200 protein-coding genes, 3 tRNA genes, 1 pseudogene and 1 riboswitch (2 of these 205 cut by a window edge) are annotated in these 226,951 nt (G+C 68.0%); of the genes and pseudogenes, 119 read left to right on the top strand and 85 right to left on the bottom strand.

Translation table 11 applies throughout. The annotated features are described in order from the left end of the window. Positions 1–392, bottom strand: the beginning of a protein-coding gene (locus J2P76_RS22065) for an IclR family transcriptional regulator (protein WP_207410062.1). The gene continues 433 nt to the left of window position 1, outside the view; the window shows 392 of its 825 coding nt (coding positions 1–392); its start codon is at positions 390–392; the stop codon falls past the left edge of the window. 86 nt (positions 393–478) lie between these two features. Here J2P76_RS22065 and J2P76_RS22060 point away from each other — a divergent pair, with 86 nt between their 5' ends. The 6 genes from J2P76_RS22060 to J2P76_RS22035 are packed head-to-tail and all read left to right on the top strand — an operon-like array spanning position 479 to position 6,524. Continuing rightward, positions 479–1,804, top strand: a complete 1,326-nt coding sequence (locus tag J2P76_RS22060) for an MmgE/PrpD family protein (RefSeq protein ID WP_207410060.1) — start codon at positions 479–481, stop codon at positions 1,802–1,804. A 54-nt stretch (positions 1,805–1,858) separates the two neighbouring features. Further along, complete coding sequence (locus tag J2P76_RS22055) at positions 1,859–2,827, top strand: tripartite tricarboxylate transporter substrate binding protein (RefSeq protein WP_207410058.1); 969 nt, start codon at positions 1,859–1,861, stop codon at positions 2,825–2,827. A gap of 12 nt (positions 2,828–2,839) precedes the next feature. After that, positions 2,840–3,676: an alpha/beta fold hydrolase gene (locus J2P76_RS22050; RefSeq protein ID WP_207410056.1), complete on the top strand. Its 837-nt coding sequence runs from the start codon at positions 2,840–2,842 to the stop codon at positions 3,674–3,676. Beyond that, positions 3,673–4,425 (top strand): maleate cis-trans isomerase family protein, encoded by a 753-nt coding sequence (locus tag J2P76_RS22045; RefSeq protein WP_207410055.1) that lies wholly within the window; start codon positions 3,673–3,675, stop codon positions 4,423–4,425. The genes J2P76_RS22050 and J2P76_RS22045 overlap by 4 nt, the downstream gene beginning before the upstream one ends. Then, positions 4,422–5,387 (top strand): ornithine cyclodeaminase family protein, encoded by a 966-nt coding sequence (locus tag J2P76_RS22040; protein ID WP_207410053.1) that lies wholly within the window; start codon positions 4,422–4,424, stop codon positions 5,385–5,387. Before J2P76_RS22045 ends, J2P76_RS22040 begins: the two co-directional genes overlap by 4 nt. A gap of 18 nt (positions 5,388–5,405) precedes the next feature. After that, on the top strand, positions 5,406–6,524 hold the full coding sequence (locus J2P76_RS22035; RefSeq protein WP_207410051.1) for an NAD(P)/FAD-dependent oxidoreductase: 1,119 nt from the start codon (positions 5,406–5,408) through the stop codon (positions 6,522–6,524). Between the two features lie 12 nt (positions 6,525–6,536). Here J2P76_RS22035 and J2P76_RS22030 read toward each other — a convergent pair whose 3' ends face one another. Next, complete coding sequence (locus J2P76_RS22030; RefSeq protein ID WP_207410049.1) at positions 6,537–7,442, bottom strand: EamA family transporter; 906 nt, start codon at positions 7,440–7,442, stop codon at positions 6,537–6,539. 152 nt (positions 7,443–7,594) lie between these two features. Between J2P76_RS22030 and J2P76_RS22025 the strand changes: the two genes are divergently transcribed. The 9 genes from J2P76_RS22025 to J2P76_RS21985 all read left to right on the top strand — a co-directional run bounded on the left by J2P76_RS22025 (position 7,595) and on the right by J2P76_RS21985 (position 19,195). Further along, positions 7,595–8,554 (top strand): helix-turn-helix domain-containing protein, encoded by a 960-nt coding sequence (locus J2P76_RS22025; RefSeq protein WP_207410047.1) that lies wholly within the window; start codon positions 7,595–7,597, stop codon positions 8,552–8,554. A 32-nt stretch (positions 8,555–8,586) separates the two neighbouring features. After that, the gene (locus tag J2P76_RS22020) at positions 8,587–8,964 is read left to right on the top strand and encodes a YkvA family protein (RefSeq protein WP_207410045.1); all 378 of its coding nucleotides are present in this window, start codon (positions 8,587–8,589) and stop codon (positions 8,962–8,964) included. Beyond that, on the top strand, positions 8,965–10,398 hold the full coding sequence (locus tag J2P76_RS22015; RefSeq protein WP_242697643.1) for a DUF2868 domain-containing protein: 1,434 nt from the start codon (positions 8,965–8,967) through the stop codon (positions 10,396–10,398). Between the two features lies 1 nt (position 10,399). Next, positions 10,400–11,800 carry a GTPase/DUF3482 domain-containing protein gene (locus J2P76_RS22010; protein WP_207410043.1) on the top strand — a complete coding sequence of 467 codons (1,401 nt, stop codon included), beginning with the start codon at positions 10,400–10,402 and terminating at the stop codon, positions 11,798–11,800. Positions 11,801–12,534: 734 nt separating this feature from the next. Further along, positions 12,535–14,139 (top strand): ABC transporter substrate-binding protein, encoded by a 1,605-nt coding sequence (locus J2P76_RS22005; protein WP_207410041.1) that lies wholly within the window; start codon positions 12,535–12,537, stop codon positions 14,137–14,139. A gap of 208 nt (positions 14,140–14,347) precedes the next feature. Further along, entirely contained in the window at positions 14,348–15,319 is a 972-nt protein-coding gene (locus tag J2P76_RS22000; RefSeq protein ID WP_207410039.1) for an ABC transporter permease, read from the top strand. Between the two features lie 10 nt (positions 15,320–15,329). Further along, positions 15,330–16,256: an ABC transporter permease gene (locus tag J2P76_RS21995; protein WP_207410037.1), complete on the top strand. Its 927-nt coding sequence runs from the start codon at positions 15,330–15,332 to the stop codon at positions 16,254–16,256. Positions 16,257–16,265: 9 nt separating this feature from the next. Continuing rightward, positions 16,266–17,993, top strand: coding sequence for an ABC transporter ATP-binding protein (locus J2P76_RS21990; RefSeq protein ID WP_207410035.1), 1,728 nt, complete (start codon positions 16,266–16,268; stop codon positions 17,991–17,993). Beyond that, on the top strand, positions 17,990–19,195 hold the full coding sequence (locus J2P76_RS21985; protein WP_207410034.1) for a metal-dependent hydrolase family protein: 1,206 nt from the start codon (positions 17,990–17,992) through the stop codon (positions 19,193–19,195). The genes J2P76_RS21990 and J2P76_RS21985 overlap by 4 nt, the downstream gene beginning before the upstream one ends. 113 nt (positions 19,196–19,308) lie before the next feature. Here J2P76_RS21985 and J2P76_RS21980 read toward each other — a convergent pair whose 3' ends face one another. Next, positions 19,309–20,226, bottom strand: coding sequence for a TPM domain-containing protein (locus J2P76_RS21980; RefSeq protein ID WP_242697642.1), 918 nt, complete (start codon positions 20,224–20,226; stop codon positions 19,309–19,311). Further along, a complete protein-coding gene (locus J2P76_RS21975) occupies positions 20,204–20,830 on the bottom strand; it encodes a LemA family protein (protein ID WP_207410028.1) in 627 nt (208 codons plus the stop codon). The genes J2P76_RS21980 and J2P76_RS21975 overlap by 23 nt, the downstream gene beginning before the upstream one ends. A gap of 332 nt (positions 20,831–21,162) precedes the next feature. Between J2P76_RS21975 and J2P76_RS21970 the strand changes: the two genes are divergently transcribed. The 4 genes from J2P76_RS21970 to J2P76_RS21955 are packed head-to-tail and all read left to right on the top strand — an operon-like array spanning position 21,163 to position 25,672. After that, the gene (locus J2P76_RS21970; RefSeq protein ID WP_207410027.1) at positions 21,163–22,641 is read left to right on the top strand and encodes a DEAD/DEAH box helicase; all 1,479 of its coding nucleotides are present in this window, start codon (positions 21,163–21,165) and stop codon (positions 22,639–22,641) included. A gap of 51 nt (positions 22,642–22,692) precedes the next feature. Then, positions 22,693–23,322 (top strand): LysE family transporter, encoded by a 630-nt coding sequence (locus J2P76_RS21965; RefSeq protein WP_207410026.1) that lies wholly within the window; start codon positions 22,693–22,695, stop codon positions 23,320–23,322. 49 nt (positions 23,323–23,371) lie between these two features. Beyond that, a complete protein-coding gene (locus J2P76_RS21960; protein WP_207410025.1) occupies positions 23,372–24,979 on the top strand; it encodes a peptide chain release factor 3 in 1,608 nt (535 codons plus the stop codon). Between the two features lie 21 nt (positions 24,980–25,000). Then, on the top strand, positions 25,001–25,672 hold the full coding sequence (locus tag J2P76_RS21955; RefSeq protein ID WP_207410024.1) for a hypothetical protein: 672 nt from the start codon (positions 25,001–25,003) through the stop codon (positions 25,670–25,672). A 271-nt stretch (positions 25,673–25,943) separates the two neighbouring features. On the opposite strand, the gene bfr is transcribed toward J2P76_RS21955, so the two are convergent. The 3 genes from bfr to rpoN form a co-directional block, all read right to left on the bottom strand. Then, entirely contained in the window at positions 25,944–26,420 is a 477-nt protein-coding gene (bfr, locus tag J2P76_RS21950) for a bacterioferritin (RefSeq protein ID WP_207410023.1), read from the bottom strand. 357 nt (positions 26,421–26,777) lie between these two features. Beyond that, positions 26,778–27,062 (bottom strand): (2Fe-2S)-binding protein, encoded by a 285-nt coding sequence (locus tag J2P76_RS21945; RefSeq protein WP_242697641.1) that lies wholly within the window; start codon positions 27,060–27,062, stop codon positions 26,778–26,780. Positions 27,063–27,161: 99 nt separating this feature from the next. Next, positions 27,162–28,601: an RNA polymerase factor sigma-54 gene (gene rpoN, locus J2P76_RS21940; RefSeq protein ID WP_207410022.1), complete on the bottom strand. Its 1,440-nt coding sequence runs from the start codon at positions 28,599–28,601 to the stop codon at positions 27,162–27,164. Here rpoN and J2P76_RS21935 point away from each other — a divergent pair. Both J2P76_RS21935 and leuA read left to right on the top strand, forming a co-directional pair. Continuing rightward, a complete protein-coding gene (locus J2P76_RS21935; protein WP_207410021.1) occupies positions 28,600–29,232 on the top strand; it encodes a hypothetical protein in 633 nt (210 codons plus the stop codon). The two genes, rpoN and J2P76_RS21935, sit on opposite strands and share 2 nt — an antisense overlap. 367 nt (positions 29,233–29,599) lie before the next feature. Continuing rightward, positions 29,600–31,312, top strand: a complete 1,713-nt coding sequence (gene leuA / locus J2P76_RS21930) for a 2-isopropylmalate synthase (RefSeq protein ID WP_207410655.1) — start codon at positions 29,600–29,602, stop codon at positions 31,310–31,312. Between the two features lie 124 nt (positions 31,313–31,436). Here leuA and J2P76_RS21925 read toward each other — a convergent pair whose 3' ends face one another. Beyond that, positions 31,437–32,732, bottom strand: a complete 1,296-nt coding sequence (locus J2P76_RS21925) for an amidase (RefSeq protein ID WP_207410020.1) — start codon at positions 32,730–32,732, stop codon at positions 31,437–31,439. Between the two features lie 232 nt (positions 32,733–32,964). Between J2P76_RS21925 and J2P76_RS21920 the strand changes: the two genes are divergently transcribed. The 10 genes from J2P76_RS21920 to J2P76_RS21875 all read left to right on the top strand — a co-directional run bounded on the left by J2P76_RS21920 (position 32,965) and on the right by J2P76_RS21875 (position 42,812). Continuing rightward, on the top strand, positions 32,965–34,026 hold the full coding sequence (locus tag J2P76_RS21920; protein ID WP_242697640.1) for a LacI family DNA-binding transcriptional regulator: 1,062 nt from the start codon (positions 32,965–32,967) through the stop codon (positions 34,024–34,026). After that, the gene (locus J2P76_RS21915; protein ID WP_207410019.1) at positions 34,023–35,033 is read left to right on the top strand and encodes an ABC transporter substrate-binding protein; all 1,011 of its coding nucleotides are present in this window, start codon (positions 34,023–34,025) and stop codon (positions 35,031–35,033) included. Before J2P76_RS21920 ends, J2P76_RS21915 begins: the two co-directional genes overlap by 4 nt. Positions 35,034–35,078: 45 nt before the next feature. Next, positions 35,079–35,894: an ABC transporter permease gene (locus tag J2P76_RS21910; RefSeq protein ID WP_207410018.1), complete on the top strand. Its 816-nt coding sequence runs from the start codon at positions 35,079–35,081 to the stop codon at positions 35,892–35,894. Between the two features lie 28 nt (positions 35,895–35,922). Continuing rightward, on the top strand, positions 35,923–36,744 hold the full coding sequence (locus J2P76_RS21905; protein WP_207410017.1) for an ABC transporter permease: 822 nt from the start codon (positions 35,923–35,925) through the stop codon (positions 36,742–36,744). Continuing rightward, the gene (locus J2P76_RS21900; RefSeq protein WP_207410016.1) at positions 36,741–37,751 is read left to right on the top strand and encodes an ABC transporter ATP-binding protein; all 1,011 of its coding nucleotides are present in this window, start codon (positions 36,741–36,743) and stop codon (positions 37,749–37,751) included. Before J2P76_RS21905 ends, J2P76_RS21900 begins: the two co-directional genes overlap by 4 nt. 69 nt (positions 37,752–37,820) lie before the next feature. Next, positions 37,821–38,642 carry a phosphodiesterase gene (locus J2P76_RS21895; protein WP_207410015.1) on the top strand — a complete coding sequence of 274 codons (822 nt, stop codon included), beginning with the start codon at positions 37,821–37,823 and terminating at the stop codon, positions 38,640–38,642. A 104-nt stretch (positions 38,643–38,746) separates the two neighbouring features. Next, positions 38,747–39,820: an ABC transporter ATP-binding protein gene (locus tag J2P76_RS21890; protein WP_207410013.1), complete on the top strand. Its 1,074-nt coding sequence runs from the start codon at positions 38,747–38,749 to the stop codon at positions 39,818–39,820. 11 nt (positions 39,821–39,831) lie between these two features. Further along, complete coding sequence (locus J2P76_RS21885; protein WP_207410011.1) at positions 39,832–41,127, top strand: ABC transporter substrate-binding protein; 1,296 nt, start codon at positions 39,832–39,834, stop codon at positions 41,125–41,127. A 12-nt stretch (positions 41,128–41,139) separates the two neighbouring features. Then, positions 41,140–42,015 carry a carbohydrate ABC transporter permease gene (locus J2P76_RS21880; protein ID WP_207410010.1) on the top strand — a complete coding sequence of 292 codons (876 nt, stop codon included), beginning with the start codon at positions 41,140–41,142 and terminating at the stop codon, positions 42,013–42,015. Continuing rightward, complete coding sequence (locus tag J2P76_RS21875; RefSeq protein WP_207410008.1) at positions 42,012–42,812, top strand: carbohydrate ABC transporter permease; 801 nt, start codon at positions 42,012–42,014, stop codon at positions 42,810–42,812. Before J2P76_RS21880 ends, J2P76_RS21875 begins: the two co-directional genes overlap by 4 nt. A gap of 7 nt (positions 42,813–42,819) precedes the next feature. Here J2P76_RS21875 and J2P76_RS21870 read toward each other — a convergent pair whose 3' ends face one another. After that, positions 42,820–43,530, bottom strand: a complete 711-nt coding sequence (locus tag J2P76_RS21870; protein ID WP_207410006.1) for a TetR/AcrR family transcriptional regulator — start codon at positions 43,528–43,530, stop codon at positions 42,820–42,822. Positions 43,531–43,854: 324 nt separating this feature from the next. Here J2P76_RS21870 and J2P76_RS21865 point away from each other — a divergent pair, with 324 nt between their 5' ends. Genes J2P76_RS21865 through J2P76_RS21825 form a run of 9 tightly spaced genes read left to right on the top strand, consistent with a single transcriptional unit; the run spans position 43,855 to position 51,379 of the window. Continuing rightward, complete coding sequence (locus J2P76_RS21865) at positions 43,855–44,733, top strand: 3-keto-5-aminohexanoate cleavage protein (RefSeq protein WP_207410005.1); 879 nt, start codon at positions 43,855–43,857, stop codon at positions 44,731–44,733. 3 nt (positions 44,734–44,736) lie between these two features. Then, positions 44,737–45,585, top strand: a complete 849-nt coding sequence (locus J2P76_RS21860) for a carbon-nitrogen hydrolase family protein (RefSeq protein ID WP_207410003.1) — start codon at positions 44,737–44,739, stop codon at positions 45,583–45,585. Positions 45,586–45,598: 13 nt separating this feature from the next. After that, a complete protein-coding gene (locus tag J2P76_RS21855; protein WP_207410002.1) occupies positions 45,599–45,985 on the top strand; it encodes a cupin domain-containing protein in 387 nt (128 codons plus the stop codon). Beyond that, positions 45,982–47,325 (top strand): CapA family protein, encoded by a 1,344-nt coding sequence (locus J2P76_RS21850; RefSeq protein WP_207410001.1) that lies wholly within the window; start codon positions 45,982–45,984, stop codon positions 47,323–47,325. Before J2P76_RS21855 ends, J2P76_RS21850 begins: the two co-directional genes overlap by 4 nt. Positions 47,326–47,385: 60 nt before the next feature. Further along, positions 47,386–48,177, top strand: a complete 792-nt coding sequence (locus J2P76_RS21845) for an aspartate/glutamate racemase family protein (RefSeq protein ID WP_207410000.1) — start codon at positions 47,386–47,388, stop codon at positions 48,175–48,177. A gap of 30 nt (positions 48,178–48,207) precedes the next feature. Beyond that, on the top strand, positions 48,208–48,504 hold the full coding sequence (locus tag J2P76_RS21840; protein WP_207409999.1) for a putative quinol monooxygenase: 297 nt from the start codon (positions 48,208–48,210) through the stop codon (positions 48,502–48,504). A 17-nt stretch (positions 48,505–48,521) separates the two neighbouring features. Then, positions 48,522–49,340, top strand: a complete 819-nt coding sequence (locus J2P76_RS21835) for a sugar phosphate isomerase/epimerase family protein (RefSeq protein ID WP_207409998.1) — start codon at positions 48,522–48,524, stop codon at positions 49,338–49,340. 45 nt (positions 49,341–49,385) lie between these two features. Continuing rightward, positions 49,386–50,390, top strand: a complete 1,005-nt coding sequence (locus J2P76_RS21830; protein ID WP_207409997.1) for a tripartite tricarboxylate transporter substrate binding protein — start codon at positions 49,386–49,388, stop codon at positions 50,388–50,390. 23 nt (positions 50,391–50,413) lie between these two features. Then, a complete protein-coding gene (locus J2P76_RS21825) occupies positions 50,414–51,379 on the top strand; it encodes a Bug family tripartite tricarboxylate transporter substrate binding protein (protein ID WP_207409996.1) in 966 nt (321 codons plus the stop codon). 40 nt (positions 51,380–51,419) lie between these two features. Here J2P76_RS21825 and J2P76_RS21820 read toward each other — a convergent pair whose 3' ends face one another. Both J2P76_RS21820 and J2P76_RS21815 read right to left on the bottom strand, forming a co-directional pair. Continuing rightward, positions 51,420–51,737: a hypothetical protein gene (locus tag J2P76_RS21820; protein ID WP_207409995.1), complete on the bottom strand. Its 318-nt coding sequence runs from the start codon at positions 51,735–51,737 to the stop codon at positions 51,420–51,422. Between the two features lie 87 nt (positions 51,738–51,824). Continuing rightward, positions 51,825–52,175: a DUF1840 domain-containing protein gene (locus J2P76_RS21815; RefSeq protein ID WP_207410649.1), complete on the bottom strand. Its 351-nt coding sequence runs from the start codon at positions 52,173–52,175 to the stop codon at positions 51,825–51,827. A gap of 175 nt (positions 52,176–52,350) precedes the next feature. Between J2P76_RS21815 and J2P76_RS21810 the strand changes: the two genes are divergently transcribed. The 4 genes from J2P76_RS21810 to J2P76_RS21795 all read left to right on the top strand — a co-directional run bounded on the left by J2P76_RS21810 (position 52,351) and on the right by J2P76_RS21795 (position 55,686). Next, positions 52,351–52,620, top strand: a complete 270-nt coding sequence (locus tag J2P76_RS21810; protein WP_207409993.1) for a DUF1640 domain-containing protein — start codon at positions 52,351–52,353, stop codon at positions 52,618–52,620. Between the two features lie 7 nt (positions 52,621–52,627). Then, complete coding sequence (gene argS, locus J2P76_RS21805; protein WP_207409992.1) at positions 52,628–54,313, top strand: arginine--tRNA ligase; 1,686 nt, start codon at positions 52,628–52,630, stop codon at positions 54,311–54,313. Between the two features lie 10 nt (positions 54,314–54,323). Next, positions 54,324–54,980 carry an SPOR domain-containing protein gene (locus tag J2P76_RS21800; RefSeq protein ID WP_207409991.1) on the top strand — a complete coding sequence of 219 codons (657 nt, stop codon included), beginning with the start codon at positions 54,324–54,326 and terminating at the stop codon, positions 54,978–54,980. A gap of 73 nt (positions 54,981–55,053) precedes the next feature. Beyond that, a complete protein-coding gene (locus tag J2P76_RS21795; RefSeq protein ID WP_207409990.1) occupies positions 55,054–55,686 on the top strand; it encodes a thiol:disulfide interchange protein DsbA/DsbL in 633 nt (210 codons plus the stop codon). 119 nt (positions 55,687–55,805) lie between these two features. Here the strand turns inward: J2P76_RS21795 and metC are convergent, their stop codons facing one another. Continuing rightward, positions 55,806–56,996 carry a cystathionine beta-lyase gene (gene metC, locus J2P76_RS21790; protein WP_207409989.1) on the bottom strand — a complete coding sequence of 397 codons (1,191 nt, stop codon included), beginning with the start codon at positions 56,994–56,996 and terminating at the stop codon, positions 55,806–55,808. A 168-nt stretch (positions 56,997–57,164) separates the two neighbouring features. Between metC and J2P76_RS21785 the strand changes: the two genes are divergently transcribed. Both J2P76_RS21785 and J2P76_RS21780 read left to right on the top strand, forming a co-directional pair. Further along, a complete protein-coding gene (locus J2P76_RS21785; RefSeq protein ID WP_207409987.1) occupies positions 57,165–57,791 on the top strand; it encodes a LysE family translocator in 627 nt (208 codons plus the stop codon). 171 nt (positions 57,792–57,962) lie between these two features. Then, complete coding sequence (locus J2P76_RS21780) at positions 57,963–60,119, top strand: TonB-dependent siderophore receptor (protein WP_207410647.1); 2,157 nt, start codon at positions 57,963–57,965, stop codon at positions 60,117–60,119. Between the two features lie 41 nt (positions 60,120–60,160). On the opposite strand, the gene J2P76_RS21775 is transcribed toward J2P76_RS21780, so the two are convergent. Next, positions 60,161–61,219 carry an MBL fold metallo-hydrolase gene (locus tag J2P76_RS21775; protein WP_207409986.1) on the bottom strand — a complete coding sequence of 353 codons (1,059 nt, stop codon included), beginning with the start codon at positions 61,217–61,219 and terminating at the stop codon, positions 60,161–60,163. Between the two features lie 74 nt (positions 61,220–61,293). Between J2P76_RS21775 and J2P76_RS21770 the strand changes: the two genes are divergently transcribed. Then, entirely contained in the window at positions 61,294–61,671 is a 378-nt protein-coding gene (locus J2P76_RS21770; RefSeq protein WP_207409984.1) for a MerR family transcriptional regulator, read from the top strand. A gap of 37 nt (positions 61,672–61,708) precedes the next feature. Then, positions 61,709–62,041 carry a YnfA family protein gene (locus J2P76_RS21765; protein WP_207409982.1) on the top strand — a complete coding sequence of 111 codons (333 nt, stop codon included), beginning with the start codon at positions 61,709–61,711 and terminating at the stop codon, positions 62,039–62,041. A gap of 9 nt (positions 62,042–62,050) precedes the next feature. Here J2P76_RS21765 and J2P76_RS21760 read toward each other — a convergent pair whose 3' ends face one another. Next, positions 62,051–63,037 (bottom strand): tripartite tricarboxylate transporter substrate binding protein, encoded by a 987-nt coding sequence (locus J2P76_RS21760; protein ID WP_207409980.1) that lies wholly within the window; start codon positions 63,035–63,037, stop codon positions 62,051–62,053. A gap of 114 nt (positions 63,038–63,151) precedes the next feature. Then, positions 63,152–64,330 (bottom strand): amidohydrolase, encoded by a 1,179-nt coding sequence (locus J2P76_RS21755; protein WP_207409979.1) that lies wholly within the window; start codon positions 64,328–64,330, stop codon positions 63,152–63,154. A 256-nt stretch (positions 64,331–64,586) separates the two neighbouring features. Here J2P76_RS21755 and J2P76_RS21750 point away from each other — a divergent pair, with 256 nt between their 5' ends. From J2P76_RS21750 to J2P76_RS23775, 5 genes are all read left to right on the top strand, one after another. Continuing rightward, positions 64,587–65,765 (top strand): isovaleryl-CoA dehydrogenase, encoded by a 1,179-nt coding sequence (locus tag J2P76_RS21750; protein WP_207409978.1) that lies wholly within the window; start codon positions 64,587–64,589, stop codon positions 65,763–65,765. 21 nt (positions 65,766–65,786) lie between these two features. Continuing rightward, positions 65,787–67,625 carry a bifunctional isocitrate dehydrogenase kinase/phosphatase gene (gene aceK / locus J2P76_RS21745; protein WP_207409977.1) on the top strand — a complete coding sequence of 613 codons (1,839 nt, stop codon included), beginning with the start codon at positions 65,787–65,789 and terminating at the stop codon, positions 67,623–67,625. A 33-nt stretch (positions 67,626–67,658) separates the two neighbouring features. Beyond that, positions 67,659–68,840, top strand: a complete 1,182-nt coding sequence (locus J2P76_RS21740) for an acetyl-CoA C-acetyltransferase (RefSeq protein ID WP_207409976.1) — start codon at positions 67,659–67,661, stop codon at positions 68,838–68,840. Between the two features lie 169 nt (positions 68,841–69,009). Continuing rightward, the gene (locus tag J2P76_RS21735; protein ID WP_207409975.1) at positions 69,010–70,617 is read left to right on the top strand and encodes a carboxyl transferase domain-containing protein; all 1,608 of its coding nucleotides are present in this window, start codon (positions 69,010–69,012) and stop codon (positions 70,615–70,617) included. A gap of 151 nt (positions 70,618–70,768) precedes the next feature. Beyond that, positions 70,769–72,796, top strand: coding sequence for an acetyl/propionyl/methylcrotonyl-CoA carboxylase subunit alpha (locus J2P76_RS23775; protein WP_207409974.1), 2,028 nt, complete (start codon positions 70,769–70,771; stop codon positions 72,794–72,796). A 39-nt stretch (positions 72,797–72,835) separates the two neighbouring features. Here the strand turns inward: J2P76_RS23775 and J2P76_RS21725 are convergent, their stop codons facing one another. Genes J2P76_RS21725 through J2P76_RS21715 form a run of 3 tightly spaced genes read right to left on the bottom strand, consistent with a single transcriptional unit; the run spans position 72,836 to position 75,064 of the window. Beyond that, entirely contained in the window at positions 72,836–73,732 is an 897-nt protein-coding gene (locus J2P76_RS21725) for an alpha/beta hydrolase (protein ID WP_207409972.1), read from the bottom strand. A 14-nt stretch (positions 73,733–73,746) separates the two neighbouring features. Continuing rightward, on the bottom strand, positions 73,747–74,145 hold the full coding sequence (locus J2P76_RS21720; RefSeq protein ID WP_207409970.1) for a RidA family protein: 399 nt from the start codon (positions 74,143–74,145) through the stop codon (positions 73,747–73,749). Between the two features lie 10 nt (positions 74,146–74,155). Next, positions 74,156–75,064, bottom strand: a complete 909-nt coding sequence (locus J2P76_RS21715) for a hypothetical protein (RefSeq protein WP_207409968.1) — start codon at positions 75,062–75,064, stop codon at positions 74,156–74,158. A 145-nt stretch (positions 75,065–75,209) separates the two neighbouring features. Here J2P76_RS21715 and J2P76_RS21710 point away from each other — a divergent pair, with 145 nt between their 5' ends. The 14 genes from J2P76_RS21710 (at position 75,210) to J2P76_RS21645 (ending at position 90,533) form a co-directional block, all read left to right on the top strand. Then, positions 75,210–76,115, top strand: coding sequence for a LysR family transcriptional regulator (locus tag J2P76_RS21710; RefSeq protein WP_207409966.1), 906 nt, complete (start codon positions 75,210–75,212; stop codon positions 76,113–76,115). Positions 76,116–76,281: 166 nt separating this feature from the next. Then, complete coding sequence (locus J2P76_RS21705) at positions 76,282–77,217, top strand: Bug family tripartite tricarboxylate transporter substrate binding protein (protein WP_242697639.1); 936 nt, start codon at positions 76,282–76,284, stop codon at positions 77,215–77,217. Between the two features lie 171 nt (positions 77,218–77,388). Beyond that, entirely contained in the window at positions 77,389–78,159 is a 771-nt protein-coding gene (locus J2P76_RS21700; protein ID WP_207409962.1) for an IclR family transcriptional regulator, read from the top strand. Next, on the top strand, positions 78,152–79,306 hold the full coding sequence (locus tag J2P76_RS21695; protein ID WP_207409959.1) for a thiolase family protein: 1,155 nt from the start codon (positions 78,152–78,154) through the stop codon (positions 79,304–79,306). Before J2P76_RS21700 ends, J2P76_RS21695 begins: the two co-directional genes overlap by 8 nt. After that, positions 79,303–79,656 carry a Zn-ribbon domain-containing OB-fold protein gene (locus tag J2P76_RS21690; RefSeq protein WP_207409957.1) on the top strand — a complete coding sequence of 118 codons (354 nt, stop codon included), beginning with the start codon at positions 79,303–79,305 and terminating at the stop codon, positions 79,654–79,656. Before J2P76_RS21695 ends, J2P76_RS21690 begins: the two co-directional genes overlap by 4 nt. A 77-nt stretch (positions 79,657–79,733) precedes the next feature. After that, positions 79,734–80,705: a tripartite tricarboxylate transporter substrate binding protein gene (locus J2P76_RS21685; RefSeq protein ID WP_207409955.1), complete on the top strand. Its 972-nt coding sequence runs from the start codon at positions 79,734–79,736 to the stop codon at positions 80,703–80,705. Positions 80,706–80,827: 122 nt separating this feature from the next. Then, the gene (locus tag J2P76_RS21680) at positions 80,828–82,951 is read left to right on the top strand and encodes an acetate--CoA ligase family protein (RefSeq protein WP_207409953.1); all 2,124 of its coding nucleotides are present in this window, start codon (positions 80,828–80,830) and stop codon (positions 82,949–82,951) included. A 24-nt stretch (positions 82,952–82,975) separates the two neighbouring features. Next, positions 82,976–83,953, top strand: a complete 978-nt coding sequence (locus tag J2P76_RS21675; protein ID WP_207409951.1) for a Bug family tripartite tricarboxylate transporter substrate binding protein — start codon at positions 82,976–82,978, stop codon at positions 83,951–83,953. 30 nt (positions 83,954–83,983) lie between these two features. Then, positions 83,984–85,342: an acyclic terpene utilization AtuA family protein gene (locus J2P76_RS21670; RefSeq protein ID WP_207409949.1), complete on the top strand. Its 1,359-nt coding sequence runs from the start codon at positions 83,984–83,986 to the stop codon at positions 85,340–85,342. Positions 85,343–85,352: 10 nt separating this feature from the next. Continuing rightward, positions 85,353–85,709: an AtuA-related protein gene (locus tag J2P76_RS21665; RefSeq protein WP_207409948.1), complete on the top strand. Its 357-nt coding sequence runs from the start codon at positions 85,353–85,355 to the stop codon at positions 85,707–85,709. Positions 85,710–85,732: 23 nt separating this feature from the next. Then, positions 85,733–86,494, top strand: a complete 762-nt coding sequence (locus tag J2P76_RS21660; RefSeq protein ID WP_207409947.1) for an SDR family NAD(P)-dependent oxidoreductase — start codon at positions 85,733–85,735, stop codon at positions 86,492–86,494. Positions 86,495–86,543: 49 nt separating this feature from the next. Then, positions 86,544–87,770: an acyl-CoA dehydrogenase family protein gene (locus J2P76_RS21655; RefSeq protein WP_207409946.1), complete on the top strand. Its 1,227-nt coding sequence runs from the start codon at positions 86,544–86,546 to the stop codon at positions 87,768–87,770. 71 nt (positions 87,771–87,841) lie between these two features. After that, positions 87,842–88,897, top strand: coding sequence for a phosphotransferase (locus J2P76_RS21650; RefSeq protein ID WP_207409945.1), 1,056 nt, complete (start codon positions 87,842–87,844; stop codon positions 88,895–88,897). Between the two features lie 13 nt (positions 88,898–88,910). Further along, complete coding sequence (locus J2P76_RS21645) at positions 88,911–90,533, top strand: acyl-CoA synthetase (RefSeq protein WP_207409944.1); 1,623 nt, start codon at positions 88,911–88,913, stop codon at positions 90,531–90,533. Positions 90,534–90,659: 126 nt separating this feature from the next. On the opposite strand, the gene J2P76_RS21640 is transcribed toward J2P76_RS21645, so the two are convergent. Beyond that, entirely contained in the window at positions 90,660–91,853 is a 1,194-nt protein-coding gene (locus J2P76_RS21640) for an acetylornithine transaminase (RefSeq protein WP_207409943.1), read from the bottom strand. A 99-nt stretch (positions 91,854–91,952) separates the two neighbouring features. Next, a complete protein-coding gene (locus tag J2P76_RS21635; RefSeq protein ID WP_207409941.1) occupies positions 91,953–93,092 on the bottom strand; it encodes a DSD1 family PLP-dependent enzyme in 1,140 nt (379 codons plus the stop codon). Positions 93,093–93,264: 172 nt separating this feature from the next. On the opposite strand from J2P76_RS21635, the gene J2P76_RS21630 reads away from it, so the two are divergent. From J2P76_RS21630 to gluQRS, 4 genes are all read left to right on the top strand, one after another. After that, entirely contained in the window at positions 93,265–94,227 is a 963-nt protein-coding gene (locus J2P76_RS21630) for a TAXI family TRAP transporter solute-binding subunit (protein WP_207409939.1), read from the top strand. 68 nt (positions 94,228–94,295) lie between these two features. Beyond that, a complete protein-coding gene (locus tag J2P76_RS21625; protein ID WP_207409938.1) occupies positions 94,296–96,320 on the top strand; it encodes a TRAP transporter permease in 2,025 nt (674 codons plus the stop codon). Positions 96,321–96,515: 195 nt separating this feature from the next. Continuing rightward, a complete protein-coding gene (locus J2P76_RS21620) occupies positions 96,516–96,974 on the top strand; it encodes a DUF494 family protein (protein WP_012247067.1) in 459 nt (152 codons plus the stop codon). 3 nt (positions 96,975–96,977) lie between these two features. Continuing rightward, positions 96,978–97,853 (top strand): tRNA glutamyl-Q(34) synthetase GluQRS, encoded by an 876-nt coding sequence (gene gluQRS / locus J2P76_RS21615; RefSeq protein ID WP_207409937.1) that lies wholly within the window; start codon positions 96,978–96,980, stop codon positions 97,851–97,853. Between the two features lie 122 nt (positions 97,854–97,975). On the opposite strand, the gene J2P76_RS21610 is transcribed toward gluQRS, so the two are convergent. Next, positions 97,976–100,579, bottom strand: a complete 2,604-nt coding sequence (locus J2P76_RS21610) for a GDYXXLXY domain-containing protein (RefSeq protein WP_207409936.1) — start codon at positions 100,577–100,579, stop codon at positions 97,976–97,978. Positions 100,580–100,641: 62 nt separating this feature from the next. On the opposite strand from J2P76_RS21610, the gene J2P76_RS21605 reads away from it, so the two are divergent. The 3 genes from J2P76_RS21605 (at position 100,642) to J2P76_RS21595 (ending at position 105,569) form a co-directional block, all read left to right on the top strand. Continuing rightward, positions 100,642–103,263, top strand: coding sequence for a DNA topoisomerase III (locus tag J2P76_RS21605; protein WP_207409935.1), 2,622 nt, complete (start codon positions 100,642–100,644; stop codon positions 103,261–103,263). Positions 103,264–103,274: 11 nt separating this feature from the next. Further along, on the top strand, positions 103,275–104,066 hold the full coding sequence (locus J2P76_RS21600; protein ID WP_207409934.1) for an SDR family oxidoreductase: 792 nt from the start codon (positions 103,275–103,277) through the stop codon (positions 104,064–104,066). 66 nt (positions 104,067–104,132) lie between these two features. Next, positions 104,133–105,569, top strand: coding sequence for an aldehyde dehydrogenase family protein (locus tag J2P76_RS21595; RefSeq protein WP_207409933.1), 1,437 nt, complete (start codon positions 104,133–104,135; stop codon positions 105,567–105,569). A gap of 63 nt (positions 105,570–105,632) precedes the next feature. Here J2P76_RS21595 and J2P76_RS21590 read toward each other — a convergent pair whose 3' ends face one another. The 5 genes from J2P76_RS21590 to ilvB all read right to left on the bottom strand — a co-directional run bounded on the left by J2P76_RS21590 (position 105,633) and on the right by ilvB (position 111,603). Next, complete coding sequence (locus J2P76_RS21590; protein ID WP_207409932.1) at positions 105,633–106,556, bottom strand: LysR substrate-binding domain-containing protein; 924 nt, start codon at positions 106,554–106,556, stop codon at positions 105,633–105,635. 84 nt (positions 106,557–106,640) lie between these two features. Further along, positions 106,641–107,435: an enoyl-CoA hydratase gene (locus J2P76_RS21585; RefSeq protein WP_207409930.1), complete on the bottom strand. Its 795-nt coding sequence runs from the start codon at positions 107,433–107,435 to the stop codon at positions 106,641–106,643. Positions 107,436–107,442: 7 nt separating this feature from the next. Next, positions 107,443–108,417 (bottom strand): Bug family tripartite tricarboxylate transporter substrate binding protein, encoded by a 975-nt coding sequence (locus J2P76_RS21580; RefSeq protein WP_207409928.1) that lies wholly within the window; start codon positions 108,415–108,417, stop codon positions 107,443–107,445. A gap of 69 nt (positions 108,418–108,486) precedes the next feature. Continuing rightward, positions 108,487–109,656: a CoA transferase gene (locus J2P76_RS21575; RefSeq protein WP_207409926.1), complete on the bottom strand. Its 1,170-nt coding sequence runs from the start codon at positions 109,654–109,656 to the stop codon at positions 108,487–108,489. A gap of 126 nt (positions 109,657–109,782) precedes the next feature. Next, a complete protein-coding gene (gene ilvB, locus J2P76_RS21570) occupies positions 109,783–111,603 on the bottom strand; it encodes a biosynthetic-type acetolactate synthase large subunit (protein ID WP_207410646.1) in 1,821 nt (606 codons plus the stop codon). A gap of 93 nt (positions 111,604–111,696) precedes the next feature. Between ilvB and J2P76_RS21565 the strand changes: the two genes are divergently transcribed. The 3 genes from J2P76_RS21565 to ribB all read left to right on the top strand — a co-directional run bounded on the left by J2P76_RS21565 (position 111,697) and on the right by ribB (position 113,778). Continuing rightward, positions 111,697–112,170, top strand: coding sequence for an Lrp/AsnC family transcriptional regulator (locus tag J2P76_RS21565; protein ID WP_207409924.1), 474 nt, complete (start codon positions 111,697–111,699; stop codon positions 112,168–112,170). 81 nt (positions 112,171–112,251) lie between these two features. After that, positions 112,252–112,734, top strand: a complete 483-nt coding sequence (locus J2P76_RS21560) for an SET domain-containing protein (protein WP_207409922.1) — start codon at positions 112,252–112,254, stop codon at positions 112,732–112,734. Between the two features lie 58 nt (positions 112,735–112,792). Beyond that, positions 112,793–112,940: riboswitch (FMN riboswitch) on the top strand. 136 nt (positions 112,941–113,076) lie between these two features. Next, entirely contained in the window at positions 113,077–113,778 is a 702-nt protein-coding gene (ribB, locus tag J2P76_RS21555) for a 3,4-dihydroxy-2-butanone-4-phosphate synthase (protein ID WP_207409908.1), read from the top strand. Positions 113,779–113,891: 113 nt separating this feature from the next. Here ribB and J2P76_RS21550 read toward each other — a convergent pair whose 3' ends face one another. The 3 genes from J2P76_RS21550 to panE all read right to left on the bottom strand — a co-directional run bounded on the left by J2P76_RS21550 (position 113,892) and on the right by panE (position 116,047). Further along, the gene (locus J2P76_RS21550; RefSeq protein ID WP_207409907.1) at positions 113,892–114,401 is read right to left on the bottom strand and encodes a nucleoside 2-deoxyribosyltransferase; all 510 of its coding nucleotides are present in this window, start codon (positions 114,399–114,401) and stop codon (positions 113,892–113,894) included. 16 nt (positions 114,402–114,417) lie between these two features. Continuing rightward, on the bottom strand, positions 114,418–115,029 hold the full coding sequence (locus J2P76_RS21545) for an NAD(P)-dependent oxidoreductase (RefSeq protein ID WP_207409906.1): 612 nt from the start codon (positions 115,027–115,029) through the stop codon (positions 114,418–114,420). Between the two features lie 88 nt (positions 115,030–115,117). Beyond that, complete coding sequence (gene panE / locus J2P76_RS21540) at positions 115,118–116,047, bottom strand: 2-dehydropantoate 2-reductase (RefSeq protein WP_207409905.1); 930 nt, start codon at positions 116,045–116,047, stop codon at positions 115,118–115,120. Between the two features lie 169 nt (positions 116,048–116,216). On the opposite strand from panE, the gene J2P76_RS21535 reads away from it, so the two are divergent. After that, positions 116,217–117,245, top strand: a complete 1,029-nt coding sequence (locus J2P76_RS21535; RefSeq protein ID WP_207409904.1) for a BMP family protein — start codon at positions 116,217–116,219, stop codon at positions 117,243–117,245. On the opposite strand, the gene J2P76_RS21530 is transcribed toward J2P76_RS21535, so the two are convergent. The 8 genes from J2P76_RS21530 to J2P76_RS21495 are packed head-to-tail and all read right to left on the bottom strand — an operon-like array spanning position 117,232 to position 125,012. Next, complete coding sequence (locus tag J2P76_RS21530) at positions 117,232–118,359, bottom strand: NAD(P)/FAD-dependent oxidoreductase (RefSeq protein WP_207409903.1); 1,128 nt, start codon at positions 118,357–118,359, stop codon at positions 117,232–117,234. The two genes, J2P76_RS21535 and J2P76_RS21530, sit on opposite strands and share 14 nt — an antisense overlap. 1 nt (position 118,360) lies before the next feature. Next, positions 118,361–119,803 carry an NAD(P)/FAD-dependent oxidoreductase gene (locus J2P76_RS21525; protein ID WP_207409902.1) on the bottom strand — a complete coding sequence of 481 codons (1,443 nt, stop codon included), beginning with the start codon at positions 119,801–119,803 and terminating at the stop codon, positions 118,361–118,363. Continuing rightward, entirely contained in the window at positions 119,800–120,108 is a 309-nt protein-coding gene (locus tag J2P76_RS21520; RefSeq protein ID WP_207409899.1) for a (2Fe-2S)-binding protein, read from the bottom strand. The genes J2P76_RS21525 and J2P76_RS21520 overlap by 4 nt, the downstream gene beginning before the upstream one ends. Continuing rightward, positions 120,092–121,249, bottom strand: coding sequence for an NAD(P)/FAD-dependent oxidoreductase (locus J2P76_RS21515; protein WP_207409897.1), 1,158 nt, complete (start codon positions 121,247–121,249; stop codon positions 120,092–120,094). Before J2P76_RS21515 ends, J2P76_RS21520 begins: the two co-directional genes overlap by 17 nt. Further along, positions 121,249–122,049, bottom strand: a complete 801-nt coding sequence (locus J2P76_RS21510) for an ABC transporter permease (RefSeq protein WP_207409895.1) — start codon at positions 122,047–122,049, stop codon at positions 121,249–121,251. The genes J2P76_RS21515 and J2P76_RS21510 overlap by 1 nt, the downstream gene beginning before the upstream one ends. Then, positions 122,046–122,912: an ABC transporter permease gene (locus J2P76_RS21505; protein WP_207409893.1), complete on the bottom strand. Its 867-nt coding sequence runs from the start codon at positions 122,910–122,912 to the stop codon at positions 122,046–122,048. Before J2P76_RS21505 ends, J2P76_RS21510 begins: the two co-directional genes overlap by 4 nt. Beyond that, entirely contained in the window at positions 122,909–123,961 is a 1,053-nt protein-coding gene (locus J2P76_RS21500) for an ABC transporter ATP-binding protein (RefSeq protein WP_207409891.1), read from the bottom strand. Before J2P76_RS21500 ends, J2P76_RS21505 begins: the two co-directional genes overlap by 4 nt. A 19-nt stretch (positions 123,962–123,980) precedes the next feature. Further along, on the bottom strand, positions 123,981–125,012 hold the full coding sequence (locus tag J2P76_RS21495) for an ABC transporter substrate-binding protein (RefSeq protein WP_207409890.1): 1,032 nt from the start codon (positions 125,010–125,012) through the stop codon (positions 123,981–123,983). A gap of 160 nt (positions 125,013–125,172) precedes the next feature. Here J2P76_RS21495 and J2P76_RS21490 point away from each other — a divergent pair, with 160 nt between their 5' ends. Then, complete coding sequence (locus J2P76_RS21490) at positions 125,173–126,039, top strand: GntR family transcriptional regulator (RefSeq protein ID WP_242697637.1); 867 nt, start codon at positions 125,173–125,175, stop codon at positions 126,037–126,039. Here the strand turns inward: J2P76_RS21490 and J2P76_RS21485 are convergent. The 3 genes from J2P76_RS21485 to J2P76_RS21475 are packed head-to-tail and all read right to left on the bottom strand — an operon-like array spanning position 125,972 to position 130,765. After that, positions 125,972–127,696: a hydantoinase B/oxoprolinase family protein gene (locus J2P76_RS21485; RefSeq protein WP_207409888.1), complete on the bottom strand. Its 1,725-nt coding sequence runs from the start codon at positions 127,694–127,696 to the stop codon at positions 125,972–125,974. The two genes, J2P76_RS21490 and J2P76_RS21485, sit on opposite strands and share 68 nt — an antisense overlap. Then, a complete protein-coding gene (locus J2P76_RS21480; protein WP_207409886.1) occupies positions 127,689–129,746 on the bottom strand; it encodes a hydantoinase/oxoprolinase family protein in 2,058 nt (685 codons plus the stop codon). Before J2P76_RS21480 ends, J2P76_RS21485 begins: the two co-directional genes overlap by 8 nt. Before the next feature lie 35 nt (positions 129,747–129,781). Continuing rightward, positions 129,782–130,765 (bottom strand): Bug family tripartite tricarboxylate transporter substrate binding protein, encoded by a 984-nt coding sequence (locus tag J2P76_RS21475; RefSeq protein WP_207409884.1) that lies wholly within the window; start codon positions 130,763–130,765, stop codon positions 129,782–129,784. Between the two features lie 161 nt (positions 130,766–130,926). Here J2P76_RS21475 and J2P76_RS21470 point away from each other — a divergent pair, with 161 nt between their 5' ends. Then, positions 130,927–131,865 (top strand): LysR family transcriptional regulator, encoded by a 939-nt coding sequence (locus tag J2P76_RS21470; RefSeq protein WP_207409882.1) that lies wholly within the window; start codon positions 130,927–130,929, stop codon positions 131,863–131,865. On the opposite strand, the gene J2P76_RS21465 is transcribed toward J2P76_RS21470, so the two are convergent. From J2P76_RS21465 to J2P76_RS21440, 6 genes are all read right to left on the bottom strand, one after another. Then, on the bottom strand, positions 131,847–132,677 hold the full coding sequence (locus J2P76_RS21465; protein ID WP_207409880.1) for an AraC family transcriptional regulator: 831 nt from the start codon (positions 132,675–132,677) through the stop codon (positions 131,847–131,849). The genes J2P76_RS21470 and J2P76_RS21465 overlap by 19 nt on opposite strands. A gap of 91 nt (positions 132,678–132,768) precedes the next feature. Beyond that, positions 132,769–134,346 (bottom strand): serine hydrolase, encoded by a 1,578-nt coding sequence (locus J2P76_RS21460; RefSeq protein ID WP_207409878.1) that lies wholly within the window; start codon positions 134,344–134,346, stop codon positions 132,769–132,771. 7 nt (positions 134,347–134,353) lie between these two features. Next, positions 134,354–135,547: a hypothetical protein gene (locus tag J2P76_RS21455; protein ID WP_207409876.1), complete on the bottom strand. Its 1,194-nt coding sequence runs from the start codon at positions 135,545–135,547 to the stop codon at positions 134,354–134,356. Positions 135,548–135,556: 9 nt separating this feature from the next. Then, entirely contained in the window at positions 135,557–136,702 is a 1,146-nt protein-coding gene (gene ampH / locus J2P76_RS21450; protein ID WP_207409874.1) for a D-alanyl-D-alanine-carboxypeptidase/endopeptidase AmpH, read from the bottom strand. A gap of 142 nt (positions 136,703–136,844) precedes the next feature. After that, on the bottom strand, positions 136,845–137,753 hold the full coding sequence (locus tag J2P76_RS21445) for a LytTR family transcriptional regulator DNA-binding domain-containing protein (RefSeq protein WP_207409872.1): 909 nt from the start codon (positions 137,751–137,753) through the stop codon (positions 136,845–136,847). A gap of 12 nt (positions 137,754–137,765) precedes the next feature. Continuing rightward, the gene (locus tag J2P76_RS21440; protein WP_207409870.1) at positions 137,766–138,932 is read right to left on the bottom strand and encodes an alpha-hydroxy acid oxidase; all 1,167 of its coding nucleotides are present in this window, start codon (positions 138,930–138,932) and stop codon (positions 137,766–137,768) included. Positions 138,933–139,010: 78 nt separating this feature from the next. Here J2P76_RS21440 and J2P76_RS21435 point away from each other — a divergent pair, with 78 nt between their 5' ends. The 5 genes from J2P76_RS21435 (at position 139,011) to bioD (ending at position 143,413) form a co-directional block, all read left to right on the top strand. Further along, positions 139,011–139,295, top strand: a complete 285-nt coding sequence (locus tag J2P76_RS21435) for an acylphosphatase (protein WP_207409868.1) — start codon at positions 139,011–139,013, stop codon at positions 139,293–139,295. 22 nt (positions 139,296–139,317) lie between these two features. After that, a complete protein-coding gene (locus J2P76_RS21430; RefSeq protein ID WP_207409866.1) occupies positions 139,318–139,803 on the top strand; it encodes a thioesterase family protein in 486 nt (161 codons plus the stop codon). 320 nt (positions 139,804–140,123) lie between these two features. Next, positions 140,124–141,464: an adenosylmethionine--8-amino-7-oxononanoate transaminase gene (gene bioA, locus J2P76_RS21425; protein ID WP_207409864.1), complete on the top strand. Its 1,341-nt coding sequence runs from the start codon at positions 140,124–140,126 to the stop codon at positions 141,462–141,464. A gap of 1 nt (position 141,465) precedes the next feature. Further along, positions 141,466–142,659 carry an 8-amino-7-oxononanoate synthase gene (gene bioF / locus J2P76_RS21420; RefSeq protein ID WP_207409862.1) on the top strand — a complete coding sequence of 398 codons (1,194 nt, stop codon included), beginning with the start codon at positions 141,466–141,468 and terminating at the stop codon, positions 142,657–142,659. A 1-nt stretch (position 142,660) separates the two neighbouring features. Next, complete coding sequence (bioD, locus tag J2P76_RS21415) at positions 142,661–143,413, top strand: dethiobiotin synthase (protein WP_207409860.1); 753 nt, start codon at positions 142,661–142,663, stop codon at positions 143,411–143,413. On the opposite strand, the gene J2P76_RS21410 is transcribed toward bioD, so the two are convergent. Then, positions 143,358–144,263 (bottom strand): LysR family transcriptional regulator, encoded by a 906-nt coding sequence (locus tag J2P76_RS21410; protein WP_207409858.1) that lies wholly within the window; start codon positions 144,261–144,263, stop codon positions 143,358–143,360. The genes bioD and J2P76_RS21410 overlap by 56 nt on opposite strands. 121 nt (positions 144,264–144,384) lie before the next feature. Here J2P76_RS21410 and J2P76_RS21405 point away from each other — a divergent pair, with 121 nt between their 5' ends. Both J2P76_RS21405 and ycaC read left to right on the top strand, forming a co-directional pair. Then, on the top strand, positions 144,385–145,251 hold the full coding sequence (locus tag J2P76_RS21405) for a pirin family protein (RefSeq protein WP_207409856.1): 867 nt from the start codon (positions 144,385–144,387) through the stop codon (positions 145,249–145,251). Positions 145,252–145,335: 84 nt separating this feature from the next. Continuing rightward, the gene (gene ycaC, locus J2P76_RS21400) at positions 145,336–145,962 is read left to right on the top strand and encodes an isochorismate family cysteine hydrolase YcaC (RefSeq protein ID WP_207409854.1); all 627 of its coding nucleotides are present in this window, start codon (positions 145,336–145,338) and stop codon (positions 145,960–145,962) included. Positions 145,963–145,987: 25 nt separating this feature from the next. Here the strand turns inward: ycaC and J2P76_RS21395 are convergent, their stop codons facing one another. The 11 genes from J2P76_RS21395 to J2P76_RS21345 form a co-directional block, all read right to left on the bottom strand. Continuing rightward, positions 145,988–146,770, bottom strand: coding sequence for an IclR family transcriptional regulator (locus tag J2P76_RS21395; protein WP_242697636.1), 783 nt, complete (start codon positions 146,768–146,770; stop codon positions 145,988–145,990). A 107-nt stretch (positions 146,771–146,877) separates the two neighbouring features. After that, positions 146,878–147,858 carry a DMT family transporter gene (locus tag J2P76_RS21390; RefSeq protein WP_207409849.1) on the bottom strand — a complete coding sequence of 327 codons (981 nt, stop codon included), beginning with the start codon at positions 147,856–147,858 and terminating at the stop codon, positions 146,878–146,880. A gap of 20 nt (positions 147,859–147,878) precedes the next feature. After that, complete coding sequence (locus tag J2P76_RS21385) at positions 147,879–149,189, bottom strand: NAD(P)/FAD-dependent oxidoreductase (protein WP_207409847.1); 1,311 nt, start codon at positions 149,187–149,189, stop codon at positions 147,879–147,881. A 5-nt stretch (positions 149,190–149,194) separates the two neighbouring features. Next, positions 149,195–150,484, bottom strand: coding sequence for an NAD(P)/FAD-dependent oxidoreductase (locus J2P76_RS21380; protein WP_207409845.1), 1,290 nt, complete (start codon positions 150,482–150,484; stop codon positions 149,195–149,197). Further along, positions 150,481–151,782, bottom strand: coding sequence for a TRAP transporter large permease (locus tag J2P76_RS21375; protein ID WP_207409843.1), 1,302 nt, complete (start codon positions 151,780–151,782; stop codon positions 150,481–150,483). Before J2P76_RS21375 ends, J2P76_RS21380 begins: the two co-directional genes overlap by 4 nt. Before the next feature lie 12 nt (positions 151,783–151,794). Then, the gene (locus tag J2P76_RS21370; protein WP_207409841.1) at positions 151,795–152,289 is read right to left on the bottom strand and encodes a TRAP transporter small permease; all 495 of its coding nucleotides are present in this window, start codon (positions 152,287–152,289) and stop codon (positions 151,795–151,797) included. 66 nt (positions 152,290–152,355) lie between these two features. After that, positions 152,356–153,387, bottom strand: a complete 1,032-nt coding sequence (gene dctP / locus J2P76_RS21365) for a TRAP transporter substrate-binding protein DctP (protein ID WP_207409840.1) — start codon at positions 153,385–153,387, stop codon at positions 152,356–152,358. 75 nt (positions 153,388–153,462) lie between these two features. After that, positions 153,463–155,184, bottom strand: a complete 1,722-nt coding sequence (locus J2P76_RS21360) for a hydantoinase B/oxoprolinase family protein (RefSeq protein ID WP_207409839.1) — start codon at positions 155,182–155,184, stop codon at positions 153,463–153,465. Between the two features lie 24 nt (positions 155,185–155,208). Beyond that, complete coding sequence (locus J2P76_RS21355) at positions 155,209–157,254, bottom strand: hydantoinase/oxoprolinase family protein (protein WP_207409838.1); 2,046 nt, start codon at positions 157,252–157,254, stop codon at positions 155,209–155,211. Positions 157,255–157,480: 226 nt separating this feature from the next. Beyond that, the gene (locus tag J2P76_RS21350) at positions 157,481–158,752 is read right to left on the bottom strand and encodes an amidase (RefSeq protein WP_207409837.1); all 1,272 of its coding nucleotides are present in this window, start codon (positions 158,750–158,752) and stop codon (positions 157,481–157,483) included. A gap of 7 nt (positions 158,753–158,759) precedes the next feature. Then, entirely contained in the window at positions 158,760–159,749 is a 990-nt protein-coding gene (locus tag J2P76_RS21345; protein WP_207409836.1) for a tripartite tricarboxylate transporter substrate binding protein, read from the bottom strand. 151 nt (positions 159,750–159,900) lie between these two features. Between J2P76_RS21345 and J2P76_RS21340 the strand changes: the two genes are divergently transcribed. Continuing rightward, entirely contained in the window at positions 159,901–160,833 is a 933-nt protein-coding gene (locus J2P76_RS21340; RefSeq protein ID WP_207409835.1) for a LysR substrate-binding domain-containing protein, read from the top strand. A 21-nt stretch (positions 160,834–160,854) separates the two neighbouring features. Here the strand turns inward: J2P76_RS21340 and J2P76_RS21335 are convergent, their stop codons facing one another. After that, entirely contained in the window at positions 160,855–161,199 is a 345-nt protein-coding gene (locus tag J2P76_RS21335) for a winged helix-turn-helix transcriptional regulator (RefSeq protein WP_207409834.1), read from the bottom strand. Between the two features lie 73 nt (positions 161,200–161,272). Between J2P76_RS21335 and J2P76_RS21330 the strand changes: the two genes are divergently transcribed. Beyond that, positions 161,273–162,226, top strand: coding sequence for an NAD(P)-dependent oxidoreductase (locus J2P76_RS21330; protein ID WP_347565362.1), 954 nt, complete (start codon positions 161,273–161,275; stop codon positions 162,224–162,226). A 51-nt stretch (positions 162,227–162,277) separates the two neighbouring features. Here the strand turns inward: J2P76_RS21330 and gyrB are convergent, their stop codons facing one another. The 3 genes from gyrB to dnaA form a co-directional block, all read right to left on the bottom strand. Further along, the gene (gyrB, locus tag J2P76_RS21325) at positions 162,278–164,731 is read right to left on the bottom strand and encodes a DNA topoisomerase (ATP-hydrolyzing) subunit B (protein WP_207409833.1); all 2,454 of its coding nucleotides are present in this window, start codon (positions 164,729–164,731) and stop codon (positions 162,278–162,280) included. Between the two features lie 90 nt (positions 164,732–164,821). Further along, positions 164,822–165,931: a DNA polymerase III subunit beta gene (gene dnaN, locus J2P76_RS21320; RefSeq protein ID WP_207409832.1), complete on the bottom strand. Its 1,110-nt coding sequence runs from the start codon at positions 165,929–165,931 to the stop codon at positions 164,822–164,824. Between the two features lie 2 nt (positions 165,932–165,933). Further along, on the bottom strand, positions 165,934–167,370 hold the full coding sequence (dnaA, locus tag J2P76_RS21315; protein ID WP_207409831.1) for a chromosomal replication initiator protein DnaA: 1,437 nt from the start codon (positions 167,368–167,370) through the stop codon (positions 165,934–165,936). 268 nt (positions 167,371–167,638) lie between these two features. Between dnaA and rpmH the strand changes: the two genes are divergently transcribed. The 7 genes from rpmH to J2P76_RS21280 all read left to right on the top strand — a co-directional run bounded on the left by rpmH (position 167,639) and on the right by J2P76_RS21280 (position 174,657). After that, the gene (rpmH, locus tag J2P76_RS21310) at positions 167,639–167,773 is read left to right on the top strand and encodes a 50S ribosomal protein L34 (RefSeq protein WP_003800771.1); all 135 of its coding nucleotides are present in this window, start codon (positions 167,639–167,641) and stop codon (positions 167,771–167,773) included. A 50-nt stretch (positions 167,774–167,823) separates the two neighbouring features. Beyond that, positions 167,824–168,195 carry a ribonuclease P protein component gene (locus J2P76_RS21305; protein ID WP_207409830.1) on the top strand — a complete coding sequence of 124 codons (372 nt, stop codon included), beginning with the start codon at positions 167,824–167,826 and terminating at the stop codon, positions 168,193–168,195. Then, the gene (gene yidD, locus J2P76_RS21300; protein ID WP_207409829.1) at positions 168,192–168,464 is read left to right on the top strand and encodes a membrane protein insertion efficiency factor YidD; all 273 of its coding nucleotides are present in this window, start codon (positions 168,192–168,194) and stop codon (positions 168,462–168,464) included. Before J2P76_RS21305 ends, yidD begins: the two co-directional genes overlap by 4 nt. 61 nt (positions 168,465–168,525) lie before the next feature. After that, complete coding sequence (gene yidC, locus J2P76_RS21295) at positions 168,526–170,214, top strand: membrane protein insertase YidC (protein ID WP_207409828.1); 1,689 nt, start codon at positions 168,526–168,528, stop codon at positions 170,212–170,214. A gap of 279 nt (positions 170,215–170,493) precedes the next feature. Then, positions 170,494–171,495 carry a tripartite tricarboxylate transporter substrate binding protein gene (locus tag J2P76_RS21290; protein ID WP_207409827.1) on the top strand — a complete coding sequence of 334 codons (1,002 nt, stop codon included), beginning with the start codon at positions 170,494–170,496 and terminating at the stop codon, positions 171,493–171,495. A 4-nt stretch (positions 171,496–171,499) separates the two neighbouring features. Beyond that, positions 171,500–173,032, top strand: a complete 1,533-nt coding sequence (locus J2P76_RS21285) for a sulfatase (RefSeq protein ID WP_207409826.1) — start codon at positions 171,500–171,502, stop codon at positions 173,030–173,032. Beyond that, positions 173,029–174,657, top strand: coding sequence for a GMC family oxidoreductase (locus J2P76_RS21280; RefSeq protein ID WP_207409825.1), 1,629 nt, complete (start codon positions 173,029–173,031; stop codon positions 174,655–174,657). The genes J2P76_RS21285 and J2P76_RS21280 overlap by 4 nt, the downstream gene beginning before the upstream one ends. Before the next feature lie 5 nt (positions 174,658–174,662). Here the strand turns inward: J2P76_RS21280 and J2P76_RS21275 are convergent, their stop codons facing one another. From J2P76_RS21275 to J2P76_RS21245, 7 genes are all read right to left on the bottom strand, one after another. Continuing rightward, on the bottom strand, positions 174,663–174,851 hold the full coding sequence (locus tag J2P76_RS21275; protein ID WP_207409824.1) for a hypothetical protein: 189 nt from the start codon (positions 174,849–174,851) through the stop codon (positions 174,663–174,665). A 111-nt stretch (positions 174,852–174,962) separates the two neighbouring features. After that, entirely contained in the window at positions 174,963–176,162 is a 1,200-nt protein-coding gene (locus J2P76_RS21270; RefSeq protein WP_207409823.1) for a M20 aminoacylase family protein, read from the bottom strand. 145 nt (positions 176,163–176,307) lie between these two features. Then, positions 176,308–177,366, bottom strand: a complete 1,059-nt coding sequence (locus J2P76_RS21265; protein WP_347565351.1) for an ABC transporter ATP-binding protein — start codon at positions 177,364–177,366, stop codon at positions 176,308–176,310. Next, entirely contained in the window at positions 177,366–178,355 is a 990-nt protein-coding gene (locus J2P76_RS21260; protein WP_431603438.1) for an ABC transporter ATP-binding protein, read from the bottom strand. The genes J2P76_RS21265 and J2P76_RS21260 overlap by 1 nt, the downstream gene beginning before the upstream one ends. Positions 178,356–178,369: 14 nt before the next feature. Continuing rightward, positions 178,370–179,293 carry an ABC transporter permease gene (locus tag J2P76_RS21255; RefSeq protein WP_207409821.1) on the bottom strand — a complete coding sequence of 308 codons (924 nt, stop codon included), beginning with the start codon at positions 179,291–179,293 and terminating at the stop codon, positions 178,370–178,372. Next, a complete protein-coding gene (locus J2P76_RS21250) occupies positions 179,290–180,264 on the bottom strand; it encodes an ABC transporter permease subunit (protein ID WP_207409820.1) in 975 nt (324 codons plus the stop codon). The genes J2P76_RS21255 and J2P76_RS21250 overlap by 4 nt, the downstream gene beginning before the upstream one ends. Positions 180,265–180,283: 19 nt before the next feature. Then, positions 180,284–181,870: an ABC transporter substrate-binding protein gene (locus tag J2P76_RS21245; RefSeq protein ID WP_207410633.1), complete on the bottom strand. Its 1,587-nt coding sequence runs from the start codon at positions 181,868–181,870 to the stop codon at positions 180,284–180,286. Positions 181,871–181,995: 125 nt separating this feature from the next. Between J2P76_RS21245 and mnmE the strand changes: the two genes are divergently transcribed. The 3 genes from mnmE to J2P76_RS21230 all read left to right on the top strand — a co-directional run bounded on the left by mnmE (position 181,996) and on the right by J2P76_RS21230 (position 186,158). Continuing rightward, entirely contained in the window at positions 181,996–183,354 is a 1,359-nt protein-coding gene (mnmE, locus tag J2P76_RS21240; protein ID WP_207409819.1) for a tRNA uridine-5-carboxymethylaminomethyl(34) synthesis GTPase MnmE, read from the top strand. Positions 183,355–183,581: 227 nt separating this feature from the next. Further along, positions 183,582–184,394 (top strand): formate/nitrite transporter family protein, encoded by an 813-nt coding sequence (locus J2P76_RS21235; RefSeq protein WP_207409818.1) that lies wholly within the window; start codon positions 183,582–183,584, stop codon positions 184,392–184,394. A gap of 15 nt (positions 184,395–184,409) precedes the next feature. Continuing rightward, positions 184,410–186,158, top strand: a complete 1,749-nt coding sequence (locus J2P76_RS21230) for a bifunctional protein-serine/threonine kinase/phosphatase (RefSeq protein ID WP_207409817.1) — start codon at positions 184,410–184,412, stop codon at positions 186,156–186,158. 18 nt (positions 186,159–186,176) lie between these two features. On the opposite strand, the gene J2P76_RS21225 is transcribed toward J2P76_RS21230, so the two are convergent. From J2P76_RS21225 to J2P76_RS21170, 12 genes are all read right to left on the bottom strand, one after another. Then, on the bottom strand, positions 186,177–187,943 hold the full coding sequence (locus J2P76_RS21225; protein WP_207409816.1) for a monovalent cation:proton antiporter-2 (CPA2) family protein: 1,767 nt from the start codon (positions 187,941–187,943) through the stop codon (positions 186,177–186,179). Between the two features lie 33 nt (positions 187,944–187,976). Continuing rightward, the gene (locus J2P76_RS21220) at positions 187,977–188,639 is read right to left on the bottom strand and encodes a response regulator (protein ID WP_207409815.1); all 663 of its coding nucleotides are present in this window, start codon (positions 188,637–188,639) and stop codon (positions 187,977–187,979) included. A gap of 15 nt (positions 188,640–188,654) precedes the next feature. After that, the gene (locus J2P76_RS21215) at positions 188,655–190,589 is read right to left on the bottom strand and encodes a type IV pili methyl-accepting chemotaxis transducer N-terminal domain-containing protein (RefSeq protein ID WP_207409814.1); all 1,935 of its coding nucleotides are present in this window, start codon (positions 190,587–190,589) and stop codon (positions 188,655–188,657) included. Between the two features lie 84 nt (positions 190,590–190,673). Further along, positions 190,674–191,333 (bottom strand): carbonic anhydrase, encoded by a 660-nt coding sequence (locus tag J2P76_RS21210; protein ID WP_207409813.1) that lies wholly within the window; start codon positions 191,331–191,333, stop codon positions 190,674–190,676. A gap of 2 nt (positions 191,334–191,335) precedes the next feature. Beyond that, on the bottom strand, positions 191,336–192,325 hold the full coding sequence (gene moaA, locus J2P76_RS21205) for a GTP 3',8-cyclase MoaA (protein ID WP_207409812.1): 990 nt from the start codon (positions 192,323–192,325) through the stop codon (positions 191,336–191,338). 10 nt (positions 192,326–192,335) lie between these two features. Beyond that, on the bottom strand, positions 192,336–193,082 hold the full coding sequence (locus tag J2P76_RS21200; protein WP_207409811.1) for a peptidylprolyl isomerase: 747 nt from the start codon (positions 193,080–193,082) through the stop codon (positions 192,336–192,338). 42 nt (positions 193,083–193,124) lie between these two features. After that, the gene (gene narI, locus J2P76_RS21195) at positions 193,125–193,808 is read right to left on the bottom strand and encodes a respiratory nitrate reductase subunit gamma (protein ID WP_207409810.1); all 684 of its coding nucleotides are present in this window, start codon (positions 193,806–193,808) and stop codon (positions 193,125–193,127) included. A gap of 17 nt (positions 193,809–193,825) precedes the next feature. Next, positions 193,826–194,473: a nitrate reductase molybdenum cofactor assembly chaperone gene (narJ, locus tag J2P76_RS21190; RefSeq protein ID WP_207409809.1), complete on the bottom strand. Its 648-nt coding sequence runs from the start codon at positions 194,471–194,473 to the stop codon at positions 193,826–193,828. A 15-nt stretch (positions 194,474–194,488) separates the two neighbouring features. Next, entirely contained in the window at positions 194,489–196,054 is a 1,566-nt protein-coding gene (narH, locus tag J2P76_RS21185) for a nitrate reductase subunit beta (RefSeq protein ID WP_207409808.1), read from the bottom strand. After that, on the bottom strand, positions 196,051–199,791 hold the full coding sequence (locus J2P76_RS21180; RefSeq protein ID WP_207409807.1) for a nitrate reductase subunit alpha: 3,741 nt from the start codon (positions 199,789–199,791) through the stop codon (positions 196,051–196,053). Before J2P76_RS21180 ends, narH begins: the two co-directional genes overlap by 4 nt. 148 nt (positions 199,792–199,939) lie before the next feature. Next, positions 199,940–201,325: a NarK family nitrate/nitrite MFS transporter gene (locus J2P76_RS21175; protein WP_207409806.1), complete on the bottom strand. Its 1,386-nt coding sequence runs from the start codon at positions 201,323–201,325 to the stop codon at positions 199,940–199,942. Positions 201,326–201,392: 67 nt separating this feature from the next. Beyond that, positions 201,393–202,661, bottom strand: coding sequence for an MFS transporter (locus tag J2P76_RS21170; protein WP_207410631.1), 1,269 nt, complete (start codon positions 202,659–202,661; stop codon positions 201,393–201,395). Positions 202,662–202,809: 148 nt separating this feature from the next. On the opposite strand from J2P76_RS21170, the gene J2P76_RS21165 reads away from it, so the two are divergent. Then, positions 202,810–203,352: a DUF924 family protein gene (locus tag J2P76_RS21165; protein WP_207409805.1), complete on the top strand. Its 543-nt coding sequence runs from the start codon at positions 202,810–202,812 to the stop codon at positions 203,350–203,352. A gap of 16 nt (positions 203,353–203,368) precedes the next feature. On the opposite strand, the gene ada is transcribed toward J2P76_RS21165, so the two are convergent. Next, entirely contained in the window at positions 203,369–204,448 is a 1,080-nt protein-coding gene (gene ada, locus J2P76_RS21160; protein WP_207409804.1) for a bifunctional DNA-binding transcriptional regulator/O6-methylguanine-DNA methyltransferase Ada, read from the bottom strand. Between the two features lie 419 nt (positions 204,449–204,867). Between ada and J2P76_RS21155 the strand changes: the two genes are divergently transcribed. From J2P76_RS21155 to J2P76_RS21135, 5 genes are all read left to right on the top strand, one after another. Then, entirely contained in the window at positions 204,868–205,545 is a 678-nt protein-coding gene (locus J2P76_RS21155) for a response regulator (protein ID WP_207409803.1), read from the top strand. 46 nt (positions 205,546–205,591) lie between these two features. Then, positions 205,592–207,001 carry a sensor histidine kinase gene (locus J2P76_RS21150; RefSeq protein WP_207410629.1) on the top strand — a complete coding sequence of 470 codons (1,410 nt, stop codon included), beginning with the start codon at positions 205,592–205,594 and terminating at the stop codon, positions 206,999–207,001. 120 nt (positions 207,002–207,121) lie between these two features. Beyond that, positions 207,122–208,117 (top strand): Bug family tripartite tricarboxylate transporter substrate binding protein, encoded by a 996-nt coding sequence (locus J2P76_RS21145; protein WP_207409802.1) that lies wholly within the window; start codon positions 207,122–207,124, stop codon positions 208,115–208,117. A gap of 98 nt (positions 208,118–208,215) precedes the next feature. Beyond that, positions 208,216–208,653 (top strand): tripartite tricarboxylate transporter TctB family protein, encoded by a 438-nt coding sequence (locus J2P76_RS21140; protein WP_207409801.1) that lies wholly within the window; start codon positions 208,216–208,218, stop codon positions 208,651–208,653. Continuing rightward, the gene (locus J2P76_RS21135) at positions 208,650–210,176 is read left to right on the top strand and encodes a tripartite tricarboxylate transporter permease (RefSeq protein WP_207409800.1); all 1,527 of its coding nucleotides are present in this window, start codon (positions 208,650–208,652) and stop codon (positions 210,174–210,176) included. The genes J2P76_RS21140 and J2P76_RS21135 overlap by 4 nt, the downstream gene beginning before the upstream one ends. Positions 210,177–210,226: 50 nt before the next feature. Here J2P76_RS21135 and J2P76_RS21130 read toward each other — a convergent pair whose 3' ends face one another. Beyond that, positions 210,227–211,393, bottom strand: a complete 1,167-nt coding sequence (locus tag J2P76_RS21130; protein WP_207409799.1) for a pyridoxal phosphate-dependent aminotransferase — start codon at positions 211,391–211,393, stop codon at positions 210,227–210,229. A gap of 276 nt (positions 211,394–211,669) precedes the next feature. Here J2P76_RS21130 and J2P76_RS21125 point away from each other — a divergent pair, with 276 nt between their 5' ends. The 14 genes and pseudogenes from J2P76_RS21125 to J2P76_RS21060 all read left to right on the top strand — a co-directional run bounded on the left by J2P76_RS21125 (position 211,670) and on the right by J2P76_RS21060 (position 223,971). Next, on the top strand, positions 211,670–211,876 hold the full coding sequence (locus J2P76_RS21125; RefSeq protein ID WP_012251794.1) for a cold-shock protein: 207 nt from the start codon (positions 211,670–211,672) through the stop codon (positions 211,874–211,876). 857 nt (positions 211,877–212,733) lie between these two features. Next, complete coding sequence (mnmG, locus tag J2P76_RS21120) at positions 212,734–214,653, top strand: tRNA uridine-5-carboxymethylaminomethyl(34) synthesis enzyme MnmG (protein ID WP_207409798.1); 1,920 nt, start codon at positions 212,734–212,736, stop codon at positions 214,651–214,653. Beyond that, entirely contained in the window at positions 214,650–215,336 is a 687-nt protein-coding gene (gene rsmG / locus J2P76_RS21115) for a 16S rRNA (guanine(527)-N(7))-methyltransferase RsmG (RefSeq protein ID WP_207409797.1), read from the top strand. The genes mnmG and rsmG overlap by 4 nt, the downstream gene beginning before the upstream one ends. Before the next feature lie 8 nt (positions 215,337–215,344). Beyond that, positions 215,345–216,145, top strand: a complete 801-nt coding sequence (locus J2P76_RS21110) for a ParA family protein (RefSeq protein WP_207409796.1) — start codon at positions 215,345–215,347, stop codon at positions 216,143–216,145. Positions 216,146–216,324: 179 nt separating this feature from the next. Further along, positions 216,325–217,236, top strand: a complete 912-nt coding sequence (locus J2P76_RS21105; RefSeq protein ID WP_207409795.1) for a ParB/RepB/Spo0J family partition protein — start codon at positions 216,325–216,327, stop codon at positions 217,234–217,236. Continuing rightward, positions 217,229–218,233, top strand: a complete 1,005-nt coding sequence (locus J2P76_RS21100) for an asparaginase (protein ID WP_207409794.1) — start codon at positions 217,229–217,231, stop codon at positions 218,231–218,233. The genes J2P76_RS21105 and J2P76_RS21100 overlap by 8 nt, the downstream gene beginning before the upstream one ends. Before the next feature lie 62 nt (positions 218,234–218,295). Further along, positions 218,296–218,382 (top strand) — tRNA-Tyr (locus J2P76_RS21095). A gap of 121 nt (positions 218,383–218,503) precedes the next feature. After that, positions 218,504–218,577, top strand: a tRNA-Gly gene (locus tag J2P76_RS21090). A 6-nt stretch (positions 218,578–218,583) separates the two neighbouring features. Beyond that, positions 218,584–218,658 (top strand) — tRNA-Thr (locus J2P76_RS21085). A 54-nt stretch (positions 218,659–218,712) separates the two neighbouring features. Continuing rightward, a pseudogene (locus J2P76_RS21080) lies at positions 218,713–218,775 on the top strand (GTP-binding protein); the annotation flags it as partial. A gap of 273 nt (positions 218,776–219,048) precedes the next feature. After that, entirely contained in the window at positions 219,049–220,707 is a 1,659-nt protein-coding gene (gene boxC / locus J2P76_RS21075; protein ID WP_207409793.1) for a 2,3-epoxybenzoyl-CoA dihydrolase, read from the top strand. Between the two features lie 30 nt (positions 220,708–220,737). Further along, a complete protein-coding gene (gene boxB, locus J2P76_RS21070) occupies positions 220,738–222,165 on the top strand; it encodes a benzoyl-CoA 2,3-epoxidase subunit BoxB (RefSeq protein WP_207409792.1) in 1,428 nt (475 codons plus the stop codon). 16 nt (positions 222,166–222,181) lie between these two features. Continuing rightward, positions 222,182–223,444: a benzoyl-CoA 2,3-epoxidase subunit BoxA gene (boxA, locus tag J2P76_RS21065; protein WP_207409791.1), complete on the top strand. Its 1,263-nt coding sequence runs from the start codon at positions 222,182–222,184 to the stop codon at positions 223,442–223,444. A gap of 83 nt (positions 223,445–223,527) precedes the next feature. Then, positions 223,528–223,971 carry a MaoC family dehydratase gene (locus tag J2P76_RS21060; RefSeq protein WP_207409790.1) on the top strand — a complete coding sequence of 148 codons (444 nt, stop codon included), beginning with the start codon at positions 223,528–223,530 and terminating at the stop codon, positions 223,969–223,971. Positions 223,972–224,052: 81 nt separating this feature from the next. Here J2P76_RS21060 and J2P76_RS21055 read toward each other — a convergent pair whose 3' ends face one another. Beyond that, positions 224,053–225,246 (bottom strand): acyl-CoA dehydrogenase, encoded by a 1,194-nt coding sequence (locus J2P76_RS21055; protein WP_207409789.1) that lies wholly within the window; start codon positions 225,244–225,246, stop codon positions 224,053–224,055. 57 nt (positions 225,247–225,303) lie between these two features. Continuing rightward, a protein-coding gene (locus J2P76_RS21050; RefSeq protein WP_207409788.1) for a thiamine pyrophosphate-binding protein crosses the window boundary here: on the bottom strand, positions 225,304–226,951 show its 3' portion. 44 nt of this gene lie beyond the right edge of the window; the window shows 1,648 of its 1,692 coding nt (coding positions 45–1,692); its start codon lies off the right edge, out of view; the stop codon is at positions 225,304–225,306.

The raw sequence follows: 226,951 nt of genomic DNA, 5'->3' as shown, positions 1-226,951 counted from the left end.
TCGCCGCGGTCGAGCAGCGCCAGGATGACGGTTTCATCGGTGCGGTCGCGCACGTCGCGCAGAATGGGCTCGGCCAGCTGGTTCAGCGGCATTTCCGAGGCCAGCTTGCCCGCCAGCCGATACAGCGCCAGCCCCGGCTGGTACATGCCGTCGTCGTCCTGCATGACGAAGTTCAGCGGCTTGCACAGGCCCAGCAGCCGGTGCGCGGTGGCCTTGGGCAGATTCAGCGCCCTGGCCAGGTCATTAAGGCCCCAACGCTCTTGTTCGGCAAAGCAGCCCAGCAGGCGCAGCACACGATTGACGGTACCGCTGTCGCCGCCGCGCGCCGGCGGGCCGGGCACGGCCGGCGGCGGGGCAGCCCTCTTGCCGCCCTGGGATCGTTGGGATACCATGGTTTCATTAAACGATATGTAGTTCCGTTAAACGGAACTATAGCATCCGGCTTCGCCCCACGCAACACCACCACAGCAGGATCCCCATGACTGCCTCGCTTTCCCGCACGCTCGGCCAGTTCGTCCACGATACGCCGTTCGACAGCCTGCCCCGCCACGTCGTCGACCTGGCCAAGGCCTGCCTGCTCGACTGCCTGGCAACGGCCTACGCGGCCCGCGATCTGCCGGTGCCCGCCATCGCGCGCCGGTTTGCCGGGCAGAACGCGGGCAAGGCGGCCATCATCGCCGGCGCGCAGCGCGTGCCCGCCGTCGACGCGGCCTTTGTCAACGCCACGCTGGTCAACGGCTGCACCCATGACGACTTCCTGCAGAAATCCCATCCGGGCGCGGTGGTGGTTCCGGCGGCGCTGGCCATTGCCGACGAGCGCGGCAGCTCGGGCCGCGAATTCTTGACGGCCATGGTGCTGGGCTACGACCTGGTGGCGCGTGCCTACCTGGGCGGCCCCGGCATGCTGCCGGCGTTCCGCGCCACGGGGGTGGCTGGCGCCATCGGCGCGGCCGGCGCGGCCGCCAGGCTGCTGGGCCTGTCCGGGTCCGAAACCGCCCATGCGCTGGGATGCGCGGCAATGTTCGCGTCGGGCTTCGGCGAAGGTTTCCGCTCGGGCACCACCGAAGTGAAGTTGAATGTGGGCTGGGCATCGCGCAGCGGCGTGTCGGCCGCCCAGCTGGCGCAGGCCGGGGCCACCGCGTCGCCCACGGTGTTCGAAGGCGAGTCGGGCTACTACCAGGCCTTTGCGCGCACGGCGCGGCAGGCCGGGGCGGCGCTCGAAAACCTGGGCGCCCGCTTCCTGATCGAAGACACGGTCTACAAAGAACGCCCGGTCTGCATTTTCGTGCAGACACCGGTGCATCTTGCCCACCAGCTGGCCGCCCGGCACCAGCTCGACGCCGGACGCATCACGCGCGTCACCGTGCGCGCGCCGTCGCTGACGCTAAGCAACCCCGGCTACCAGAATGTGGCCCCGTATGCCTCGCCGCTGAAAGCGCGCATCAGCGCCCGGTTCACCGTGGCGGCGGCCCTGCTGGGCCGTCCCATCGACACCTACGCCTACTACGACCAGACCGACGACAGCCAGGTGCTTGCCCTGGCCGACAAGATCGACCTGCTCGCCCCCGGGCCGGACCAGCAGGGCCGGGTCGATATCGAAATCACCTGCGGCGACGCCACGTATTCGGCCTCGGGCATGGAAATGGACACGTTGCGCCCCAGCACGGGCAAGGTCATCGCCAAGTTCCGGCGCCTGACCGCCAGCCTGGCGCCAGAGAAATCCGAACGCCTGCTGCAAACCGTGCTGGCGCTGCAAGACCTGCAACAGATCGATGGGCTGACCTCGCAACTGGAGAGACTGTAGGGTCGGCCCGGCTTGTCGATGATTCCTCCACAACTACCATCACAGGAAAGAATCATGAAACCCGTGCGCTTCATTTCAGCCACTCTGGCCGCGGCCGCATGTGCCGCGGCAACGGGCGCCCTTGCGGCATACCCCGACAAACCGATAGTGCTGGTGGTGCCTTTTGCGCCAGGCGGATCCACTACGGTGGTGGCGCGCGCCGTGGCCGAACGCGCCGAGAAATTGCTGGGCCACCCCATTATTGTCGAGAACAAGCCCGGCGCCGGCAGCGTCGTGGGCAGCAACGTGGTGGCCAAGGCCGCGCCCGACGGCTATACGCTGCTGGTGGGCCAGACCGGTTTCGCGGTAAATGCCTCGCTAAGAAAAAACCTGCCGTACGACACGCTCAAAGACTTCACGCCGATCGCGCTGCTGGCCGATCATCCCGGCGTCTTCCTGGCGCAGGCGCAAAAGCCGTACAACACGTTCAAGGAATTCATCGCCTATGCCAAGGCCCATCCGGGCAAGGTCACGTATTCGTCGGCCGGCGTCGGCAGCTGGCCGCACCTGTCCATGGCCATGTTCGCCAACGAAGCCGGCCTGTCGCTGGTGCACGTGCCCTACCAGGGCACCGGTCCGGCAAAGGCCGACCTGGTGGCCGGGCGGGTCGACGTGAAGATCGAGGCCTACGCGACTTCGCGCGCCATGGTGGAAGACGGGCGGCTGAAAGTGCTGGCCGTCACCAGCACGCAGCGCGCCGCCGAGCTGCCCGACAAGCCCACCATCGCCGAGTCGGGGTATCCCGACTATGAAACGTCGTACTGGATAGGCGTGCTGGGCCCGGCCGGGGTACCGCCCGACATTGTCGCCAAGCTCCAGCAGGCCTTCACCGCCGCGGCGAAAGACCCTGCCGTGGCCGCGCAGATGCGGCAGCAGAGCATTGTGCCGCGCGGGCTGCCGGCGGCCGACCTGGACGCGCTGCTCAAGAAGGAAATTGCCAAATGGCGCGAAGTCATCGAAGACAGCCACATGGAAAAACAATAAGGAACCCGCCGCATGACCGATCCCACGCATGATGCGGCCGGCGGCGCCGGCCTGGCGTATCGCCTGGATGATTTCTGCGATGGCTGGGCCGATGTGCCGCATGTCATGCTGCTGCACGGCATCGCCGAATCGGCCGAGGCGTTCAACGGCTGGGTGCCGCACCTGGCCCGCCAGTGGCGGGTCATCCGCCCCGACCTGCGCGGGCATGGCCGGTCGGCCGCGCTGCAGCCGGGCGAAATGCTGTCGGTGGCCAGCCTGGCCGACGACATCGACCAGCTGGCCAGGCGCCTGCGGCTCAAGCGCGTGCACGTCGTGGGCGCCAAGCTGGGCGCCCAGGCCGCGCTGGAACTGGCCCAGCGCCGGGCGCCGTGGATGGCGTCGCTGACACTGGCCGGCGTGCTGATCTCGCCGGCGGACGCGCTGGGCAAATGGCTGGACCAATGGACGCGGCTGGTCGACGAGCAGGGCGTCGAAGGCTGGGCGCGCGCCACCATGCCGGGCCGCATGGGCGGCGCGCTGTCGGCCGCCGGCCTGGCCTGGTGGACGCAATACATGGGCCGCGCGCCGGCCGACACCGTCAGGGCCTGCTTCCGGCTGATCGCGGCATCGCGTGAACCGCGCGCGCTGGAGCAGATCGCCTGCCCCACCCAGGTCATCGCGCCGGTGCGGCCCGGGCAGGCCGGCCGGTTCAACCAGCAGCCGTCGCTGGACGAAGTGCGCAGGTGGCTGGCGCGCATCCCCGGCGCGCGGCTGGCCGAACTGGAGGCCGATTCGTATCACATCGCCGCCACGCACCCCGATGCCTGCGCGGCCCTGACAGCCCGGTTTATCAAGGAGCACACGTCATGATGGGATGGCGCGGGCGTATCGGCTTTCTGGTGCCGCCAGGCAACCCGACCGTCGAGCCCGAAATGATGCAATTGGCGCCCGACGGCGTATCGCTGCACTTCACGCGCATGGTGGCGCACGGCACGACCGGCGCGCACGACGGCCAGGAAGACCGCAACCGGACCCAGATCGCGCACCTGGACGAAAACGCCGCCTTGCTGGCCATGGTCAGGCCCGGGGTGATCGTCATGGCCCACACCGCGACCAGCTACACGCTGGGCAAGGACGGCGAGGCCGCGCTGGTCGAGCGCATGCGGCGCGCGCACGGCATTCCGTTCATCACGGCCTTCGGCAGCGTGCTGGCGGCGTTGGAGCACCTGGGCGTGCGGCGCGTGGCGTACGCCACGCCGTACAACCAGCAAGTTACGGCCCAGGGCAAGGCCCATCTCGAGGCGCACGGACTCCAGGTCGTGTCGCACGGCATGCTGCCCGGCGTTTCCAACATCTACGACGAGACGGCCGAGCGGGCCTACCAGCTGGCGCGCCAGGTCGATAGCCCCGAAGCGCAGGCCGTATTCCTGAGCGGCGTCGGCATGCCGACCCTGGCCGTGCTCGACGTGCTGGAACGCGACCTGGGCAAGCCCGTGCTGTCGAGCGCCTCGGCCATGATGTGGCAGGCGCTGCGCACGATCGGCGTGCGCGAGCCGATGCCGCTGGGCGCGAGTTTGTTAACAGGCAGGCCCATCGGCAAACGGGAAGGCAATCCATGATCCGCTATCTATCGGAAGACGACGTACGCCAGCTGCTGACCATGCAGGACGCGATCACGCAGGTCGAGCGGGCGTTCACCGCCAGGGCGCAGGGCAAGGCCTTCGACGTGCCGCGCGTGCGCACGCGGCAGCCCGGCGGCCACCTGCACATACTGCAGGCCGCGGCGCCGGAACTCGATTTCATCGGCTACAAGGCCTATTACATCCAGCCCGACAAGTCGCGCACGTCGCTGCTGCACCTGATCAACATGAGCCAGGGCAATCTGGCGGCGATCATCCAGTCCGACTGGCTGGGGCAGATACGCACCGGCGCGGCAACCGCGGTGGCCCTGCGCACGCTGGCACGCAAGAACGCCGGCGTGCTGGGCCTGTTCGGCTCAGGACGCCACGCGCAGACCCAGCTCGAGGCGGCCTGCGCGGCCTGCGCGCTCAGCGAGGTCAAGGTTTTCGGGCGCGATGCGCAGCGCGTGCTGGCCTTCTGCGACAAAATGGCGAAGCAGACCGGCATCGAGGTCCGGCCCGCCCGGTCGCGTGAAGAAACCGTGCGCGGGTCGGACATCATCCTGACCATCACGCGCAGCAGCGAGCCTCTGTTCGACGGGCGCTGGCTTGAACCGGGGCAATGCATCGCGGCAGTCGGGTCCAACGCGCTGGACCGACGCGAAATCGACCTGCAGACCGTGCGGCGCGCCGACCTTATCGTGGCCGACTCGGTGCAGGTGGCCCAAAGAGAATCCGGCGACCTGCTCGGCGCCTATGAAAACGGCCTGATCTACTGGGAAAACCTGGCCGACCTGGGCCAGGTCCTGGCCGGACACCGCCCCGGCAGGGTAAGCGACGAACAGGTCATCCTGTTTGAATCGCACGGCATGGCGCTGCAGGACATCTACGCCGGCGCCCGCATTCTTGAACTGGCGCACGGCCGCGGCCTGGGCCTGGACCTGCCCATCGGCGCCCGCTGACGGCGCCCGGAGCACACTATGCACAAGATCGACTGCGCCGTCATCGGCGCCGGCGTCGTGGGCCTGGCCATCGCGCGCGAACTGGCGCTGGCCGGACGCGAGGTTGTCATTCTGGAAGCCGAGCCGGCATTCGGCACCCAGACCAGCTCGCGCAATTCAGAGGTCATCCACGCCGGCATATCGTACCCGGCAGGCTCGCTGAAGGCGCGGCTGTGCGTGCAGGGCAGGCATGCGCTGTACCAGTACTGCGCGCAGCGCGGCATCGGCCACGCGCGCATCGGCAAGCTGATCGTGGCCACCGAAGGCGGCGACCTCGCCGGCCTGCAGGGCTATGTCCGGCGTGCCCGCGAAGCGGGGGTCGACGACCTGCGCGTTATCGATCAATCCGAACTGGCCCGGCTGGAGCCGGCGGTCATGGGCCTGGGCGCCGTCCATTCGCCGTCGACCGGCATCGTGGACAGCCATGGGCTGATGCTGGCGTTGCTGGGCGACGCCGAAAACGCCGGCGCCATGCTGATCGCCAACAGCCCGGTGCAGGGCGGCGCCGTCATGCCGGACGGCATCGTGCTGCGCCTGGGCGGCGCGCAGCAAACCGATGTGCTGTGCACAACCGTGGTCAACAGCGCCGGCCTGGGCGCGGCGCGGGTCGCGGCCAGCCTGCGCGGCCTGACGCCGGGCAGCGTGCCGCGCATCCATTATGCAAGGGGCCGCTACTACACCATGAGCGGCGCTTCGCCGTTCCGCCACCTGGTCTACCCCGTGACCCGCGAGGCCACGATGCGCGTGCACGTCACGCTGGACCTGGCCGGGCAGTGCCGGTTCGGGCCCGACCTGGAATGGATAGACGAGGTGGACTACGGTTTTACCGATGAGCGCGAGGCGCTGTTCTATGCCGGCATCCGGCGCTATTACCCGGGCCTGCCCGACGGCGCGCTGCAGCCGGGCTATACCGGCATCCGCCCCCGGCTGGCCGACCCCGGCGCGCCGCTGCATTCCGGCGCCGAGGATTTCCGCATCGAAGGCGTGGACCGCCACGGCGCCAGGGGGCTGGTGAACCTTTTCGGGATCGAATCGCCGGGGCTTACCGCCGCGCTGGCCATCGGGCAGTATGTGCGCGGCATGGCCGCGCCGGTGTAGCAGGCGCGGCGGCTACTGCCTGGCGACCGGCGCAGGCGCGGCGCGGCCCGCGCGGCGCCGGGCGAACACGAGCACATTGCCCAGCATCACCAGCGCCAGCCCGGCCACCGCGGAAATCGTCCACTGGTACCCTTCCGCCACCGTGGAAATGCTGAGCGCCACCACCGGAAACAGCACCGTGCAGTACGCCGCGCGAGCCGGCCCAAGGCGGCCGACCAGAGTCAGGTAGGCGGTGAACGCCACGATGGACCCGAAAAAAGCCAGGTACAGCAGCGCCCCCACGTAGACCGGCGACGGGTCGAAATCGAACGGCTGGCCCGTGGCCACACAGCCCGCCAGCAACACCAGCGACCCGTACAGCATGCTGTAGGCGTTGCCCGTCAGCGGGCCGATGCCGGCGCGCTGCTGCGCCGAAGACAACATGTTGCCGGTGGAAAAACACAGCGTGCCCAGCAGCGCCAGGCCCAGGCCCAGCAGCGTTTCATGGCTGGCCTGCTGCCCGGCCACCTCGGGCCAGAACAACAGCACCAGGCCGGCCAGGCCGAAGGCGCCGCCCAGCATGACGCGCGGCGCAATGCGGGTGCCGAACCACAGGCGCGCGTTCAGCGCGTTCCACAAGGTCGAGGCGGAAAACACCACCGACACCAGGCCGCTGGATATCCATTGCGTGGCGCTGTAGAAGCACAGGAAATTCAGGCAGAACAGGCACAGGCCCTGGCCCAGGCACAGCAGGTGCCCCTGGCGGCTGAGCCGCTGCAGGCGGCCTAGCGCCGCCAGGCCGATCAGCATCACCACCGACGCCAGCGCAAAGCGGTAGAAGATGGACACGGGGATGGCGACCACCCCCAATTGCAGCTTGATGGCCATCCAGGTGGAACCCCAGATGAGCACGGTGAGCAGGTACAGGAACAGGTTCACGATAAGGGCCGCAGAAAAAGGACGATGCCGAGGCAGCGACCCCAGTCTAGGCGCGCCGCCGCCGGCGCGATTGCCGGTTCTTGCGCTTTTTTCCGCCGGACCGGCCGGCGCGCGCGCACCGGCGCGGCAAGCTGGCGTACGATGGACGCGTCATGAGCAAGATCGCGTCGGCGCCGTCCGATTTCACCCTGTTCCATACCCTGCGCGAGGCCCGCGTCCATCTCGACCGCGCCGCGTCGCTGGGGGCCGGCCTGGCGGTGGCCCAATGGAACCGCGACCAGCGCGCCGGCCGCGCGCTGATGGACTACGACACCCCCGGCCACCACACCCTGTCGCTGTACCTGCGGGGCGGCGAAACCTGTTTCCGGCTCAGCCAGCGCGACCTGCATGGCGGCGCCGGCAAGTTCTGCGTGCTGCCCGACCAGCATCATTCGCGCTGGAGCATGAACGAAGAAGTCCGCTTCCTGCACCTGTACATCGCCCCGCAGCGCCTGGCGCGCGAAGCCGTCATGCGGCTCGACCGCGAGCCGCGCGAGCTCGAACTGCGCGATCGAACCTATATCCAGGACCCGTCCCTGGCCGGCGCCTGCCGCGCGCTGCTGGCCGCCGACTGGAACGTGCCGGCGGCGCGCCTGGCGGCCAGCAGCGCCGCCGAGGCCGTGCTGCATCACCTGCTGGCCCACGGCACCGGACGGCCGGCGGGGCGCCTGACGCCGCTGGGCGGCCTGGCGCCCGCGGTGCGGCGCCGGGTGCGCGACTATATCGACGCCCACCTGGCCGAGCCCCTGACACTGGACGTGCTGGCCGGCGTGGCGGCGCTGTCCACCTACCATTTCGCGCGCATGTTCCATGCCTCGTTCGGCGAACCGCCCCATGCCTGGGTGCTGGGGCGCCGCCTGGCGCGGGCCCGCGCCCTGCTGGGGTCCACCGCCGACGACCTGGCCAGCGTGGCGCAGGCCTGCGGATTCGGCAACGCCAGTCATCTCAGCCGCGCGTTCGCGCAGGCCGCGGGCGCCACCCCCGGCCAATACCGGGCCGCCATGCGCGCCGCCCCCCAGGGCCCCGCGCATAAGGCGCGCCAGCCCCCCGGGGGGTCTACAATGGGCTGTTGACCATGCAGACCGGGCACGGCGCCCGACCCACCATGCCAATCGCCAATCCGACCTACGAAAAGGCCTATTCCGACCAGCGCTTCTGGCGCAAGGCGACGCGCCACGCGTCGGCGGTGGGCAAGCAGGCCCTGGAAAAAGCCCTGTGGCTGTACTACGCGGTGCAGAATCCTGGCACGCCCAAATGGGCGCGCCGGGTCATCTACGGCGCGCTGGGCTACTTTGTGCTGCCGCTGGACGCCATCCCCGACCTGGCGCCGCTGGTCGGCTATACCGACGACCTGGGCGTCATGACGGCCGCGCTGGCCACCGTGGCGTTCTACATCAACGACGACGTCAAGCACCAGGCCAGCAACAAGCTGCACGACTGGTTCGGCGCCTCCGCTTCCACCACGCCGCGCCGCGCTGGCTGAATGGCCACCCCCGCCCCCGGCGCCATGCCGGCGCCCGAGCCGACCGGGGCCTGGCAGGCGCACTGGCTGGCCGAGACCATCCGCCTGCGCGAAGAGCACTGGGGCCCGCTGGAAGACGCCGACGCCGTGCGCCAGGCGCGCCTGGGGCCCGACACCCTGGAAGACCGCATCCTGCTGCGCGCGCACCTGCTGGGCCGCCGCGAGGGGCTGGACAGCCTGGTGGCGCGCTGGCGCCAGGGCGCCGTGCTCAGCCTGGCCATCCTGCTGGTGGTCGCGGTGGCCGCCGGCATCGCCTCGGCGGCGGGCGCGCTGGGCGACGGCGCCCGGCCCGTCAATGTCCTGTGGGCGGTGGGCGCGCTGCTGGGCGTGCACGCGCTGACCTTCCTGCTGTGGCTGGCTTCATTCCTGCTGCGCCCGGGCGGGGCCACCGGCCTGGGCCGGCTATGGCTGTGGGCCACCCGCAAGCTGGCGCGCGGCCCCGATGCGGCGCTGGTGCCGCAGGCCCTGATGAACCTGCTGGCGCGCGCCGGCGCGCTGCGCTGGCTGTTCGGCGCCGTCAGCCACGCGCTGTGGCTGGCGGGCCTGGCCGCGGCGCTGGCCACGCTGCTGGTGATGCTGTCCACTGCCAGCTACCGCTTTGTCTGGGCCACCACGCTGCTGCAGCCCAATGCCTTCGTCGCCCTGACCCGCGCGCTGGGCTGGCTGCCGGCCCAGCTGGGCTTCGCCGCGCCGGCCGACGCCATCGTGCGCGCCAGCGACGGCCTGCAGGCGCTGCCCGCCGCGGCCCAGGCCCAATGGTCGGTATGGCTGATCGGCGTGGTGACCGTGTATGGCGTGCTGCCGCGACTGCTGGCCGGGGCGCTTTGCCTGGCGCGCGCCGGCCGCGCCCGGCGCCGGCTGCGCATCGACGCCGCGCTGCCCGGCTATGCGGCGCTGCGCGACCGCCTGCTGCCGCCCGTGCAGTCCACCGGCATCGACCGTCCCGCCGACCCGCTGCACCAGCCGCAGGTCGGCCCCGGCCGGCTGGCCGACCTGGGCGACCAGCCGGTGCTGGCCGGGCTGGAGCTGCCCGCCGACATACATTGGCCGCCGGCCGGCCTGCCCGCGGGTATACAAGATGCCGGCAACCTGGATTCCCGCGAGCAGCGCAACCGGCTGCTGGATGCCTTGGCCCAGGCCGGCGCGCGGCGCCTGCTGATCGCCTGCGACGTGCGCCAGACGCCCGACCGCGGCACACTGGGACTGATCGCCGCGCTGGCCGGCAAGGCCGGCCAGACACGCGTCTGGCTGTCGGCGTTCGGCGCGGCGCCGGCCGGCGAGCCGGCCCGCCTGGACGCCTGGCGCGATCGCCTGGCCGCCGCCGGCATGGCGCCCGACGCCATCCTGCGCGACGCCGACCAGCCGCTGCGCTGGCTGGAATCCGGCGGGGGATGACATGCTGAAGATCGCCGTAGTAGGCCACACCAATACCGGCAAGACTTCTCTGCTGCGCACCCTGACGCGCGACAGCGGGTTCGGCGACGTGGCCGACAGTCCCGGCACCACGCGCCACGTCGAGGGCGCGCGCCTGCGCCTGGACGGCCGGCCGGTGCTCGAATGGTTCGATACCCCCGGCATGGAAGACAGTATCGCGCTGCTCGAATACCTGGAGCGCCTGGACGAACCCGGCGCGCGGCGCGACGGGCCGGCGCGCATCCGCCGCTTCCTCGATTCGCCCGAAGCGCACCGGCGCTACGAACAGGAAGCCCGCGTGCTGGCCAAGATGCTCGATTGCGACGCGGCGCTGTATGTCATCGACGCCCGCGACCCGGTGCTGAGCAAGCACCGCGACGAACTGGCCCTGCTGGCGGCCTGCGGCCGCCCGCTGCTGCCGGTGCTGAACTTCGTCAATGCGCCCGCCCACCGCGCCGACGAATGGCGCGACGCCATGGCCCGGCTGGGCCTGCATGCCGCGCTGGAATTCGACACCGTGGCGCCGCCGCTGGACGGCGAACGCCAGCTGTACGCCAAGCTGGCCGTGCTGCTGGACCGCCATGCCGTCACCCTGAACCGCCTGTCGGACGAACTGGCGCGCCAGCGCCTGGAACGCGGCCGCGCCGCCTGGCAGCTGGCGGCCGACCTGCTGGTGGACGTGGCCGCGCTGCGGCTGGCCAGCCCCGCCGACGACGCGGCCCTGCAGGCCCATGCCGCCACGCTGCGCGACCAGGTCCGCCATCGCGAACAGGCCTGCGTGGACGCGCTGCTGGCGCTGTACAACTTCCGCCGCAGCGACTATGCCGAAGACGATTTGCCGCTGCAAGGCACACGCTGGGGCATGGACCTGTTCCACCCGCAGGCCCTGAAAGACATGGGCATCCAGCTCGGCGCCGGCATGGCGGCCGGCGCCATGGCCGGCGCGGCCGTCGACCTGTTCAGCGCCGGCCTGAGCCTGGGCACCGGCATGCTGATCGGCGCGGCGGCCGGCGGGCTGTGGCAAGGCGTGGAACGCTTCGGCGGCCGCATCCTGGGCAAATTGCGCGGCTACCGCGAGATCACCGTCGATGACGCCGTGCTGCGCCTGCTGGCCCTGCGCCAACGCCAACTGATCCACGCCCTGGAACGCCGCGGCCACGCCGCCCGCGACCCGCTGCGCCTGGATCGCCCGGCCGACCAGGCCTGGCGATCCGGCCGCCTGCCCGACCCCCTGAAAGAAGCCCGCAGCCGCCCCGAGTGGTCGGCCCTGGGCAAAGGCCACGAAGACGACGAACGCCGCAAACGCGTGGTGGCCGAGCTGGCCCTCACGCTGGCCGAAGACACCAGCGACACCCCACCCCAGCCAGCCCCGCAAGAAACCTGATCCGGCACGCACGCAGAAAGTTCGTTCGAACATCCCGCACCACCTTCCATCATCAAACCGCCTCGCCACGCGATCATCAACCGAATGACAGTCCAAGCCGCGCAGGGCGGCTTGGACTGTCGACCCCGCACACTCTTCCTCTTCCCCACCGTTGCGGCCACTCATGCAAAAACCCGCGCCGTGCCGGCAATGCGGGAATCTTGATTCATCACAAGTCGAGTCGTGGTGGCGGATGGGGGCCGGGCGCCTCGGGGGCGAGCAAGGGAAACCGAAGGAGCGCAGCGACGAGGTTGACGCAGCGATGTCTGGCGCGAACGCGCCAGACCGGCCCCGTGAAGCCCGGCCCCCATCCGCCACCGCGACTCGACGCCAGAAGAACCAACACCCCCCACAAGCCAGCACCCGCAGCGTTTTCCACCCCCCGCAACCAAGTACTAACCCCAAGTCAAAACGATTGACGCTTAAATCAATGCCTCTATAAGATTCGTCCTACATTGGCGCGGTCAGTCCGGGCCAAAAAGAATCACCGAGGTCAGGTTTATCGTGAATCCGAAGCCCTATGCAGTGATCGCCACCGCTACGCCCGCGTCTGCGCGCGCGGCCGCCCGCCTTCATCCGCAAGACCTCGCATTGTCGTAAGCAGTACGCCGTGCCCCCGGCCTGATCCGAATAGGGGCGGGGGCCCTGTCACTTCTGTCGCGCGATCCCGCGCACCACACGGAGCAAAAAGGGCTATGCGTATCACACCATTCATCAAGAAATCGGCGCTGGCGCTCGCGGTATGCGGCGCCATGCTGGCGGGCACCGCGCATGCCAAGACCCTGCACTGGGCCTATCAGGGCGACGCCACCTCCATGGACCCGATGGCCCTGAACGAAACGTTCACGCTGGGCTTCCAGGGCAACATCTACGAAACCCTGGCCGGCTACGACGGCGACATGAAGCTCACGCCGCTGCTGGCCGAAAGCTGGGAAAACACCGAACCCACCAAATGGGTGTTCAAGCTGCGCAAGGGCGTCAAGTTCCACGACGGCTCGCCCTTTACCGCCGACGACGTGATCTTCTCGTGGAAGCGCAGCCTGACGCCCGGCTCGGACATGAAGGGCTACGGCGCCAAGGCTTCCGATATCAAGAAGATCGACGACTACACCATCGAAGTCACCACGCCCACGCCCAACCCCATTCTGCCGCGCGAATGGACCTTCCTGTACATCATGAGCAAATCGTGGTCTGAAAAGAACAAGACCACCGAAGCCACCAACGTCAAGGGCGACAACCAGGGCAACTACGCCAACCTGCACGCCAACGGCACCGGCCCGTTCATGCTGGTCGAACGCCAGCCCGACGTGAAAACCGTGCTCAAGCGCTATGACGGCTACTGGGACAAGAACATCAAGACCAACATCGACGAAGTGGTGTTCCAGCCCATTACCCAGGAAGCCACGCGCGTGGCGGCCCTGATCTCGGGTGAAATGGACATCGTGCAGCCGGTGCCGGTGCAGGACTGGCAGCGCCTGGAAGACGCCCCCGGCGTCAAGCCGCTGACCGAGCCCGAGGCGCGCGCCATCTTCATCGGCATGGATCAGCACCGCGACGAACTGCTGTTCTCGAACATCAAGGGCAAGAACCCGTTCAAGGACGCCCGGGTGCGCGAGGCCGTGGTGCTGGCGGTGGACATCGAGGCCATCAACAAGAAGATCATGCGCGGCGCCGCCAAGCCGCTGGGGTCGCTGGTGGCCACGTCGGTGAACGGCTACGACGATTCGTTCGGCAAGCCCTACAAGCCCGATCCGGCCAAGGCCAAGAAGCTGATGGCCGAAGCCGGCTACCCCGACGGCTTCGAAGTGACGCTCGACTGCCCGAACGACCGCTACGTCAACGACGAGAAAATCTGCCAGGCGGTGGCCGGTATGCTGGCGCGCGTGGGCATCAAGATCAACCTGCTGGCGCAGACCAAGTCGAAGTACTTCGGCAAGATCCTGCTGCAGGCCGGCAACCAGACCAGCATGTACATGCTGGGCTGGACGCCGAGCTCCACCGACGCGCACAACGTGCTGCTGAACCTGGCCGCGTGCCGCGACAGCAAGACGGCGGCGGGCCAGTTCAACCTGGGCGGCTACTGCAACCCGAAGGTCGACGAGCTTACCAACAAGATCGGCGTGGAAACCGACCAGGCCAAGCGCAACGCCATGATCAAGGAAGCCTTCGATATCGTGCGCAAAGACTACGGCTACCTGCCGCTGCACCAGCAGCCCATGTCGTGGGGCATCAAAGACAAGCTGCAGGTCGTACAGCGCGCGGACGACGTGCTGGACCTGCGCAACGTCGTCATGCCATAAGGTGCCCCCCCCCGAAGCGCCGCGCGCTTCCCTCAGCGGGGCGGCGCCGGCGTTTGTAGGTCGCTTGCAGGTGTCTGACTCCAAAGGTGTCGGACACCTAAGTGGGCAGAGGTTGTTTCAATAGTATGGTGTCTGACACCTGCGGAGTCAGACACTTGGCAATGCCCCGCCGGCGCCCCGTGCCAGTCTTCCAACAGGACGCAGATTCATGCTTTTTTTCATCGGGCGACGCCTGTTGCAGTCGTTGCTGGTCATGCTGACCGTGGCGCTGATTGCGTTTTCCATGTTCCGCTATGTGGGCGACCCGATCGTCAGCATGGTGGGGCAGGACACCACTGAAGCGCAGCGCGCCGAGCTGCGCGAGCGCCTGGGCCTGAACGATCCGTTCGTGGTGCAGTACGCGCGCTTCGTGCGCGACGCCGCGCAGGGCAACTTCGGCATTTCATACCGCCAGCGCCAGCCGGTCAGCGACCTGATCGAACAACGCCTGCCGGCCACCCTGGAACTGTCATTCATCTCGGCCCTGATGGCGCTGGCGTTCGGCATTCCCATGGGCATCTACACGGCGCTGCGGCGCCATGGCGCGCTGTCGCGCGCCTTCATGGCCCTGTCGCTGGCCGGCATCTCGCTGCCCACCTTCCTGATCGGCATTTTGCTGATCCTGGTGTTCAGCGTGCAATTGCGCTGGCTGCCCAGCTTCGGCCGCGGCGAAGTCATTTCGATCGGCGGCTGGACCACCGGCCTGCTGACGCGCTCGGGCCTGGCGGCGCTGATCCTGCCGGCCATCACGCTGGCGCTGTTCCAGATGACGCTGATCATGCGGCTGGTGCGGGCCGAGATGCTGGAAATTCTGCGTTCGGATTTCATCAAATTCGCCCGCGCGCGCGGCCTGCCCGAACGGCTGATCAATTTCCGCCATGCGCTCAAGAACACCATGGTGCCGGTCATTACCATTACCGGCCTGCAGCTGGGCTCGATCATCGCTTTCGCCATCATTACCGAAACCGTGTTCCAGTGGCCGGGCATGGGGCTGCTGTTCATCCAGGCCATCGGCACGGTCGATATCCCGGTCATGGCGGCCTACCTGGTGCTGATCGCCTTTTTCTTCGTCGTGATCAATCTTATTGTCGACATACTGTATGTGGTGGTCGACCCGCGCCTGCGCGTGCAGAGCAAATGAAGGAATCACCATGACTGCCCGCATAGCTCCCTGGTTCGCGCGCGCGGCCGACAGCGACCTCTGGTACAGCTTCAAGACCTCGCCCAGCGCGGTGATCTCGGCCATCGTCACCCTGGCCATTCTGGTCGGCGCGCTGTGCGCGCCCATCATCGCGCCGCACAATCCGTTCGACCTGGCGTCGCTGAACATCATGGACGCCAACACGCCGCCGGCCTGGAACCCCGATGGCAACGCCGATTTCCTGCTGGGCACCGACGACCAGGGCCGCGACATTCTGTCGGCCATTTTGTACGGCTCGCGGGTGTCTCTGCTGGTGGGGTTCGCCTCGGTGCTGTTCTCGATGGTGCTGGGCGTGTCGCTGGGCCTGGTCAGCGGCTACGTGGGCGGCCGCGTCGACAGCATCATCATGCGCATCGCCGACGTGCAGCTGTCGTTTCCGGCCATCCTGATCGCGCTGCTGATCGACGGCGTGGCGCGCGGCATTTTGCCGCGCGACATGCACAACGAGCTGGCGCTGTACGTGCTGATCTTCGCCATCGGCATATCGGGGTGGGTGCAGTACGCGCGCACCGTGCGCGGCTCGACCATGGTCGAGCGCAACAAAGAATATGTGCAGGCGGCCCGGCTGATCGGCATCGGCCCGCTGACCATCCTGCGCCGGCACATCCTGCCCAACGTCATGGGGCCGGTGCTGGTGATCGCCACCATCCACCTAGCCATCGCCATCATCACCGAGGCCACGCTGTCGTTCCTGGGCGTGGGCGTGCCGCCCACCGCGCCGTCGCTGGGCACGCTGATCCGCATCGGCAACAGCTACCTGTTCTCGGGCATGTGGTGGATCTCGATTTTCCCGGGCGTTGCCCTGGTCGCATTGGTGCTGTCGGTGAACCTGCTGGGCGACTGGCTGCGCGACGCGCTCAACCCCAAGCTGCGCTGAAGGATCGCCATGGCATTGCTCGACATCGACAAAATGCGCATCGAGTTCGCCAGCCGGCGGGGCACGCTGGTGGCGGTGGATGGCGTTTCGCTGACGCTCGACCGCGGCGAGATCCTGGGCGTGGTGGGCGAATCCGGCGCCGGCAAGTCCACCATCGGCAACGCCGTGATGGGCCTGCTGGAATTTCCCGGCCGCCTGGCCGGCGGCGAGGTGCACCTGGAAGGACGGCGCATCGATGCGCTGCCCGAATCCGACAAACGCAAGGTGCGCGGGCGCCGCATCGGCATGATTTTCCAGGATCCGCTGACTTCGCTCGATCCGCTGCAGACCGTGGAAAGCCAGCTGGTGGAAACCATGCTGGTGCACCTGGACCTGACCCCCGCCCAGGCCGAACAGCGCGCCGTGGACCTGCTGCGGCAGGTGGGCATCGACTCGCCCGAACTGCGCGTCAAGCAGTATCCCCACCAGTTCTCGGGCGGCATGCGCCAGCGCGTGGTCATTGCCCTGGCCCTGTGCTGCGAGCCCGAGATCATCATCGCCGACGAGCCCACCACGGCGCTGGACGTCTCGATCCAGGCGCAGATCCTGGACCTGCTGCGCAAGCTGTGCAAAGAAAAGCAGGTGGGCATGATCATCATCACGCACGACATGGGCGTGATCGCCGACGTCACCGACCGCGTCGCGGTGCTGTACCGCGGCAAGCTGGTCGAGCAGGGGCCCACCACCAAGATCCTGGGCGACCCCGACCACCCCTACACGCGCAGCCTGATCTCGGCCGTGCCGCGCCCCGACGTGAAGCTGCGCCGCTTTCCGCTGGTGACTTACATCGAAGACGTGAAGACGCCCGCCAAGCCGCTGGACATCTCCACGCACTGGCTGGGGCGGCGCCGCGATTTCGGCCAGGATGCCGGCGGGCCGCTGGTGCAGACGCAAGACCTGGGCATGCGCTTCGTGCTGAAGAACGCCTTCCTGGCGCGCAACCGCCGCACGCTGGACGCCGTCAAGCAGGTCAACCTGTCGATTGCCCAGGGCGAAGTGTTCGGCCTGGTGGGCGAATCGGGGTCGGGCAAGTCCACCGTGGCGCGGCTGATATCGGGCCTGTATACGCCCAGCGGCGGCGCGGTGTTCTTCAACGGCACCAACCTGACCGCGCTGAAAGACGAAAAGCAGCTCAACGCGTTCCGGCGGCAGATCCAGATGGTGTTCCAGGATCCGTTCTCGTCGCTGAATCCGCGCATGCGGGTGCTGGACATCGTGGCCGAGCCGATCCGCTTCCACAAACTGGCGGCCAACGAAACCGAAACGCGCCAGGTGGTGTCCGACCTGCTCGACATCGTGGGCCTGGGCGCGTCCGCCGCGCGCCGCTATCCGCACGAATTCTCGGGCGGCCAGCGCCAGCGCATCTGCATCGCGCGTGCGCTGGCCACCCGCCCGCGCTTCCTGATCTGCGACGAACCGACCTCGGCGCTGGATGTCTCCATCCAGGCGCAGATTCTCAACCTGCTGAAAGACCTGCAAGAACAGCTGGGCCTGACCATGCTGTTCATCAGCCACGACCTGCCCGTCATCCGCCAGATGTGCGACCGCGTCGGCGTCATGCGCCACGGCGAGCTGCTGGAAGTGGCCGAGACCGAAACCCTGTTCGATGCCCCGCAGCACGAGTACACCCGGCACCTGCTGGGCCTGATGCCGCAGCTGCAAGTGATGTCCCGCGAAGGACTGGAGGTGGAATCATGAACAAGCCCGACCCCATGCTGTTGGCGGGCGGCAAGGTATTCGACGGCCGCGGCGAACTGCCGGCCGGCCATGCCGTGCTGGTGGAAGACGGGCGCGTTGCCCGGGTGGCGCCGGCCGGCCAGTTCGAAGGCTATGCCGGCCGGCGGGTGGACACGGCCGGCATGACCCTGATGCCCGGCCTGGCCGACTGCCACGTGCACCTGGTGTTTACCGGCAGCGCCGACCCGCACGCGCAGATGGCCCGCCAGGGCCCGGCGCAGATCACGCTGACGGCGCTAGAGAACGCCCAGGCGGCGCTGCGCGGCGGCATTACCGCGCTGCGCGATTGCGGCGGCAAGGATTATCTGGAATTCGGCGTGCGCGACGCCATCGCGCGCGGCGTATTCGCCGGCCCCACCATCAAGGCGGCCGGCCGCATGATCTGCATGACCGGCGGCCACGGCAACCGCACCGGCCGCGTGGCCGACGGCTGCGATGAAGTCGTCAAGGCGGTGCGCGAGCAGGTGCATGCGGGTTGCGACCTGGTAAAGATCATGGCCACCGGCGGCGTCATGACGCCGGGCGTCAACCCGATGGACGCCCACTACAGCTACGATGAAATGCACGCCGGCGTGCACGAGGCCAAGCGTTTCAGCAAAAGCACGGCCAGCCACGCGCAGGGCACCGAGGGCATCCTGAACGCCGTACGCGCGGGCATCGATTCGATCGAGCACGGCATTTTCATGGACCAGCAGTGCCTGGACGAGATGCTGGCGAACCAGACCTTCCTGGTGCCCACCATCGCCGCGCTGCGCAACATTCTCGACAATGCCGAGCGCGGCATTCCCGCGTACGTGGTGGACAAGGCGCGCGCCGTCGAACAGCGCCACCGCGAATCGTTCCAGATGTATTACCGCGCCGGAGGGCGCATCGCCATGGGCACCGACGCGGGCACGCCGTTCAACCGCCACGGCCGCAATGCCGAAGAGCTGGCCTACATGGTGGCCTTCGGCATGACGCCCACCGATGCCCTGGTGGCCGGCACCTCGCGCGCGCACGAACTGATGGGCCTGCCCGGCCACGGCATCGTGGCCGAGGGCGCCGCGGCCGACCTGCTGCTGGTGCGCGGCGATCCCACACAGGACATCGCCCGGGCCGCCGACACACAGCACCACGTGGCCGTGCTCAAGCAGGGCGTACTGGTCGCCGGCGCGCTGGACTGAGTCTTCCCGGGTGTCCGGTTCCCGCCGGGGTGTCGGACACCGAAGTGTGGCGGGGGTGTCTCAACAGAACGGTGTCAGGCACCCTGCGGGAGCCTGACACCTGCGACCGTAATTTACCAGCGGCCCGAGGCGCCGCCGCCGCCGCTGCGGCCGCCGCCCCCGCCAAAACCGCCGCCTCCGCCGAAGCCGCCGCCTCCGCCAAACCCGCCGCCGAAGCCGCCACCGCCGCCCCGGCCGCCGCGGCGCGACGAATTGAGCAGGCGCCGCTTGACGCCCAGCAGGCCCAGCAGGCCGCTGACCGCGAAGCCGCCCACGCCGCCCAGCACGGCCGCCCACCAGGTGCCGAATATCATCCATGACGCGGCCGCCGCGGCCAGCCCGGCCACGATGGCCGGCAGCCCCAGCATGAACGCCCCCAGCAGCAGGAAGAACGGCCAGTCCTGTTCCTGGCCGTCGCCGTCCGCCCGCGGCGCGGGCGCCGGCAGCGGCTCGCCGTCGATCAATTTCTCGATGGCGCTCACGCCGGCTTCGATGCCGCCGTCGAAATCGCCCGCCTGGAAGCGGGGCGCGATCTGCTCGCGAATGATGCGGCCGGCCATGGCGTCGGGAATGGCGCCTTCCAGCCCGTAGCCGACCTCGATGCGCAGGGCGCGGTCATTCTTGGCCACCACCAGCAGCACGCCATCGTCGGTATTCTTGCGCCCCAGCTTCCATTGGTCGAATACCCGCGTGGCGTATTGTTCGATGGTATCGGGCGCCGTGGTGGGCACCACCAGCACCGCCACCTGGGCGCCCTTGCGCTGTTCCAGCGCCGCCAGCCGCTGCTCGAGGGCCTGGCGTTGATTGGCGTCGAGCGTGCCCGTGGTGTCGGTCACGCGGGCCTGCAACGCCGGCACCGCCGCCGGCGCGGCCGGCTGGGCCGCGGCCGGGGCGCCGGCCAGCATGCCCAGCAGCGCCAGCAGCGCGGCCAGCCAGGCCCGGGCGCCGCGCGGCCAGGCCAGCAGGCCCTTACTGGGCCGGCTTGGGAGCATTGGCATCATTGCTGAAACGGATTTCCGGCGGCCGCGAAATGGCCGCCTCGTTGTCGACGCCGAAGTTGGCCTTGGGTGCATAGCCGAAGATCTTGGCGGTGATCACGCCGGGAAACTGGCGCACCAGCACGTTGTATGCCTGCACCGACTGCACATAGCGGCCGCGCGCCACCGAGATGCGGTTCTCGGTGCCTTCCAGCTGCACCTGCAGGTCGCGGAACAGGCCGTCGGCCTTGAGCTGCGGGTAGTTCTCGGACACGGCGATCAGGCGCGACAACGCCGAGGTGAGCTGGCCCTGCGCCTGCTGGAAACGCTGCACGGCGGCCGGGTCTTCCAGCTGGTCGGCGGTGATCTGCACGCTGCCCACCTTGCTGCGCGCCTCGGTGACCTGGGTCAGCACATCGCGCTCGTGCGTCATGTAGGCATCCACCGACTTGACCAGCTGGGGCACCAGGTCGGCGCGCCGCTGGTACTGGTTCAGCACCTCGGACCAGGCCGCCTTGACCTGCTCGTCGGCCGCCTGGATGCTGTTGTAGCCGCAACCCGACAGCACAGCGGCTGCCAGCGCGATCAGGGAAAGACCCAGCCAGCGGGATATTCTCATGATGTCGTGTTCCTTTCCTGTACGTGGCGCGCCCCCAGCGGGCTGGCGCGAAGGTGCCGCCATTACAGCAGGTCGCCCTTTTTTTGCCCAGGCCAGCATGTAACGCGCTCTGTCTATTGTTACGCGGCACGACAGGCGCCATGCTTGATACCTGCCGGGCCCCGCTTCAGCTACAATGCCGCCGGTGTGCCCAGCCAATCGGCACACGTTCGCTGGCGCCTCGCCGCCACGCCCGGCTTTTTGCGCTTTTGCGCGGGCCTTCCTTTTCTCCTCATTCGACCGCCTGGATTGGAGTCTCTCAACCTGAGCGACAGGCTGCCGCTGGAGCTGTTTTGACTGCCTCTGTTTCTTTCGCCGACCTCGGTCTGGCCGATCCCCTTTTGCGTGCCATCGCCGACACCGGCTATACCGCGCCCACCCCCATCCAGGCCCAGGCCATCCCGCAAGTGCTGAAAGGCGGCGACCTGTTGGCCGCTGCCCAGACCGGCACCGGCAAGACCGCCGGCTTCACGCTGCCCATCCTGCATCTGCTGATGCAGCAAAAGCCGGCCCTGAAAAAACCCGGCCGCCCGCGCTGCCTGATCCTGACCCCGACCCGCGAGCTCACCGCCCAGGTCGCCGAATCGGTGCAGACCTACGGCAAGCACACCCCGCTGACCTCGATGGTGATGTTCGGCGGAGTCAATATCAATCCGCAGATCAGCGCCTTGCGCAAGCCGCTGGACATCCTGGTGGCCACGCCCGGCCGGCTGCTGGACCACTGCGGCCAGAAAACCGTCGACCTGTCCGGCGTCGAGATCCTGGTGCTGGACGAAGCCGACCGCATGCTCGACATGGGCTTCATCCGCGACATCCGCAAAGTGCTGGCCCTGCTGCCCAAGCAACGCCAGAACCTGCTGTTCTCGGCCACCTTCTCCGACGAGATCCGCAGCCTGGCGCGCGGCGTGCTGAACAACCCGGGCGAAGTGTCGGTTACCCCGCGCAACACCGCCACCGAGCTGGTGACCCAAACCGTGCACCTGGTCGAACAGCACCACAAGCGCGATCTCATCAGCCACATCATCCGCGAAAGCGGCTGGCACCAGGTGCTGGTGTTCACCCGCACCAAGCACGGCGCCAACCGCCTGGCCGAAAAGCTGGTGAAAGACGGCCTGAGCGCCGCCGCCATCCACGGCAACAAGAGCCAGGCGGCGCGCACGCGCGCCCTGTCGGGCTTCAAGGACGGCAACGTGGCCGTGCTGGTGGCCACCGACATCGCCGCGCGCGGGCTGGACATCGACCAGCTGCCGCAGGTGGTGAACTTCGAACTGCCCAACGTGCCCGAAGACTACGTGCACCGCATCGGCCGCACCGGCCGCGCGGGCGCCACGGGCGCGGCCGTGTCGCTGGTCGACAGCAGCGAGATCAAGCTGCTCAAGGGCATCGAGCGCCTGATCGGCAAGACCATCGAACGCCTGCCGGTGCAGGGCTGGACGCCGCCGGCGGGCAGCGCCGCCGCCTACGAGCGCCAGGAACGCGACGAAGACACCCGCCAACCGCGCCGCCAGGGCGCGCCGCGCGGCAACGGCGGCGACCGCGCCGGCCGGCCCGGCCAGACGCCCCGCCAGGGCAATGGCGGCCGCGCCGCCGCCCCGGGCCGCCCGGGCGGCCAGCGCCAAGCGCCGGCCCCGCGCGGCGATCGCCCGGCGGGCGGCCACCGCGCCGACAACCGCGCCCAGCCGCAGGCCCCGCGCCAGGCGGAAGGCGGCGGTGGCGGCCGGCCGGCCGGCCAGCGCACGGGTGCGCCGCGCGCGGCGCTGCTGGGCAAGTAATATCCGTAACCTGTCCCACGCACCGGCGGCCCGCCGCCACAGGAAACCCGCATGACGCTCTCGACCTGGCTGACCTTTTTCGTGGCCTCCTGGGCCATCTCTTTCTCACCGGGGGCGGGCGCCATTTCGGCCATGTCCTCGGGGCTGAAGTACGGATTCGCCCGCGGCTACTGGAACACGGCCGGCCTGATCATGGGCATTCTGGTCCAGTTCCTGATCGTGGCGGTGGGGCTGGGCGCGGTGCTGGCCACGTCCGAGGTCGCCTTCGCGGTGGTCAAGTACCTGGGCGTGGCCTACCTGGTGTACCTGGGCGTGCGCCAGATCCGCACCGACGCCGCGCCGGTGGCCGTCGATACAGGCAACCCCGCGCACTTCTCGGCGCGCGAGCTGGTCGTGCGCGGCGTGCTGGTCAATGTCATGAATCCCAAGGGCACGGTGTTCCTGCTGGCGGTCGTGCCGCAGTTCGTCGATACGGCCCATGCCCTGACGCCGCAGTACGCGGCGCTGGCGGGCACCCTGGTGTTCACCGACATGGTCGCCATGGGCGTGTACACCCTGCTGGCCGCCAAGGTGCTGCGGCTGCTGCGCGATGCGCGCTACATCCGCTGGATGAACCGCATTTTCGGCTCGCTGTTCATCGTGGCGGGCGTTTTCCTGGCCACCTTCCGACGCCAGGCGTAACGGCACCGATGCCGGCACGCCCGCGCGCGCCGGTAAAATCGCATCAACCATGAATATTTCCCAAGAAGTCGCCCGGCGACGCACGTTCGCCATCATTTCCCACCCCGACGCCGGCAAGACCACGCTTACCGAAAAGCTGCTGCTGTTCGCGGGCGCCATCCAGATCGCCGGCAGCGTCAAGGCGCGCAAGGCGTCGCGCCATGCCTCGTCCGACTGGATGGAAATCGAAAAGCAGCGCGGCATTTCGGTGGCCTCGTCGGTGATGCAGATGGAATACCGCGACTGCGTCATCAACCTGCTCGACACCCCGGGCCACCAGGACTTCTCCGAAGACACCTATCGCGTGCTCACCGCGGTGGACGCCGCGCTGATGGTCATCGACGCGGCCAACGGGGTCGAACCGCAGACCATCCGGCTGCTGCAGGTCTGCCGCGCGCGCAACACGCCCATCATCACGTTCATCAACAAGATGGACCGCGAGGTGCGCGAGCCCCTGGACCTGCTGTCCGAGATCGAAGGCCACCTGGGCATGGACGCGGTGCCGTTCTCGTGGCCGGTGGGCATGGGCAAGGCTTTCGGCGGCGTGTTCGACATCCGCCGCGACCGCATGCGCGTGTTCCGCCCCGGCCAGGAGCGGCGCTCGGACGATGACGACATCATCGACGGCCTGGACAACCCCGAAATCGCCAGCCGCTTCGGCTCGACCTTCGAGCAGGCCAACGGCGAGATCCAGCTGATCCAGGAAGCCGCCCCGGCTTTCGACCGCGACGCCTTCCTGGCCGGCCGGCAGACGCCCGTGTTTTTCGGCTCGGCCATCAACAACTTCGGCGTCCAGGAAGTGCTGGACGCCCTGGTGGAACAGGCCCCGCCCCCGGGCCCGCGCCAGGCGCTTGAACGCCTGGTCGAGCCCCAGGAACCCAAGTTCACCGGCGTGGTGTTCAAGGTGCAGGCCAACATGGACCCGGCCCACCGCGACCGCGTGGCCTTCGTGCGCGTGAGCTCGGGCCGCTTCGAGCGCGGCATGCGCCTGAAGGTCGCCCGCACCGGCAAGGAAATGCGGCCCAACAACGTGGTGTCGTTCCTGTCGCAGCGCCGCGAGCTGCTCGACGAGGCCTATGCGGGCGACGTCATCGGCATCCCCAACCACGGGGTGCTGCAGCTGGGCGACGTGCTGACCGAAGGCGAAAGCCTGCGCTTTACCGGCCTGCCGTTCTTCGCCCCTGAACTCTTCCAGGCGGTGGAAGTCAAAGATCCTTTGCGCACCAAGCAGTTGCGTATCGGCCTGACACAGCTGGGCGAAGAAGGCGCCATCCAGGTGTTCCGCCCCGAGGCGGCCGGCGGCACGCTGCTGCTGGGGGCGGTCGGGCAGCTGCAGTTCGAGGTGGTGGCGCACCGCCTCAAGACCGAATACGGGGTCGAGGCCCGCATGTTGCCGTCGCGCTACACCATGGCCCGCTGGATCACCTCCGACACCCCCCGGGCGCTGCGCAAGTTCATGGATGCCAATGCGGCACACATCGCCTATGATGTGGTGGATGCGGCGGCTTTTTTGATTGGTTCGCCTGCGCAGTTGCGCGTGGCCGAAGACCTGTATCCGGATGTGAAATTCCACGCCATGCGCGAGCACGGCGGCCAGGTCTTCGGAAGCCAGGCATAAGCCGGGCAGGCCGTCGCAAAGATGAGGGTAGCAATGTCTTGGCGTGTATTGTTCGCAACGCTCCTGCTGGCGCTGGGCGCTGCGGCGTGGGGCGGAATCCAACTCGGCGATTGGCTGGTGGCGCACGCGCCCAAGGCAAGCGCCGCGCCCGGCCAGGAAAGCCTGGTGTCCCAGGAACCGGTGCTGGACGCCAACGGCAGGCCATACGTGGCGCAGCCGCCCCAGCCGCGGGTCGACGGCACGCTGGGCGTGCCCGACAAGCCCGACGGCGAAAGCTGGACGGTATCCACGGTGTCGCTGTTCGACACCACCACCGACCCGTCGGTGCGCATCTCGCGCGACAACATCAGCATGGACGAAGCCCGCGAACTGGCCGCGGCATCATCCGTGCCGCTGCCCTCGGGCCCTTCCGACGTCACCACGCTCGACCTGCAATCGCTGCCGCCCACCACCGCGGCGCCGCCGCCCGACCAGCAGGCCTACGCCCTGAACCCGCCGGTTACCATGCCCACCGCGCCCACGCCGCCGCCGGCCAACGGCGCCTGGAAAGAAGCGCTGCAGCGCGAACTGGCCCATTGCGCGGACCAGGGCTTCTTCGAACGCCCCACCTGCTCCTGGAACGCCCGCAACAAATACTGCGGCCCCAACCGCGCCTGGGGCACCATTGCCGAATGCCCGCGGCGGCCTGACTAGGTAAAGCCCACCCCCCGAAGCGCTGCGCGCTTCCCCCCTTCGAGGGGGGCGACGCTGGCGGACCGGCGAAGCCGGCTCCGCGGCGTCCCCGATTCAGCGGCACCCGTTTTCATGCTGGCGGGCCACGTCGGGCAAGGTGTCTGGCTCCCGCCAGGGTGCCTGACACCGGATCGGTGCCGCCCACGGTATCGGCCACGCAAAAGGGCCCGCACATGCGGGCCCTTTTGCGTGGCGGCCTAGGCCGGATGCGCAAGGCATCCGGCGGCGTCGGTCAGCCTTCGGGTTCCATCTGGCTTTGCAGGTAGTTCTGCAGGCCGACCTTGCCGATCAGCTCGATCTGGGTTTCAAGGTAGTCGATATGCTCTTCGGTGTCGTCCAGGATGTCCTGGAACAGGTCGCGCGACACGTAATCACGCACCGATTCGCAATGCGCGATGGCTTCTTTCACGGTGGCCTGGGCGCCTTGTTCGAGCTTGAGATCACAGGACAGCATCTCGGGCACGTCTTCGCCGATCAGCAGTTTGTGCAAGTCTTGCAGGTTGGGCAGGCCGTCGAGCATCAGGATGCGCTCGATCAGGCGATCGGCGTGCTTCATTTCGCCGATCGATTCTTCGTATTCGTGCTTGCCCAGCTTTTTCAGGCCCCAATGCCCCAGGATGCGGGCGTGCAGGAAATACTGGTTGATGGCCGTCAGTTCGTTGGTCAGTTGCTTGTTCAGGAACTGGATGACCGTCTTGTCGCCTTTCATGATGAACTCCTTGATCCGGAGCGCGGCGCCCGCGCCCCTGCGTGCGCCCTAATCGCGCATGCAACGCTGGCAGGCTAACACCGCACCGGGGGCCGCGGCTAGGGTGGCGCTGCATTTGATAAATGGCTCTGCAAGCGCGATCCGAAAGCGACAATCGAATGAGAATGAGTATGCGTGTTGGATGGCCCGCATCAATGGCGGCGCCATGGCTGGCGTTGCGGCGCGCCGCAATCGCAAATTGCATCCGGCAATCGCCGCGCCATGGGGCGCCGCCACGGCCTGGCGGGCACGATCATGCCGCCGGGCGGGGCCTGGCGTGACGTTGGCGAACTACAACGGACGGGGCGGCCGCGCGGCTCAGGCCGCCGCAACCAGGGGGATGGGGAAACCGTTGGCCGCGGGGGCGCCGGTTTCGACGACGGCGCCGGCAGCGGCCGGGCCGACATCCATGGCTACCGAATGCACGTTGCAGACGCTGGAGCAGCGTCCGCCGGGCAGGTATTCCTGCGCCGTGGCGGCGCAGCAGCCGCAGCAGGTCGCCACGCCCAGCTCGAACTGCAGGTCCGAGAGCGTGCTGGCGCCTGCGTCCACAGAGGCGCGGACCTGGCGTTCGGTGATGGCGTTACATACGCAAATGTACATGAGAATAATTATCGTGATTTATCCGCGCAAATGCAAGCCGTGGCTTGCGCGGCCATCCACGCAAGCGCTTGAAAAACAGGGACAAATTACCAGCGGGCGCTAGCGCGCGGCATGCGCCTTGCGCAGGCTGGCGGGCGCGATGCGCAGCGCTTCGCGGTATTTGGCCACCGTGCGGCGCGCGATGACGATGCCCTGGTCGGCCAGGCGCTGCGTGATCTGGTTGTCGGACAGCGGCTTGGCCCGGTCTTCGCCGGCCACCATCTGGCGGATGACTTCCTGTACGGCCGTGGCCGAGGCGACGTCGCCGCCATCGGTGGCCACCCCGCTGCCGAAGAAGTGCTTGAGCTCCAGCGTGCCGAACGGCGTCAGCATGTATTTCTGGGTGGTGGCCCGGGAAATGGTCGATTCGTGCAGGCCCAGCTCGCCGGCGATGTCTTTCAGGATCAGCGGCCGCATGGCGGCCGGGCCCACGCTGAAGAATGCCGACTGGTGCGCCACGATGGCCTGGGCCACGCGCAGGATCGTGTCGAAGCGCTGTTCGACGTTGCGTATCATCCAGCGCGCCTGCTGCAATTGCGCGTGCAGCCCCGCGTGGCTGGCCTCGCGCTGGTTGCCCAGCAGCTGCGCGTACAGGGCGTTGACCTGCAGGCGCGGCACCGCGGCGCTGTTCAGAACGGCCTGCCAGCCCTGGCGGGTTTTCCGCACAATGACATCCGGCACCGCGTAGTCGGCCGCCGGCACCGTCCAGGCGCGCCCGGGGCGGGGGTCCAGCCGGCGGATCAGGGCGTGCGCCGCGCGGGCCGTGGCCTCGTCGCACTGCAGTGCATCGCGCAGGCGTGCCGCGTTGCCGGCCGCCAGCAGGGGCAGGTGGTCGGCGCACAGGCGGCGCGCGCAGGCCAGCACCGCCGGATCGGCCGCTTCGGGCAGGCGCGCCAGGTCGGGGTTGCGCAATTGCAACACCAGGCATTCCGCCATGTCGCGCGCCCCGATGCCCGGCGGGTCGAACGATTGCAGCAGGGTCAGGGCCGCGCGCAGCTCGTCCAGCTCGGGCTCGGCCTCGGGCGGCAGCCACGCCAGGATCTCTTCCAGGGGCGAGGCTAGGTAGCCGTTTTCGTCCAGCTCGTCGATCAGCAGGCCCACCAGCGCGGCGTCGCGCTGGCCGGCCCGGGTCAGCCCCAGCTGGGCCAGCAGGTGCTCGCGCAGGGTGTCGCTGCGGGCCGTGTCGGGGCCATCGAGCCGGTCGTCGGGGTAAACGCCGCCCGAACCGGGCATTTCGTCGATGCGCGTCTCGGCTTCGCGCGGGGGCTCGTCATCGATGTCGGCCTCACGCTCGGTGGGCGCGTCGGCCTCGGCTTCGGGCCGCTCATCGTTGCGTTCCAGCATCGGATTGTCGGCCAGGGCCTGCGAGATCTCGGTCTGCAGATCCAGCGTGGAAAGCTGCAGCAATCGTATCGATTGTTGCAGCTGGGGGGTCAACGCCAAATGTTGACCGGTACGAAGTTCCAACGCGGGCCGGGTCATAGGTACAATATTTTGCATGATGAATCCCGCCTCGCCCGAACGCGTCCGCCAAGATTGCCGCCTGATCGGCCAGACGCTGCTGAAATTGGCGCTGCCTCGGCTGCTGGTCCGGGCGGTGATCCTGGTCGTTGCCGCCATCGTGTGGCTGCTGGTGGCCTCGTGGCTGCTGAGCCTGGGCCACGACCTGAACTTCGAAAACCTGCCCATCGTGGGCCAGGACGGCAGCAATTTCCTGCAGAAGGCGCTTCCTTATGCGCGGTGGGGCGTGGTGGTCATCTGGACGCTGATCATATTCTTCATCGTGCGCGCCTGGGTGGCTTCCGACATGGCCGCGGCGCGGGCCCGCCCGGTGCCGTCAGACGACCTGGCCACCCTGGTGCCGCAACTGTCGGACGAAGTCGTGGCCGTGCTGCGCTGGGTCTGGGGCAGCCGCGACGAACCCTTCACCCTGGGCGACCTGCGCCAGGCGCTGGGCGAACTGCGCCACAGCCGCATCGGCAAAATCGACCTGGTGCGCCAGCAGGGCGATATTCTCGACGGGCGCACCGCCCGGCAGCCGGCGGGCGGCCCGCCGCCGGCCCGGCCCGCCGCGCCCGCTTTGCAGCCAGAGGCCCGCCCGGCCGGCGCCCGCATCGAGCCCAATTTGTAGGCTTTTGGGCCCCTGGCCGTTGCGCCGGGGCCAAAAATGTGTTTGACTTACGGCTTATGGCCGATATCCGATTCCCCCTCGCGATTGCCTCCGGACGCCACAGCGCGCCGGAAGCCGGCCTGCGCGCGCAAATCTCCCTCGCCGCGCTATCGCTATACCTACCGATCGGTTGCCGGGCCTAGCGCCCGTGGTAGCTCGGCAGCCACGCTCCGCCACAAGCCTGTTCCCTGTTCATCGCTTGCCTCCAGCCGGCCCACTCATGGCCCGCTGATGCCCCGGACCACTATCCCGGCCTGCCGAACAGGGTTCCCCGGAACCGAAACCGGAATTCATCCCGCCACACATCGGGAATATTGATCGAGGTGTACTGATGCTTGCCAACCCCGCCACCAAATACGTCCCCTTCGCGCCGTTCACGCGCGACTTCTCTGAACGCACCTGGCCCAGCCGCCGCATCACCCAGCCGCCCATCTGGATGAGCACCGACCTGCGCGACGGCAACCAGTCGCTGATCGAGCCCATGAGCGTCGAGCGCAAGCTGCGCTTCTTCGAGCAGCTGGTCAAGATCGGCTTCAAGGAAATCGAAGTGGGCTTTCCCGCCGCCTCGCAGACCGACTTCGACTTCGTGCGCAAGCTGGTCGACGAAAAGCGCGTTCCCGACGACGTCACCATCATCGTGCTGACCCAGTCGCGCGAAGACCTGATCAGCCGCACCGTCGAAGCCGCGGCGGGGGCCAAGCAGGCCATCGTGCACTTGTACAACGCCTGCGCGCCGGCGTTCCGCAAGGTGGTGTTCAACATGAGCAAAGACGAAATCAAGCAGATCGCCGTCTCGGGCACGCAGTGGGTCAAGCAGTACATGGGGCAGCATCCCGAAACGAAGTGGCGCTACGAATACTCGCCCGAGGTTTTCAGCACCACCGAGCCCGAGTTCGCGCTGGAAGTGTCCAACGCCGTGGCCGATGTCTGGCAGCCCACGCCCGACTGCAAGATGGTGCTGAACCTGCCGGCCACCATCGAAGCCACCTCGCCCAACCTGTACGCCGACCAGATCGAGTGGATGCACAAGAACCTGGCGCGCCGCGACAGCATCGTGCTGAGCGTGCACCCGCACAATGACCGCGGCACCGCCGTGGCCGCCGCCGAATTCGCCGTCATGGCGGGCGCCGACCGCATCGAAGGCTGCCTGTTCGGCAGCGGCGAGCGCACCGGCAACGTCGACCTGGTGACCCTGGCGCTGAACCTGTACACGCAGGGCGTGCATCCCGGCCTGGATTTTTCCGACATCGACGAAGTGCGCCGCTGCGCCGAATACTGCAACCAGCTGCCCGTGCACCCGCGCCATCCGTACGCCGGCGACCTGGTCTTCACCGCGTTCTCGGGCTCGCACCAGGACGCCATCAAGAAAGGCTTTGCGCAGCAAAAGCCCGACGCCATCTGGGAAGTGCCCTACCTGCCCATCGACCCCGCCGACCTGGGCCGCAGCTACGACGCCGTCATTCGCGTCAACAGCCAGTCGGGCAAGGGCGGGGTGTCGTACCTGCTCGAACAAGAGCACGGCCTGGTACTGCCGCGCCGCCTGCAGATCGAATTCAGCCGCGCCATCCAGCGCGTCACCGATGAAACGGGGCGCGAAGTCACGGCCGATGACGTACACACCATTTTCAACCGCGAGTACCTGGAGCAGCACAGCCCCTGGAAGCTGGTGCGCCACCGCATCGATGGCGACCCGGCCGCCGGACAGGGCAAGCAATTCAGCATCCAGGTCGAACTGGACTACAACGGCGAGCGCCGCGTGGTAACCGGCAGCGGCGACGGCGCGATCTCGGCGTTCGTGGCGGCGCTGGACGTACCCGTGCGCATCATGGACTACCACGAGCACGCCATTGGCACCGGCACCGACACGCGCGCGGCCAGCTATGTCGAACTGCGGGTGGGCGATTCGGCCACCGGCTTCGGCGTGGGCATCGACCGCGACATCGTCACCGCATCGTTCCAGGCCGTGCTCAGCGCCGTGAACCGGCACCTGGCCAACGGCGTGGCCGCCACCACCGACAGCGAGACCGCCCAGGCCGCGTGATCCGCGTTCCCAGGCACGAAGGCCCGCCTTACCCGGCGGGCCTTTTTATTTTCGCGATTGAATTCCGCGCGCGCCCGCAGGCGCCAGACCCCTGACGCCCTGATGCGCCACGCCATGCTCAGTGTCAGGCATCGACCTCGGGCCGCAGCACGTTCAGCACCCAGCGCGCGATGGCCAGGGTGCGGTGGTCGTCGCCGGGCCGGCCCACGGCCTGCAGCCCCACCGGCAGGCCCTGCGGGCCCGTGTCGAACGGCAGGTGCACGCAGGGGCAGCCGAACAGCGTCCACACGCGGCAGAACTGCGGGTCGCCGGTGCCCTGGTCGATGAAAGGCGCCTCGCCGCTGGCGCTGGGCGCCAGCAGGATGTCGTAGTCGTCGAACCACGGCTCGGCCCGGGCGCGCCCCTGGGCGGCGCGCGCCAGGTTGCCGCGGTGCTCGTCGGCGCTGATCTGGCAGCCGGCCTCGAGCAGCGCCTGCAGCGAGCCGCTCAGGCTGGCGGCATGGCGGGTACGCTCGAAAGCCAGCGACTGGGCGGCTTCGAAACTCATGATGTCGGCATGCACCTGCACCAGCGCGCACAAGTCGGGCGGCAGTTCCAGTTCGCTGATCTGCGCGCCGGCGCGCGACAGTGCGCTAGCGGCAAGTTCGTACGCCTTGCGGGTTTCGGGCAGTGTGTGGCGCCACTGCAAGGTGCGGTACATGCCGATGCGCGGGCGGGCGTCGTAGCCGAGTTCGCGCAGGGCCGGATCGCGCAGCAGCACCGAGGCGAACAGGGCGATGTCGTCGACGCTGCGGGCAAAGCCGCCCACGGTGTCCAGCGTGTCGGCCAGGCTTTTCAGGCCGGCGCGCGCCACGCGGCCGAATGACGGCTTGTAGCCCACCACGCCGCAGTATGCCGCCGGGCGGATGATGGAGCCGGCCGTCTGGGTGCCCAGCGCGAACGGCACCATGCAGTCGGCCACGGCCGCCGCCGAGCCGCTGGACGAGCCGCCGGGCGTATAGGCCGGATTGTGCGGATTGCGCGTGGGGCCCGGCTGGAACGTGGCGAACTCGGTGGTGACGGTCTTGCCCGCCACCAGCGCTCCGGCTTCGCGGCACAGCGCCACCGCGGCCGCGTCCAGGGGCGGGCGATGGCCTTCGTAGATGGACGAGCCGTAACAGGTGGGCAGGTCCCAGGTGGCGAACATGTCTTTCACGCCGAACGGCAGGCCGTGCAGCACGCCGCGCGTGGCGGATTGGTCGAGCGCGCGCGCCTGTTCGAGCGCCTGCGCCTTGTCGAGCGCGGCCCAGGCGCGCACGGCGTCGTCGCGCTGCTCGATGCGCGCGAAGCACGCGCGCAGCAGCTGCTCGGCGCCGAGTTCGCGGCGCGCCAACAATTGCGCGGCCTGTGTCGCGCTCAAGCGGTTCAGTTCTACAGCCATTGCCCCATACCCCTGCATCTGCAGCATCTTTTCTTGTATAACGCCTGCCGGTGACAGTTATTGCGTTGCCACAACCACCGCGGGCCGCCCGCCGGCGCATGGCGCGCGGCGCGCAGCTGGCGCGGCTTGCGGCGCCGCACCACCAGTTTTGATTGGCGTGGCGACAAAATCACGATACCGTATCTCGTGACATCTGGCTGTCATGCTTTACCCCTAGAATGAAATCGTTTTCATGGGTGAAACTGCCGTGCCCGACAAACCGCCGCACCGTCCGTCGATTCTGGAAATCGCCCGCAAGGCCGGCGTATCGCCGGCCACCGTGTCGCGCGCGTTCAACCAGCCCGAACTGCTGCGCCCCGAAACGCGGGCCCGCATCGAGGCCGTGGCGCAGCGCAGCGGCTTTCGCCCCAACCGCGTGGGCCGCAGCCTGCGCGCCGGGCGCACGCGCACCATCGGGCTGCTGCTGCCCACCCTGGCCAACCCGGTATTCGCCGACTGCTTCGAAGGCGCCGAGCAGCATGCGCGCGCGGCCGGCTACAGCGTGATGATGGGCATCACCGGCTACGACCCGTCGGTCGAGGCGGAATCGGTGCAGGCGCTGATCGACCATCAGATCGACGGCCTGATCCTTACCGTGGGCAACCCGGCCCGCAATGCCACGCTGCGGGCGCTGGACGCGGCCGGCATGCCGCACATCCTGGCCTACAACGAGTCCGGCTCGCATCCGTTCGTGTCGGTCGACAACAAGGCGGCCGCCCACGAAATGGTGGCGCGCCTGGCCGCGCTGGGGCATCGGCGCATCGCGTTCGTCAGCGGGCCGCTGCCCGCCTCCGACCGGGCGCGCCGCCGCCTGCAGGGCGCGCAGGCCTGCGCCCGCGAGCTGGGCCTGCCCGCCGTGGCGCACCTGGCCATGGCGGCCCATACCGAATCCAGCGCGCCGCTGCTGCGCAAGCTGCTGGCGCGCGGCGACGCGCCCACGGCCCTGTTCTGTTCCAACGACCTGCTGGCGGCCTCGGTCATTGCGCAACTGGCCGCGCTGCGCGTGCGCGTGCCGGACGACATCGCGGTATGCGGGTTCGACGGCGTCAGCATCGGCGCGCTGATGGTGCCGCCCCTGAGCACGGTGCAGCAACCCAGCCGCGAGATCGGCGCCACGGCTTGCGCCTTGCTGCTGGCGCGCCTGCAAGACGGCGGCGCCGCCACATCGGTGCGTCTGCCGCACCGCATCGTCGACGGCGGCACCGCCACCGCCGTCGCCTCTGCTGTTCCCCTCATAAGGAAACGTTCATCATGAAACCGCTCATCCGCACCGCGCTGCGCGCGGCCGCGCTGGCCCTGGCCCTGACCGGGGCCGCGGCGCAGGCGCAAAACGCCATCTGCTACAACTGTCCGCCTGAATGGGCCGACTGGGGCACCCAGTTGAAGGCCATCAAAAAGGCCACCGGCATCAATGTGCCCGCCGACAATAAAAACTCGGGCCAGTCGCTGGCCTCGATCGCCGCTGAAAAAGGCAACCCGGTGGCCGACGTGGTGTACTACGGCGTCACGTTCGGCATCCAGGCCGCGCAGGACGGGTTGGTGCAGGCCTACCGGCCGCAGCACTGGGACCAGATTCCCGCGGGCATGAAAGACCCCGACGGCAAGTGGTTCGCCATCCATTCGGGCGCGCTGGGCCTGATGGTGAACGTCGACGCGCTGGGCGGCAAGCCGGTGCCGCGTTCGTGGGCCGACCTGCTCAAGCCGGAATACCGCGGCATGGTGGGCTACCTGGACCCGGCCTCGGCCTTTGTCGGCTACGCCGGCGCGGTGGCCATCAACCGCGCCATGGGCGGCACGCTGGACGACTTCGGCCCGGCGCTGAACTGGTTCAAGAAAATGTCCGCCAACAATCCCATCGTGCCCAAGCAGACCGCCTACGCGCGGGTGCTGTCGGGCGAGATTCCGATCCTGATCGACTACGACTTCAACGCCTACCGCGCCAAGTACAAGGACGGCAGCAACGTCGAGTTCGTGATTCCGTCCGAAGGCACCATTGCCGTGCCTTACGTGATGAGCCTGGTGGCCGGGGCGCCGCACGCCGACAACGGCAAGAAGGTGCTGGATTTCACCCTGTCGGACCAGGGCCAGGCGATCTGGGCCAATGCCTTCCTGCGCCCGGTGCGGCCGGAAGCCATGTCGGCCGAGGCGCAGAAGAAATTCCTGCCCGCTTCCGAGTACGCCCGCGTCGGCACGGTGGATTACGGCAAGATGGCGGCCGGCCAGCGCGCGTTCTCGCAGCGCTACGCGCAAGAGGTGAACTGATGCGGCCGGCGCACGCCGCCCCGGCGCGGACCCGAGGACGCTGACATGGCCCGCCGCGGATGGATCTGGTTCGCCGTGCCCGCGGCGACGCTGTTCCTGGCGTTCTGGCTGCTGCCGATGGCTGGCCTGGCGCTGGTCGGCGCCGAGATCAAGAACGGCCAGTCGGCCTACCTGACGGTGCTGACCCGCTCGCAGTATTGGGTCAGCCTGTTCAACACGGTGGCGCTGTCGCTGGCCGCCACGCTGGCCACGCTGCTGCTGGCGCTGCCGGTGGGCCGCTTCCTGGCCTGGCACCGCGATTTCCGGGGACGGCGGCTGCTGATGTCGCTGCTGATGTTTCCGCTGGCGTTTCCCGGCGTGGTGGTGGGCTTCCTGATCATTCTGCTGGCGGGACGCCAGGGCGTCATCGGCAACCTTACCGACTGGCTGGCGGGCGAACGCATGGTGTTCGCGTACGGCATGGGCGGGCTGTTCCTGGGCTACCTGTATTTTTCGCTGCCGCGCTGCATCGGCGTGCTGGCGGCCGCGGCCGAACAGGTCGATGCCAGCCTGCTGGAAGCGGCGCGCACGCTGGGGGCCAGCCCATGGCGGCGATTTGTCGACATCGAGCTGCCGGCCCTGACGCCGGCCCTGATCGGCGCGGGCGCCATGAGCTTCGCCACCAGCATGGGCGCCTTCGGCACCGCCTTCACCCTGGCCACCCAGATCGACGTGCTGCCCATCACCATCTACAACGAGTTCACCAACTACGCCAACATTCCCGTGGCGGCCGCCCTGTCGATTGTGCTGGGCCTGGCCACCTGGGCCGTGCTGTACGTGGCGCACAGCCTGGCCGGCGCGCGCCTGGGCGCGGCGGGCTAGGAACCGCCAACACGCAAAGGATGCCGGCATGAACGCTTCCAAGACCGACACCCGCCTGGGCCTGGCCGTTACGCTGGCGGTGGCGGCCTTCCTGATCGGGCCGGTGGTGCTGTCGGTGCTGGCCGGCCTGACCAAGAACTACTTCGTGGGCCTGTCCAGCGGCCTGACCCTGCGCTGGGTCGGGCAAGTGTGGTCGCTGTATGCCGACACCATCTGGCGCTCGTTCGCGGTGGCGCTGCTGACGCTGGCCATCTGCACCGTGGTGGGCGTGCCGGCCGCCTGGGTGCTGACGCTGTATCGCGGCCGGCTGGCGCGCGCGCTGGAAGAACTGCTGACGCTGCCGGTGGCCGTGCCCGGCCTGGCCTCGGCGCTGGCGCTGATCGTGTCGTGGGGCACGGTGCGCGGCCTGCGCGGCAGCATCTGGTTCATTGTGATCGGCCACGTGCTGTTCACCCTGCCGTTCATGGTGCGCGCCGCGCGCGCCAGCATGCGCGGCGCCGACCTGGCCACGCTGGACGAGGCCGCCGCCACGCTGGGCGCGTCGCGCACGCAGCGCTTCCTGCAGATCGTGGTGCCCAATGCCGCATCCGGCATCGTCACCGGCGCGCTTACCGTGCTGACGCTGTCGATCGGCGAATTCAACCTGACCTGGCTGCTGCACACGCCGCTGACCAAGACCCTGCCGGTCGGCCTGGCCGACAGCTACGCCTCGATGCGGCTGGAGATCGCCTCGGCCTACACGCTGGTGTTCCTGCTGATGCTGGTGCCGCTGCTGGTGGGGCTGCAGTGGCTGGCCGCGCGCGGCGACCGGCCGTCCCGCCTTGCCTCTACCCGGATCCCGTCATCATGACCGACCCTGTTGCCATTACCCTGACCCGCTGCGCCAAGACCTGGCCGGACGGCTCGCGCGCCCTGCAGCCCATCGACCTGCAAGTGCGGGGCGGCGAGACGCTGGCGCTGCTGGGTCCGTCGGGCTGCGGCAAGACCACGCTGCTGCGCCTGATATGCGGCCTGGAGCAGGCCGACGCGGGCGCGTCGATCCGCTTCGGCGACGATGAGGTCACGGCGCTGCCGCCCGAAGCGCGCGGCGTGGGCGTAGTGTTCCAGAGCTACGCGCTGTTTCCCAACATGTCGGTGGCGCAGAATGTGGTCTATGGCCTGCGCGTGCGCGACGTAGGCGCGGCCGAGCGCGACCGGCGCGCGCGCGAGCTGCTGGCGCTGGTGCGGCTGGAGGGCTTTGCCGACCGCCGCGTCGACCAGCTGTCCGGCGGCCAGCGGCAGCGCGTGGCGCTGGCGCGCGCCCTGGCCATCGAGCCGCGCGTGCTGCTGCTGGACGAACCGCTGACCGCGCTGGACGCCAAGCTGCGCGAGCACCTGCGTGTCGAGCTGGCCCAGATGCTGCGCCAGCTGCGCGTCACCACGGTAATCGTCACGCACGACCAGGACGAGGCCATGATGCTGGGCGACCGCATTGCCGTCATGTCGGCCGGGCACCTGGAGCAGGTGGGCACGGCCGAGGCCCTGTACCGCGAGCCGGCCAGCGATTTCGTGGCCGAGTTCCTGGGCACCCTGTGCCGCGTGCAGGCGGGGCTGCAGGGCGGCGTGCTGGTGGCGGGCGCCGGCAGCCTGGCGTTCCGCCCGCACGAAGCGCGGCTGGAGCCGGCGCGCGCCGGCGCCTTGCCCGCGCGCGTGCTGGCGCGTTTTTTCCTGGGCGGCTCGGTGCGCTATGAAATCGGGCTGGACGACGGCCAGCGCTTTCCCGTGGTGGCGCCCGCCCACAGCGGCCACGCGGCGGGCGAAACCGTCAGCGTCGTGGTGGCCCCCGGGCCGGCCGGCGCCCCCGGCGGCCACGCATGAACGGGCCCTGGCCTGCTGCTTGCGGCACGCTGCCGTGCCGCGCCTTGTTGATTCGGGATATTTCTCATCATGCTTATCGCACAGATCACTGACCTGCATATCCGCATGCCGGGCCAGAAGGCTTATCGCGTGGTCGAGACCGACCGCTACCTGCCGCCGGCCATCGATGCACTGAACCGGCTGGACCCCGCGCCCACGCTGGTGATCATCAGCGGCGACCTGACCGACTTCGGGCGCCCGCAGGAATACGCCCACCTGAAAGGCATGCTGGACGGCCTGCGCGCGCCGTACTTCCTGATGCCGGGCAACCACGACGCGCGCGCAGAGCTGGTGGCCGCCTTCCCCGCGCACCGCTACCTGCGGGACATGGACGATTATGTGCAGTACACAGTGGAAGACCATCCGCTACGCCTGCTGATGCTGGACACCGTGGTGCCCATGCAAAGCCACGGCGCGCTGTGCGCGCGGCGGCTGCAATGGCTGCGCGAACGCCTGGCCGAACAGCCCGGCCGCCCCACCGCCATTGCCATGCATCATCCGCCGTTCGCCACCGGCATCGCCCACATGGACGCCATCGGCCTGCTGGAGGGCGCGGCCGAGCTGGAACAGATCGTGGCGGCGCATCCGAATGTCGAAAGAATCCTGTGCGGCCATTTGCACCGCACCATTTTCCGGCGTTTCGGCGGCACCGTGGCCTCGACCTGCCCCGGCCCGGCCCACCAGGTGGCGCTGGACCTGCGGCCCGACGGGCCCTCGGCTTTCGTGATGGAGCCGCCGGGCTTTCATCTGCACGAATGGCGCGAGGGCGCGCTGGTGACGCACCACGCCTACATCGGCGCCTATGCGGGCCCGTACCCCTTTCATGAAGGCGGAACCCTGATCGACGAATGACCGGGGCCCCGGCCCTGACACGGCGGCGTCATGTTTGCACCGCAGAATGAAAAGGATTTCATTTGCCGCCAGAATGACAGCCTGACATTACATATCCAATAACCATGTCCACGCTCATCCTGGAAGACCTGACCAAGCAATATGGCGAGGCCGCCGCGATCCAGGGCGTCGGCTTCACCGCGCCCGCGGGCAGCTTCACCGTGCTGCTGGGGCCGTCGGGCTGCGGCAAGTCGACCACGCTGCGCATGATCGCGGGGCTGGACACGCCCACCTCGGGCCGCATCCGCATCGGCGACCGCGACGTTACCCTCCTGCCGCCGTCGCAGCGCCATATCTCGATGGTGTTCCAGTCGTATGCCCTGTTCCCGCATCTGTCGGTGCGCGAGAACATCCTGTTCGGCCTGAAGGTCCGTAAAGAACCGGCGGCCGACTACCCGCGCCGCCTGCAGCGCGTGGCCGAGCTGCTGGGCCTGTCGCCGCTGCTGGACCGCAAGCCCTCGCAGCTGTCGGGCGGGCAGCAGCAGCGCGTGGCGCTGGGCCGCGCGGTCATTTCCGAAGCGCCGGTGTGCCTGATGGACGAACCGCTGTCGAACCTGGACGCGCAGCTGCGCCACGACATGCGGCGCGAGATCCGCGCCCTGCAGCAGGCGCTGGGCATCACCATGGTGTATGTCACGCACGACCAGACCGAAGCCATGAGCATGGCCGACCAGGTGGTGCTGCTGCGCAACGGCCGCATCGAGCAGCTGGACACGCCCGACGGGTTGTATGCCCGGCCCGCCACCGAGTTCGCGGCGCGCTTCATCGGCACGCCCCCCATGAACCTGATCGGCCTGGCCGAGCAGGGCGGCGCGCACGTCATCGACGGCCTGCGGGATGCGCCCGTGCCGCACGCGCCGCCCGGCGCGGCGCGCCTGGGCGTGCGCCCCGAACACATACGCATCGATGCCGATGGACGGCCCGCCAGCGTGGAAAGCGTGGAGTACTTCGGCGCCGATTCCATCGTGGTGTGCCGCATGGGCAACAGCAGCGGCGTGGCCGTGCGCGTGGCGGGACACCTGCGCGCCACCGCCGGCGACGCGCTGGGCCTGTCGTGGCGGCCCGAGCACCAGCATTTCTTCGCCGCCGACACGGCGGTCATCTCCACCCCCGGGCGCTCCGGCGCCGGTTCCCTCTAGGAAAAGCCATCATGCGACGCATCGCCCTCAAAGCCCTGGCAGCCGCCCTGGCCGGCGCCTTTTTCTCGCTGCCGCTGTATGCGCAGGACAAGCCCGTAGAAGTCGAGTTCTACTACCCGGTGGCCGTGGGCGGCCCCATTACCAAGATCGTCGACGACATGGTCGCGGCGTTCGAGAAAGACAACCCCGGCATCGACATCAAGCCCATTTACGCCGGCTCGTACCAGGACTCCATCGCCAAGGCCCTGACCGCGCTGAAGGGCGGCACGCCGCCGCAGCTGGCGGTGCTGCTGTCGACCGACATGTTCACGCTCATCGACGAAGACGCCATCGTGCCCGTCGACGGGCTGGCCAAGTCCGACGCCGACAAGAAATGGCTGGGCGGGTTCTACGACGCCTTCATGCAGAACAGCCGCACTGGCGGCCACGTGTGGGGCGTGCCGTTCCAGCGCTCGACCATCGTGATGTACTACAACAAAGACCTGTTCAAGGCGGCCGGCCTGGACCCCGAACACGCCCCCGCCACCTGGGACGAGCTGGTCGACTACAGCAAGAAGCTCACCAAGAAAGATGCGTCCGGCAACGTCACGCAGTGGGGCATCAAGATCCCGTCGGGCGGCGCATTCGCGTACTGGCTGTTCCAGGCCCTGACCACGCCCAACGACGCCATCCTGATGAACGAGGAAGGCAACCAGGTGTACCTGGACAAACCCGCGGTGATCGAGGCGGCGCAGTTCTGGAACGACCTGTCGGCCAAGCACGGGGTGATGCCGCGCGGCACGGTCGACTGGGGCACCACGCCCAAGGACTTCCTGGAAAAGAAAGCGGCCATCGTCTGGACCACCACCGGCAACCTGACCAACATCCGCAAGAACGCCGACTTCCCGTTCGGCGTGGCCATGATGCCCAAGGCCAAGCGCGGCGGCAGCCCCACCGGCGGCGGCAACTTCTATATTTTCAAGAGCGGCACGCCCGAGCAGCAGGCGGCCGCGCTGAAGTTCGCGCAGTGGGCCACCACGCCGGAACGCGCGGCCGACTGGAGCATCGCCACCGGCTACGTGGCCGTCACGCCGGCGGCGTGGGAAACCGACAAGATGAAGAAGTACGCCGCCGAAGTACCCGCCGCCACCGTGGCGCGCGACCAGCTGTCGGTCAGCGTGGCCGAGTTCTCCACCCACGAGAACCAGCGCGTGACCAAGTCGCTGAATGACGCCCTGCAGGCCATGCTGACCGGCTCGAAGACGCCGCAGCAGGCCATGGCCGACGCGCAGCGCGAGGCCGACCGCATCCTGCGTGCTTACCGCTAAGGCGCCGGGGCGATGAACCGGTCCCTGCAGGCGGTGTATGGCTGGCTGCTGCTGCTGCCGGCCCTGGTGCTGCTGGCCGCGTTCACGCACTACCCGGCGCTGGCCACGCTGTGGCACAGCTTTTTTTCCACCCCGCGGGGCAGCCGGCCGGCGCGCTTCGTGGGGCTGGAAAACTACGCATTGATGCGCGACGACCCGGTGTTCTGGCAGGCGCTCTGGAACAACCTGTGGTTCGCGCTGGGCACCATCCCCCTGTCGATCGCCATCGCGCTGGTCATGGCCCTGTGGGTCAACCGCAACCTGGCCGGCCGCGGTTTCCTGCGCATGGCTTACTTCACGCCCACCGTGCTGCCCATGGTGGCCGTGGCCAACATCTGGCTGTTCTTCTACACCCCGCAGTACGGCCTGATCGCGCAGGTCATGCACTGGTTCGGCGCGGCCGGCCCGAACTGGCTGGGCAGCCGCGACACAGCCCTGCCGGCGCTGATGGTCGTCACCATCTGGAAAGAAGCCGGCTTCTTCATGATTTTCTACCTGGCCGCCCTGCAGACCGTCTCGCCCTCGCTGCGCGAGGCGGCGCTGCTGGAAGGCGCCTCGCGCTGGCAGTACTTCCGGCGCGTGCTGTGGCCGCTGCTGATGCCCACCACGCTGTTCGTGCTGGTCAACGCGCTGATCAACGCCTTCCGGCTGGTCGACCACGTGGTGGTGATGACGCGCGGCGGGCCCGACAATGCCAGCACGCTGCTGCTGTTCTACATCTACCAGGTGGGCTTCAGTTTCTGGGACACGTCATACGCGGCCACGCTGACCGTGGTGCTGCTGCTGATACTGGCCGTCACCGCGCTGGTGAAGTTCCGCTGGCTCGACCGCAGGACGCACTACCAATGACCCGCAAGCTCGACACCCTGGGCGCCTGGCTGCTTGGCCTGCTATGGATACTGCCGCTGGCCTATGCGCTTTGGGCCGCGTTCCATCCCCCCGCCTACGCCACCCGCTTCGACCTGCTGGCCCCCCTGACGCTCGAGAACTTCAGCCGCGCCTGGCACGCGGCGCCGTTCCCGCGCTATTTCCTGAACACCTTCATGCTGGTCACCATGGTGCTGGCGGCGCAGCTGGTGCTGTCGACCCTGGCGGGCTATGCCTTCGCCCGCTTCGAATTCCGCGGGCGCGACCTGGTCTTCATGCTGGTGCTGCTGCAGCTGATGATCATGCCCGATGTGCTGCTGGTGGAAAACTACCGCTCGATGAGCCTGCTGGGCGTGCGCGATACGGTGTTCGCGGTGGGCCTGCCGTACTTCGCCTCGGCCTTCGGCATCTTCCTGCTGCGGCAAACCTTCAAGACCGTGCCGCGCGAGCTGGAAGAAGCCGCGCGCGTGGAAGGCGCCGGGCCGCTGCAGGTGCTGATGAAGGTGTACGTGCCGCTGGCCAGGCCCATCTATGTGGCCTATGGCCTGGTATCGGTCAGCCACCACTGGAACAACTTCCTGTGGCCGCTGATCATCACCAACTCGGTGGAGTCGCGGCCGTTGACCGTGGGCCTGCAGGTGTTCGCCGCCACCGACCAGGGCATCGACTGGTCGGTCATCACGGCAGCCACGCTGCTGTCGGCCGCGCCGCTGCTGGTGGGGTTCCTGCTGTTCCAGCGGCAGTTCGTGCAGTCGTTCATGCGCGCCGGGATACGCTAGGGCCTGCTCAGGCCTTGGGCGCGCGCATGCCCGCGCTCAAGAACCGCACCATCTGGCCGATGGCCTCGTCGGCCGAGGCCGGAGCATGCGGCGCGCTGTCGGGAAACGCCTGCGGCACGCGCGTCATGCGCACCGTGCCCGCCATGGCGTAGATCAGCGCGCCCACCATCAGGTTGTAGCGCCAGATGACGTCCTCTAGCTGCAAGTCGGGCAAGCCCTGGCACAGGGCCTCGACGAAGCGGCTGCGCACCGGCTCGTAGTACTCCAGCAAGAACGCGTCTTCACCCGGCATGGCGAACACACGCGCCAGGAACTGCATGACCACCAGCGCCGGACGCCCGCTGGGGTCGACAAAGTCGGTCAGTTTCATGGGCGGCGTGATGAAGGCGCGGATCACGCTTTTCAGGTAGTCGCCGCCCTGCCGCAGCCGGCACTGGCCGAGCATGGCCAGGCGCTCTTCGTTCACCGGCACCACGCGGCGCCGGAACATGGCCTCGAACAGCTGGCGCTTGGAGCCGAAGTAGTAGCTGATCGCCGCCACGTTCACGCCCGCCACATTCGCGATGGCGCGGATGGACAGCCCCTCGAACCCTTCGCGCGCGCAGATTGTCTCGGCCACGTCCAGGATCTCGGTGCGCGTCTGCTCGCCCAGGGCGGTGCGGGCTTTGGCGGGTACGGCGGCAAGGGCGGCCTCGGAGGCCGGCTTCGAAGTGTTCATGAAAGTGGCAGCAACAACGAAGGGTACGAGTGGGCGCGTGGCCGCACAGGGACGGTTATAGCGGCTTCGGCATCTTACAGGGCCATTCGGGCCCGATTTAAAACAACTGTTTATTTTTTATCAGGGTCTTATCGAACAATTCCATAGAATTCCGACCTATTGGATAGAAATTATAAACAAAAGTCTCTTATTTCAAAAACTGCTTGCCGTAATTTATCGCAAATACTAGGATTCAATTTAATAACGCGGCAGATGAGCCGGGATTTTCCGCTCAACACGCCCAAAAAATAAATCAATCGATTGTTTTAATTCGGAGAGACAAGCATGAGCGATCCAGTGATCCTGACCTGTGCCGTCACGGGCGGAGACGACGTGGCCGCCAAATACCCCCAGCTGCCCGTCACGCCGCGCCAGATCGCCCAGGCTTCGGTCGAGGCGGCGCGGGCAGGGGCCGCCATCGTCCACATCCACGTGCGCGATCCGCAGACCGGCAAACCCAGCATGGCCGTCGAGCACTACCGGGAAGTCGTGCAGCGCATTCGCGACAGCGGCTCGGACGTCATCGTCAACCTGACTACGGGCCCGGGCGCGCGCTATGTGCCCGCGCTGGACCAGACCAACGGCGCGGCGCCCGGCTCGAACGTGCGCCCCCCGCAGGAACGGGTGCGCCATGTGGCCGAACTGCGGCCCGAAATCTGCACCCTGGACATGGGCTCGGTGAATTTCGGCGCCGGCGCGCTGGTCAATACCGCCAGCCAGATTCAGGCCATCGCGGCAGCCATTCCGGCCGGCGTGAAGATCGAACTGGAAATCTTCGACACCGGGCACCTGGCGCTGGCCAACAAGATGATCGCCGACGGCATCATCGCGGCCGACTCGATCTTCCAGTTCGCGCTGGGCATCCCGTGGGGGGCGCCGGCCACTACCGAAACCATGCTGCTGCTGCGCAATGCCATCGGCCGCGACGCGGTATGGGCCGCCTTCGGCATCGGGCGGCACGAGTTCCCCATGGTGGCGCAGGCGCTGCTGCTGGACGGCCAGATCCGCGTCGGCCTGGAAGACAATTTCTACCTGGACAAGGGCGTGCAGGCGCAATCGAACGCGCAACTGGTCGAGAAGGCGGCCGGCATTGCCGCCGCGCTGGGCCGCGACCTGGCCACGCCGGCGCAGGCGCGCCAGCGGCTCGGGCTGGCGGCGCGGTAAGCCATGGCCATGCTCAGGATCGCCTGCGTCCAGCTGTGCCCCGGCAATGACATGGACGCCAATCTGCGCGCCATACGCGCCCGCGTGGACGAAGCCGCGGCCGCCGGCGCGCAGCTGGTGATGCTGCCGGAATTCGCCGCCTTCCTGGACCGCAGCGGCCGCGCCATGGCGCAGGCCGCCGCCGGCATGCACGCGCATCCGGCGCTGCGGGCCCTGCAGGACTGCGCCCGCGAGCACGCCGTCTGGCTGCTGGCCGGCAGCCTGACCGTCAGGCTGGATCCGCCGTCGGAAAAGCTGGCCAACCGCGGCATCCTGCTCGATGACGCCGGACGCATCGCCGCGCAGTACGACAAGGTGCACCTGTTCGACGCCCGCCTGCCCGACGGCCGCGAAATCGCCGAATCGCGCGCCTACCAGGCGGGCGCGCACGCGGCGCTGGCCGAGACCCCCTGGGGGCCGGTGGGGTTGAGCATCTGCTATGACCTGCGCTTTCCGGCCCTGTACCGCGCGCTGGCGCAGGCCGGCGCCGTGCTGCTGTGCGTGCCTTCGGCATTCGCGCTGGAAACCGGCGGCGCGCACTGGCATGCGCTGCTGCGCGCCCGCGCCATCGAGAACGGCTGCTACGTCGCCGCCGCCGCCACCTGCGGCGAGCATCCCGGCCGCTGGCACACGTATGGGCATTCGCTGGTGGTCGATCCCTGGGGCGCGGTGGCGGCCGAAGCGGGCGACGCCCCCGGCATCCTGCTGTGCGACCTGGACCTGGACGCCGCGGCGCGCACGCGCGCCTGCCTGCCTTCACTGGCGCACGACCGGCCCTTCCAGGTGCGGCGCTTTTCTTTTCCCACCCCTTAGCGCGGACTGACTCATGCCGATCATCAATGCACCGGAATACCGTTCCCGATTCGTCGCGGCCGCCAGCATGCCCTGGCAGCCCACGGATTTCGACGGCATCGAAATGAAGATCCTGTACCAGGACGAGGCCGGGCGCTCGACCATCCTGTTCAAGCTGGCCCCGGGCGCCGTGGTGCCCAGCCACGAACACACGGCCCTGGAAATGACTTACATGCTGGAAGGCACGCTGGTCGACGATGAAGGCAGCGCCAGCGCGGGCGACTTCGTCTGGCGGCCCGCGGGCAACCGCCACATCGCCCACGCGCCGCAGGGCGCCGTGTTCCTGTCGATATTCAACCGGCCCAATCTGTTCGACGATGGCCGGCCGTTCTTCGCGCGCGGCGAGCAGGGCGAACCATGAAACAGCGCCAGGCCGACCCGGCGCCCGCCGGCGCGCTGACCCTGGCCGCCGTGGGCGACCTGTACCTGGGCGCGGCGCTGCGCGGCGAGCAGCACCCGGCATTTCTGGATGCCGTGGACATGCTGCGCACCGCGGATGTGCGCCTGGGCAACCTGGAATGCCTGCTGCTGGACGGCGATATGCCGGGCGCCGCCGAGGCGCCGGGCGCGTGGGCCGGCGCGCCGGCCGGCCTGGGCGACGAGCTGCGGTGGCTGGGCATGGATGTGCTGTCCACCGCCAACAACCATGCCGGCGACTACGGCGATGCCGGCCTGACCAGCACCTGGAATACGCTGCGCCGGCTGGGCATCGCGCAGGCCGGCACCGGCCCCGACCTGGCCGCGGCCCGCCAGCCGGCCTGTGTGGACACGCCGGCCGGGCGGCTGGCGGTGGTGGCGGCTTCGTCGTCGTACCTGCCGCCGGCCCGGGCCGGGCGGCACGGCGTGGGGCTGCCCGGGCGCCCGGGAATGGCGCCGCTGCGCTTCGGCACGGCGTACCGCGTGGATGCCGCCGCCTTCGATGCGCTGCGGCGCATCGCCGCGCAGCTGCCGGCGCAGGCGCAGGGCCGGCACCGCGAACGCGCCCTGGCCCGCGACTACAACCGCGAGCATGGCGCCGCGGACGCCGACCGGCTGTCGTTCTTCGGCGCCGAATTCATCCGCTCCGACGGCTGCGGCACGCTGTCCTGGCCCGCCCCGGACGACCTGCGCGACCTGGAAGACAGCATACGGCAGGCCCGCACACAGGCGGACTTCGTGGTGGCCTGCCTGCACACCCACGAATACGACAGCGACCCGCAGCACCCCGCCGCGTTCGCCGTGGCCGCCTGCCGGCGCGCCATCGAGGCGGGCGCCGACGCGGTCATCGGCCACGGCGAACACGGCGTGCGCGCCGTCGAGATCTGGCAGGGGCGGCCCATTTTCTACGGCATCGGCGCCTTCGTGTTCCAGCCGTACCTGTATCCGCGCCAGCCGGCCGACTTCCTGGAAGCCTATGCCATGCGCGACGCCACGCTGGCGCAGGCCTACCAGACGCGCCGCGAGCGCGCCGGCTTCTTCCAGCGGCCCGACTACTGGGAAGCCTTGCTGCTGCGGCTGTCGCTGCACCGGCAGGGGCCGCCCTCGTTCGACATCCATCCGGTCACGCTGTGGCAGCCCGGGCAGGGCGCGCCCACCGGCGTGCCCCACCTGGCCCGCAACGCCGACGGCATGCGGCTGCTGGCCAAGGTCGAGGCCTGCAGCCGCGCCCACGGCACGCGGCTGCGGCTGGATGAACACGCTTGCGTATTGCGCGGCCCTTGAGGGCCGCCGGCAAACCGGCGCGCCACGGCGCATTTCTTTCCACTGACAGGAATCCTCATCATGAAACTCTGGTATCAGCTGGTGTCCTCGGAAACAGGCATGCAGCATTTCATCGCGGCCACGCAGGCCCTGTGCGACAGCGCCGCCGCCCCCGACACGCAGGTCGAGGTGCGCGGCACCCGGCAGGGCGCCCTGGGCGATCAGTACCGCCTGTTCTGGAACTACGACGTGCGCGAAATCATCGACAACGCACTGCGCATCCGCAAAGAAGGCGGGTACGACGCCTTCGTGCTGGCCAACTCGCTGGACCCGGCCCTGGTCGAGCTGCGCGAAATCATGGACATCCCGGTCGTGTCATTCATGGAAGTGTGCTGTTTCCATGCCTGCACCATGGGCGAACGCTTCGGCCTGGTGGTGCCCAACATGAAGATGGTGCCGCGCTATCGCGAAATACCCATCGGCTACGGCCTGCGCGACCGCCTGAGCAGCGTCGAGGGCATCGAGTTCGACAACATCCGCGGCTTCGATGCCGTGTTCACCGACCAGGCGCTGGGCGACGACTGCGTGGCGCAGATTCTGGCCGCCAGCCGCCGCTGCATCGCCCAGGGCGCCGAAGTGGTCATCCCCGCCGGCCCGTCCACCAGCCTGCTGGCGCAGCGCGGCATTTTCGAGGTCGACGGCGTGCCGCTGCTGGACTGCTACCGGCTGCTGGTGAAGGCGGCCGAACTGGCCGTCGCCATGCGCCAGCTGACCGGCGTGCACGTCAGCCGCAAGCTGCTGTACCAGGCCCCGCCGCAGGAATACATCGAACGCGTGGCGCAGGTGCGCAACATCGATGCGCTGCGCGGATAACCCCTTGCCTTGCTACCAAAGGAGACTGTGATGACGAAGAAAGTAATGCTGGTGGTCGAGTTCGAAATCAAGCCGGACCACCGCGACAAGTTCCTGACCATCATGCACGGCCACGCCAGCCGCACCGCGCGGCGCGAAAGCGAATGCCTGCAGTTCGACGTGCTGCTGCCCGACGACGAGCCGCACAAGGTGTTCCTGGTCGAGGCCTACACCAGCCGCGCGGCGCTGGACGACCACATGGAGAACTCGGGCCTGAAGTTCGTGCGCGAGACCTACAAAGACTGGATCGTCAGCCGCCAGATCACGATCTGCGACGTGCTGGCCTAGGCCGGCGGGGCACGCCCATGGAACCGCAACGCCTGGCCATCAACCAGATCACCACGCCGCGCTGGTCGCTGGCCGAAGCGGCGCAGGGCTATGCGCGGCAGGGCGTGGGCGGCATCGGCGTGTGGCGCGACAAGCTCGCCGAATGCGGGCTGCCGCAGGCGCGCCGCCTGCTGCGCGACACCGGGCTGCGGGTGCCGTCGCTATGCAAGGCCGGCGACCTGGCGCAGCTGGATGCGCGAGGGCCGCACGCGGCGCTGGAAGACTGCAGGCGGGCCATCGACGAGGCGGCCGCGATCGGCGCGGCCACCGTGGTGTTCGTGGGCGGGGGCATGGGCGCGCATGCCAGCCTGCAGGACGCGCGCGGCCGGCTGTTCGAAGTGCTGCAGGATGCGGCGGCCTTCGCCCGCCAGGCCGGCGTCAGCCTGGGCATCGAACCGTTCCACCCCATGCACGCGGCCGAGCGCGGCTGCGTCAACACCCTGGCGCAGGCCCACCGCCTGTGCCAGGCCCTGGGCGGGGCCACCAGCGTGGTGCTGGATGTTTTCCATTGCTGGTGGGACCCCGACCTGCACACCTACCTGGCCCCGCCTTACCTGGCTGCCGTGTCCACCGTGCAGCTGTGCGACTGGCGCGTGCCCACCCGCCATCCCGTGACCGACCGCGCCATGGTCGGCGACGGCGCGGCCGACGTGGCCGGGCTGGTGCGCCGCCTGGAAGCAAACGGCTATCGCGGCCCCTATGAAGTCGAGATTTTCTCGACCGACTGGTGGGAACGCGACCCGGCCGACGTTACCCGGCTATGCGTGCAGCGCTGCCTGGCGCTGGACCGCGCCTGACCGGGCCACAAGACAAGGCGCGCATGCGCCATACAGGAGACAGACATGTTCACACTGATTTCCCCCACGGCCGGCCGTCTGCCGGCCGGCAAGCGGCTGCTGGCCGCGCTGGCGGCCACCCTGGCCCTGTGGGGCGGCGCCGTCCAGGCCGCCGCCTGGCCGTCGCAGCCCCTGCGCATCATCGTGCCCTATACCGCCGGCGGCGCGGTCGACGCCCTGGCGCGCCTGACCGGCCAGTACCTGGCGCCGCGCGTCGGGCAGCCCATCCTGATCGAGAACAAGCCGGGCGCCGGCTCGAACATCGGCATGGAAGCCGCGGCCCACGCGGCGCCCGACGGCTACACGCTGCTGATGGCGGCCAACTCGCTGGCCACCAACAATTCGCTGTATCCGGACCTGCGCTTCAATGGCCTGCGCGACTTCGCGCCGGTGGCGCAGATCGGCTATGCGCCGCTGATGATCGTGGTGCCCGCCGATTCGCCCATACACAGCCTGCGCGAGCTGCTGGAAACCGCCCGCAAGTCGCCGGGCAAGCTCAGCTACGCGAGTTCCGGCAACGGCAGTTCGTCGCACCTGGCCGGCGAATCGCTGAAGATCGCCGCCGGCATCGACGTGCTGCACGTGCCGTACCGCGGCGCCGCGCCCGCCATGACCGACCTGCTGGGCGGACGCATTTCGTACATGGCGGTCAACCCGGCCGAGGCCGCGCAGCACATCAAGGCCGGCCGCCTGCGCGCGCTGGCGGTGGCCGCCCCGCAGCGCCTGGCCATCCTGCCCGATGTGCCCACCGCCGCCGAGGCGGGCCTGCCCGGCTATGAAGAAGCCGTCTGGTGGGGCCTGGTGGCGCCGGCCGGCACGCCGGCCGCCATCGTGACGCGCCTGAACCACGACGTGCGCGCCGCGCTGGACGAACCCGCCATGAAGGCGCGCCTGGACGCGCTGGGCGTGATCGAACGGCCGGGCCCGCCCGACCAGTTCGCCGCCTTCATCAAGGCCGAGACCGCCCGCGCGCGGCAGGTCATCCAGACCGCCCACATCAAGCCCAACTGAACGGCCCCGCCAAGGACATTGCCATGAAAACCTGCCAAGCATTCCTGGCCGCCGCGGCGCTGGCCGCGGCTCCCTGGCTGGCCCAGGCCGGCTATCCCGAAAAACCCATCCACATCATCGTGGGCGCGGCCGCCGGCGGCCCCACCGACCAGACCGCGCGCGTCGTGGGCGAGCGCATGTCGGCCGAACTGGGCGTGCCGGTCGTGGCGCAGAACATCGCGGGCGGCGGCGGCAGCCTGGGGGCGGCCGCCGCCGCCCGGGCCCGGCCCGACGGCTATACGCTGCTGATGGGCACCATCAGCACCCATGGCGCCAATCCGTCGCTGTACAAGCACCTGAATTACGACGCGATCAAGGACTTCACCCCGATCTCGATGCTGGTCACCTACCCGCTGGTGGTGGTGGTGAACCCGCAGCAGGTGCCGGCGCGCACGCTGGGCGAACTGATCAGCTACGCCCGCGCGCACCCCGGCAAGCTGAACCGGGGATCGGCCGGCGTGGGCACATCGATGCACCTGTCCGGCGAGCTGTTCGACAGCATGGCCGGCATCAAGACCACGCACGTGGCCTACAAGGGCAGCGCGCCGTCCATGAAAGACCTGGTGGGCGGGCAGATCGACCTGTCGTTCGAGAGCCTGGCGGTGGCGCTGCCGCACATCCAGTCGGGGCGCCTGCGGGCGCTGGCCGTCACGGGCGAGGCCCACAGCCCGCTCTTGCCCGGCGTGCCCACGGTGGCGGAAACGCTGCCGGGCTACCATTTCTCGGCCTGGCTGGGGCTGGTGGCGCCGGCGGGCACGCCCCCGGCGGCTATCGCATTGCTGAATGGCGCGGTGCGCCAGGCGCTGGCCGACCCCGGGGTGGTTCAGGCGCTGCAGGCGCAGGCCGCGCAGCCCACCTGGAGCACGCCCGAAGCCTTCGGGAAATTGATCGCCAGCGACATCGCGCGATTGCGCGAACTGATACAGACGGCCGGCATCGCGCCGCAATGAACCAGCCCGGGGGCGGACGCCGCCCCCGGGCCGGCGCGGTTCAATAGCCGACCGACAGCCCCGGCAGGTCGACGATGATGCGCGGCTTGTCCAGCGCCAGGGCGGCGTGCTGGGCGAACTCGCGGCTTTCCTTGGCGTCGGACGTCAGCACGTCGTAGCCCAGCGCATCGGCCACGCCCATGATCTTGTCCAGCAGCAGCACTTTGCCGCTGGGCCGCAGCGGCTCGCAGCCCAGCGTGTCCCAGGCGGCCTCGAACCAGTCGCGCGCGTCGCTGGCGGCCTGCGGGGAAGGCGCCACGTCCACAGACAGATCGACGGTCCGCCGGGTGTCGAATATGACAGTCACGTCGCTGCGCATGGCAGGCCTCCGTAAGGTGTAAGAAAACGTGGCGCCAGTATGCTGCGCCGGGGCGCCGGAGACTGTCGCACCTGCGACATTGCCGGCCTACCAGCCCTTGGAGGCTTCCCAGGTGACGTCGGCGCCTTCGGCCAGCGAGCGGCGCATCATGTCCAGCAGCGGAAACGCCCGCTGGTGCAGCTCGACGCCCTGCGTCACGGGATGCAGCGACTTGTCGTGGTGGTCGGCGTCGCCGTCATCGCCGGCGTGGGCGCGGTCGTCGGCGGCCACGGCCGCCTCGATGCCGTCGATGGCCGCCTGCAGCTGCTCGCAGGTGAACACGCCGCGCTCGGGGACATCGTCGCCGAACGACTTGCCGGCCGCGCGCAGCAGCGGGGCGGCATTCTGCGACAGCATCAGGATCTCGGCGACCGCCTTGGAATGGAACTTGATGAGCATATTGCGGGCTCCCTGAATAGATACTTCCATACACTACCCCAATGCGCGGGCCGACGCCAATGGCAGGATACGAGCATGCCTGCCACCCCCGGGGCCAGACCCGCCCCGCCAGCGGCCGGATGCCGGGCCGGCAGGGGAAAACACGCCAAATCACGCTATGATCTAGGATATTCCCGTGAATACCATGGTTTTCGACACGCATAATTTCGTCAAACGGCTGACCGCCGCGGGCATGCCCCTGGGGCAGGCCGAAGTGCTGGCCGAAGAACAGGCCCGGCTGATCGACACGCGGCTGGCCACCAAGAACGACCTGGTGCGCGCCGTTGGCTCCCTGGCCACCAAAGACGCCCTGACCGCAGTCCAGACCGATGTCGTGCTGCTGAAATGGATGATGGGCGTCGTGCTGGCCGGCGTGCTGTCGCTGATCCTCAAAACCTTCTTCTGATTCCTCCATGCTCCCCGAGCAACAACAACAACTTATTTCGCTGATCCAGGCCGCCGTCGCGCGCGTGCTGCCCGATGCCCAGGCCCAGGTGCTGCTCGAGCGCCCCAAGGTCGCCGCCCACGGTGACGTGGCCACCAACGTCGCCATGCAGCTGGCCAAGCCCGCGCGCCGCAACCCGCGCGAACTGGCCCAGGGCATCGTCGACGCCCTGATGGCCGAAACCGCGGCGCGCGCCCTGGTCGAAAGCGCCGAGATCGCCGGCCCGGGCTTCATCAATTTCCGCATTACCGCGGCCGCCCGCCAGGCGGTCGTCCAGGCCGTGGCCGAGCAGGGCGAGGCCTACGGCCGCGCCGCCGCCACGGGCGAAAAGGTGCTGGTCGAATTCGTGTCGGCCAACCCCACCGGCCCCCTGCACGTGGGCCATGCCCGCCAGGCGGCGCTGGGCGACGCCATTTGCCGCCTGTACACGGCCACCGGCCGGGATGTCACCCGCGAGTTCTATTACAACGACGCCGGCAACCAGATCCAGAACCTGGCCGTCAGCGTGCAGGCGCGCGCCCGCGGCATCGCCCCCGATTCGCCCGATTACCCGGCCGACGGCTACAAGGGCGACTACATCGTCGACATCGCGCAAGACTTCATCGCCGGCAAGACCCTGCAGGCGGCCGACGGCGCGGCCGTCACGGCCACCGGCAACGTCGACAGCCTGGACGACATCCGGGTGTTCGCCGTGGCCTACCTGCGCCGCGAACAAGACCTGGACCTGCAGGCCTTCGGCCTGGCTTTCGACAACTACTACCTGGAAAGCTCGCTGTACACCTCGGGCCGGGTCGAGCAGACCGTGCAGGCGCTGGTGGCCAAGGGCCACACCTACGAGCAGGACGGCGCGCTGTGGCTGCGCACCACCGAACTGGGCACCGGCGACGACAAAGACCGCGTCATGCGCAAGAGCGAAGGCGGCTACACGTATTTCGTGCCCGACGTGGCCTACCACAAGGCCAAATGGGAACGCGGCTTCCACCACGCCGTGAACATCCAGGGCAGCGACCACCACGGCACCGTGGCGCGCGTGCGCGCCGGCCTGCAGGCGCTGGAAGAGGGCATTCCCAAAGACTACCCCGCATACGTGCTGCACAAAATGGTGAAGGTGATGCGCGGCGGCGAAGAGGTCAAGATCTCCAAGCGCGCCGGCAGCTATGTCACCCTGCGCGACCTGATCGACTGGGTGGGCCGCGACGCGGTGCGCTACTTCCTGATCCAGCGCCGCGCCGACACCGAATTCGTGTTCGACATCGACCTGGCGCTGTCGAAAAGCGACGAGAACCCGGTGTACTACATCCAGTACGCCCACGCCCGCATCTGCTCGATGATCGCCAACGCCGGGGCCGACGACGCCCGCATCGCGCAGGCCGACGCCGCCCTGCTGACGGCGCCCTCCGAATTCGCGCTGATGCAGCGGCTGGCCGGCTTCCCGCAGATCGTGGCGCAGGCCGCGCAAGAACTGGCGCCGCACCACATCGCCTTCTGGCTGCGCGACTGCGCATCCGACTTCCACGCCTGGTACAACGCCGAGCGCGTGCTGGTCGACGACGAATCCCTGAAGCTGGCCCGCCTGCGCCTGGCCGCCACGACGCGGCAGGTGCTGGCCAACGGCCTGGCGCTGCTGGGCGTGTCCGCCCCGCAACGGATGTAAGCTGCACCCCATGGCAACCAAACGCAAATCGTCCCGTCAACCCAAACAACGCGGCAGCACTCTGTACGGCGCCCTGGCCGGCCTGCTGATCGGCCTGATCATCGCAGCGGTCGTGGCGTTCTACGTCACCAAGGCGCCCATGCCGTTCGTCGACCGCGCCACCCGCGACGCCGACCGCACCCAGCTGCCCGATCCGCGCCAGGCTCCCGACCCCAACCAGGGGCTGTACGGGCGCGATGGCGCGGCCGGCACGCCGCCCAGCGGCCCCACCGCCACGGCTCCCGCGCCGCTGCCGGGTGTGCAGCCCGCCGCGCCGGCGCCGTCCAAGGGCCAGTCCGACGAACTGGGCGCCCTGATCGCCACGCTGCCGCCCGGGGCGCAGCCCCAGGCGCCGGCCGCCCCGGCTGCGCCGCCGGCCCGCGCGGCCACGCCGGCTTCCGGCAAGTATTTCCTGCAGGCCGGCGCATACCGCGTGCTGGAAGACGCCGAGGGCCTGAAGGCGCGCATCCTGCTCTTGGGGCTGCCCGTGGCGGTGCAACGCGCCGAGGTCAATGGCATGCAGGTCAACCGCGTGCGGGTCGGTCCGTTCGCGCGGCTGGACGACATGAACCGCGCCCGCAGCCTGCTGGGCGAGAACAAGATCGAATCGGCGGTGGTGCGCCAATAGCGGCCGGCCGCCAATTGAACTAATGCTTGATAACGCTGGTCTGTACCCGTAACTTCACTCAGGAACACGCCCGATGCAGTTCTCCATGCTTACCCGCCTTGCCGCCGCCGCGGCGCTGGCCGCGTCCACCCTGTTTGCGCCGGCCAGCCAGGCCCAGGGCGCCCAGCAGTATGTCGCCATCAATCCGCCGCTGCCGTCCGACACGCCGGGCAAGATCGAGGTGCTGGAGTTCTTCGCCTACACCTGCCCGCACTGCGCCACCATGGAACCCATGGTCGAAGCCTGGGCCAAGACGGCGCCGTCCGACGTGGTGGTCAAGCAGGTGCCCATCGCTTTCAACGCCAGCATGAAGCCGCTGCAGCAGCTGTACTACACCCTGCAAACGCTGAACCGCCCCGACCTGCATTCCAAGGTGTTCACCGCCATGCACGTCGAGCACAAGCGCCTGTTCAACAAGAAGGCCATGGGCGACTGGGCGGCCGAGCAGGGCGTGGACCGCGCCAAGTTCGACTCGATCTTCGATTCGTTCAGCGTGCAGACCCAGGTGCAGCGCGCCGACCAGTTGGCCCAGGCGTACAACATCGACGGCACGCCGTCGTTCGGCGTGGGCGGCAAGTACCTGACCTCGCCCGCGCTGGCCGGCAACAGCTACGAAGGCGCGCTGAAAGAAATCGACAAGCTCATCCCCATGGCGCGCCAGCAGTAAGGCGCGCCCGGGTATCGCCAGGTGTCTGGCTCCGCAGGTAGCAGACACCGTACGATTGAGATAGCCTCTGCACACTTCGGTGTCTGACACCTGCGGAGTCAGACACCTGCTCCCTGCTTTCAGGCGGCCGCCTGCAGGGCCTGCGCCAGGTCGGCGATCAGGTCGCGCGGGTCTTCCAGCCCGATGTGCAGGCGCACCAGGGCATGCTCGCCCCCCGCCCAGTAGCAGTGGCGCGCCAGTTCTCCTGGCGTGACCCACTGCACCAGGCTCTCGAATCCCCCCCACGAAAAACCGATGCCGAACAGGCGCAGCGCGTCGACGAAGCGGCGCGAGGCCTCGGGCGACAGGCGCAGCTCGACGGCCAGCATGCCGTTCGAGCCCGTGCAGTCGCGCTGCCACAGCGCGTGCCCCGGGTCGTCCGGCCAGGCCGGGTGGTAGATGCGCGCCACTTCAGGGCGCGTCGCCAGGAACTCGCACACCTGCAGGGCATGGCGCGCATGCTGCGCCATGCGGATGGGCAGGGTGCGCACGCCGCGCAGCGCCAGCCAGGCGTCGTCGGCGCTAACCGAATAGCCCATGGCGTACTGCGTGCGGTTCAGGCGCTGGGCCACGCCGGCATCGTTGGTGACCACCGCGCCCAGCATCAGGTCGGAATGCCCGCCCACATACTTGGTGCCGGCCACCACCGACACCTGCGCCCCCAGCTGCAGCGGCCGGTACACATAACCCGAGCCCCAGGTGTTGTCGCAGGCCAGCACCAGGCCGTGGCGGCGCGCGAAGCCGGCCAGGGCGGGCAGGTCGAGCATCTGGAACAGCAGCGAGCCGGGCGATTCCACGTACACCAGGCGGGTGTTGGGCCGCACCAGGGTTTCCAGGTCGTCGCCGGCGGAAAAATAGGTCAGCTCGATGTTCATGCGCTTGAGCAGCGCCGCATCCAGTTCGTACACCGGCCCGTAGACGCAGTCGGCCACCAGGGCGTGGTCGCCCGCCGACAGCAGCGAGGCCATCACCATGGTGATGCCCGCCATGCCGGACGAGGCCAGGTAAGCATGGGTGCCGCCTTCGAGTTCGCGAAACACCTGCTCCAGCGCGGCATGCGTGTCCATGCCCATGCGCCCGTACGTGGCCGCCCGCTCGCCGCCGGCCTTGCGGCGCTGGGTGGCTTCCAGGGCGTCCAGGCTCTGGAAGCGCACGGTGCTGGCGCGCATCGACGGCAGGTTGACCGGCGCCGAGCCGGTTTGCGGGTTGAACGGCGCGGTGGCGGTGTGCTGCAGCAGCGTATCGATATGCGGGGCTTGGTCTTTGTCCATGGCGGTGCAACAGGAAGCGGCAAGTAGATCGGAACCCCGATATTAGGAGATTCGCCGCGCCTGCGGGCGCGGGCCGCGCCGATTGCCACGCGCGGCCCGCGCGCAGTACGCTTGAAGCCCCTTCAGCTTCCCCCGATGGCATGCGCCCGGCGCGCGGCCGCCTTTGCCATGCTGCCTTTCGACACGCTGCTTGCCTTCTTCGGCATTGCCATCCTGCTGGCCCTGACGCCCGGCCCCGACAATCTGTTCGTGCTGATGCAGTCGGCCATGTGGGGCCGTTCGGCCGGCATGTTCGTAGTGCTGGGCCTGTGCACCGGGCTGCTGGGCCATACCGCGGCCGTGGCCGCCGGCCTGGCGGCGGTGTTCGCGGCCTCGCCGCACGCGTTCACGGCCCTGAAACTGGTGGGCGCCGCCTACCTGGCCTACCTGGCCTGGCAGGCGCTGCGCGCCCGCGGCGGGCCGGCCCAGGCCGAACGGCCGGCGCCGCTGGGGCGCGGCGCGCTTTACCGGCGCGGCATCATCATGAACCTGACCAACCCCAAGGTGCTGCTGTTCTTCTTTGCCTTCCTGCCGCAGTTCACCTCGCCGGCGCACGGGCCGGTGGGCCTGCAGATCGTCGAGCTGGGGGCGGTGTTCATGGTGTCGACCCTGCTGGTGTTCGGCGCCATTGCCTTCTTTTCGGGCACCTTCGGGCAGCTTCTGCAGCGCTCGCCGGCCGCCTCGCGCTGGCTCAACCGCCTGGCGGGCGTGGTGTTCCTGGGGCTGGCCGTGCGGCTGGCTACAGCCAGCCGCTAGCTGCGGCGCGCCTGCCGGCGCGAGCACGCTGCTTCTATTTCTTCAGACAGGCGCAAGCCGCAAATTGCCTGAGATTGTTAATGCATTTGAGAAGATGTCTCATTTGCGTTAAAAACTCATCCTTTTGCCCTTTCTGGAGAACTCGACGTGGTCCGCTTTGTTTCCACAAGGATGCGCCGTGCCCGCAGGCCGGCACGGTTTGCCGTTACCCCTACCGTACTGGCCCTGGCGCTGGGCGCCGCCTATGCCCCGGGCGCATATGCCCAGGCGGCGCAGGCCGGCAGCGCGCCCAGCGCCCAGGATGTTGCCCAGATGCCCGCCGTGACGGTGCAGGCCGCGCCGGTGGACGACACCCTGGAACACCTGGCCGCGCCCGTGAATACCGGCGCGCTGGGCAACCGCAGCCAGCTGGAAACGCCGTTTTCCACCACCGTGGTCACCGCGGCCGATATCCAGGAGCGGCAGGTCAATAAACTGGGCGACGTGTTCGCCCTGGACGCCTCGGCAACCGACAACAGCGCGTCGTATGGCGCGTGGGCCAGCTATCTGAGCGTGCGCGGCCTGCCGCTGGACTGGCAGAACTCGTACCGCATCGACGGCAAGCCGTTCCTCAGCTATGTCACGGCCCTGCCCTACGACCATTTCGAGCAGATCGACCTGCTCAAGGGCGCCTCGGGCTTCATGTACGGGTTCGGCTCGCCGGGCGGGCTGGTCAACTACGTCACCAAGCGGCCCACCGACGAGCCGCTGCGCAGCGTCGAGATGGGCTACGTGTCGAAGGGCCTGCTGCGCGGGCACGTCGACCTGGGCGGGCGCGCCGGCGAGGACGACCGGTTCGGCTACCGGCTTAACGTGACGCACACCGAAGGCAATATCTACAACAATGGCTCGCTGTACCAGACGGCAGCCTCGCTGGCGCTGGACGCGCGCCTGACCGACAAACTGACCTGGGACTTCCAGTCGATCTACCAGGACCGCAACGTGGTCGGCCAGGAACCGACGATTTATGCAGGCGCGATGGCGGGCGCCGAACTGCCGTCGCCCGTGCGCAACGACAACAGCAAGCTGGTGGGCGAAGGCCCGTATGCCGACAACGCGTTCCGCTACTACTCCACCGGCCTGAAATACCAGCTGGCGCCCGACTGGTCGCTGCGCACAGATTACACCTACAACACCACCCGCACGCGCCGCAACGAATCGGTGCTGTTCCTGCAGGACCAGGCCGGCAATTACCAGGACTACCGCTCGGACTACGGCGAGGCCTATGCCTACAACCAGTGGCAGGCCATGCTGGAAGGCCGGTTCCATACCGGCGCCCTGAAGCACCAGGTGGTGATCGGCGCATCGTGGCAGAAGCAGAAGAACGACTACAGTTCCAACGGCGTGTACCAGCTGCAGGGCATCGGCAATCTGTACTCGCAGAACACCAACACGTACTACAGCGACGGCAGCCTGGATCTGTACCGCGCCGCCGAGATCACGCAGAAGGCCCTGTTCGCCAGCGACACCATCGACCTGACCGGCGGCTGGTCGGTGCTGGGCGGTCTGCGCTACACGAACTACGAGCAGGTGGGCTTCGACCCGGACGGCGCGCAGTCTTCCAGCTATAAGAAGAACGGCGTGGTAACGCCGACCGTGGCGCTGATGTACAACTTCACGCCGCAGACGATGGCCTACGCCAGCTATATCGAATCGCTGGAGCCGGGTTCGTCGGTGGGCAACCCGTATGCGAACGAGGGAGAACTGCTCGACCCGCTCAAGAGCAAGCAGTACGAGCTGGGCATCAAGACCGGCCATGAAGACTGGGCGGCCACCGCGGCGCTGTTCCGCATCGAGAAGAAATCGGAATACGCCAACGCGTCCAACGAACTGGTGCAGGACGGGAAGTCGATCTTCCAGGGGCTGGAGCTCAGCGCATCGACCCGCGTGGCCACCTACTGGAACGTGGGCGGCAGCCTGATGCTGCTGGATTCGGAATACAAGAAGGGTTCCGACTTCGTGGGCAACCGGGTCGCGGGGGCGCCGAAGTTCGTCGCCGCCGCGCAGGTTTCGTACGCGGTGCCGCAGCTGCCGGGCCTGAAGCTGCGGGCCGACGCGAAATACACCGGCGCCACCATGCTGGGCGCGTCGAACAAGGTCGAAGTGGACGACTACACCATCCTGAACATCGGCGCCACGTACGACACGCGCATCTACGGCTACGAAACCACCTTCCGCGCGGGCATCAACAACGTCACCGACAAGCGCTACTGGCTGTACCAGTCGAGCGACTACGTGAAGGCGGGCGACCCGCGCACCTACAGCCTGAGCGCCAGCCTGAAGTTCTAGGCGCACGGCGCCCGCGCGGCGCCCGCCGGCGCCGCGGCCGTTCAGCGCGCGGTAAAGCGCACGATGCCGTCGTCGCCGGTGCGGCGCGCGACCTTGCCCGCGAAGTACAGCGCGTGCAGGTGGGCCAGCGCCTCGCCCATGGCGAAGGTCAGCTGGTGCAGGTCGAGCTTGCGCTTGAACAGCACCGGCACGATGTCGGACGTGGACTGCGGCTGCGCGCAGGCCTCGAGCACTTCGGCCAGACGCTCGGCGTGGTGCTGGTGCTGCTGGGCGATGCGCTGGTGCAGGCCCTTGAACGGGCGCCCGTGCGAGGGCAGCACCAGCGTATCGTCCGGCAAATCGGCGTAGCGGTCCAGCGAATCCAGGTACAGGGGCAGGGGGTTGGAATCCGGCTCGTAGTCGAACACGCTGATGTTGGTGGAAATGCGCGGCAGCACCATGTCGCCCGAGATCAGCGTGGCCAGCCCTGGGCTGAACAGCGACACATGCTCGGGCGCGTGCCCGTACCCGACGATGACGCGCCAGTCGCGCCCGCCGATGGCGACCTGGTCGCCGTGCAGCAGGCGGGTATAGCGCGCCGGCATGGCCGGCACCAGGTCGGGGTAGTAGCCCGCGCGGCGGCGGATCTGGTCCTGCGCGTCGGGGTCGGTCAGGCCGTGGCGGGCGAAGTGCTCGACCGCCGCCTGGCCGTTGGGGCCCGAGCCCCCGCGGCGCGACGACCACAGCGTGCCCACCATGAAGTCGGTCATGCTCATCCACAGCGGGGCATTCCAGCGTTCGCACAGCCAGTGCGCCAGCCCGACGTGGTCGGGGTGCATGTGGGTGACCAGCACGCGCAGCACGGGCAGGCCCTCGAGCTCATTGGCGAACACCTCTTCCCACAGCGCCTTGACCGGGTCGCGGCTGATGCCGCAGTCGACCACCGTCCAGCCCTGGCGGCCGTCGAGCTCGTCGCGCAGCAGCCACAGGTTGATGTGGTCCAGCGCGAAGGGCAGCGGCATGCGGATCCATTTCACGCCGTCGGCCACCTGCCGGGCACGGCCGGGCTCGGGCTGCTCATCGCCCCAGGGATACTGCAATTGGTGCTCGTTGGGATTCATGAATACTCTCGGATAGGCTTGACGATTGTTCCAGGCCATCATAATTTACGTTTACGTAAACTGCCAAACCTCGCATGCCGCCTACCTGGACGATCTCCGAACTCTCGCGCGAGTTCGATATCACGCCGCGCACCATCCGCTTCTACGAAGACCAGGGCATCGTCAGCCCCGGGCGCGATGGCCGCAACCGCGTGTACGGCGCGCGCGACCGCACCCGCCTGAAACTGGCGCTGCGGGGCAAGCGGCTGGGGCTGCAGCTGTCCGAGATCCGCGCCCTGATCGATATGTACGACGGCCCGGGCGACAGCGCGACGCAATTGCGGCAGTATCTCGACGTGCTGGCCCAGCATCGCGCCGTGCTGGAACAGCAGCGCCGCGACATCGACGACACGCTGGCGGAAATCGCCGAACAAGAACGGCAGTGCCAGCTGCTGCTGGCGCAGAAACCCTGACCATGGCGGCCGGCTGCCCCGGCCGGCCCGAACCATCATGCCCCTGCTGCATACCCTGGGCCTGTTCGCCCTGACCGCCGTGGCCGAGATCATGGGCTGCTACCTGCCGTACCTGTGGCTGAAGCAGGGGCATTCGGCCTGGCTGCTGGTGCCGGCCGCGCTCAGCCTGGCCTTGTTCGCCTGGCTGCTGACCTTGCACCCCACCGCCTCGGGCCGGGTCTATGCGGCGTACGGCGGCGTGTATGTCAGCATGGCGCTGCTGTGGCTGTGGGCGGTGGACGGCGTGCGGCCGGCCCCCACCGACTGGGCCGGCGTGGGCCTGTGCCTGGCCGGCATGGCGCTGATCATGGCCGGCCCGCGCCACGGCTGAACCGCGGCGCTACTGCACGCGGATGTGGTTGTCGCGGATGACGCGCTGGTTGTTGGCGTAGTCGGCGCGCACTTGTTCGATGAAGTCCTGGCCCATTCCGGTGCCGGGCTGCATGAAATTCTTGTCCAGCATCTGCTGGAATTGCGGGCTGGCCAGCGCCTTGCCGATTTCGTCCAGCATGGCGTGCATGACCTCGGGCGGCACCCCGGCCGGCGCGAACAGCGCGAAATTCGAAAAATAGCGGATGCCGGGCAGCTTCAGTTCGGCCATGGTGGGCACCTGCGGCCACGGCGCCAGCCGCTGCGGCGCCATCACCGCCAGCGGCGTCAGGGTGCCGGCCTGCACGTGCGGCAAGGTGATGTCGGTATTGACCACCAGCAAGTCGACCTGCCCGCCCAGTCCGTCGGAAACCGCCTGGCTGCCGCCGCGGTAGGGCACCTGCAGCATGTCGATGCCCACCTGCTTGTTCAGGTCGGCCATGCCGATGTGCGCCACGGTGCCCACGCCCGGCACGCCGAAGGTGACCTTGCCCGGATGCTTCCTGGCGTAGTCGACCAGTTCGGCGAAGCTGCGCACCGGCAGCGCCTTGGTGGCCAGGATGGCCACGGGGCCGACCGCCACGCTGGCCACCGGCACCAGGTCTTTCATGGGGTCGTACGGCGTCTTCACCAGGTTGGGGAAGATCGTCAGCGGGCTGGTCGAGGCCAGCAGCAGCGTGGCGCCGTCGGGCTTGGCGCGCGCCACGGCGTCGGCGCCCACGCTGCCGCCCGCGCCGGGCTTGTTCTCGATGATGGTGGCGGTGCCGTGCATGGCGCGCAGCACCTCGCCCAGGGTGCGGCCCAGGGTGTCGTTGGTGCCGCCGGCGGTGTAGGGCACCACCAGGGTCAGGGTCTTGCCCGGCCAGGCGGGCTGGGCCTGGGCGGCAGCGGCAAGGGTGGCGACGGCGGCAATAGCCAGGGCGTGGGCGAATCTCGACAGCATGGCAGTTCTGGTCATGACGGCTCCGGTGGAAAACGCAATGAACAACAAATGCTGGGGCGCGGCGCGGTATTGCCAGGTGTCAGGCTCCGCAGGTGCCTGACACCTGGCCACACCTGGTCAATGCCTCATTTACTTCAAATAGCACTGCGCCAGCCGCACCCAATAGGAAGCCCCCACCGGGATCAGGCTGTCGTTGAAGTCATAGCTGGCGTTGTGCAGCGAACAGGGCCCCAGGCCGTGCCCGGCCAGCCGGTGTTCGCCGTCGCCGTTGCCCAGGAACACATAACAGCCGGGCTTGGCCTGCAGCATGAAGGCGAAGTCTTCCGAGGCCATGGCCGGTTCGATGACGCTGGCCCGGCCGGCGCCCGCAACGCCGCGCATCACCTCCAGGCAGAAGGCGGTTTCATCGGGCGTATTCACCAGGGCCGGGTAGCGCCGCTCGAAGTACACCTCGGCCCGGCAGCCATGGGCCGCCGCGATGGGTCCGGCCAGTTCGTTCATGCGGCGCTCGATCAGGTCGACCACGGCGTCGCTGTAGGCGCGCACCGAGCCGCCCAGCCAGGCCGTGCCCGGAATGATGTTGGTGACGTCATTGCCGGCCTGCAACTGCGTGATCGAGACCACGGCGGCATCCAGGGGGCGCTTGCTGCGGGTCAGGATGGTCTGCAGCGCCTGGCCGATGGCCAGCAGCGCCGGCACCGGGTCGTCGCAATCCTGCGGCGCGGCCGCGTGGCCGCCGCGGCCGGTTACCGTGATCTTGAAAGCATTGGCGGCCGACATCATCGGACCGCTGCACACGCCGAAGCTGCCGGCCGGCAGGCCGGGCCAGTTGTGCATGCCGAACACCGCCTCGCATGGAAAACGCTCGAACAGCCCGTCCTCGATCATGGCGCGGGCGCCGGCGCCGCCGTTTTCCTCGGCCGGCTGGAACGCGGCGTAGACCGTGCCGTTGAAGCCGCCGGCCTGCTGCAGGTGGCGGGCGGCCGCCAGCAGCATGGCGGTATGCCCGTCGTGGCCGCAGCCGTGCATCTTGCCGTCGTGGCGCGAGCGGTGCGCGAAATCGTTGGCTTCCTGGATGGGCAGGGCGTCCATGTCGGCGCGCAGCAGAATGGCGCGGCCGCCTGCGCCGGCCTTGAGCACGCCCACCACGCCCGTGCCCCCGATGCCGGTATGGGTCTCGATGCCCCAGGCGCGCAGCCGTTCGGCTACCAGGCCGGCGGTGCGGTGCTCGTCGTAGGCCAGTTCGGGATGGGCATGGATATCGCGCCGCAGCGCAACAATCTCATCCAGGTCGGCGAGCTCGATCACGGCAGGTTCCTCCAGGTGGGCGGCAGGCCTGCAAGGCCAGCCTGTCAGACAGGTAACCTTCAAATTCTTGCATGGTCAAACAAGTGGGCGCAGGTTTTTTGCTAGGGGAAAACCCGAGTCTACTTTACGTTTACGTAAACGTAATATTGAGTTCCTGCATTGCCTGGGCGTGCGCCGCGGCGCATCATGGATGCGGCCGCCGGCCCGGCCTGCCCCGGGCGCCTGAATGTAAGCACACACTCTTACGGAGACTTCGATGAATCTTCCCGGTTTGAATTTCGACTTGGGCGAAGACCTGGACATGCTGCGCGATGCGGTGCGCACTTTCGCGCAGGCCGAGATCGCGCCGCGCGCCGCCGAAGTCGACCGCAGCGACCAGTTCCCCATGGACCTGTGGCGCAAGTTCGGCGAACTGGGCGTGCTGGGCATGACCGCCGGCGAAGAATACGGCGGCGCCAACCTGGGCTACCTGGCGCACATGGTGGTCATGGAAGAAATCTCGCGCGCCAGCGCGTCGGTGGGCCTGTCGTACGGCGCCCATTCGAACCTGTGCGTCAATCAGATCAACCGCAACGGCACGGCCGAACAAAAGGCCCGCTACCTGCCCAAGCTGATCTCGGGCGAACACGTGGGCGCGCTGGCCATGAGCGAGCCGGGCGCCGGGTCCGACGTGGTCAGCATGAAGCTGCGCGCCGACAAAAAGGGCGACCGCTACGTGCTGAACGGCACCAAGATGTGGATCACCAACGGCCCCGACGCCGACACCCTGGTGGTGTACGCCAAGACCGATCCGGCCGCCCACCAGCGCGGCATTACCGCGTTCCTGGTGGAAAAGTCTTTCAAGGGCTTCTCGGTGGCGCAAAAGCTCGACAAACTGGGCATGCGCGGCAGCCACACCGGCGAACTGGTCTTCCAGGACTGCGAAATCCCCGAAGAAAACGTGCTGGGGCAGGTCAACGGCGGGGTGCGGGTGCTGATGAGCGGCCTGGACTACGAGCGCGCCGTGCTGTCCGGCGGGCCGCTGGGCATCATGCAGGCCGTCATGGACGTGGTGGTGCCCTATATCCACGACCGCAAGCAATTCGGCCAGGCCATCGGCGAATTCCAGCTCATCCAGGGCAAGGTGGCCGACCTGTACACCACCCTGCAGGCCAGCCGCGCCTTCTGCTATGCCGTGGGCAAGAACCTGGACCAGCTCGGCGCCGAGCACGTGCGCCAGGTGCGCAAAGACTGCGCCGCGCTGATCCTGTACACCGCCGAGAAAGCCACCTGGATGGCCGGCGAAGGCGTGCAGATACTGGGCGGCAACGGCTACATCAACGAATACCCCACAGGGCGCCTGTGGCGCGACGCCAAGCTGTATGAAATCGGCGCGGGCACCAGCGAGATCCGCCGCATGCTGATCGGCCGCGAACTGTACGCCGAAACGGCCTGATCCCGCCGGCCGCCCATTGCCATGATCTACCACGGCGACGTCCAGCGCATCGAACCGGCTCCGGCGCCCCAGCCGCAGCCGCTGGAGGTCGCCCGCCAGATCCTGGCCGGCTTCGACCGCCACTACGCGCTGTTCCGCTACAGCGCGCAGCGCGCCAAGGCGCTGTTCGAATCGGGCGACTGGCATGGCATACAGCAGCTGTCGCGCGAGCGCATCGAATACTACGACATGCGCGTGCGCGAATGCGCCACGCAACTGCGCCAGGCGCTGCGGCACTCGGCGGCGCCCGAAGACGCGGCCGGCCTGACGCCGGCCCAGACCGTCTTCTGGCAAGACGTGAAGCAGCAGTTCGTGAGCCTGCTGGCGGGCCACCGCCAGCCCGAATGCGCCGAGACGTTTTTCAATTCGGTGTCGTGCCGCATCCTGCACCGCGACTACTTCCACAACGATTTCCTGTTCGTGCGCCCGGCGGTGGCCACCGACTACCTGGACAGCCGCATTCCGTCGTACCGCGTGTACTACCCCCTGACCGAAGGCCTGCGCAAGAGCCTGATCCGCATGGTGGCCGACTTCGGCCTGGCGGCGGCCTATGCCGACCTGCCGCGCGACACCCGCCTGCTGGCGCGCGCGGCGGTGCGCCAGCTGCGCGCCCAATGGCCGCGCCAGCTGGGCCGGCGGCTGGCTTCCGACTGCCAGGTGCAGGTGCTGGGCTCGCTGTTCTTTCGCAACAAGGGCGCCTATGTCGTCGGCCGCCTGATCAACCAGGGCACGGTGCACCCCTTCGCCGTGGCGCTGGCGCGCAATGCCGCGGGCCAGATCGAACTGGATGCCCTGCTGCTGGGCGCCGACGACCTGAGCACGCTGTTCAGCTTCACGCGCGCGTACTTCCTGGTGGACATGGAAACGCCGGCCGCGGTGGTGAGCTTCCTGTCCAGCCTGGTGCCGCGCAAGCCCAAGGCCGAGCTGTACACCATGATCGGCCTGCAGAAGCAGGGCAAGACGCTGTTCTACCGCGACTTCCTGCACCACCTGGCGCATTCGCGCGACGCTTTCGACATCGCGCCCGGCATCAAGGGCATGGTGATGTGCGTGTTCACCCTGCCGTCGTACCCGTATGTGTTCAAGCTGATCAAAGACCGCATCGACAAAGACGGCATCGACCACGCCACGGTGCGCCGCAAGTACCAGATGGTGAAGCTGCACGACCGCGTGGGCCGCATGGCCGACACCTGGGAATACTCGCAGGTGGCCCTGCCGCGCGCGCGCTTCGCGCCGGCGCTGCTCGACGAATTGCGCCAGCGCGTGCCCAGCCTGCTGGAAGAAAACGACGACACGGTGGTGATCCGCCACGTGTACATCGAGCGCCGCATGACGCCCCTGAACCTGTACCTGCAGCACGCGCCCGAGCCGCTGCTGGAGCAGGCAGTGCGCGAGTACGGCGACGCCATCCGGCAGCTGGCCACGGCCAATATTTTCCCGGGCGACATGCTGTACAAGAACTTCGGCGTCACCCGGCTGGGCCGTGTCGTGTTCTACGACTACGACGAAATCCAGCGCATGACTGAAATGCAGTTCCGGCGCATTCCGCCCGCTCCCAACGAAGAGGCCGAGCTGGCCAGCGAGCCCTGGTACGCCGTGGGCCCCAATGATGTGTTTCCCGAAGAGTTCGAGCGCTTTCTGCTGGGCGACCCGCGCGTGCGGCGGGCCTTCCTGCGGCATCACGCCGACCTGCTGCAGCCCGAGTGGTGGCAGGCCTGCCGCGCGCATGTGGCGCAGGGCCGGATCGAAGAATTTTTCCCGTACGATACCGACAGGCGGCTGCGCCCCGGCAGCGCCCCGCGGCGCCTCGCCGCATCGTGACGCCAGTCCCCCTTTGCTTTCCAGGAGTCAATCATGTCTGATCCCGTCGTCATCGTTTCCGTTGCCCGCACGCCCATGGGGGGCATGCTGGGCAGCCTGTCCGGCCTGGCCGCCCACGAACTGGGCTCGGTTGCCATCAAGGCCGCTGTCGAACGCGCCGGCCTGAAGCCCGAGCAGGTCGACGAAGTCATCATGGGCAACGTGCTGCAGGCCGGCCAGGGCCAGGCGCCGGCCCGCCAGGCCGCGCTGGGCGCGGGCCTGCCGCTGGGCGTGGCGTGCACCACCATCCATAAAGTGTGCGGCTCGGGCCTGAAGGCCGCCATGTTCGGCCACGACCTGCTGGCGGCCGGCTCGGCCCGCGTGGTGGTGGCCGGCGGCCAGGAAAGCATGAGCAACGCGCCCTACCTGATGCTGAAGGGCCGCCAGGGCTACCGCTACGGCCACGCCACCGTGTACGACCACATGGCGCTCGACGGCCTGGAAGACGCCTACGACCGCGGCAAGGCCATGGGCGTGTTCGCCGAAGACTGCGCCGCCAAGTACAGCTTCACGCGCGAGCAGCAGGACGCCTATTCGCTCGAATCGCTGCGCCGCGCGCGCGCCGCCACCGAAGACGGCAGCTTCAAATGGGAAATCGCCCCGGTCACGGTGGCCGGCCGCAAGGGCGACACGGTAGTCGACACCGACGAGGCGCCCACCAAGGCCATGCCGGAAAAAATCCCCACCCTGAAGCCGGCCTTCAAGAAAGACGGCACCGTCACCGCCGCCAATTCCTCGTCGATTTCCGACGGCGCGGCCGCCATGGTGCTGATGCGCGCCTCTACCGCCGAAGAGCTGGGCATCAAGCCGCTGGCCCGCATCGTGTCCCACAGCCAGCATTCGCAAGAGCCGGGCTGGTTCACCACCGCGCCGGTCGGCGCGCTGAAGAACCTGTTCGCCAAGACCGGCTGGAAGGCCGAAGACGTGGACCTGTACGAAATCAACGAAGCCTTCGCCGTGGTGGCCATGGCCGCCATGAACGACTTCAAGCTGCCGCACGAGAAGGTCAACGTGCACGGCGGCGCCACCGCGTTGGGCCACCCCATCGGCGCATCGGGCGCCCGCCTGGTGGCCACGCTGGTGGGCGCGCTGCGCAAGACCGGCGGCAAGCGCGGCGTGGCCACGCTGTGCATCGGCGGCGGCGAAGCCGTGGCAATGGCGATCGAGATGGTGTAACCCCCTGGCGTGTCTGACTCCCGAAGGGTGTCAGACACCCACCGAATCTGGTTTGCACCGCAATGCGCACACCTCGGTGCCAGGCACCCTTCGGGAGCCTGGTGCCTGGATCAAAGTTGGATGGTGTCAGACACCCTTCGGGAGTCAGACACGCATAGGAAAAGCTTTCATGCCCACCATCGAATCCCGCATCAATCCGCGTTCGCAAGACTATGCCGACAATGCGCGCGCCATGCAGGCGCAGCTCGACGACCTGGCCCGCCAGCTGGCGCAGACCGCGCTGGGCGGCAACGAAGCCGCGCGCGCCAAACACGTGGCGCGCGGCAAGCTGCTGCCGCGCGAACGCGTCGAGCGCCTGATCGATCCGGGCAGCCCGTTCCTGGAACTGTCGCCCATGGCCGCCCACGGCATGTACGACGGCGCGGCGCCCGGGGCGGGCGTCATTACCGGCATCGGGCGCATCTCGGGCACCGAATGTGTCATCGTCTGCAACGACGCCACGGTCAAGGGCGGCACGTACTACCCCATGACCGTCAAGAAGCACCTGCGGGCGCAAGAGATCGCCGCGCAGAACCGCCTGCCGTGCGTGTACCTGGTGGATTCGGGCGGCGCCAACCTGCCGCAGCAAGATGAAGTGTTTCCCGACCGCGACCACTTCGGCCGCATCTTCTACAACCAGGCCGTGATGTCGGCGCAGGGCATCGCCCAGATCGCGGTGGTGATGGGCTCGTGCACGGCCGGCGGCGCCTATGTGCCGGCCATGAGCGACGAGTCCATCATCGTGCGCAACCAGGGCACCATCTTCCTGGGCGGCCCGCCGCTGGTCAAGGCCGCCACCGGCGAAGAGGTCAGCGCCGAAGACCTGGGCGGCGGCGACGTGCACACGCGCCTGTCGGGCGTGGCCGACCACCTGGCCGCCAACGACCTGCACGCGCTGCAGCTGGCGCGCGGCGCAGTAGCGCGCCTGAACCGCCAGAAACCCGTGCCGCTGGCGCTGGCCCCGGTGCGCGAGCCGCGCTACGACCCGGCCGAGCTCAACGGCATCATTCCGGCCGACACGCGCAAGCCCTACGACGTGCGCGAGATCATCGCCCGCATCGTCGACGGCTCGGACTTCGACGAATTCAAGGCGCGCTTCGGCACCACGCTGGTCACGGGTTTCGCGCACATCCACGGCATGCCGGTGGGCATCGTGGCCAACAACGGCATCCTGTTCTCGGAATCGGCGCAGAAGGGCGCCCATTTCATCGAACTGTGCGCGCAGCGCAAGATCCCGCTGGTGTTCCTGCAGAACATCACCGGCTTCATGGTGGGCCGCAAGTATGAAAACGAGGGCATCGCGCGCCACGGCGCCAAGATGGTGACCGCGGTGGCCACCGCCAACGTGCCCAAGTTCACGGTGCTGATCGGCGGCTCGTTCGGCGCCGGCAACTACGGCATGTGCGGGCGCGCCTACTCGCCGCGCCTGCTGTTCATGTGGCCCAACGCGCGCATCTCGGTCATGGGCGGCGAGCAGGCCGCCAGCGTGCTGGCCACCGTGCGGCGCGACGGCATCCAGGCCAAGGGCGGGCAGTGGTCGGCCGAAGAAGAAGAGGCCTTCAAGGCGCCCATCCGCGCTCAGTACGAACACGAAGGCCATCCGTACTACGCCACGGCGCGCCTGTGGGACGACGGCATCATCGCGCCGGCCGACACGCGCCGCGTGCTGGGCCTGGCGCTGTCGGCGGCCCTCAATACCCCCATCGAAGACACCCGCTTCGGCGTGTTCCGCATGTGAGCAGGCCCCACCCCCGGCGCGCTGCGCGCGTCCCCCTCAAGGGGGCGGCGCTGGCGGACCGGCGAAGCCGGATCCGCGGCGCCCCCGATAAGGTTGCTGCAAAACCGCAGCACCGCTGAAGTTAACGAGCAATTCCGACTGGATGACGCCAATGTTCGATACTCTGCTGATCGCCAACCGCGGTGAAATCGCCTGCCGCGTTGCCGCCACCGCCCGCCGCCTGGGCATCCGCACGGTGGCGGTGTATTCCGACGCCGACGCGGGCGCGCGCCATGTGGCGGCCTGCGACGTGGCCGTGCACATCGGCGGCCCCGAGCCGCGCGCCAGCTACCTGCGCGCCGACGCGATCCTGCAGGCCGCGCGCGACACCGGCGCGCAGGCCATCCACCCCGGCTACGGGTTCCTGTCCGAAAACGAAGCCTTCGCGCGGGCCGCCGCCGATGCCGGCATTGCCTTCGTGGGGCCGCCGGCGTCGGCCATTGCCGCCATGGGCAGCAAGTCGGCCGCCAAGGCGCTGATGGAAAAAGCCGGCGTGCCGCTGGTGCCGGGCTACCACGGCGACAACCAGGATCCGCAGTTCCTGAAAACGCAGGCCGACGCCATCGGCTACCCGGTGCTGATCAAGGCCAGCGCCGGCGGCGGCGGCAAGGGCATGCGGGTGGTGGAATCGGCCGGCGCCTTTCTGGACGCCCTGGCCTCGTGCCAGCGCGAAGCCGCGTCCAGCTTCGGCGACGACCGCGTGCTGATCGAGCGCTATCTGCAGAAGCCGCGCCACATCGAAATCCAGGTGTTCGCCGACACCCACGGCAATTGCGTGTACCTGTTCGAGCGCGACTGCTCGGTGCAGCGGCGCCACCAGAAAGTCATCGAAGAAGCGCCGGCCCCCGGCATGACGCCCGAGCGGCGCCAGGCCATGGGCGAGGCCGCCGTGGCGGCGGCGCGCGCGGTCGGCTACGTGGGCGCGGGCACGGTGGAATTCATCGCCGAGCCCGACGGCCGCTTCTATTTCATGGAAATGAACACCCGCCTGCAGGTCGAGCACCCGGTCACCGAAATGATCACCGGCCACGACCTGGTGGAATGGCAGCTGCGCGTGGCCGCGGGCCAGCCGCTGCCGGCCGCCCAGCAAGACCTGCGCATCAGCGGCCACGCCATCGAGGCGCGCATCTACGCCGAAAACCCCGACAAGGGCTTCCTGCCGTCGATCGGCAGGCTGGCCTATCTGGAACTGCCGCCGCACGCGGCGTTCGCCAACGGCGAGGTGCGCGTCGACGGCGGCGTGCGCATGGGCGACGCCATTACGCCCTTCTACGACCCCATGATCGCCAAGCTGATCGTGCACGGCGCCGACCGCGACCAGGCCCGCGCGCGCATGATCCAGGCGCTGGCGCACACCCATGCGGTGGGCGTACAGACCAACGTGGCGTTCCTGACCCGGCTGATGCGGGACGAGGCCTTTGCCTCGGCCGACCTGGACACCGGGCTGATCGAACGCCAGCGCCAGACCTTGCTGCCGCCGCCGGCCGCCGCCGATGCCATCGCGCTGGCGCTGGCCACGGCGGCGGTGCTGGTGCGCCAGGGCCTGGCGCAATCCGCCGGCCAGGCCGCCAGGCCGGCTGCCGACCCCTGGGACGTGCGCGACGGCTGGCGCCTGGGCGGGCGCTACCAGCAGGCCGTGCAGTGGCTGGACGTCGACACTCTGCGCGACGTAACGGTGGCGCGCGACGGGCAGGCCTGGACGCTGGCCGGCGCCGGGGCCGACGCACCCCAGGCGTTTTCCTGGCGCGCGCACGCCAGCGCCAACCCGAATCTGGCCTATGGCCTGCGCATTGTGCTGGATGGCCGCGAAAGCGCCGGCACGGTGGTGCTGCACGATGGCAAGGCCTATGTGTTCCGCGAAGGCCGCACGCAGGTGCTGGGCCTGCACGATGCGCTGGCCCATGCGCAGGACGACCAGGCCGACCACGCCGGCGGGCTGACGGCGCCCATGCCGGGCAAGATCATCTCCATCGCCGTGCAGGCCGGCGACAGCGTGTCCAGGGGCCAGCCGCTGCTGGTCATGGAAGCCATGAAAATGGAGCACACGATTTCGGCCCCGGCCGACGGCAAGGTGCAGGAAGTGTTCTACGCCGTGGGCGACCAGGTGGCCGAAGGGGCCGAACTGGTGGCCATCGCGTAGCGCGGGCCGGCGGCCGGCCAGGCGCCCGCCGGCCGGCCGTCAACGGCACGAGCGCTCGAAAAACGCCAGCACCTGCTCGCCCAGCCACTGCTCGGGCGTATTGAAATGGGCCATGATCGATACATGGTTGTGGTCCGGCAGGGCGATGTGCAGGGGCGCCGCGCCGCGCGCCCGGCCCAGCGCCAGCGCGAACTCCAGGCCGTACAGGTCCAGCAGCGGATTCTCGAACTCGGCATTGGCCACCAGCACCGGCAAGGGCGCGCGCGCGGCATGGGCCAGCGGCGAGCGCGGGCCGTGGCAGGCCGGGTCCGGGCCAAAGTAGGCCGCCACGCCCGGCGCATTGGGGTTGGCCGGCAGAACGTCGGCCTTCAGCCGCGCCGACACCAGCACGGCGCATCGTACGTTGATGGGCGGCAGCCCGCACAGCGGGTCGCACGCCCAGGTCGCGACATGGGTGCCGCCGGCGGAATGGCCGACCAGGCAGATCCGGCCTGCATCCCCGCCCAGCGCGCCGACGTGGCGCGCCAGCCAGCGGCAGGCCAGCGCGACATCGGCCGCGCCGCCGGGATACGGCGCCTGCTGCGCCAGCCGGTACTCCATGTTGATGCCCACGCAGCCATGGCGGGCGAACCACGTGGCCACGTTGGCGTACATTTCGGCGTTGATGTTCTTGGCGCCCCGGATGAAGGCGCCGCCATGCACGAAGACAACCACCGGGGCATTGCGCGCCCCGGCCGGCCGGTATGCGTCGAGCGTCTGGCGCGGATCATCTCCATAAGCCAGGTCGCGCACGGCCTCGACGCCGCTCTTGGGCGCCTGCGCCAGCAAGGGCAGGTACAGCGCCTTGGTTTCATCGCCGGCGGCGCGGATATCCTGCTGCCAGCGGGCGCCGATCTCGCGCAGGCGCCGGGTCAGCGGCTCGGGGCGCGCCGTCATGATGCCTCTTCAGGTCAGGCGGGGGCGGGCAGGAAGGCCACGGCCTCGACTTCCACCAGCCACTGCGGCTGCGCCAGCGCCTGCACAATGACCAGGGTCGATGCCGGCCTGGCCTCGCCCATGAAGGCGGCGCGCACCGGCCCCAGCAGCGGCACGTCAGCCGCGCGGGTCAGGTAGGTGTTGACCTTGACGAGATGCTGCATCTGCATGCCGGCCTCGGCCAGCACGGCCGCCAGGTTCGACCAGGCCTGGCGGGCCTGCGCCTCGAAGCCGTCGAGCAGCGCGCCGCCCGGGCCGATGCCGACCTGGCCGGCGATGTGCAGCCAGGTGCCCGGCCCGTCGGACGCAATGGCCATGCTGTAGGGCCCCAGAGGCGGGGCGATGCCCGCGGGCGCGATGACGCGGTTCGGCATGGGGCGCCCCTTACTGCGCACAGTCGTCGATTTCGGGCACGCGCGGGATCTCGATGCCGTAGGCGCCCACGTCTTCGCGGATCTGGTCCAGGCCTTTGCGGATGATCGCCAGTTCGTCGTCGGGGTGCGTGGCGCCCAGGCCGTATTCGGCGGCCAGCGCGCGTTTGCGCCCGGACCGGGCGCGCTCGTCGTCGGGCAGGCTGACCACGGCGTAGACGCCGTTGAGCAGGCTGCCCCGCAGCTTCTTGGCCACCTTGTCGCCGATCACGCGCTTTTCTTCGGCGGGCAGTTCAGAAAAGAAGCGGCGCATGATGATGCGGCCGAACTGGATGTGGCGCGCCTCGTCGCGCAGGATGAGCCGGCAGGCCTCGCGTATGGAGGCGAAGCGCGCGTTTTCGTAGCGCGCCTGCAGCAGTTCGCCCGACAGCTGCTCGAACAGCGTATTGACCGACAGGCTTGCGTAAAAGCTCATCGCCTTCTCGTCTTTCTCGTCGTGGAAGCGCGGAATGATGTCCTTGAAGTAGTCGGCGCGCGGGGTCGCCTCGTAGCCGTTCAGATGCTCGGCGATGCGGAAGCTGGCCTCGTGGTGGCGCAGTTCTTCGGCGATGAAGTTGGTGATGTGCTGCTTCACCTCGAACGGCTGATGCGAAAAAATCGCTTCGCGCAGGCGCTCGGCCCCGTACGGGGTGGCGCCGTGCTCCATCCAGGCGCGCAGGCTCCACCACTCGGCGCCGGCCGCGCGCACTTCGTCGGGCAGGTCCGCCTGGGCAAGATCCGAATAATCGATATCGGCAACCGGATCCCAGGCGAGATCCCGTGCCTGCGTGCACAGGCGCCAGACTTCCGGATATTCGACGGTGGCCACCACCGGATAGGGATTGGGAACCTGGGGGATTTCTTCGAGCAGGGACGGTTGCATCTGATGAGGTCCTTGAGTGGAAACAGGAAGAAGCCGCGCAACAGCCATGCTAGGAAAGCTGCCTTGATACATCCAATACTATTTACATTGCTACGTGATTCGTGCTAGATATTGCCAACCCGCGGCCATGCCTATGGGGGCGCCCATGTTCGAACTCCGCCTGGTTCGCCAGTTTGTCGTCGTCGCCGAAGAGCTCAACTTTCGCCGCGCGGCCGAGCGGCTGCACATGTCGCAGCCGCCGCTTTCAACCGCGATGCAGCATCTGGAAGCCGACATCGGCACGGCGCTGCTCGATCGCAGCAAGCACCATGTACGGCTGACCGCCGCCGGCAAGGTGTTCTACCGGGACGCGATACGCCTGCTGCAGTTTGTCGAACAGGCGCGCGAGCGCGCCCGCCGCACCGGCAGCGGGCTGGAGGGCGCGCTGCGCCTGTCGTTCGTTCCCAGCGCCGCGCTCGATGTACTGCCCGAGATCTTCAAGCGCTTCCAGCGCGACTACCCCACTGTGCAGCTGACGCTCACGGCCGAGACCACACGGCGCCAGCTGGAAGACCTGCAGAACGGCCACACGGATCTCGCGCTGCTGGTGGGGCCGGTCTACGATTCGCAAGGGCTCGAGCTGGTGGCGCTGCAGTCCCAGCACTTCGTCATCGCAGTCCCCGTCGGGCATGCGCTGGCCCGGCGCCAGAAGGTAAAAATGAAAGAGCTGGCGGGGGAGTCGTTCGTTTCTTTTCCGGCGGCCGAGGGCGCGGGTTTCGCCGGCGCGCTGCTGGGCGCCTGCCAGGCCGCGGGCTTCATGCCGCGGATCGTCCAGGAGGCCTCGCAGATGCAGGCCATCCTGACCCTGGTGGCGGGCGGGCTGGGCGTCGCGCTGGTGCCCTCTGCCATGCGCCGCCTGCATATGTCCGAGGTCAGCTTTCTGGAAATTGCCGAAACGCGCAATCCGCCCAGCTATCAGTTGCTGTTCGCCCACGCCGCCGCCAATGACAACCCCGTTATCCAGGCCTTCCTGGCCAGCGCGCTGGGCCCGGCCAAGCCTGCGGCGGCGTGATTCGCGCGGCGTATCAGCGGCCCGCTTGAACGGTATTAGACAAGCGGGTTGTTACTTGGGAGCATTTGACGCGAATCAAGATCATCGCCCAGCAATGGAATGCCACCCATGACGGATGAATCGCATGAACCCACTGTGCCGACTGATTGCGCCGATCGCCTCCTGTATGCTGCTCGCCGCACCCGCGGGGCAGGCCGCGGCGCAGGATTTTCCCGTGCGTTCCATCACGCTGGTCGTGCCCTATCCGGCGGGCGGTTCCGCTGACATCCTGGCGCGGGCCATCGGCCAGAAGCTGGGCGAAAAACTGGGCCAGCCGGTGGTCGTTGAAAACAAGGGCGGCGCGGGCACGGCGATAGGGGCGCACTTTGCCGCCCAGGCGCCGGCCGACGGCTACACGCTGTTGCTGGGCACGGTCAGCTCGCACGCCATCAACCCGGCAATCAACAAGGTCGGCTACGACCCGATCCGCGACTTCGCGCTGGTGGCGCCCGTGGCGTCGACGCCGTTCGTGCTGGTCACGCCGCCCGGTTCGCCGTTCCACACGCTGGCGGACGTCATCGCCGCGGCGCAGAAGCAGCCGGGCACGCTGGACTACGCGTCTGCCGGCCCGGGCACGTCCAACCACCTGGCCGGCGAGATGCTGGCCAACGCCGCCGGCATCCGCCTGGTGCACGTGCCGTACCGCGGCAGCGCGCCGGCCCTGGTGGACGTGATGGCGGGCCACGTGCCGCTGATGTTCGACCTGCAGACCACCTCGGTTCCCCACATCCGCGAGGGCAAGCTGCGCGCGCTGGCCGTCACCAGCCTGCAGCGCAGCGCCTTGCTGCCCGATGTGCCGACCGTGGCCGAAAGCGGCATGCCGGGCTTTGAAGTCAGCGCCTGGTTCGCGGTGTTCGTGCCGGCGAAGGTGCCCGCGCCGGTGCTGCAGCGCCTGCGCGGCGCCATGGCGGCGATCATGAAATCGGACGACATGGAACAGAAGCTGCGCCAGATCGGCGCGGCGCCCGACCTGCGTTCGCCCGACGAATTCGCGGCATACCTCGAAGCGGAAGTGGCGAAATACACCGGCGTCGTGAAAGCGGCCGGACTGACGTCGCGATAGGCGCCTGGCGCCCCTGCGCCGCGCCGCGCCCGCCTTGGAATAACACCCGGCGGGGCCGGACGGGCGGCCGCATTGTCGCTGGACGAAAATTTGTTGCGCTGCAACTTTACCGCTGCCGCCCCGCCTTTCTATCTTGTGGCCGTGTTCCTCAGAACCGGCCCCGCCCTATCCATGCCATCGCAAGACGCCACCGCTGTTTCCGCCACGAAGAAGACTTGCCGCGTGCTGGCCAGCCTGTCCGACCGGCGCGTGCACCGGCTGACCGATATCGCGCAAAGCGCCGCGCTGGATATTTCCACGGCGCGGCGCATCCTGAAAGACCTGGAAGCCGAGGGCTTCGTCGAACGGGATCCGGTCAGCAAGCACTACATGCTGGGCCCGCAGGTGTATGCCATGCACCATGCCATGGTCGACGGCCTGGACCTGCGCGGGCTGGCGCGGCCGGCCCTGATCCGGCTGGCGCGCCGCTTCGGCGACACGGTCATCCTGTCGCTGCCGATGGGCTGGGAATCCGTCTGCGTGGACCTGTGCTTTGGCGACTACCCCATCCGCGCCAACTACCTGCAGGTGGGCAGCCGCCGGCCGCTGGGCGTGGGAGCCGGCAGCCTGGCGCTGCTGTCGACGCTGGATGAATTCGAATCGCGCGCGGTGCTGCCCATGGTGCGGCAGCGCCTGGCGGCCAGGTACCCGCGCTATCCCGAGCGCGACCTGGACCTGGCCGCGCAGCGCGCGCGCAGCCTGGGGCACGCCATGCTGCTGGACGTGGTGGTGGAAAAAATGGGGGGCCTGGGCGTGGCCGTGCGCGGGCCCAGCGGTCGGGCGATCGCCGCGCTCAGCGTGGCCGCGCTGAACGAACGCATCGAATCGCGCGAGCAGGAACTGGCGCAGGCACTGTCACACGAGGCACGCGAAATCGAACGCGCGTGGCTGCCGCATGCCTGACCGCGATCACCGGCGCGCCTATGTGCAGGCCGCGGCCACCACGCGCTTCGGCCGCCACGAGGGCGCGAGCGCGCTGGACCTGATGGCCGAGGCGGCCAACAGCGCCCTGGCGCAGTCGGGCCTGGCGCGCGCCGACATCGATGGCGTGCTGTGCGGCTATGCCACCACCTTTCCGCACCTGATGCTGGGCACGCTGCTCAGCGAGAAACTGGGCCTGGACCCCTGCTATGCCCACGGCATGCAGATGGGCGGGGCCACCGGCGCGGCCATGGTCATGCTGGCGCGCGAACTGCTGCGCGCCGGCACCTGCCGGCGCATCCTGGTGGTGGCCGGCGAAAACCGCCTGACCGGCCAGGCGGTCGACACCTCCATCCAGACGCTGGCGCAGGTGGGCGAGGCCGATACCGAAGTGCCCAACGGCGCCTCGGTGCCCGCCTACTACGCGCTGCTGGCCTCGGCCTACATGCACCGCACCGGCACCGACCGCGACGCCATGGCCGGCTTCGCCGCGCTGATGCGCCACAACGCCGCCGGCCACCCGCATGCGCATCTGCGCGAACCCATCACGGTCGAGCAGGTGCTGGCCTCGCGGCCGATTGCCACGCCGCTGCATCTGCTGGACTGCTGCCCCATCTCGGACGGCGCGGCGGCCCTGGTGCTCAGCGCCGACGAAGGCCCGGTGCGGGTCGCCGGCGGCGGCCAGGCGCACCGCCACCAGCACCTGTCGGCCATGCGCGACGTGCTGGATACCGGCGCCGCGCGCGCCTGCGCCCGCGCCCTGGCCGAGGCGCGGGTGGACGCCGGCCAGATCGACTATCTGGCGATCTACGACTCGTTCACCATCACTCTGATCATGCTGCTGGAAGAACTGGGCTACGCGCCGCGCGGCGGCGCGGGAGCGCGGCTGCGGCGCGGCGACTTCGCGGCCGCCGGCCCCTTGCCCCTGAACACCCATGGCGGCCTGCTGTCGTTCGGCCATTCCGGCGTGGCCGGCGGGCTGGCCCACGTGGTCGAGGCCTGCAACCAGCTGGCGGGCCGCGCCGGCGAACGCCAGATCGCGCCGCGCCGCCGCGCGCTGGTGCATGCCGACGGCGGCGTGCTGTCCGCGCACGTCAGCCTGGTGCTGCAAGCCGAGGGCGCGGCATGAACCCGGCCACGCACGCCCGGCACCCTCTCGACCTGCAGCGCTGCGACGGCTGCGGCGCCTGGTGGGCCTTGCGCCCCTACGCCTGCGCGGCCTGCGGCGGCACGGCATTGCGCTGGCGCCGCGCCGCGGGCGCTGGCGTGGTGATCGCCCGCAGCGAAGTGCACCGCGCGCCCGACCCGCAGTGGCGCGCGCTGGCGCCCTATGTGCTGGTGCTGGTGCGCCTGCGGGAAGACGTGACGCTGATGGGGCATGCCGACGCCGGCATCGCCATCGGCCAGGCGGTCAGCGGCCGCGCGGCCGAGCTGAACGGCCGGACGCTGCTCAAGTTCGAGGCGTGCCGCCCGCCTTGATGCGCGGCCGCGACGGCGGCCTTACTTCCCACCACCCCAACCAACAATAACGTCCCGCGAGGACGGAGGAGAGACTCATGCCTGCAATCACTACCTGGCGCGCCGCCCTGGCCGCTTTCGCCCTGGCGGCCCACGCCGCGGCCGCCGCCGCGGCGTGGCCGGACAAGCCCGTTACCCTGGTGGTGCCCTATCCGCCGGGCGGCCCCACCGACATCGTCGCGCGCTCTGTAGCGCAAGGGCTGGGCGACGAACTCGGCCAGACGGTCATCGTCGACAACCGCTCGGGCGCGGGCGGCAATATCGGTGCCGACCTGGTGGCCAAGAGCGCGCCCGATGGCTACACCCTGCTGCTGGCCACCACGGCGCACGCCATCAACATGTCGCTGTTCAAGAACCTGGGCTATGACACGCGCAAGAGCTTCGCGCCGATCTCGCTGCTGACCAAGGGCCCGCTGGTGATCGTGACGCGCCCCGACCTGCCCGCCAAGAACGTGGGCGAGCTGATCGCGCTGGCCAAGGCGTCGCCCGGCAAGCTGACCTTCGCCTCGTCGGGCAACGGGCAGTCCACGCACCTGTCGGCCGAGCTGTTCAACACCATGGCCGGCATCCGCATGGTGCACGTGCCGTACCGCGGTAGCGCGCCGGCCATGACCGACGTGATGGGCGGCCAGGCCGACATCATGTTCAACACCATGCTGTCGTCCATGCCCTACGTGAAAGACGGCAAGCTGCGCGCGCTGGCCGTCACCAGCGCCGCGCGTTCGCCCGCCGCGCCCGACGTGCCCACCGTGGCCGAGTCCGGCCTGGACGGCTACGAGGCCACGGCCTGGAACGGCCTGATGGCGCCGGCCGGCACGCCCGAGGCCGTGGTGCAGAAACTGAGCGCGGCGCTGCGCAAAGTGCTCGGCCGCCCCGACCTGCAGAAGCAATTCGCGCAACAGGGCTTCGACGCCGACTGGATGACGCCGGCCGAGTACGGGCAGTTCCTGGACAACGAAATCCGCAAATGGGCGGAAGTGGTCAAGGTCTCCGGCGCCACCGTCAATTGATACGGCCGGGTGTCTGGCTCCGCAGGTGCCAGACACCGAAGCATGCACCGGCTCTCCCAACAGAAAGGTGTCTGGTACCTGCGGAGCCAGACACCTGAAGCCCCTTTGCCACAGGAGTCTTCATGGCATTTGCATCCCCCCCGCGCGACGGCCTGGACCGGCTGCTCGATCCGGCCTCGATCGCCATCGTCGGCGCGTCCGACAATCCCGACAAGATCGGCGGGCGGCCCATTTACTACATGCGGCGGCACGGCTACGCGGGCACGCTGTACCCCATCAACCCGCAACGCGCCGAAGTGCAGGGCGAACGCGCCTGGCCCAGCCTGGATGCGCTGCCCGCGGCGCCCGACCTGGCCATCGTGGCCGTGGCGGGCCAGCAGGCCGTGCAGGCGGTGGACCGCTGCGCCGAGCTGGGCGTGGCCGCCGCCATCGTGATCTCGGCCGGGTTTTCTGAAACCGGCGATGCCGGCAGGGCGCTGCAGGACGCCATGACGGCGCGCGCGCGCGCGGCCGGCATGCGCATCGTGGGGCCCAACTCGCAAGGCCTGGCCAACTTCGGCAACGGCGCCATCGCCAGCTTCTCGACCATGTTCCTGGAAGTGGCGCCGGCCGATGGCCCGGTGGCGGTGCTGAGCCAGAGCGGCGGCATGGGCGCGATGGTGTACGGCCTGCTGCGCCAGCGCGGCCTGGGCGTGCGCCACGTGCACGCCACCGGCAACGAGGCCGACGTCACGGTGGCGGAACTGGCCTGCGCGGTGCTGCGCGATCCGGAAGTGCGCATCGTGCTGCTGTACCTGGAATCGCTGCAGGATGCGGGCGCGCTGGCCGATGCGGCGGCGCTGGCGCGCGAGCGCGGCGTGCCGCTGATCGCGGTGAAGGCGGGCCGCTCGGAAGCCGGCGCGCGCGCGGCCGCGTCGCACACCGGCGCCATGGCCAATGAAGACCGGGCGGTGGACGCGTATTTCGAGCGCCATGCCATTCTGCGCGCGCGCGATCCGCAAGAGCTGGTGCGCTTCGCCGAGCTGGCGCTGCGCGGCCCCCTGCCGCAAGGGCCGCGCGTGGTGGCAGTCAGCAATTCGGGCGCCAGCTGCGTGCTGGCCTCGGACGCCGCGGTCGAACGCGGCCTGCAGGTCGCGCCGCTGGCCGAGGCCACGCAGCGGCAACTGGACAGCCTGCTGCCCGGCTTCGCCTCTACCGTCAATCCCGTGGATATCACGGCGGCGCTGCTGTCGAACAACGGACTGTTCGGGCAAGTGCTGCCGGTGATCGCCGCGGACCCGGCCGCCGACATGTTCCTGATCGATATTCCGGTGGCCGGGCGCGGCTATGACGTGGCCACCTTCGCGGCCGACACGGCCAGCTTCGCCGCCGCGGCGGCCCGGCCGGTGGCGGTGGTGGCATGGCAGGACAACGTGGCGGCGGCATTCCGCGCGCGCGGCGTGGCCGTCTATGCCGACGAACAGCAGGCGGCCGACGCGCTGGCCGCCCTGTATCGCCTGCACCGCTGGCACAGCCGCCCGCCCGTAACCTGGCCGGACCCGGCGCCGTGCAGCCTGCCGCCCTCGCGGCAGCAGTTTCTGTCCGAGGCGCAAAGCCTGGCGCTGCTGGCCAGCCAGGGCCTGGCGGTGGCCGGGCATGCCCGCTGCGCCGATGCCGACGCCGCCGTGGCCGCCTGGCGCGCCATCGGCGCGCCGGTGGCGCTGAAGGCCTGCTCGGCGCGCCTGCCCCACAAATCCGAACACGGCCTGGTGGCGCTGGGCCTGGACGACGAGCAGGCGCTGCGCGCCGCGCTGGCCCGGCAGGCGCAGGCGCTGGCCAGGCTGGGCGTGGACGACGCGGAATGGATCGTGGCGCGCATGCACGCCGGGCTGCACGAGTGCGCCCTGGGCATGCGCCACGACCCGGTGTTCGGGCCCGTGGTCATGGTGGGCAGCGGCGGCAAGTACGTCGAGGCCATGCAGGACGTGGCGCTGCTGCTGCCGCCCTTCAGCGCCGACGAGGTCATCGACAAACTGCGGGGCCTGCGCATCGGCACGCTGCTGGCCGGCGTGCGCGGCGATCCGCCCGCCGATGCGCAAGCGCTGGCCGAACAGGCGGTATTGCTGGGGCGTTGCGCGCTGGCGGCCGGCGGCCGCCTGGCGTCCATAGACGTCAACCCGGTGCTGGTGGGCGCGCAAGGCCAGGGCGCAGTGGCGGTGGACGCCCTGGTCGAGCTGGCCGCGCCAGACGCGCCTCCCGCCGCCTGACACCCCGTTCACCAGGAGATACCCATGCGTGGATACGCGATTCTTCTTGCCGCCGGCCTGGCGCTGCCGATAGCGCCCGCGGCGCACGCCCAGGCGGCGCCGGCGTGGCCCGCCCGCCCCATCACGCTGATCGTGCCGTTTCCGCCCGGCGGCACCACCGACCTGCTGGCGCGCCTGGTCGCGCATGCCGCCGGCAGCCGCCTGGGCCAGAACGTGGTGGTGGAAAACCGCCCCGGCGCGGGCGGCGGCATCGGGGCGGCCGCCGTGGCGCGGGCGCAGCCCGACGGCTACACGCTGGTCATGGGCACCCTGGGCACCCAGGTCACCAACCAGTTCATCTACAAGCAGGTGCCGTACGACCCGGCGCGCGATTTCGCGCCGGTAACGCTGGTGGCCAACTCCCCCAACGTGCTGTTGGCCAGCCCCGGGCTGGGCATTGCCACGGTGGCACAGCTGATCGAACAGGCGCGCCGCAAGCCGGGCCAGCTGAACTTTGCCTCGACCAGCCTGGGCGGCTCGCCGCACCTGTCGGGCGAGCTGTTCAACAGCATGGCCAAGGTGGACATCCGCCACGTACCGTACAAGGGCTCGGCGCCCGCCATGACCGGCCTGCTGGGCGGCCAGGTGCAGATCATGTACGACAACCTGCCTTCGGCCATGGGGCAGATCCGCGCCGGCGCCGTCCGGGCGCTGGCGGTGACCACCAGCGCCCGCGTGCCCCTGCTGCCCGACGTGCCCACCGTGGCCGAGGCCGGCTTGCCGGGCTATGAAGTCAATGCGTGGTTCGGCCTGCTGGCGCCGGCCGGCACGCCGGCCGCCGTGGTGGCGCGCATCCAGTCGGCCGTGGCCGAGGCGCTGGCCGAGCCCGGCACGCGCCGCCAGGTCGAGAACCTGGGCGCGATCCCGGTGGCGGGCACGCCGCAGGCCTTCGGCGCCACCATCCGCGCCGACACCGAAAAATGGCGCCAGGTCATCGCCAAGGCGGGCATCCAGCCGCAATAAACGGCAACCGGCATCGCAAAGGAGACCGACATGAACGACAAAGCAGGCAGGCTGCGCATCGGCTCGGGCGCCGGCTGGTGGGGCGACCGCATCGACCCCGCGCGCTGGAACGCCGAGCGCGGCGCGCTGGATTTTCTGTGCTTCGAGACCATGGCCGAAGCCACCGTATCGGCCGCCCAGGTGCGCAAGCGCCGCGACCCGGCCTTTCCGGGCTACGACACGTGGCTGGACGACCGCATGCGCGCGGTGCTGCCGCACTGCATGGCCAACGGCACGCGCATTGTCTCGAACCAGGGCTGGATCCATCCGCTGGCCGCGGCGCGGCGCGTGGCCGAGCTGTGCGCCGAAGCCGGCTGGAAGCAGGCCCGGGTGGCCGCCGTCAGCGCCACCGACCTCAGCGCCAGCATCGCGGCCGGCGGGCTGTCCATCATGGAAAGCGGCGCGCCCGTGGCGTCGGTGGCCAGTACGCTGATCTCGGCCGAGCCCTACGCGGGCGCCGAGGCCATTGTGCGGGCGCTGGACCAGGGCGCCGACATCGTCATCACCGGCCGCGTAGCCGACCCGTCGCTGTTCCTGGCGCCGATGATGCACCACTTCGGCTGGCACGCCGACGACTGGGCGCGGCTGGGGCAGGGCAGCGGCATCGGCCACCTGCTGGAATGCGGCGCGCAGGTCACCGGCGGCTATTTCGGCGACCCCGGCTACAAAGACGTGCCCGAGCCCTGGAACCTGGCCTTTCCGTATGCCGACGTCGAGGCGGACGGTACGGCCGAGATCGGCAAGGTCAGCGGCACCGGCGGCTGCATCGATCTGCGCACGGTAAAGGAACAGATGTTCTACGAGGTGCACGACCCGGCCCGCTACATCACGCCCGACGTGGTGGTGGACTTCACCACCGCGCGCCTGGAACAGGCGGGGCCCGACCGGGTGCGCGTCGGCGACATCTCGGGCCACCCGCGCACCGATACGCTGAAGGTTTCCATGGGCTGCACCGAGGGCTACATTGGCGAAGACATGTTCTTCTTCGCCGGCCCGGGCTGCCTGGGCAAGGCCCGGCTGGCCGAGACCATTCTGCGCGAGCGGCTGCGCCTGGCCGGGCTGCAGGCCGACGACCTGCGCATCGACTTCATCGGCGTCAACGCGGTGCACGGCGCCGCGTCGGCCGCGCCGGCCTGCGAGCCGGCCGAGATCGCCGTGCGCATCGCGGCGCGTTGCGCCACCCGCGCGCAGGCCGAGAAAATCGGCCGCGAAGTCGACGGCATGGCGGTCTGCGGCCTGGCCTCCACCGGCAAGCGCGTGCCCCACCAGGACCGGGTGCGCGAAGTGATCGGCCTGTGGTCCACCCTGGTGCCGCGCAACTCGGTGCAATGCGCCGTCGAATTCGTCTAGGAGCAACATCATGCGAGTCAGTTTGCGGCGCGTCGCGCACACCCGCTCGGGCGACAAGGGCAACACCTCGAACATTGCGGTGATCGCCTACGAGCCCGCGTTCTATCCGTACATCAAGCAGGCCGTCACGGCCGATGCGCTGCGCACGGTCTATAACGAAGCCGCGGTGCGCGGCGCCATCACGCGCTACGAGGTCGACGGCCTGGGCGTGCTGAACTTCGTGCTGGAAGGCGCCCTGGGCGGCGGCGTGTCGCGCAGCCTGGCGATCGACAACTATGGCAAGGCCCTGGCCAGCGCTGTGTTACGTTTGGAACTCGAGGTGCCCGATGCATTGGCACCGCTCCTGCGCGGACCAAAAACAGATTAAAGCCAGTGAGTGAGGAGAGATCGATGTTCGAAGACCTGAAGTCCAAGACCGCGCTGGTCACGGGCGCCTATAGCGGGCTGGGCCGGCACTTTGCCTGCCTGCTGGCGGGCGCCGGGGCGCGCGTGGCGCTGTGCGGGCGCCGCACCGAGCTGGGCCGCGAGGTGGCCGAGGCCATCGGCCGGCAGGGCGGCCGGGCCTGCGTGGTGCAAATGGACGTCACCCGGCCCGACAGCGTGCAGGCCGCCATCGACGCGGCCGCCGGCGAACTCGGCCCGCTGGACATCGTGATCAACAACGCGGGCGTCGCGCTCAGCGAGCCGGCGCTGGACATCTCCGAGCAGGCCTGGACCGATCTCATCGACGTCAACCTCAACGGCGCGTGGCGCGTGGCCCAGGCCAGCGCGCGCCATTTCCGCGCCGAAGGCCGGCCGGGCGCCATCGTCAATATCGCGTCGATCCTGGGACAGCGCGTGGCCTCGCACGTGGCGCCCTACGCGGCGGCCAAAGCCGGCCTGCTGCACCTGACGCGCGCGCTGGCGCTGGAATGGGCCCGCCACGGCATCCGCGTCAACGCCCTGGCGCCGGGCTATATCGCCACCGACCTGAATCGCGAGTTCTTTGCGTCCCCGGCGGGCGAAGCGCTGATCAAGCGCGTGCCGCAGCGCCGCCTGGGGCAGCCACAAGACCTGGACGGACCGCTGCTGCTGCTGGCCTCGGATGCGTCGGCATTCATGACGGGCTCGGTCATCGACGTCGACGGCGGCCACCTGGTCAGTTCGCTTTGAACCCTCGCTTATTGCCGCCTTCCGGCGGCGCACTGCATGGAGATGCTGCATGGACTTTTCTCTGCCCCCCGAGCTGGAGGACTACCGGAGCCGCGTGCGCCGCTTCGTCGACCAGGAACTGATCCCGCTGGAAGCCGACCCGGGCAATTTCGACGCCCATGAAAATATCGCCGAGGCCGCGCTGGAACAGGCACGCGCCAAGGCGCGCGAGGCGGGCCTGTGGGCCCTGCAGATGCCGCGCGAGCGCGGCGGCCAGGGCTTGCCCATGGTCGGCCTGGCCGCCTGCTACGAAGAAATGAACCGCTCGATCTTCGGGCCGGTGGCCTTCAACGCGGCCGCGCCCGACGACGGCAACATGCGCGTGCTGGCGCAGGTGGCCCGCCCCGACCAGAAAGACCGCTGGCTGCAGCCCATCATCGACGGCAAGGTCCGCTCGTCGTTCGTGATGACCGAGCCCAGCCCGGGCAGCGGCTCCGACCCGTCCATGATGCGCACCACGGCCACCCGCCAGAGCGACAAGTGGATCATCAACGGCCGCAAGTGGTTCATCACCGGAGCCGGCGTGGCGCGCCACTTCATCCTGATCGCCCGCACCTCGGACGACGCGCGCAAAGGGCTCAGCGCCTTTCTGTTCGATGCCGGCCAGCCGGGCTGGCGCATCGAGCGGCGCATTCCGATCATGGGGCCGGAAGAACACGGCGGCCATTGCGAACTGATTTTCGACGGCCTGGAAATCCCCGACGAAAACCGCCTGATGGAAATCGGCGACGGCCTGAAGCTGACGCAGATCCGCCTGGGCCCGGCGCGCCTGACGCACTGCATGCGCTGGCTGGGGCTGGCGCGCCGCTCCATGGAAGTGGCGGTCGACTACGTGGGGCGGCGCAGCAGCTTCGGCCAGAAACTGGCCGAGCGCGAAGGCGTGCAGTGGCTGCTGGGCGACGCTGCCATGCAGATCGAGATCGGCCGCCTGCTGACCATGCGCGCGGCGGCGCGGCTGGACCAGGGCGACTACGCTCGCAAAGAAATCTCCATGGCCAAGATCGTCGTGTCGGAAACCCTGCAGAAAGTGGTGGACACCGCGCTGCAGCTCAATGGCGCGCGCGGCTATTCGAAAGACACGCCGCTGGAATGGATCTACCGCTACGCCCGCCAGGCGCGCCTGGTCGACGGCGCATCGGAAGTGCACAAGATGGTGCTGGCGCGCTACCTGATGGACGAAGGCGACGCCTACTGGCGCTGGGACGACGCCGACGCGCCGCGCAAGGCCCTGGTATGAGCCCGCACGGCCGCCCGAAGGGCGAATCCTCCCTCGGGGAGGCAGTCGCGCAGCGACAGGAGGGTAGTCCAGTGAACGCGCACGGCCATCATCCGCCAGCGCAGCCCGAGTGGCTGCCCGCGCTGGCGGCCTACCTGGCGGCGCAGGGGCTGGGCGACGCGGCCGGCCTGCGCGTCCGGCCGCTGACCGGCGGGCAGTCGAACCCCACCTTCCTGCTGGAAGATGCCGGCGGGCTGCGCGTGCTGCGCAAGCAGCCGCCCGGCGCGCTGCTGCCCTCGGCCCATGCGGTGGACCGCGAATACCGCGTGATGTCGGCCCTGGCCGGCACCGCGGTGCCGGTGCCGCGCATGCTGCACTACTGCGAAGACCGCGGCGTGATCGGCACGCCGTTCTACTTGATGAGCTATGCGCAGGGCCGCGTGTTCATGGACCCGGCCCTGCCGGGGCTGGACCCGTCCGAGCGCGGCGCCGTCTACGCCGAGGCGGGCCGGGTGCTGGCCGCGCTGCACGCGGTGGCGCCCGGCGAAGCCGGGCTGGGCGACTACGGCCGCGCCGGCGACTACTACGCGCGCCAGGTCGCCCGCTGGACCCGGCAGTACCGCGACACCGAGACCGCGGCAATTCCCGCCATGGACGCGCTGATCGACTGGCTGCCGCGGCACTTGCCGGCCGACGACGGCCAGGTCTGCCTGGTGCATGGCGACTACCGCATCGACAACCTGGTGTTCGCCGCCGACGCGCCCCGCGCCATCGCGCTGCTGGACTGGGAGCTGTCCACGCTGGGCCACCCGCTGGCCGACCTGGCCTATCACTGCATGTGCTGGCGCATCCCGCCCAGCCTGTGGCGCGGCATTGCCGGCCTGGACCTGGCGGCGCTGGGCATCCCCGACGAGGCCGCGTTCGTGGCCGCCTATTGCCGCGCGCGCGGTATCGCCGCGCCGGCCAACTGGGACTTCTACCTGGCCTACAGCTTCTTCCGCATCGCCGCCATCCTGCAGGGCGTGTACGCGCGCGCCCGGGCGGGCAACGCCGCCGCCGACGACGCCCGCGAAATGGGCGCGCGCGTGGCGCCCCTGGCCGAGCTGGGGTGGCAGGCCGCCCAGCGTGAAACCGCCCGCCAGCCCTAGCCGGAGCCACCCCATGACAGCCCCATCCCACGACGAACTGCCGCCCAACGCCGCCAACCATGTGCCCCTGACGCCTCTGGGGTTCCTGCAGTGGGCGGCCGAAGTCTATCCGCAACGGCCGGCGCTGGTGCACGGCGATCGCAGCCAGAGCTGGCACGCCACGCGGCAGCGATGCCAGCAGATGGCGGCAGCGCTGCGGGCGTGGGGCGTGCAGCGCGGCGACGTGGTGGCGGTGCTGGCGCCCAACGTGCCGGCGCTGTACGAAGCGCATTTCGGCGTGCCCATGGCAGGCGCCGTGCTCAACGCCCTGAACACCCGGCTAGACGCCGCCACTCTGGCGTTCATCCTGGAACACGGCCGCGCCGCCGTCCTGCTGTACGACAGCGAATACGCCGGCGTGGTGCAGGACGTGCTGGGCCGGCTGGCCGCGCCGCCGCGCACGGTGCGCATCGAAGACGCGGAGTACGCGGGCGAACACGGCACGCTGGGCGACGCCGAATACGAAGCCTGGCTGGCCGCGCAGCCGCCCGACGCGGCGTGGCAATGGCCCGCCGACGAATGGCAGAGCATCTGCCTGAACTACACCTCGGGCACCACCGGCAACCCCAAGGGCGTGGTCTACCACCACCGCGGCGCCTACCTGAACGCCACCGGCAATGTGCTGGCCTGCGGCATGCCGCCGCATGCCGTGTATCTGTGGACGCTGCCGATGTTCCACTGCAACGGCTGGTGCTTTCCATGGACCCTGGCGGCGCTGGCGGGCACCAGCATCTGCCTGCGGCGGGTCGAGCCGGCGGCGATTTTCGACGCCATCCGGCGCCATCGCGTCGGCTACTTCTGCGCCGCGCCGGTGGTGCTGAACATGCTGATCAACGCGCCGGCCCAGGTGCAGCACCGCGCCACACACCCGGTGCAGGCGCTGACCGGCGGCGCCGCGCCGCCGGCCGCGGTCATCGAGGCCATGGAACGGCTGGGCGTCGGCGTCACGCATCTGTACGGCCTGACCGAAACCTACGGGCCGTCGGTCAGCTGCGCGTGGCATGACGAATGGGACGCGCTGCCCCTGGCCGAGCGCGCCGCGCTGAAAGCGCGCATCGGCGTGCGCAAGCTCAACGTCGAGCACGTGCAGGTGGTCGACGACCAGCTGCGGCCCGTGCCGGCCGACGGCGCGACCATGGGCGAGATCGTGCTGCGCGGCAATACGCTGATGAAGGGCTATCTGCACAACCCCGACGCCACGGCGGACGCCTTCGCCGGCGGCTGGTTCCATTCAGGCGACCTGGGCGTGGTGCACCCCGACGGCTATATCGAAATCAAGGATCGCGCCAAGGACATCATCATCTCGGGCGGCGAAAACATTTCCACCGTGGAAGTCGAAAGCGTGCTGTACCGGCACCCCGACATCCTGGAAGCCGCGGTCGTGGCGCGGCCCGACCCCAACTGGGGCGAAACGCCCTGCGCGTTCGTCACGCTGAAAGAAGGCGCGCACTGCACCGCCGAAGACGTGCTGCGGCATTGCCGCGAGCACCTGGCGCGCTTCAAGGTGCCGCGCACCGTGGTGTTCGGCCCGCTGCCCAAGACCGCCACCGGTAAGATCCAGAAATTCGTGCTGCGGGGCCAGGCGGCACAGCTGTAATAAGCAAGGTGCCTAATACGCAGGTGTCTGACTCCCGCAGGGTGTCAGACACCGTACGATTGAAGCCGCCTTTGCGCGCTTCGGTGTCAGGCACCCGCGGAGCCTGACACCTGGCTACATCCGGCCTCAGCCCTTGCGCAGCGCGCTGATCACGCCGTCGAGCTGCGACAGCATCTGCGCGATTTCCTGTTCGCTGACGTTCAGCGCCGGCATGAAGCGCAGCAGGTTGCCGCGCGGCGCGTTCAGCAGCAGGCCCTGCGGCTCGAGCTTGCGCGCGGCCTCGACGATGGCCGGGCCGTCTTCGCGGTCGAGGATCAGCGCGCGCAGCAGGCCCATGCCACGCTCGCCGCCCATGCCCCACTTGGCCGACAGGGCCAGCAGGCCTTCGGACAGCTGTTGCGCGCGGGTGCGCACCGTGTCCATGAAGCCCGGCGCGGTCAGGGTGTCGAACACCGCCACGCCCACCGCGGCCATCAGGGGGTTGCCGTTGTAGGTGCCGCCCTGGTCGCCATGCGCGAACACGCAGACGTCCTGGCGCGCCAGCAGCGCGGCCAGCGGCACGCCGCCGCCGATGCCCTTGGCCAGGGTCATGATGTCGGGCACCACATCGAATTGCTGGTAGGCGAACAGCGAGCCGGTGCGGCCCATGCCGGTCTGCACTTCGTCGACGATGAGCAGCAGCTGGTGTTCGTCGGCCAGCTGGCGCAGGCCCTTCATGAATTCCGGCGTGGCCGGGATGACGCCCGACTCGCCCTGCACCGGCTCGAGCATGATGGCCACCGTCTGGCCGTCGATGAGCGCGCGCACCGAATCCAGGTCGTTGAGCTCGGCCTTGGGAAAGCCCTCGACCTGCGGCGCGTACATGGTGTCCCAGCCCGGCTTGCCCGAGGCCGACATCGTGGCCAGGGTACGGCCGTGGAAGCCGTGGTTCATGGTGATGATCTTGTAGGCGCCGTTGCGCTTGACCCGGCCCCACTTGCGCGCCAGCTTGATGGCGCCTTCATTGGCCTCGGCGCCGCTGTTGGCGAAGAACACGCGGTCGAAACACGAGGCGCCGGTCAGGCGCAGCGACAGGTCGATGGACGGCTGGTTATAGAACGCCGGCGAAGGGTTCATCAGCTTGTCGGCCTGCTCGAGCAGGGCGCGCTTCATTTCGGGCGCGCAGTGGCCCAGCGTGTTCACCGCCCAGCCCTGCACGAAGTCGAGATATCGCTTGCCGGCATGGTCTTCCAGCCAGGAGCCCTGGCCTCGCACGAACACGAGGTCCGGGCGGGAGGTGATCTCCATCAGGGCGTTGACGTTGAACTGGCTGAATTCCATGGCGGTTCCTACGGAATGGGAAAAACAAGGGGTGTGGAAAACAAAGAATTTAGCACCGTATGGTTGCCGCCGGCGGGCCGGTGCGCCCCGCCGGCCGGATCATCGGCTGAACCCGCGGGCGGCGATGTCCCACACGCCCTCGACCACCCCGCCGCGATAGGCCACCAGGCTGTCGTGCAGATTGAAGGTCGGATCGACGTGCGCGGGGATCAGCAGCAGCGTGTCGCCCAGGCGCAGCGCCGCGTCGGCGGCCACTTTCAGCACGCCGTGCTCGTCGTTGGCGGCGGCATACTGCAGCCCGGCGCGGCCGGCCACTTGGGGCAGCCCGCACTCGATGGTGGTGGATTTCAGCCCGGCGTCGACCACGGCCCGGCCGGCGGCCGGCATGCTCATGACCGTGGCCAGCAGGAACAGGCTGTGGCGGAAAGCCAACGGCCCGGACCAGGCATTGGCCCCGTAGTCGCCGTCCATGAACGCGTACGAACCCGCTTGCATCTCGGTGTATACGCCCGAAGCGGCGTCGAACTCGGCGCTGCCCGTCCCGGCGCCGGTGATGCGGTCGCAGGGGATGCCGGCCGCCCGCAGCTGGCGCGCGCAGTCGGCGGCCGCCTGGGCCGCGCGGGCCGCCGTCGCGGCGCGTTCGGCGTGGCCGCGCACGTGCTGCGCCGAGCCGTGGTAGGCCTGCAGCCCGCCGAACACCACGCCGGGCAGTGACTGCGCCTGGCGCGCCAGGGCCACGGCCGCCGCCGCATCGGGCACGCCGCAGCGCCCCTGGCCCACATCGAACTCGACCAGCACATCAACCTGTGCCTGCGCGCGCGCCATGGCGGCCGAGATGTCGGCCAGGTTGCCGGCGTCGTCCACGCACACGCTGACGCGCGCCACGCGGGCCAGTTGCGCCAGCAGCGCCAGCTTGGCCGGGCCCACCACTTCGTTGCTGATGTGCACGTCGTCGATGCCCGCCGCCACGAACGGCAGGGCCTCGCTGACCTTCTGGCAGCAAATGCCGCGCGCGCCCAGCGCCAGCTGGCGGCGGGCGATCTCGGGACACTTGTGCGCCTTGGCATGCGGGCGCAAAGCCACGCCATGCCGGTCGGCCCAGGCCTGCATCAGGCGCAGGTTCGATTCGAACGCATCCAGGTCCAGCACCAGGCTGGGCGTGTCGACCCGCGCCAGCGGGTCGCCCGGCGCGGCCGCGGGCGGCAGGGCCGGAATCGATGCAGCAGGAGAGGCAGCCATGCGCGCTTCCTTTTCGTACGAACATGCCGGCCGCCAGACGCCGGGCGGCACACGGAAAAACGTAGTGTATCCCCAGGCAAACCCTAGGCATGCGGCGCGGCCGCGCATGACAAAATCCGTGGATTCACAAAAGGCGTGCTCAATCGACAGCGCCGTATCTGGAGAAGCTCTCATGTCCTTGAAGAACTGGATCAAGACCCTGGCGGTCGCGCTGGCCGTGGCCGGCGCCGCCGGCCCCGCCCACGCGCAGCAATTCTTCCGCATCGGCACCGGCGGCACGGCCGGCACCTATTACCCGGTGGGCGGCATGATCGCCAACGCCATCTCGCAGCCCGGCAAGCTGATCGCCACGGCGGTCGCCTCGAACGGCTCGGTGGCCAACATCAACGGCATCCTGGGCGGCTCGCTGGAAGCCGGCTTCACGCAGTCCGACGTGGCGTACTGGGCCTATACCGGCACCGGCACGTTCGACGGCAAGCCCAAGGCCGAAAACCTGCGCCTGATCGCCACCCTGTACCCCGAAAGCATCCACCTGGTGGCGCGCAAGGGGTCGGGCATCAAGTCGGTGGCCGACCTGCGCGGCAAGCGCGTATCCATGGACGAACCCGGTTCGGGCACCCTGGTCGACGTGCGCCTGATCCTGGGCGCCTTCGGCATGACCGACAAAGACATCGACGCCGAATACCTGAAGCCCAACCAGGCCGGCGACAAGCTCAAGGATGGCGGTCTGGACGCCTTCTTCTTCGTGGGCGGCGCCCCCGCCGGCGCCATCGCCGAGCTGGCCTCGAGCGGCGCGGGCATCGAGCTGGTGCCCATCGTCGGCCCGGAAATCGACAAGCTGCGCAGCCAGCAGCAGTTCTTCACTCCCGACACCATCGCCGCCGGCATGTACCAGGGCATCGGCGAAGTGAAGACCATCTCGGTGAACGCGCAGATGGTCACGTCCACCAAGCTGTCGGAACAGACGGTCTACGACATCACCAAGGCGATGTACAGCGACGCCACCCGCAAGATGCTGGACAACGGCCACGCCAAGGGCAAGCTGATCACCAAGGAAAACGCCGTCAAGGGCGCCGGCATTCCGTTCCATCCGGGCGCCGAGAAGTTCTACAAAGAAGCAGGCCTGCTGAAGTAACTTGCTGCAAAGCCCGCTGCGCGCCGGGCAGGCTGCCCGGCGCGCGGCTTTTTTTATAAGGCCTGGCGATGGAAATCGACCACGACAAGACCCAGAAACTGGCGGAACAATTCGATTCTGAAATCCGCTTCCGGCCGCTGGCCAAGACCGCCACCTGGATCGTTTCGTTCCTGCTGGTGTCGCTCTCGCTGTTCCACTATTACACGGCCGGCTTCGGCCTGCTGCGCGAGGCCACCCACCGCGGCGTGCACCTGGCTTTCGTGCTGAGCCTGATCTTCCTGGTGTTCGGCTTCAGCAAGGCCCATTACCAGCGCGAGCCGCGCTCGACCCTGCTGACGCCGGGCGGCGTGCCGCTGTACGACTGGATCATCGCCATCGCGCTGGCTTTCAGCGTGCTGTATATCCCGTACATCTTCGACGACCTGGCCTTCCGCGTCGGCAACCCGTTGCCGCTCGACGTCTTCATGGGCACGGTGCTCATCGTCGGCCTGCTCGAAGGCACGCGGCGCGCCATGGGCTGGCCGCTGCCCATCATCGCGCTGGTGTTCCTGGCCTACGCCGCGTTCGGCCCCGTCTTCCCGGGCCTGCTCAAGCACGCCGGCAACAGCTGGCCGCAGATCGTCAACCACATGTACCTGACCAGCCAGGGCATCTACGGGGTGGCGGTCGGCGTGGTGGCCACCTATGTGTTCCATTTCGTGCTGTTCGGCGTGCTGGCCAGCCGCATCGGGCTGGGGCAGCTGTTCCTGGACGTGGCCTCGACCCTGGCCGGCCGGTACGCGGGCGGCCCCGCCAAGGTGTCGGTGTTCGGCTCGGCCATGTTCGGCATGCTGTCGGGCTCGTCGGTGGCCAACGCGGTCACGGTGGGGTCGCTGACCATTCCGGCCATGATCCGCATCGGCTACCCGCGCCATTTCGCGGCCGGCGTCGAAGCCGCGTCCAGCACCGGCGGGCAGATCACCCCGCCCATCATGGGCGCCGCGGCCTTCCTGATGATCGAGTTCCTCGACATCCCGTACCAGCAGATCATCCTGGCCGGCATCTTCCCGGCTTTCCTGTATTTCTTCGGCATGTTCATGCAGGTGCACTTCGAGGCCAAGCGCGAAGGCCTGCGCGGCCTGCGCGCCGACGAAATGCCCAACCTGCGCGACTCGTTCAAGCGCCGCTGGCCCACGCTGCTGCCGCTGGTGGCGCTGATCGCCGTGCTGGCCAGCGGCCGCACCCCGTACCTGGCGGCCTTCACCGGCATCACCGGCTGCATCCTGGTGGGCCTGCTCAATCCGTACCAGCGCCTGAAGCTGCGCGACCTGTACGACTCGTTCGAGACCGGCGCCAAGTACGCGCTGGCCGTGGGCGCGGCGGCCGGCACCGTGGGCCTGGTGATCGGCGTGGTCACGCTTACCGGCGTGGGCTTCAAGGTCTCGTACATCGTCATCAGCGCGGCGCAGGCCATTGCCGGCGGCGTAGGCGCCGTCATCCCGGACGTCATCGCCAATACGCAGACCCTGACCCTGATCGCGGCGCTGGTCATGACTGGCATCGTCTGCATTCTGATGGGTTGCGGCATCCCCACCACGGCCAATTACCTGATCATGGTGGCCGTGGCGGCGCCCACGCTGGTGCAGTTGGGCGTGCAACCCATCGCGGCGCACTTCTTCGTGTTCTATTTCGGCATCCTGGCCGACATCACGCCGCCGGTCGCGCTGGCCGCCTACGCCGCGGCCGGCATGGCCGGCAGCGATCCTTTCAAGACCGGCAATACGGCCTTCCGGCTGGGCATCACCAAGCTGATCGTGCCATTCGTGTTCGTGTTCTCGCCATCGCTGCTGATCTCGGTGCAGGGCTTCTCGTGGTACGCCTTCTTCGTGACCCTGCTGGGCTGCATGATCGGCCTGGTGCTGCTGTCGGCGGCGCTGTCGCGCTACCTGCTGGTCGGCCTGAAAACCTGGGAACGCTGGCTGTGCGTGGTGGGCGCGCTGCTGACCATCATTCCCGGGCTGGCCTCCGGCCTGGTCGGGCTGGCGGTATGCATCCCGGTGTTCATTCGCCAGCTGGCCCAGTTCAAGGCGGAAAAAGCCCTGCCGGCGGCTTGAAAACGGGGGCGCTTCCCGGTTGTGGGGACGGATCATTGCCCCGCCGCCGGCCAGCCCCGGCGCGATCCGTTGTATATCGCCAACCCGGGGCAACCAAGTTGCCCCGGATGACGATTCAGCGTACAGTTAAAAGCACGTTTGCTGGTTTGCCGATCTGCGGGCCGACTGGGCAAACTGGCACAAACACTGCGCCATATGTTCGATATCCTCGTTTATCTGTTCGAAAACTACTACACGCCGCAAGCCTGTCCCGCGGCCGACGTTCTCGCCAAACGCCTAGCGGCCGCAGGCTTCGAGCACGAAGACATCGACGACGCGCTGGGCTGGCTCTACGGCCTGGCCGAAACCACCGAACGCTGCGTCGATCTCGCCCAGGCGCCCAGTTCCGGCATCCGCATCTACACCGATTCCGAATACCAGCAGCTGGGCACCGAATCCATCGGCTTCATCGCCTTTCTTGAATCGGCCGGCGTGCTGCCCGCGCCCCTGCGCGAAATCGTCATCGACCGCGCCCTGGCCGCCCCCGAAACCCCGGTGTCGCTGGCCAAGACCAAGATCATCGCCCTGATGGTCCTCTGGAGCCAGGAAGCCGAGATCGACAACCTGGTCCTCGAAGAACTGCTCGACGACGACGGTGCGCGCCGGCTCCACTGAGCCGTGAACTACGCAGGCCGTTTCGCCCCCAGCCCCAGCGGGCCGCTGCACCTTGGTTCACTAGTGGCCGCCCTGGCCAGCTGGCTGGACGCGCGCGCCCATGGCGGGCGCTGGCTGCTGCGCATCGAAGACGTCGACACGCCCCGCACCGTGGCCGGCGCGGCCGGCATCATCATGGAACAACTGCGCGCGCTGGGGCTGCACTGGGACGGCGACGTCCTGTGGCAGTCGCGGCGCGGCCCCGCCTACCAGCAGGCCTTCGATACCCTGGCCGCGCGGGGCCTGGTGTATGGCTGCGGCTGCACCCGGCGCGAAATCGCCGACTCATCGCTGCGCGGCGCGGGCCCGGGGCCCGACGGCGAACGGCCCTACCCCGGCACCTGCCGCCACGGCCTGCCGCCGGGCCGCCAGGCGCGCGCCTGGCGGCTGCGCGTGCCGGCCGGCACCGAAACCTTCACCGACCGCTGGCTGGGGCCCCAGCAGCAAGACGTGGCACAGGCCGTGGGCGATTTCGTGCTGCGCCGCGCCGACGGCCTGTGGGCGTATCAGCTGGCCGTGGTGGTAGACGACGCCGAACAGGGCATCACCGACATCGTGCGCGGCGCCGACCTGCTCAGTTCCACCGCGCGCCAACGCGTGCTGGCGCGGCTGCTGGGCGTCCCGGCGCCGCGCGTCATGCATGTGCCGTTGATCACCGACCCCGCCACCGGCCTGAAACTGTCGAAGCAGAACGGCGCGCCGCCACTGGACACCACCCGGCCCCTGGCCATGCTGGCCCAGGCCTGGCAGGCCCTGGAATTCCCCCCGTTTCCCGCCGCCACCCCCGCCGCCTTCCTGGCCCAGGCCACCCCCCAATGGGCCGCCCGCTTCGGAAGGTAGCCAACCCAGGTGTGATGTACCCAGGTGTCTGACTCCCGCAGGGTGTCAGACACCGTTGTGTGGCATGGCTGTCTCAGCCGTACGGTGTCTGACACCTGCGGAGTCAGACACCTGGCGCCCTGCTACAACGGCTGCCGATCCGCGCCCAGCATGCGCACCAGCAAGCCGGTGCCGTCTTCGCCGACCCGCACTTCGCCATAGCGGGCGGCCGCGTAGCGCTCGGCCTGGCCTTCGGGGAAGAAATACGCATTAGTGACGATGCGCACCTGCCCGGCCCGCAGGCGGTAGCGCAGGGCGATCTCCTGGCTGGCGTGCGGCTGCGCGCCGGCCTGGATGCGCGCCACCTGCGCCACGCCGCTGCCGTCGGGCACCAGCACCACGTAGCCGTCGGGCGCCGGCGCGGCATCGGGGTCGGCGGCCAGGCGCTGCATCACCTCGTTGCCGGCGGCGAACCGCAGGGCCATGTAATCGCCCTGCATCAGCGAACGCGGATCGACCGGCGCCAGTTCCAGGATGGCGACCCGCCCGTGGGCCAGCAGGGCCTCGCGCTGCCAGATGGCGCCATTGACCACGGCCAGGGCCAGCGCCAGCCCGCCCAGCACCACGGCCGTGCGCCAGCGCAGCGCCGCCGGGGCCGGGCCCGCCATGGCGGCGGAAGGCGGCTCGGCCGTGCGCATCAGGCGCGGCACCAGCCACACCAGGGCGCGCAGGAAGAACATCAGCAGCGCGGCGGCGCCCAGCCACAGGGCCTTGTCGAGCAGGGGCACCTGCAATTGGTAGTAATAAACCACCAGGTAGGCCAGCAGGCTCAGGCCGCCGAAGATCGTCAGGCGCGAACGGTTCAGGCCGAAGCCCAGCAGCATCCAGGCCAGCGCGAAGGCGATGCCCGGGCTGGGCAGCCAGCACAACCCCAGCGCCAGCAGGCCCAGCGGCACGCCCCACAGCACCCCGGCGGTCAGCACGCGCCGGCGCGGCCACAGCACCGCCAGGGCGCAGGCCACCGGCAGCAGCACGGCCGCCACGGTCAGCATGGCGGTTACCGGGTTCAGCTGCCAGATCACCGGCAACTGCGCCAGCGACACGCCGCCTGCCGCCCACACCATGCCCTGCACCGCCAGCACGAAGGCCCAGGCCAGCGGCAGCAGCACGTTGGGCCGCGTGCGCGCCAGGCGGTGGCCCACGCAGAACGCCACGGCGGCTGTCCAGGCGCCGACCACGGCCACCGGCAGCCAGACGAAAGTGGCGCGCACGGTGTCGAAATCGAGCCACATGTCGAGCAGGTCGTTGTCCATCAGGCCGGGCACCAGGCCCAGCCAGATCAGCCCGGCCAGCGCCAGGGCGATCATCCAGGCGCTAAGGAAGCGCAGCAGCGCCTCGGGCGCCAGGGCGTACACCGCCACGCCCAGCAGCAGCACGAAGGCGCAGGCGCTGGACAGCGAGGCCGACTGGGACAGGCCGAACGCCACCAGTATCTGCCCGGCAAAGCCCATGGCCGTGGCGCACTGCCGCCAGAACGGCCCGGCATCGGTGCGCAGCACGGCCACCGCCACGGCGCACAGCACCAGGCCCACCACCATGGCGCCCTGCTGGGTCTGCACCAGGCCCGACACCGCCAGGAACAACAGCAGCAGCAGGGTGGTCAGCCAGGCGCTCAGGCCCAGCAGCCCCTGCACGTACCAGGCCGGCCCCAGCTGGGGCTCGACATCGGGGTCGGCCAGGCCGGCCACCGGGCCGCCCGCGTCGGCCGGCGTCACGGCATTGCCGGCCGACGCGCCGGCCGGCTCGGCATCGGCCAGCGCACGCCCCGCGGGCGGCTCGGCCGCCAGCCGGCGCAGCCAGCGCGCGGCCCACACCGCTTCGGCCATCAACAGGCCGGCCAGCGGCAGGATGGCCCAGACGCCGGGTTCCAGGCTGAGCAGCCATTCGCCCGCCAGGCGCATCGATACGCAGATGACGCCGGCGGCCAGCATGGCCAGGATGAGCAGGTCGCGGCGGGCGCGCTGGTAGTAGTAGCCCAGGCCCAGCGTCGCCACCGCCCAGGCCGCGCCGGTAACCGAGCCCAGCCCGCGCAGCACCGAATCGCCGAACGTCAGCGCCAGCACCAGGGTGCCGATGATCAGGGCCGCCAGCACGCGCGGCCCGACCCGGGTGCCGGCCCGCCAGCGCCAGGCGGCGCATTCCCAGGCGGCCAGCAGCAGCAGGTTCAGGGCCGCCAGCAGCAGGGTGGGCAGGCCGGGGCCGATGGCCCACCAGAACAGCCCGGATTCTCCTAAATAGAGCAGCGCCGCCACGTTGACGACCACCACCCACAGCAGCCACACCGCCTGGCTGGCCGCCACCAGCGCCCACGGCAGCAGCAGCGCGGCCCACCAGGCGAACAGTTCCCAGGTATCGGCGCCAGTCTGATAAGTTTGGCCCAGCAGGGCCAGCAGGGCCCCCAGCAGCAGCCCGGCCAGCGCCAGCAGCGCCCCGGGGGCGTAACGGCGCGCTCCGGCGGCGGCGCGCAGGCGCCAGCCGGCCCATGCCGCTGCCAGCACGCACGCCGCCAGCAGCGCCTGCGCGCCGGCAAAGCGCTGGATTTTCGACATGTCTTGCCAGTTGGCGGCCACCCAGCAGATCACGGCGCTGCCCAGCAGCCAGACGCCCAGCCATAGCGTGCCGCGGGCCAGAAATTGCCGCCAAGCGTGCAGTTCCGAACCCGCCTGTCCTGCAGCCCCGACTTGCATGCGGCGAATCTCCCCTCGTATCATCCGCGCTACACCGGCGGGTCTACCGCCACTGGATACCCATGAGCAAAACGCTGATTATTGCCGAGAAGCCCTCGGTAGCCCTTGATATATCACGCGCCCTCGGAGGCTTCGCGCGCGAGGGCGACTATTTTGAAAGCGAACGTTACGTGCTCGCTTCCAGTATCGGGCATTTGCTCGGCCTTGTCGCGCCCAACGATCCCGTCAAGGGAAAATGGAGCTTCGCGCACCTGCCGGTCATCCCGCCCGAATTCGAACTCGGCCCGGCCGACAAGCGCTCGGCCGAACGCCTGAAGCTGCTGGTCAAGCTGGCCAAGCGCAAAGACGTCGACGCGCTCATCAACGCCTGTGATGCCGGGCGCGAGGGCGAACTGATCTTCCGCTACATCATCCAGTACGCGGGGGTGAAGAAACCCATCCAGCGCCTGTGGCTGCAGTCCATGACGCAGGCCGCCATCCGCGAAGCCTTCTCGAACCTGCGCGACGACGTCCAGCTCAAGCCCCTGGAAGCCGCGGCCCGCTCGCGCGCCGAGGCCGACTGGCTGGTGGGCATCAACGGCACCCGCGCCATGACCGCCTTCAACAGCAAAGACGGCGGCTTCTTCAAGACCCCGGTGGGCCGCGTGCAGACACCCACGCTGGCCATCGTGGCCGAGCGCGAAGCGCGCATCCGCGCCTTCGTGCCGCGCGACTACTGGGAAGTGCACGCCACGTTCGTGGCCGCCGCCGGCCTGTACCAGGGCCGCTGGATCGACCCCGACTTCAAGAAAGACGAACGCGACCCCGAAAAGCGCGAATCGCGCCTGTGGTCGCAGGCCGCCGCGCAAAGCGTGGTGGCCGCCTGCCGCGAACAGCCGGGCAGCGTCACCGAAGAATCCAAGCCCTCGACCCAGATGTCGCCGGCCCTGTACGACCTGACCTCGCTGCAGCGCGACGCCAACGGCCGCTTCGGCTTCTCGGCCAAGACCACCCTGGCGCTGGCCCAGACCCTGTACGAACGCCACAAGGCGCTTACCTATCCGCGTACCGACTCGCGCTACCTGCCCGAAGACTACCTGGGCACCGTGCGCGACACCATGCAGGCCCTGGCCAAGGGCGGCTCGAACGCCGTGGGGCAGCTGTCGCGCCATGCGGGCACCGTGGTGGCGCAGAACTGGGTCAAGCCCAACCGGCGCATCTTCGACAACAAAAAGGTGTCGGACCACTTCGCCATCATCCCCACGCTGCAGATCCCGCACGACCTCAGCGAGGCCGAGGCCAAGCTGTACGACCTGGTGCTCAAGCGCTTCCTGGCGGTGTTCTTCCCGGCCGCCGAATACCGCGTCACCACCCGCCTGACCGAAGTGCAGGGCCATCGCTTCAAGACCGAAGGCAAGGTGCTGGTGGCGCCGGGCTGGCTGGCCGTGTACGGCAAAGAGGCCCAGGGCGAAGACGCCAACCTGGTGCCGGTGGCCGACAACGAAACCGTGCGCACCGAAGACGTCGAGGCCGTGGGCCTGTCCACCAAGCCGCCGGCGCGCTACAACGAAGCCACGCTGCTGTCGGCCATGGAAGGCGCCGGCAAGCTGGTCGACGACGAAGAACTGCGCGAAGCCATGTCCGAGCGCGGCCTGGGCACGCCGGCCACCCGCGCGGGCATCATCGAAGGCCTGCTGGGCGAAGGCTACCTGCGCCGCGAAGGGCGCGACCTGGTGCCCACCGCCAAGGCGCGCCAGCTCATGACGCTGCTGGCCGGGCTGGACGTCACCGAACTCACCTCGCCCGAGCTCACCGGCGAATGGGAACACAAGCTCAAGCAGATCGAGCAGGGCGGACTGGGCCGCGAAGCGTTCATGCGCGAAATCGCCCAGATGACCCAGGTCATCGTCAAGCGCGCCAAGGAATACGAGCGCGACACGGTGCCCGGCGACTACGCCACCCTGCAGACGCCATGCCCCAAGTGCGGCAGCGTGGTCAAGGAAAACTACCGGCGCTACGCCTGCACCCAGTGCGATTTTTCCATCGGCAAGCACCCGGGCGGCCGCACCTTCGAACTGCCCGAAGTCGAAGAGCTGCTGGCCAAGCGCGAAATCGGCCCGCTGCAGGGCTTCATCAGCAAAATGGGCCGGCCGTTCGCCGCCATCCTGCGCATCAGCGACGAATACAAGCTGGAATTCGACTTCGGCCAGAACGATGACGACGACAGCGAACCGGTCGATTTTTCCGGCCATACGCCGGTGGGCGCCTGCCCCAAATGCGGCTCGCGCGTGTTCGAGCACGGCCTGAGCTACGTGTGCGAAAAGTCGGTCGGGCCCGACAAGACCTGCGATTTCCGCTCGGGCAAGATCATCCTGCAGCAGGAAATCTCGCGCGAGCAGATGCACAAGCTGCTGACCGACGGCCGCACCGACCTGCTCGACGGCTTCGTGTCCAGCCGCACCAACCGCAAGTTCAAGGCGTTCCTGGTGCGCCAGCCCGACGGCAAGGTCGGCTTCGAGTTCGAGCCGCGCCCCGCCAAGCCGGGCCGCGCGCCGGCCAAGACGGCGGCGGGCAAGGCTCCCGCCAAAACCGCCAAGACCGCCGCCAAAACGGCGGGCAAGACGGCGGCCAAGAAAGCCGCGCCCCGGAAAACCGCCGCCAAGAAAGCGCCAGCTAAAAAAGCCGCCGCCAAGAAAACCGCCTGAAGCCGCCCGCCATGAACACCGTTGCGCCCGACCAAGCCTACCTGCAGCAGTTCTCGCTGGCGGGCCAGGTGGCGCTGGTAACCGGCTCGGCGCGCGGCCTGGGGCTGTGCATCGCGCGGGCGCTGGCCGGCTGCGGCGCCCACGTGCTGATCAACGGCCGCAATGCCGCGGCGGTGCAGGCCACTGCCGCCGCGCTGCGCGGCGAGGGGCTGGCGGCCTCGGCGCTGGCCTTCGACATCAGCGACGACGACGCCATGAGCCGCGCCTTTGCGCGCATCGACGCCGAGCACGGCCGCCTGGACATCCTGGTCAACAACGTCGGGGCCCGCAACCGTAAAACCCTGCGGGCCATCTCGCCGGCCGAGATCCGCGCGCTTATCGACACCGACCTGGTGGCCGGCATGCTGCTGGCCAAGCTGGCCGCCGAGCGCATGGTGCGCCAGGGCGCCGGGCGCCTGATCGCCGTTACCTCGGTGGTGGGCGAACTGGCGCGGGCCGGCGACGCCGTCTACCCGGCCGCCAAGCAGGGCCTGACCGGCATGATGCGGGCGCTGGCCGCCGAATTCGGCCCGCTGGGCATCACCAGCAATGCCATCGCCCCCGGCACCTTCGCCACCGAAACCAATGCGGCCTACGTGGCCGACCCCGCCCTGCACGACCCCATGGCCGCCCGCAACCCCATGGGGCGCTGGGGCCGGCCCGAAGAAATCGCCGGCGCCGCGGTGTTCCTGGCCTCGCCGGCGGCCTCGTATGTCAATGGCCAGGTGCTGGCCGTGGACGGAGGCCTGTCCATCCTGTTCTAGGCCCCGGCCCCGCCGCCGGACGAACAGCCTGCCTACTATGCAACGACACTCCAGAGGTTCATCGGCATGAAGCAGCATTTCATCGACAACCGCCCGGTTCCCGGCGCTTCGGGCGAATCCATTCCCGTGCTGGATCCTTCCACCGGCCAGCAGTACGACAGCATTCCGCGCGGCAACGCGGCCGACATCGACCTGGCCGTGCAGGCCGCGCGGCGCGCCTACGACGAAGGCGCCTGGGGCAGGCTTACCGCTGCCGAACGCGGCCGCCTGATGCTGAAGCTGTCGGTCAAGATCCTGGACCACGCCGACGAACTCACCGACATCGAATCGCGCGATTGCGGCAAGCCCACCAAGCAGGCCCGCGCCGACGTCACGGCGGTGGCGCGCTATTTCGAATACTACGGCGGCGCGGCCGACAAGCTGCACGGCGAAACCCTGCCTTACCAGAACGGCTACACCGTGCTGACGCTGCGCGAGCCGCACGGCGTTACCGGGCACGTGGTGCCCTGGAACTATCCGCTGCAGATCTTCGGGCGCAGCGTGGGCGGCGCGCTGGCGGCGGGCAATGCCTGCGTGGTCAAGCCCGCCGAAGACGCCTGCCTGTCGCTGCTGCGGCTGGCCGAGCTGGCGGCCGAAGTGGGCTTCCCGCCGGGCGCCATCAATATCGTCACGGGCTACGGCCACGAAGCCGGCGACGCCCTGACGCGCCACCCGGGCATCGACCACATCTCGTTCACCGGCTCGCCGCGCATCGGCGTGCTGGTCACCCAGGTGGCGGCCGAACGCCACGTGCCGGTCACGCTGGAACTGGGCGGCAAGTCGCCGCAGATCGTGTTCGGCGACGCCGATCTCGACGCGCTGGTGCCGGTGGCCGTCAACGCCATCGTGCAGAACGCCGGCCAGACCTGCTCGGCCGGCAGCCGCCTGCTGGTCGAGCGCAGCGCCTACGACCGCGTGCTCGAACGCCTGTCGCAGGCCTTCTCGGCCCTGCGCGCCGGCCCCGCCGCCATGGACCTGGACTGCGGCCCGCTGATCCGCAAGACCCAGCAGGAACGCGTGCAGGGCTTCCTGAAAGCCGCCGCGCAAGACGGCATCGCCACCGCCGCGCAGGGCAGGATCGCCGACGGCGCGCCCGCCGAAGGCTACTACCAGGCGCCCACGCTGCTGGACAACGTGCCGGTCGATCACCGCCTGGCCCAGGAAGAAGTGTTCGGCCCGGTGCTGGCGGCCATGCCTTTCGACGACGAAGCCGACGCGGTCCGCATCGCCAACGCCACCGAATACGGCCTGGCGGCCAGCGTCTGGACGCGCGACGGCGCGCGCCAGCTGCGCATCGCGCGCAAGGTGCGCAGCGGCCAGGTGTTCATCAACAACTACGGCGCCGGCGGCGGCATCGAACTGCCGTTCGGCGGCGTCAAGGCCAGCGGCCACGGGCGCGAAAAGGGCTTCGAGGCGCTGTACGGCTTCACCGTGCTGAAAACCATCTCGATCAAGCACGACTGAGCATCGCGCCGACGCCTGGCAATGTCAGGTGTCTGACTCCCGCAGGGTGTCAGACACCTGCGACTACCGCCAATTCTTCCCCGTGCGGGCCGCCACCACTTGTGGGTCGTGCAGCAGCACGTCGGCGAACTGGCGCACCAGCCCCGACGGCTCGGCATCCTGCCGCGTGACCAGGTGCAGGTCGCGCAACGCCCAGCCATCCTGCAACGGAATGGCCATGAGCGCGCCTTCGCGCACGAGCGGCTCGGCCACGCTGGCCGGCACCACCGCCACGCCCACGCCGGCGCGCACCAGGTACAGCACCGAACTGAAATCGTGCGCATGCACGCGCACGCTGACCGTCTTGCCCAGCCGTTCGGCCTGGGTCTGCACGAACTGGAAGTTGCTGCTGGCCCGTTCCATGCAGACCTGGCCATGCGCCAGCACATCCGCGTAGGCGACGCTGGGGCGCTGCGCCAGGGCATGGTCGATGGGGGCCGCGCAGATCAGGCGGTCGATCGCATAGAGCTCGCAGCTCAGGTCGGCATCGTCGACCTTGCCCGCGCAGATGCCGATATCGGCCTCGCCGCGCTGGATCTTGCCGGCGATGGACAGGCTGTCCTGCTCTTTCAGATTGACATCGATGTGCGCGTTGGACGTCAGGAAGCGCGCCAGGCTGGGAATGATGAAGCCGTTCAGCGAACTGCTGTTGGCCAGCAGCCGCACGCTGCCTTTCAGGTTGCGCGCGTAGGCGCTGACCTCGGCCTGCATCGCCTGCAGGTTGTCCAGCACGATGTCGACGTGGCGCGCCAGCGCCTCGCCGGCCGGCGTCAGGCTCATGCCCCGCGCAGAACGCACGAACAGCGGGCTGCCGGCGGCGTATTCCAGGTTTTTCAGCCGGTAGCTGGCCGACGGCGCCGTCATGTGCATCGTGGCCGCGCCCGCCGACAGGTTGCCGGCCTGCAGGATGGCCTTGAACAGGCGCAGGTCTTTCAGCTCATAGGACATCGATTCCTCCGTGTGCGCAGCAGGTCGCGGGCAGGGCGGAATAGCCGTCCGGGGCCGCGTCGCGGCGGCCTCGCCGTGGCCGGATCAGGCGCCCGTCTTGCGCGCCTTTTCGTCCAGGAACGCGCGCATGTAGCGCCCCGGCTCGCCCGTGTCGAACGCCGCGCCGAACTCCAGCACGCCGTTCTTCAGCGAAACATCCAGCGGCTCGTCTTCCCATTCGCGCAGCAGGCGCTTCTGCTGGGCCAGCGCGCGCTGCCCCAGCCCGGCAAGCATACTCGCTACGCGGTCGACCTCGGCATCCAGCCCGGCCGCCGGCACGACGCGGTCCAGCAGGCCCCAGGCCTCGGCCTGCTTGGCGTCGGCGATTTCCCCGGTCAGCAGCATCCAGTTCGACCGCGCCTTGCCGATCAGCCGCGGCAGCAGCGCGGCGTGAATGATGGACGGCACGCCGACCTTCACTTCGGGCATGCCCATGTGGGCCTGGTCTGATGCGATGCGCAAGTCGCACGACAGCGCCAGCTCCATGCCGCCGCCCAGACACCAGCCGGGAATGCGTGCGATCACCGGCGCGCGCAGCAGCCGCACGCCGTCGCACAATTGCCGCAGGCGGTCGATGTACGCGATGGCGCTGGCGTGGTCGAAGAACGCCATTTCCTTGATGTCCGAACCCGCCACGAAAGCCTTTTCTTGCTGGGCCCGCAGCACCAGCACCTTGACGTCGTCGCGCTGGTCGATGTGCGACAGCATGCCGATCAGGCTTTCCACGACAGCGGCGCTGAGAATGTTGAGCTTGCCCGCGTCGCGGATTTCCAGCGTGCCGACGCCGTCGTCGCGCAGCGAGAAAGCGGCGTGCGGATAGGTGGGAATCTCGATGGCCATGGTGATCCTAGAGTTTTTCGAAACCGATGTCGTTCACGACTTTCTGCCACACGGTATTCGACCGCTTGATCATGGCGGCGAACTGGTCGCGCGACGTGTAGTCGGGCACGGCGCCCAGGCGCTCGATGTCCGACGCCACTTTCGGGTCGGCCAGCGCCTGCTTCACCGCCTGGTTCAGCTGGTCCAGCACCGGCTCGGGCGTGCCCGCCGGCGCGGCCAGCCCGAACCACGAAGGCGTGTTCAACTGAGGGTAGCCGACCTCGGCATAAGTGGGAACATCGGGCAGGCTTTCGATCCGCTTGGGCGAGGCAACCGCCAGCGCGCGCAGCTTGCCCGACGCCAGGAAGCCCGCCGACGAAGGCAGGTTGTCGAACACCACCTGCACCTGTCCGGCCATCAGGCCGACCAGCGCCGGGCCCAGGCCCTTGTACGGCACGTGCAGCATCTTCGTACCGGTGGAGCTCAGGAACAGCTCGCCGAACAGGTGGCTGTAGCCGCCGCTGCCTGACGAGCCGAACGAATAGTGGTCAGGGTCGGCCTTCAGGCGGGCGATGAGCTGGTCGAAGGTCTTGATGTCGGAATTGCCGGGCACGTCCAGCACCCCCAGCACATTGGCCAGGTTGCTGATGGGCGCGAAATCCTTGACGGGGTCGTACTGGGGCTTGGCATGCACGCTGGGGTTCACGGCGTGCGAGCTTTCCACCGCCATCACCAGGGTGTAGCCGTCCGGCCGTTCGCGCGCCGCATAGCCGCTGCCGACCGCGCCGCCGGCCCCGGGCTTGTTCACCACCACCACGGTCTGCCCCAGCGCTTCGCCCAGCTTGGGCGCCACCACGCGGGCCATCAGGTCGGTGGTGCCGCCCGGCGCATAGGGCACCACCAGCGTGACCGGGCGGTCGGGGTAGGCGGCGCTGGCCGGGGCGCTTGCGGCGCCGAAGACCAGCGCCGCGGCGGCGGCAGTCGTGCGGAAAGTCGGTTTCATCTTTTGTCTCCTGTGTCGTGCAAGGGGTGGAATAGCGAAAAAAGGCGATATCGGGGCGGCTTGCCGCGCTCAAGGCTCGCCCAGCACCTCGCGCGTGTGCTCGCCCATCAAGGGCGGCGGACGCATGGGCGATGTGTCATCGCGGCCCAGCATGGGGTTGCGCACCAGCGGAATGTCGCCGAAGCGGGGATGCGGCGCATGCTTCAGCATGGCCCGGTGGCGCACCTGTTCGTCGGCAAAGACCTCGTCCAGCCCATTGACGGGCCCCCATGCGATACCCGCCGCTTCCAGGCCGCCGGCCCAGTGGGCGCGGTCCTGCGTGGCGATGATCTGGCTGAGCACCTCGCGCAGCGCGGGCATGTTCTGCACGCGCGCCGCGTTGGTGGCGAAGCGCGGGTCCTGCGCCAGGTCGGCCTGGCCGCACAGCGCGCAGAACTTGGCGAACTGGCCGTCATTGCCCACGGCCAGGATGAAGAACCCGTCGCGGGCCTTGAAGACCTCGTAGGGCGCCAGGTTGGGGTGCGCGTTGCCGGTGCGCACCGGATTGCGGCCGGACACCAGGAAATTCGCGCCCTGGTTGGCGTTGATCGCCACCGCGACATCCAGCAGCGCGATATCCAGGTGCGCCCCCTGGCCGGTGCGCGCGCGCTGCAGCAGCGCGGCCAGCACGGCCGAAGTGGCGTACATGCCCGTGGAAATATCCACCACCGGAATGCCGGCGCGCAGGGGGCCCGCGCCGGGCTCGCCGTCCGCGACCCCGGTGTGGCTCATCAGGCCGCCCATGCCCTGGAAAATGTAGTCGTACCCGGGCTGCGCCGCGCGCGGGCCGTCCTGCCCGTAGCCGGTGATCGACACATACACCAGGTCGGGCCGCAGCGCCTTCACGCTGTCATAGTCCAGCCCGTAGCGCTTGAGCGTGCCGCTCTTGTAGTTCTCGACCAGCACATCGCAGGTGCGCAGCAGCTCCAGCAGCGCGCGCTGCCCGTCGGCCTGCGAGAAATCCAGGCAGATCGAGCGCTTGTTGCGGTTGCAGCAGGTAAAGTAGGCCGACAGCGTCTCTTCGCCGTCGCGCGACTGCAGATAGGGCGGCCCCCACTTGCGGGTGTCGTCGCCCTGCCCGGGGCGCTCGACCTTGATCACGTCCGCGCCCAGGTCGGCCAGGTTCTGCGTGCACCACGGCCCGGCCAGGATCCGCGACAGATCCAGCACGCGGATATTGTCCAGCGCCCGACTCAGCACATTGACTCCTCGATCATCGTCATCTCGTGACCGGGGAGTCTAGGAAGCGCCCCGCGGCGCGTCCAGTTCAAATGTTCTAAGGAAGCGTTCGAAGCGCTCTAAGCCCGACGCGGGCGGGCGTCGGGATCAGGCCGTGTCGTCCTCGTACCAGACCCCGTCGGCCAGCATCATGCGATGATGCCCTTCGCCGGCCGGCATCATGGGAAAGCAGTTTTCCTGCGCGGCCACCGCCACGTCCAGGAAATACGGCCCCGGGTGCGCCAGGCATTGCGCCAGCGCCTCGTCCAGCCGCGCCGGGTCGTCCACCCGCGTGGCGCCCCAGCCGAAGGCCTTGGCCAGGGCCACGAAATCCGGCAGCGACGCGTTGTAGCTGTGGCTGTAGCGCCCGCCGTGGATCAGCTCTTGCCACTGGCGCACCATGCCCATGTAGCCGTTGTTGCACAACACCACCTTGACCGGCGTCTCGTGCTGCATGGCGGTGGACAGTTCCTGGATGTTCATCAGCACCGAAGCATCGCCGCTGACGCACACCACGGTCTTGTCCGGATGCGCCACCTGCGCGCCGATGGCGGCCGGCACCCCGTAGCCCATGGTGCCCGCGCCGCCCGAGGTCAGCCAGCGGTTGGGATGGTCGAAGCGCAGGTATTGCGCGGCCCACATCTGGTGCTGGCCCACATCGGTGGACACGATGGCGTCGCGGCCGGCCAGCGCAGCATTCAGGCGCTGCATCAGGTGCTGCGGCAGGATGGCGTCTTCGGCCGGCGGGCAGGCCAGGCAGTCTTTGGCGCGCCAGGCGTCGATGCGCCGCCACCAGTCGGCCAGCCGCCCGTCCGGCAGCGGCAGGGCATCCAGGGCGCCGCGCAGCGCCTCGACCAGGGGCAAGCAGTCGCCCACCAGCGCCACGTCGACCCGCACCACCTTGTTGATGGAAGCCGGGTCGATATCGATGTGGATCTTGCGCGCATGCGGGCAGAACTCGGCCAGCTTGCCCGTGATGCGGTCGTCGAAGCGCGCGCCGATGCACACCACCAGGTCGGCATGGTGCATGGCCATGTTGGCTTCGAGCGTGCCGTGCATGCCCAGCATGCCCACGAACTGCGGGTCGGAAGCCGGAAAGGCGCCCAGGCCCATCAGCGTCAGGGTGCAGGGCGCGCCCGTGTGGCGCACCAGTTCGGTAAAGGCCTGGCAAGCCTGCGGGCCGGAATTGACCAGGCCGCCGCCGCCGTAGAACACCGGCCGGCGGGCCTGCGCGATCAGGGCGGCGGCGCGGCGCAGGGCGGTCTGGGGCAGTTTCAGCGGCGCCTTGCCGGCCTGCCGGCGCGCGCGCAGCGCCGCCAGCCGCTGGTTTTCCAGCGCCTCGGGCTCTTCGGCATGCAGCGGCCGGGCCAGCTGCACGTCTTTCGGAAAATCCACCAGCACCGGCCCGGGCCGCCCCTGGCGGGTCAGGTCGAAGGCCCGGCCCACCACGGTGGCCACGTCTTCGGCCGCGCGGATCTGCGTATTCCACTTGGTGACCGAACGCGAAATTCCCATGGCGTCGCATTCCTGGAACGCGTCGGTGCCGATGGCCGAGGTCGACACCTGGCCGCTGATGCACAGCACGGGAATCGAGTCGCACATGGCGTCCAGCAGGCCCGACGTGGTGTTGGCCATGCCGGGGCCCGAGGTCACGAACACGACGCCCGGCCGCCCGGTGGTCCGCGCATAGCCTTCGGCCGCGTGCACCGCGGCCTGTTCGTGGCGCACCAGCACGTGGCGCAGGCGCGGCTCGGCGTACAGGGCGTCGTACAGCGGCAGCACGGCCCCGCCCGGGTAGCCGAACACGGTATCGACCCCGCGTTCGATCAGCGTATCGAGCAGAATCTCGGCGCCGTTGCGGGCAGAAGGCGTGTCGTGGCGCAAGGCGGCGAGGGCGGAGGCGTGGAGGCGGTCATTCATACTGGATATGGTATGCCGATCTGCAAAGAAGATTTCTCTTCTTTTCTACGTTTTCCCCATTTTTCCAGTAAATTCATCCTTATTTCCGCGGAAACCAAGAAAATGAAACTGGACAAGTTCGACCTGGCCATTCTCAAGGCCCTGCAGCAAAACGCCCGCGCCAGCCTCAACGAGATCGGCGCCGAGGTCGGCCTGTCGTCCACGCCCTGCTGGAACCGCATCAAGCGCATGGAGTCGGCCGGCGTCATCCGCGGCTACACCGTCGACATCGATCCGGCCTCGCTGGGTTTCATGGACACGGTCATCGTGCACGTCACGCTGGAAAGCCACAGCGAAGAAACCCTGTACGAATTCGGCCGCGCGCTGGCGCAGATTCCCGAAGTGCTGGAAGCCTTCCTGGTGTCGGGCGACTACGACTACTACATCCGCATCGCGGTGCGCGACACGCGCGACTACGAGCGGCTGCTGCGCGAGCAGCTCTACCGCATTCCCGGCATCCGCCACAGCAAGTCGTGCTTCGTGCTGCGCCGCCTGAAAGAAACCCAGCTGCCGCTGACCCCGCCGCCGGCCGAATAAACACGCCGCCTGTCATCATCGCGCGCGCCTTGCGCCGATATAATCGCCGCTGCCCCGCTACATGCCTCCTTGCCTTCATACATGACCACAGCTGCTGAACCCCTTAAGCCCTGGCACGTCGTGCGCCGCTCCAAGCTGCATGGCAATGGCGTGTTCGCCGCGCGCAAAATCCCCGCCGGCACGCGCATCATCGAATACGGCGGCGAACGCATCAGCGCCAAAGAAGCCGACCGCCGCCATCCCACCAATCCCGACGATCCGTTCCACACGTTCTTCTTCTCGCTCACCTCGGGCCGCGTGATCGACGGCGGCGACAACGGCAACGACGCGCGCTGGATCAACCATTCCTGCGAGCCCAACTGCGAGGCCCAGGAGGGCCGGCACGGCAAGCGCGTCTACATCACGGCGCTGCGCGACATCGCCCGCGGCGAAGAACTGTTCTACGACTACGGCCTGGTGCTCGACGGCAAGATCACCAAGAAGCTCAAGGCTTCCTACCAATGCCTGTGCGGCACGCCGGCCTGCCGCGGCACCATGCTGGCCCTGAAGAAAAAGCAGAAATAGGGCGCTTTGCCGCCAGGCGTACAATGAACGCAGCCGCGCAACCCGCGCGGCCATAGCAGTACGTCTTCAGGGCGGGGCGAAATTCCCCACCGGCGGTAAGCCGCAATGCGGCAAGCCCGCGAGCGCCCGGCCAGCCTTGGCCGGGGTCAGCAGATCTGGTGCGATGCCAGGGCCGACGGTCATAGTCCGGATGAAAGAAGATGTGCCTGCCCATTCCCGCCAGCGGCGGGGTGCGCGCCGCGGCCGCCAGCCGGGGGGCCGCCCTGCCGGCGCGCGGGCGTGGGCTGGCTGTCGCAAGCCCTGAAACGTTTTTCGCCAACTTTTACTTGCGAGAGCGTTTCAATGTCCGCCGTCATTCCTTCGGTACCCTACCTTCCCCCCGACCTGACCGCGCAGCCCTTCGAGGCCCGCCTGGCGCGCGCGCTGCATCACATGCGCCTGGGCCGCCCGGTCATCCTGATGGACGATTTCGATCGCGAGAACGAAGCCGACCTGATCGTGGCCGCCGACAAACTCACCGTGCCCGTCATGGCGCAGCTGATCCGCGACTGCAGCGGCATCGTCTGCCTGTGCCTCACCGACGAGGTGCTCGAGCAGCTGCAGCTGCCGCCCATGGTGGCGCGCAACGAAAGCCGCTACAGCACGGCGTTCACGGTGTCCATCGAGGCCCGCCATGGAGTGTCCACCGGCGTATCCGCCGCCGACCGCGTCACCACCATCCGCGCGGCCATCGCCCCCGGCGCGCAGGCCGCCGATATCGTCAGCCCCGGCCACGTATTCCCGCTGCGGGCCCAGCCCGGCGGCGTGCTGGCGCGGCGCGGCCACACCGAAGGCTCGGTCGACCTGGCCATGCTGGCGGGCCTGCGCCCGGCCGCCGTGCTGTGCGAACTGATGAACGCCGACGGCACCATGGCGCGCGGCCCCGCCATCGCGCGCTACGCCGCCGAGCATGGCCTGGTGGCGCTTACCATCGCCGAACTGGCCGACCACCGCCGCCGCCTGGCCGCCCAGGCCCCGGCGCAGCCCGCCCTGGCCGAGGCCTGACCAACTGCCCAGGTGTCAGGCTCCGCCAGGTGCCTGACACCGCTGCATGCCGCCGCCGTCTCAGCCGTACGGTGTCTGGCACCCTGGCGGGAGCCAGACACCTGTGCCCAGCGTCAGCTTCCGTCGCGCAGCGCCTGCGCCATATGCGCCAGGCACTGCACCGCATCCCCCGGAACCACGGTAGCGCTGCAGGCCAGCATCAGGTTCAGGCTCAGCCCGAAGTCTTCCACCGTATAGCCCTGCGCATCGACGTGGCGCGGCGGGTCGTCGGCCTGCGCCACGGCCAGGCGCTGCACCAGGGAATCGGCGTGGCCGGTATACGCCCACACCGGCTTGCCCAGGGCAACCGCGTAGCCCACCTCGAATGCCGTGCCCGAGTCGGGTTCGGCGCCGCGAAAGGCGTTCAGGTTGGCCATTACCGCGTCGGCTTCGCGGATCAGCGCCGTATTGGCTTCGTAGATCCACTGCGCCAGCGCGCGGCCCGGCAGGCCTGCCGGCGTCTGGTTGTCGAGCGGGTACAGGCCCTTGAAGCCGTGATTGCGGCATTGCAGCTTCAGCCAGGCGCCGTGCGCCAGCGCATCCGCGCGAAACACGTCGAAGCCGGCCAGGTAGATGGATTTCATGGCGCCGCGGCCGGCCTCAGTAGCCAACCGTATAGCGGCGCCGCACATGGCGCGGCGATTCCAGTTCGTCGACCAGCGCAATGGCGTAGTCTTCCATCGAGATCCAGCTCTTGCCTTCGCTGTCGGCCAGCAGTTCGTCGTCGCCGATGCGGAACTTGCCGGTGCGCTCGCCCGGTTCGAACAGGGCCGACGGCGACAGGAAGGTCCAGTCCAGCGCCGCCTCGCGGCGCAGGGTGTCCAGGAACACCACGCCGGCGCGCGCCTCGGGCTTGTATGCGTCGGGAAATTCCGGCGTGTCGATCAGCATGACGCCGGGCGCCACGCGCAGGCTGCCCGCGCCGCCCACCACCAGCAGGCGCGGCACGCCCGCGCTGCGCACGGCCGCCAGCAGCGGCTTGGCGTCGGTGGACACGAAACGGGCGGCGCTGATCACCGCGTCATGGCCGGCCAGCAGCGGCGCCAGCGCGGCGGGGTCGGTGGCGTCGCCCTGCCTGGCGGTCAGGCCGGGCCGCGCCACGACCTCGGCGGGGTTGCGGGCGATGCCGGTGACCTGATGGCCGCGGCGCAACAATTCATCGGCAATGCGCGAACCCACGCGTCCCGTGATGCCGATCAGTGCGATGTTCATGGTGTGCTCCAGAAGCAAGGGGAATGCTCCATGCTAGCCCCGCCGGCCGCCTGCGCAAACACCGCCGCGCGCGATAGTCAGTTGCACATCATGCACCAATGGCGCGCTGGGCCTGGTATACCTGCAAGTGCGCATAGGCCATGCGCAAGGCCGGCGTATCCAGCCCCAGCACGCGCCCGCGGTGCACCATGTCGCCCACGATGTGGTCGGCCTCGACCCGCGCGCCCTGGCTCAGGTCGCGGAACATGGACGCGGTCATGGCCGATTCGCGGTCGGTCAGCACCTTCAGCGCCGCCGCGTCGGCTTCGGCGCGCACGGCGTGGCCCGAGGCCGCCGCCACCTGCTGGCATTCGCCCAGCAGGTCGCGCACAATGGCCTCGCCGTCATCGGTGCGGACGATCTGCCCCACCGGCCCGCGCATCAGGCAGGTGGCCGCCGCCAGGGCGGTCAGGAACACGTACTTTTCCCAGACGTCCTGCTGGATGGCGGGGCTCAGGCGGCTGGTGAAGGCCGCCTCGGCCAGCGCGGACTCCAGCGCCACGCAACGCGCGCTGCGCGGGTCGCCGGCGCGTTCGCCATATACGAACGCCGCGTGCTGGCCCAGGTGCCGCACCTGCCCCTCGGGCCCCAGCGTGGCGTTGATCTGGCACAGCCCGCCCAGCACCCGCGCCGCGCCGAACTCGGCGTCCAGGGCCTCGTACTGCAGCACGCCGTTCATGATGGGCAGGATGGCCGTATCCGGGCCCACCGCGGGGCGGATGGCCGCGATGGCGCCGGGCAGGTCGTAGGCCTTGCAGCTGATCACCACGACGTCGTAGGCGCCGTCCAGCCCCGCTTCGGTGACCAGCCGGGGGGCCACCACGGCATCGCCGCGCGGGCTTTCGATGCGCAGGCCCTGTTCGCGCAGCTTCTGCGCGCGCGCCTCGCGCACCAGGAAGGTCACGTCGGCGCCCGCCTGGGCCGCCCGCCCGCCGAAATAGCCGCCCGTGCCGCCGGCTCCTAGAAACAGCAATCGCATCGAAGTCTCCGAATTCCGCGCCGCGCGACTCCGCGGCGCATGCTACACAAGATTATGCACCCGGGGACGCGCCCGGCGCGCGGCAAGCTGCCTATAATCCATTCGCGGTGTGCGTTGCGCCGTGCCGCCGCCCCAACCTTCATCGCATTGCGTGCAGGAGCCCCAGTCCATGCCATTCCGCACTTCCCTGTCGGCCGCCGGACGGCTGCGGCGCAGCACGCTGCTGCGGCTGGGCGCGGCGTGCGCCTGGCTGGCCGCGGGCAGGGCGTACGGCCAAGTGGCGGGCCCGGTCAAGGTGGCCGCGGTCTATACCGTGCCCATCGGCCAGCAATGGGTGTCGCGCGTGCACCGGGCCCTGATCATGGCCCGCACGCGCGGCGACATCGACTACGTCTACACCGAAAACGTATCGCACGGCTCGTACGAGCGCGTGCTGCGCCAGTACGCCGAAAAAGGCGTGCACCTGATCGTGGGCGAAGCCTTCCGGGCCGAAGCCGCCGCCCGCGCGGTGGCCCGCGACTACCCCCGCATCGCCTTCCTGATGGGGTCTTCGGGGCGCCCGCAGCAGCCCAATTTCTCGGTGTTCGACAACTACATCCAGGAAGCCGCCTACCTGACCGGCATGATCGCCGGCGGTCTCAGCGAAAGCGGCAAGATCGGCCTGGTGGGCGGCTATCCCATTCCCGAGGTCAACCGCCTGATGCACGCCTTCATGGACGGCGTGCGCGAAATCAATCCCGACGCGCGGTTCTACGTGGCCTTCATCGGATCCTGGTTCGACCCGCCCAAGGCCAGGCAGGCCGCCTTCGACATGATCGACCAGGGTGTCGACATGCTGTATGCCGAACGCTTCGGCGTGGCCGAAGCCGCGCAAGAGCGCGGCAAGCTGGCCATCGGCAACGTCATCGACACCCAGCCGCAGTATCCGGACACGGTCGTCGCCTCGGCGCTGTGGAACATGGAACCCACCATCGAACGGGCGCTGACCATGGTCAGGCGCGGCACGTTCAAGGCCGACGACTACGGCAAGTATTCGCAGATGCGCTACCAGGGGTCGATGCTGGCGCCGCTGGGCACATTCGCCGACAAGCTGCCCGGCGGCCTGGTCGCCAGCGTCGAAGCCCGGCAGAAGGCCATCCTGGACGGCAGCTTCAGCGTCAAGATCAACGACAATCCGCCCGTCTCTAGCGCCCCGTAAAGCGATCGATCCGGAACGGCTCGATCGGCAGCGAGGTGCTGCCCCGCAGCACCAGGTCCGCCAGGATCGATCCGACAATGGGCCCCAGCTGGAAGCCGTGCGCCGAAAACCCGAACGCATGGTAGATGCCGTCGTGCCGGCGGCTGGGGCCGATAACGGGAATCTCGTCGGGCATGGCGGCCTCGATGCCCGCCCAGCCCCGGTTGACCACCGCCGCGCGCATATGCGGGAACAGCTCGCACACCATGCGCGCGCCCTCGGCCAGCGCGCGAAAATCCAGCTCGGTCGATTCCGCGTCGCGATCGACCCAGGCGCGCCGGCCGCCGCCTATCAGCACCGTGCCGTTGGCGCGCTGCTTGAACGACAGCGGCCGGCCGGTGCCCAGCACCACAGGATCCAGGAAGTGCGGCATGGCCAGGGTGACCAGCATCATCGGGCTGATCGCCTGCAGGGGCACCGGCTCGCCCAACTGGGCGGCGATGCGGTCGGCCCATGCGCCGGCGCAGTTAATCAATTGCGGCGCCGTGTAGTCGCCCTGGTCGGTGCGAACCAGCCATTGGCGGCCATCGCGCCTGACACGCCGCACACGCACGCCTTCGATGAAGCGCGCGCCCAGCGCGGCCGCCTTGCGGCGAAAGGCCGAAGTGGTGCGGTACGGATCGGCGGCGCCGTCGTCCCTGACGATCACGCCGCCCTGCACGCTGGGCACCAGCCGCGGCACCAGCGCGCGCAGCTCGCCGGCGCCGATCCATTCCTCGTGCGTATGGCCGTGCGCCGCCAGCAGGTCCAGGCGCGCGCGCAGCACCGCGACATCGGCCTCGGTCTCGGCCACCCGCACCTGCCCATGCTGCTCATAGCCGCAATCGTCATCCACCAGGTCGCCGATGCGATGCCACAGTTCGCGCGAAGCCAGGGCCAGCGGCACTTCCGCCAGGTCGCGTCCCAGGGTGCGCACGCCGCCCGCGTTCACGCCGGACGCGTGGCGGCCCGCGTAGTTCTTTTCGAGCACCAGCGCCGGCACGCCGCGCCGCGCCAGCTGCAGCGCGGCCGAGCAGCCATGCAGGCCGGCGCCGATGATGACGACGGCGGCGCTATCCACCCGACGGGCCGCCATGTCACTTCTTCAGCCGCACGACGGCCTGGCGCGACGCGTCGGTCTGCGGCAGGGCCGCCAGCTCGCCCAGCGTCAGCGGTTTGGTGGGGAAACGCAGGCGGTAGTAGCCGACGTCTTTGGGGTGCATGCCTTGTTCTTCGGCGATCAGCTCGGACACGGTCAGGCCGCAGAACCGCCCCTGGCAGGGCCCCATGCCGCAGCGCAGGAACGACTTCATCTGGTTGGGCCCGGTGCAGCCCAGCTTGACCGTCTGGCGCACCTGGTCGGCGGTGACTTCTTCACAGCGGCACACGATGGTGTCGCCCACCGGGCGCAGGTAAGCCCGCGGTACGCGGTACAAGGCGTCGAAGAACGCGCGGCCGCGCACCGCCCGGGCCAGCGCGGCGCGCGGGCCGGCGGCGGCGCGATCGCGCTGCCCGGCGCTCAGGCGGCCCAGCAGGTGGGCAGCCTGCAGCGCCGCCAGCCGGCCGCGGTGTTCGGCCGCCAGCGCCCCCGCAATGCCCGCGCCATCGCCGGCCATGCCGACGCCCGGCACGGATGTCCCGCCCCAGGCATCGGTGGCCGGCTCCCAGCAGTCCAGGGTGTCGTTCCAGGCGTGCTCCACGCCGATGGCGCGCGCCAGGTTGACGTTGGGCACCACGCCTTGATGCAACAGCAGATAGTCGGCCGGCAGCTCGCGCGCCTTGCCGCCCACGGTATAGCGCACGCCTTCCAGCCGTTCGCCGCCCAGCGCGCGCAGATCGGCCACGGCCCGCGTCACGGGCACGGCGGCCCTGACCTTGCGCAGCAGCTTCAGGCCCTTGCCCAGGTAGCCCGACGCCAGAAAGCCCGGGGCGTGGGGCAAGGCGCGCAGCCACTGCCCGGCGGGCGCGGTTTCGAGCAGGGCGTCTATCCTGGCGCCGGCATTCAGGTACTGCCAGGCCAGCAGGTACAACAGCGGCCCGCAGCCGGCCAGCACGGTTCGGCCCGACGACACCAGGCCGCCCGACTTCAGCAGTATCTGCGCGGCGCCCGCGGTCATGACGCCGGGCAGGGTCCAGCCAGGGATGGGGAAAGGCCGCTCCTGGGCGCCGGTGGCCAGCAGCAGGTGCCGGGCCACCAGCATGCGGGCCTCTCCGGCCACGGAATAGGCCACTTCGAATCCGTCGTCCGGCGCGGCCGCCGTCATGCGGGATACGGCCCATACGGTGGCCTGCGGCTGATAGCGGGCGCCGGACTGCAGAAAGGGCTGCACCAGCGTGGCGCCATGCCAGTAATCGTCGCCCAGCACGCGGCGGTCGGTCACCGGCGTGGTGGTCACGGCGCGATAAATCTGCCCGCCGGGCGCTGCCTGCTCATCCAGCAGCATCACATCCAGGCCCGCTTGCGCGGCGGCGGTGGCCGCCGCCAGGCCGGCCGGACCGGCGCCGATCACCAGCAGGTCGCACTTGGTCGTATCCATCATGCCTGCACCTTGCGCGCGCCCAGCTGGCGCTCGATGTTCATGCCCTCGCGCACGGGGGTCATACAGGCCTGCCGGTTCGGCTGGCCGTCGATGGTGACCAGGCAGTCGTAGCAGACACCCATCATGCAGTACGGGCCGCGCGGCACCTCGTTGACCGCAGTATCCCGGCAGGCGTCGATGCCGCTGGCGAACAGCGCCGCGGCCACACTGTCGCCCGCCCGGCAGGCCACCGTGTCGCCGTTGACCGTGACGCGCACCGGCTCGGCTTGCGCAAGTCGCGCAGCCGGATCAAGCCTCTTGAACATGGAACCTCCGGGTAGAAAAGGGCGCCATATCTGCGTCCAGGGCCCCCGCGGCAATCATGGGCGCCAGTTTCAAGGCATGCGCCGCGGCCAGCGTCACCCCGCTATGGCAGGTAGCCACGTATGCACCTGGACAGGTGGCGGATTGTTCGTAGATCGGAAAGCCGTCCTGTGACATGACCCGCAGCGCCGCCCAGCTGCGCACCACCCGCACGTCGCGCAGCGCCGGCAGGGTGCGCACCGCCCGGTCGGCCAGCGTGCCCAGGATGGGCAGGCCCACCGCGCTGTCGGCGTAGCCGGCCTCTTCCTGCGAATCGCCGATCAGCCACGTGCCCTCGTCCATTTGCCGCAGCGTGCTCAAGGGGGTTTGCAGCACACGCCGGGTGCGCTCCAGCGCGATGATCTGGCCGCGCTGGGGGCGCACCGGAACAGACAGGCCCACGTGTTCGCCCAGCGCCCGGTTGCCCAGCCCCGCCGCCAGCACCAGCTTCCTGCCCCGCACCGGCCCCTGGGCGGTGGCGATTTCAAAGGTGTCGCCCACGCGCTGGACCGCCTGCGCCGCGCGCCGGGGCAGGTAATCCACGCCGTCGCGGGCAAAAGCAATGTGCAGGGCGCGCAGCAGCTTCAGCGGGTTGGCAATGCCATCCACGGGCGTCCAGGTGGCGCCGCGCACGTCGGGCCCGATACCGGGCACCAGTTCGGCCAGCTGGTGCCGGTCGAGCAGTTTCCATTCGTACGACGACATCCCCGGCTGCGCCAGCAAGCCGGTCATGAAGCGCACCCGCGCTTCTTGCTCTTCATCCGACAGCAGCACATGCAGGCCGCCGCGCTGCTCCAGCCGCACATCGACGCCGGTTTTATCCAGCAGTTCCGCCGCCAGCCGCGGCCACAGGCCGGCCGATGCCATGGTCCACACACCATAGCTCGGCAGGCCCATGCCCTTGCTTTGCACCCACACCAGCCCGAAGTTGCCGCGCGACGCGCGGTAGGCCACGTCGCCTTCGTCGAGCACGGCCACGTGCTCCAGTTCGCGGCGCAGCCCGTAGGCCACCGCCGCCCCCACCAGGCCGCCGCCGATCACCACGGCGTCGTAGACGCCGCGGTGCCGCGGCGCGGGTACGCGTACCGCCTGCTCGTTTGCCATTACCGTCCTTTTCCTACAAACAGCTTTTCCAGCCCCACCGCCCGGTCCAGCACGAAGATGACCAGCACCGTGGCGTAGATCAGCGCCGCCGACACCGCCGTCACCAGGGGATCAATGGTGTCCTCGATCTGCAAGAAGATGCGCACCGGCAGCGTGGTGGTCGATGGCGAGGCGATGAAAATGGACATGGTCAGTTCGTCGAAGCTGGTAATGAAGGCGATCACCCAGCCGCTGATCACGCCGGGCAGGATCAGCGGCAGCACGACCCGGCGAAAAGTGGTCCAGCCGGTGGCGCCCAGCGACTGCGCCGCGCGTTCCAATGCCGGGTCCAGCCCGGTGGCCGAGGCCAGCACCAGCCGCAGCGCGTAAGGCATGACAATGATGATGTGCGCCATGACCAGGCCGAAGTACGTGCCCACCAGGCCCACGCTGGTGAAGAACTTGAGAAATGCCAGGCCCAGTACGACATGGGGAATCATCAGCGGCGACATGAAGAACGCCAGCAGCGCCTCGCGGCCGCGGAAGCGGCTGCGCGCCAGGGCCAGCGCGCCGGGCACCGCCAGCGATACGGCGATGGTCGCCGACAGGGCGCCCAACCCCAGGCTGAACCAGAACGCGTCGATGAAGCGGGGGTTGTCCAGAATGGCCTTGAACCAGCGCAGCGACAGGCCGTTGGCAGGCAAAGAAATGAACCCTTCCGACGTGAACGCCACCGCGCACACCATGACGATGGGCGACAGGATGAAGCCGATGAACAGCACATGGAACAGCAGCGCCAGAGGACCATTACGGAAGTTCATCGCTGCCCCTGGTTGAATATGGCGCCGTAGCGGCGCTCGATCATGCGATTGGCCGCCACCAGCACCAGCACGGTGGCCACCAGCAGCAGCATCGCCAGCGCGGCGCCCAACGGCCAGTTCAAGGTATTCAGGAACTCGTCGTAGGCGGCGGTGGCCACGTTTTTCAGGCGCCGCCCGCCGATGATGGCGGGCGTGGCAAAGGCGCTGGCCGCCATGGCGAACACCATGATCGAGCCGGACAGAATGCCCGGCATGATCTGCGGCACGATCACCCGGCGCAGCACCGTGAACTGGCTGGCGCCCAGCGAAAGCGCGGCCGCCTCGGTCGAGGGGTTGATCCGCTGCAGCGACGCCCATACCGATATCACCATGAACGGCACCAGCACATGGGTCAGCGCAATGATCACGCCCGTGTTGCTGTACATCAGGTTCACCGGCGCCGATGCCAGGCCCAACGCCATCAGGCCCTGGCTGATCAGCCCCGTCGAACCGAACAGCAGCGCCCACCCCAGCGTGCGCACCACCACCGAGATCAGCAGCGGGCCCAGCACCACCATCAGGAAGATGCCCTTCCAGCGGTTGGACATGCGCGACAGCACATAGGCCTCGGCCGTGCCCAGCAGCAGCGAGGCCACCGTCACCGCGGCGGCCACGCCGAAGGTGCGCGCATAGACTTCGTAGTAATAACTGTCGGTGACGATGTCCCGGTAGTTGGCCAGCGAAAACGCCTGTTCGATGCCGCCGTAGAACTCGAAATTGAAGAAGCTGATCAGAAACACCAGGAACAGCGGCACGACCAGGAACGTGGCGTACACCACCAGCGCCGGCGCGCTCAGCAGCCAGGGGTTCAGGCGCGCGTTCATGGCTGCGTACCGCTGTCCACCGGGCACATATCGCGGGCGCGCCAGCGCAGGTGCACCGGCTGGCCTTCGTCGGGCACCGGCACGCCGTCGTTCTGGCGGATCACCAGCACCTCGCCCACCGACGTCTCGACCTGGCACAGCCAGTGGTTACCCTGGAATACCCGCGCCTTCATGCGCCCGGGCAGGGCGCAGGCGGCCGGCTCGGAAAACAGGATCTTCTCGGGCCGCACGATAACCGTGCCCCGCGGCACGGGCAGGCCGTCCATGGGGATGGATGCCTCGCCGATGCGCGCGCGGCCCGCCGCCGCGCCGCTCTCGGCCTGCGGCGTAAAGACGTTGGCCTTGCCCAGGAAGCCGCCCACAAAACCGCTGGCCGGCCCTTCGTAGGCCGAGAACGGATCGGCCACCTGTTCAACGCGCCCCTGGTTCATCACCACGATGCGGTCCGACAACGCCAGCGCTTCGGATTGATCGTGCGTGACCAAAATGGTGGTGGTGCCGACCGTGCGCTGGATGCTGCGCAATTCCAGCTGCATTTCCTCGCGCAGCTTGGCATCCAGGTTCGACAAAGGCTCATCCAGCAACAGCACGCTGGGGCGGATCACCAGCGCGCGCGCCAGGGCCACACGCTGCTGCTGGCCGCCCGACATGCGGGCGGGATGGCGATCGGCCAGATGCGCCAATCCCACCAGTTGCAGGGCCTCGTGGACGCGGGTGTCGCGCTCGCGCCTGGGCATCTTCTGCATTTCCAGGCCGAACGCCACGTTTTCCGCCGCCGTCATGTGGGGAAACAAGGCGTAGTTCTGGAACACGATGCCCAGCCCCCGCTTGTTGGCCGGCACCTTATCCAGGGCCTTGCCGTCGAGTTCGATAGACCCGGAGGTGGGCTCCACGAACCCCGCGATCATGTGCAGGGTCGTGGTCTTGCCACAGCCGGACGGCCCCAGCAGCGAAATGAACTCGCCGCGCTCGACGGCCAGGTCCAGGCCCTCGACCGCGACCAGGTCGCCGTAGCGCTTGGTCAACCCATTCAGGGCAAGATATGCCATGCCTGCTCCTGGCGCCGGTTCAGCGTTCCACTTCGCGCGTCCAGCGCTTGTTCCATTCGTCGCGGTGCTGGTTGACCGTGTCCCAGTCGATCACGATCAAATTGGCCGCGCGGTCGCCGATGGGCAGCGGCACGCGCGGGTCGTCTTTGGCATCGGCCTTTTTGTTGACGGGGCCGTAGCCGTATTCGCTGGCCAGGCGCGACTGTACTTGCGGCGAAATCAGATACTGCACGAACTGCTGGGCCAGCGGATTGGCGTTTGGCTTGTTCACCGGGCATACCGACGACAAGAGCGCATACGCGCCTTCTTCGGGATAGACGAAACCCACCGGAAAGCCCGTGTCGGCGAAGGATTTCACGCGGCCGCTGCCCCATACGGCAATCGAGGCCTGCCCGCTGGAAAAGAGTTCGGTCATCTTGCCCGGCGATGGTTCATAGACCAGCACATTGGGGTTGATGTCCTTGATCATCGTCTTGAAGCCCGGGTCGATGTTCTTTTCGCCGCCGCCGCCCGCCCGCGCGAATTGCACCAGGGTGTGCAGCCCGTAGGTATTGTTCAGCGGCGGCACCACCAGCTGCTGCTTGTACTTCGGGTCTTTCAGGTCGTTCCAGGACTTGGGCGGCGCCCATTTCCGTTCGTCGAAGATCTTCTTGTTGTACATGATGCCGGTGGCCACAATGCCGATGGCCACCGCCTTGTCGTCTTTGTAGCGCGCGGTCTTGTACAGATCGTCGGCCGGCAGGTTCTGGATCGGGGCGCAGAACCCCAGCGCGATCGCCTGGTACATGGGGCCGTCGTCGATAATGGCCACGTCGATCTGCTGGTTGCTTTTCTGCGCCTGCAGGCGCGCCACGGTATTGGTGGAATTGCCCGCGACATAAACCAGCTCTACCCCATGCTGCTTCGCAAAGGGCGGAAAAATGTCTTTGCGCATGATCTCTTCGAACGAGCCGCCATAGCCCGCCACCACCAGCTTCTGCTGCGCCAGGGCGCCGCCGCTGCACGCAGCCGCCAGCACCGCCACGGAAAACACTGCAAGACCTTTGCCCATGAGACCCCCCTTGATCGAAGGGTGGCACTACGCAGTGCCGGCCCTTCTGTATGAAGTTTGAGCTGCGAAATATCCGGACATGAATGTCCGGACATATAATGATGTCGCGATGCTAAATTTGTCAATCCCTTATTGCCCCTAATACTTCCCTGGAGCGACCTTGGCCCGATCCCTGCCATCCCTTTCTGCCGACTCGCCGCCGCCGGACGCATCCAGCCATTTCAGCGCCGACATCGGCGCGCCCGCCGACGACAAGCGCGCGCCGCGCTACAAGGCCATCTACCAGGACCTGGCGCGCGCCATCCGGTCGGGCCGCTATCCCGTCATGACGCTGCTGCCTACCGAGCACGAGCTTTGCGCGCACTATGACGCCAGCCGCCACACCATCCGCGAAGCCATCCGCATGCTTACCGACGCGGGCATGGTGTCGCGCCGCCCCGGCGTGGGCACCCGCGTCGAGGCGGTCAAGTCGGCCACCCGCCACACGCAGCGCGTTTCCGAACTGTCCGAACTCTTCCAGTACATCAAGAACGCCACCCTGCGCGTGCTGGCCACGCACGACATCCGCGCCTCGGCGCGCCTGGCCGAAACCCTGGGCTGCCCGCCGCGCCATCCCTGGCTACACATCCGCGCCATCAAGCTGCTGGGCGGCAAGCGGGAACCGGTGGCGTACCTGGATGCCTATGTCCATCCCGACTACTCCGCCTTGCAGGCCGACATCGGCAAAACGCGCCTGCCGCTGCTGCAGCTGATCGAGCAACGCTACAGCCGGCGCATCGCGGAAGTCGGGCAGGAATTCTCGGCCACGCCCATCACGGGCGAGACGGCCGAGCTGTTGAAAGTGCCGCCGCAAACCGCGGGCCTGGTCATCAAGCGGCGCTATTACGGCGAAGACGGCGCGCTGATGCTGGCCACTGTCACGACCTTTCCATATACCAAGATGAAGTACTCCATGTCGCTCAAGCTGGATTGGCCGCGTCAGCCGGCGGCCGATGGCCATACACCGACTCGGCCTGCGCGCGGCTGATCTTGCCGTCCAGCAAGTCCTGCTCGACGCGCGCGCGCGGGCGCTCGGCCGGCGCGCCATAGCCGCCGCCGCCCGGCGTTTCGATGCGTACGCTTTCGCCGGCCGCCAGCGTGATATTGGCGGTTTTCGAGAACAGTTCTTCCGCTTCGGGCGTGCCCCAGTTGCGCACCAGCCGCGCGCGCCGTCCGTCGCCGCCGCCTGCCACGCCGGTTGCCACGCCGACCGTGTGGCTGTCGGAACGCGCCGAGAACACGATGCCGGCCGCGCGCGCGCGGATCTGCTTGGCAATGGCCAGCCCGCCGCGCGTGCGGCCCGCGCCGCCCGAATCGGCGATCAGCGCATATTCATCCATCAGCAGGGGATACTCGTTCTCCAGCGCCTCGACCGGCAGGTTCGACGTGTTGGTCATGTGCACGTGCACGCCGTCCATGCCGTCGGCGCCGTGGCGCGCGCCCGCGCCGCCGCCCAGGGTTTCCAGGTACACGAAGTGCCCGGCGCGATCCGGCCAGCGCCCGGAAAACACGATGGCCGGGCAGCAGTCATTACTGGACGCCATGATGCGCTCGGCGGGCAGCAGCCCGCGGAAGGCCCCGAAAATGGCGCCGGCCACTTTCTGCGCCGTGATCGAGCGCGCCCCCACGGCGGCGGGGTGTTCGGGGTTGGTAATGGTGCCCACCGGCGCACTGACCGATATCGGATCGAACAGCCCGGCGTTGGGCGCCAGGTCCGGATCCAGCAGCGCCTTGACCGCGTAGTACACGCAGGCGCGCAGGGCATTGAGCGGCAGGTTCATCGCGCCGCGCGCCTGGCGGCCCGACCCGTCGAAATCGAAATCCAGGCGCCCGTCGCGCACGGTCAGCGCCACGCGTATCGCCACCGGTTCGCCGCCCATGCCGTCGTCGTCCAGATAGCTTTCAAACGCATAGCGGCCTTCGCGCAACTCGGCAATCCGCTGGGTCAGGCGCAGGCGGGTATAGGCGATGACGTCTTCCACCGACTGCAGCACCTCGTCCAGCCCCATCTGCCGGATCAGCCCGCGCATGGCCGCCGCGCCGCGCTCATTGGTGGCCATTTGCACCCGCAGGTCCAGGATGCGTTCTTCCGGATCGCGCGTGTTGGCGCAGATCAGGCGCAGCAGGTCTTCGTCCACCGCGCCGGCGCGCACGATGCGGCAGACCGGAATGCGGATGCCTTCTTCGAACACCGAGCGCAGGCCGCCGGCAATCGAGCCCGGCACGGCGCCCCCCACGTCCGAATGGTGGGCGATATTGGCGGCGAAAAAGCGCAGCGCGCCGTCCCAGAACACCGGGGTAACGATGTTGATGTCGGGCAAGTGGCTGCCGTTGGCCAGGTAGGGGTCGTTGCAGATAAAGACATCGCCCTCGGCGATCGATCCGGCCGGAAAATGCTCCAGAATGGCCCGCATGGCGCCGTCCAGCGAGCCCAGGTGCAGCGGGATCTGCGTGCCTTGCGCCACCAGCCGGCCGGCCGCGTCGAACAGGGCCACCGAGCAATCCTTGCGCTCCTTGATGTTGGTCGAGAACGACGCGCGCACCAGGGTGTTGTTCATGTCTTCCGTAATCGACAGCAGGCGATTGCAGAACACTTCCATGCCGATGGGGTCGGCCAGCACGGGGCTGGCCACGGGCTCAGTCATGCTTGTCTCCTTGCAGGCGGATGAGCAGGTTGCCGTAGGTGTCGACGGCCACGTCGTGGCCCGGGCCCACCACCGTGGTCGAACTCATTTCCTCGATCAGCGCGGGCCCGGCCAGGCGGATGCCGGCGGGCAGCAGGTCGCGGTCGTACACGGGCGAGGCACGCCAGCCATGGCGGCCGCCGAAGTAGGCGCGGCGCTCGCCCAGGCGCGCGGCTTCGGGCAACGGGCCGGCCGGCCGCCGCGCCAGCGGCGCCTTGGCCACCTGCCCCACGGCCTGCAGCCGGCAATTGATGATCTGCACGCGGCGGTCGTCCACGGCGTAGCCGTATTCGCGTTCGTGCGCGCGGCGAAAGCCCGCGGCGAAGACGGGGTAGTCCTGGGGGCCCGCGGCATCGAGCGGCACCTGCACTTCGAAGTTCTGCCCTTCGTAGCGCGCGTCGATCGCGTAGCGGCAGCGGCGCAAGGCCGGCGCGACGCCTTCGTTGTCCAGCCAGGCGTCGGCCTGCTGCCGTAGCTCGTCAAAAATCGACACGACGCGGCGCCAGCCCTCAGGGTCGGCCACCGATATCTCGCTGCGCACGAAGTCGAAAGAAATATCCCCCAGCAAGATGCCGCGCGCGCACATGGTGCCCGGCTCCTGCGGCACGATGACCAGCGGAATGCCGCATTCCTCGGCCACTTCCACGGCATGCAGCGGCCCCGCGCCGCCGTAGGCGTAAAGCGCGAACTCCGACAGGTCGTGGCCGCGCTCGGTCGACACGGCGCGGATCGCCCGGCTCATGTTGGCGGCGGCAATGCGCAGAATGCCCTGCGCGGCGTCTTCCAGCGGCAGCCCCAGCGGCCGGGCCACGCGTGCCTGCACGACCTCGCGCGCGGCCTGGGCATGCACGTCCATGCGGCCTTTCAACAGCGACACCGGGTTCAGGCGCTGCAGCGTGATCTGCGCATCGGTAATGGTGGGCTCGGTGCCGCCGCGGCCATAGCCTACCGGCCCCGGCACGGCGCCCGCGCTGTGCGGCCCCACCTTCAGGGCGCCGGCATCGTCCAGCCAGGCAATGCTGCCGCCGCCGGCGCCGATGACGTGTATATCGACCATGGGCGTCTTCACCGGGTACCCCGCCACATGCCGGTGCGACGTGAACAGCGGCTGGCCCTGGCAGACCAGCGACACATCGGTGCTGGTGCCGCCCACATCGAAGGTCACCAGGTTCAGGCTGCCGATGGCGCGGCCGACCGCCGCCGCGCCCACCACGCCGGCCGCCGGCCCCGACAGGCAGGTGCGCACCGGATACTGCCGGACGCTGGCAATCGACATCAGCCCGCCGTTGGAGTGCACCGTATGCGGTTCGTGGCCGATGTCCAGGTCGCGGGTACGCTGCAGGAAGCGCTGCAGGTAGCGTTCCATGCGCGGGCCCACGGCGGCATTGAGCACGGTGGTCGACAGGCGCTCGTATTCGCGGAATTCGGGCAGCACCTCCGACGACTGGCTGATGAATACATCGGGCAGTTCCTGGCGCACGATCTCGGCCGCGCGGCGCTCGTGCGCGGCATTGCGGTAAGAATGCAGAAAGCAGATCGTCACCGCCTCGATGCCCGCCGCGCCGAAGGCGCGCGCCGCGTCGCGCACCTGCGCCTCGTCGAGTTCGCGCAGCACCGCGCCCGTGTAATCCAGCCGCTCGTCGATCTCGACGCGGAACTGCCGCGGCACCACGGCCGGCGGCTTGCCCACGCCGTAGTCGTACAGGTGCGGCCGGGTCTGCCGCCCGATCTCGAGCACGTCGCGAAAGCCTTTGGTGGTCAGCAGGCCGACCCTGGCGCCCTTGCGCTCGATGATCAGGTTGGTGGCCACCGTGGTGCCGTGGCCGATGTGGGATACCTCGTGCACGGGCACGCCGTGCGTCTCCAGCATGTCCGAGATGCCCTGCTGGATCGCCTCGGACGGATCGTGCGGCGTGGAAGGCACCTTGTGGAAATGCACGGCGCCAGACTGTTCATCCACCATGGTGAAGTCGGTGAATGTCCCGCCTACGTCTATCCCTATGCGATACATAGCTGCCCCGGTCCCGGTTAAATGCGGTCGCCCGCTCAGTTCAGGTGGATGCCGGCCTTGTCGGCCACCTTGCACCATTTGGCGATCTCGTCCTTGATCATGGCGGCGAAAGCCGGCCCCGCCACGTCGGACACCTGCGCCCCCTGCTGCTCCAGGTAAGGCTTGAGCGCCGGCCCGTGCAGCACGTCGACCAGGCTTTGCGTCAGCGGCTTGCGGATGGCCTCGGGCAGCCCCGCCGGCGCCAGCATGCCGAACCACACCATGGCCTCGTAGCCGGGGTAGCCGGACTCGGCCACCGTCGGCACGTCAGGCAGCATGGGCGAGCGGGTGGGCGACGTTACCGCCAGCGCGCGGATCTTGCCGTCCTTGATGTAGGGGTACGACGTCATCACCACATCCATCATCATGCTGACCTGGCCGCCCACCAGGTCGATCAGCGCCGGGCCCGAGCCGCGGTACGGCACGTGCACCATCGACACCCCGGCGGTCGACTTGAACAGCTCGGCGGCCAGGTGGTTCGACGTGCCCTGGCCGTTCGACGCAAACGAATAGCCGGTCGGGTTTTTCTTCAACAGCGCCACGAACTCCGGCAGCGACTTCGCCGGCACGGACTGGTTCACCACCAGCACATTGGGAATGGTGGCCACGACCGTCAGCGGCGTGAAATCCTTGACCGGGTCGTACGGCAGCTTCGAATAGATACAGGCCGCGCTGCCGTGCGTGCTGACCGATCCCATCAGAATGGTGTAGCCATCGGCCGGCTGGCGCGCCACATATTCCGTGCCGACCGTGCCGCCCGCGCCCGGCTTGTTCTCGACAATGACATCGGCGCCCAGCTTCTTGCCCAGGTTTTCGGCCACTTTGCGCGCGATCAGGTCGGTGGATCCCCCGGCCGCGAACGGCACGACGAGCCGCACCACCTTGTCCGACGGCCAGGCCGCCCAGGCGCCCTGGACAGCGGCCAGCAGCAAACCGGCCAGCACCATGCCGCAACCGCGGCGAACACGTCGTGTTGCCATCTTGCTTCCCCTTGTGTTGGTAGAACTTCCTGTGGCGCCCGGTTTGCGGCCGGGCCTCGCGTTCACTGCAACAACCCGGCCATACTAGAGGCAGGCTTATCGCGGCAGCAGGCTTTCCGGCTTATATTGGCATCAATGGCGTTTATGCCGAGGCGGCCACCATGAAGCACCCGGACTTGAACCTGCTGCTGCATTTCGATGCCCTGATGAGCTGTCGCAGCATCACGCGCGCGGCCGAGCAGCTGGGCGTGACCCAGCCGGCCCTGAGCGCCGCCATGAGCCGCCTGCGCCGCCTGTTCAACGATCCGCTGCTGGTGCGCGACGCGGGCGTATGGCAGCCCACCGCGCGCGCCCTGGAACTGCACCAGTCATTCCGCCCGATGCTCGAGGCGTGGCGCCGCGCCACCCGCGGCCACGAGCATTTCGACCCCGCGCATTCGGCCCGCACCCTGTCGCTGTATGCCACCGACTATGTGCAATACCGTCTGCTGCCGCTGGTCATTCCCAGCCTGGCCAGAGACGCGCCGCACCTGCATCTGCAGATCCAGCCCGCGCGCCCGCTGCACGGCCTGAGCATGCTGGACACGAATCACGTAGAACTGATCGCCGGCTACTTTCCCGAACCCTCGCCCGACCTGCGCACGCGCTTCCTGTACGAAGAGCCGGCCGTGTGCATCGTCAGGGAAGGGCACCCGTGCCTGCGCAAACGCTGGAACCTGGACGCCTACCTGCGCTACAGCCATGTAGACCTGGCGGCCCACACGCGCTACTTCAGCCGCGGCATCGACCGTATCTTGCAGGGCCGCAACCGCAGCCGCCATATCGCGGCCACGCTTTCCAGCTATCTGGTGTGCCCGTTCGTGATTTCGGCGTCGGACCTGATCGCCACCATGCCCGCCAGCGTGGCCAGGGTCATGGCCAGCAGCTCGCGCACGGTCATCCTGAAAGTGCCGATGGAATTGCCCACCATCGCCGTGTCGCTGTACTGGCACGAACGCCACCAGGACGACCCCGGCCATGCCTGGCTGCGGCAGTACATCGCCGAACGGGCCACGCCCGTCCGGCGCCAGGCGCCGCCGCCTCAGGCCAGCGGCAGGTAGATGCGCGTTTTCAGTTCGGCCGCGGGCGTGGTCTTGGGGTCGTTGACATATTCTTCCCACATCGGGAAGTCCAGCGTCTCGTGGCCGCTGGCCGGCAGCCATTGCGCAAACAGCCAGTTGTAGGCGGCCTCGATCTCGCTGTACGGGCCGGTGTATTCCAGCACCGCGCAGCGCGCGGCCGGCAGCGTGAACGGCTCGAACACCGCGTCGGCCGCCGCGCCGTCGGGCAGCGTCAGGCCGGCGCGCGAGCGCAGCCGCTCGGCCGGCACCTGCGCCGGGTCGTCGTAGTACACGCCGAACGAACGCGTGGCGGGTCCGACCAGGCCGCGGCCGGCAGCCAGCATGAACAGGCGGTCGAAGGTGGCGCCGATGCCCTGGTAGTCGCCCTGGTGGGCCAGGGTGGCCAGCGACGCGCCGGCGAACTGCTCGATGGTAGTGGGGTACATGCCAAGCTCCTGAGGGTTGAAAGGCCTGGAGCGCGCATGGCGGTAGCGGCCCGGCGGCATGCCGAACACAGCGCCGAAAGCCCGGTTGAACGCGGCTTGCGAGGTGTATCCGGCGCGCTGCGCCACCTGCTGCATGGGCCGGTCCCCGGCCAGGTCCACCGACGCCCGGTGCATGCGCATGCGCTGCATCGTGGCATTGACGGTCTCGCCCATCAGCGCGCGGTACACGCGGTGAAAGTGGTAGGGCGACAGGCACGCCAGTTCGGCCAGGCGATACAGGTCGGGCGCCGCATCGGGATGCGAGGCCAGCCATTGCAGCACGGGTTCCAGCCGGGTGGCGTAGTGGATGCGGGTCGTGGATTTCATGCGTCCTCCAGGGCTTCCACTGTAGCGATGGGGGCTTTGCAGATTTTGCGGTTTTACGGCCGGGCGAGGCGGCGCCCGGCCTTCGCTCATCTTACTTTCTTGTCCAGGTTCCCAGGCCGTTGTCATCGTAAAACTCGATGACAAAGCCGCTGGCGCGGTCTTTATCCATCTTGAAGCGCAGCGACGCCAGCGAATCCACCTGTTCCGCCTCGCCCGCCGGGGTAAACGCGAAGGTGTCGCCGTCCCAGTGCCGCAGCGGGAACGCCATCGCCTTCGGGCCCAGCGTCAGCGTCAAGCCGCCGCCGGCTTCGCGGATCTCGGCCGGGCCGAAGTAGGCGTTCTCGTAATGGCCGGCATACTGACCGGGCGGCTGGCCTGCCTTGGGCGGGGCCGGACGACTCTGCGATGAAAGATCGGCTTGCGGCGCGAAGAAGCCCTGCATGACGCCGTTGTAGGCGGCGAACCAGTCCCGGCTGGACTTGCCGTACAGCGCCGTATCGGTGAATTCCGCGACGACCGATTCCGCCGCGCCAACCGGCGCGCCATTGGTCAGCACCACGATGCCGATCCCGGCGGACGGCACAATCTTGAACGCCGTGCCGGCACCCAGCAGAAACGCCCCCGAATGGCCCATGGCCGGGCGGCCGCCCACCTCGGTGTTCACATTGAAGCCATAGCCATAAAACCCCGGCCGCGCGTCGACGGCATGCGGCGGCGCGCTGAACGATTGCGGCGACAGCGCCGGCAGCAGGGCCTGCGAGGCAATCAGCCGCTTGCCCCGGTACTGCCCATCGGCCAGCAGCAGTTTCAGCCATTCGGCCAGGTCGACCACATTGGATGAAACACCCCCGGCCGGCGCCTGCTCGTCGGCGTTGCGCTGGCCCAGCGCCACGAACGATCCCTTCTGGTACGCGTGCAACGCGGCGCGATTGCCGCGGGCCTGGTAATCACGATAGTGATAACTGGTCGACGCCATGCCCAGCGGCTTGAACAGCGACGCGTCGGCCAGGTCTTCCCACGGCGTTTTCGCGGCCGCCGCCACGGCCTCGGCGCCGATTGTCGTGCTGAAGTTGGCGTAATGGTAAGAAATGCGGAAAGGATCGAGCGGCAGCAGCCGCAGCCGCGCGATGACCTCGCTGCGCTTGAACCCCAGGTCTTCCAGATCATCGCCGGCCGTGCCCGGCAGGCCGCTGCGATGCGCGAAGAAGTCGCCGATCGTGCCGTACCGGGCCACATAGGCATCGCTCAACTTGAAGTCCGGTAGATAGCGCGATACCGGATCCGCCCACGACACCGTGCCCTGGGTCACCTGGATCGCCGTTACCGTCGCCGAGATCGACTTGGAGATCGACGCGATCTGGAACACCGTCTGCGCGTCCACCGCGCCGGGCTGGCCCGCCTCGCGCTTGCCGTATCCCTGGGCAAACACCGTCCTGCCGTCGATGACCACGGCCACCGCCATGCCCGGCACATGGCTGCGGCGCATTACGCGATCGATGATATGGGGCAGTTCCTTGACGGCTTTCTCCCGGCTGCCTTTCGGGATCGCCACGGCGTCGGCCGGGGGGCTGGCCCCGCGATCGATCGCCACCGCCCGCGATGCGGCCGGCATGGCGCAGCCCAGGGCCAGGATGGCGGCCGCGGCGATGCGTGAAGGCTTGCTGTGCATGATCACCTCAGAACTCTGCTTGATAGGCGACGCGGAATACGCCCTGGTTGATGACAAGCGACTGATCACGCTGGCGCGTCAGCCCGGCCTGGACAATGAAGCCGGCGGGCATCACATAGGTAACCGCGCCGGATACCGCCCAGTCCCAGCCGCCCCGCAGGCCGTAGCGCGCCAGCTTGCCGTCGCTGCCCGACAGCTTGCGCACCGCGCCGGTTACTACGAACTGCCAGCGGTCGCGCGACAGCGACACCGACGTCACGCCATTGCCGTTGGAAACCGGCGCGCCATGGAAGGCGCTGGCGTAGGTGGCCTCGTTGTACCAGCCCAGGTTCCAGCGCTGGCCCAGCTGTGCGTCATAGCGCAGGCGCATGGACACGATATTGCTGCTGTCGCCATAGCCCGGCTGGGCATGCAGCCGGCCCGCGTCCACGCCGCCCGAAATACCATCCAGGCCCGGCAGATTGCGAAAGTCATATGACACGATGAAGGACTGCATCCGGTCGCTGAAGGCTGGCGGCGCATCCGGCTTTACAAGGCCGTCGTCGAAGCTCAGGCGCTGGTTCAGGCTGCTATCGTCGCGCTTGAACAGCACCGCGGCAAAAGAGTGCGAACCGGCGCCTGCCGCGTCCAGCGTATACCGGCCGCCCACGCCTATCGCGCCGCGGTATTCCGAGCCCTCGGTAAACCCGGAATACAGCCCGTCGATCACATGCCAGGCGTCGCCGTAGCCCAGGTCCATCTTGCCGCCGTACAGGGCGTAGTGGTCGGCGGTGTAGGCGGCGAACAGGTTGTTCAGCTGCACGCCCAGGTCGGAAAAAGCGTTGTCTTTCGTCTCGTTCGTGGCGGAATCCAGGGTCGCCTTGGCGCGTAGCGAAAAACGGTTGGTCAGCTGCAGCACGAAGGCGCTTTCCACCTGCGGCTGCGTGCTGCTCCAGTGCGAACGCGGGATCTGCCCGTTGTCGTCGCGGATGCCGAAGTAATTGGTGTACCCGGTCAGCGCCAGTATCCGGCCGTTGAACCTGGGATACGCGTCCTTGTCGTCGCCCAGTTCGCTATAGGGGCTAAGGAAGATCTCGGTCTTGAAGATATCCCGCGCTTCCTGGGCGCCGGCCGACGGCGCGCCGATCGCCAGCGCGGCCATGCCCGGCGCCGCCATGGCGCGCAGGCCGTTCATCACCATGCTTCGCACGGGCAGGCTCACCGGCTCGGTTCAGCGGGCCAGCTCGGCCGCCAGTTCGCGCACCTGGGAATGGATGCCCTCGAACATGGCGAAATTCACGCGGCTGGCCACGACAAAGATTCCCAGGCCGCGGTTGGGCGACAGCACCACATAGCTCATGAAGCCGCCCAGGCCGCCGCTCTTGCCCAGCAGCAGCGGCGTGGCGCCGCGCGGCAGGCTCACGACCCAGCCCAGGCCCATGCCGTCGGCGTCGGTCACCTCGGTGCCCACCACCGACTTCAGCCCGTCATACGGCAGCCACATCTGGTGCGCCAGCAGGGCTTCGGGCCTTTGCTGCCTGGCGCCCTCCAGGTGCCACTTCATCCAGCGCGCCATGTCCGCCGCCGTCGAATACACGCCGGCGCTGGCATACATGATGTCCGGCACGGGCGCGTTGGGGTCGGGCTCGTCCATCGGGTCCAGGCCCGTCATCAGGCGTTTCTTCTGCTCGTCGTCGAGCGCATTGGTGGTGTCGGCCAGGCCCGCCGGCGCGAGCACTTCGCTGGCCAGCACGGTCGAATAATCCGCGCCGCCCGCCCTGGCCAGCGCGTCGCCCAGCAAGCCGTAGCCCGCATTGGAATACAGCGTGGTCGTGCCCGGCGGATACGGCGGCTGGTTGCTGGCAACCCACTTCCAGTAGTAGGCGCGGTCGAAGGCGGCGAACGGGTTTTCCGACGGCCTGGCGTCCGGATCCGGCAGCTCGCGCGGCAGCGCGGCCGAATGCGTGGCCAGGTCCAGCAGGGTAATGGGCCGGCCATTGGATGCGACCTGCGCATGGTCCGGCGCGTACTTGGACAAGGGGTCCGTCAAGCCGAGCTTGCCCTTGACCGCCAGCGACGCCAGCACGTCCGCGGCAAACACCTTGGACACCGAGGCCAGCCGGAAAATCGACTGCTCGTCGGGCTCGACGCCGCTGCCGGGCGCGGTTTCGCCATAGGCCTGGATGACAGTGTCATTACCGCGCACCACCGCGATCAGGACGGCCGGCGCGCCGGAATTCAAGTAAAGCTGCATGCCGGCCATCGACACGGCGTCGGTAAGCGCCAGGTCGGCCGCCCTGGCTGGGTTGAAGCCAAGCGCGCCAGCCAGGGCCAGCGTAAGGGCGCAAGCGCGCGTAAGGATGCGGGACGCCGACATGCCGATTCTCTCTTATCCAGGAATTGGGGAAATCCGCTGCAAGCGTGATGATCCCAAAAACCACAAGAATCGCTACCGTCTAAGGATGAAACGACATGCCGGTCTGACGAATTGCATGCCGGCCGCCGGCCTGCGGCGTGTTTCAGACGCCCATGCGCTCGCGCAGCAATTTGCGATACGAGCGCGACACCGGCCAGCCCCGATCGGCGGCGCGCATGCGGATCTGCCAGCGGTCGGTGCTGCGCCGGTCGATGCCCACCACATGCAGGGCGTTCACCACGGCGGTGCGGTGAACCCGGAAGAAGATTTTTTCCGGTAGCAGCGTCAACCACGTGCCCAGCGAGCGCGAGTCCAGCACCATCGACCCGTTCGCCAGCCAGATTTCGCTGTAGTTGCCCGCCGACCGCGCGCCGACGATGGTCTCGGGCTGCACGCCATGCACCACGCCGCGCATTCTCAAATAGACCAGAGACGCCGAACTGTCATATGGCGTAAGCGGGTGCTGGCCGCGGCCACCGCCATATTTGGCCTGGCCGATCAGCCCGGCGCACTGAAACAGCGCATCGACCTCGGCATCCGGCCATTCCCGATAGTTCGCGGTAGTGTCGAAGCCGATGACGCCGTACAGCTTGCCCTCGTTCAGGATGGGCACGCTCAGCACGCTCTTGTTGCCCTGGCGGATGAATTCCACCTGCAGGGGCCGGGCGACGCGCGGCAGCTTGCGCACGTCGCGGATCGCCACCGCCCGGCCTTGCACCATGTATTTATGCAGCCAGGCAATCAGCGTGGTGGGAACGTCCTGCAGCTCCGCCACATACGGCGTCGTCTGCCCGCGGCACCACTCATGGGTATTGCGAAAGCGCAGCATGTCCGGCCGGTACTCCAGCATCCACGACCGGTCGACATCCGAGGTCTCGCCCATCAGCGCCAGTAATTGCGAAATGGCTTCGTCGATGGGGTATTTGAGCAGGCTGAGCGCGCACTGGTATACCCAATCGCCCAGCGGCCCCGGCGCCGGGCCGGCGGTGTCGTGGATCTTGAAGCACGCCACGGCGGCAGCCGGCTACGTCGGATACGTACCCGGCAGCAGCACGCTGCGGTCGCCCGGCGCCAGGGACTTGCGCCCGCACAGCGCCATGGTGACGTCCATTTCCTTGTACAGGATTTCAAGCGCGCGGGTCACGCCCGCCTTGCCGCAGGCCCCCAGGCCGTACAGGAACGCGCGCCCGATCATGGTGCCGCGCGCGCCCAGCGCCACGGCCTTCAGCACATCCTGCCCCGAACGGATGCCGCCATCCATCCACACCTCGATGCGCGAGCCCACCGCGTCGGCGATGGCGGGCAGGGCCGCGATCGACGACATCGCGCCATCGAGCTGGCGGCCGCCGTGGTTGCTGACGATCAGCGCATCGGCGCCGCTGTCGGCCGCCAGGCGGGCATCCTCGACATCCAGGATGCCCTTCAGGATCAGCTTGCCGCCCCAGCGCTGCTTGATCCATTCGACGTCGGCCCAGCTCAGGCGCGGGTCGAACTGCTCGGCGGTCCATGACGACAGCGACGACAGGTCGGTAACACCCTTGGCATGGCCGACGATGTTGCCGAAGGTGCGGCGCGGCGTGCCCAGCATGCCCAGGCACCAGCGCGGCTTGGTGGCCAGGTTGATCAGGTTGGTCAGGGTGGGCTTGGGCGGCGCCGACAAGCCGTTGCGGATGTCTTTGTGGCGCTGGCCCAGAATCTGCAGGTCCAGTGTCAGCACCAGCGCCGAGCAGCCGGCGGCCTTGGCGCGGTCGATCAGGTTGGCCACGAACTCGCGGTCGCGCATCACATACAGCTGGAACCAGAACGGCTTGCCGGTGGCGCGCGCCACGTCTTCGATCGAGCAGATGCTCATGGTGGACAGCGTGAAAGGCACGCCGAACTCGGCCGCCGCCTGCGCAGCCACCATCTCGCCGTCGGCATGCTGCATGCCGGTCAGCCCGGTGGGCGCAATGGCGACGGGCATCACGGCGTCCTCGCCCGCCATCGTGGTGCGCAGCGAGCGGCCTTCCATGTCCACCGCCACGCGCTGGCGCAGCTTGATCGACTGGAAGTCGGTTTCGTTGGCGCGATAGGTGCCTTCGGTCCAGGCGCCGGAATCAGCGTAATCGTAGAACATGCGCGGCACGCGCTTCTGCGCGAGAACGCGCAAGTCTTCAATGCAGGTGATCTTGGCAAGGTTCGCGTTGTTCATGGGACACTATTATTGGAAAAATAGAGGACCAAAGGGCGTAGCAAGTATACGCGCGCCCCTCGTACAAGGAATCGCAGCATGCAAGTCCCCCAACTCGAAACCGTGCACGTCATCGTCAAGGGCGTCGTGCAGGGCGTGGGCTACCGGCACGCCACCGTGCGGCGCGCCCACATGCTGGGCGTCACCGGCTGGGTGCAGAACATGGAAGACGGCACCGTGCAGGCCATGGTGCAAGGCACCCCCGACCAGGTCGACCACATGCTGGAATGGCTGCGCCGCGGCCCCCCGGCCGCCATCGTGCGCGACCTGGCCACCCAGCGCGAATACACCGACAAGCGCTATGCGCGCTTCGAACAGCTGTAGCCCCCACTCCATGGAACCGCTCATGTCCGATCACGCCAGCCTGCCCAGCACCCAGCTCATCGTCCAGCCAGACTGGACCGACCTGTACGGCCACATGAACGCCGCCCGCTACGTGCGCGTGTTCGACCACATCGGCTTCCAGCTGCTGGACCCCCTGGGGGTGGGCGAAAGCTATACGCAGGCCACGCGCTGCGGCATCTACACCGTCGACATCGCCGTCAACTACCGCCGCGAGCTGCTGGCCGGCGATCCGCTCGAACTGCGGCTGCGCGTGCTTGGCGCGGACCACAAGCGCCTGCTGTGCCTGATGGAACTCTTCCAGACCCGCGACAACTACCTGGCCGCCACCATGGAACAACTGTCGGTGCACGTGAACCTGGACACCCGGCGCAGCCAGGCATTTCCCGACGCGCTGGCGCAATCGCTGCAGGCCGCCGCGCAGGCGCATGCGGCGGCGCCGCTGCCCGAACGCCACGTCAGGCGCCTGACCCTCGCGCCGCGCGCCTAGCCGCGCATTTGGGCCGGGCGTCTGACTGCGCAGATGCCAGACACCCATGCCCGCCCCACACGCGCCGAGACACAAAATGTTTCATCTGAGACGCCTTGCATGTACCCCGCGATTAGGCGCCTGATGCCGGCACGATCCCCGTAACGCGCCGCCTATTTTCCGCATCATCCCGCTTCGCACCGCCAAAACACCTGAACCCGCAGGGATTGCAGCCCCCGCCACGGCTTTCCTAATATCCGCCGCTCAACCGCCTGCCGGCGCTTACCGCCCCTGCCGCGACATCGCGGCCCGCCGGCCGGGCATTGCTTCAGGAGCCGCGGATGCACCACCACGCCCCCTCATCGAACGCCGCTCGATGGCGCGCGCGCAGCCTGCGCCATGTCTGGCACCCGTGCACGCAGATGAAGCGCCAGGCCGCCATGCCGCTGCTGGCGCTGTCGCACGGCGAAGGCCCGTGGCTGGTCGACATGGACGGCCGCCGCTACCTGGATGGCATCAGTTCCTGGTGGGTCAATCTGTTCGGCCATGCCAATGCGCGCATCAACGCCGCCCTGCATGACCAGCTGGCCCGCCTGCCGCACGCCATGCTGGCCGGCTGCACCCATGCGCCGGCGGTCGAGCTGGCCGAGCGCCTGTCGGCCCTGACCGGCGCGGCGCTGGGCCACTGCTTTTATGCGTCGGACGGCGCGTCCGCGGTGGAAATCGCCCTGAAGATGAGTTTTCACGCCTGGCGCAACCACGGCCGCGCCGCCAAGCGCGAATTCGTCTGCGTGCGCCACGGCTACCACGGCGAAACCCTGGGCGCGCTGGGCGTGACCGACGTGACGCTGTTCCGCGATGCCTACGGCCCGCTGCTGCGCCAGGCCCATGTGGTGGCCTCGCCCGACGCGCGGGCCGCGCAGGCCGGCGAAGACGCGGACGCCGCCGCGCGGCGCGCCGCGGCTGAACTCCAGGCGCTGCTTGAACAGCGCCACCCGCACATCGCCGCGGTGATCGTCGAGCCGCTGGTGCAATGCGCGGCCGGCATGGCGATGCATGCGCCCTCGTACCTGCGGCAGGTGCGCGAACTGTGCGACCGCTACCAGGTACACCTGATCGCCGACGAGATCGCGGTGGGCTGCGGGCGCACCGGCTCGTTCTTTGCCTGCGAGCAGGCCGGCATCTGGCCCGACCTGATGACCCTGTCCAAGGGCATTACGGGCGGGTACCTGCCCCTGTCGCTGGTGCTCGGCACCGACGCCATCCACGCCGCCTTCTACGACGACGACGTGGCGCGCGGCTTCCTGCATTCGCACTCGTACACCGGCAACCCGCTGGCCTGCCGCGCCGCGCTGGCCACCCTGGACATCTTCGAGGAAGACAGCGTCCTGGCGAACAACCGCCAGCGCGCCGCGCGCCTGGACGCGGCCCTGGCGCCGCTGCGCACGCATCGCGCCGTGCGCCACTTCCGCCGCGCCGGCATGATCTGGGCCTTCGACGTAGCCGCCGATGCCGGCTTCGGCCAGCGCTATGCGGCCGCGGCGCTGGCGCGCGGGCTGCTGCTGCGCCCCATCGGCAACACGGTCTACCTGATGCCGCCCTACGTGCTGGATGACGACACCGCCGCCTGGCTGGCCCGCGAAACACTGGCCACGCTCGACGACGCCCTGGAGGGCCATTGACATGCAGCTGCTGGACACTCTGCAAGCCTCACTGCGCGAACTCGACGCGCAGCATCTGCGCCGGCGCCGGCGCACCACCGAATCGCCCTGCGCGCCCCACGTGCGCGTGGACGGGCGCGACATGCTGGCCTTTTGCAGCAACGACTACCTGGGGCTGGCCGCGCATCCCGCCATATCCGCCGCCCTGGCCGAAGGCGCGGCGCGCTACGGCGCGGGCAGCGGCGCATCGCACCTGATCAGCGGGCACAGCCGCGCCCACGCGCAGCTGGAAGAACGGCTGGCGGCCATGCTGGCGCCGCACCTGGAACAGGCGCGCGCGCTGTACTTCTGCACCGGCTACATGGCCAACCTGGCCGTGCTGGGGGCCCTGGCCGGCCAGGACGCCGAGATTTTCTCCGAATCGCTCAACCACGCCTCGCTGATCGACGGCGCCCGCCTGGCGCGGGCCCGCGTGCAGATATACCCGCATGCCGACACGCAGACCCTGACCAGACAGCTGGCGGCCAGCCGGGCCGGCACGCGCCTGATCGTTTCCGACGGCGTGTTCTCGATGGACGGCGACATCGCTCCGCTGCGCGAGCTGCTGGCGCTGGCCGAGCGCCACGGCGCCTGGCTGGTGATCGACGACGCGCACGGGTTCGGTGTGCTGGGCGAACACGGCCACGGCGTGCTCGAACATGCCGGCCTGCGTTCGCCCCACCTGGTATTGATGGGCACGCTGGGCAAGGCCGCCGGCGTGGCGGGAGCCTTCGTGGCCGCGCATGCCACCGTCATCGATTGGCTGGTCAACCGCGCCCGGCCCTATATCTTCAGCACCGCCGCCGCCCCCGCGCAGGCGCACGCCCTGCTGGCCAGCCTGGACCTGATCGAAGGCAGCGATGGCCGGCGGCGGCGTGCGCACCTGCGGACACTGACGCAACAGCTGCAGGCGCGGCTCGGCCTGCGCCAGTGGCGCCACCAGCCCACGCCCACCGCCATCCAGCCTGTCCTGCTGGGCGAGAACGCGCAGGCGCTGCACGCCGCCGCCGGGCTGGAACGCCTGGGGCTGTGGGTGCCCGCCATCCGCCCGCCCACCGTGCCGGCGGGCACGGCGCGCCTGCGCGTCACGCTGTCGGCGGCGCATACCGCCGCCGACGTGGACAGGCTGGCCGCCGCCTTGAACCAACTGGACAGCGAGGCCGGCCATGCGCCATGACATGCCGCAACGGCCCGGCGACTACTTCGTCACCGGCACCGATACCGAAATCGGCAAGACCCTGATCGCGTGCGCGCTGCTGCACGCCGCGGCGCGCCAGGGATGGACCACCGCCGGCGTCAAGGCCGTGGCCGCCGGCGCGGGGCAGGTGGGCGGCCGCTGGGTCAACGAAGACGTGGAACAGCTGCGCCGGGCCAGCTCCATGGACTTGCCCGATGCCGTGCGCTGCCCGTATGTGCTGCCCGACGCCGTGGCGCCGCACATCGCGGCGGCCGCCGCGGGCGTGGCGCTCGACCCGGCGGTGATACAGCAGGCCTACCGCCAGGCCGCGGCCCGCGCACAAGCGGTGGTGGTGGAAGGGGTGGGCGGCTTCCGGGTGCCGCTGGACGATGCCAGCGACACCGCCGACCTGGCGCGGCAGCTGGACCTGCCGGTGATCCTGGTGGTGGGCATGCGGCTGGGCTGCATCAGCCATGCCCTGCTGACAGCCGAGGCGATCGCCGCCCGCGGGCTGCGCCTGGCGGGCTGGGTGGCCAACCACGTCGACCCGGCCATGCCGCAGGCGCAGGCCAATGTGCAGGCCCTGGCGCAGCGCCTGCCCGCGCCCCTGCTGGGCCGCGTGCCCTACCTGGCCGAAGCCGACCCGGCCGCGGCGGCGCGGCACCTGCGGGTGGCCGCGCTGTATCCGTCCGCGCCGCTCAGTCCTCTTCCAGCGCGTCGAAGCGGTCCGCCAGGAAGTCGATCAGCGCCCTGACCGACGGCAACTGCCCGCGCCGCGATGCGAATACCGCATGGATGATCTCGCGGCGCGGCGCCCAGTCGGGCAGCACTTGCGCCAGTTCGCCGCGCTGGAATTGCTCGCGCAGCATCATGGTGGGCAATTGCACGATGCCCACGCCCGCCACCGCCGCGGTCCGCAATGCCAGCATGCCGCGCGTGACCAGGCGCGGCTGGTGGCGCACCGCGGCATGGGCCCCCTGGGGGCCCAGCAGGTTCCACACATGCTCGCCTTGCGGCAGGCCCAGCGCCAGGCTGGGCAGGCCGCCCAGGTCGGCCGGGGCGCGCGGCACGCCGGTACGCCGCAGCAGGCCCGGGCTGGCCACCAGGCACTGGCCGCGATCGGCCAGCACGCGCATGACCAGGTCGCTGTCTTCCAGCGGCGGCGGCCGCACCCGGATCGCCACATCGATGCCTTCGGCCACCACGTCCACCCGCCGGTTGGTTTCTTCCAGGTGCAGTTGCACCAGCGGGTACTGCACCATGAAATCGGCCAGCATCCCGGCCACCCGCGCATCCAGCAGTGCCACCGGGCAGGTTACCCGCACCGTGCCGCGCGGCTCGGCGCGGGTCAGCGCCACGGCCTCTTCGGCAGCCTCGGCCTCGACCAGCATGGCCTTGCAATGCGCGTAATAGGTCTGGCCGATTTCGGTCACGGCGAACTGGCGCGTGGTGCGCAGCAGCAGGCGCGCGCCCAGCCGCGCTTCGAGCAGGGCGATGCGGCGGCTGAGCTTGGATTTGGGCATGCCCAGGGCGCGGCCGGCCGGCGCGAAACCGCCATGGTCCACCACCTGCACGAAGTAATACAGGTCGTTCAGGTCTGGCATATCGTTCACCATATAGAACGGTAAGAGCGAATTTTAGGGCCTACCGCGCGCATTGTCCCGAAACTATAGTTTTCTTCATGGAGGTTGCGGCACGGGCCGCAGCCCGCAGTGGAGAAAGCCCATGAAAAAGGTTCTCGGTGTCTACAGCGCTCCGCGCCCCCATTGGGTGGGCGACGGCTTCCCGGTGCGCTCGATGTTCAGCTACGACAGCCACGGCCAGCACCTCAGCCCCTTCCTGCTGCTGGACTACGCCGGCCCGGCCCAGTTCGCCCCGGCCGCCAAGCCGCGCGGCGTGGGCCAGCATCCGCACCGCGGCTTTGAAACGGTCACCATCGTCTACCAGGGCGAAGTCGATCATCGCGATTCCACCGGCGCGGGCGGCCACATCGGCCCCGGCGACGTGCAGTGGATGACGGCGGCCGGCGGCATCCTGCACGAGGAATTCCATTCCGACGCCTTCACCCGCCAGGGCGGCGCGCTGGAAATGGTGCAGCTGTGGGTCAACCTGCCGGCCCGCGACAAGATGTCGGCGCCGGGCTACCAGACCTTGCTGGACCGTGACATTCCCGTGGTCGGCCTGCCCGGCGAAGCCGGCCAGGTGCGCGTCATCGCGGGCGAGTTCGACGGCCGGCGCGGCCCGGCGCGCACGCACACGCCCATCGATGTATGGGACGTGCGGCTGCGCCAGCAAGGCACGGCCACCTTCGAACTGCCCGAAGGCCGCACGCTGGCGCTGGCGGTGCTGCACGGCACGGCGCAGGTCAACGGCACCGACATCGTGCGCGAAGGCCAGCTGGTGCACCTGTCGCGCGAAGGCAGCCAGGTGCAGATCGAGGCCAACAACGAGGTCACGCTGCTGCTCTTGAGCGGCGAACCGATCGACGAGCCCATCGTCGGCTACGGCCCGTTCGTGATGAACAGCCAGGCCGAGATCCGCCAGGCCATCGACGACTTCAATCACGGCCGCTTCGGCCAGATGGCCCACTGACCCTGTCCGCGCCGCCGCTTCCGGCGGCGCGGACGGCTTACCCGCCCGTCCCGGGCACCTTCCCGCATTTACCTGGAGACCTCCATGACCAAGCCCTACGTCCGCCTGGACAAAGACAACGCCGCCGTATTGCTGGTAGACCACCAGGCCGGCCTGCTGTCGCTGGTGCGCGACATCGATCCGGACAAGTTCAAGAACAACGTGCTGGCGCTGGCCGACCTGGCCAAGTATTTCAAGCTGCCCACCATCCTAACCACCAGCTTCGAAGACGGCCCCAACGGCCCGCTGGTGCCCGAACTGAAGCAGCTGTTCCCCGACGCGCCCTTCATTCCGCGCCCCGGCCAGATCAACGCCTGGGACAATGAAGACTTCGTCAAGGCCGTCAAGGCCACCGGCAAGAAGCAGCTGATCATCGCCGGCGTGGTCACCGAAGTGTGCGTGGCATTCCCGGCCCTGGCCGCCCTGGAAGAAGGCTTCCAGGTGTTCGTGGTGACCGACGCATCGGGCACCTTCAACGAACTGACCCGCGATGCCGCCTGGGACCGCATGAGCAATGCCGGCGCCCAGCTGATGACCTGGTTCGGCGCGGCCTGCGAACTGCACCGCGACTGGCGCAACGACGTCGAGGGCCTGGGCACGCTGTTCTCGAACCACATCCCCGACTACCGCAATCTGATCACCAGCTACAGCACGCTGACGCAGCGCAAGTAGCCTGGCTTTGTTGCCGCTCCGATGGCTAACCGGTATAGCCGCGCCGAAACGGCGCGGCCGCCCCGGGCGTGGGCGGCGTGGTGGAAATCAGGCGGCTGGTTGCCAGCAGGTTCGGCACCAGCTCACGCTTCATGCGCGCCAGCGTCCAGCGCGTGGTGGGGGCCGAGATATTAAGCGCCGCGGCCGGGCGGCCGCGCTTGTCGAACACCGGCACGGCCACATTCAGATCGCCGCGGTAATACTCGCCGTTGGCATAGGCGTAGCCCTGCTCGCGCGCCTCGGCCAGCATGTCCATCAGCGGGCCCAGGTCGGTCACGGTATTGGGCGTGAACTTCGGGCGGGGCGATGCTTCCAGCAGCTCGCGCGCCTGTTCCGGCGGCAGCATCGACAGCCAGGCCCGCCCGGCCGATGTGCAGAACATCGGCAGACGCCGGCCCAGGGGCATATGGACCCCGGTCGTCAGGTGCGTGGCAAAGCGCGCCACATAGACCATGTCGGTGCCGTACGGCTCGGCCAGGTTCACGGTCTCGGAAATCTGGCGGTTCAAGTCGAGCAGATACGGGTTGGCGCGTTCGACCAGGGCGTCCACCAGCAGGTATCGATAACCCAGTTCGAGAATCTTGGGCGTCAGCGCATACCGCTTGCTGTCGGGGTCTTTGCTCAGAAAGCCCAGGGTTTCCAGGGTATAGGCGAAACGCTGCGCCGAGCTCTTGGATATCCCCGCGGCCGCGGCCATCTCGGGCAGATTCATGAACGGGCGGTCGGGCCCGAACGCGGCCAGCACGTCGATTCCTTTGGAAAAGGACATACTGAACAGCGGCGAGGCCATGGGATCTTCCATCACCGCATCACTTTCTTTTTTTTTGCGTCCGGCCATAAGGCAAGCCCTGTCTTCAATGGGATAGATTGTAGCGGTCAGCCCTCGCGCCCAGGATCGCGCGCCGCGCGCCGGCCCGCGCGCGACGGCCACAGCACCAGGCAGCTGCCCGCCGCGATGACCGCCGCGCACAGGGAAAAGACCGGCGGCAGGCGCTCGCCGAACAGGACGCTGCTGCAGGCGATGCCCACGAAGGGCGTCAGGGCCAGCAGTTGGCCGGCCACGGTGGATGGCACGCGGTTCAGCAGGCGGCTCCATGCCCAGACCGCCATGGCGGTGGGCACCAGCCAGTTCCACACCATGATGGCCGCCAGCGGCCAGGTCACATGGGTGGTCCGATCCGACTCCAGGATCAGCGCGGCCACGCCGATGGGGCACGCGGTTGCCGCCAGCTGCCAGAACGTCTGGGACAGCAGCGAAGCGCGCCACTGCCGCCTCCCGTACAACGCCGCGCCCAGCCCCCACAGCGCGGCCGCGGACAAGACCAGCGCCATGCCCAGGGGCACGCCCGGGCTTTTCCAGTCGATGACCGAGGGGTCCAGGAACAGCGCCAGGCCGGCCATGCCCAGCCCTACGCCGGCCAGCTGCCGCCAGGCCAGCCGCGCCTTGCCCATCAGGCTGCTGAACAGCGCCGCCCACACCGGCATGCTGTAGACCAGCGTCACGGTGCGCCCGGCCGGCAGGAACTGCAGGGCAATGCTGACCAGTCCCAGCACGGAAGCGAACTGCAGCAGCCCGATCAGCGCCAGCCGGGCCCGCTCGCCGGGCGGCGGCAGCAGCGCCGCCTCGCCCTTGATGCGCATCAACAGTGCCACCACGATCGCCGCGCCCACAACACGCGTCGTGGAAAAGGTCAGGGGCGGCATGTCGGCCAGGGCCCGCTTCATCAGCGGATAATTCGAGCCCCACGCGAACACCACCAGCGCGGCGTAGGCCAGCGTCGCGGCCAGGCCGCCACGGGCCCAGGCGGAATCGTGTGCGGGCGCAGGCGCGGAAACGGTATCGGGCCGGCTCGTCATGGCAGGGTGCGGGCCGCGGGTCACCACCGCAACTGGTCCCGCAGCTTGTAGTAGGCCGCCATCAAGTTCATGACCGGCAGGCGCCAGGAATGAAGGGGCAGTTGCGGCATGCCCCCCTGCATGGGGCCGCATTCCATGCCGGCGCCCAGCGCCATCTCGGCCGCCACCCTGCCCAGCAAATGCGTCAATGCCACGCCGCGGCCGCCATAGCCCGCCGCGAAAATCACGCGCGGCGAATGGCGCACAACATGGGGAAAGTCGTCCAGCGTCACCGCGACCTTGCCCGACCACTGGTGCTCGATGGGCGCGTCGCGCAACTGGGGAAACAGGCGGCGCAGGCCTGCCACCAGATTGCGGTAGATTTCCGGCGTCTCGGTGCCGGTCAGCGCCCCCCGGCCGCCGAACAGGACGCGCTGGCCGGGCACGCGCCGAAAGTAATTCACCAGATGACGCGTATCCGTTACCAGGTGGCCCTCGGTGAACATCGTCGCATACAGGTCATCGGGCAGTGCGCGCGTGGCCACCACCGACGTCGCCACGGGCACGATGCGCCGCTGCAGGCCCGGCGGCAGCGGGAACAATTCGGTATAGGCATTGCTTGCCACGATGACGGTGGCGGCGCGCACCCGGGCCTCGGGCGTCTCCACGACGCATCCCTGCGCGTCTTCGCGGATGCTCACCACCGGCGTGTTCACATGGATGGGCACGCCGGTGGCCGCCAGTGCCGCGGCCAGCTCGCGGGCATAGGCCAGCGGGTGGATGCCGGCCGCCCGCGTATCCAGGTAGCCGCCCTGGTACGCACGCGAACCGATCAGGCGGGCCGCCTCGTCGGGCGGCAGATAGCGGGGGTGGCGGTCGCCGGCCTCGGCGGCCAGCCATGCAATATCGTCGCGCAGCGCCTGCGCGTCCTGCCGGGTATAAGCGGCCGTGATGTGGCCGCAGCGCGAGAAGCCGCCATCCAGCTTGAAATCGGCCACGTTCTGTTCCAGCGCGTCCACCGCGTCGAGCACCAGCCGGTGCAGCAGCCGCGTCGAATCATGGCCGAACTGGCGGGCCAGGGCCGCCCAGCCCGACTTGTAGCGCAAGACGGCCATGCCGCCATTGCGGCCGCTGGCCCCCCAGCCCGCGTCATTGGCCTCCAGGATGCAGGCCTGGGCGCCGCGCCGGCTCAGTTGCAGCGCCGCGTTCAGCCCGGTGAACCCGCCCCCCACGATGGCGCAGTCCACCTGCAGTTCGCCGCGCAGCGGCAACAGCGCGGGCGGCGGCGCGGCGGTCGCGTTCCAGATCGAAGGGGCATGGGGTACAACATCGACGGCAGCTACATTGTCCATGGATATCACGCAGGAAAGCCCAGGGCATCGCGCAGGCGATGCCAGTGGATGGCGGCATTGACCGCGGGCCCGCGCAGGGCGTGCCAGGGCAGGGCGCCGATGGAAGAAACCGGAAAATCCAGCGCGCCCGCGGCACGCCCCAGCGCCGCTTCGGCCAGCGTCGGCCCGAAGCGCGTCGCCAGGGCCACGCCGCGTCCGCCGAAACCACAAACCGTCCACAACCCGGGCTCGGGATTACCCAGATGCGGCACATCGTCCAGTGTGAGCGAGACGCGGCCGGACCACACGCAATCCCAGCCGATGTCCGCAAGCTGCGGAAAGCGCTCGCAGGCAGCCTGGCGCAGGCGCGCCAGGGTTGCGGGCCCGGCCAGCCCGGAACGAGGCCCCCGGCCGCCGATCACGAACCGGCCATCGGGCGACAGGCGGCAATAGACGGTCAGCTTGCGCGCCTCGGATACGCCCGCCCGGCGCGGCAGCACCGCGCGCCGGATGTCGTCGGGCAATACCCCGGTTGCCGCCTGGGCGCTGGTCACGTGCAGCATCGAACGCGCCTGCGCGGGGTACAGCGTATCGGTGTAGGCGTCCGTGGCCAGCACCACGGCGCGGGCGGCGATGCTGCCCTGCCGCAGCCGCAGCATCCATCCTTGCGGCGCGCGCTGCAGCTGTTCAACCGTACTGTGCGCGTGCAGGCGGGCGCCCGCGCGCGCCGCTGCGGCCGCCAGTCCCAGCGCCAATTTGCGGGGTTGCACCGCGCCCGCCCCCGACTCCAGATAGCCGCCCGCATAGTGCGCGGATCCGGTCAGTTTTGCCATGTCGTCGGCATACAGCGCTTCCGCCCGCGCCCCGGCCTGCTGCAAAGCCCGGGCACGCGCGTGCAGGACGCGGCAGGCGCGCGGCGTCACCGCCGCCTGGATCCAGCCATGGCGCGTCGCATCGCAATCGATCGACAGGCGCTCGATCAGGCCGAAGGTGTAGTCGGCCGCCGAATGCGCGAAGGCCAGCATGCGGCCGGCCGCGTCGGCGCCAAAGCGCGCCGCCAGCGCATCGGGCGCCGGCTTCAGGCCCGGCACCACTTGGCCGCCGTTGCGCCCCGAGGCCCCGGCCGCAAGCGGGCCCGCTTCCAGCAGGATGGGCCGCGCGCCCGCCTCGGCCAGCGACAAGGCCGTCGACAGGCCGGTAAAGCCGCCGCCGATGACGGCCACCTCGCAGTCATGCGCGCCCGGGGGCAGCGGCGGCGCGGCGGGCGTGGCGGTCTCGTCGTCCCAGAGTATGCGGGCCGCGGCCATGGCGGTCATGTGCCGCCCTTCATCACAAGATTGGGCAGCCACAGCGCAATATCTGGCACCAGCGCCAGGATCAGCACGCCGACCAGCATCAGGATCCAGTACGGAATCGCCGACAGCGCCGCGCGGCCCAGCGAGACTTCGCCGTTGGTAATGGCGGTCAGCACGAACAGGTTCATGCCCACCGGCGGGGTCAGCATGCCGATCTCGATCAGGATGGTGATGATCACCCCCGTCCAGACCGGATCGTAGCCAGCCGCCATCATCAGCGGATAAACGATCGGAATCGTCATCAGCATCAGCGAAATGCCGTCGAAGAAGCAGCCCAGCACCAGGTAGGCGGCCACGACGACGATCAGCACGGCGTACTTCGACAGGCCCATGTCGGTTACCGCCCCCACCAGTGCCTGCGGGGCGCCCATGATGGTCAGGGCCTGCGCCAGCACCAGCGCGCCCAGCATGACCGTGGCAATGGCCCCGAATACACGCGCCGAAGTAAAGAACGCGCGCCACACCTTGGGCAGCGTCAGCTCGCCCCAGCAGAACCCGGTAATAATGGCCGCCACCACGCCCAGCGCGGCCGCCTCGGTGGGCGTGGCCAGGCCCATGTACATGGTGCCCAGCACCGCGAACGCCAGGAACGCCACGGGCCAGATGCGCACCAGCCCGCGCAGCCGCTGCGCCATCGGGATCGCGGGCTCGACATTGCCCATTTCTTCGGGAAAGCGCCGCGCGCGCAGCGCGATGATGGACATGAACATGCAAGCCAGCATCAGGCCGGGCAACACCCCGGCCAGGAACAGCCGGCCGATCGACACCCCCTGGGTGGCGCCGTACAGCAGCAGCGACAGGCTGGGCGGGATCAGCAACCCGAGTGTGCCGCCGGCGGCCAGCGTGGCCACCACCTGCCCGCGGTTGTAGCCCCGGTTGCGCAGTTCCGGATAGGCCACCGAGCCCACCGCGGCCGCGGTCGAGGTGCTGGCGCCGCTGACGGCGCCGAAGACCGTGCACACGGCAATATTGGTATGCAGCAGCCCGCCCGGCACCTGCCTGAAAAAGGGCGACACCGCATTGTAGATACGCGACGACACCCCGCTGACCAGCAGGATCTCGCCCATGAAGATGAAGATGGGCACCGCCGACAAGGTGAAATCGACGAAAACGTTCCACACTGCCGTAATGGCCAGATCTTCACCGCCTCCGGCGGCAAAGCGCAAAATGGACAAGCCCGTCAGCGCCAGGCCGATACCGATGGGCACGCCCGTCAGGCCGGTGACGGCCAGCCCCGCCAGCAATAGCATCCATACCATGCCAGGCTCCCGTCAAGCGCCGCTGGGCGGCAAATCGCTGTCGCCGGCCGGCGCGCGCCGGGGCCGGAACAGAGTAAATCCGGCCACCAGCACGCAGGCCAGCACGATCAGCGCCATCCAGGGCCAGAGCGCCAGGCCGGCGATATCGGTGCGCGCCTGGACCTGGTACGACACCAGCGCGAAATCGTAGGCATAACTGCCGAACCAGAGCGCGAACAGGATAATCAGCCCGTTGGCCAGCCGGTCGGTCCAGCGCCTGAGCGCGGGCGGATAGCGGTCGGTCAGCAGCGTCACTTCGATATGCTGCCGGTGCAGCGTGACGTAGGGCAGCGCAAGAAACACCAGTGCCGAGAAAAACAGCCCGACCAGTTCCTCGGTAAAGGAAAACGGCGCCCCCACCACGTAGCGCATCACCGCCGACAGGGCCACGAACAGCGTCAGCGCGATGCCGAAGCACGTGGACAGCCGCAGCAAGAAAGCGGCGATGCCTTTTGCAAGTATGTACATGAATGTGCTCCGGACGCGGGGCGGATGCCGCGGCACCCGCCCTCGCGTCATGATTGCCGCGCGGGCCTACCAGCCCAGCGCCTTGATCACCCGTTCGTGGTTTTCCAGGGCCTTGCCGCCCACCTGGCGAGAAGACTCGTTCCAGACTTCCCGGGCGGCGTCGGCAAAGCGCTTCTGGTCGGCTTCGGGAAAGGGCGCCAGCACCGTGCCGCCCTTTTTCTTCCATTCTTCTTCCGACGCCTTGTCGACCTGGCCCTGCAGGTACGCGTCGAACGATTCCTTCTCGATTTTCGCGGCCGCATCCTGCAGAATCTTCTGCACGTCCGGCGGCAGCGCATCGTAGGCCTTGTTGGAAACGATGATGTTCAGCGGATGCAGCACATACGGGAACAGGTACGACGCATTGGGCGCCACTTCCTGCAGCGACACCGTCAGGCCGAAGTGAATCGGATACACCGCACAATCGATCACGCCCGTGCGCATGGCCATGTACAGGTCATTCTGCCCCACGATCTGCGCGGCGATGCCCAGCTTGTTGAAGGTATCGGCCTGGGCCTTTTCCCACACGCGCACCTTCTTGCCCTTCAGGCCGTCCAGCGTGTTGATGGGCTCTTTGCACATCACGTGGGTGTCGCGCACCGGGTGCGCCACGAAGCCCAGCAGCTTGATGCCCCATTTGTCGTAAGTGGCCTGGTAGATGCTTTTCAGCGTGGGCGCCAGCTTTTCCAGCTGCTCGGGCTTGGGCACCACGCCCGGAGGCAGCGTCACGGCGTACTCTGGCTCGTCGCGCGTCATGTAGCCCGGATACAGGCCGGCGATCTGGATTACGTTGCCGCGCGGCAGCACCCGCAGCATGTCGACGTCTTTCACGCCCAGCGTGGCGCCCGGAAACAGCTTGATCTCCAGCTTGCCCGCCGCCTGCTTGTTCACCTCGTCGACGAACTTCTTGTAGTACTGGGCCTCGACCCGCGCCGGCACCCATACGATGTGCATTTTCCACTGCGCTGCCGCGGCGGCCGCTGTACCGGCCGCCAGGCAGGCCGCGGCCGCCGCCACGCAGGCAAGCAGCCGGGCCGTCCAATATTTCCCCTTGTGCATCGCGATCTCCTTCATGTGATTCAGGTATGTCGAGATACTGCTTTGTCGAAGCCGCCGCAGGCCGGCGGCGTGCCGTCAACCGGAAATGCCGTACAACGCCGTGGCCTGTTCCACAGAAAGCTTGCCGTCCGCAATGTCGGCCCGCACGGCCTGCGGGTCGCGCCCGGCCGGGTCGCCGTAGCCGCCGCCGCCGGGGGTCTGGACGATCACGCGGTCGCCCTTGTGCAGGTCGACCACCAGCTTGGAAGGAATCTCTTCCACCTGGCCGGAAGCGCGCACGATCACCGAGTGTTCGCAGGCGCCGCTGCCGCCGCCGGCCGAGCCCTGGGCCGGGCAGTAATGCCGCTCGCCACGGTGCGTGAAGATCGCGCTGCCGCCCAGCAGCTCGAATTCCTTGACCAGCCCCAGCCCGCCGCGGAACGTACCGGCCCCGCCCGAGTCGGCGCGCAATTCCAGCCGGTTCACGCGAATCGGCGCCTCGAGCTCCAATGCCTCGACCGGCAGGTTCATGCAGTTCGAAGCGTCCGTCTCGACCACGTCCACGCCGTCGCAGCGGCGGCTGGCGCCGCTGCCGCCGGTGATCAGCTCGCCCACCACATACGACTTGCCGTCGGCCTGCTTGCCGCCGAACGCCAAGGCCAGCAGCACGCCGGCCGAGTCGGCGGGCACCTTGTCGGGCAGGGCCTCTTTGAATGCGCCCAGGATGCAGCCGGTAATGCGCTTGATGGTGGCGGTGCGCGACCCCACCGGCGCCGGCTCTTCGGGGTTGACCAGCGTGCCCTTGGGCAAATGCAGCGACACGGGCCGGAAGCAGCCGGCATTGGTCGGAATCTCGGGATCGGTCAGCGCCCGTACCGCGAAGTACGCCGCCGCCTGGGACCCCGATTTGACGCAATTGAACGGGCCGCGCAGCTGCGGGCTGGTGCCGGTGAAATCGACATGCATGGCGCCGTTGCCCACCGTCACGGCCACCTCGATGCGCACGCGCTGCTCCAGGTCGATGCCGTCGTTGTCCAGCCAGTCCGCGTAGCGGTAAACGCCCGCCGGAATCGTGTCGAGCTGGGCGCGCGTCAGCGCCTCGGAATGCGCCAGCAGCGCGGCGAACACCGTCTCGAGCAGCGCAACGTCGTACACCGACGTCAATTCGACCAGGCGCCGGGCGCCGATGCGGCAGGCGGCGATCTGGGCATTGATGTCGCCCATGAACGTATCCGGGATGCGCACGTTCAGCCGCAGCAGGCTGACCAGCGTCTGGTTGATCTCGCCGGCCTCGAACAGTTTCAGCGGCGGAATGCGGATGCCTTCCTGGTAGATCTCGGTGGCGTTGGTGGGAATGGAGCCCGGAGTCATGCCGCCCACGTCCTGGTGGTGCGTCATGGTGGCCGACAGCGCGATCACCCGTCCGTCGACGAATACCGGCGCCACCAGCGCGATATCCGGCAGGTGCGTACCGCCCAGGTACGGGTCGTTCATGATGTAGATGTCGCCGTCGCGCATCGTGTCCAGCGGATATTCGCGCAGGATGGTTTCCACAATGGGGATCAGCGTCGCCAGGTGGATGGGCACGGCGCAGGCCTGCGCCAGCGACTCGCCGGCGGTGGTGAACAGGCTGGCCGAAGCATCCAGGCCTTCTTTCACGATCGGCGAGAACGAGCTGCGCAGCAGCGTCGATTCCATCTCGTTGGCAATGCCCTCCAGCTTGTTGCGCACTACCTCCAGGGTGATGGGGTCGGGGCGGGCCTGCGTCGTCTTGCCGGGCGAAAGCGCCGGGCGCTCGAGCGTAGCTTGATTCGTCATGATGTGCTCTCTGGCGTGTCGTGATTAACGGGTCAGAACGAGATTGCCGCCCTGGTCCACCTGGCCTTGCCAGCCGGGCTCGATCAGCGTGGTGGTGTCGGCTTGTTCGACGATGGCCGGCCCCTGGAACCGGAAGCCGGCCGGCATGGCCTCGCGGCGGTAGATGTCGGCCTGTACCGCGCTGTCCTGGCCCGCCACCAGGATGGCGCGCTGCCCGCGCTGCGGCGGCTCGTCGATGCACTGGTAGGCCGTGGTATCGATGCTGTCCTGGCCGCCCGCCTGGTGCACGGCCCGCAGGTTGACGATGCGCGCGGGCGTGCGGGTGCTGTAGCCGTAGATCCGCGCATGGGCCTGCAAGAATTCCTCGAACAGCAGGCCGCACGGGTCGTCGGCGTCGGGCAGCAGCGGCACTTCAATGGAATACGCCTGGCCGGCATAGCAGACGTCGGCGTAGTAGCGCACGGCGCTGCTGTCGGGCTGCGTCGCCTCATTGCGCATCAGCTCGGCGCACTGCGCATCCAGGGTATCCAGCACGGCGCGGATGGCCGGCACTTCGCTGGCTTGCAGCGCCTTGCCGAAGGCCAGCGAGCTTTCATGCTCGATGGGCGCGGCCAGCAGGCCGGCGGCCGACAGCACGCCCGGATAGCGCGGCACCACCACGCGCGATACGCCCAGTTCGCGCGCCAGCGGCACGATGTGCACGGCGCCGCCGCCGCCCAGCGGCATCAGCGTGAACTTGCGCGGGTCCAGGCCCTGGCGGATCGACACCAGGCGTATGCCTTCGGCCATCTGCGCATTCACGATGCGGTGTATGCCCAGCGCCGCCTGCTCGATCGTCATTCCCAGGGGCCGGGCGATTTTTTCCTGGATCGCCTCGCGCGATTTCTCCGGATACAGCTTCAGCGAGCCGCCGGCGAAGTAATCGGGGTTCAGGTAGCCCAGCACAATCGAGGCATCGGTTACCGTGGGGTTCTCGCCGCCGCGCCCGAAGCACACCGGGCCGGGCTCCGAGCCGGCCGAGCGCGGCCCCACGCGCAGCCCGCCGGCGGCGTCGATCCAGGCAATCGAGCCGCCACCCGCGCCGATGGAGTTCACGTCCACCATTGCCACGCGCACCGGGTAGCCGTCGATCACGCCTTCCGAGCGGATCATCGCCTTGCCCTTGCTGATCAGGGCGATGTCGCTGCTGGTGCCGCCAATGTCCACGGTGATCAGGTCGTCGGTGCCCGCCGCGCGGCCGGCGATCTGCGCGCCGATCACGCCCGCGGCGGGGCCCGACAGGAACAGCCGCACGGGGCGGCTGCGCGCCACCTGCGACGCCATCAGGCCGCCGCGCGACTGCATCACCTGAAACGGCGCCTGCACGCCGCTTTTCTTCAACCCGTTTTCCAGCCGCGACAAATAGCGGTCGATCACCGGCTTGACGTAGGCATCGAAGCCGGTGACCACCGTGCGCTCATACTCGCGAAAAGCCGGGTCCACTTCGTGCGACACCGCCAGGGTCAGGTCGGGATAGGCGGCCGAGATCAGCGCCTTGGCGCGCTGCTCGTGCTGTGGGTTGGCGAACGAGAACAGGAAGCAGATGGCCAGCGCATCGACCTTCTGCGCGACCAGCTCGGCCACCTGCCGCATCAGCGCGTCTTCATCCAGGGCCGTGACGATCGAGCCGTCGGCGGCGATCCGTTCCGGCACTTCCCGGCGCAGGTTGCCGGGAATCAGGAACGACGGCGTTTCCGACGACAGGATCACGTCGTACATGCGATGGCGCATCTGACGGCCGATTTCCAGCACGTCTTTGAAGCCCTGCGTGGTAATCAGCCCGACCTTGGCGCCCCGGCGTTCCAGCACGGCGTTGGTGGCCACGGTGGTGCCATGCACGAAGCGCTCGATGTACTTGGGATCCACGCCCCACTGGTCGCGGATGCGCCCGATGGCGTCGAACACCGCCAGGCTCTCGTCCTGGCGCGTGGTCGGGATCTTGAAGTAGCGCAATCGCCCGCTCGCATCGCGTCCAACCACATCGGTGAAAGTGCCGCCGATGTCCACGGCCACTTGCAATGCTTCAGGCATGTCACGTACCTCTCGAATGGAAACTTGAAATGGAAAGCGCACTTGGTTGTATCGCTGATCGATATATTTAAATCGATATACGCCATTAAGGTACGGGCCAGCGGCACCGGTGTCAACGTTTGCGCGGTGCACAAGGCACCGGGGTTTTCCCTAGCCACGGATGCGCCACGAAAAAAAACCCAGCCGTCTCCGGCTGGGTTCCTGGGTATCGCAAAACACGCGGCGGCTAGAGCGGTTCGGCGTGGGCCGCGATGAACTGCGCCGCGGCCAGCGTGCGAAAGTCGTCGCCATACGCGCCGATGGCCTGCGCGCCCAGCGGCAGCCCGCCCGGCCCGCGCGCAACCGGAAACGACACGCACGGCACGTGCAGCAGCGTCCACAGCGCCCCGAAGCGCGGCGAACCGGAATAATCCAGGCCCGCCTCGGCTTCGCCCTCGGCGGCCGGGTACAGCAGCACGTCCAGGCCGTCGAACAGCGCTTCGGCCTGCACCCGGGCATGCATCGCGCGCCGCGCCAGGGCCAGGTAATCGGGCAGCGAGGTCTGCTCGCCGGACTGCATGCGCGCCTGCAGCCGCGGGCTGAGCCGGGCATGATGGCGGGTGCGTTCGTAGGCCAGCGCCTGGCGCGCATCGTAGGCCACCATGCGGCCCTGGCCTTCGACCAGGTCTTCCAGCGCGGCGGGCAGTTCCACGCGGCGCACCTGCGCGCCGGCGGCCTCGATGCGGCGCGCCAGGGCTTCGATGGCCTGCACGGTCTCGGGCCGGGCATGTTCCCATTGGCGCGACAGGCAAAGGCCCACGCGCGGCCGTTCCAGCGGGCGCGGCACCAGGCGGTGCCCATTCAGGCCCGCGGCCAGGAACGCCGCATCGGCCACGTCCCGGGTAATCAGGCCGACCGTATCCTGCGTGGGGCTCAGCGCCGACACGCCGGCCGTGGACAACATGCCGAACGACGGCTTGTAGCCCACCACCCCGCAATACACGGCGGGCCGCACGATCGAGCCGGTGGTCTGGGTGCCCAGCGCCGCCACCGCCATGCCGTCGGCCACGGCGGCGGCCGATCCGCTCGACGAGCCGCCCGGCGTATGCGCCAGACCGCGCGGATTGCGCGCCTGGCCCGGCGTCTGGGTGGCGAATTCGCCGGTGGCCACCTTGCCCAGCAGCACCGCCCCCTGCTCGGCCGCGCAGGCCACCACGCCGGCATCGCGCCCGGGCATATAGCCCTCATAGATGGGCGACCCGAATGTGGTGGGGTAGTCGCGGGTCGCGATGACGTCTTTCACGGCATAGGGCAGGCCGCGCAGCAGGCCGCCCCCGGCTTCGGCGCGGGCCGCCGCATCGCGCACCCGCGCCGGATCGTGGGCCACGTAGGCGCGCACGTCGCCATCGCGCTGCGCGATGCGGTCCAGGTAGGCCCGGGCCAGCGCGCCCACGGTGGCCTGCCCGCTTTCCAGCGCCGCGGCGGCCTGCAGGGCGGTCAGTTCAGTCAGCGATTTCATGTCCGGCTCATTCCAGCGTGATGCCGGCCTGCTTGATCACTCGCGCCCACTTGTCGTGTTCGCTCTGCACAAAGCGCGCGAACTCCTGCTGCGTGCCCGGCTCGGCCGTGGCGCCCTGGGCCAGCAGCAGCTGGCGCACCTCGGCGGTGTCCAGGATGCGCGTCATCTCTGCATTCAGGCGCGCCACGATCGGGTCCGGCGTGCCCGCCGGCGCGAACAGACCGAACCAGCCATCCACTTCGTAGCCCGGCAGGCCGCTCTCGGCGATGGTGGGCACCTGGGGCAGCAATTCCGAACGGCGCGCCGAAGACACCCCCAGCGCCGTCAGCCGGCCCGCCTTGATGTGCGGCAGGCACACCGGCAGATTGCAGAACATCACCTGCACCCGGTTGCTCAGCAGGTCGGCCAGCGCGGCGCCGCCGCCCTTGTAGGGCACATGCAGCATCTGCGTGCCCGACATCGTCTTGAACAGCTCGGCCGACAAGTGCTGCGAGCCGCCCGCGCCGCCCGACGCATAGCTGTAGGCGCCGCTGTGCTGCTTCAGCTGGTCGATCAGTTCACGCACCGTATGCACCGGCACCGCGGCGGGCACCACCAGCACGTTGGTCACCGAGGCCACATTGGTGATCGGCGCGAAGTCCTTCATGGGATCGAACTTCAGGTCGTGGTACAGGCTGGGATTGATGGCATTGGTGCTGGCCGGGCCGAGCAGCAGCGTATAGCCGTCGGCCGGCGCGCCGGCCACATAGCCGGCGCCGATGTTGCCGCCCGCGCCCGCCTTGTTCTCGACGATCACCGTCTGGCCCAGCGCCTTGCCCAGCTTGTCGGCCGTGATGCGCGCCAGCTGGTCGGTTACGCTGCCCGGGCCGAAGGGCACGATCAGGTGCACGGGCTTGTCCGGATAGCCGGCGGCCTGCGCCGCGGCGCAGGCGCCGGCGGCAAGCAGCGCGGCAAGGCCCGCGCGTATTGTCCTGGATAGAAATTGAAATTGCGGCATGGATGGTTCCCCGATGTCCGGCCTGACGGCCGTGTCGAATGACGGATCCGTGCCCGGGCGCCAAAGCCCGGCACGTGCGGCACATCATAGGAAGCCCGGATTCATATATCCAATATAAAATTAGCCCGTCATCAGGTCGTTTTTTATCTTAATGGATGCGATCTCATTGTTCTCCAGGCAGGCCCGCGCGTTCATCGCCGTCGCGGAAGAACTGCACTTCGGCCGCGCCGCCCAGCGCCTGCACATCAGCCAGCCGCCGCTCAGCCAGCAGGTGCGGCAGTTTGAAGAACAGATGGGCATGCCCCTGCTGGTGCGCAACACGCGCTCGGTCCAGCTGACGCTGGCGGGCGCGCAGCTGCTGGCCAGCCTGCGGCAGATCCTGCACGACAGCGAAGCCGCGCTGATACGCGCCGGGCGCGCCGCCCGCGGCGAACTGGGCGCCCTTACCGTGGGCTTCACCAGCAGCGCAGCCTACAAAGTGCTGCCCGACATCGTGGCGCGCTACCGCGATGCCTGCCCCGGCATCGAACTCTCGCTGGTGGAACGCGAATCCGCCGAACTGCTCGACAGCCTGCTGGCCGAACGCATCGATATCGCCCTGATGCGCCGCCACGACGCGCTGGACGACCCGCGCCTGCTGTTCGACGTGGCCGAACGCGAGCCCCTGGTGGCGGCGCTGCCCGCGCGCCACCGCCTGGCGCGGCGCCCGAGCATCGCCCTGCAAGACCTGCATGGGCAAGACCTGGTCGGCTTTTCGGCCAGCGGCTCGCGCTACTTTCACGAATTGCTGGCCAAGCTGTTCGCCCAGGCCGGCGTGCGGCCGCATGTGGTGCACCAGAGCGTGCTGCCCACCATCCTGGCCCTGGTCGAGGCCAATGTCGGCCTGGCCCTGGTCCCGGCCTCGGTTACCGGGCTGCGCGGCTCGGCGGTGCGCTATCGCCCGCTGGCCGGCGGCGGGCAGGCCGCCATGTCCACCTTGTTCGCGGTGCGCCGCCACGATGGCCGCAATCCCGCCGTGGCGGGCTTCATGAACTTGCTGCTGCCGCGCCGCGCGGCGGCGTCGCGCAGGCGCCACACGCCGTAGGCAGGCCGCGGCGCAACGCCGTCAGGCATGGCCGGCGCGCGCGCGCCCGGCCTCGCTGTTCCGATATCGCTCGCCCCAGTCAGCCAGCGGCCCCATCGCCAGGTTCAGCGCATGGCCCCATTCGGTCACGCTGTATTCCACGCGCGGCGGCACTTCGTGGAACACGTGGCGGCCGACCAGGCCGTCGGCCTCGAGTTCGCGCAATTGCTGAATCAGCATCTTCTCGCTGATGCCGGGAACCAGGCGGCGCAGCTCGCCGAAGCGGCGCGCCTGCGCGTGCAGTTCCCACAGGATCACGGCTTTCCACTTGCCGCCGATCACTTCGAACGCCGGGCCGATGCCGCAATTCACGGGCAGATTCTTCATATCGGGCTTTCCTAAACTTACTAAATGGTAAGTACCTGACTTTATTGTAGGTACTTGACGATAAGAAAGCACTATTTCAACATGCCTGCCACACCAACTTCCAGGAAATTCCATCATGTCCACCACCGTTACCGTACTGGGCCTCGGCACCATGGGCGCCGCCATCGCCCGCCTGTTCCTCGAACAGGGCCGCCAGGTCACCGTCTGGAACCGCAGCGCCGGCAAGGCGGCGCCCCTGGCCGCGCTGGGCGCCCGGGCGGCCGCCACCGCCGCCGAGGCCATCCGCGCCAGCGACCTGGCCGTGATGATCGTGTACGACTACGCCGCCGCCCACGCCATCCTGGCCGCGCCGGGCGTAGCCGCCGCGCTGCGGGGCAAGACACTGGTGCAGCTGACCACGGGCAGCCCGGCCGAGGCGCGCGAGGCGCTGGCCTGGGCCACGGCGCACGGCGCTGCCTACCTGGATGGCGCCATCCAGGCCGCCCCCAGCCAGATGGGACAGCCGGACACCCCGGTGCTGCTGTCGGGCGATCCGCAGGCTTATGCGCGGGTGGCCGGCACACTGCGCGACCTGGCCGGCAACATCACTTACCTGGGCAGCCAGATCGACGCCGCCGCCGCCATGGACCTGGCCACGCTCTCGTACGTGTACGGCGCCACCGCCGGCTTCATCCACGGCGCCCTGATCGCCGAATCGCAGGGGCTGGACGTGGCGCAGCTGGGCAGCATCGTCGCCGGCATCTCGCCCAGCTTCGGCGCCTTCTTCCAGCACGAGGGCAAGGTCATCCAGAGCGGCGATTTCACCGTTTCGGAAAGCCCGCTGCGCATTTCGGTCGAAGCCGCGCGCCGCATTCTCGACAGCAGCAAGGCCGCCGGCATCAATACCGACATGCCCGCCTTCGTCGACAACTGGCTGCAACGCGCCGACGCGGCCGGGCTGGGCAACCAGGAACTGGCGGCGCTGATCAAGGTGATACGCCCGCGGGCCCAGGCGGCGTCATTGGGCTTTGCGCCTGCCGGCGCATGAAAAAAAGCCCGCCATGAAGGCGGGCCCTTGCCGATACCGCGGCGGCTTACGCTAAGCGTCGATGTTCGACGCCGACAGCGCATGCGTTTCGATGAACGCGCGGCGCGGCTCGACGTCGTCGCCCATCAGGGTGGTGAAGATCTCGTCGGCCGCGATGGCGTCTTCGATCTTCACGCGCAGCAGGCGGCGCACGGTGGGGTCCATGGTGGTTTCCCACAGCTGCTCGGGGTTCATTTCGCCCAGGCCCTTGTAGCGCTGCTTCGAGATGCCGCGCTCGGCTTCGCTGCGCAGCCACTGCATGGCTTCGCGGAAGTCGGCCACGAACTGCTCTTTGCGCTTGTCGCCTTCGCCGCGCGCCACTACCGCGCCGGCGCCGATCAGGCCCAGGAAGGTCTTGGCCGACTTGGCCAGCACGGCGTAGTCGGCGCCCTGCACGAAATCGGCGTCGATGACGCTGACGCGCACATTGCCGTGGTGCATGCGGCGCACCATCAGGCGATGCTGCTCGTGGGCTTCGTCGAATTCGGCAACGACCTCCACGCCGTTGCCCGCCACGGCTTCGTGCATGGCATCGGACAGGCGCTTGGCCGACGCGGCGGCGGCCTCGCCCGACGACAGGTCGATCTCGACCCCTTCGGCCATGGCCGACAGGGCATCCACATCGAACAGGCGCGTCAGCCGCGCGATCACGGCGTCGGCCAGCACGTACTGGCGCGCCAGCTCGGCCAGCGCCTCGCCGGTGATGGGCGCGGCGCCCTGCGCGGGCACCAGCTCGGCGTCTTTCAGCGCCAGCTGCAGCATGAACTGCGCTTCTTCCTGGTCGTCTTTCAGGTAGCGCTCTTCGCGGCCGACCTTCACCTTGTACAGCGGCGGCTGCGCAATATACACATAGCCGCGCTCGATCAGCTCGGGCATCTGGCGGTACAGCAGCGTCAGCAGCAGCGTGCGGATGTGCGCGCCGTCGACGTCGGCGTCGGTCATGATGATCAGGCGGTGGTAGCGCAGCTTATCGACGTTGAAGTCGGGGCCGATGCTGGTGCCCAGCGCCGTGATCAGGGTGGCGATCTGCTCGCTGGAGATCAGGCGGTCGAAGCGCGCCTTCTCGACGTTGAGCACCTTGCCGCGCAGCGGCAAAATGGCCTGGAACTTGCGGTCGCGGCCCTGCTTGGCCGAACCGCCGGCCGAGTCGCCCTCGACGATGTACAGCTCGCACAGCGCCGGGTCTTTTTCCTGGCAGTCGGCCAGCTTGCCGGGCAGGCCGGCGCCTTCCAGCACGCTTTTGCGGCGCGTCATTTCGCGCGCCTTGCGGGCGGCCTCGCGCGCGCGCGCCGCTTCGACGATCTTGCCGCACAGCGCCTTGGCGTCGTTGGGGTGTTCCAGCAGCCAGGTTTCCAGCGTGCGCGCCACGGCTTCTTCAACCGCCGGCCGCACCTCGCTGGACACCAGCTTGTCTTTGGTCTGGCTGCTGAACTTGGGTTCGGGCACTTTCACCGACAGCACGCAGGCCAGGCCTTCGCGCATGTCATCGCCCGAGGTCTCGACCTTGGCCTTCTTGGCCAGTTCGTTGTCGGCGATGTACTTGTTGATGACGCGGGTCATGGCCGCGCGCAGGCCGGTCATGTGCGTGCCGCCGTCGCGCTGCGGAATGTTGTTGGTGAAGCACAGCACCGTTTCGCTGTACGTGTCGTTCCATTGCATGGCCACTTCCACGCCCACCGGCACGCCGCCGGCGCTGGATTCGGCCGACACCGCGAACACGTTGGGGTGCAGCACGGTCTTGGAACGATTGATGTATTCGACAAAGCCGCGCACCCCGCCCGAGAACGCGAAGTTCTCTTCCTTGCCCTGGCGCTGGTCGACCAGGCGGATCTTCACGCCATTGTTCAGGAACGACAGCTCGCGCAGCCGCTTGGACAGCACGTCGTAGTGGTACTCGATGTTGTTGAAGATGACCGGGTCGGCCAGGAAGCGCACTTCGGTGCCGCGCTTGTCGGTGGTGCCGGTCACCGCCAGCGGAGCCACGCGCTCGCCCTGGCGGAATTCCATCTGGTGAACCTCGCCGTTGCGGCGGATGGTCAGCCGCAGCCATTCGGACAGCGCGTTCACGCACGACACGCCCACGCCGTGCAGGCCGCCGGACACCTTGTACGAGTTCTGGTCGAACTTGCCGCCGGCATGCAGTTCGGTCATGACGATTTCGGCGGCGCTGCGGCCGAATTCATCGTCTTTGTGGATGGCGGTGGGAATGCCGCGGCCGTTGTCGGTAACGGAAATCGAGTTGTCGGTGTGGATGGTGACAACGATGTCGTCGCAGTAGCCGGCCAGCGCCTCGTCGATGGCGTTGTCGACCACTTCGAACACCATGTGGTGCAGGCCCGTGCCGTCGGAAGTGTCGCCGATATACATGCCTGGGCGCTTGCGCACGGCCTCCAGCCCTTTGAGCATCTTGATCGAATCGGCGCCGTAGCCGCTGTTCTCGGGATTGCTGTTCTGCTGATCTGACATGTTGGTATCGCTAAGACTTCAAAAGACGGCCTGACGGCCGGACCGCGGCGGGCGGCACGCGCCCGCGCGGCATAAACCCCTGGGCGCGGATCAGATCCGCATGGGCATGACGACGTACTTGAACTGGTCGTCGTCGGGCAGGGTGAGCAGCGCCGACGCGTTCGCATCGGGCATGACCGACCATTGGATGTTCTCGGTCTTGACGTTGGCCAGCACGTCGAGCAGGTAGCTGACGTTGAAGCCCACGTCGAGGGCCTCGTGGCCGTAGTCGATGTCGAGCTCTTCCTGCGCCTCTTCTTGTTCGGCGTTGGAAGACGAGATCTTCATCTGGTTCTGCGCCAGCTGCAGGCGCACGCCCTTGAACTTGTCGGTGGTAAGAATGGCCGCGCGCTGCAGGCTGCCCTGCAGGGCCTCGCGGCTGATGACGAACTGGCGCGTGTAGTTGGTGGGAATCACACGCGTGAAATCGGGGAACTTGCCTTCCACCAGCTTGGACACCAGCTCGACGTCGCCGAAACGGAAACGGATCTGGCCCGGCGCCACGTCGATGGCGACGGGCTCGTCGGAGTCTTCAAGCAGGCGCTGCATTTCCAGCACGGTCTTGCGCGGCACGATGACTTCCTGGCGCTGGGCGATGCCGTCGGCTGCGGTGGCGCAATGGGCCAGGCGATGGCCATCGGTGGCCACCGCGCGCACATGGCCGGCTTCGAATACCAGCAGCATGCCATTCAGGTAATAGCGGATGTCTTGCTGCGCCATGGCGAAGTGCACCATGTTGAACAGGTGGCGCAGCGTGCGTTGCGGCAGCGTCAGGGAGACATCCCATTTTTCAGGTTGCGCAACGGTGGGGAATTCGCTGGCCGCCAGCGTTTGCAGCGCGAAGCGGCTTTTTGCCGATTGCACCGACAGCTTGTTGTTGGCCAGGCCCAGCTTGACCTCGCCGGTGTCGGGCAGGGCCTTCAGGATATCGAGCAGCTTGCGCGCCGCCACGGTGGTGGACTCGTTGTCCTGGCCTACGCCGAAATCGGCATGCGTGGTGATCTGGACTTCGAGGTCGGTCGCAATGAAGGAAACCTTGTTGCCTTCCTTGCGCATGAGGATGTTCGCCAGGATGGGCAGGGTATGGCGTCTTTCGACGATTCCCGCCACGGTCGACAGCGGTTTCAGCAATGCATCGCGCGTGGTTTGTACGAGTTGCATGTTCATCCTTTTAGAGTTTGTTCCAACACGTGCAGGGTATGGTTCAGCTCGGCCTGCTTGGCGCGGGCGTCGGAAATCTTGCGTACCGCGTGCAGCACGGTGGTGTGGTCGCGGCCACCGAACAGATCGCCGATTTCCGGCAGGCTTTTCTGGGTGAGCTCCTTGGCCAGGTACATGGCAACCTGGCGCGGCAAGGCAATATTGGCGGGCCGCCGTTTCGAGTACATGTCGGCGACCTTGATCTTGTAGAAGTCGGCCACGGTCTTCTGGATGTTCTCGACCGTGATCTGGCCGTTGGACACCGACAGCAGGTCTTTCAGCGCTTCTTTGCAGACATCGACCGACAGCACGTCGCGGCCATGGAAGCGGGCATAGGCCAGCACCTTGCGCAGCGCGCCTTCCAGTTCGCGCACGTTGCTGCGCAGGTGCTTGGCGATGAAGAAGGCCACTTCTTCGGGCATGGGCACGCCCTCGGACTCGGCCTTGCGCAGCAGGATGGCCACGCGCATTTCGAGTTCGGGCGGCTCGATGGCGACGGTCAGGCCCGAATCGAAGCGCGAGATCAGCCGGCTGTCGATGCCGGCCAGTTCTTTCGGGTAGGTGTCGCTGGTGATGATGATCTGCTTGCGCTGCGCGACCATGGCCTCGAACGCATAGAAGAATTCTTCCTGGGTGCGGCTTTTTCCGGAAAAGAACTGGATGTCGTCGATCAGCAGCAGGTCGAGCGAATGGTAGTAGCGCTTGAAGTCGTCGAACGCCTTGCGCTGGTACGCCTTGACCACGTCGGACACGTACTGGTCGGCGTGCACGTAGCGCACCCGCACGCCGGTGCCGGCGGCCACCATGGCATTGCCGATGGCGTGGATGAGGTGGGTTTTGCCCAGCCCCACGCCGCCGTACAGGAACAGCGGGTTGTACGAGATGCCGGGGTTCTCGGCCACCTGCAGCGCCGCCGCGCGGGCCAGCTGGTTGGCCTTGCCGGTGACGAAGTTTTCGAAGGTCAGGTCGGTGTTCAGGCGCGAACGCTCGTACACCACGCCGGCCGCATCGGCCTGCACCGCCGCCGCCACGGCGGTGGCCGCAACCGCCGGCGGCGCCTGGATGGGCGCGGCGCCCGGCGCGGCTGCCCCGCCGGCCGGAGCCGGCGCCGGCACGGCGGCCCGCGGGGCGGCCGGCATGCGCGGCCCCGCGCCGCCGGCGGGCAGCTCGAAAGCCACCTGCACCGGGCGCTGGAACCATTCGGCCGCCAGGGCCTCTATCTGGTGGGAGAAATTCTTGCGCACCCAGTCCAGCTTGAACCGGTTGGGCGCGGCAACGCGTAACACGGCCTGCGTCTCGTCGTACGCAAGCGGCACCAGCGGCCGTATCCAGGCGCTGATCTGTTGGGGGGGAAGTTCCTGCTCTAGACGACTGACGCAGGTCTGCCAGAATTCTTTCATGTCGCTCTTATTCAAACCTCGATTCTACCTTGCCTGGGGGTGGGTTATCCACAGGCTGCCGCTGTTGCGTCCCTGTCTTTCGGCCGTAACTGTTTGACAAGGCAGAGAAAACTTGCTGAAATGATGGGCTTTTCCGAATTCTGTCTGTCAGAAGGTTCTTTTTATGTACGCCGGGGGCCGCCCCCGCCGTTATTTGCGCCAGGGCCCGCCCTGGCCGGGAACCCGTCGGGCAGGTCCCTTCTGACGTTGTTCTTTTTGTGGATCGTCCATGAAACGCACCTACCAACCTTCCGTTACCCGCCGCAAGCGTACCCACGGCTTTCGCGTGCGCATGAAAACCCGCGGCGGCCGTGCCGTGCTGAACGCCCGCCGCGCCAAGGGCCGCAAGCGCCTGGCCGTGTAAGGCCGGCACCGGGTCTTTCCGCCTTTCGCGTATCGCCGCACCGGTCGTTCATGCCGCGCGCCACGCTTCCTCCCGAGGCGCGGCTGCATCGCCCCTCTGAGTTTGCCGCTGCCCTGAAAGGGCGCCGGCTGGCCCGAGGGGCTTTCTTCATTCTCAGCGCCGCGCCCGCCAGCCAGCCCCCCGGGCAGGCCGCCCAGGCACGCCTGGGCATGGTCATCGCCAAGCGCTACGCGGCCCACGCCAGCACGCGCAACGCCCTCAAGCGCGTCATCCGCGAAGCCTTCCGGCATTGCCGGCTGCAGCTGCCGCCGCAAGACTACGTGCTGCGGCTGCACAGCAAGCCCGCGCCGGCCTCGCTAACCGCGCTGAAGCGGCTGGCGCGTGACGAAGTAGACGCTCACTTCGCTCGGGTACGGCAATGATCAAGGCTCTACTGATCGCCCCCATGCGGTTCTACCGGTTTTTCCTCAGCCCCTGGCTGGGGCGGCAATGCCGGTTCACGCCCACCTGCTCGGCCTACGCCATCGAAGCCATCGAGCGGCATGGCGCCTGGCGCGGCAGCTGGATGGCGGCGCGCCGCATCGGCCGATGCCACCCGTGGTCGCCGGGCGGACACGACCCGGTTCCGCCCCCGCACCATCCCGATTCGCCCCCGTGCTGCACGCATCAGCGCCGCACCGGTCCCAATTGACGCTAAACTCGCGGGTTTGCCGCTCCCTTTCCGGCCGGCCCGCATCCTTACCGTAGGCACTATGGATATCCGACGAACCATCCTCTGGATGATCTTCTCCTTCTCGCTGTTGCTCCTGTGGAACAACTGGCAAATCCATAACGGCAAGCCGTCGTTGTTCGGAACGCCCCCCGCAGCCAGCAGCGCCAAGCCGGCCGAAGCGCAGCAGCCGGCCGCCAACGGGCAGGCCGCCACGGCTTCGGTGCCCACCACGCCCGCCGCCGCGCCCAGCACGGTGCCCGGCGCCACGGCCGCGCCGGCCGCCGCCAAGGCCGAGCAGGTGGTGGTTACCACCGACGTCCTGCGCCTGACCTTCGACACCACCGGCGCCCAGCTGGTGCGCGCCGAACTGCTCAAGTTCCCCACCTCGGGCCAGCCCAACAAGCCCACCGTGCTGCTCGACCGCTCGCCCGAACTCACCTACGTGGTGCAGTCCGGCCTGATCGGCGCCCCCGACGGCCAGAGCTTCCCCAACCACCAGACCCCGTTCCGCCTGGTATCCAGCGACCACGAGCTCAAGGGCGACAGCCTGCAGGTGGTGTTCGAGGCCGACTCGGGCGGCCTGAAAGTCACCAAGACCTACACCCTGCATCGCGGCCGCTACGACATCGACGTCCAGCACTCGCTGGCCAATATCTCCGGCGCACCGCTGTCGCCGTCGCTGTACCTGCAGCTCGAGCGCGACGGCAACGACCCGGCCGACACGTCCAGCTTCTATCACACCTTCACCGGTGTCGCGGTTTACTCCGAACAAGACAAGTTCCAGAAGATCACCTTCTCGGACATCGCCAAGGGCAAGGGCAGCTACATCAAGCAGGCCGACAACGGCTGGCTGGCGATCGTGCAGCACTACTTCGCCACCGCCTGGGTGCCCCCGCAGGGCAAGCCGCGCACCAACGAACTGCTGCAGGTGCAGCCCAACCTGTACGCCGCGCGCAGCATCGAGGCCGTCGGCGCGGTGCAGCCCGGCGCCACCGCCCAGGTCGATTCCCGCCTGTGGGTGGGCCCGCAAGACCAGAAAGCCATGGCCGCCGTGGCGCCCGGCCTGGAGCTGGTGGTCGACTACGGCTGGCTGACCATCATCGCCAAGCCGCTGTTCTCGCTGCTGACCTGGCTGCACGGCCTGCTGGGCAACTGGGGCTGGGCCATCGTCGCCCTTACCGTCATCATCAAGGCGGTGTTCTTCCCGCTGGCCGCCGCCAGCTACCGCTCGATGGCGCGCATGAAGCAGGTGGCCCCGCGCCTGCAGGCCCTGAAAGAAAAGTACGGCGACGACCGCCAGAAACTCAATCAGGCCATGATGGAGATGTACCGCACCGAAAAGATCAACCCGCTGGGCGGCTGCCTGCCCATGGTGGTGCAGATCCCGGTGTTCATCGCCCTGTACTGGGTGCTGCTGGCCAGCGTCGAAATGCGCGGCGCGCCGTGGATCCTGTGGGTGCATGACCTGTCGGTGCGCGACCCGTACTTCATCCTGCCGGCGGTCATGATGGCCACCATGTTCCTGCAGATCAAGCTGAACCCCACGCCGCCCGATCCCATCCAGGCCAAGGTCATGATGATCATGCCGCTGGTGTTCGGCGGGATGATGTTCTTCTTCCCGGCCGGCCTGGTGCTGTACTGGTGCGTCAACAACACGCTGTCCATCGCGCAGCAGTGGACCATCACGCGCAACCTCCAGCGCAAGACAGAGGCCGCGGCCAACCGCTAGCGGCCGCCGGCGCTGCCGACGGCATACGACGCCCCCAAGGCATGCCACGCCTTGGGGGCGTTGCCATTTCCGGCTCCATGCCGACGCGGCCGCAGCTACATAAATCTCCTTGACATAGACTGTGTGACGGTCGTATGGTTTATAGAACCTTTAGATGAATCGACCGCGATCGCCCTTTTCATAACAACGATCCGGCCGGGCCGGCAACGCACCGGCGTGCCTTACCCCGCACGTCGCCGCGCGCCACGGCACCGGCCAGGCACACCCAAGGAGACAACCATGAAGCACAGCACCCGCCGCAGCCCCGCGCACTGGTGCCGCAGGATCATCGCCGGCGCGCTCGGCGCCATGCTGGCCGGCGGCATGGCCGCCGCGCAGGCCGCCTATCCCGACCAGCCCATCCGCATCATCGTGCCCTGGCCGGCGGGCGGGCTGGTGGACCTGCCGGCCCGCCTGCTGGCCGACAAGCTGCAGGCGGAGCTGGGCGGCACCGTGATCGTCGAGAACAAGACGGGCGCGGGCGGCACCATCGGAGCCGACACGGTCGCCAAGGCCCCGGCCGATGGCTACACATTGATGGTGACCACCAGCGCCATTGCCATCAACCAGGCTATCGGGCTGCCGCAGCCCTTCAACTTGCTGAAAGACTTCCAGCCGGTGGCGCCGCTGGCCTATGCGCCCCTGTTGCTGGTTACGCATCCCACGCGCGGGCCCAAATCGCTGGCCGACCTGATCGCGCGCGCCCGCGCGACGCCGGGGCAGCTGAACTACGCGTCGGCCGGCAACGGCACGCCCGGCCACCTGGCGGGCGAATGGCTGAAGGCCCGCGAACATCTCGACATCGTGCACGTGGCCTACAAGGGCGGCCCGCCCGCCATGACCGACCAGATCGGCGGACGGGTCGACTTCCATTTTGCCAATGCCGCCGTGGCGCTGCCGCAAATCAAAGCGGGCAAAATTACCGCGCTGGCGGTGGCCAGCGACAAGCGCATGCCGCAGTTGCCGCAAGTGCCCACCATGGCCGAAGCCGGCGAGCCCGGCTTCAACACCGACCAGTGGATCGGCCTGCTGGCGCCCAAGGCCACGCCCGCCGCGGTAATCGAACGCCTGAACCAGGCCGCCTCGAAGGCCCTGGCCGACCCCAAGGTTCGCGACGCCATGACACGCAGCGGCATCACGGCGGCCGAACCCGCCAGCGTGGCGGCCTTCAGCACCGAGGTCGGCACCGATCTCGACAAATGGACGGGTATCGTCCGCAGCGCGCATATCAAGGTGGAGTAGGCTCATGCGCACCATTTTTGTGCTGTTCGACTCGCTGATGCGCTCGGCGCTGCAATGCTACGGCGGCACGGCCATCGACACGCCCAACTTCAACCGGTTCGCGCAGCGCGCCATCACGTTCGAGCGGCATTTCGTGGGCAGCCTGCCCTGCATGCCCGCGCGCCGCGAGATGCATACGGGGCGGCTGAACTTCCTGCACCGCAGCTGGGGCCCGCTGGAACCCTTCGACCAGTCGTTCGCCCAGCTGCTGGGCGCGCACGACATCTACACGCACCTGGTGTCCGACCACTACCACTATTGGGAAGACGGCGGCGCCACCTATCACAACCGCTACAACACCTGGGAATTCGTGCGCGGCCAGGAATGGGACAAGTGGAAGGCCATGGTGCAGCCGCCGCTCGAGCGTTTCCGCGCCATGTACCACCCGATGCAGCAGCCCGCGGGCAAGAACGACGGCCGCACCCAGGCGATGGTGAACCGCGAGTTCATGCGCGACGAGGCCGACTACTGCTGCCCCCGCACGTTCGCCGCCGGCTTCGAGTTCCTGGAACGCAACCGTACGGCCGACAACTGGCTGCTGCACCTGGAATGCTTCGACCCGCACGAGCCCTTTCATGCGCCGGCGCATTACCGCGAACGCTATCCCAGCGACTACGACGGCCCCATCCTGGACTGGCCGCGCTACAAGCGCAGCACTGAATCCGCCGCCGAAATCGCCGAACTGCGCGCCAACTACGCCGCGCTGGTGGCGATGTGCGACCGCCATTTCGGCCGCCTGCTCGACTTCCTGGACGAGCACGACATGTGGAAAGACACGGCCGTCGTGCTGACCACCGACCACGGGTTCCTGCTGGCCGAGCACGACTGGTGGGGCAAGAACCGCATGCCGTTCTACAACGAGATCGCGCATATCCCGCTGATCGTCCACCATCCCGACTGCGCCGCCCAGGCCGGCGAACGCCGCCAGGCGCTGACGCAGACCATCGACATCATGCCGACGCTGCTGGCGCTGCATGGCGTGGCCGCGCCGCCCACCTGCAACGGCCGCTCGCTGCTGCCGCTGCTCAAGCAGGACGGCCCCGGCCGCGAAGCCGCGCTGTACGGCATGTTCGGCGCCGGCACCAATATCACCGACGGCCGCTATACCTACTTTCTGTACCCCGAAGACATGACCCGGCAACAGCTGTACGAATACACGCTGATGCCCATGCACTTGAAAACCATGTTCCACGTCGATGACCTGCGCGGCGCCGAGCTCGCGCCGCCGTTCGCGTTCACGCAGGGCGTGCCGGTGCTGAAAGTGCCGGCGCGCCGCAACGACCGCGGGCAGCCCACCGGCCACCAGGGGCAGGGTGGCGGATACGAAGACACCACCACGGTGCTCTATGATCTGGACAGCGACTACGCGCAGCAGCATCCGTTCCGCGATGCCGCCATCGAGCGCCGGCTGCAGGAGCTGATGATGAAGATCATGTGCGACAACGACGCGCCGCCCGAGGCCTACCAGCGCCTGGGCCTGCAGGTGCCCGCGCCATGAACGGCGGCAGGCAGGCCAGGGGCGGCTACGACTACATCATCGTGGGCGCCGGCTCGGCGGGCTGCGTGCTGGCCAACCGCCTCAGCGCCGACCCGCGCTGCCGCGTGCTGCTGCTGGAAGCCGGCGGCAAAGGCGGCAACTTCTGGCTGCGCCTGCCCATCGGCTATTTCCGCACCATCTACGACCCGCGCTTCTCGTGGCAATTCCAGACCGAGCCGCAGGACGCCACCGGCAACCGGTCCATCGTGTGGCCGCGCGGGCGCGTGCTGGGCGGATCCAGCGCCATCAATGGCCTGCTGTATATCCGCGGCCAGCACGCCGACTTCGACGACTGGCAGCAATCGGGCGCCGACGGCTGGGGCTATCGCCAGGTGCTGCCGTTTTTCAAGCGTTCCGAGCGCCACGAGGCCGGCGCCAGCGAATACCACGGCGGCTCGGGCGAGCTGTGCGTTTCCGAGCTGCGCAACGACCATCCCTACTGCCAGGCATGGCTCGAGGCCGGCGCCGAGGCCGGCTACGGCCGGAACCCGGATTTCAACGGCGCGCGCACCGAGGGCCTGGGCGCCTACCAGCTGACCCTGCGCGGCCACTGGCGCTGCGACGCCGCCTCGGCATTCCTGGCGCCCGTCCTGCGGCGGCCCAACCTTACCGTGCTGACCGGCGTGCACGTCACGCGCGTACTGGTCAGGCAGGGGCGGGCCACCGGGGTCGAATGGCTGCGCGACGGCGCGCCGCACTCGGCGCGCGCCGAGTCCGAAGTACTGCTGGCGGCCGGCGCCCTGCAATCGCCCCAGCTGCTGCAATTGTCGGGCATCGGCCCGGCGGATCTGCTGCAGCGGCACGGCATCGCGGTTCACGCAGACCTGCCCGGGGTGGGCGAAAACCTGCAAGACCACTACCAGGCGCGCGTCATCGTCAAGCTGCGCAAGAAAATGTCGCTGAACGACCAGTCACGCAGCGTACCGGGCCTGCTGTCGATGGGCGCGCGCTGGCTGTTCCGCCAGTCGGGCCCCCTGACCGTCGGCGCCGGGCAGGTGGGCGGCATGGTGTGCAGCGAGCACGCCGTGGGCGGGCGGCCCGACCTGCTGTTCAATGTAATGCCCCTGTCGGTAGACAAGCCCGGCGACCCGCTGCACCGCTTTTCGGGCTTCTCGGCGTCTGCCACGCAGTGCCGCCCGCTGTCGCGCGGCCATGTGCGCATCCGCGCGGCCGATCCGCTGCAGCCGCCGGCCATCGTCACCAACTACCTGACCGAGGCGCACGATGCCCGCGTGCTGGTGTCGGGGCTGAAGCAGTTGCGCGACATCTTCCAGCAGCCGTCGTTCCGCGGCCTGATCACCCCGGACGAATACCTGCCCGGCAACGCGATCACGCAGGACGCCGCCCTGGAGCAGTTCGCCCGCCACCATGGCGGCACGGTTTTCCACGCCAGCGGGTCGTGCAAGATGGGGAACGATGCGTCCGCGGTGGTAGACCCGGAACTGCGGGTGCACGGCATTGCCGCGCTGCGGGTCATCGACGCGTCGGTCATGCCCACGATGGTGTCCACCAATACCAACGCCGCCAGCATCATGATCGGCGAAAAGGGCGCCGACCTGGTGCTGCGCGCGGCAGGCCGGCGCTGAGCCGGCTAGCGCTGTACGGCGGCCGCGCCGGCCGGGGCATCGACCGGCGATGCGGCTTGGGCCAGCGCCGGGGTGGGCGACAGCAGCGCCAGCAGGGCGATCACCAGCGCCAGCGCCATGGCGCCGGCATAGCGAGCCAGGCGCGAATCGGCCGCGGGGCTTTCGCGGCGCACGGCATTACTGGCAACAGACATGGGTGGCTCCGGCATTCAGAGCAGCCCATTATGCAAACGCGGCCCGCCAATTCAAACGAAGTTATCGGTGTTTGAACAGAGCCTGGCGTCATATAGGCGCCGCCGGGGGCTTCAGGCGGCCGGCAGGAACTTCTGCACCAGCTTCACCCAGTAGGTGGCGCCCACCGGCAGCAGGGCGTCGTTGAAGTCGTAATTGGGGTTATGCAGCTGGCAGGGGCCCATGCCATGGTAGGTGGCCATGCGGTGGTCGCCGTCGCCGTTGCCCAGGAACAGGTAGCAGCCCGGCACCTTCTCAAGGTAGAAGGAAAAGTCCTCGGCTCCCATGAAGGCCGGAATCTCGCAATTGACCTGCTCGTCGCCAAACGCCTCGCGCGCCACCTGGGCGGCAAAGGCGGTTTCTTTTTCCCAGTTCACCAGCGGCGGGTACGAGCGCACGAAATCCAGTTCGCCGGTGGCGCCGTAGACCTGCGGCAGGCTGGTGGCGATGCGCCGCATACCGTCTTCGATCTGGTCCAGCACGTCCACCGTGTAGGTGCGCACCGTACCGCGCAGCACAGCCTCGCCGGGAATGACGTTGTATGCGTCGCCCGCATGGATCTGCGTAATGGTCAGCACCGCCGATTCGAGCGGATCTTTGCTGCGCGAGATCAGCGTCTGCAGCGCATGCACCATGTCGGCCGCCACCACGATGGGGTCGACCGCGCGGTGCGGCTGCGCGGCATGGCCGCCCACGCCGCGGATGGTGATGTCCCAGCGATTGCTCGACGCCATGGCCGGCCCGCTGCGAAAACCGAACTGGTTGGCCGGCATGCCGGGCATGTTGTGCAGCCCGAACACCGCGTCGCAAGGAAATTTGTCGAACAGCCCGTCCTGCATCATCGCGCGCGCGCCGGCATTGCCGCCTTCTTCGGCCGGCTGGAAAATGAAGATCACCGTGCCGTCGAAATCGCGGTGCCTGGCCAGGTACTCGGCCGCCCCCAGCAGCATGGTGGTATGGCCATCGTGGCCACAGCCGTGCATGCGGCCGTCGATGGTGGATTTGTGCGCGAAGCGGTTGTGCTCGGGCATCGGCAGCGCGTCCATGTCGGCCCGCAGGGCCACGGTCTTGCCGCCGGTACCCGCTTTCAGCACGCCCACCACGCCGGTCTTGCCGAAGCCGGTGTGCACCTCGATACCGAAACTGCGCAGCCGCTCGGCCACCAGCGCCGAGGTGCGCGTCTCGTTGAACGCCAGCTCAGGATGCGCATGGATATCGCGCCGCAGCGTGGTCAGGTCGGCATGGGCGCATTCGATTTCATCTAGGGTTTTCATGGCGAGGCTCGGTGTTCTGCTGAAAAGGGGCTTTGTGTCCAGGTTTTGTAGCATACCGCCGGGCGGGTATGCCGCAGTGGACAGATTGGTTCTAGATCCAGGTGTCTGGCTCCGCAGGTGCCGGACACCAACACACAACAGCCATTCAATCGGCCCCCCGCCCCGGCTCATCATTCAAATGACATGCGCTGGCATGCCCCGGCGCGATGTCCCGCAGCAGCGGGCGCTCCACCGAGCAGCGCGGCATCGCATGCGGACAGCGCGGATGGAAAGCGCAGCCGGTCGGCGGCGCCAGCGGCGAAGGCAGCTCTCCCTTGATGGGCCGGTAGTCGCGCCGGCCCGGCCGCAGGTCGGGCAGCTCTTTCAGCAGCGCCTGCGTATAGGGATGGTTGGCGCGCGAAAACACCGCATCGGTAGACGCGATCTCGACGATGCGGCCCAGGTACATAATGGCCACCCGGTCCGAAATATGGCTGACCACGCTCAGATTGTGGCTGATGAACAGATACGTCAGGTCCAGGTCGCGGCGCAGCTCGGCAAACAGGTTCAGCACCTGCGCCTGGATCGACACATCCAGCGCCGCCACGGCCTCGTCGCACACGATTACCGACGGCTTCAACGCCAGGGCGCGCGCAATGCCGATGCGCTGGCGCTGGCCGCCCGAAAACTGGTGCGGGTAGCGCTGCGCATAAGCGGCGTCCAGGCCCACCTGGCGCATCAGGCCCGCCACATAATCGGCCTTCTCGCCGGCGCGGATCAGCCTGTGCGCCACCGGCGCCTCGCCAATGATGTCCAGCACCCGCATGCGCGGATTCAGCGACGCGTAGGGGTCCTGGAAAATCATCTGCACGCCCAGCTCATAGGCGCGCCGCTCGGCCGCCGGCATCTGCGCCACCGGCTTGCCCTGGTAATGGATCTGCCCGTTGGTGGGCCGCAGAATGCCCGACACCATCCGGCCCAGCGTCGACTTGCCGCAGCCCGATTCGCCCACAATGCCGATCACCTCGCCGGGGCGCACATCCAGGTCGACGCCGGCCACGGCCTGCACCACCAAAGTCTTCAGGCCCGCGCCGAACAGGTTGGCGATGCGGCCGGCCAGGTCCACCGGCTGCACAAAATGCTGCTCGACCTCGCGCAGCGACAGGATCGGCGCCGCATCGGGCGATGCCGCCCGGGGCGACGGAATGGGCGCGGCGGTCTGCACTACGGTTCTCCTGCGTGCCAGCAGCGGGCCCAGTGGCCGGGCCGGTGCTCGACCGCCTGCGGCGCCTGCGTACAGGCATCGGTGGCGCGCGCGCAGCGCGTGCGGAACGCACAGCCCTGCGGCAGGTTCAACAACGACGGCGTCATGCCCGGAATAGGGTCGAGCGCATGGCCGCGCGTCTGCGGCGTGGGAATCGACGCGATCAGCCCGTGCGTATAAGGATGCAGCGGCCGGCCGATCACGTCGGCCGTGGTGCCGGTTTCCACCACGCGGCCCGCGTACATTACCGCCACCCGGTCGGCCAGGCCCGCCACCACGGCCAGGTCATGCGTAATCCAGATCAGCCCGGTGCCGGTCTCCTGGCACAGCTTCTGCATTTCGTACAGGATCTGTCCCTGGATGGTGACATCCAGCGCGGTGGTGGGCTCGTCCGCGATGATCAGGCGCGGCGCGTTCAGCAGCGCAATGGCGATGGCCACGCGCTGGCGCATGCCGCCCGAAAGCTGGTGCGGATAGGCGCGCAGGCGCTCCTGCGGCGACGGGATCCCCACCTTGGTCAGGGCCTGCAGCGCGCGCGCGTGCGCCTCGGCCCGGCCGACCCGGCGGTGCGCCCGCACCGTCTCGATCATCTGCGTATCGACGCGCAGCACCGGGTTCAGCGTCATCATCGGATCCTGGAAGATCATCGCGATGTCGCTGCCGCGCAGCTCGCGCCAGCGCCGCGGCGAAGCCTGGCGCAGGTCTTCGCCGTTCAGGCGGATCTCGCCGTCGACCACGCGGCCCGGCGCGTCCACCAGCCCCAGCAGCGAGAACCCGGTAATGCTCTTGCCCGAGCCCGACTCGCCCACCAGGCCCAGGATCTCGCCCGGCGCCACCGACAGATCCACGCCGTCCACCGCCTTGACCACGCCGGCCCGCGTGAAAAAATGCGTCTTCAGCCCGCGCACGTCGAGCATGGGCGCGGCGGCGGCAGGGTTGGCGTTGTCCATGGCCGGCATCCTGTTCAGGCCGCGTTGTGCGGGTTCAGCACATCGCGCAGGTGGTCGCCCACCAGATTGATGCCGATAATGGCGACGGCCAGCGCAATGCCGGGAAAGAACGAAATCCAGTACAGGCCCGACAGCAGGTATTCGAAACCGTTCGAGATCAGCATGCCCAGCGACGGCTCGGTCACCGGCACGCCCACGCCCAGGAATGACAGCGTGGCCTCGAGCGCGATGGCGTGGGCCAGGTCGATGGTGGCGATCACGATCAAGGGCGGCATGCAGTTGGGCAGCACATGGTGGAACAGCACTCGCCCCCAGCCCAGCGACATGCAGCGCGCCGCCTCGACATATTCCTTGCCGCGCTCGACCAGCGCCGCGCCGCGCGCGGCGCGCGCGAAGTAGGCCCACTGCACGACCACCAGCGCGATGATCACCTTGTCCACGCCCTTGCCAAGAATGGCCAGCAGGATCAGCGCCACCAGGATGGCCGGGAACGACAGCTGGATATCCACGGTGCGCATCAGCACCGCGTCGATCCGCCCGCCGAAATAGGCCGCGATCAGGCCCACCGTGGCGCCGATGGCAAAGGCCGCCAATACGGAAATAGTGCCTACCATCAGGCTGGTGCGCATGCCGTACAGAATGGCCGAGAACACGTCGCGCGCCTGGCCGTCGGTGCCCAGCCAGTAGGTCATGCTGCCGTCGCTGCTGGCGCTGCCGGGCGGCAGTTTCGAATCCAGGATGTCCAGCGTGCCGATGTCGAACGGGTTCTGCGGCGCGATCCAGGGCGCGAACAGCGCCGCCCCCACGGTCAGCAGCAGCAGCACCACGCCCAGCAGCGCCAGCTTGCTGGCGCAGAAGTCGGCCAGAAAGCGGCGCAGCGGCGTCTCGACGCGCGCGGCGGCGGGCGCGGGCGGGGCGGAAGAAACAGGCGTCGTCATGCTCGGCGCTCCAGGCGTACGCGCGGATCCAGCACCGTGTAGATGATGTCCACGACCAGGTTCAGCATGACCAGGAAGAACACGATCAGCATCAGGTAGGCCACCACCACCGGGCGGTCGAGGTTGATGATGGAATCGATCAGCAGCTTGCCCATGCCGGGCCACGAGAACACCGTCTCGGTCACCACGGCAAAAGCCACCACCTGGCCGAACTCCAGTCCGGCCACCGTCACGATGGGAATCAGGATGTTCTTCAGCAAATGCACGCCCAGCACGCGCTTTTCCGACAGGCCCTTGGCGCGCGCGAACTTGATGTAGTCCATGGGCAGCGATTCGCGCGTGGCCGCGCGCGTCACCCGCACGATCATGGCGCACTTGGCCAGGGCAATCGTGCTGGCCGGCAGCACCAGGCTGGCCAGGCCGTCCAGCGTCAGGACGCTGAGCGGCACGCCCAGCACCGACACCGTGGCGCCGCGCCCGCTGGCCGGCAGCCAGCCCAGCTGCACGGCAAACAGCATGATCAGCATCAGGCCCACCCAGAAGTTGGGCAGCGAAAATCCCAGCACCGAACCGGTCATGATGGCGCGCGAACCCGCCGCCTTGGGCCGCAGGCCCGCCAGGATGCCCAGCGGCACGCCGATCAGCACCGACAGCAGCATGGCCACGCTGGCCAGCTCCAGCGTGGCCGGCATGCGCTCCAGGATCAGGCGCATGGCCGGCTCGCCGGTCAGGAAGCTGTTGCCGAAATTGCCCTGCACCGCCTGGCCGATGAACACCAGGTATTGCATCACCAGGGGCTTGTCCAGCCCCAGCGACACCCGGATGGCCTCGCGCTGGGCATCGGTGGCCTCGGGGCTGGCCATCATCGACACCGGGTCGCCCACCAGGTAAATGCCGGCGAACACCAGCGCCGACATCACCAGCATCACGACCAGCGTCTGCAGCAGCCTGCGGATAATGGTTGCCAGCACGTCGGCGCTACCCTCGGCCCTACTTCTTCAGGGTCGCGTACTGCACCAGGGTGGTCTGGTCGGGCCGGCCCTCGTAGCGGATGTCCTTCTTCATGGCCCACACCGACAACTCGAAATGCAGCGGCAGGAACGCGTAGTCGTCCATGGCCAGGTTGCTGGCCTGCTGCAGCAGCTTGGCGCGCTTGTCGTCGTCCATGGTGCGCGAGGCCTCGCGCACCAGCTTGTCCATCTCGGGGTTCGAGTAGCGGCCGCGGTTGGTGGTGCCTTCGCCCGCTTCGGGGTTGCGCGTCATCAGCAGCGAAGTCAGCGGGTTGGACATCTCGCCGCTGGTGGCCGACCAGCCCGCCATATAGGCGCTGAAGCTGTAGCTGTCGCGCTTCTTGAAGAACACCGAAGGCGCCAGCGCCTCGACACTGGTCTTGACCCCGATGCGCGACCACATCGACGCGATGGCCTGCGCGATTTTCGAATCGTTCACGTAGCGGCCCGAAGGCGCGCCCAGCGTGATCGAGAACCCGTCCGGATAGCCGGCTTCCTTCAGCAATTCTTTGGCCTTCTTCGGGTCGGCCTTGGGCGCTTCGGCGTGTTCCTTGGACGCGCCGAACATCGGGTACGGCAGCGCATTGCCGGCCGCCTTGGCCACCCCGCCCATCACCCGGTCGACGATGGCATCGCGGCTGATGGCCAGCGACAGGGCCTCGCGCACGCGCTTGTCTTTCAGCGGGTTCTTCTTCAGGTCGGGAATGCCCGGCGTGGGTTCGGCGTACTGGTCCATGGCCACGTACATCACCCGCACCGACGGCGTTTCTTCGATGAACAGGTCCTTGTTCTTCTTCAGGTTGGGCAGGTCGTCGGTAGGAGGATCCTCGATCATGTCCACATCGCCGGCCAGCAGGGCGGCCACGCGGCCGGCGGCATTCGACATGGGACGATAGATCACCTTGTCCCAGTCGGGCTTCTTGCCCCAGTAGTGTTCATTGCGCTCGAACACCAGTTGGGCGCCGCGCTTCCAGGACACGAACTTGTACGGGCCGGTACCCACCAGGCCGTCGCCGCTGTTGAGCTGGGTGGTGGTCTTGCCTTCGGGCGCGGGGCCGGAAGCCGCCTTCTTCGACAGGATGGGCAGCTGCGCCAGGTTGATCAGCAGCAGCGGCGCCGGGCCCTTGGTCGTAATGCGCAGCGTCAGCGGATCCACGGCTTCGGCCTTGGCCACCGAACCCAGGTACAGGGTAAAGGGCGACGGGCTGTTGGGCACCTTGGGAACGCGGTCATAGGTGAACACCACGTCTTCCGCCGTAAACGGCGAGCCGTCCGAAAACTTCACGTTCGGGCGCAGCTTGAAGGTCCAGACGTTGCCGTCCACCGTCCAGGATTCGGCCAGCGCCGGCTGCGGCTGCAGCTTCGCGTCGGCGCGCACCAGCGGGTCGAACAGCGTGTGGGATATCTGCGTGTTGGGCGTCAGCGCGTGGTATTGCGGGTCCAGCGAACTGGGCTCGGTTTTCAACGCCACCACCAGGTCACGCGCCGCGGCGGGCGCCGTGGCCCCCAGCGCCATGGCCATTGCGAGTGTGCTGCCAGCCAATAAACGTAACCATCGAGACGCCATCATGCTCTCCCCGTGTCTGTTCTGCAGGTTGGACTGCCGCCGCACAACTTAACCAGCAAACGCAAAGACACGCAACAGTTATATTCCCTTATTGCCGTCCTGAAACTGCCCGGAATCCGCTACTCATGGCTCTCTCCACGCATGCCCCCATCGCCGCCATCGCCACCGCCCCGGGTCGTGGCGGCATCGGCGTGGTGCGCGTGTCCGGCCCTGATTTATCGGCACTGGCGCGGCGCCTGTTCGGCCGCGAGCTTACGCCCCGCCACGCGCACTACCTGCCGTTCACCGCCGATACCGGAGAAGCCCTGGACGAAGGCATTGCGCTGTATTTCCGCGCGCCGCAGTCGTACACCGGCGAAGACGTGCTGGAACTGCAGGGCCACGGCGGGCCAGCCGTGCTGCGGCGCATTCTCGACCGCTGCCTGCAGGCTGGCGCCGACCTGGGCCTGCGCCTGGCCGAGCCGGGCGAATTCACCCGGCGCGCCTTCCTGAACGACCGCATGGACCTGGCCCAGGCCGAGGCCGTGGCCGACTTGATTGATGCGTCATCGGTTGCCGCGGCGCGCGGGGCCATGGCCTCGCTATCGGGCGAATTCTCGGCCCGCGTCAACGCCCTGTCGGACCGCATCGTGCACCTGCGCATGCTGGTCGAGGCCACGCTCGACTTTCCCGAAGAAGAAATCGACTTCCTCGAAAAATACCAGGCCCGGCCCACGCTGCAGGCGCTGGCCGCCGACCTAGCCACCCTGATCGCCCAGGCGCGCCAGGGCGTCATCCTGCGCGAGGGCCTGCACGTGGTGCTGGCCGGCAAGCCCAATGTGGGCAAGTCCAGCCTGCTGAACGCGCTGGCGGGCGACGACATCGCCATCGTCACGCCCATCGCCGGCACCACGCGCGACAAGGTGGTGCAGGAAATCCATATCGACGGCGTGCCGCTGCACATCGTCGACACGGCCGGGCTGCGCGACACCGACGATACGGTGGAAAGCATCGGCATCGCGCGCACCTGGAAAGAAATCGAGCGGGCCGACGTGATCCTGCACCTGCAGGATGCCACCCAGCCGGCCGACGCGCTCGACGCGCAGATCGTGGCGCGGCTGCCGGCCCGCACGCCCCTGCTCACGGTGTTCAACAAGGTAGACCTGCTCGATCAGCCGTTCCAGGCCGAAGCAGGGCAACTGGGAATTTCGGCGCGCGAAGGGGCGGGGCTGGACGAACTGCGCGCCCGCCTGCTGGCGCTGGCCGGCTGGAATCCCGGCGCGGAATCGCCCTGGCTGGCGCGCGAACGCCACGTACATGCGCTGCAGCTCGCCGCCGAGCACCTGGCGGCGGCCACCGAACACGCGGCGCAGGACGACCGCGTGCTGGACCTGTTTGCCGAAGAACTGCGCCTGGCGCACGACAGCCTGAGCAGCATCACCGGCAAGTTCACCAGCGACGATCTGCTGGGCGAGATCTTCTCCAGCTTCTGCATCGGGAAGTAAGCCGCCCTCCGGCCGCAAGCCACGGCCCTCCACGCCCCAGGCCGGTGCGCCGCCGCGCACCATTTGCGGTCCTCCGCACCGCTTTGAACCGCTCCGGCCCGCCCGCGCGGCGCCCCCGCCTCGCTGCTCGCGCGGGCCGCGCGCGCAGCCGCTTGGCACGCTTGTTGCTTGATTCCTTCTGACGGTCCCCGGTGCGCCGCCACAACTCATTCCAACTGGAACACATCATGTCCTACCTGGTCCCTTCAGAATTCGTCACCAAGATGGTGGATGCGGGCGAATCGAAAATCTACATGGCGACCCGCGACTCGCTGATCCGTGCCTACATGGCCGGCGCCATCCTGGCCATTGCCGCGGTGTTCGCCGTCACCATCAATGTGCAGACCGGCTCGCCCATCCTGGGCGCCGCGCTCTTTCCCGTGGGCTTCTGCATCCTGTACCTGATGGGCTTCGATTTGCTGACGGGCGTGTTCACGCTGACGCCCTTGGCCTGGTTCGACAAGCGGCCCGGCGTCACGCCGCGCGCCATCCTGAAACACTGGGGCGTGGTGTTCGTGGGCAATTTCCTGGGCGCGCTGACGGTGGCGGTGCTGATGGCAATCGTGTTCACCTACGGGTTCTCGATCCCGGCCGGCAAGGTGGGCGAAGTGATCTCGCACATCGGCGAGAACCGCACGCTGGGCTACAAGGAATACGGCGCGGCCGGCATGCTCACCATCTTTATCCGCGGCGTGCTGTGCAACTGGATGGTGTCGCTGGGCGTGGTGGGCGCCATGATCTCCACCACGGTCAGCGGCAAGGTCATCGCCATGTGGATGCCCGTCATGCTGTTTTTCTACATGGGTTTCGAGCACTCGGTGGTGAACATGTTCCTGTTCCCGTCGGCGCTGATCCTGGGCGGCAACTTTTCCATCATGGACTACCTGATCTGGAACGAGATCCCGGTGGTGCTGGGCAACCTGGTGGGCGGCATCTCGCTCACCGGCCTGACGCTCTACACCACGCACATGAAAACCGCGCCCAAACGCAGCTTCGGCTGATCGCCGGGCAGGCGCATGGACCGCTCCGCATCCCGCCCCGGCGCGGGCCAGCTGCGCGTGGCGGCTGGCCAGTATTCCGACCGGGGCCGCAAGCCATCCAACCAGGACTTCCATGGCCTGTGCATTCCCGAGGGCGCGCTGCTGGCCGCCAAGGGCATCGCGGCGGCGCTGGCCGACGGGATCAGCAGCAGCGAGGTCAGCCGCATCGCCAGCGAAACCGCGGTGGCCGGCTTTCTGGAAGACTACTACTGCACCCCGGAATCCTGGTCGGTGAACAAGTCGGCGCAGCGGGTGCTGTCGGCCGCCAATGCCTGGCTGCACGCGCAAACCCGCCAGGGGCCGCACCGCCACGACCGCGACCGCGGCTACGTGTGCGCCATGAGCGTGCTGGTGCTGAAGTCCACCACCGCGCACATCCTGCACGTCGGCGACGCGCGCATCTATCGGTTGCGCGGGGCCATCCTGGAACAACTGACCGACGACCACCGCATCTGGGTATCGCACGACAAAAGCTGCCTGGGCCGCGCGCTGGGCCTGGCGCCGCACCTGCAGGTCGACTATCACACGCGGCGCATCGAAGCCGGCGATATCTTCGTGCTGGCCACCGATGGCGTGCACGAACACGTGGATGCCGCCGCCGTGGTCCAGGCGGTGCACACTCATGCCCCGGACCTGGACGGCGCCGCGGCATCGCTGGCCGAGCTGGCCTATGCCTGCGGCAGCCCCGACAACCTGACCGTGCAGATCCTGCGGATCGACGAGCTGCCTGCCCCGGATGCCGGCGAGGCGGCCCGCCGGGTCCGCGCCTTGCCGTGCCCGCCGCTGCTGCAGGCCGGCATGGAATTCGAGGGCTTTCGCATCGACCAGGAACTGCATGCCAGCAGCCGCAGCCATGTCTACCGGGCCACCGACATCGCCACCGGCGCCGTGGTGGCGATCAAGATTCCGTCGCTGGACCAGCGCCATGATCCGGCCTACCTTGAACGCCTGCTGATGGAAGAATGGATTGCGCGCCGCCTCGACAGCCGCCACGTTGTGCGGGCCTGGCCGGCGGCGCGCCCGCGCCGCAGCCTGTATACGGTCAGCGAACATCTCGAAGGCATCACCCTGGCGCGCTGGATGGCCGCGCATCGCGCGCCGCCGCTGGAACAGGTCGTGGACATCGTCGAACAGGTCGCCAAGGGCCTGCAGGCGTTCCACCGCCAGGAAATGGTGCACCAGGACCTGCGGCCCGAGAACATTCTGATCGACGCCGCCGGCACGGCCCGCATCATCGACCTCGGTTCGACACGGGTGGCGGGCATTGCCGAAATGGCGGCCACCGGCCAGGCACCGCCGATGCTGGGCACGGCGCAATATGCCGCGCCCGAATATTTCCTGGGCGAACCGGGCAGCACCGTATCCGACATCTATTCGCTGGGCGCCATCGCCTACCAGATGCTGACCGGACGGCTGCCCTATGGCGCCCAGGCGGCCCAGGCCCGCACCCGCGCGGCCCAGCGGCAGCTGCGGTATGAATCGGCGCTGGACGAACAACGCGCCATTCCGGCCTGGGTCGACGGCGTGCTCAGCCTGGCGGTCCACCCCGATCCGCGGCGGCGCTACCAGGAACTCTCTGAATTCACGCATGCCTTGCGCCACCCGTGCGCGCCGGTAGACGCGCGGGCCCGCCCGCCGCTGCTCGAGCGCAATCCGCTGGCTTTCTGGAAGGGCCTGAGCCTGCTGCTGGCGCTGGCGCTGGTGGTGTTGCTGGCGCTGCGCTGAATCCCGTGCGCGGGCCCTCTAGCGGTCGTGCTCGGCCGACTGGTTGTTCAGCAGCAGCGCGCGGCCGGCGAACAGGCCGCCCGTCACTTCCAGCTGAAAGCGCTCGGCATCGCGGCGGCGGATCTCCTCGGCGATCTCGTCCGCCGCCTCGGGCGTGGCGCCCAGCGCCATGGTGGCCTGGCGGCCCAGCACCATGGCCGACTCGAAGGTCTCGCGCACCTGGAAATCGACGTCCGCCTTGTGCAGCTCCAGCGCATGCTCGCGGTCGAACGCACGCGCCAGAATGCGCGAATGCGGGCACACCGCCTTGATGCGTTCCACCATCTGCGTCACCGTGGACCAGCCGTTGGCGCACACCAGGATGGCCTGGGCGTGCTTGGCGCCGGCGGCATGCAGCACGTCGGTGCGCGTGCCGTCGCCGTAATAGACCTTGAAACCGAAATTGGCCGCGCTGCGGATCATCTCGGGGTCGTTATCGATGATGGTGATCTCGGCGCCCATGGCCAGCATGTGCTGGCTGGCGATCTGGCCCACGCGGCCGAAGCCGATCACCAGCGCGCGGCCGATCTGGTCGCTGGGCGCCTCGAGCCCTTCGGTGGATACGCCGGGGCGCGGCGCCCAGCGCTTGTGCGCCAGCACGGCCAGCGGCGTCAGCGCCATCGACAGCACCACGATGGCGGTCATGTTGGCATTCACCACCGGGTCGATGACCCCATTGGCCAGCGCGGCCGAAAACAGCACGAACGCAAACTCGCCGCCCTGGGCCATCAGCACGGCGCGGTCCAGCGCCTCGGCCCGCGAGCTTTTGGCCAGCCTTGCAGTGCCATAGATGCACAATGCCTTGACGGCCATCATGGCCAGCACGCCGGCCACGATCAGCGAGGCGTTGCGCGCCACCACGGTCAGATCCAGCGACATGCCCACGCCCAGGAAGAACAGGCCCAGCAGCAGGCCGCGGAAGGGTTCGATGTCGGCTTCCAGCTGGTGGCGGAACGTGGATTCCGACAACAGCACGCCGGCCAGGAACGCCCCCATGGCCATCGACAGCCCGCCCCATTGCATCAGCAGGGCCGAGCCCAGCACCACCAGCAGCGCCGCGGCGGTCATCACCTCGCGCGCCTTGGCGCGCGCCAGCAGGCGGAACAGCGGGTTCAGCAGCCAGATGCCCGCCACCACCAGCGCCGCCAATGCGCCCACGCCGATGCCCACGTCCAGCCAGCGCGACGCGGCGGTGGGCGCCTCGGCGTGCTGGGCGCCCGGCGGCGCAATGAACGCCACCAGCGCAAGCAGCGGCACGATCAGCAGGTCTTCCAGCAGCAGGATGGATACGATCTTCTGCCCGCGCGGGGTCGCGATATCGCCGCGTTCACCCAGCAGTTGCATGACAATGGCCGTGGAAGTCAGCACGAAGCCCATGGCGCAAATGAACGACACGGCCAACGGAAACCCGAACGCCAGCCCCACGCCGGTCAGCAACAGGCCGCACACCAGCACCTGCAGGCTGCCCAGCCCGAATATCTCGCCGCGCAGGGCCCACAGGTGCGACGGGCGCATTTCCAGGCCGATGATGAACAGGAACATCACCACGCCCAGCTCGGCCGTGTGCAAGATGGTTTGCGGATCGCGGAACAGGCCCAGCCCGAACGGCCCGATGACCAGCCCGGCGGCCAGGTAGCCCAGCACCGACCCCAGCCCCAGGCGGCGGAACAGTGGTACCGCTACCACCGCCGCGCCCAACAACACCACGACCTTGGCCAGCTCGCCCGCGTCGCCTTCTACTGCCATGGATTTCCCCTGTGGTCCGGCCGGCTGCCGGATTCAATCGTCCGCAACCAACCCGTGTTCGACGGCATACACCGCCACCTGTACCCGGCTGGTCAGGTTCAGTTTCTTGAGAATGTTCTGGACATGGATCTTGACCGTGCTTTCGGCAATGTCCAGCTGCCGGGCAATGACCTTGTTGCTGGCGCCGTGCGCCAGGCACTGGACGATCTCGCGCTCGCGCGTGGTCAGGCGGGTGCGTTCGCCGCTGGCTCCGCCCGTGGCGCCCTGCGTGGCCTGCTCGCGGAAGCGGTCGACCAGCTTGGCGGTCATGTTGTCGGCGATCACGGGCTCGCCCGTGGCGGCGCGGCGGATCGCGGCCGTCAGCGCCTCGGCGTCGATATTCTTGACCAGGTAGCCGCGCGCGCCATCGCGCAAGGCCTGGCTGAGCTCGTCGGCTTCTTCCGAGACCGTCAGGATGACCACCGTGCTGCGCGGCACGTCCTGCACCAGCAATTGCAGGGTTTCCAGGCCCGACAGGCCGGGCATGTTCAGGTCCAGCAGTATGACGTCGGGCTGGAATTCCTTGGCGCGCTTGACGCCCTCCAGGCCATCCGCCGCCTCGGCCACGATTTCGAAATCGGGCTGGCGCTGCAGCAGCAGCCGCACGCCCGAGCGAAACAGGCTGTGGTCGTCGATAAGCAGGATACGGATAGCCATGGGATAGCGGAAAACTCAGGCGGCGCGGCGCGCGGCACGGGGCAGCACCAGCCGTACCGTGGCGCCGGCGCCGGGCCGGGACATCAGTTTTATCACAGCGTTGAGACGGGCGGCCCGTTCGCGCATGATATGCAGCCCGATGTGGCTTTCTTCCCGCTGTCCCACCTCGTCGGGATCGTAGCCGATGCCGTCATCGGTGATCTCCATTTCGAAATCCTGGTTGTTTCTCAACCGCACCCGCACGTGGCTGGCCTGGGCATGCTTGCGCACGTTCGACAGGGCCTCCTGCAAAATGAACAGCACCTGCAACTGCTGCTCGGGCGGCAGCGGCCGGTCGGTGCCGTACTGCATGTCCAGGTCGACTTCGATGCCGGTCTGGCGCCGGAACCGCAGCACGGCCTCTTCGATGGCGTCGGGCAATTCGCCCTGGTCGAGCTTGGTGCGGAAATTCACCAGCAGCTCGCGCACATCCTGGTAGCTTTCTTCCACGCCGGTACGCAGCAGCGGCACGATCTCGCGCACGTCGTTCTGGTCGCCGCGCGCCACGGCATCGTCCAGCAGCTGCAACTGCAGTTTAAGGAAGTTCAGGCCCTGCGCAATGCTGTCGTGCAGGCCCTGGGCCATCAGGCTGCGTTCGCGCACCACGGCCAGCTGCCGCGCGTGGGCATCCAGCCGGCGGTTTTCCAGCGCCACGCCCAGGTGCTGGCCCAGGGTCTCCAGCATCTGGGTCTCGGCGGGCGACACCTGGCGCCGCATCTTGAAATGCAGCGAAAACGAGCCCAGCACCTTGTCGCGCGCCACGATGCGGAACACCGCCAGGCTGCGAAAGCCCTCGTTGGCGCAATGAAATGCCTCGATGGGCGCGATTTTGCGTAAATCGCGCACGATCTGCGTGCCCTCTTGCGTGGCCACGCCGCAATAGCAGTGGTCGGCGCGCATGCAGCGTTCGGCCTCGGCCAGCTCGGGCGACAGGCCTTCGGACACCATCATGTTCAGCTTTTCATCGGATGGATCCAGCGCGCGAATGGTGCCGCCGGCGGCGCCAAACTGGCTCATCACGCGCTGCAGGAACCCGCGGCAGATGGCCTCGATGCTGTTGGGCTGGTTCAGAAACGCCGCCATGTCGTACAGCGCGCCGATCTCGCGGTTCTGCGCCTCGAGTTCGGCCGTTTTGCGGCGCACCCGGTTTTCCAGGCTGTGATACAGGTTCTCGAGCTTGTCGGCCATCAGGTTGAAACCGCGCGCCAGCACGCCGAACTCATCGCGGGTCTCGACCGGCAGGCGGGTGCTGAATTCGCCGGCCGTCATGCGCTGCAGGCCGTCGCGCAGGCGCAGCACGGGCGAGATGATCCACAGGTACAGCAGGTAGATCATGGCCACCGTGCCCACACTGCCTATGCCCGCCAACACGCCCTGGGTCAGGCGCAGCAAGGCGGTCTTGTCGGCGTTGTCGAGCTCGATCATGCGCACCAGCTTGTCGGCCTCGGCCACGAAGTCGGGCAGGGCGTCAAGATAGGGGGCCATGTCGCCCTCCTGCCGGGCCCGCGCCACGGCCGGTTTCATGGTCTGGCCCCACAATTTTGTTACCACGCCCAGCTGGGCTCCGACGGCGGGATCGGCCGGCAGGAACAGCGGCCGCGCCGGATTGCCGCGCTCGAGCAGGGCCAGGGTTTCGTCCTGCGCGTGCACGAATTCGTCGACCTGCGCGCCGCGATCGGCGCCCGGGCGCATCAGTTCGACCGCCACACGTGTAGCCACCATGCGCAGGCTGCCAGTGTCGTTGATGGCCGCGCCCGCGCCTTCCAGTCCCCAGGACAGCCATAGCGTCCAGGCCACCATGCTCAGCACGACCGCCAGGGCAACCAGCGAACTGGCAATAATGCGGGTAGGCAGGCTGTCGCGCAGCGTGGGCAGGCCGTCCGGGCCCACGGAAAATTCTGTAGAGGTCATGTCACGACGCCAACGGGTGGACGTAGGAAGTTTAGCTTTTTTCATGGGTGCCGGACGGGATGCGAGGCTACCCTGGATGCCCGCTCAGGTCAGCGGCAGGAAGGCGTCGGCCCGCGATGAATAGGCCAGCAGGGCGCCGGCCTCCAGGTCGAAATACCAGCCATGCAGGCTGATGGCGCCGCGTGCCAGCTGTCGCTGCACGCAGGCGAAGGATTCCAGGTTGCGCAGCGAAATCAGGATCGACGCCTGCTCGCAGGCGCGCCGCTGTTCGGCCGGGCTGGCATGCGGCATCTGCCGCAGTATCTGCGCGCGCGCGGGTTCGGCGATATTGACCCAGCGCCCGATGTAATCGTCGTGGGCATGGCCGTCCAGGCGCTGTTCCATCAGCGCGCGGATCCCCCCGCACTGGCCGTGGCCCAGCACGATGATACGGCCGACCTGCAACTGCTCTACCGCGAACTGGATGGCGGCCAGCACGCCCTGTTGCCCGCCATCGTCTTCGGCCAGCGGCACCAGGTTGGCCACATTGCGCACGGTGAAGATATCGCCGGGGTCGCACCCCAGCAGCAAGGCCGGGTCGACCCGCGAATCGCAGCAGCCGATCAGCAGCGTGCCGGGATTCTGGCCGCGGCTCAGGTCGCGGAACAGGGCCGGCGCATCGTCGAAATAGTGCTGCTGGAAGCGCTGGAACCCGCTGATGAAGCGTTCCAGGTCGTGGGTGCGTGTGGCGGGCAGGTCGCGCATGGTCAGCCGCCGGTTTGCGACATGAAGCGCACGATGTGTTCGGGGCGGGCGTGGAAGTCGTGGCGTTCGGGCTTGGCGGCGATGGCGGCCCTGATGGCCAGGGCCAGTTGGGCATCGCTGGCGCCCTGGCGCATCTGGGCCCCCAGCGGCACACTGTCGCGCTGGCCCAGGCACAGGTACAGCGTGCCGTCGGCTCCCAGCCGGACCCGGTTGCAGGCCGCGCAAAAATGCTGCGACATGGGCGTGATGACGCCCAGGACAAGACAGCCGTCGGTGTTGCTCCAGTAGCGTGCCGGGCCCGCGCCCGATCCCGCCAGCGCCGGCATCAGGCCGTGGCGGACGGCCAGCTGGCTGCCCAGCACCGAAAGATCGGCGCCGGCGCCGCGCCGGCCGGTATCGCCCACGGGCATCGGCTCGATCAGGCGCAGGATGAATCCCTGCCGGCAGGCATAGGCCAGCAGCCGGTCCAGATCGGGTTCGGGCGTGTGCGCCTGCACCACGGCGTTGAGTTTGATGGGCGAAAACCCCGCGGCCCGCGCGGCGTCCAGCCCGCGCAGCACATCGTCCAGGCAGTCGCGGCCCGTGATGCGCGCGTAGGCGCCCGCGTCCAGCGTGTCCAGGCTGACATTCAGGCGGGCCACGCCGGCGGCGCGCAGCGCGGCCGCATGGCGCGCCAGCCGCGTGCCGTTGGTGGACAACGACAGGTCTTGCAGGCCGGGCAGCGCGGCCACCCCGCGCACCAGGGCGGGCAAGCCGCCCCGGGTCAGGGGTTCGCCGCCGGTCAGGCGCAGCTTGCGCACGCCCAGGCCCACGAAAACGCCGGCCAGCCGCGCCATCTCGGCATGGCTCAGCCAGTGCGCGGGCGCGTCGAAGTCTTTGAAATCGGCAGGCAGGCAGTAGGTACAGCGCAAGTCGCAGCGGTCGGTGACCGACACGCGCAAATAGTCGATGCGCCGGCCATGGCCGTCTACCAGGGAAGTCGCGCCAGACATCGCCGCCGCCTTACTGCACCAGGAGGCCGTCGGCGCCTTCCAGTTCAATGCCTTCGATGCGGGCGCGCCCGACCAGCATGCGCGCGTACTGCCGCCAGGCCGTATCGCGGCTGGCCGCCGCCAGCGCCTGCGCAATGCGCGGCGCCACCTGCTCGTACGGCAGCAGGCGGCCCGGCACGTGGCGGACGACGCGCACGACGTGCAGCCCATGGCGGGTTTCCACCAGGCGCGGCAGCACCGTACCGGCAGCCTGGCCGAATACCGCGCGCTCGAATTCGGGCACGGTATCGCCGCGGCCCAGCTGCCCCAGGCTGCCGCCCACGGCGGCCGACGGGCAGTTCGACAAGGCGCGCGCCAGCTCCGCGAAGCGTTCCGGCTCGGCCCGCGCTTGCTGCAGCGCCGCCTCGGCGCGTTCGCGCAGGCGCTGCAGATCGACCTGGGGCGTCACCTGGAACAGGATGTGGTCGGCCTCGACCAGTTCGCCCACGGTGAAGCGGTCGGGGTGCGTGTCATAGTGACGACGGCACGCGGCGTCGTCGGGCTCGGGTGTGCCGGCCTGCGTGTCGAGCAGGGCGTCGATGGCGGCTTCGTCGCTGTCGGCGGACAGGCCCAGGCGCCGGGCTTCGTCGAGCATTACGCGGCGCAGCACCAGCGCGGTCATGGCGCGGCGCTGCGGATTGGCCGCGTCGCCATGGCGAGGCAGTTCTTGTTCCAGATCGGCATCGCTGAGTTCGACGCCATTGACGATGACTGGCATGTTGGTTTCCGTTGCCGCCGGGCTGGCCGGCGGCGCCATGGTTCAACGCGGCCGGACCAGCTGCCAGGCGCGGCCCAGGTATCCCACCGAGGCGAATCCGCTCCAGACATGCACCAGCCGGGTGAAGGGGAAGATGACGAACAGCGTCATGCCCATGAACAGGTGGGCCTTGAACAACACCGGCGCATCGGCGATATAGCTGGCCGCGTCGCCCCGGAACGTGAAGATGTGCTGGGCCCAGGTCATGAACAGCACCATCATGTGGCCGTCCATGTGGCCGGCCGACACGACGATAGTGGACAGGCCCAGCAGCAGGGTGATCAGCAGCCACAGCAGCAGGATCTTGTCGCCCGGGCGCGTGGCGTGGGCAATGCGCGGATGGGTAAGGCGCCGGTGCAGCAGGATCAGCAGGCCGGCCAGGCACAGCATCCCCATGATGCCGCCGGCCGCCATGGCCACGGCCTGCTTCACGCTGTGCGACACGCCCAGGGTGTCCCATACCACCACCGGCGTCAGCAGGCCCACCAGATGCCCGAAGAACAGGCCCAGGATGCCGATGTGGAACAGGATGTTGCCCAGGCGCAGCTGGCCGCGGTACAGCAGCTGCGAACTGTCGCTCTTCCAGGTGTATTGCTCGCGCTCGAAGCGCACCAGGCTGCCCAGCAGGAAGATGCTGAGCGCAATGTACGGATAGACGCCGAATAGGAACTGATGCAGGGTGTTCATGAAAGGGCTCCCGGCCTTTATTGTTGGGCGCCGCGCGAGCGGGGGTGGAAATGCATCACGTGCGTGCCCGCGGCGGCCAGCGGCAGCAGGGGCTCGACGCCATCGACGCCCACGCCGTAGGCTTCCATGGCTTCGTCCATGTCGCGCACCGGCGGCTCGGTCTGTTCGCGCGGCACCACGTCGGTCATGCCGCGCAGCACGGCAAACACGGTCGAATACGGGCTGCCGGCCCGCGCCAGGCGCGCGCCGATGGCGGCCAGCACGTGAATGGCCTCGTCGAGCAACTGGCGCGCCTGTCCGGGGTCGATCAGGCCCAGCAGTTCCAGGAACAGCGGCACATGGTCGGGCAGCTCGGCCGCGTCCGGCTCGAAACCGTGGCGGCGGTACTCTTGCAGCAGGTCTACCATGGCCTGGCCGCGGTCGCGGCTTTCGCCGTGCACGTGCTCGAACAAGTGCAGCGAATGCGACGGGTTCCGGTCGAAGGTGGCGACGTAGTTTTCCTGCAGCTCGATCAGGCCGTGGGTTTTCAGGTAGTCGGTCAGGGGCGAGAGCTGGTCTTGCGCCTCGGGATAGGCGTCGAGCGCGTCGTCGATCTCGAGCAGGGCATCGACAAGGTCCTGCTCGGGATAGGTCAGCAGCGCGGAAAGTATGCGGTATGGGCTCATGGTTGGGCTCCGTGCTCAGGCCAGGGCGGCTTTCTTGCGCGACTTGGGCATCTCGATGAAGATCTCGCTGCCGCGCGGCTTCTTGCCGAACAGCGCGCCATCGGACACGCCGCCCGAGCAGCCGTTGCCGAACGTGAATCCGCAACTGCCCTTGTCGTTGAAGCTGTCTTCGACCATTTCCTTGTGGCTGGACGGCACCACGAAGCGGTCTTCGTAGTTGGCGATGGCCATGATGCGGTACATGTCGCGCACCGTGGCGCGGTCCAGCCCGACGTCGGCCAGAATGGCCTCGTCTTGCTCGCCATGCACCGATTCGGCGCGCATGTAGGCCCGCATGGCCAGCAGGCGCTCCAGCGCCTGCTGCACCGGGGCTTCGTCGCCCGCCGTCAGCAGGTTGGCCAGGTAGCGCATGGGAATGCGCAGGGTGGACACATCGGGAATCACGCCTGTCTTGCCCACCGTCTTGTGCTGCATGTGGCCGGCCTCGGCCGCCGACTGGATCGGCGACAGCGGCGGTATGTACCAGACCATGGGCAGCGTGCGGTATTCGGGGTGCAGCGGAAAGGCCACCTTCCATTCGCATGCCATCTTGTACACCGGCGACTGGCGCGCGGCCTGCAGCCACGAATCGGGTATGCCCTGGCGGCGCGCTTCGGCGATGACCTCGGGCGAATGCGGGTCCAGGAACACATCCAGCTGCGCCTGGTACAGGTCTTGCTCGCTGGCGCTGGCGGCGGCCGCCTCGATGCGGTCGGCGTCGTACAGCAGTACGCCCAGGTAACGGATGCGGCCCACGCAGGTTTCAGAGCACACGGTAGGCTGGCCCGCCTCGATGCGCGGATAACAGAAGGTGCACTTCTCGGCCTTACCGCTTTGCCAGTTGTAGTACACCTTCTTGTATGGGCAGCCCGAGATGCACATGCGCCAGCCGCGGCATTTGTCCTGGTCGACCAGCACGATGCCGTCGTCTTCGCGCTTGTAGATGGACCCCGACGGGCAGCTGGCCACGCAGGCGGGATTCAGGCAGTGTTCGCACAGACGCGGCAGGTACATCATGAAAGTGTTCTCGAAGGTCGAGTACATTTCTTTCTGCACGCCTTCGAACAGCGCATCGCGGCCGCGCGAGCTGAATTCGCCGCCCAGGTCGTCTTCCCAGTTCGGGCCCCAGTGGATCTTGTCCATTTTCCGGCCGGTCAGCACGGACACGGGCCGGGCCGTGGGCGGGGTCTGGCTCAACGGAGCATTCTGCAAATGCTCGTAGTCGTAGGTGAACGGCTCGTAGTAGTCGTCGATGGCGGGCAGGTTGGGATTGGCGAACAGATTGGCCAGGATCTTCAGCTTGCCGCCCTGCCGCGGTTCGAGCTTGCCGGCCGGCGTGCGCGTCCAGCCGCCGTTCCAGCGCGACTGGTTTTCCCATTCTTTGGGGTAGCCGATGCCCGGCTTGGTTTCCACGTTGTTGAACCAGGCGTACTCGACGCCGTCGCGGCTGGTCCAGACATTCTTGCAGGTAATAGAGCAGGTATGGCAGCCGATGCACTTGTCCAGGTTCAACACCATACCGACTTGGGCACGGATCTTCATTTTGCGCTTCCTTCTTCGAGCTGCTGCCCCAGCGGGCCTTCCATCCAATCGACCTTTTTCATCTTGCGCACCACCACGTATTCGTCGCGGTTGCTGCCAACCGTGCCGTAGTAGTTGAAGCCATAAGCCTGCTGGGCGTAGCCGCCGATCATGTGGGTGGGTTTGAGCACCGCGCGCGTCACCGAGTTATGGATGCCGCCACGCATGCCGCTGGTTTCGGCGCCGGGCACGTTGATGATCTTTTCCTGGGCGTGGTACATCAGGCACATGCCCACCGGCACGCGCTGGCTGACCACCACCCGCGCCGTCAGGGTGCCGTTGACGTTGAAGACCTCGACCCAGTCGTTGTCGACCAGGCCGGCCTGTCGGGCCTCGGTTTCGGACACCCAGACATGCGGCCCGCCGCGGCTGAGAGTCAGCATGCGCAGGTTGTCGGTATAAGTGCTGTGGATGCCCCACTTCTGGTGCGGCGTGATCCAGTTCAGCACCAGTTCGTGTTCGCCGTTGGGATACTGCCCCAGCATGGGCGCCACCGTGCGCGTGTTGATGGGCGGCCTGTAGGCGCAGAACCCTTCGCCGAAATCCAGCATCCAGCGGTGGTCTTGGTAGAACTGCTGGCGGCCGGTCAGGGTGCGCCAGGGGATCAGTTCATGCACGTTGGTGTAGCCGGCGTTGTAGCTGACTTCTTCGCTTTCCAGACCCGACCAGGTCGGGGCCGAGATGATCTTGCGCGGCTGCACCTGGATGTCGCGGAAGCGGATCTTGTCGTGCTCGCGGCCCACTGCCAGGTGCGTGTGATCGCGGCCGGTGATCTTGCCCAGGGCTTGCCAGGCCTTGACCGAGACGTGGCCGTTGGTTTCCGGCGCGAAGGTCAGGATCATTTCAGCGGCATCGATCGCGGTATCCAGACGCGGCCGGCCTTCGCTGACGCCCGCGTCGTCGACGCGGCGGTTCAGGTCGCCCAGCTCGCGCACTTCGTGCTCGGTGTTCCAGGTGATGCCCTTTCCGCCATTGCCCAGCTTGTCGAGCAGCGGGCCCACCGAGGTGAACTTGCGGTAGATGTCGTTGTAGTCGCGCTCGACCACCGTCATGGACGGCGCGGTCTTGCCCGGCACCAGGTCGCATTCGCCCAGCTTCCAGTCTTTGGGCTCGAACGCCTGGCCGAGTTCTCCCGGGGTGTCGTGCAGCAGGGGCGTCAGGACGAGGTCTTTGCGCTTGCCCAGGTACGGGCCGCCAACCTCGCTGAACTTGCGCGCCAGCAGTTTGTAGATTTCCCAGTCGGTCTTGCTTTCCCACAGCGGCTGCACGGCTTCGGACAGCGGGTGGATGAAGGGGTGCATGTCAGACGTGTTGAGATCGTCTTTTTCGTACCAGGTGGCGGTGGGCAGCACGATGTCGCCATACAGGCAGGTGGTGCTCATGCGGAAATCGAGCACGGTCAGCAGATCGAGCTTGCCCTCGGCGGCTTCCGCGCGAAAGCGCACTTCGGCGGGCTTGATGGCGTCGGCCTCGTCGCCGAACACCGCGTTCTGGGTGCCCAGCAGGTACTTCAGAAAGTATTCGTGCCCCTTGCCGCTGGACCCCAGGATGTTCGAACGCCACACGAACATGTTGCGCGGGAAGTTGGCGGGGTTGTCGGGGTCGTCGCAGCTGAAGTTGAGCTGGCCGCTTTTCAGGCGACGGGCGGCGTAGGCCACCGGGTCTTCGCCGGCCGCCTCGGCCTGCGCCACGACATCGAGCGGGTTGGTTTCGAGCTGCGGTGCCGAAGGCAGCCACCCCATGCGTTCGGACTTGGCGTTCAGGTCGATCATGCTGAGCTGGCTGTAGCGCGCCGCGTCGGCGGTGGGGCCCAGGATGTCGCTGACGGGCAGCTTCTCGTGGCGCCACTGGCTGGTGTGCGCGTAGAAGAACGACGTGCCATTCATGTGGCGCGGCGGGCGCGACCAGTCGGCGGCGAAGGCCAGCGGCGCCCAGCCGAACTGCGGACGCAGCTTTTCCTGACCCACGTAGTGGGCCCAGCCGCCGCCGCTCTTGCCCACGCAGCCGCACATCATCAGCAGGTTGATGATGCCGCGGTAAGTCATGTCCATGTGGTACCAGTGGTTCAGCGCGGCCCCGACGATCACCATGGACTTGCCCTGGGTGTCGTGCGCGTTCTGCGCGAACTCGCGCGCCACCTGCACGACCAGGTGGCGCGGCACGGTGGTGTGTTTTTCCTGCCAGGCCGGCGTGTAGGGCACATCATCGTCGTACGAGGCGGCCACGTTGTCGCCGCCCAGGCCGCGGTCGACCCCGTAGCTGGCCATTTGCAGGTCGTACACGGTGGCCACGCAGGCCTGGCTGCCGTCGGCCAGCACGATGTGGCGCACAGGCACGTTGCGCACCAGCACGCTGCCGTGCTCGCCGCCAAAATACGGGAATCCCACGCCCGCCACGGCGTCGTGGGCGTCGAGCAGAGACAGCACCGGGTCGATTTCGCGGCCGCTGCCGCCGTCGCGCGACTCCAGGTTCCAGCGCCCGACCTTGGCACCGCCGTCGATGGCCGCCTCGCCCCAGCGGAAGCCGATACTGCCGTTGGGCGCCACCAGATCGCCGGTGTTGTTGTCGATGACCAGCGTCTTCCAGTCGGGGTTGTTGGGCTGGCCCAGGGAATTGGCCAGTTGCGAAGCGCGCAGGAAGTGGTCCGGCACCAGGCAGCCGTCGCGTTCTTTCAGCTGCACCAGCATGGGCATGTCGGTGTAACGCTTGGCGTAGTCGCGGAAGTAGTCGGACGCGCCGCTGTGGTGGAATTCTTTCAGGATGACGTGGCCCATGGCCAGCGCCAGCGCCGCGTCGGTGCCCTGTTTGGGCGCCAGCCAGATATCGCCGAACTTGACCATTTCGCCGAAATCGCTGGATACGGCTACCGTCTTGGTGCCCTTGTAGCGCACCTCGGTGTAGAAGTGTGCGTCGGGCGTACGCGTTTGGGGCACGTTGGAACCCCACACCATCAGGTAGGTAGAGTTGTACCAATCGGCCGATTCGGGCACGTCGGTCTGTTCACCCCAGACCTGGGGGCTGGCCGGCGGCAAGTCGCAGTACCAGTCGTAGAAGCTCAGGCAGGCGCCGCCCAGCAGGCTCAGATAGCGCGCCCCCGCGGCGTAGCTGACCATGGACATAGCCGGAATGGGCGAAAAGCCGACCAGGCGATCGGGGCCGAACTGCTTGATGGTGTAGGCGTTGGCCGCCGCGATGATCTCGGTGGCGGTGTCCCAGTCGGCCCGCACGAAGCCGCCCAGGCCACGCACCGACTTGTAGCGCCTGGCCTTGGCCGGATCCTGGCTGATGGATTCCCAGGCGGCGATGGGGTCGAGGGTTTTGCGGGCCTCGCGCCACATTTGCATCAGGCGGCCGCGGATCATCGGATACTTGACGCGTTGGGCCGAGTACACGTACCAGCTGTACGAGGCGCCGCGCGGACAGCCGCGGGGCTCGTGGTTGGGCAGGTCGGGGCGGGTGCGCGGGTAGTCGGTCTGCTGGGTTTCCCAGGTGATCAGGCCGTTCTTGACGTAAACCTTCCAGGAACATGAGCCGGTGCAGTTCACCCCGTGCGTGGAACGCACGATTTTGTCGTGCTGCCAGCGGCTGCGGTAGGCGTTTTCCCAGGTACGGTCTTCGTTGACGACTTCACCGTGGCCACTGGAAAAGGTGGATTTCACCCGCGACATGAATTTCAGCCGGTCCAGGAAATGACTCATTCTTTTCTCCGTGTGCGCCGGCAACGCCGGCGCGATCTGGCTACTACTTTATTGAGGCAGGGCGTGTCCGGCCATTCATCGCTGGTAGAGGATAGACACGCCATGCGCACTAGTTCTTGTGGCCGAGTTGACTAATCACCGGCGCGGCTCAGCAGGGCACCGGCGCATTGCGGCGCGCGTAATACCACCAGGTAATGGCCAGGCAGGTAACGTAGAAGGCGATGAAGCAGTACAGCGCCGCGCCGACGCCACCGGTGAGTTCGATCGAGGAACCGAAGCTGCGGGGAATGAAGAATCCGCCGTAGGCCCCGATGGCGCCCGAGAAACCCAGCACCGCGGCGGATTCTTTGCCGGCGTCGATCAGGGCCTGCTTTTCGGCGGCGGCGCCGCGCCCCCGCGCGGCGTGCGTGCGTTCGTGCAGGAAGATCACGGGGATCATGCGGAAGGTCGAGCCGTTACCGACGCCGGTCAGCGCGAACAGCACGATGAACATTGTCAGGAAGCCCTGAAAGTTGCCCGCGCTGGTGCCGGTGGGCACGAAGGCCAGCAGGCCCAGTACCGCGGCGATCATGCCGGCGAACACCAGCAGGGTGACGCGCGCGCCGCCGATCTTGTCGGACACCCAGCCGCCTATCGGCCGCGTCAGCGAGCCCACCAGCGGCCCCAGGAACGCATAGGTAACGGGGTTGACGTCGGGAAACAAGGCCTTGGTCAGCATGGCGAAGCCAGCCGAGAACCCGATGAACGAACCGAACGTGCCGACATACAGCCAGCACATCAGCCAGTTGTGCTTGCGCTTGAAGATCACGGCCTGGTCTGCAAAGGAAGCCTTGGCATCGGCGATGTCGTTCATGCCGAACCAGGCCGCCAGCGACGATGCCAGGATGATCGGCACCCAGATGAAGCCTGCATTCTGCAGCCAGATCTGGTGTTCGACGCCATCGACCACGAAGCGCTGCGGGTCGCCGCCCAGGGTGCCGAGCACGCCCATGGTGATGATGACCGGCACCACGAACTGCACGACCGACACGCCCAGGTTGCCGATGCCGGCGTTCATGCCGGTGGCGAAGCCTTTTTTCTCTTTGGGAAAGAAAAAGCTGATGTTGGCCATGCTGGAGCTGAAATTGCCGCCGCCAAACCCGCACAGCAGGGCCAGAGCCAGCAGCGTGGGGTATGACGTGGTGGAGTCTTGCAGGGCGAACCCCATGCCCAGCGCGGGAATCAGCAGGGTGGCGGTGGAAATGGCCGTCCAGCGCCGGCCGCCGAATATCGGCACCAGGAATGAATAGAAAATGCGCAGGGTCGCGCCAGACAGTGCGGGCAGGGCCGTCAGCCAGAACATCTGGTTCTTCGACAGTTCGAAACCTGCCTTGTCCAGGTTGACTACCACGACACTCCAGAGCATCCAGATGCAGAATGCCAGGCTGAGGGCAGGGATGGAAATCCAGAGGTTTCGATTGGCGATGCGGGCGCCGGTGCTGTGCCAGAAGTTCCGGTTTTCTGGCTCCCAGCGGGTCAGGACATAGCTGGACATGGTGTTCTCGCAGTCGAGGGGCGCCGGCCGCGCGGGCGGCCGGCTGCGGGGGTTGGCGGGGAAAGGGTCAGGCGGCCTGCAATGCGCGGCCGGCGGATTCGGGACGGAAGCTGTAGTGCATCCAGATCAGCGACACGCACACCGTGCCGTACATCAGCATGAACGCGCTGGACCGCACGCCGGTGATGTCGAGCAGCGCGCCGAACAGGATAGGCAGCACGAACCCGCCCAGCCCGCCGGCCAGCCCGACGATGCCGGATACCGCGCCGATGTTTTCGCCGAACTCGTCTGAGATGAACTTGAAGACGGACGCCTTGCCGATAGCCATGGCGATGCCCACCACGAACATCAGGATGGTGAATACCGTGGGGCCGATGGCCAGGAAGAATTCACGCGGGCCAACGTCGGTTTCGATGATGAAGTGCGTTTGCGGATAGCTGAGAATGAAGAACGCCACCCAGCACACCCACATCACCCACCAGGTGGTGCGATAGGCGCCGTACTTGTCGGAGATCCAGCCGCCCACGGCTCGCAGCACGCCGCCCGGCAACGAGAAGCAGGCGGCCAGCAGCGCGGCCAGCTTCATGTCGAAGCCATATTCGCCGACGTAGTATTTGGTCATCCACAGCGCCAGCGCAACGTATCCGCCGAACACCACCGAGTAGTACTGGCAGTAGCGCCACACGCGCGGGTCGCGCAGCATGGCCAGTTGCGTCGACAGGCTGGCGCCGCTGCGCACATTGTGCGCGGGGTTGGTGGCCGAGAACATCCAGAACAGGATGGCGGTTGCCAGCAGCGCCACGGCATAGACCTTGGGCACGATGACCCATGCGCCGCCGGCCGCGGCGATAAGTGCGGGCGCGACGAACTTGGTAACGGCCGAACCCGAATTGCCGGCGCCGAAGATTCCCATGGCCAGGCCCTGCCGGTTGCGCGGGAACCAGCGCGCCACATAGGGCGTGCCCACCGAAAACGAACCACCCGCCAAGCCCACGAACAGCCCTAACAGCAGGAATTGCCAGTATTCGGTGGCATAGGCCAGCAGCCATACCGCCGGCACCGACACCAGCATCAGAAGGAAGAACACGATGCGGCCGCCATAACGGTCGGTCCAGATTCCCAGGGGTACGCGGATCAGCGATCCGCTGAGCACGGGCATGGCGGCCAACAGGCCGAATTCCGTTTCGGACAGGCCGAGTTCGGCCTTGATGGGAATGCCGAGAACGGCGAAGATCATCCATACCGCGAAGCAGATCGTGAAAGCGAAGGTGCTTGAGATCAGGACACGGGTCGCGGCTCCCGTGGACGGTTGATGTGCCATGATGGGCTTGCTCATGTCGTTGTTGGACATGTCAAGCAAGATAATCACAAGGCCCATGCCTGACCATTCGCCGACAGACCTGTCGGCGTGAATCAATGTGACTAGTTCTTCTCGCCTGGGTTGGGTATGCTGAGCCGCATTTCTCCTTCTGTACGGGCAAACAATGAGCACGAACGCATCGAACGGCGTAGTGGATTTCTGGCGCGACGCGGGCCCGGCGCGCTGGTTCCGCAAAGACGAGGCCTTCGACCGTGAGTTCGGCGCCCGCTTCCTGGATCTGCACATGGCTGCCGCGCGGCGCCAGTTCGATGCCTGGGAAGACACTCCGTACGGTGCGCTGGCTTTGTTGATATTGCTGGACCAGTTCCCGCGCAATACCTTTCGCAGCACCGGCCACATGTACGCTACCGATCCGCTGGCGCGTCATTACGCGCGGCGCCTGATCCAGGCCGGCAAAGACGCCGACATCGAGGCGGGCATGCGGGTCTTTTGCTACCTGCCGCTATCGCACTCGGAAAACCTGGCGGACCAGCGCCAGGCGGTCGAATTGAACCAGGTGCTGGGCGCGCCGTGGCTGCACCATGCCGAAGAACACCTGCGCATCATCGAATTGTTCGGCCGCTTTCCGCACCGCAATCCGCTGCTGGGGCGCGAGACCACGGCGCAAGAACAGGCGTTTCTGGACCAGGGCGGGTTCGCCGGTTGAATGGGGCCTGTCCGTCCTAGGCGGCCTTGGCCGCTTCGCGCCTCAGCAACTCGAGCTTGCGCTCCACACCCCAGCGGTAACCGGAAATATCGCCGTCGCGCCTGACGATCCGGTGGCAGGGTATGGCCACGGCCAAATGGTTGGCGCCGCACGCCTGGGCCACCGCGCGTACCGCCTTGGGTGCGCCGATGCGCTGGGCGATCTCGGCGTAGCTGGCCGTGGCGCCTACCGGAATGTCGCGCAGCGCCTGCCACACCCGCTGCTGGAACGCCGTGCCGCGCACATCCAGGGGCAGGTTCAGGCCCAGCGCCGGCGCCTCGACAAACCCCACCACCTGGGCGACCAGTTGTTCGAAGGCGGGGTCCCCGCCACATAACCGGGCGTTGGAAAAGCGGTCCTGCAGCTCGCGCACCAGGGCATCCGGATCATCGCCCAATGAAATGGCGCAAATGCCGCGCTGGCTGCAGGCCACCAGAATGGCGCCCAGCGCGCATTGGCCCACGGCAAAGTAGATCTCGGTGTTGTGTCCCCCCGCCTTGTAGTCGCGCGGCAGCATGCCCAGCAGGCTGTCCGACGCTTCGTAGAAGCGGCTGTTGGAATTGAAACCGGCTTCATAGATAGCCTGCGTGACAGTACCGGATTCACCCAGCTCATTGCGCAGCCGCCGGGCGCGGTGCGCATTGGCGTAGGCCTTGGGCGTCAACCCGGTTTCGGCCTTGAACAGGCGATGGAAATGGAAAGCACTGATCCCCGCCTGCGACGCCAGCGATTCGAGACTGGGCGGCGTTTCGGCATTTTCGATCAGGCGGCAGGCTTGTTCCACCAGCGCCGCCCGGCGCGCCGCCACGGCGCTGCGATCGGCGGCAACCCGGCGGCTGGGCCGGTAGCCCGCCGCCTCGGCGGCTTGTGGCGTGTCAAAGAACTGCACGTTTTCCCGCCGCGGCAGGCGCGACGAACTGCTGGGCCGGCAGTACACGCCCGTGGTGCGCACGGCATAGACAAAATGGCCGTCAGCCGCGGCGTCGCGCGCGCAGACAGCCAGCCAGCGAGCTTCGTCGGTCGTATAGTGGCTGGCAACGGAATATGGAGCTTTCATGGCAACCTGGTGAGTGGACGCAAGCCCACTGTAAAGCAGAATTCGAACGCAAGAATCCTGATTCTTGCGATCAAATCATTCTTGAAAGTGAGTACTCACCCTGTTAAATATCGGGTCAAACCCGCTGCACCCATGCCTGTGGATAACGTCTAAGCAACGCTACTGTGCACAGCATGTGGATCCAGGCTGAACAAACCCGGTTTCCATCCTTTCCCGAAAAGTTGTTCAACTTGGTCCAGAACTCCACACAGAAGTCGTGCACAGCCAAAAACAGCCGCAAGCACATGAAAATATTAGGTAATTCTGAGTTGATGCAGTTGTCCACAGGCCTTATTAATCATTAGTCTTTATATAAAGAAAAAGAAAAGAGAAAAAACATCAATGCCCCACCACCACGCGCCAATGCCAAAATTCGGGTCATGCGTATCCTGCTCATAGAAGACGAGGCCGAACTGGCCAGATGGCTGTCGCGCAGCCTGGCCCGCCATGCCGGATTCGTGGTGGAATGGGCAGACGACGGCCTGCTGGCTGAACGGCGCCTGGCCGTCGAGGAATTCGACGCTGTCATTCTCGACCTGGGCCTGCCGGGCATGGACGGACACACTCTGTTGTCCAGGATCCGGGCCCGCGACGACCGCACGCCGGTACTGGTGCTGACCGCCCGCGACTCGCTGGCTGAACGGGTGGGCACCCTGCACGAAGGCGCCGACGACTTTCTGCCCAAACCGTTTGTGCTGGAAGAGCTCGAAGCCCGGCTGACCGCGCTGATCCGCCGCAGCCGCGGCCGGGAACACCCGCGCCTGGCGCTGGGCAACCTGCTGCTGGATACTTCCGCCCAGCGGTTTACCGTGCGTGGCCAGCCGCTGCAGCTTTCACCGCGCGAACACGCCGTGCTGCGCGTGCTCATCCAGCGCAGCGGCGAACCCATGAACAAGCAGCAGATCCTCGATCGCATCCAGACCGACGATTCCGACGTCAACCTGGAAGCCATCGAAGTGCTGGTGCACCGGCTGCGCAAAAAACTGGCCGACACCGGTGTGCAGATTGTCACGCTGCGCGGCATGGGGTACTGCCTGGAGGCCGTTCTTGAAACCTAGGCCCGGCCGCTGGGCAAAATCCGCGCACCACCGCACCTTGAAATCCTTGCTGCTGTGGTGGCTGATTCCGGCCCTGGTCTGCATCATGCTGGCTGCCCTGTGGCTGTCCAATTACCAGCTGCGTCACCAGGTCGATCTGGCCTATGACCGGTCATTGTCCGGCGCGCTGCGTTCCATCGACCACAACATATCCACAGCCAGCGGCGGCCTGGCCATGGAGCAGCCCTACCTGATGTTCGAATTTTTCGAACTCACGGCCAACGGCAGCGTGTATTACCGGGTGGCCACCGAAGACGGGCTGGCGGAAATCGGCAACCCCGACCTGCCATTGCCCGACAAGCCCCTGATTTCCGGGCAGCCACAGTTCTTCTATGCCGAATACCAGGGCGTGCCGCTGCGTGTGGCGGCCCTGGCGCGGCCGATGGATCCGCCGCTGTACAACAACCTGGGCGGCCGCGTCATCGTACAAGTGGCCGAAACACTCGAATCGCGGCAAGACTTCCTGCAGCGCGCGCTGGTGCGGGCGCTGGAACGCGATATCGTGGTCATTGCCATCGTGGTGCTGGTCGTCGTCTGGAGCGTTTTCATGGCGGTCCGCCCCCTCGAGCGGCTACGCCAGGAGGTCGAAGGCCGGTCTGCAGACGATCTCAGCCCCGTAGACGCGCCGGATATCCCGGGTGAGGTCGCACCCCTGGTCGACGCCGTAAACCTGCACATGGCCCGTTTTGCGGCCCAGGCGAGGCTGCAGCGGCAGTTTCTGGACGACGCCTCGCATCAGTTGCGCACGCCGCTGTCGATTTTGCGCACCCAGACTGCCTACGCCCTGCGCGAATCAGATCCCCAGGAAGTCCGCACGGTGCTGCTGGCCATGCAGGAAGGCCTGGATCGGGCCGTGCGCACTACCAACCAGATGCTGGCGCTGGCGCGCGCCAAGGATGCACCGCTGGCCGAAGGCGGCCTGGCGCCGGCGCCGGTAGACCTCGCGGAAGTGGCCCAGGGCGTGATCCGAACTCTGCTGCCGGCCGCGCGGGCCCGCCAGATAGACCTGGGACTCGAGGCTTCGAGCCTGCCGGTGCGCATCCAGGGGGTCGACTGGCTGCTGCGCGAAGCCCTCAGCAACCTGGTGGACAATGCCATCCGCTATACCGCGCCGGCCAGCCAGGTCACGGTGCGGGTCTATGCCGACGAGCGCTACGCCCGGCTTACCGTGGAAGACAGCGGCCCGGGCATGTCGGCGGAAGACATCGCCCGCGCCAGCGTGCGGTTCCGCCGGGGCGCCGCCGGCAAGAACAAGCCTGGCGCCGGCCTGGGCCTGGCCATCGTGGGCACCATCGTGGAAATCCATGGCGGCAAAATGGTGCTGGAAAACCGCGCGCCGCTTCCCGGGCTGCGCGCGGCATTGGTGTTTACCCTAGATTCCTTCCCGAATGCTGCATTGCGGCATGAAATTGCCTGATTCTGAAAGCTTCCGGAAAGCCTGCATTGAGTACGGTTCTGATCCGTTGGCCATGGTCCCGCTGTATGGGCATGGTCCGCTGACGATGACATCCAAAAAGCGATTCACGGAGACCGCAAGATGCAATCCTTCCTGAAAGCCCGCCTGGCGGCGGTTATTGGCGCATGTGCGCTGTCTGTGGGCATGGCTGCCCACGCGGCCGACGAGCCGCGCCGGCCCGAATGTATCGCGCCGGCCCAGCCCGGCGGCGGTTTCGACCTGACCTGCCGGCTGGCCACCGAAGGCCTGAAGCAAAGCGGCGCATTGAAAGAACCCATGCGCATCATCTACATGCCCGGCGGCATCGGCGCAGTGGCCTACAACAACATCGTGGCCCAGCATCCCGACGAGCCCGGCACCATCGTGGCGTTCTCGGGCGGTTCGCTGTTGAACCTGGCGCAGGGCAAGTTCGGCAAGTACAACGTCGACGACGTGCGCTGGCTGGCGGGCATTGGTACCGACTACGGCGTGGCCGTGGTGCGCAATGATTCGCCCTATACCGATCTGAAGAGCCTGATGGAGGCTTTCAAGAAAGACCCCACCAAGATCGTGCTGGGCGCCGGTGGCACCGTGGGCAGCCAGGACTGGATGAAAGCCGCCCTGACCGCCAAGGCGGCCGGCGTGGATTTCCGCAAGATGCGTTTCGTGGCGTTTGAAGGGGGCGGCGAAGCCGTGACCGCGCTGCGCGGCGGCCATATCCAGGCTTACATGGGTGACGCGGCCGAAGCCTTCACCATGCTGGAAGGTGGCGCGCCGATCCGCGTGCTGGCGGTGTTCAACAACGAACGCCTGCCCGGCAAGCTGAACTCGGTGCCTACCGCGAAGGAACAGGGCTATGACATCGACTGGCCCATCATCCGCGGCTTCTACGTTGGCCCCAAGGTGTCCGACAAAGACTACCAATTCTGGGTAGATGCCTTCAACAAGACCATGTCTTCGCCGGAATACGCCAAGCTGCGCGAGCAGCAGGGCCTGTTCCCGTTCAACAAGACCGGCGCCGAACTCGATGCCTACGTCAAAGAACGCGTGAAGATGTACCGCGAACTGGCCGACAGCTTCGGCCTGGTCAAAAAGTAAGCCCCTGGGGCGGCGCCCGGCCGCCCCGTTCCACGCCGCCGCGCGCCTGACCCCTGCGCCGGTGCGCTGGCGGCTTTCCGATTTCTGGAAACTGGATCATGAATGATCGAACTTTGGGCATTTTCGCCCTGATCCTGGCTGGCCTCATGACGTGGCTGGGCTGGGATATCGAAGCCCCGTTTGCCTACGAACCGGTAGGGCCGCGCGCCTTTCCGATGCTGGTGGCGCTGATCATCGGCCTGTGCGGGTTGCGCCTGGCCATCAAGGGCGGCAACCCCGTGGAAAAGAATTCGGCGGGCGCCAACTCGCGCATCGCCCTGATGGTGCTGGCCGCGGCGGCTTACGCATTCTTGTTCCAGTGGCTCGGATTCATCATCTCCACGGCCCTGATGACGATTTTCGTGGGCCGCCTGTTTGGCGGAACCTGGCTGAAATGCGCCCTGGGCGGCGTCATCATGGGCGTGTTCTTCTTTTTGCTGTTTGACCAGGCGCTGGATGTGGTGCTGCCTGTCGGCGTACTGGGAGACCTGCTATGAGCGCCATTCTCGATCACCTGTCTATCGGTTTCGGCGTCGCCTTTTCGCTGACCAACCTGCTGGTGGCGGCCATCGGTTCGTTCATCGGCACGATGGTCGGCGTACTGCCCGGCCTGGGCCCCATCAACGGCGTGGCGATGCTGATACCCATCGCTTTCGCGATGAACCTGCCGCCGGAAACCGCACTGATTCTGCTGGCCGCGGTGTACGTAGGGGCTGAATATGGGGGACGCATCACCTCCATCCTGCTGAATGTGCCGGGCGAGGCCAGCGCCATCATGACCACGCTCGACGGCTATCCGCTGGCCCGGCAGGGTATGGCCAACGTAGCCCTGTCGCTGTCGGCCGCCTCGGCGTTCGCCGGATCCATCGTCTCGGTCATCGGCATCATCCTGCTGGCTCCCCTGTTGGCCAGATGGGCATTGGCATTCGGGCCGGCCGAGTATTTCGTGCTGATGGTCTTTGCTTTCTGCTGCCTGACCAGCCTGCTGGGCAAGCAGCCGGTCAAGGGCGTGCTGGCCGCCATGATCGGCCTGGGAATTTCGGTGATCGGCGTCGATTCCAACTCAGGCGTGTATCGCTACACCTTCGATTCTGTGCACCTGGCTGACGGCATCGACTTCGTCGTGGTGGTCATTGCCTTGTTTGCGGTGGCCGAAATGCTGGAAATGCTGGAAAAGGTCGTGGCCGGCCACAGCGTCGAGGTCAAGTCCAGCGGCCGCAAGCTGTTCAACCTGAAAGAGCTGGCCTTCACCGCCGGCAGCATCGGGCGCAGTGCGCTGGTCGGGTTCGGCGTGGGTGTGCTGCCCGGCGCCGGCGCCAGCGTGGCCGCCGCCGTGGCGTACTCGCAGGAAAAGCGCATTATCGAAAGCAAGGATCCCGACGCCAAGTTCGGCAAGGGCGACATGCGCGGCCTGGTCGCGCCCGAATCCGCCGCGACCGCGTCGGCCATCGGTTCGTTCGTGCCCATGCTGACGCTCGGTGTGCCGGGCTCGGGCACCACTGCCGTGATGATGGGCGCCCTGACGCTGTACAACATCACGCCGGGCCCCGTGCTGTTCGATACCAAGCCCGAACTGGTGTGGGGCCTGATCGCTTCGCTGTTCATCGCCAACGTGCTGCTGTTCCTGATGAACGTGCCGATGGTTCGCGTGTTCTCCAAGGTGCTGTCGGTGCCGGGCTGGCTGATGGTGCCGGGTATTCTCAGCATCAGCTACATCGGCGTGTATGCGATCAACTCGGGCACCTTCGACCTGCTGATGGTGGTCGGCATCGGCACGATCGGCTACTTCCTGCGCAAGTTCGGGGTGCCCATGGCGCCGCTGGTACTGGGCGTGGTGCTGGGAGACATGATGGAGCAGAACCTGCGCCGCGCACTGTCCATCACCAACGGCGACGTCTCCGTGCTGTACAGCAGCTCGGTGTCGGTGGGCCTGTGGATTGCCGCCGCAGCCGTGGTTGTCGTTCCGCAATTGCTGCGCCGGGTTCGCGAAAGCCGCCAGGCGCGCAAAGCGGCCGTCTGACCGCGCTGCTTCTGCCGGGGCCGGATGGACGCCCATCCGGCCCCATTTTTTTATACGTTCGCCAGTCTCTCGATGGCTGCGTCCAGCGTGGCGTCTTTCTTGGCGAAGCAGAACCGCACCAGTTGGTGGTTGGATGATTCGGCATCGGGATGCTGGTAGAAGGCCGACACGGGGATCACCGTTACACCATGCTGCGCGGTCAAGTCGCGAGCAAAATCGGCTTCAGACTGCTTCGAGATGGCGCTGTAGTCGGCCAGCATAAAAAACGTGCCCGGGCTGGGCAGCGGCTTGAAGCGCGTGCGCGCCAGGCCCGCGGCCAGGCGGTCGCGCTTGGCCTGGTAGAACGCCGGCAGGTCGTTGTACGGCTTGGGGTCGCGCATGTATTCAGCCAGCCCGAACTGCATGGGCGACGACACCGTGAACACCATGAACTGATGCACCTTGCGCAGCTCGGCGCTCAGTTGGCGGGGCGCGCAGCAATAGCCCACTTTCCATCCGGTAGTGTGGTACGTCTTGCCGAATGACGAGATCACGAAAGCATGTTCGGCCAGCAGCGGCCGCCGGGCCAGGCTGGCGTGCGGCTTGCCGTCGAACACGATGTGTTCATAAACCTCGTCCGACAGCAACAGCACGCCGGTGTCGTGCACTATGCTTTCCAGCGCATCCAGGTCGCTGTCGTCCAGCACGGCGCCGGTCGGGTTGTGCGGGAAATTCAGCATCAGCAGGCGCGTGCGCGAGGTAATCGCGTCGCGCACGCGCTGCCAGTCGATGCGGTAGTACGGGTCGTCGGGTGTGGGGGCGCGCAGCGGCACGGGCACCGCGGTGCCGCCGGCCAGCCGGATCGCCGGCAGATACGAGTCGTAGCACGGCTCGATCACCACCACCTCGTCGCCACTGTTGACTGCCGCCAGCACGGTGGCCATCAGGGCTTCGGTCGCGCCGCTGGTAACGGTGATTTCAGTTTCAGGGTCGTAGGCCCGGCCGTACAGTGCCTGGGTTTTCTCGGCAATCGCCTGGCGCAGCGGGGCGACGCCGGGCATGTATGGGTACTGGTTGTGGCCCGCGCTCATGGCCCGCGCCACGAGCTCGCACAGCCGGGGGTCCGGGTCGAAGTCGGGAAAGCCCTGCCCCAGGTTGATGGCTTGGTGTTCAATGGCCAGCCGGCTCATGACGGTAAAGATAGTCGTGCCGACATCTGGCAGCTTGGATCGGATCATGGCGATGAAGCAGCGTGGTAAGAGTGGAAGAAGAACCCGCGTAAGTATCCCACTAACCAGGCCGCGGGCAAGGGCCGGTGGCAGTGCCGGTGACAGGCATATTTCCGGGCACCATCATGGGGAAAAAGCCACATAGGGGTAAACAACTATTTGTTTTGTCCAAGACGCGTGAGTATGCTGACTTTCGCAGTTGATTCAAGTGTTGCACAGGCATCTCTCAGGCGTTGGCGTCCTTGATTCACTTGCATTCGTTTTTATTTCCAGGACGCTATACAAATGGTTCAGAAGGGCAAGGTCAAATGGTTCAACGCCGATAAGGGTTTCGGCTTCATCACGCCGGACGCCGGCGGCACCGACGTATTCGCGCATTTCTCGGCTATCCAGGGCCGCGGCTATCGCAGCCTGAACGAAGGCCAGGAAGTCGAATTCGAAGTCAAGGACGGCCCGAAAGGGCCTCAAGCGGCCGATATTCGGCCGCTTTAAATCGGGAAATCCCGCTTTCCCGTAAACCAGGGGCCCTCCCCCTGGTGCAACGCCCCGCAGCCGCATGGCTTCCGGGGCGTTGTTATATCCAGGCCCGTTGGCGGCGCGTACCGCACTTGCTTTTCACATCTGGGCATTCGCGCAGAACCCGGTGGGCCGGCAGATACTTTTGCCGGCCTGCCGTATGTGTGTCGCGCAGAGGGGGCGGCATGTGGGTAACTGCGGGCATAACTCTGTGGATAGTTTTCAGGCCCGCGGCCCTTGGTCTTGTGCGCCGTCGCCGGCTGGAACGGGCCCGCGCTTAGTTTTGCACAGCATGGTTATAAGAACATGCCGGCCCATAGGTAGAAGACTATCGGCAGCCACGGGCCGGCGTTTGCCGGCCTACGGCATGAAAAAGCTCCGTGTTTTCCGGTGTTTAAGCCCGAGGGCGGGCCACGGGCTTCTGCTTTGGCCGCGCATCTTGTTGCTTGCGTGAAGGCTGTTGCTGCTGCAGCGCGGCACAGGGGCTGGAGTTGTTCACAGAGATATCCCCAGGGCGTCTGAACGTCATTTGATGCGTCAAAAGCGAGGCAGCGCCTGTGAGTAGATTGTGGATAGTTGCCCAGGGCATGCCTCGGTCTGTCGATACATTCGCCCGTTTGTTGTCTCGCGACGGGGTGCTCTGCGTCGCTATTGTTTCACGTGAAACCATGAGTAGCGGCGGTAGCCTGGCGCTATTCGAATGTTCCACGTGAAACATCGAGCGTTGTTGCAGAGACGCCAGTAGTTGCAACTCCGCTCAAGGTTTCACGTGAAACATTACCGAGGTCGCCTCTATAATGGAGTCAACCAGCTCTTTCCTCTCGCTTTTCATCATGGATTACCCCCGCGAATTTGACGTGATCGTCGTCGGTGGCGGTCACGCCGGCACCGAGGCCGCGTTAGCCGCAGCCCGTATTGGCGCCAAGACACTACTACTGACGCACAACATCGAAACTCTGGGGCAAATGTCCTGCAATCCGTCAATCGGCGGTATTGGGAAAGGACATCTGGTCAAAGAGGTCGACGCGCTGGGTGGCGCAATGGCGATTGCCACTGATGAAGCAGGTATCCAATTCCGGATCTTGAATGGCTCGAAAGGCCCAGCGGTACGAGCCACGCGCGCCCAGGCTGATCGTGTGCTGTATCGCAAGGCTATCCGCAGCCGTCTGGAAAACCAGCCAAATCTGTGGATATTCCAGCAGGCGGTAGATGACCTGATGGTCGAGGGCGATCATGTGGTTGGGGCGGTGACACAGATCGGCCTGAAGTTTCGCGCTCGTACAGTCGTGCTGACGGCTGGAACGTTCTTGAACGGCCTGATTCATGTGGGCTTGCAGAACTACTCCGGCGGTCGCGCGGGAGACCCGCCAGCCAACTCCCTGGGGCAGCGCCTGAAAGAGCTGCAGTTGCCGCAAGGGCGGCTCAAGACGGGCACGCCTCCACGCATTGACGGGCGCACCATCGACTACAGCGTTCTGGAAGAGCAGCCAGGCGACCTGGACCCGGTGCCGGTATTCTCGTTCCTGGGCAGCGCCGCCATGCACCCGCGGCAACTGCCCTGCTGGATCACTCATACCAATGCGCGCACCCACGACATCATTCGCGGCGGGCTCGATCGCTCGCCCATGTACAGTGGCGTGATCGAAGGCGTCGGCCCGCGCTATTGCCCGTCTATCGAAGACAAGATCCACCGGTTTGCCGACAAGGCCTCGCACCAGGTGTTTCTGGAGCCCGAAGGGCTGGATACACACGAGGTCTATCCCAACGGCGTCTCTACCAGCCTGCCCTTCGATGTGCAGTGGGATCTGATCCACTCCTTGCCGGGGCTCGAGAACGCGCACATTCTGCGGCCGGGCTACGCCATCGAATACGACTACTTCGACCCTCGCGCGCTCAAGAGCACCCTGGAAACCAAGGCCATCAGCGGCCTGTATTTTGCGGGCCAGATCAACGGCACCACCGGCTATGAAGAGGCCGCGGCGCAAGGCCTGCTCGCTGGCGCCAATGCCGCACTGCAGGCACTGGACCGCGACACCTGGACACCGCGCCGCGACGAAGCCTACCTGGGTGTGCTGGTCGACGACCTGGTCACCCGCGGCGTAACCGAGCCGTACCGCATGTTCACATCGCGCGCTGAATACCGCTTGAGCCTGCGCGAAGACAATGCCGATCTGCGCCTGACCGAAATCGGACGCAAACTGGGCCTGGTGGACGACGCGCGTTGGGACGCGTTCAGCCGCAAGCGCGACGCCGTTGCGGCGGAAGTCGAACGCCTGAAGTCCACCTGGGTCAATCCGCGCAGTTTCCCCGTAGAAGCGGCCGAACCCTTGCTCGGCAAAGCAATTGAACGTGAGTACTCACTATCAGATTTACTCAAGCGGCCCGCGGTTTCCTATGCCGCGCTGATGCAGGCCCGGAACACCGACGGCAGCTTGCTGGCCGGCCCCGGCGTGGCGGGCGACGAGATCCTGGCCGAGCAGGTTGAAATACAGGTCAAGTACGCCGGCTACATTGCCCGCCAGCAGGACGAAGTGCAAAAGCACCTGGCGCATGAACAACAGCGCATTCCGGCCGATATCGATTACGACGCGGTCAGCAGCCTGTCGTTTGAAGTGCGGCAGAAGCTCAAGGCGCACCGTCCGGAAACCATCGGGCAGGCCGCCCGCATTTCCGGCGTGACACCCGCAGCCATCTCGCTGCTGCTCATCCATCTCAAGCGCCTGCACTACGGCTCGCGCAAGCAAGCCGCATGAGCCCGCCTGCGCAGCACGAAGGCGCGGCGCCCGACGCCGACCTGGCGCAGCGCTTGCGCCAAGCCAGCGAAACCCTGGACCTGCAGGTGGATGAACCGCAAGCCGGCAAACTGCTGGCCTATCTGGCGCAAATGCAGCGCTGGAATCGCACCTATAACCTCACCGCCATTCGCGACCCTCGGCAGATGCTGGTGCAGCATCTGTTCGACAGCCTGAGCGTCGTCAATCCGCTCAGCCGCGCCATCGAAGCGGGCGCGGCGGCCAGCGTGTACGACATCGGCTCGGGCGCAGGCCTGCCCGGCGTCGTACTCGCCATCATGCGGCCCAGCTGGCAAGTGGCTTGCGTCGATGCGGTGGAAAAGAAAATGGCCTTCGTGCGGCAGATGTCCGGCGTGCTGGCGTTGCCCAATTTGCGCGCGCTGCATGCGCGGGTCGAAGATCTGCCGCCGGCCGGCTGCGATATCGTCATCTCGCGCGCATTCGCTTCGCTCAATGATTTTGCGTCGCTGGCGGGTCGCCATGTGCGCAACGATGGTACGCTCGTCGCCATGAAAGGGAAGGTCCCGGAAGACGAGATTCAAGCCTTGCGCCAGCAGGGCGAATGGCAGGTGCAAGACATCCAGGCGCTGCAAGTCCCGACGCTGGATGCGCAACGCTGCCTGATCTGGATGCGTCGCAGTTAAGGAACTCTATGAACACCACATCGTCCAGCCCGCGTGGCGCCCGCGTATTCTGCATTGCGAACCAGAAAGGCGGCGTCGGCAAGACCACCACCGCCATCAACCTGGCGGCGGGCCTGGCCACCTATGGCAAGCGGGTGCTGCTGGTAGACCTCGATCCGCAGGGCAACGCCACCATGGGCAGCGGCATCGACAAAAGCAGCCTGGAATCCAATCTGTACCAGGTGCTGATCGGCGATGCGTCCATCGAGCAGGCCCGCGTACGGTCCGAAGCAGGGGGCTACGACGTACTGCCCGCCAACCGCGAACTTTCCGGCGCCGAGATCGACCTGGTCAACATGGACGAGCGCGAACGCCAGCTGAAATCGGCCATCGACAACATCGTCGACCAATACGATTTCGTGCTCATCGACTGCCCGCCCACCTTGTCGCTGCTTACCCTCAACGGCCTGGCGGCCGCGCACGGGGTCATCATTCCCATGCAGTGCGAATACTTCGCGCTCGAAGGGCTGTCCGACCTGGTCAACACCATCAAGCGCGTGCACCGCAACATCAACGGCGAGCTGCGATTGATCGGTCTGTTGCGTGTCATGTTCGACCCGCGCATGACACTGCAGCAGCAGGTATCGGCCCAGCTTGAATCGCACTTCGGAGACAAGGTGTTTTCCACGGTCATTCCCCGTAACGTCCGTCTGGCGGAAGCGCCCAGCTACGGCCTGCCCGGCGTGGTGTACGACCAGGCCTCGCGCGGGGCCCAGGCCTATATTTCCTTCGGCGCCGAGATGGTCAAGCGCGTCGAAACCATGGATTGATGCCGCGCCATGGACGCCTTCCTCGCCATGCTGGGGTTATCCACACGTTCACCGCGTTCGCGGCCGGGCGTATCGTTCCAGTTTGCGCCTGAAGGGGGCGTTGCCGTGGTCGGCGCCCTGGCATGCGGTCCGCAAGGCGGCCGCAGCAAGAATCGAAAGTTGTAAAAGGATCACTCGACATGGCCACCAAAAAACCCAAGGGTCTGGGCCGCGGGCTGGATGCCCTGCTCGGCGCAGACGGGCCCGCTATCGATACCATCGGCAAAGCCCCGGCCAAGGCCGAAGGGCCGCCGTCGACGCTGCCCGTCATCAAGATGCGGGCCGGCAAATACCAGCCGCGCACGCGCATGGACGAAGGCGCCCTGAACGAACTGGCCGAATCCATCCGCACCCAGGGCATCATGCAGCCCATCCTGGTGCGCGCGCTCAGCGACGACCCGGGCCACTATGAAATCATTGCCGGCGAACGCCGGTTCCGCGCCGCCCAGCTGGCAGGCCTTAAAGAAGTGCCCGTGCTGGTGCGCGAAGTCGCCGACGAAAACGCCGCGGTCATGGCGCTGATCGAAAACATCCAGCGCGAAGACCTCAATCCCCTCGAAGAAGCGCAGGGCGTGCGCCGCCTGCTCGACGAGTTCGGCCTCACGCACGAACAGGCCGCCCAGGCCATCGGCCGCTCGCGTTCGGCCACCAGCAACCTGCTGCGTCTGATGAACCTGGCTGCCGCGGTGCAAACCATGCTGCTGGCCGGCGACATCGACATGGGCCACGCGCGCGCGCTGCTGGCGGTCGATGCCGCCATGCAGATCCAGTTGGCCAACCAGATCATCGCCAAGCGCCTGTCGGTGCGCGAAGCCGAAAAGCTGGTCGCCAAAACCGCCAAAGAATCCGAAGCGGCGCCGCGCAAGAAAAGCAATGGCGCCTCGCGCGATGTGGCGCGCCTCGAAGAAGCCCTGTCCGACCAGTTGGGCACGCGCGTGGCCCTGAAAGTGGGCGCCCGTGACAAGGGCCAGATCGTCATCGATTTCCACGGCTGGGAACATCTCAACTCGCTGCTCGAGCGCCAGGGTCTGTCCGGGGTGCTGGATGCCTGAAGCCCGCCTGCCGGCAATTGCCGTGCTGGCAACCGGCGGCACGATCGCTGGCGCCCAGGCTGACACCGCGTCGCACGCCTACCGTGCCGGCGCGCTGGACGTCGGCCAGCTGCTGGACGCCGTGCCCGGCCTGGCCGGGCTGGCGCGCATACAGGCCGAGCAGGTGGCCAGTGTCGGCAGCCAGAACATGACGCATGGCGTATGGGCCAGCCTGGCGCGCCGCATCGAGGCATTGTGCGGCGATCCGGCGGTCGATGGCATCGTCGTCACCCACGGCACCGACACCCTCGAAGAAACCGCGTATTTCCTCAGCCTGGTCATACGCCACGACAAGCCGCTGGTGCTGGTCGGCGCAATGCGGCCGGCCACCGCGCCAGGGGCCGACGGGCCGGCCAATCTGTTCCACGCCGTGGCTCTGGCCGGCTGTGCCGCCGCGCGCGGGCGCGGGCCGCTGGTCGTCATGAACGAAGACATCCACTATGCGCGCGAGGTGCAAAAAATCGCCTGCGCGGGCGTCAACGCCTTTGCCTCGCCTAATCGCGGCAGGGCAGGGGTCATGCGCGGCGCGCAGGCCAGCTTCTTTTCGCGCAACGACACCGTGCATTCCGGCGCCAGCGCCTTTTCGCTGGAAGCCCTCGACGCCGCCGGCTGGCCCCGCGTCGACATCGTCCACGCCGGGGTCGACCTGGGCGCCGACCTGATCGACTTTCTCGCCACGCGCGCACGCGGCATCGTGCTGGCGGGGGTGGGCGACGGCAATGCCACCGATGTCGCCCTGCAGGCGCTGCGGCGCGCGGCGGCCGGCGGGGTGGCCGTGGTGCGCGCCAGCCGCACGGGCAGCGGCCGGGTCGGCCGCAACGTCGAAGTCGATGACGCCGCCGCCGGCTTCATCGCCGCAGGCGAACTCAGCCCTCAAAAAGCCCGCATCCTGCTGATGCTGGGCCTGTCGCTGACCCGCGACCCGGCCAGGCTGCAGGATTTCTTTGATCGCTACTAGGCCGGCGCGCCACCTGATTTGACTTCCAGTTTAAAAGTGTCCATAATCCCTAGTTCTCCGCTGGAGGGGTGCCCGAGTGGTTAAAGGGGGCAGACTGTAAATCTGTTGGCCTTGCGCCTACGTTGGTTCGAATCCAACCTCCTCCACCAGAGACCCATATTCCGAATCCAGGCTTGGGCCTGGATTCTCAATGTAAGGCCCAGGTTTTTCCGCACGGTTCGCTGTGCGGCGGGCACTGCAGAATACGGGCGAGTGGTGAAAGGGTAGCCTGCGGGTGTAGCTCAATGGTAGAGCAGAAGCCTTCCAAGCTTACGACGAGGGTTCGATTCCCTTCACCCGCTCCAGAATTTGCCCATGTGGCTCAGTGGTAGAGCACTCCCTTGGTAAGGGAGAGGTCACGCGTTCGATCCGCGTCATGGGCACCACTACTTTTTGTTCTCTTCTTAGTCAGAAGCTTCAATCCAGGTCAGGAGTCAGCCATGGCAAAAGGCAAGTTTGAACGTACCAAGCCGCACGTGAACGTGGGTACGATTGGTCACGTTGANGCGCCCTCGGCCTGCTGCGCAGGCTGCCCCGCCGCCCAACGCGCCGACACCGCCCGGCCGGACGGCGCGGGACTCGATCAGTGAATTCGGGCCGCCGCACGGCATCTATCGAGCCTGATGCCTGGGCATGCCTGTGCAACCCTTCTCGGTATCGGCCTGCACTTTTCTGCATGTTTTGCTTGACGAGCTTTTTTTTGTGCACTAATCTGCACTTTAATTCATCAAATGCAGTATTTTTCATGTCACGGCAAGATTCAGGAGAGCGCATCTATGAGCAGCCCCACCTCCCGCGTGGACTTCCAGACGGAGCCGGCCCGCTACCGGCACTGGAAGCTGAAATTCGACGGCGCGACCGCCACGCTGGCCATGGATGTGGCCGAAGACGGCGGCCTGCGCCCCGGCTACAAGCTCAAGCTGAATTCCTACGACCTGGGGGTCGATATCGAGCTGCATGACGCCCTGCAGCGCATCCGCTTCGAACACCCCGAGGTGCGCACGGTGGTGGTGACCAGCATGAAAGACCGCATCTTCTGTTCGGGCGCCAACATCTTCATGCTGGGGCTGTCGTCGCATGCCTGGAAGGTGAACTTCTGCAAGTTCACCAACGAAACCCGCAATGGTATTGAAGACTCCAGCCGCCACAGCGGGCTGAAGTTCATTGCCGCGCTGAACGGCGCCTGCGCGGGGGGCGGGTATGAACTGGCGCTGGCCTGCGACGAGATATTCCTGGTGGACGACCGCTCTTCCGCGGTGGCCCTGCCCGAAGTGCCGCTGCTGGGCGTGCTGCCGGGCACGGGCGGCCTGACCCGCGTGACCGACAAACGCCGGGTGCGGCACGACCACGCCGACATCTTCTGCACCTTGGTCGAAGGCGTGCGCGGCCAGCGCGCCAAAGACTGGCGGCTGGTCGACCAGGTGGTCAAGCCGGCCCAGTTCGACGCCGCGGTGCAGGCGCGCGCGGCCGAGCTGGCGGCTGCCAGCGACCGCCCCGCGCAAGAGCACGGGGTCGCGCTGACGCCGCTGGAGCGCTCCGAAACCGGCAGCCGCCTGTCGTACCGCTATGTCGACGTGGCGTTCGACCGCGCCGCGCGCCTGGCCACCTGGACCATCCGCGGCCCGCAGGCGCCGGTGGAGCAGGACATCGACGCCATCGTGGCGGCCGGCGCGGCCTGGTGGCCGCTGCAGATGGCGCGCGAGCTCGACGACGCCATCCTCGGCCTGCGCACCAACGAGCCCGACCTGGGCACCTGGGTTTTCAAGACCGAAGGCGACAGCGCGGCCGTGCTGGCCGCCGACGCGGCCCTGCAGCAGCACGCCGGCCACTGGTTCGTGCGCGAGACCGCCGGCATGCTGCGCCGCACGCTGGCGCGCCTGGATGTGACCTCGCGCTCGATCTTCGCGCTGATCGAGCCGGGCTCGTGCTTCGCCGGCACGCTGTTCGAGCTGGCCCTGGCCGCCGACCGCATCTACATGCTGGATGACGAAGACGCCGACGCGCCGGCACAGATCGTGGTGGACGAACGCAACTTCGGCGCCTATCCGCTGGTGAACGGGCAAAGCCGCCTGCAGCGCCGCTTTTATGAAGAAACGCTGCCGCTCGAAGCCGTGCGCGCCGCCGCGGGGCAGCTGCTGCCCGCCACGCGCGCGCTGGAACTGGGCCTGGTCACGTTCGCGCCCGACAGTATCGACTGGGACGACGAAGTACGCCTGGCGCTGGAAGAGCGCCGCGCGCTGTCGCCCGACGCGCTGACCGGGCTCGAGGCCAACCTGCGCTTCGGCGGCCGCGAAACCATGGAAACCCGCATCTTCGGCCGCCTGACCGCCTGGCAGAACTGGATATTCAACCGCCCCAACGCCGCGGGTGAAAAGGGCGCGCTGAAGCTGTACGGCAAGGGCGAGCAGGCTTCATTTGACTGGAATCGGGTGTAGACCCCACCGCCCATCACGGAGAGAGCAGACATGTCCGGCATCAATTACAGTGACAAGATCCCCAACAACGTCAACCTGTCCGGCGACCGCGCCCTGCAGCGCGCGCTGGAACACTGGCAGCCCAATTACCTGCAGTGGTGGCAGGACATGGGGCCCGACGGCTCGCACGGTTTCGACGTGTACCTGCGCACCGCCGTCAGTGTCGAGCCCGACGGCTGGGCGCATTTCGACCATGTGAAGATGCCCGACTATCGCTGGGGCATCTTCCTGGCCCCGCAGGACGGCCAGCGCAAGATCCATTTCGGCGAGAACCTGGGCCGCGACGTGTGGCAGGACGTGCCGGGCGAACACCGCGCCAACCTGCGCCGCATCATCGTCACGCAGGGCGACACCGAGCCCGCGTCGATCGAGCAGCAGCGCCACCTGGGCATGACCGCGCCGTCGCAGTACGACCTGCGCAACCTGTTCCAGATCAACGTCGAAGAAGGCCGCCACCTGTGGGCTATGGTGTACCTGCTGCACCGCTACTTCGGCCGCGACGGCCGCGAAGAGGCCGACGCGCTGCTCGAGCGCAGCTCGGGCGACGCCGACAACCCGCGCATCCTGGGCGCCTTCAATGAAAAGACGCCCGACTGGCTGGCGTTCTACATGTTCACCTACTTTACCGACCGCGACGGCAAGTTCCAGTTGTGCGCCCTGGCCGAGTCGGGTTTCGACCCGCTGGCCCGCACCACCAAGTTCATGCTGACCGAAGAGGCGCACCACATGTTCGTGGGCGAGTCGGGCGTGTCGCGCATCATCCAGCGCACCTGCGAAGTGATGAAGCAGCTCAAGACCGACGACCCCGCCACCGTGCGCGCCGCCGGCGTGATCGACCTGCCCACCATCCAGCGCTACCTGAACTTCCACTACAGCGTCACCATCGACCTGTTCGGCGCCGACCAGTCGTCCAACGCCGCCATTTTCTACAGCTCGGGCCTGAAAGGCCGCTACGAAGAGGGCAAGCGCACCGACGACCACCAGCTCAAGAACGACACCTACCGCGTGCTGAGCGTGGACGGCGGCAAGCTGCGCGAAATCGAAGTGCCCATGCTGAATGCGCTGAACGAAGTGCTGCGCGACGACTTCATCCGCGACTCGATGGCCGGCGTCGGGCGCTGGAACAAGGTTATCGAGAAAAGCGGCCTACCGTTCCGCCTGTCGGTGCCGCACAAGGCCTTCAACCGGCAGATCGGCACCCTGGCCGGCATCCGCGTCGCGCCCGAAGGCGAGGTGCTCGGCGAATCGCAATGGCAGGCCCACCGCGACAAGTGGCTGCCCACCGCGGAAGACCGCGCCTTCGTGGCCTCGCTGATGGGCCGCGTGGACGAGCCGGGCAAGTTCGCCAACTGGATCGCGCCCCCCGTCATGGGCGTGAACCGCCAGCCGGTGAACTTCGAGTACGTGCGCTTCAACTAGGAACAGGAGCCCGGCAATGAATGCCCCCTTGCCGCCCGAAGTGCTCAAGCAGCACCTGATCGACCCCGAGATCTGCATCCGCTGCAACACGTGCGAGGAAACCTGCCCCATCGACGCCATCACGCACGATGGCACCAACTATGTGGTGGACCCGGACATCTGCAACGGCTGCATGGCCTGCGTGCCGCCATGCCCGACCGGGTCGATCGACAACTGGCGGCTGGTGCTGCGCGCCGAGGCGTACAGCGTGCAGGACCAGTTCGGCTGGGACGAGCTGCCCGGCGAAAAACCGCTGCCGGCCGGCCAGGACGCCGGCGCCGCGGCGGACACGGCGGCGGATGCCGCCCAGCCGGCGGCGAGCGCGCCCGAGGCGGCGCCGCCTATGCCCGCCGCGCAGTTGCCGGGCGCCAGCATTCCGCCGTGGTCGGCCGCGCATCCGTACGTGAACCTGTATACGCACAAGACCCCCGCCATTGCCACGGTGGTGGGCAACTATCGCGTCACCGACGCGGACACCGACAGCGACATCCATCACATCGTGCTGGATTTCGGCAGCCTGCCGTTTCCGGTGCTGGAAGGGCAGTCCATCGGCATCCTGCCGCCGGGCGCCGATGCCCAGGGGCGCCCGCACCACGCGCGCCAGTATTCGCTGGCCAGCCCGCGCGACGGCGAGCGGGCCGGCTACAACAACCTGTCGCTGACGGTCAAGCGCGTTACCGAAGACCACCAGGGCCAGCCGGCGCTGGGCGTGTGTTCGAACTACCTGTGCGACCTGGCCAGGAACGACACCGTGCAGGTGATCGGGCCGTTCGGCAATACCTTCCTGATGCCCAACCACGCGCGCGCCAACTTGATGATGATCTGCACCGGCACCGGTTCGGCCCCCATGCGCGCCATGACCGAGCGCTGCCGCCGCCGCATCGAGCGCGGCACCAACGGGCGGCTGATGCTGTTCTTCGGCGCGCGCACGCAGCGCGAGTTGCCGTACTTCGGCCCGCTGATGAAGCTGCCGCGCGATTTCATCGACATCAACCTGGCGCTGTCGCGCGATGCCTCACAGCCGCGCCGCTACGTGCAGGACCTGATTCGCGAGCGCGCCGCCGATGTGCTGGAGCTGCTGGCCGACGCCAACACCTGTATTTATGTCTGCGGCCTGAAGGGCATGGAGACCGGCGTGCTGGACGCCTTGCGCGACGTGGCCGTGCAAGCCGGCCAGGATTGGACTATTCTGCATGATGCGTTGCGCCGCGAGGGGCGGCTGCATTTCGAAACCTATTAGCCGGCGCGCGCCCGCAACGCGGCCCGCACCGGCCAGATGCTCCGGCGTGCCCTGGCACGCCGGTTTCCATTCGAGAAGCCGACATGAAGTTCGCAGAATTCAAGGAAGGCATGCTGATCCAGGCAGGTCCGGTCACCGTGACCGAAGCCGAGATGCTGCATTTTGCCCGCCAGTACGACCCGCAATGGTTCCACACCGACGTCGAGCGCGCCGCGCAGGGACGCTGGGGCGGGCTGATCGCCAGCGGCTGGCATACCTGCGCCCTGGCCATGCGCATGGCGGTCGATGCCGCTCTGCACGATTCGGAATCGTTCGGCTCGCCGGGCCTGGGCGAAGTGCGCTGGCGCGTGCCGGTGCGCCCGGGCGACACCCTGCGCCTGGATGCGCGTGTGCAAGCGGTGCGCCGCTCGACCTCGCGCGCCGACCTGGGCATCATTTCATGGAGCTGGATCGTGCTGAACCAGCACGACGAAGCCGTACTGGAACTCGACGCCACCAGCCTGTTCGACCTGGGCGAGGGCGCCTAGCCGCGCAGCGGCCGGCCTGCATCCAGGTGTCGGGCACCTGCGGTGCCTGACACCTGGATCGACCTCGACCGCCGCGGCGGCTCAGCTGAACGCCTGGATGCCCGTCTGGGCGCGGCCCAGGATCAGGGCGTGCACGTCGTGCGTGCCTTCGTAGGTGTTGACCACTTCCAGGTTCACCAGGTGGCGGGCCACGCCGAATTCGTCGGAAATGCCGTTGCCGCCCAGCATGTCGCGCGCCAGGCGCGCGATGTCCAGCGCCTTGCCGCACGAGTTGCGCTTCATGATCGAGGTGATTTCCACCGCGGCCGTGCCTTCGTCTTTCATGCGGCCCAGGCGCAGGCAGCCCTGCAGGCCCAGCGTGATCTCGGTCTGCATGTCGGCCAGCTTTTTCTGGATCAGCTGGTTGGCCGCCAGCGGGCGGCCGAACTGCTTGCGGTCTAGCGTGTACTGGCGCGCGGTGTGCCAGCAGGCCTCGGCCGCGCCCAGCGCGCCCCAGGCGATGCCGAAGCGCGCCGAATTCAGGCAGGTGAAGGGGCCGCGCAGGCCGGATACGTCAGGCAGCATCTGCTCGGCCGACACTTCGACTTCGTCCATGACGATCTCGCCGGTGACCGAGGCGCGCAGGCCCACCTTGCCGTGGATGGCCGGGGCCGACAGGCCCTTCATGCCTTTTTCCAGGATGAAGCCGCGGATCTTGCCGTCGTAGTCGCCGCCCACGCACTTGGCCCACACCACGAACACATCGGCGATGGGCGAGTTGGTGATCCACATCTTGTTGCCGGATACCTTGTAGCCGCTGTCGGTCAGCACGGCGCGGGTTTCCATGCCGTTGGGGTCCGAGCCGTGGTTGGGCTCGGTCAGGCCGAAGCAGCCGATCCATTCGCCGCTGGCCAGCTTGGGCAGGTATTTCTGCTTTTGCGCTTCGCTGCCGAATTCATTGATGGGCACCATCACCAGCGACGACTGCACGCTCATCATCGAGCGGTAGCCGGAATCGATGCGTTCGACCTCGCGGGCGATCAGGCCATAGCTGACGTAGTTCAGCCCGGCGCCGCCGTATTCGGTGGGGATGGTGGCGCCCAGCAGGCCCAGCTCGCCCATTTCGGCGAAGATCTTCGGGTCGGTCTGCTCGTTGCGGAAGGCGTTGAGCACCCGCGGCGCCAGCTTGTCTTGCGCGTAGGCCGCGGCGGCGTCGCGCACCATGCGTTCTTCGTCGGTGAGCTGCTGGTCGAGCAGCAACGGGTCTTGCCAGTGGAAAGAAGGATTCGAGGACATGGGGCGAGTCTCCGGTATGTATGTGGGAATAGGGGAATTGGTGAGCGCCGCGCCCGCTTACTTGCGGGCCTGCAGCGCCGCGTCGCGGATTTTTTCCAGCGTGGTCGACGGCGAGATGGTTTCGGGGTCGAGCAGGCAGTGCAGGATGGCCGGCTTGCCGCTGGCCAGCGCGCGTTCGAAGGCCGGCCCGAACTGCTCGCTGCTTTCAACCCGTTCGCCATGGCCGCCGAAGGCCTGCGCATACGCGGCGAAATCGGGGTTCTGCAGCGCCGTGGCCGATACGCGGCCGGGGTAGTGCTTTTCCTGGTGCATGCGGATGGTGCCGTACATGCCGTTGTCGACCAGCACCACGATGATGGGCAGGCCGTACTGCACGGCGGTGGCGAATTCCTGGCCGTGCATCATGAAGCAGCCGTCGCCGGCAAAGCACACCACGGTTTTTTCAGGCTGGACCCGCTTGGCCCCCACGGCGGCCGGCAGGCCGTAGCCCATGGAGCCCGAGGTGGGCGCCAATTGCGTGCCGTAGCGGGTAAAGCGGTGAAAGCGGTGCAGCCAGGTGGCATAGTTGCCAGCGCCGTTGGTCATGATGGCGTCGGCCGGCAGGGTGCGTTCCAGGTAGGCCATGACCTCGCCCATTTGCAGCGCGCCCGGCGTGCGCACCTTGGCCGGATCGCTCCAGTCCAGGTACGACTGGCGCAGCGCGGCGGTGCCGTCGGCCCAGGCCGGCTGCGCCGGACCCTGCACGCCGGCCAGCGCGCGCGCGAAGGCGGCCGGCGATGTGTTGACGGCCAGCGTGGCGCGGTAGACGCGGCCCAGTTCGGCGCTGTCGGGATGCACGTGCACCAGCTTCTGGCGCGGCACCGGGATGTCCAGCAGCGTATAGGCCTGGCTGGGGCTTTCCGACATGCGCCCGCCTACCAGCAGCACCAGGTCGGCATCGGCCACGCGCTTGGCCAGCGCGGGGTTGATGCCCAGGCCCACGTCGCCGATGAAGCAGGGGTGGTCGGCCGGGAACAGCATCTGGCGGCGGAACGACACCGCCGTGGGCAGCGCCAGGCGCTGCGCGAAGTCGGCGAACTGGGCCACCGCCTCGGCGCTCCAGCGCGAGCCGCCCAGAATGGCCACGGGCGCGCGGGCCTGCGACAGCAGCTGCTGCAGTTCGTCGAGCTGGCCGGCGGCCGGCGCCGTGTCGATCACCTCGTAGCGCGGCGCGTCGGCCACGCTGGCGGTCTCGGTCAGCATGTCTTCGGGCAGCGCGATCACCACGGGCCCGGGGCGGCCCGAGGTGGCCACATGGAAGGCGCGCGACACCAGCTCGGGGATGCGCTCGACCTGGTCGATCTCGGTGACCCACTTGGCCTGCGTGCCGAACACGGCGCGGTAGTCCATTTCCTGGAACGCTTCGCGCTCGCGCATGCCGCGCTCGATCTGGCCCACGAACAGGATCAGCGGGGTGGAGTCCTGTTTGGCGATGTGGATGCCGGCCATGGCGTTGGCCGCGCCCGGGCCGCGCGTGACCATGCAGATGCCCGGCTCGCCGGTCAGCTTGCCGTGCGCGTCGGCCATCATGGCCGCGCCGCCTTCCTGGCGGCACACGGTCACGTCGATCTGCGCGTCGTGCAGGCCGTCCAGCACGGCCAGGTAGCTTTCGCCGGGCACGCAGAACACATGCTTGACGCCGTGGGCGGCCAGCTGGTCGACCAGG

The sequence above is a fragment of the Bordetella petrii genome (genome assembly GCF_017356245.1).
GTDB classification, from domain to species: Bacteria; Pseudomonadota; Gammaproteobacteria; order Burkholderiales; family Burkholderiaceae_B; genus Bordetella_A; species Bordetella_A petrii_D.
Note: the sequence above shows the minus strand (reverse complement) of the source record. Positions and strands in the feature narration are given on the sequence as shown.

What these genes read in the sequence shown, in the direction of transcription:
- J2P76_RS22060 (WP_207410060.1), top strand. Translation starts at nt 479, where the DNA reads ATGACTGCCTCGCTTTCCCGCACGCTCGGCCAGTTCGTCCACGATACG.
- J2P76_RS22055 (WP_207410058.1), top strand. Translation starts at nt 1,859, where the DNA reads ATGAAACCCGTGCGCTTCATTTCAGCCACTCTGGCCGCGGCCGCATGT.
- J2P76_RS22050 (WP_207410056.1), top strand. Translation starts at nt 2,840, where the DNA reads ATGACCGATCCCACGCATGATGCGGCCGGCGGCGCCGGCCTGGCGTAT.
- J2P76_RS22045 (WP_207410055.1), top strand. Translation starts at nt 3,673, where the DNA reads ATGATGGGATGGCGCGGGCGTATCGGCTTTCTGGTGCCGCCAGGCAAC.
- J2P76_RS22040 (WP_207410053.1), top strand. Translation starts at nt 4,422, where the DNA reads ATGATCCGCTATCTATCGGAAGACGACGTACGCCAGCTGCTGACCATG.
- J2P76_RS22035 (WP_207410051.1), top strand. Translation starts at nt 5,406, where the DNA reads ATGCACAAGATCGACTGCGCCGTCATCGGCGCCGGCGTCGTGGGCCTG.
- J2P76_RS22025 (WP_207410047.1), top strand. Translation starts at nt 7,595, where the DNA reads ATGAGCAAGATCGCGTCGGCGCCGTCCGATTTCACCCTGTTCCATACC.
- J2P76_RS22020 (WP_207410045.1), top strand. Translation starts at nt 8,587, where the DNA reads ATGCCAATCGCCAATCCGACCTACGAAAAGGCCTATTCCGACCAGCGC.
- J2P76_RS22015 (WP_242697643.1), top strand. Translation starts at nt 8,965, where the DNA reads ATGGCCACCCCCGCCCCCGGCGCCATGCCGGCGCCCGAGCCGACCGGG.
- J2P76_RS22010 (WP_207410043.1), top strand. Translation starts at nt 10,400, where the DNA reads ATGCTGAAGATCGCCGTAGTAGGCCACACCAATACCGGCAAGACTTCT.
- J2P76_RS22005 (WP_207410041.1), top strand. Translation starts at nt 12,535, where the DNA reads ATGCGTATCACACCATTCATCAAGAAATCGGCGCTGGCGCTCGCGGTA.
- J2P76_RS22000 (WP_207410039.1), top strand. Translation starts at nt 14,348, where the DNA reads ATGCTTTTTTTCATCGGGCGACGCCTGTTGCAGTCGTTGCTGGTCATG.
- J2P76_RS21995 (WP_207410037.1), top strand. Translation starts at nt 15,330, where the DNA reads ATGACTGCCCGCATAGCTCCCTGGTTCGCGCGCGCGGCCGACAGCGAC.
- J2P76_RS21990 (WP_207410035.1), top strand. Translation starts at nt 16,266, where the DNA reads ATGGCATTGCTCGACATCGACAAAATGCGCATCGAGTTCGCCAGCCGG.
- J2P76_RS21985 (WP_207410034.1), top strand. Translation starts at nt 17,990, where the DNA reads ATGAACAAGCCCGACCCCATGCTGTTGGCGGGCGGCAAGGTATTCGAC.
- J2P76_RS21980 (WP_242697642.1), bottom strand. Translation starts at nt 20,226, where the DNA reads ATGCTCCCAAGCCGGCCCAGTAAGGGCCTGCTGGCCTGGCCGCGCGGC.
- J2P76_RS21975 (WP_207410028.1), bottom strand. Translation starts at nt 20,830, where the DNA reads ATGAGAATATCCCGCTGGCTGGGTCTTTCCCTGATCGCGCTGGCAGCC.
- J2P76_RS21965 (WP_207410026.1), top strand. Translation starts at nt 22,693, where the DNA reads ATGACGCTCTCGACCTGGCTGACCTTTTTCGTGGCCTCCTGGGCCATC.
- J2P76_RS21960 (WP_207410025.1), top strand. Translation starts at nt 23,372, where the DNA reads ATGAATATTTCCCAAGAAGTCGCCCGGCGACGCACGTTCGCCATCATT.
- J2P76_RS21955 (WP_207410024.1), top strand. Translation starts at nt 25,001, where the DNA reads ATGAGGGTAGCAATGTCTTGGCGTGTATTGTTCGCAACGCTCCTGCTG.
- bfr (WP_207410023.1), bottom strand. Translation starts at nt 26,420, where the DNA reads ATGAAAGGCGACAAGACGGTCATCCAGTTCCTGAACAAGCAACTGACC.
- J2P76_RS21945 (WP_242697641.1), bottom strand. Translation starts at nt 27,062, where the DNA reads ATGTACATTTGCGTATGTAACGCCATCACCGAACGCCAGGTCCGCGCC.
- J2P76_RS21935 (WP_207410021.1), top strand. Translation starts at nt 28,600, where the DNA reads ATGATGAATCCCGCCTCGCCCGAACGCGTCCGCCAAGATTGCCGCCTG.
- rpoN (WP_207410022.1), bottom strand. Translation starts at nt 28,601, where the DNA reads ATGCAAAATATTGTACCTATGACCCGGCCCGCGTTGGAACTTCGTACC.
- J2P76_RS21925 (WP_207410020.1), bottom strand. Translation starts at nt 32,732, where the DNA reads ATGGCTGTAGAACTGAACCGCTTGAGCGCGACACAGGCCGCGCAATTG.
- J2P76_RS21920 (WP_242697640.1), top strand. Translation starts at nt 32,965, where the DNA reads ATGGGTGAAACTGCCGTGCCCGACAAACCGCCGCACCGTCCGTCGATT.
- J2P76_RS21915 (WP_207410019.1), top strand. Translation starts at nt 34,023, where the DNA reads ATGAAACCGCTCATCCGCACCGCGCTGCGCGCGGCCGCGCTGGCCCTG.
- J2P76_RS21910 (WP_207410018.1), top strand. Translation starts at nt 35,079, where the DNA reads ATGGCCCGCCGCGGATGGATCTGGTTCGCCGTGCCCGCGGCGACGCTG.
- J2P76_RS21905 (WP_207410017.1), top strand. Translation starts at nt 35,923, where the DNA reads ATGAACGCTTCCAAGACCGACACCCGCCTGGGCCTGGCCGTTACGCTG.
- J2P76_RS21900 (WP_207410016.1), top strand. Translation starts at nt 36,741, where the DNA reads ATGACCGACCCTGTTGCCATTACCCTGACCCGCTGCGCCAAGACCTGG.
- J2P76_RS21895 (WP_207410015.1), top strand. Translation starts at nt 37,821, where the DNA reads ATGCTTATCGCACAGATCACTGACCTGCATATCCGCATGCCGGGCCAG.
- J2P76_RS21890 (WP_207410013.1), top strand. Translation starts at nt 38,747, where the DNA reads ATGTCCACGCTCATCCTGGAAGACCTGACCAAGCAATATGGCGAGGCC.
- J2P76_RS21885 (WP_207410011.1), top strand. Translation starts at nt 39,832, where the DNA reads ATGCGACGCATCGCCCTCAAAGCCCTGGCAGCCGCCCTGGCCGGCGCC.
- J2P76_RS21880 (WP_207410010.1), top strand. Translation starts at nt 41,140, where the DNA reads ATGAACCGGTCCCTGCAGGCGGTGTATGGCTGGCTGCTGCTGCTGCCG.
- J2P76_RS21875 (WP_207410008.1), top strand. Translation starts at nt 42,012, where the DNA reads ATGACCCGCAAGCTCGACACCCTGGGCGCCTGGCTGCTTGGCCTGCTA.
- J2P76_RS21870 (WP_207410006.1), bottom strand. Translation starts at nt 43,530, where the DNA reads ATGAACACTTCGAAGCCGGCCTCCGAGGCCGCCCTTGCCGCCGTACCC.
- J2P76_RS21865 (WP_207410005.1), top strand. Translation starts at nt 43,855, where the DNA reads ATGAGCGATCCAGTGATCCTGACCTGTGCCGTCACGGGCGGAGACGAC.
- J2P76_RS21860 (WP_207410003.1), top strand. Translation starts at nt 44,737, where the DNA reads ATGGCCATGCTCAGGATCGCCTGCGTCCAGCTGTGCCCCGGCAATGAC.
- J2P76_RS21855 (WP_207410002.1), top strand. Translation starts at nt 45,599, where the DNA reads ATGCCGATCATCAATGCACCGGAATACCGTTCCCGATTCGTCGCGGCC.
- J2P76_RS21850 (WP_207410001.1), top strand. Translation starts at nt 45,982, where the DNA reads ATGAAACAGCGCCAGGCCGACCCGGCGCCCGCCGGCGCGCTGACCCTG.
- J2P76_RS21845 (WP_207410000.1), top strand. Translation starts at nt 47,386, where the DNA reads ATGAAACTCTGGTATCAGCTGGTGTCCTCGGAAACAGGCATGCAGCAT.
- J2P76_RS21840 (WP_207409999.1), top strand. Translation starts at nt 48,208, where the DNA reads ATGACGAAGAAAGTAATGCTGGTGGTCGAGTTCGAAATCAAGCCGGAC.
- J2P76_RS21835 (WP_207409998.1), top strand. Translation starts at nt 48,522, where the DNA reads ATGGAACCGCAACGCCTGGCCATCAACCAGATCACCACGCCGCGCTGG.
- J2P76_RS21830 (WP_207409997.1), top strand. Translation starts at nt 49,386, where the DNA reads ATGTTCACACTGATTTCCCCCACGGCCGGCCGTCTGCCGGCCGGCAAG.
- J2P76_RS21825 (WP_207409996.1), top strand. Translation starts at nt 50,414, where the DNA reads ATGAAAACCTGCCAAGCATTCCTGGCCGCCGCGGCGCTGGCCGCGGCT.
- J2P76_RS21820 (WP_207409995.1), bottom strand. Translation starts at nt 51,737, where the DNA reads ATGCGCAGCGACGTGACTGTCATATTCGACACCCGGCGGACCGTCGAT.
- J2P76_RS21815 (WP_207410649.1), bottom strand. Translation starts at nt 52,175, where the DNA reads ATGCTCATCAAGTTCCATTCCAAGGCGGTCGCCGAGATCCTGATGCTG.
- argS (WP_207409992.1), top strand. Translation starts at nt 52,628, where the DNA reads ATGCTCCCCGAGCAACAACAACAACTTATTTCGCTGATCCAGGCCGCC.
- J2P76_RS21800 (WP_207409991.1), top strand. Translation starts at nt 54,324, where the DNA reads ATGGCAACCAAACGCAAATCGTCCCGTCAACCCAAACAACGCGGCAGC.
- J2P76_RS21795 (WP_207409990.1), top strand. Translation starts at nt 55,054, where the DNA reads ATGCAGTTCTCCATGCTTACCCGCCTTGCCGCCGCCGCGGCGCTGGCC.
- metC (WP_207409989.1), bottom strand. Translation starts at nt 56,996, where the DNA reads ATGGACAAAGACCAAGCCCCGCATATCGATACGCTGCTGCAGCACACC.
- J2P76_RS21785 (WP_207409987.1), top strand. Translation starts at nt 57,165, where the DNA reads ATGCTGCCTTTCGACACGCTGCTTGCCTTCTTCGGCATTGCCATCCTG.
- J2P76_RS21780 (WP_207410647.1), top strand. Translation starts at nt 57,963, where the DNA reads ATGCGCCGTGCCCGCAGGCCGGCACGGTTTGCCGTTACCCCTACCGTA.
- J2P76_RS21775 (WP_207409986.1), bottom strand. Translation starts at nt 61,219, where the DNA reads ATGAATCCCAACGAGCACCAATTGCAGTATCCCTGGGGCGATGAGCAG.
- J2P76_RS21770 (WP_207409984.1), top strand. Translation starts at nt 61,294, where the DNA reads ATGCCGCCTACCTGGACGATCTCCGAACTCTCGCGCGAGTTCGATATC.
- J2P76_RS21765 (WP_207409982.1), top strand. Translation starts at nt 61,709, where the DNA reads ATGCCCCTGCTGCATACCCTGGGCCTGTTCGCCCTGACCGCCGTGGCC.
- J2P76_RS21760 (WP_207409980.1), bottom strand. Translation starts at nt 63,037, where the DNA reads ATGACCAGAACTGCCATGCTGTCGAGATTCGCCCACGCCCTGGCTATT.
- J2P76_RS21750 (WP_207409978.1), top strand. Translation starts at nt 64,587, where the DNA reads ATGAATCTTCCCGGTTTGAATTTCGACTTGGGCGAAGACCTGGACATG.
- aceK (WP_207409977.1), top strand. Translation starts at nt 65,787, where the DNA reads ATGATCTACCACGGCGACGTCCAGCGCATCGAACCGGCTCCGGCGCCC.
- J2P76_RS21740 (WP_207409976.1), top strand. Translation starts at nt 67,659, where the DNA reads ATGTCTGATCCCGTCGTCATCGTTTCCGTTGCCCGCACGCCCATGGGG.
- J2P76_RS21735 (WP_207409975.1), top strand. Translation starts at nt 69,010, where the DNA reads ATGCCCACCATCGAATCCCGCATCAATCCGCGTTCGCAAGACTATGCC.
- J2P76_RS23775 (WP_207409974.1), top strand. Translation starts at nt 70,769, where the DNA reads ATGTTCGATACTCTGCTGATCGCCAACCGCGGTGAAATCGCCTGCCGC.
- J2P76_RS21725 (WP_207409972.1), bottom strand. Translation starts at nt 73,732, where the DNA reads ATGACGGCGCGCCCCGAGCCGCTGACCCGGCGCCTGCGCGAGATCGGC.
- J2P76_RS21720 (WP_207409970.1), bottom strand. Translation starts at nt 74,145, where the DNA reads ATGCCGAACCGCGTCATCGCGCCCGCGGGCATCGCCCCGCCTCTGGGG.
- J2P76_RS21715 (WP_207409968.1), bottom strand. Translation starts at nt 75,064, where the DNA reads ATGCAACCGTCCCTGCTCGAAGAAATCCCCCAGGTTCCCAATCCCTAT.
- J2P76_RS21710 (WP_207409966.1), top strand. Translation starts at nt 75,210, where the DNA reads ATGTTCGAACTCCGCCTGGTTCGCCAGTTTGTCGTCGTCGCCGAAGAG.
- J2P76_RS21705 (WP_242697639.1), top strand. Translation starts at nt 76,282, where the DNA reads ATGCTGCTCGCCGCACCCGCGGGGCAGGCCGCGGCGCAGGATTTTCCC.
- J2P76_RS21700 (WP_207409962.1), top strand. Translation starts at nt 77,389, where the DNA reads ATGCCATCGCAAGACGCCACCGCTGTTTCCGCCACGAAGAAGACTTGC.
- J2P76_RS21695 (WP_207409959.1), top strand. Translation starts at nt 78,152, where the DNA reads ATGCCTGACCGCGATCACCGGCGCGCCTATGTGCAGGCCGCGGCCACC.
- J2P76_RS21690 (WP_207409957.1), top strand. Translation starts at nt 79,303, where the DNA reads ATGAACCCGGCCACGCACGCCCGGCACCCTCTCGACCTGCAGCGCTGC.
- J2P76_RS21685 (WP_207409955.1), top strand. Translation starts at nt 79,734, where the DNA reads ATGCCTGCAATCACTACCTGGCGCGCCGCCCTGGCCGCTTTCGCCCTG.
- J2P76_RS21680 (WP_207409953.1), top strand. Translation starts at nt 80,828, where the DNA reads ATGGCATTTGCATCCCCCCCGCGCGACGGCCTGGACCGGCTGCTCGAT.
- J2P76_RS21675 (WP_207409951.1), top strand. Translation starts at nt 82,976, where the DNA reads ATGCGTGGATACGCGATTCTTCTTGCCGCCGGCCTGGCGCTGCCGATA.
- J2P76_RS21670 (WP_207409949.1), top strand. Translation starts at nt 83,984, where the DNA reads ATGAACGACAAAGCAGGCAGGCTGCGCATCGGCTCGGGCGCCGGCTGG.
- J2P76_RS21665 (WP_207409948.1), top strand. Translation starts at nt 85,353, where the DNA reads ATGCGAGTCAGTTTGCGGCGCGTCGCGCACACCCGCTCGGGCGACAAG.
- J2P76_RS21660 (WP_207409947.1), top strand. Translation starts at nt 85,733, where the DNA reads ATGTTCGAAGACCTGAAGTCCAAGACCGCGCTGGTCACGGGCGCCTAT.
- J2P76_RS21655 (WP_207409946.1), top strand. Translation starts at nt 86,544, where the DNA reads ATGGACTTTTCTCTGCCCCCCGAGCTGGAGGACTACCGGAGCCGCGTG.
- J2P76_RS21645 (WP_207409944.1), top strand. Translation starts at nt 88,911, where the DNA reads ATGACAGCCCCATCCCACGACGAACTGCCGCCCAACGCCGCCAACCAT.
- J2P76_RS21640 (WP_207409943.1), bottom strand. Translation starts at nt 91,853, where the DNA reads ATGGAATTCAGCCAGTTCAACGTCAACGCCCTGATGGAGATCACCTCC.
- J2P76_RS21635 (WP_207409941.1), bottom strand. Translation starts at nt 93,092, where the DNA reads ATGGCTGCCTCTCCTGCTGCATCGATTCCGGCCCTGCCGCCCGCGGCC.
- J2P76_RS21630 (WP_207409939.1), top strand. Translation starts at nt 93,265, where the DNA reads ATGTCCTTGAAGAACTGGATCAAGACCCTGGCGGTCGCGCTGGCCGTG.
- J2P76_RS21625 (WP_207409938.1), top strand. Translation starts at nt 94,296, where the DNA reads ATGGAAATCGACCACGACAAGACCCAGAAACTGGCGGAACAATTCGAT.
- J2P76_RS21620 (WP_012247067.1), top strand. Translation starts at nt 96,516, where the DNA reads ATGTTCGATATCCTCGTTTATCTGTTCGAAAACTACTACACGCCGCAA.
- J2P76_RS21610 (WP_207409936.1), bottom strand. Translation starts at nt 100,579, where the DNA reads ATGCAAGTCGGGGCTGCAGGACAGGCGGGTTCGGAACTGCACGCTTGG.
- J2P76_RS21605 (WP_207409935.1), top strand. Translation starts at nt 100,642, where the DNA reads ATGAGCAAAACGCTGATTATTGCCGAGAAGCCCTCGGTAGCCCTTGAT.
- J2P76_RS21600 (WP_207409934.1), top strand. Translation starts at nt 103,275, where the DNA reads ATGAACACCGTTGCGCCCGACCAAGCCTACCTGCAGCAGTTCTCGCTG.
- J2P76_RS21595 (WP_207409933.1), top strand. Translation starts at nt 104,133, where the DNA reads ATGAAGCAGCATTTCATCGACAACCGCCCGGTTCCCGGCGCTTCGGGC.
- J2P76_RS21590 (WP_207409932.1), bottom strand. Translation starts at nt 106,556, where the DNA reads ATGTCCTATGAGCTGAAAGACCTGCGCCTGTTCAAGGCCATCCTGCAG.
- J2P76_RS21585 (WP_207409930.1), bottom strand. Translation starts at nt 107,435, where the DNA reads ATGGCCATCGAGATTCCCACCTATCCGCACGCCGCTTTCTCGCTGCGC.
- J2P76_RS21580 (WP_207409928.1), bottom strand. Translation starts at nt 108,417, where the DNA reads ATGAAACCGACTTTCCGCACGACTGCCGCCGCCGCGGCGCTGGTCTTC.
- J2P76_RS21565 (WP_207409924.1), top strand. Translation starts at nt 111,697, where the DNA reads ATGAAACTGGACAAGTTCGACCTGGCCATTCTCAAGGCCCTGCAGCAA.
- J2P76_RS21560 (WP_207409922.1), top strand. Translation starts at nt 112,252, where the DNA reads ATGACCACAGCTGCTGAACCCCTTAAGCCCTGGCACGTCGTGCGCCGC.
- ribB (WP_207409908.1), top strand. Translation starts at nt 113,077, where the DNA reads ATGTCCGCCGTCATTCCTTCGGTACCCTACCTTCCCCCCGACCTGACC.
- J2P76_RS21550 (WP_207409907.1), bottom strand. Translation starts at nt 114,401, where the DNA reads ATGAAATCCATCTACCTGGCCGGCTTCGACGTGTTTCGCGCGGATGCG.
- J2P76_RS21545 (WP_207409906.1), bottom strand. Translation starts at nt 115,029, where the DNA reads ATGAACATCGCACTGATCGGCATCACGGGACGCGTGGGTTCGCGCATT.
- panE (WP_207409905.1), bottom strand. Translation starts at nt 116,047, where the DNA reads ATGCGATTGCTGTTTCTAGGAGCCGGCGGCACGGGCGGCTATTTCGGC.
- J2P76_RS21535 (WP_207409904.1), top strand. Translation starts at nt 116,217, where the DNA reads ATGCCATTCCGCACTTCCCTGTCGGCCGCCGGACGGCTGCGGCGCAGC.
- J2P76_RS21530 (WP_207409903.1), bottom strand. Translation starts at nt 118,359, where the DNA reads ATGGCGGCCCGTCGGGTGGATAGCGCCGCCGTCGTCATCATCGGCGCC.
- J2P76_RS21525 (WP_207409902.1), bottom strand. Translation starts at nt 119,803, where the DNA reads ATGATGGATACGACCAAGTGCGACCTGCTGGTGATCGGCGCCGGTCCG.
- J2P76_RS21520 (WP_207409899.1), bottom strand. Translation starts at nt 120,108, where the DNA reads ATGTTCAAGAGGCTTGATCCGGCTGCGCGACTTGCGCAAGCCGAGCCG.
- J2P76_RS21515 (WP_207409897.1), bottom strand. Translation starts at nt 121,249, where the DNA reads ATGGCAAACGAGCAGGCGGTACGCGTACCCGCGCCGCGGCACCGCGGC.
- J2P76_RS21510 (WP_207409895.1), bottom strand. Translation starts at nt 122,049, where the DNA reads ATGAACTTCCGTAATGGTCCTCTGGCGCTGCTGTTCCATGTGCTGTTC.
- J2P76_RS21505 (WP_207409893.1), bottom strand. Translation starts at nt 122,912, where the DNA reads ATGAACGCGCGCCTGAACCCCTGGCTGCTGAGCGCGCCGGCGCTGGTG.
- J2P76_RS21500 (WP_207409891.1), bottom strand. Translation starts at nt 123,961, where the DNA reads ATGGCATATCTTGCCCTGAATGGGTTGACCAAGCGCTACGGCGACCTG.
- J2P76_RS21495 (WP_207409890.1), bottom strand. Translation starts at nt 125,012, where the DNA reads ATGGGCAAAGGTCTTGCAGTGTTTTCCGTGGCGGTGCTGGCGGCTGCG.
- J2P76_RS21485 (WP_207409888.1), bottom strand. Translation starts at nt 127,696, where the DNA reads ATGACTGAGCCCGTGGCCAGCCCCGTGCTGGCCGACCCCATCGGCATG.
- J2P76_RS21480 (WP_207409886.1), bottom strand. Translation starts at nt 129,746, where the DNA reads ATGTATCGCATAGGGATAGACGTAGGCGGGACATTCACCGACTTCACC.
- J2P76_RS21475 (WP_207409884.1), bottom strand. Translation starts at nt 130,765, where the DNA reads ATGGCAACACGACGTGTTCGCCGCGGTTGCGGCATGGTGCTGGCCGGT.
- J2P76_RS21470 (WP_207409882.1), top strand. Translation starts at nt 130,927, where the DNA reads ATGAAGCACCCGGACTTGAACCTGCTGCTGCATTTCGATGCCCTGATG.
- J2P76_RS21465 (WP_207409880.1), bottom strand. Translation starts at nt 132,677, where the DNA reads ATGAAATCCACGACCCGCATCCACTACGCCACCCGGCTGGAACCCGTG.
- J2P76_RS21460 (WP_207409878.1), bottom strand. Translation starts at nt 134,346, where the DNA reads ATGCACAGCAAGCCTTCACGCATCGCCGCGGCCGCCATCCTGGCCCTG.
- ampH (WP_207409874.1), bottom strand. Translation starts at nt 136,702, where the DNA reads ATGTCGGCGTCCCGCATCCTTACGCGCGCTTGCGCCCTTACGCTGGCC.
- J2P76_RS21440 (WP_207409870.1), bottom strand. Translation starts at nt 138,932, where the DNA reads ATGAACAACGCGAACCTTGCCAAGATCACCTGCATTGAAGACTTGCGC.
- J2P76_RS21435 (WP_207409868.1), top strand. Translation starts at nt 139,011, where the DNA reads ATGCAAGTCCCCCAACTCGAAACCGTGCACGTCATCGTCAAGGGCGTC.
- J2P76_RS21430 (WP_207409866.1), top strand. Translation starts at nt 139,318, where the DNA reads ATGTCCGATCACGCCAGCCTGCCCAGCACCCAGCTCATCGTCCAGCCA.
- bioA (WP_207409864.1), top strand. Translation starts at nt 140,124, where the DNA reads ATGCACCACCACGCCCCCTCATCGAACGCCGCTCGATGGCGCGCGCGC.
- bioF (WP_207409862.1), top strand. Translation starts at nt 141,466, where the DNA reads ATGCAGCTGCTGGACACTCTGCAAGCCTCACTGCGCGAACTCGACGCG.
- bioD (WP_207409860.1), top strand. Translation starts at nt 142,661, where the DNA reads ATGCCGCAACGGCCCGGCGACTACTTCGTCACCGGCACCGATACCGAA.
- J2P76_RS21410 (WP_207409858.1), bottom strand. Translation starts at nt 144,263, where the DNA reads ATGCCAGACCTGAACGACCTGTATTACTTCGTGCAGGTGGTGGACCAT.
- J2P76_RS21405 (WP_207409856.1), top strand. Translation starts at nt 144,385, where the DNA reads ATGAAAAAGGTTCTCGGTGTCTACAGCGCTCCGCGCCCCCATTGGGTG.
- ycaC (WP_207409854.1), top strand. Translation starts at nt 145,336, where the DNA reads ATGACCAAGCCCTACGTCCGCCTGGACAAAGACAACGCCGCCGTATTG.
- J2P76_RS21395 (WP_242697636.1), bottom strand. Translation starts at nt 146,770, where the DNA reads ATGTCCTTTTCCAAAGGAATCGACGTGCTGGCCGCGTTCGGGCCCGAC.
- J2P76_RS21390 (WP_207409849.1), bottom strand. Translation starts at nt 147,858, where the DNA reads ATGACGAGCCGGCCCGATACCGTTTCCGCGCCTGCGCCCGCACACGAT.
- J2P76_RS21385 (WP_207409847.1), bottom strand. Translation starts at nt 149,189, where the DNA reads ATGGACAATGTAGCTGCCGTCGATGTTGTACCCCATGCCCCTTCGATC.
- J2P76_RS21380 (WP_207409845.1), bottom strand. Translation starts at nt 150,484, where the DNA reads ATGACCGCCATGGCCGCGGCCCGCATACTCTGGGACGACGAGACCGCC.
- J2P76_RS21375 (WP_207409843.1), bottom strand. Translation starts at nt 151,782, where the DNA reads ATGGTATGGATGCTATTGCTGGCGGGGCTGGCCGTCACCGGCCTGACG.
- J2P76_RS21370 (WP_207409841.1), bottom strand. Translation starts at nt 152,289, where the DNA reads ATGTACATACTTGCAAAAGGCATCGCCGCTTTCTTGCTGCGGCTGTCC.
- dctP (WP_207409840.1), bottom strand. Translation starts at nt 153,387, where the DNA reads ATGCACAAGGGGAAATATTGGACGGCCCGGCTGCTTGCCTGCGTGGCG.
- J2P76_RS21360 (WP_207409839.1), bottom strand. Translation starts at nt 155,184, where the DNA reads ATGACGAATCAAGCTACGCTCGAGCGCCCGGCGCTTTCGCCCGGCAAG.
- J2P76_RS21355 (WP_207409838.1), bottom strand. Translation starts at nt 157,254, where the DNA reads ATGCCTGAAGCATTGCAAGTGGCCGTGGACATCGGCGGCACTTTCACC.
- J2P76_RS21350 (WP_207409837.1), bottom strand. Translation starts at nt 158,752, where the DNA reads ATGAAATCGCTGACTGAACTGACCGCCCTGCAGGCCGCCGCGGCGCTG.
- J2P76_RS21345 (WP_207409836.1), bottom strand. Translation starts at nt 159,749, where the DNA reads ATGCCGCAATTTCAATTTCTATCCAGGACAATACGCGCGGGCCTTGCC.
- J2P76_RS21340 (WP_207409835.1), top strand. Translation starts at nt 159,901, where the DNA reads ATGGATGCGATCTCATTGTTCTCCAGGCAGGCCCGCGCGTTCATCGCC.
- J2P76_RS21335 (WP_207409834.1), bottom strand. Translation starts at nt 161,199, where the DNA reads ATGAAGAATCTGCCCGTGAATTGCGGCATCGGCCCGGCGTTCGAAGTG.
- gyrB (WP_207409833.1), bottom strand. Translation starts at nt 164,731, where the DNA reads ATGTCAGATCAGCAGAACAGCAATCCCGAGAACAGCGGCTACGGCGCC.
- dnaN (WP_207409832.1), bottom strand. Translation starts at nt 165,931, where the DNA reads ATGCAACTCGTACAAACCACGCGCGATGCATTGCTGAAACCGCTGTCG.
- dnaA (WP_207409831.1), bottom strand. Translation starts at nt 167,370, where the DNA reads ATGAAAGAATTCTGGCAGACCTGCGTCAGTCGTCTAGAGCAGGAACTT.
- rpmH (WP_003800771.1), top strand. Translation starts at nt 167,639, where the DNA reads ATGAAACGCACCTACCAACCTTCCGTTACCCGCCGCAAGCGTACCCAC.
- J2P76_RS21305 (WP_207409830.1), top strand. Translation starts at nt 167,824, where the DNA reads ATGCCGCGCGCCACGCTTCCTCCCGAGGCGCGGCTGCATCGCCCCTCT.
- yidD (WP_207409829.1), top strand. Translation starts at nt 168,192, where the DNA reads ATGATCAAGGCTCTACTGATCGCCCCCATGCGGTTCTACCGGTTTTTC.
- yidC (WP_207409828.1), top strand. Translation starts at nt 168,526, where the DNA reads ATGGATATCCGACGAACCATCCTCTGGATGATCTTCTCCTTCTCGCTG.
- J2P76_RS21290 (WP_207409827.1), top strand. Translation starts at nt 170,494, where the DNA reads ATGAAGCACAGCACCCGCCGCAGCCCCGCGCACTGGTGCCGCAGGATC.
- J2P76_RS21285 (WP_207409826.1), top strand. Translation starts at nt 171,500, where the DNA reads ATGCGCACCATTTTTGTGCTGTTCGACTCGCTGATGCGCTCGGCGCTG.
- J2P76_RS21280 (WP_207409825.1), top strand. Translation starts at nt 173,029, where the DNA reads ATGAACGGCGGCAGGCAGGCCAGGGGCGGCTACGACTACATCATCGTG.
- J2P76_RS21275 (WP_207409824.1), bottom strand. Translation starts at nt 174,851, where the DNA reads ATGTCTGTTGCCAGTAATGCCGTGCGCCGCGAAAGCCCCGCGGCCGAT.
- J2P76_RS21270 (WP_207409823.1), bottom strand. Translation starts at nt 176,162, where the DNA reads ATGAAAACCCTAGATGAAATCGAATGCGCCCATGCCGACCTGACCACG.
- J2P76_RS21260 (WP_431603438.1), bottom strand. Translation starts at nt 178,355, where the DNA reads ATGGACAACGCCAACCCTGCCGCCGCCGCGCCCATGCTCGACGTGCGC.
- J2P76_RS21255 (WP_207409821.1), bottom strand. Translation starts at nt 179,293, where the DNA reads ATGACGACGCCTGTTTCTTCCGCCCCGCCCGCGCCCGCCGCCGCGCGC.
- J2P76_RS21245 (WP_207410633.1), bottom strand. Translation starts at nt 181,870, where the DNA reads ATGGCGTCTCGATGGTTACGTTTATTGGCTGGCAGCACACTCGCAATG.
- mnmE (WP_207409819.1), top strand. Translation starts at nt 181,996, where the DNA reads ATGGCTCTCTCCACGCATGCCCCCATCGCCGCCATCGCCACCGCCCCG.
- J2P76_RS21235 (WP_207409818.1), top strand. Translation starts at nt 183,582, where the DNA reads ATGTCCTACCTGGTCCCTTCAGAATTCGTCACCAAGATGGTGGATGCG.
- J2P76_RS21230 (WP_207409817.1), top strand. Translation starts at nt 184,410, where the DNA reads ATGGACCGCTCCGCATCCCGCCCCGGCGCGGGCCAGCTGCGCGTGGCG.
- J2P76_RS21225 (WP_207409816.1), bottom strand. Translation starts at nt 187,943, where the DNA reads ATGGCAGTAGAAGGCGACGCGGGCGAGCTGGCCAAGGTCGTGGTGTTG.
- J2P76_RS21220 (WP_207409815.1), bottom strand. Translation starts at nt 188,639, where the DNA reads ATGGCTATCCGTATCCTGCTTATCGACGACCACAGCCTGTTTCGCTCG.
- J2P76_RS21215 (WP_207409814.1), bottom strand. Translation starts at nt 190,589, where the DNA reads ATGACCTCTACAGAATTTTCCGTGGGCCCGGACGGCCTGCCCACGCTG.
- J2P76_RS21210 (WP_207409813.1), bottom strand. Translation starts at nt 191,333, where the DNA reads ATGCGCGACCTGCCCGCCACACGCACCCACGACCTGGAACGCTTCATC.
- moaA (WP_207409812.1), bottom strand. Translation starts at nt 192,325, where the DNA reads ATGTCTGGCGCGACTTCCCTGGTAGACGGCCATGGCCGGCGCATCGAC.
- J2P76_RS21200 (WP_207409811.1), bottom strand. Translation starts at nt 193,082, where the DNA reads ATGCCAGTCATCGTCAATGGCGTCGAACTCAGCGATGCCGATCTGGAA.
- narI (WP_207409810.1), bottom strand. Translation starts at nt 193,808, where the DNA reads ATGAACACCCTGCATCAGTTCCTATTCGGCGTCTATCCGTACATTGCG.
- narJ (WP_207409809.1), bottom strand. Translation starts at nt 194,473, where the DNA reads ATGAGCCCATACCGCATACTTTCCGCGCTGCTGACCTATCCCGAGCAG.
- narH (WP_207409808.1), bottom strand. Translation starts at nt 196,054, where the DNA reads ATGAAGATCCGTGCCCAAGTCGGTATGGTGTTGAACCTGGACAAGTGC.
- J2P76_RS21180 (WP_207409807.1), bottom strand. Translation starts at nt 199,791, where the DNA reads ATGAGTCATTTCCTGGACCGGCTGAAATTCATGTCGCGGGTGAAATCC.
- J2P76_RS21175 (WP_207409806.1), bottom strand. Translation starts at nt 201,325, where the DNA reads ATGTCCAGCTATGTCCTGACCCGCTGGGAGCCAGAAAACCGGAACTTC.
- J2P76_RS21170 (WP_207410631.1), bottom strand. Translation starts at nt 202,661, where the DNA reads ATGAGCAAGCCCATCATGGCACATCAACCGTCCACGGGAGCCGCGACC.
- J2P76_RS21165 (WP_207409805.1), top strand. Translation starts at nt 202,810, where the DNA reads ATGAGCACGAACGCATCGAACGGCGTAGTGGATTTCTGGCGCGACGCG.
- ada (WP_207409804.1), bottom strand. Translation starts at nt 204,448, where the DNA reads ATGAAAGCTCCATATTCCGTTGCCAGCCACTATACGACCGACGAAGCT.
- J2P76_RS21155 (WP_207409803.1), top strand. Translation starts at nt 204,868, where the DNA reads ATGCGTATCCTGCTCATAGAAGACGAGGCCGAACTGGCCAGATGGCTG.
- J2P76_RS21145 (WP_207409802.1), top strand. Translation starts at nt 207,122, where the DNA reads ATGCAATCCTTCCTGAAAGCCCGCCTGGCGGCGGTTATTGGCGCATGT.
- J2P76_RS21140 (WP_207409801.1), top strand. Translation starts at nt 208,216, where the DNA reads ATGAATGATCGAACTTTGGGCATTTTCGCCCTGATCCTGGCTGGCCTC.
- J2P76_RS21135 (WP_207409800.1), top strand. Translation starts at nt 208,650, where the DNA reads ATGAGCGCCATTCTCGATCACCTGTCTATCGGTTTCGGCGTCGCCTTT.
- J2P76_RS21130 (WP_207409799.1), bottom strand. Translation starts at nt 211,393, where the DNA reads ATGATCCGATCCAAGCTGCCAGATGTCGGCACGACTATCTTTACCGTC.
- J2P76_RS21125 (WP_012251794.1), top strand. Translation starts at nt 211,670, where the DNA reads ATGGTTCAGAAGGGCAAGGTCAAATGGTTCAACGCCGATAAGGGTTTC.
- mnmG (WP_207409798.1), top strand. Translation starts at nt 212,734, where the DNA reads ATGGATTACCCCCGCGAATTTGACGTGATCGTCGTCGGTGGCGGTCAC.
- rsmG (WP_207409797.1), top strand. Translation starts at nt 214,650, where the DNA reads ATGAGCCCGCCTGCGCAGCACGAAGGCGCGGCGCCCGACGCCGACCTG.
- J2P76_RS21110 (WP_207409796.1), top strand. Translation starts at nt 215,345, where the DNA reads ATGAACACCACATCGTCCAGCCCGCGTGGCGCCCGCGTATTCTGCATT.
- J2P76_RS21105 (WP_207409795.1), top strand. Translation starts at nt 216,325, where the DNA reads ATGGCCACCAAAAAACCCAAGGGTCTGGGCCGCGGGCTGGATGCCCTG.
- J2P76_RS21100 (WP_207409794.1), top strand. Translation starts at nt 217,229, where the DNA reads ATGCCTGAAGCCCGCCTGCCGGCAATTGCCGTGCTGGCAACCGGCGGC.
- boxC (WP_207409793.1), top strand. Translation starts at nt 219,049, where the DNA reads ATGAGCAGCCCCACCTCCCGCGTGGACTTCCAGACGGAGCCGGCCCGC.
- boxB (WP_207409792.1), top strand. Translation starts at nt 220,738, where the DNA reads ATGTCCGGCATCAATTACAGTGACAAGATCCCCAACAACGTCAACCTG.
- boxA (WP_207409791.1), top strand. Translation starts at nt 222,182, where the DNA reads ATGAATGCCCCCTTGCCGCCCGAAGTGCTCAAGCAGCACCTGATCGAC.
- J2P76_RS21060 (WP_207409790.1), top strand. Translation starts at nt 223,528, where the DNA reads ATGAAGTTCGCAGAATTCAAGGAAGGCATGCTGATCCAGGCAGGTCCG.
- J2P76_RS21055 (WP_207409789.1), bottom strand. Translation starts at nt 225,246, where the DNA reads ATGTCCTCGAATCCTTCTTTCCACTGGCAAGACCCGTTGCTGCTCGAC.